The organism is Thermaerobacter composti (assembly GCF_033582035.1).
Lineage (GTDB): Bacteria > Bacillota > Sulfobacillia > Thermaerobacterales > Thermaerobacteraceae > Thermaerobacter > Thermaerobacter composti.
In genome coordinates this window covers 57,672-288,357 of record NZ_CP132508.1, presented here as the reverse complement: position 1 = coordinate 288,357, position 230,686 = coordinate 57,672, and the positions used below count along the sequence as shown (strand labels likewise).

General features: G+C 73.8%; 178 protein-coding genes, 5 tRNA genes, 3 rRNA genes, 3 pseudogenes and 1 riboswitch (2 of these 190 only partly in view). Of the genes and pseudogenes, 37 read left to right on the top strand and 152 right to left on the bottom strand.

Translation table 11 applies throughout. The features are described from left to right. The 28 genes from glp to Q5761_RS01090 all read right to left on the bottom strand — a co-directional run. Positions 1–438, bottom strand: partial view of a gephyrin-like molybdotransferase Glp gene (gene glp, locus Q5761_RS01225; protein WP_318750871.1) — the beginning only. 948 nt of this gene lie to the left of the window's left edge; the window shows 438 of its 1,386 coding nt (coding positions 1–438); its start codon is at positions 436–438; its stop codon lies beyond the left edge, outside the window. Between the two features lie 156 nt (positions 439–594). Then, positions 595–1,779: an acetyl-CoA C-acetyltransferase gene (locus Q5761_RS01220; protein ID WP_318750870.1), complete on the bottom strand. Its 1,185-nt coding sequence runs from the start codon at positions 1,777–1,779 to the stop codon at positions 595–597. 275 nt (positions 1,780–2,054) lie between these two features. Further along, positions 2,055–3,731 carry a folylpolyglutamate synthase/dihydrofolate synthase family protein gene (locus Q5761_RS01215; protein WP_318750869.1) on the bottom strand — a complete coding sequence of 559 codons (1,677 nt, stop codon included), beginning with the start codon at positions 3,729–3,731 and terminating at the stop codon, positions 2,055–2,057. A 222-nt stretch (positions 3,732–3,953) separates the two neighbouring features. Then, a complete protein-coding gene (guaB, locus tag Q5761_RS01210) occupies positions 3,954–5,402 on the bottom strand; it encodes an IMP dehydrogenase (protein WP_318751578.1) in 1,449 nt (482 codons plus the stop codon). A gap of 466 nt (positions 5,403–5,868) precedes the next feature. Then, a complete protein-coding gene (gene murC, locus Q5761_RS01205; protein WP_318750868.1) occupies positions 5,869–7,308 on the bottom strand; it encodes a UDP-N-acetylmuramate--L-alanine ligase in 1,440 nt (479 codons plus the stop codon). 422 nt (positions 7,309–7,730) lie between these two features. Beyond that, positions 7,731–8,237, bottom strand: a complete 507-nt coding sequence (locus Q5761_RS01200; RefSeq protein ID WP_318750867.1) for an acyltransferase — start codon at positions 8,235–8,237, stop codon at positions 7,731–7,733. A gap of 16 nt (positions 8,238–8,253) precedes the next feature. Continuing rightward, positions 8,254–9,315, bottom strand: coding sequence for a tRNA (adenosine(37)-N6)-threonylcarbamoyltransferase complex transferase subunit TsaD (gene tsaD / locus Q5761_RS01195; RefSeq protein WP_318750866.1), 1,062 nt, complete (start codon positions 9,313–9,315; stop codon positions 8,254–8,256). Continuing rightward, a complete protein-coding gene (rimI, locus tag Q5761_RS01190; RefSeq protein WP_318750865.1) occupies positions 9,312–9,959 on the bottom strand; it encodes a ribosomal protein S18-alanine N-acetyltransferase in 648 nt (215 codons plus the stop codon). The genes tsaD and rimI overlap by 4 nt, the downstream gene beginning before the upstream one ends. A 269-nt stretch (positions 9,960–10,228) precedes the next feature. Further along, positions 10,229–11,155 carry a tRNA (adenosine(37)-N6)-threonylcarbamoyltransferase complex dimerization subunit type 1 TsaB gene (gene tsaB / locus Q5761_RS01185; protein WP_318750864.1) on the bottom strand — a complete coding sequence of 309 codons (927 nt, stop codon included), beginning with the start codon at positions 11,153–11,155 and terminating at the stop codon, positions 10,229–10,231. 183 nt (positions 11,156–11,338) lie between these two features. Continuing rightward, positions 11,339–11,875 carry a tRNA (adenosine(37)-N6)-threonylcarbamoyltransferase complex ATPase subunit type 1 TsaE gene (tsaE, locus tag Q5761_RS01180; RefSeq protein ID WP_318750863.1) on the bottom strand — a complete coding sequence of 179 codons (537 nt, stop codon included), beginning with the start codon at positions 11,873–11,875 and terminating at the stop codon, positions 11,339–11,341. After that, complete coding sequence (locus tag Q5761_RS01175) at positions 11,872–12,906, bottom strand: uracil-DNA glycosylase (protein WP_318750862.1); 1,035 nt, start codon at positions 12,904–12,906, stop codon at positions 11,872–11,874. The genes tsaE and Q5761_RS01175 overlap by 4 nt, the downstream gene beginning before the upstream one ends. A gap of 80 nt (positions 12,907–12,986) precedes the next feature. Next, positions 12,987–14,012 carry an asparaginase gene (locus Q5761_RS01170; RefSeq protein ID WP_318750861.1) on the bottom strand — a complete coding sequence of 342 codons (1,026 nt, stop codon included), beginning with the start codon at positions 14,010–14,012 and terminating at the stop codon, positions 12,987–12,989. 79 nt (positions 14,013–14,091) lie between these two features. Next, complete coding sequence (locus Q5761_RS01165; protein ID WP_135224792.1) at positions 14,092–14,442, bottom strand: type II toxin-antitoxin system PemK/MazF family toxin; 351 nt, start codon at positions 14,440–14,442, stop codon at positions 14,092–14,094. Between the two features lies 1 nt (position 14,443). Further along, positions 14,444–14,653, bottom strand: a complete 210-nt coding sequence (locus Q5761_RS01160) for a DEAD/DEAH box helicase (RefSeq protein ID WP_135225958.1) — start codon at positions 14,651–14,653, stop codon at positions 14,444–14,446. 224 nt (positions 14,654–14,877) lie between these two features. Continuing rightward, positions 14,878–16,062, bottom strand: a complete 1,185-nt coding sequence (gene alr / locus Q5761_RS01155; RefSeq protein WP_318750860.1) for an alanine racemase — start codon at positions 16,060–16,062, stop codon at positions 14,878–14,880. Positions 16,063–16,848: 786 nt separating this feature from the next. Further along, the gene (locus Q5761_RS01150; protein ID WP_318750859.1) at positions 16,849–18,960 is read right to left on the bottom strand and encodes a bifunctional ADP-dependent NAD(P)H-hydrate dehydratase/NAD(P)H-hydrate epimerase; all 2,112 of its coding nucleotides are present in this window, start codon (positions 18,958–18,960) and stop codon (positions 16,849–16,851) included. A 209-nt stretch (positions 18,961–19,169) separates the two neighbouring features. Further along, on the bottom strand, positions 19,170–19,568 hold the full coding sequence (locus Q5761_RS01145; RefSeq protein ID WP_135224789.1) for a holo-ACP synthase: 399 nt from the start codon (positions 19,566–19,568) through the stop codon (positions 19,170–19,172). Between the two features lie 275 nt (positions 19,569–19,843). Beyond that, positions 19,844–21,496: a cbb3-type cytochrome c oxidase subunit I gene (locus tag Q5761_RS01140; protein WP_318750858.1), complete on the bottom strand. Its 1,653-nt coding sequence runs from the start codon at positions 21,494–21,496 to the stop codon at positions 19,844–19,846. Positions 21,497–21,527: 31 nt separating this feature from the next. After that, on the bottom strand, positions 21,528–22,031 hold the full coding sequence (locus tag Q5761_RS01135) for a cytochrome c oxidase subunit II (protein ID WP_243123746.1): 504 nt from the start codon (positions 22,029–22,031) through the stop codon (positions 21,528–21,530). A gap of 45 nt (positions 22,032–22,076) precedes the next feature. Continuing rightward, positions 22,077–22,256, bottom strand: a complete 180-nt coding sequence (locus Q5761_RS01130; RefSeq protein ID WP_318750857.1) for a hypothetical protein — start codon at positions 22,254–22,256, stop codon at positions 22,077–22,079. A gap of 370 nt (positions 22,257–22,626) precedes the next feature. Beyond that, the gene (locus tag Q5761_RS01125) at positions 22,627–23,010 is read right to left on the bottom strand and encodes a c-type cytochrome (protein WP_135224787.1); all 384 of its coding nucleotides are present in this window, start codon (positions 23,008–23,010) and stop codon (positions 22,627–22,629) included. Continuing rightward, positions 23,001–23,513 (bottom strand): YncE family protein, encoded by a 513-nt coding sequence (locus Q5761_RS01120; RefSeq protein ID WP_135224786.1) that lies wholly within the window; start codon positions 23,511–23,513, stop codon positions 23,001–23,003. Before Q5761_RS01120 ends, Q5761_RS01125 begins: the two co-directional genes overlap by 10 nt. After that, positions 23,467–23,922, bottom strand: a complete 456-nt coding sequence (locus Q5761_RS01115; protein ID WP_318750856.1) for a hypothetical protein — start codon at positions 23,920–23,922, stop codon at positions 23,467–23,469. Before Q5761_RS01115 ends, Q5761_RS01120 begins: the two co-directional genes overlap by 47 nt. A 154-nt stretch (positions 23,923–24,076) precedes the next feature. Continuing rightward, positions 24,077–24,850, bottom strand: a complete 774-nt coding sequence (locus Q5761_RS01110) for a sulfite exporter TauE/SafE family protein (protein ID WP_318750855.1) — start codon at positions 24,848–24,850, stop codon at positions 24,077–24,079. A gap of 122 nt (positions 24,851–24,972) precedes the next feature. After that, positions 24,973–25,371 (bottom strand): DsrE/DsrF/DrsH-like family protein, encoded by a 399-nt coding sequence (locus Q5761_RS01105; protein WP_135224783.1) that lies wholly within the window; start codon positions 25,369–25,371, stop codon positions 24,973–24,975. 90 nt (positions 25,372–25,461) lie between these two features. Continuing rightward, on the bottom strand, positions 25,462–26,070 hold the full coding sequence (locus tag Q5761_RS01100) for a sulfurtransferase TusA family protein (RefSeq protein WP_135224782.1): 609 nt from the start codon (positions 26,068–26,070) through the stop codon (positions 25,462–25,464). Positions 26,071–26,090: 20 nt separating this feature from the next. Next, a complete protein-coding gene (locus tag Q5761_RS01095) occupies positions 26,091–27,302 on the bottom strand; it encodes an MBL fold metallo-hydrolase (RefSeq protein WP_318750854.1) in 1,212 nt (403 codons plus the stop codon). A gap of 15 nt (positions 27,303–27,317) precedes the next feature. Beyond that, positions 27,318–27,653, bottom strand: coding sequence for a rhodanese-like domain-containing protein (locus Q5761_RS01090; protein WP_135224781.1), 336 nt, complete (start codon positions 27,651–27,653; stop codon positions 27,318–27,320). Positions 27,654–28,041: 388 nt separating this feature from the next. On the opposite strand from Q5761_RS01090, the gene Q5761_RS01085 reads away from it, so the two are divergent. The 4 genes from Q5761_RS01085 to pdo all read left to right on the top strand — a co-directional run bounded on the left by Q5761_RS01085 (position 28,042) and on the right by pdo (position 31,158). Next, positions 28,042–28,374, top strand: a complete 333-nt coding sequence (locus Q5761_RS01085) for a metalloregulator ArsR/SmtB family transcription factor (protein WP_318750853.1) — start codon at positions 28,042–28,044, stop codon at positions 28,372–28,374. Between the two features lie 45 nt (positions 28,375–28,419). Further along, positions 28,420–28,821 carry a DUF302 domain-containing protein gene (locus Q5761_RS01080; RefSeq protein ID WP_135224779.1) on the top strand — a complete coding sequence of 134 codons (402 nt, stop codon included), beginning with the start codon at positions 28,420–28,422 and terminating at the stop codon, positions 28,819–28,821. Positions 28,822–28,928: 107 nt separating this feature from the next. Next, positions 28,929–30,308 (top strand): FAD-dependent oxidoreductase, encoded by a 1,380-nt coding sequence (locus tag Q5761_RS01075; protein ID WP_135224778.1) that lies wholly within the window; start codon positions 28,929–28,931, stop codon positions 30,306–30,308. Between the two features lie 199 nt (positions 30,309–30,507). After that, the gene (gene pdo / locus Q5761_RS01070) at positions 30,508–31,158 is read left to right on the top strand and encodes a protein disulfide oxidoreductase (protein ID WP_135224777.1); all 651 of its coding nucleotides are present in this window, start codon (positions 30,508–30,510) and stop codon (positions 31,156–31,158) included. A gap of 158 nt (positions 31,159–31,316) precedes the next feature. On the opposite strand, the gene Q5761_RS01065 is transcribed toward pdo, so the two are convergent. Next, positions 31,317–32,009 carry a class I SAM-dependent methyltransferase gene (locus tag Q5761_RS01065; protein ID WP_318750852.1) on the bottom strand — a complete coding sequence of 231 codons (693 nt, stop codon included), beginning with the start codon at positions 32,007–32,009 and terminating at the stop codon, positions 31,317–31,319. A 130-nt stretch (positions 32,010–32,139) separates the two neighbouring features. On the opposite strand from Q5761_RS01065, the gene Q5761_RS01060 reads away from it, so the two are divergent. Continuing rightward, positions 32,140–33,246: an aminopeptidase gene (locus tag Q5761_RS01060; RefSeq protein WP_318750851.1), complete on the top strand. Its 1,107-nt coding sequence runs from the start codon at positions 32,140–32,142 to the stop codon at positions 33,244–33,246. 372 nt (positions 33,247–33,618) lie between these two features. On the opposite strand, the gene Q5761_RS01055 is transcribed toward Q5761_RS01060, so the two are convergent. Continuing rightward, entirely contained in the window at positions 33,619–34,539 is a 921-nt protein-coding gene (locus tag Q5761_RS01055; RefSeq protein ID WP_318750850.1) for an MBL fold metallo-hydrolase, read from the bottom strand. Positions 34,540–34,791: 252 nt separating this feature from the next. On the opposite strand from Q5761_RS01055, the gene Q5761_RS01050 reads away from it, so the two are divergent. The 3 genes from Q5761_RS01050 (at position 34,792) to Q5761_RS01040 (ending at position 40,455) form a co-directional block, all read left to right on the top strand. Next, on the top strand, positions 34,792–37,029 hold the full coding sequence (locus Q5761_RS01050) for an amylo-alpha-1,6-glucosidase (protein WP_318750849.1): 2,238 nt from the start codon (positions 34,792–34,794) through the stop codon (positions 37,027–37,029). 51 nt (positions 37,030–37,080) lie between these two features. Then, positions 37,081–38,775: an ABC transporter ATP-binding protein/permease gene (locus Q5761_RS01045; RefSeq protein ID WP_135224772.1), complete on the top strand. Its 1,695-nt coding sequence runs from the start codon at positions 37,081–37,083 to the stop codon at positions 38,773–38,775. Between the two features lie 270 nt (positions 38,776–39,045). Further along, a complete protein-coding gene (locus tag Q5761_RS01040) occupies positions 39,046–40,455 on the top strand; it encodes a chromate transporter (RefSeq protein ID WP_243123744.1) in 1,410 nt (469 codons plus the stop codon). Positions 40,456–40,699: 244 nt separating this feature from the next. On the opposite strand, the gene glmS is transcribed toward Q5761_RS01040, so the two are convergent. The 11 genes from glmS to Q5761_RS00985 all read right to left on the bottom strand — a co-directional run bounded on the left by glmS (position 40,700) and on the right by Q5761_RS00985 (position 54,629). Then, positions 40,700–42,529 carry a glutamine--fructose-6-phosphate transaminase (isomerizing) gene (gene glmS / locus Q5761_RS01035; protein ID WP_318750848.1) on the bottom strand — a complete coding sequence of 610 codons (1,830 nt, stop codon included), beginning with the start codon at positions 42,527–42,529 and terminating at the stop codon, positions 40,700–40,702. A 1,336-nt stretch (positions 42,530–43,865) separates the two neighbouring features. After that, on the bottom strand, positions 43,866–45,305 hold the full coding sequence (locus Q5761_RS01030) for a phosphoglucosamine mutase (RefSeq protein WP_318750847.1): 1,440 nt from the start codon (positions 45,303–45,305) through the stop codon (positions 43,866–43,868). Between the two features lie 95 nt (positions 45,306–45,400). After that, complete coding sequence (locus Q5761_RS01025; protein WP_135224769.1) at positions 45,401–46,429, bottom strand: YbbR-like domain-containing protein; 1,029 nt, start codon at positions 46,427–46,429, stop codon at positions 45,401–45,403. Next, complete coding sequence (cdaA, locus tag Q5761_RS01020) at positions 46,429–47,253, bottom strand: diadenylate cyclase CdaA (RefSeq protein WP_135224768.1); 825 nt, start codon at positions 47,251–47,253, stop codon at positions 46,429–46,431. Before cdaA ends, Q5761_RS01025 begins: the two co-directional genes overlap by 1 nt. A 167-nt stretch (positions 47,254–47,420) precedes the next feature. Next, positions 47,421–48,212, bottom strand: coding sequence for a redox-sensing transcriptional repressor Rex (locus tag Q5761_RS01015; RefSeq protein WP_318750846.1), 792 nt, complete (start codon positions 48,210–48,212; stop codon positions 47,421–47,423). Between the two features lie 107 nt (positions 48,213–48,319). Continuing rightward, positions 48,320–49,315, bottom strand: coding sequence for a polyprenyl synthetase family protein (locus Q5761_RS01010; protein WP_135224766.1), 996 nt, complete (start codon positions 49,313–49,315; stop codon positions 48,320–48,322). An 83-nt stretch (positions 49,316–49,398) separates the two neighbouring features. After that, a complete protein-coding gene (gene whiA, locus Q5761_RS01005; protein ID WP_318750845.1) occupies positions 49,399–50,496 on the bottom strand; it encodes a DNA-binding protein WhiA in 1,098 nt (365 codons plus the stop codon). Between the two features lie 7 nt (positions 50,497–50,503). After that, on the bottom strand, positions 50,504–51,904 hold the full coding sequence (locus Q5761_RS01000) for a YvcK family protein (RefSeq protein WP_318750844.1): 1,401 nt from the start codon (positions 51,902–51,904) through the stop codon (positions 50,504–50,506). Positions 51,905–51,907: 3 nt separating this feature from the next. Continuing rightward, positions 51,908–52,948 carry an RNase adapter RapZ gene (rapZ, locus tag Q5761_RS00995; protein WP_413084538.1) on the bottom strand — a complete coding sequence of 347 codons (1,041 nt, stop codon included), beginning with the start codon at positions 52,946–52,948 and terminating at the stop codon, positions 51,908–51,910. A 244-nt stretch (positions 52,949–53,192) separates the two neighbouring features. Continuing rightward, positions 53,193–53,471, bottom strand: a complete 279-nt coding sequence (locus Q5761_RS00990) for a hypothetical protein (protein WP_318750843.1) — start codon at positions 53,469–53,471, stop codon at positions 53,193–53,195. 180 nt (positions 53,472–53,651) lie between these two features. Next, complete coding sequence (locus Q5761_RS00985) at positions 53,652–54,629, bottom strand: 2-hydroxyacid dehydrogenase (protein ID WP_413084537.1); 978 nt, start codon at positions 54,627–54,629, stop codon at positions 53,652–53,654. A 221-nt stretch (positions 54,630–54,850) separates the two neighbouring features. Here Q5761_RS00985 and mgtE point away from each other — a divergent pair, with 221 nt between their 5' ends. The 11 genes from mgtE (at position 54,851) to aroQ (ending at position 68,284) form a co-directional block, all read left to right on the top strand. Next, positions 54,851–56,200 (top strand): magnesium transporter, encoded by a 1,350-nt coding sequence (gene mgtE / locus Q5761_RS00980; RefSeq protein WP_318750841.1) that lies wholly within the window; start codon positions 54,851–54,853, stop codon positions 56,198–56,200. Between the two features lie 117 nt (positions 56,201–56,317). After that, positions 56,318–57,700 (top strand): hypothetical protein, encoded by a 1,383-nt coding sequence (locus tag Q5761_RS00975; RefSeq protein ID WP_318750840.1) that lies wholly within the window; start codon positions 56,318–56,320, stop codon positions 57,698–57,700. Next, a complete protein-coding gene (locus Q5761_RS00970) occupies positions 57,697–58,164 on the top strand; it encodes a HutP family protein (RefSeq protein WP_135224759.1) in 468 nt (155 codons plus the stop codon). The genes Q5761_RS00975 and Q5761_RS00970 overlap by 4 nt, the downstream gene beginning before the upstream one ends. 451 nt (positions 58,165–58,615) lie before the next feature. Continuing rightward, on the top strand, positions 58,616–59,038 hold the full coding sequence (aroH, locus tag Q5761_RS00965) for a chorismate mutase (protein WP_135224758.1): 423 nt from the start codon (positions 58,616–58,618) through the stop codon (positions 59,036–59,038). Further along, complete coding sequence (aroF, locus tag Q5761_RS00960; RefSeq protein ID WP_243123741.1) at positions 59,035–60,195, top strand: 3-deoxy-7-phosphoheptulonate synthase; 1,161 nt, start codon at positions 59,035–59,037, stop codon at positions 60,193–60,195. Before aroH ends, aroF begins: the two co-directional genes overlap by 4 nt. Positions 60,196–60,199: 4 nt before the next feature. Further along, positions 60,200–61,210 carry a prephenate dehydrogenase gene (locus tag Q5761_RS00955; RefSeq protein ID WP_167758847.1) on the top strand — a complete coding sequence of 337 codons (1,011 nt, stop codon included), beginning with the start codon at positions 60,200–60,202 and terminating at the stop codon, positions 61,208–61,210. Positions 61,211–61,215: 5 nt separating this feature from the next. After that, positions 61,216–62,703: a 3-phosphoshikimate 1-carboxyvinyltransferase gene (aroA, locus tag Q5761_RS00950; RefSeq protein WP_318750839.1), complete on the top strand. Its 1,488-nt coding sequence runs from the start codon at positions 61,216–61,218 to the stop codon at positions 62,701–62,703. Then, entirely contained in the window at positions 62,700–63,797 is a 1,098-nt protein-coding gene (locus Q5761_RS00945; protein WP_135224755.1) for a shikimate dehydrogenase family protein, read from the top strand. Before aroA ends, Q5761_RS00945 begins: the two co-directional genes overlap by 4 nt. Positions 63,798–63,868: 71 nt before the next feature. After that, on the top strand, positions 63,869–65,455 hold the full coding sequence (locus Q5761_RS00940) for a chorismate synthase (protein WP_318750838.1): 1,587 nt from the start codon (positions 63,869–63,871) through the stop codon (positions 65,453–65,455). Beyond that, positions 65,452–67,575 carry a 3-dehydroquinate synthase gene (gene aroB, locus Q5761_RS00935; RefSeq protein WP_318750837.1) on the top strand — a complete coding sequence of 708 codons (2,124 nt, stop codon included), beginning with the start codon at positions 65,452–65,454 and terminating at the stop codon, positions 67,573–67,575. Before Q5761_RS00940 ends, aroB begins: the two co-directional genes overlap by 4 nt. 172 nt (positions 67,576–67,747) lie before the next feature. After that, positions 67,748–68,284, top strand: coding sequence for a type II 3-dehydroquinate dehydratase (aroQ, locus tag Q5761_RS00930; RefSeq protein WP_135224754.1), 537 nt, complete (start codon positions 67,748–67,750; stop codon positions 68,282–68,284). Between the two features lie 198 nt (positions 68,285–68,482). Here aroQ and Q5761_RS00925 read toward each other — a convergent pair whose 3' ends face one another. From Q5761_RS00925 to uvrC, 4 genes are all read right to left on the bottom strand, one after another. Continuing rightward, positions 68,483–68,833: a phage holin family protein gene (locus Q5761_RS00925; protein WP_135224753.1), complete on the bottom strand. Its 351-nt coding sequence runs from the start codon at positions 68,831–68,833 to the stop codon at positions 68,483–68,485. Between the two features lie 55 nt (positions 68,834–68,888). Then, positions 68,889–70,436, bottom strand: a complete 1,548-nt coding sequence (locus Q5761_RS00920; protein ID WP_318750836.1) for a fused MFS/spermidine synthase — start codon at positions 70,434–70,436, stop codon at positions 68,889–68,891. A gap of 123 nt (positions 70,437–70,559) precedes the next feature. Next, positions 70,560–72,113 carry a thiamine pyrophosphate-binding protein gene (locus tag Q5761_RS00915; protein WP_243123739.1) on the bottom strand — a complete coding sequence of 518 codons (1,554 nt, stop codon included), beginning with the start codon at positions 72,111–72,113 and terminating at the stop codon, positions 70,560–70,562. 294 nt (positions 72,114–72,407) lie between these two features. Further along, positions 72,408–74,603 carry an excinuclease ABC subunit UvrC gene (uvrC, locus tag Q5761_RS00910; RefSeq protein ID WP_243123735.1) on the bottom strand — a complete coding sequence of 732 codons (2,196 nt, stop codon included), beginning with the start codon at positions 74,601–74,603 and terminating at the stop codon, positions 72,408–72,410. A 561-nt stretch (positions 74,604–75,164) separates the two neighbouring features. Between uvrC and Q5761_RS00905 the strand changes: the two genes are divergently transcribed. The 4 genes and pseudogenes from Q5761_RS00905 to Q5761_RS00890 all read left to right on the top strand — a co-directional run bounded on the left by Q5761_RS00905 (position 75,165) and on the right by Q5761_RS00890 (position 80,435). Next, on the top strand, positions 75,165–76,307 hold the full coding sequence (locus Q5761_RS00905; protein WP_318750835.1) for a radical SAM protein: 1,143 nt from the start codon (positions 75,165–75,167) through the stop codon (positions 76,305–76,307). A 124-nt stretch (positions 76,308–76,431) separates the two neighbouring features. Further along, positions 76,432–77,003 (top strand): annotated as a pseudogene (locus Q5761_RS00900) (IS607 family transposase). After that, positions 77,000–78,268: an IS607 family element RNA-guided endonuclease TnpB gene (gene tnpB / locus Q5761_RS00895; RefSeq protein ID WP_318750834.1), complete on the top strand. Its 1,269-nt coding sequence runs from the start codon at positions 77,000–77,002 to the stop codon at positions 78,266–78,268. Before Q5761_RS00900 ends, tnpB begins: the two are co-directional and overlap by 4 nt. Positions 78,269–78,773: 505 nt before the next feature. After that, positions 78,774–80,435, top strand: coding sequence for an AI-2E family transporter (locus Q5761_RS00890; protein WP_318750833.1), 1,662 nt, complete (start codon positions 78,774–78,776; stop codon positions 80,433–80,435). On the opposite strand, the gene uvrA is transcribed toward Q5761_RS00890, so the two are convergent. The 11 genes and pseudogenes from uvrA to Q5761_RS00835 form a co-directional block, all read right to left on the bottom strand. Beyond that, positions 80,416–83,286, bottom strand: a complete 2,871-nt coding sequence (uvrA, locus tag Q5761_RS00885) for an excinuclease ABC subunit UvrA (RefSeq protein ID WP_135224748.1) — start codon at positions 83,284–83,286, stop codon at positions 80,416–80,418. The genes Q5761_RS00890 and uvrA overlap by 20 nt on opposite strands. Positions 83,287–83,290: 4 nt before the next feature. Continuing rightward, positions 83,291–85,369 (bottom strand): excinuclease ABC subunit UvrB, encoded by a 2,079-nt coding sequence (uvrB, locus tag Q5761_RS00880; protein ID WP_318750832.1) that lies wholly within the window; start codon positions 85,367–85,369, stop codon positions 83,291–83,293. Between the two features lie 45 nt (positions 85,370–85,414). Beyond that, positions 85,415–86,659, bottom strand: coding sequence for a PDZ domain-containing protein (locus Q5761_RS00875; protein WP_318750831.1), 1,245 nt, complete (start codon positions 86,657–86,659; stop codon positions 85,415–85,417). Continuing rightward, positions 86,656–88,029, bottom strand: coding sequence for a S41 family peptidase (locus tag Q5761_RS00870; protein WP_135224745.1), 1,374 nt, complete (start codon positions 88,027–88,029; stop codon positions 86,656–86,658). Before Q5761_RS00870 ends, Q5761_RS00875 begins: the two co-directional genes overlap by 4 nt. A gap of 1,481 nt (positions 88,030–89,510) precedes the next feature. Then, on the bottom strand, positions 89,511–90,731 hold the full coding sequence (locus tag Q5761_RS00865; RefSeq protein ID WP_318750830.1) for a murein hydrolase activator EnvC family protein: 1,221 nt from the start codon (positions 90,729–90,731) through the stop codon (positions 89,511–89,513). A 444-nt stretch (positions 90,732–91,175) separates the two neighbouring features. Further along, positions 91,176–92,063: a permease-like cell division protein FtsX gene (ftsX, locus tag Q5761_RS00860; RefSeq protein WP_135224743.1), complete on the bottom strand. Its 888-nt coding sequence runs from the start codon at positions 92,061–92,063 to the stop codon at positions 91,176–91,178. Next, the gene (gene ftsE, locus Q5761_RS00855) at positions 92,053–92,739 is read right to left on the bottom strand and encodes a cell division ATP-binding protein FtsE (RefSeq protein ID WP_135224742.1); all 687 of its coding nucleotides are present in this window, start codon (positions 92,737–92,739) and stop codon (positions 92,053–92,055) included. The genes ftsX and ftsE overlap by 11 nt, the downstream gene beginning before the upstream one ends. A 456-nt stretch (positions 92,740–93,195) precedes the next feature. Continuing rightward, a pseudogene (prfB, locus tag Q5761_RS00850) lies at positions 93,196–94,288 on the bottom strand (peptide chain release factor 2); the annotation flags it as partial. Between the two features lie 79 nt (positions 94,289–94,367). Continuing rightward, positions 94,368–97,196, bottom strand: coding sequence for a preprotein translocase subunit SecA (secA, locus tag Q5761_RS00845; protein ID WP_318750829.1), 2,829 nt, complete (start codon positions 97,194–97,196; stop codon positions 94,368–94,370). A 527-nt stretch (positions 97,197–97,723) separates the two neighbouring features. After that, positions 97,724–98,335: a DUF5317 domain-containing protein gene (locus Q5761_RS00840; RefSeq protein ID WP_318750828.1), complete on the bottom strand. Its 612-nt coding sequence runs from the start codon at positions 98,333–98,335 to the stop codon at positions 97,724–97,726. A 67-nt stretch (positions 98,336–98,402) separates the two neighbouring features. Further along, entirely contained in the window at positions 98,403–98,885 is a 483-nt protein-coding gene (locus tag Q5761_RS00835) for an HD-GYP domain-containing protein (protein ID WP_318750827.1), read from the bottom strand. Positions 98,886–99,042: 157 nt separating this feature from the next. On the opposite strand from Q5761_RS00835, the gene Q5761_RS00830 reads away from it, so the two are divergent. Continuing rightward, on the top strand, positions 99,043–100,446 hold the full coding sequence (locus tag Q5761_RS00830; protein ID WP_318750826.1) for a transposase: 1,404 nt from the start codon (positions 99,043–99,045) through the stop codon (positions 100,444–100,446). 97 nt (positions 100,447–100,543) lie between these two features. Here the strand turns inward: Q5761_RS00830 and Q5761_RS00825 are convergent, their stop codons facing one another. The 74 genes and pseudogenes from Q5761_RS00825 to Q5761_RS00460 all read right to left on the bottom strand — a co-directional run bounded on the left by Q5761_RS00825 (position 100,544) and on the right by Q5761_RS00460 (position 194,133). After that, entirely contained in the window at positions 100,544–101,488 is a 945-nt protein-coding gene (locus tag Q5761_RS00825; RefSeq protein WP_318750825.1) for an HD-GYP domain-containing protein, read from the bottom strand. Positions 101,489–101,880: 392 nt separating this feature from the next. Then, positions 101,881–102,579, bottom strand: a complete 699-nt coding sequence (locus Q5761_RS00820) for a hypothetical protein (protein WP_243123728.1) — start codon at positions 102,577–102,579, stop codon at positions 101,881–101,883. A 282-nt stretch (positions 102,580–102,861) separates the two neighbouring features. After that, positions 102,862–103,425, bottom strand: a complete 564-nt coding sequence (gene hpf / locus Q5761_RS00815; RefSeq protein WP_318750824.1) for a ribosome hibernation-promoting factor, HPF/YfiA family — start codon at positions 103,423–103,425, stop codon at positions 102,862–102,864. 715 nt (positions 103,426–104,140) lie between these two features. After that, the gene (locus Q5761_RS00810) at positions 104,141–105,595 is read right to left on the bottom strand and encodes a phosphoglucomutase/phosphomannomutase family protein (protein ID WP_243123727.1); all 1,455 of its coding nucleotides are present in this window, start codon (positions 105,593–105,595) and stop codon (positions 104,141–104,143) included. A gap of 177 nt (positions 105,596–105,772) precedes the next feature. Further along, on the bottom strand, positions 105,773–106,660 hold the full coding sequence (gene flgL / locus Q5761_RS00805; protein ID WP_135224735.1) for a flagellar hook-associated protein FlgL: 888 nt from the start codon (positions 106,658–106,660) through the stop codon (positions 105,773–105,775). Between the two features lie 50 nt (positions 106,661–106,710). Continuing rightward, complete coding sequence (gene flgK, locus Q5761_RS00800) at positions 106,711–108,201, bottom strand: flagellar hook-associated protein FlgK (RefSeq protein WP_318750823.1); 1,491 nt, start codon at positions 108,199–108,201, stop codon at positions 106,711–106,713. A gap of 144 nt (positions 108,202–108,345) precedes the next feature. Further along, the gene (locus Q5761_RS00795) at positions 108,346–108,948 is read right to left on the bottom strand and encodes a flagellar protein FlgN (protein WP_318750822.1); all 603 of its coding nucleotides are present in this window, start codon (positions 108,946–108,948) and stop codon (positions 108,346–108,348) included. Between the two features lie 113 nt (positions 108,949–109,061). After that, positions 109,062–109,571, bottom strand: a complete 510-nt coding sequence (gene flgM, locus Q5761_RS00790) for a flagellar biosynthesis anti-sigma factor FlgM (RefSeq protein ID WP_318750821.1) — start codon at positions 109,569–109,571, stop codon at positions 109,062–109,064. A gap of 219 nt (positions 109,572–109,790) precedes the next feature. Next, positions 109,791–110,606, bottom strand: coding sequence for a ComF family protein (locus Q5761_RS00785; RefSeq protein WP_318750820.1), 816 nt, complete (start codon positions 110,604–110,606; stop codon positions 109,791–109,793). Positions 110,607–111,209: 603 nt separating this feature from the next. After that, on the bottom strand, positions 111,210–112,880 hold the full coding sequence (locus Q5761_RS00780) for a sensor domain-containing diguanylate cyclase (protein ID WP_318750819.1): 1,671 nt from the start codon (positions 112,878–112,880) through the stop codon (positions 111,210–111,212). 44 nt (positions 112,881–112,924) lie between these two features. Further along, positions 112,925–113,425, bottom strand: coding sequence for a hypothetical protein (locus Q5761_RS00775; RefSeq protein WP_318750818.1), 501 nt, complete (start codon positions 113,423–113,425; stop codon positions 112,925–112,927). A 314-nt stretch (positions 113,426–113,739) separates the two neighbouring features. After that, on the bottom strand, positions 113,740–114,987 hold the full coding sequence (gene metK, locus Q5761_RS00770; protein WP_318750817.1) for a methionine adenosyltransferase: 1,248 nt from the start codon (positions 114,985–114,987) through the stop codon (positions 113,740–113,742). A 340-nt stretch (positions 114,988–115,327) separates the two neighbouring features. After that, positions 115,328–115,768, bottom strand: a complete 441-nt coding sequence (locus tag Q5761_RS00765; RefSeq protein WP_318750816.1) for a hypothetical protein — start codon at positions 115,766–115,768, stop codon at positions 115,328–115,330. Beyond that, positions 115,765–116,853 (bottom strand): flagellar export chaperone FliS, encoded by a 1,089-nt coding sequence (gene fliS / locus Q5761_RS00760; protein WP_318750815.1) that lies wholly within the window; start codon positions 116,851–116,853, stop codon positions 115,765–115,767. Before fliS ends, Q5761_RS00765 begins: the two co-directional genes overlap by 4 nt. A gap of 45 nt (positions 116,854–116,898) precedes the next feature. Further along, positions 116,899–118,314 (bottom strand): flagellar filament capping protein FliD, encoded by a 1,416-nt coding sequence (gene fliD, locus Q5761_RS00755; protein WP_318750814.1) that lies wholly within the window; start codon positions 118,312–118,314, stop codon positions 116,899–116,901. A gap of 101 nt (positions 118,315–118,415) precedes the next feature. Beyond that, positions 118,416–118,619: a flagellar protein FlaG gene (locus Q5761_RS00750; RefSeq protein WP_318750813.1), complete on the bottom strand. Its 204-nt coding sequence runs from the start codon at positions 118,617–118,619 to the stop codon at positions 118,416–118,418. A 773-nt stretch (positions 118,620–119,392) separates the two neighbouring features. Beyond that, the gene (locus Q5761_RS00745; RefSeq protein ID WP_318750812.1) at positions 119,393–120,208 is read right to left on the bottom strand and encodes a flagellin; all 816 of its coding nucleotides are present in this window, start codon (positions 120,206–120,208) and stop codon (positions 119,393–119,395) included. A gap of 288 nt (positions 120,209–120,496) precedes the next feature. After that, entirely contained in the window at positions 120,497–121,366 is an 870-nt protein-coding gene (locus Q5761_RS00740) for an HAD family hydrolase (protein WP_318750811.1), read from the bottom strand. Positions 121,367–121,700: 334 nt separating this feature from the next. Further along, positions 121,701–123,026, bottom strand: coding sequence for a S1 RNA-binding domain-containing protein (locus Q5761_RS00735; protein ID WP_318750810.1), 1,326 nt, complete (start codon positions 123,024–123,026; stop codon positions 121,701–121,703). A 382-nt stretch (positions 123,027–123,408) separates the two neighbouring features. Further along, complete coding sequence (fabZ, locus tag Q5761_RS00730; RefSeq protein WP_318751577.1) at positions 123,409–123,834, bottom strand: 3-hydroxyacyl-ACP dehydratase FabZ; 426 nt, start codon at positions 123,832–123,834, stop codon at positions 123,409–123,411. Positions 123,835–124,438: 604 nt separating this feature from the next. Further along, a complete protein-coding gene (locus Q5761_RS00725; protein ID WP_318750809.1) occupies positions 124,439–125,053 on the bottom strand; it encodes a superoxide dismutase in 615 nt (204 codons plus the stop codon). Between the two features lie 369 nt (positions 125,054–125,422). Further along, the gene (locus Q5761_RS00720) at positions 125,423–126,256 is read right to left on the bottom strand and encodes a flagellar hook-basal body protein (RefSeq protein WP_135224721.1); all 834 of its coding nucleotides are present in this window, start codon (positions 126,254–126,256) and stop codon (positions 125,423–125,425) included. Then, positions 126,253–127,002 (bottom strand): flagellar hook-basal body protein, encoded by a 750-nt coding sequence (locus Q5761_RS00715; RefSeq protein ID WP_135224720.1) that lies wholly within the window; start codon positions 127,000–127,002, stop codon positions 126,253–126,255. The genes Q5761_RS00720 and Q5761_RS00715 overlap by 4 nt, the downstream gene beginning before the upstream one ends. A 401-nt stretch (positions 127,003–127,403) precedes the next feature. Next, a riboswitch (cyclic di-GMP riboswitch) is annotated at positions 127,404–127,460 on the bottom strand. A 391-nt stretch (positions 127,461–127,851) separates the two neighbouring features. Further along, positions 127,852–128,862 (bottom strand): rod shape-determining protein, encoded by a 1,011-nt coding sequence (locus Q5761_RS00710; protein WP_318750808.1) that lies wholly within the window; start codon positions 128,860–128,862, stop codon positions 127,852–127,854. 429 nt (positions 128,863–129,291) lie between these two features. Then, complete coding sequence (gene spoIIID / locus Q5761_RS00705; protein ID WP_135224718.1) at positions 129,292–129,591, bottom strand: sporulation transcriptional regulator SpoIIID; 300 nt, start codon at positions 129,589–129,591, stop codon at positions 129,292–129,294. 791 nt (positions 129,592–130,382) lie between these two features. Beyond that, positions 130,383–131,132, bottom strand: a complete 750-nt coding sequence (locus tag Q5761_RS00700; protein ID WP_318750807.1) for a peptidoglycan DD-metalloendopeptidase family protein — start codon at positions 131,130–131,132, stop codon at positions 130,383–130,385. A gap of 94 nt (positions 131,133–131,226) precedes the next feature. Continuing rightward, on the bottom strand, positions 131,227–132,237 hold the full coding sequence (gene spoIID, locus Q5761_RS00695) for a stage II sporulation protein D (protein ID WP_135224716.1): 1,011 nt from the start codon (positions 132,235–132,237) through the stop codon (positions 131,227–131,229). Positions 132,238–132,655: 418 nt separating this feature from the next. Then, positions 132,656–133,951: a UDP-N-acetylglucosamine 1-carboxyvinyltransferase gene (gene murA, locus Q5761_RS00690; protein WP_135224715.1), complete on the bottom strand. Its 1,296-nt coding sequence runs from the start codon at positions 133,949–133,951 to the stop codon at positions 132,656–132,658. Between the two features lie 310 nt (positions 133,952–134,261). Next, positions 134,262–134,684, bottom strand: coding sequence for a F0F1 ATP synthase subunit epsilon (locus Q5761_RS00685; RefSeq protein ID WP_318750806.1), 423 nt, complete (start codon positions 134,682–134,684; stop codon positions 134,262–134,264). Positions 134,685–134,697: 13 nt separating this feature from the next. Continuing rightward, the gene (gene atpD, locus Q5761_RS00680; protein ID WP_318750805.1) at positions 134,698–136,107 is read right to left on the bottom strand and encodes a F0F1 ATP synthase subunit beta; all 1,410 of its coding nucleotides are present in this window, start codon (positions 136,105–136,107) and stop codon (positions 134,698–134,700) included. Positions 136,108–136,371: 264 nt separating this feature from the next. Further along, positions 136,372–137,364, bottom strand: coding sequence for an ATP synthase F1 subunit gamma (atpG, locus tag Q5761_RS00675; protein ID WP_167758845.1), 993 nt, complete (start codon positions 137,362–137,364; stop codon positions 136,372–136,374). 25 nt (positions 137,365–137,389) lie between these two features. Continuing rightward, positions 137,390–138,964: a F0F1 ATP synthase subunit alpha gene (atpA, locus tag Q5761_RS00670; RefSeq protein WP_318750804.1), complete on the bottom strand. Its 1,575-nt coding sequence runs from the start codon at positions 138,962–138,964 to the stop codon at positions 137,390–137,392. A gap of 13 nt (positions 138,965–138,977) precedes the next feature. Further along, positions 138,978–139,529 (bottom strand): ATP synthase F1 subunit delta, encoded by a 552-nt coding sequence (gene atpH, locus Q5761_RS00665; protein ID WP_318750803.1) that lies wholly within the window; start codon positions 139,527–139,529, stop codon positions 138,978–138,980. Then, complete coding sequence (gene atpF / locus Q5761_RS00660; protein WP_135224710.1) at positions 139,526–140,008, bottom strand: F0F1 ATP synthase subunit B; 483 nt, start codon at positions 140,006–140,008, stop codon at positions 139,526–139,528. The genes atpH and atpF overlap by 4 nt, the downstream gene beginning before the upstream one ends. Positions 140,009–140,207: 199 nt before the next feature. Beyond that, complete coding sequence (locus Q5761_RS00655) at positions 140,208–140,453, bottom strand: ATP synthase F0 subunit C (RefSeq protein ID WP_135224709.1); 246 nt, start codon at positions 140,451–140,453, stop codon at positions 140,208–140,210. Between the two features lie 342 nt (positions 140,454–140,795). Beyond that, positions 140,796–141,554 (bottom strand): F0F1 ATP synthase subunit A, encoded by a 759-nt coding sequence (gene atpB / locus Q5761_RS00650; RefSeq protein ID WP_318750802.1) that lies wholly within the window; start codon positions 141,552–141,554, stop codon positions 140,796–140,798. Then, entirely contained in the window at positions 141,551–141,877 is a 327-nt protein-coding gene (locus Q5761_RS00645; protein ID WP_318750801.1) for a hypothetical protein, read from the bottom strand. Before Q5761_RS00645 ends, atpB begins: the two co-directional genes overlap by 4 nt. Next, positions 141,874–142,212, bottom strand: coding sequence for an AtpZ/AtpI family protein (locus tag Q5761_RS00640; RefSeq protein ID WP_318750800.1), 339 nt, complete (start codon positions 142,210–142,212; stop codon positions 141,874–141,876). The genes Q5761_RS00645 and Q5761_RS00640 overlap by 4 nt, the downstream gene beginning before the upstream one ends. Positions 142,213–142,458: 246 nt before the next feature. Continuing rightward, a complete protein-coding gene (wecB, locus tag Q5761_RS00635) occupies positions 142,459–143,742 on the bottom strand; it encodes a non-hydrolyzing UDP-N-acetylglucosamine 2-epimerase (RefSeq protein ID WP_318750799.1) in 1,284 nt (427 codons plus the stop codon). Positions 143,743–143,761: 19 nt separating this feature from the next. Then, entirely contained in the window at positions 143,762–144,841 is a 1,080-nt protein-coding gene (locus Q5761_RS00630) for an MraY family glycosyltransferase (protein WP_318750798.1), read from the bottom strand. A 182-nt stretch (positions 144,842–145,023) separates the two neighbouring features. Further along, positions 145,024–146,157, bottom strand: a complete 1,134-nt coding sequence (gene rpiB, locus Q5761_RS00625; protein WP_318750797.1) for a ribose 5-phosphate isomerase B — start codon at positions 146,155–146,157, stop codon at positions 145,024–145,026. Next, complete coding sequence (locus Q5761_RS00620) at positions 146,126–147,421, bottom strand: L-threonylcarbamoyladenylate synthase (RefSeq protein ID WP_318750796.1); 1,296 nt, start codon at positions 147,419–147,421, stop codon at positions 146,126–146,128. Before Q5761_RS00620 ends, rpiB begins: the two co-directional genes overlap by 32 nt. Continuing rightward, positions 147,409–148,482: a peptide chain release factor N(5)-glutamine methyltransferase gene (gene prmC / locus Q5761_RS00615; protein ID WP_318750795.1), complete on the bottom strand. Its 1,074-nt coding sequence runs from the start codon at positions 148,480–148,482 to the stop codon at positions 147,409–147,411. Before prmC ends, Q5761_RS00620 begins: the two co-directional genes overlap by 13 nt. A gap of 1 nt (position 148,483) precedes the next feature. Continuing rightward, the gene (gene prfA, locus Q5761_RS00610) at positions 148,484–149,554 is read right to left on the bottom strand and encodes a peptide chain release factor 1 (protein ID WP_371413493.1); all 1,071 of its coding nucleotides are present in this window, start codon (positions 149,552–149,554) and stop codon (positions 148,484–148,486) included. A gap of 105 nt (positions 149,555–149,659) precedes the next feature. Next, positions 149,660–150,745, bottom strand: coding sequence for a DUF1385 domain-containing protein (locus tag Q5761_RS00605; protein ID WP_318750794.1), 1,086 nt, complete (start codon positions 150,743–150,745; stop codon positions 149,660–149,662). A 5-nt stretch (positions 150,746–150,750) separates the two neighbouring features. Then, positions 150,751–150,990: a 50S ribosomal protein L31 gene (gene rpmE, locus Q5761_RS00600; protein ID WP_135224699.1), complete on the bottom strand. Its 240-nt coding sequence runs from the start codon at positions 150,988–150,990 to the stop codon at positions 150,751–150,753. A gap of 541 nt (positions 150,991–151,531) precedes the next feature. Continuing rightward, positions 151,532–152,233: a M23 family metallopeptidase gene (locus tag Q5761_RS00595; RefSeq protein ID WP_318750793.1), complete on the bottom strand. Its 702-nt coding sequence runs from the start codon at positions 152,231–152,233 to the stop codon at positions 151,532–151,534. A gap of 69 nt (positions 152,234–152,302) precedes the next feature. Next, complete coding sequence (rho, locus tag Q5761_RS12350; RefSeq protein ID WP_413084535.1) at positions 152,303–155,041, bottom strand: transcription termination factor Rho; 2,739 nt, start codon at positions 155,039–155,041, stop codon at positions 152,303–152,305. A gap of 483 nt (positions 155,042–155,524) precedes the next feature. Then, the gene (gene fsa / locus Q5761_RS00585) at positions 155,525–156,199 is read right to left on the bottom strand and encodes a fructose-6-phosphate aldolase (protein WP_135224698.1); all 675 of its coding nucleotides are present in this window, start codon (positions 156,197–156,199) and stop codon (positions 155,525–155,527) included. Beyond that, complete coding sequence (locus Q5761_RS00580; protein ID WP_318750792.1) at positions 156,133–160,452, bottom strand: S8 family serine peptidase; 4,320 nt, start codon at positions 160,450–160,452, stop codon at positions 156,133–156,135. The genes fsa and Q5761_RS00580 overlap by 67 nt, the downstream gene beginning before the upstream one ends. Continuing rightward, entirely contained in the window at positions 160,409–162,022 is a 1,614-nt protein-coding gene (locus Q5761_RS00575) for a hypothetical protein (protein WP_318750791.1), read from the bottom strand. Before Q5761_RS00575 ends, Q5761_RS00580 begins: the two co-directional genes overlap by 44 nt. Before the next feature lie 728 nt (positions 162,023–162,750). Next, positions 162,751–163,362, bottom strand: a pseudogene (gene udk, locus Q5761_RS00570) (uridine kinase); the annotation flags it as partial. Positions 163,363–163,438: 76 nt separating this feature from the next. Continuing rightward, positions 163,439–163,555 (bottom strand): 5S ribosomal RNA (gene rrf / locus Q5761_RS00565). Between the two features lie 98 nt (positions 163,556–163,653). Continuing rightward, a 23S ribosomal RNA gene (locus Q5761_RS00560) occupies positions 163,654–166,637 on the bottom strand. 157 nt (positions 166,638–166,794) lie between these two features. Continuing rightward, positions 166,795–166,867 (bottom strand) — tRNA-Ala (locus tag Q5761_RS00555). Between the two features lie 26 nt (positions 166,868–166,893). Further along, positions 166,894–166,967 (bottom strand) — tRNA-Ile (locus Q5761_RS00550). A 156-nt stretch (positions 166,968–167,123) separates the two neighbouring features. Beyond that, positions 167,124–168,731, bottom strand: a 16S ribosomal RNA gene (locus Q5761_RS00545). Together the 16S, 23S and 5S rRNA genes with 2 tRNA genes alongside form the textbook arrangement of a ribosomal RNA operon. 521 nt (positions 168,732–169,252) lie before the next feature. After that, complete coding sequence (gene lysS / locus Q5761_RS00540) at positions 169,253–170,887, bottom strand: lysine--tRNA ligase (protein WP_318750789.1); 1,635 nt, start codon at positions 170,885–170,887, stop codon at positions 169,253–169,255. A 457-nt stretch (positions 170,888–171,344) separates the two neighbouring features. After that, on the bottom strand, positions 171,345–171,827 hold the full coding sequence (gene greA, locus Q5761_RS00535) for a transcription elongation factor GreA (RefSeq protein ID WP_135224695.1): 483 nt from the start codon (positions 171,825–171,827) through the stop codon (positions 171,345–171,347). 521 nt (positions 171,828–172,348) lie between these two features. Beyond that, entirely contained in the window at positions 172,349–173,302 is a 954-nt protein-coding gene (locus tag Q5761_RS00530) for a quinate 5-dehydrogenase (RefSeq protein WP_318750788.1), read from the bottom strand. Positions 173,303–173,468: 166 nt separating this feature from the next. Next, positions 173,469–173,888: a bifunctional nuclease family protein gene (locus Q5761_RS00525; protein ID WP_242822472.1), complete on the bottom strand. Its 420-nt coding sequence runs from the start codon at positions 173,886–173,888 to the stop codon at positions 173,469–173,471. A gap of 179 nt (positions 173,889–174,067) precedes the next feature. Next, on the bottom strand, positions 174,068–174,904 hold the full coding sequence (locus tag Q5761_RS00520) for a type III pantothenate kinase (protein ID WP_243123719.1): 837 nt from the start codon (positions 174,902–174,904) through the stop codon (positions 174,068–174,070). Positions 174,905–175,054: 150 nt separating this feature from the next. Beyond that, complete coding sequence (locus Q5761_RS00515) at positions 175,055–176,197, bottom strand: P1 family peptidase (protein ID WP_243123717.1); 1,143 nt, start codon at positions 176,195–176,197, stop codon at positions 175,055–175,057. Between the two features lie 106 nt (positions 176,198–176,303). Continuing rightward, complete coding sequence (folK, locus tag Q5761_RS00510; RefSeq protein ID WP_318750787.1) at positions 176,304–176,930, bottom strand: 2-amino-4-hydroxy-6-hydroxymethyldihydropteridine diphosphokinase; 627 nt, start codon at positions 176,928–176,930, stop codon at positions 176,304–176,306. Continuing rightward, on the bottom strand, positions 176,905–178,263 hold the full coding sequence (folP, locus tag Q5761_RS00505; protein ID WP_318750786.1) for a dihydropteroate synthase: 1,359 nt from the start codon (positions 178,261–178,263) through the stop codon (positions 176,905–176,907). Before folP ends, folK begins: the two co-directional genes overlap by 26 nt. Next, on the bottom strand, positions 178,260–180,305 hold the full coding sequence (locus tag Q5761_RS00500; protein ID WP_318750785.1) for a histidine ammonia-lyase: 2,046 nt from the start codon (positions 180,303–180,305) through the stop codon (positions 178,260–178,262). Before Q5761_RS00500 ends, folP begins: the two co-directional genes overlap by 4 nt. Further along, a complete protein-coding gene (locus Q5761_RS00495) occupies positions 180,302–181,588 on the bottom strand; it encodes a Xaa-Pro peptidase family protein (protein ID WP_318750784.1) in 1,287 nt (428 codons plus the stop codon). Before Q5761_RS00495 ends, Q5761_RS00500 begins: the two co-directional genes overlap by 4 nt. 345 nt (positions 181,589–181,933) lie before the next feature. Next, positions 181,934–183,622 (bottom strand): CCA tRNA nucleotidyltransferase, encoded by a 1,689-nt coding sequence (locus Q5761_RS00490; protein WP_318750783.1) that lies wholly within the window; start codon positions 183,620–183,622, stop codon positions 181,934–181,936. A 531-nt stretch (positions 183,623–184,153) separates the two neighbouring features. Next, complete coding sequence (gene ftsH / locus Q5761_RS00485) at positions 184,154–186,001, bottom strand: ATP-dependent zinc metalloprotease FtsH (protein WP_135224688.1); 1,848 nt, start codon at positions 185,999–186,001, stop codon at positions 184,154–184,156. 96 nt (positions 186,002–186,097) lie between these two features. Next, the gene (gene tilS / locus Q5761_RS00480; protein WP_318750782.1) at positions 186,098–188,332 is read right to left on the bottom strand and encodes a tRNA lysidine(34) synthetase TilS; all 2,235 of its coding nucleotides are present in this window, start codon (positions 188,330–188,332) and stop codon (positions 186,098–186,100) included. Positions 188,333–188,645: 313 nt separating this feature from the next. Continuing rightward, entirely contained in the window at positions 188,646–191,147 is a 2,502-nt protein-coding gene (locus tag Q5761_RS00475) for a SpoIIE family protein phosphatase (protein ID WP_318750781.1), read from the bottom strand. Between the two features lie 523 nt (positions 191,148–191,670). Then, the gene (locus Q5761_RS00470; RefSeq protein ID WP_318750780.1) at positions 191,671–192,714 is read right to left on the bottom strand and encodes a tRNA (adenine-N1)-methyltransferase; all 1,044 of its coding nucleotides are present in this window, start codon (positions 192,712–192,714) and stop codon (positions 191,671–191,673) included. A gap of 21 nt (positions 192,715–192,735) precedes the next feature. Further along, positions 192,736–193,488: a ribonuclease H-like domain-containing protein gene (locus Q5761_RS00465; protein ID WP_135224685.1), complete on the bottom strand. Its 753-nt coding sequence runs from the start codon at positions 193,486–193,488 to the stop codon at positions 192,736–192,738. Positions 193,489–193,650: 162 nt separating this feature from the next. Further along, positions 193,651–194,133, bottom strand: a complete 483-nt coding sequence (locus Q5761_RS00460; RefSeq protein ID WP_135224684.1) for a hypothetical protein — start codon at positions 194,131–194,133, stop codon at positions 193,651–193,653. Between the two features lie 341 nt (positions 194,134–194,474). Between Q5761_RS00460 and Q5761_RS00455 the strand changes: the two genes are divergently transcribed. Further along, the gene (locus tag Q5761_RS00455) at positions 194,475–195,128 is read left to right on the top strand and encodes a helix-turn-helix domain-containing protein (RefSeq protein ID WP_135224683.1); all 654 of its coding nucleotides are present in this window, start codon (positions 194,475–194,477) and stop codon (positions 195,126–195,128) included. Here Q5761_RS00455 and Q5761_RS00450 read toward each other — a convergent pair. From Q5761_RS00450 to Q5761_RS00435, 4 genes are all read right to left on the bottom strand, one after another. Then, positions 195,059–195,745: an SOS response-associated peptidase gene (locus Q5761_RS00450; RefSeq protein WP_135224682.1), complete on the bottom strand. Its 687-nt coding sequence runs from the start codon at positions 195,743–195,745 to the stop codon at positions 195,059–195,061. The two genes, Q5761_RS00455 and Q5761_RS00450, sit on opposite strands and share 70 nt — an antisense overlap. Before the next feature lie 227 nt (positions 195,746–195,972). Beyond that, positions 195,973–197,388: an NTP transferase domain-containing protein gene (locus Q5761_RS00445; protein WP_318750779.1), complete on the bottom strand. Its 1,416-nt coding sequence runs from the start codon at positions 197,386–197,388 to the stop codon at positions 195,973–195,975. 3 nt (positions 197,389–197,391) lie between these two features. After that, entirely contained in the window at positions 197,392–198,510 is a 1,119-nt protein-coding gene (locus Q5761_RS00440; RefSeq protein ID WP_318750778.1) for an inositol-3-phosphate synthase, read from the bottom strand. Positions 198,511–199,878: 1,368 nt separating this feature from the next. Beyond that, positions 199,879–200,364: a hypothetical protein gene (locus tag Q5761_RS00435; RefSeq protein WP_318750777.1), complete on the bottom strand. Its 486-nt coding sequence runs from the start codon at positions 200,362–200,364 to the stop codon at positions 199,879–199,881. Positions 200,365–201,170: 806 nt separating this feature from the next. Here Q5761_RS00435 and Q5761_RS00430 point away from each other — a divergent pair. The 5 genes from Q5761_RS00430 to Q5761_RS00410 all read left to right on the top strand — a co-directional run bounded on the left by Q5761_RS00430 (position 201,171) and on the right by Q5761_RS00410 (position 204,583). After that, on the top strand, positions 201,171–202,631 hold the full coding sequence (locus Q5761_RS00430; RefSeq protein WP_135224670.1) for an ISLre2 family transposase: 1,461 nt from the start codon (positions 201,171–201,173) through the stop codon (positions 202,629–202,631). A gap of 174 nt (positions 202,632–202,805) precedes the next feature. Continuing rightward, positions 202,806–202,882: transfer RNA gene (locus Q5761_RS00425), tRNA-Met, on the top strand. A 17-nt stretch (positions 202,883–202,899) separates the two neighbouring features. Next, positions 202,900–203,085, top strand: a complete 186-nt coding sequence (locus tag Q5761_RS00420) for a hypothetical protein (protein ID WP_318750776.1) — start codon at positions 202,900–202,902, stop codon at positions 203,083–203,085. Positions 203,086–203,198: 113 nt separating this feature from the next. Continuing rightward, positions 203,199–203,271: transfer RNA gene (locus Q5761_RS00415), tRNA-Lys, on the top strand. Between the two features lie 214 nt (positions 203,272–203,485). Further along, positions 203,486–204,583 carry a polysaccharide deacetylase family protein gene (locus Q5761_RS00410; RefSeq protein ID WP_318750775.1) on the top strand — a complete coding sequence of 366 codons (1,098 nt, stop codon included), beginning with the start codon at positions 203,486–203,488 and terminating at the stop codon, positions 204,581–204,583. Positions 204,584–204,846: 263 nt separating this feature from the next. Here the strand turns inward: Q5761_RS00410 and Q5761_RS00405 are convergent, their stop codons facing one another. Beyond that, complete coding sequence (locus tag Q5761_RS00405) at positions 204,847–205,440, bottom strand: cob(I)yrinic acid a,c-diamide adenosyltransferase (protein ID WP_318750774.1); 594 nt, start codon at positions 205,438–205,440, stop codon at positions 204,847–204,849. A gap of 191 nt (positions 205,441–205,631) precedes the next feature. Between Q5761_RS00405 and Q5761_RS00400 the strand changes: the two genes are divergently transcribed. Continuing rightward, complete coding sequence (locus Q5761_RS00400) at positions 205,632–206,453, top strand: hypothetical protein (protein ID WP_318750773.1); 822 nt, start codon at positions 205,632–205,634, stop codon at positions 206,451–206,453. Positions 206,454–206,682: 229 nt separating this feature from the next. On the opposite strand, the gene Q5761_RS00395 is transcribed toward Q5761_RS00400, so the two are convergent. The 5 genes from Q5761_RS00395 to Q5761_RS00375 all read right to left on the bottom strand — a co-directional run bounded on the left by Q5761_RS00395 (position 206,683) and on the right by Q5761_RS00375 (position 211,262). Beyond that, entirely contained in the window at positions 206,683–207,375 is a 693-nt protein-coding gene (locus tag Q5761_RS00395; RefSeq protein WP_243123711.1) for a succinate dehydrogenase iron-sulfur subunit, read from the bottom strand. Between the two features lie 94 nt (positions 207,376–207,469). After that, the gene (sdhA, locus tag Q5761_RS00390; protein ID WP_135225940.1) at positions 207,470–209,206 is read right to left on the bottom strand and encodes a succinate dehydrogenase flavoprotein subunit; all 1,737 of its coding nucleotides are present in this window, start codon (positions 209,204–209,206) and stop codon (positions 207,470–207,472) included. A gap of 21 nt (positions 209,207–209,227) precedes the next feature. After that, positions 209,228–209,605, bottom strand: a complete 378-nt coding sequence (locus Q5761_RS00385) for a succinate dehydrogenase (protein WP_135224673.1) — start codon at positions 209,603–209,605, stop codon at positions 209,228–209,230. A gap of 12 nt (positions 209,606–209,617) precedes the next feature. Beyond that, entirely contained in the window at positions 209,618–209,983 is a 366-nt protein-coding gene (gene sdhC / locus Q5761_RS00380; protein WP_135224672.1) for a succinate dehydrogenase, cytochrome b556 subunit, read from the bottom strand. 190 nt (positions 209,984–210,173) lie between these two features. Further along, positions 210,174–211,262: a M42 family metallopeptidase gene (locus Q5761_RS00375; protein WP_318750772.1), complete on the bottom strand. Its 1,089-nt coding sequence runs from the start codon at positions 211,260–211,262 to the stop codon at positions 210,174–210,176. A gap of 385 nt (positions 211,263–211,647) precedes the next feature. On the opposite strand from Q5761_RS00375, the gene sufC reads away from it, so the two are divergent. The 4 genes from sufC to sufU all read left to right on the top strand — a co-directional run bounded on the left by sufC (position 211,648) and on the right by sufU (position 215,725). Next, the gene (gene sufC / locus Q5761_RS00370) at positions 211,648–212,427 is read left to right on the top strand and encodes a Fe-S cluster assembly ATPase SufC (protein ID WP_318750771.1); all 780 of its coding nucleotides are present in this window, start codon (positions 211,648–211,650) and stop codon (positions 212,425–212,427) included. 35 nt (positions 212,428–212,462) lie between these two features. After that, the gene (gene sufD / locus Q5761_RS00365; protein WP_318750770.1) at positions 212,463–213,785 is read left to right on the top strand and encodes a Fe-S cluster assembly protein SufD; all 1,323 of its coding nucleotides are present in this window, start codon (positions 212,463–212,465) and stop codon (positions 213,783–213,785) included. Between the two features lie 106 nt (positions 213,786–213,891). Continuing rightward, positions 213,892–215,205 carry a cysteine desulfurase gene (locus Q5761_RS00360; protein ID WP_318750769.1) on the top strand — a complete coding sequence of 438 codons (1,314 nt, stop codon included), beginning with the start codon at positions 213,892–213,894 and terminating at the stop codon, positions 215,203–215,205. Between the two features lie 49 nt (positions 215,206–215,254). Next, positions 215,255–215,725 (top strand): Fe-S cluster assembly sulfur transfer protein SufU, encoded by a 471-nt coding sequence (sufU, locus tag Q5761_RS00355; RefSeq protein ID WP_207669919.1) that lies wholly within the window; start codon positions 215,255–215,257, stop codon positions 215,723–215,725. Between the two features lie 197 nt (positions 215,726–215,922). Here sufU and Q5761_RS00350 read toward each other — a convergent pair whose 3' ends face one another. Beyond that, complete coding sequence (locus Q5761_RS00350; RefSeq protein WP_318750768.1) at positions 215,923–216,792, bottom strand: hypothetical protein; 870 nt, start codon at positions 216,790–216,792, stop codon at positions 215,923–215,925. Between the two features lie 32 nt (positions 216,793–216,824). Further along, complete coding sequence (locus tag Q5761_RS00345; protein WP_318750767.1) at positions 216,825–217,319, bottom strand: flavin reductase family protein; 495 nt, start codon at positions 217,317–217,319, stop codon at positions 216,825–216,827. A gap of 303 nt (positions 217,320–217,622) precedes the next feature. Between Q5761_RS00345 and trxB the strand changes: the two genes are divergently transcribed. Both trxB and Q5761_RS00335 read left to right on the top strand, forming a co-directional pair. Then, the gene (gene trxB, locus Q5761_RS00340; protein WP_318750766.1) at positions 217,623–218,609 is read left to right on the top strand and encodes a thioredoxin-disulfide reductase; all 987 of its coding nucleotides are present in this window, start codon (positions 217,623–217,625) and stop codon (positions 218,607–218,609) included. Positions 218,610–219,467: 858 nt separating this feature from the next. Continuing rightward, positions 219,468–220,520 (top strand): Na/Pi symporter, encoded by a 1,053-nt coding sequence (locus Q5761_RS00335; protein ID WP_318750765.1) that lies wholly within the window; start codon positions 219,468–219,470, stop codon positions 220,518–220,520. A 479-nt stretch (positions 220,521–220,999) separates the two neighbouring features. On the opposite strand, the gene Q5761_RS00330 is transcribed toward Q5761_RS00335, so the two are convergent. From Q5761_RS00330 to yabQ, 10 genes are all read right to left on the bottom strand, one after another. After that, on the bottom strand, positions 221,000–221,602 hold the full coding sequence (locus tag Q5761_RS00330) for a UPF0236 family transposase-like protein (protein WP_318750764.1): 603 nt from the start codon (positions 221,600–221,602) through the stop codon (positions 221,000–221,002). A gap of 40 nt (positions 221,603–221,642) precedes the next feature. Next, positions 221,643–223,547 (bottom strand): DUF342 domain-containing protein, encoded by a 1,905-nt coding sequence (locus tag Q5761_RS00325; protein WP_413084586.1) that lies wholly within the window; start codon positions 223,545–223,547, stop codon positions 221,643–221,645. Positions 223,548–223,722: 175 nt separating this feature from the next. After that, positions 223,723–224,058 carry an STAS domain-containing protein gene (locus tag Q5761_RS00320; RefSeq protein WP_318750763.1) on the bottom strand — a complete coding sequence of 112 codons (336 nt, stop codon included), beginning with the start codon at positions 224,056–224,058 and terminating at the stop codon, positions 223,723–223,725. Positions 224,059–224,060: 2 nt separating this feature from the next. Next, a complete protein-coding gene (locus tag Q5761_RS12345) occupies positions 224,061–224,600 on the bottom strand; it encodes an ATP-binding protein (RefSeq protein WP_413084585.1) in 540 nt (179 codons plus the stop codon). Between the two features lie 243 nt (positions 224,601–224,843). Beyond that, positions 224,844–227,342 carry a SpoIIE family protein phosphatase gene (locus tag Q5761_RS00315; protein ID WP_318750762.1) on the bottom strand — a complete coding sequence of 833 codons (2,499 nt, stop codon included), beginning with the start codon at positions 227,340–227,342 and terminating at the stop codon, positions 224,844–224,846. A gap of 33 nt (positions 227,343–227,375) precedes the next feature. After that, on the bottom strand, positions 227,376–227,621 hold the full coding sequence (locus tag Q5761_RS00310; protein WP_318750761.1) for a hypothetical protein: 246 nt from the start codon (positions 227,619–227,621) through the stop codon (positions 227,376–227,378). A 1,197-nt stretch (positions 227,622–228,818) separates the two neighbouring features. Then, a tRNA-Leu gene (locus Q5761_RS00305) sits at positions 228,819–228,905 on the bottom strand. Positions 228,906–229,251: 346 nt separating this feature from the next. After that, the gene (locus Q5761_RS00300; protein ID WP_318750760.1) at positions 229,252–229,986 is read right to left on the bottom strand and encodes a septum formation initiator family protein; all 735 of its coding nucleotides are present in this window, start codon (positions 229,984–229,986) and stop codon (positions 229,252–229,254) included. Between the two features lie 40 nt (positions 229,987–230,026). After that, a complete protein-coding gene (locus Q5761_RS00295; RefSeq protein WP_135224661.1) occupies positions 230,027–230,317 on the bottom strand; it encodes a sigma factor-like helix-turn-helix DNA-binding protein in 291 nt (96 codons plus the stop codon). Between the two features lie 245 nt (positions 230,318–230,562). After that, positions 230,563–230,686 carry the 3' end of a spore cortex biosynthesis protein YabQ gene (yabQ, locus tag Q5761_RS00290; RefSeq protein WP_318750759.1) on the bottom strand. 536 nt of this gene lie beyond the right edge of the window, so the window shows 124 of its 660 coding nt (coding positions 537–660); the start codon falls outside the window, past its right edge; it ends in the stop codon at positions 230,563–230,565.

Sequence of the window (230,686 nt, the reverse complement as noted above, 5' to 3'; positions counted from 1 at the left end):
GACCCGCACGGCGGCGGCCCGGCCCACCAGGACCCGGCCCACCACCTGCAGGCGGACCGGCCGCCCGGGCGCGATCCCCCGCAGGTCCTGGCTGCGCACGGCGTAGCCGTCCACCGTGGCGCGGTGGAAGGCGGGGACGTCCTCGGGCGCGTACACCGGCTTGGCCAGGACGCGGCCGAGGGCCGCGGCCAGCGGCAGCTCCTCCACCGCCAGCGGCGGCTGGCCGGCGGCGGCCAGGATCCGCCGGCGCGCCTCGGCGACGGTGGGCAGGCCCTCCGCCGGGAAGGGCTCCCGGAAGCCGGGCGCCTCCGCCTTTGCCGGGTGCCGCGGTGGCGGCCCCGGTTCCCCGGGCTGCGGGTTCGGTGCACCCGATGCGGCCGAGCCCTCCGGCGGGCCCGATGCGGCGCAGCCCTCCGGCGGGGTGGATCCGTTGGACACGGGAGCCGATCCCCCTTCCCACGCATCCGCCGGCCGGGGCCGGTTCGACCCGCGGCGTCGTCCTCCTGACGCCGCCGCTCCCGGGCCGACCGATCCGGTGGCCCGGCGTGGCGCCATCCGCCGGGCGGCTCCCCGCCACCGGCCCCCCGGCCGGCGTCACGGATCGACGCGGATCAGCGTCGCCTCGCCCTGGCCGCCGCCGCTGCAGATGGTGGCGATGCCGTAGCCGCCCCCGCGGCGGCGCAGCTCGTAGGCCAGGGTGAGCAGGATGCGGGCGCCGCTGGCGCCGATGGGGTGGCCCAGGGCGACGGCGCCCCCGTTGACGTTGACCCTCTCGGGGTCCCAGCCGCCGAGCTTCATGGTGGTCAGGGCGACGGCGGCGAAGGCCTCGTTGACCTCGAAGAGGGCGATGTCGTCCCAGCGGAGGCCGGCCTTCGCGAGGGCGCGCTCGGCGGCGTAGTACGGCACGGTGTGCAGGTACGGCGGATCCAGGGACGCCTGCCCCTGGCTGACGATGGTGGCCAGGGGCTTGACGCCCAGGGCGCGGGCCCGCTCCCGCTCCATGAGGACCAGGGCGGCGGCCCCGTCGTTGATGCCGGGGGCGTTGCCCGCCGTCACCGTCCCGTCCTCCTCGAAGACCGGCGGCAGGGCGGCCAGCTTCTCGTAGCTGGTGTCGCGGCGCGGCGCCTCGTCCACCGCCACGCGGACCGCCTCGCCCTTGCGGGCCGGGACCTCGACGGGCACGATCTCCTCCGCCAGCCGGCCGGCGTCGATGGCCGCCACGGCCCGCTGGTGGCTGCGCAGCGCCCAGCGATCCTGTTCCTCGCGGGTGACGCCGTACTCGGCGGCGACGCGGCTGCCGTAGACGCCCATGTGGCAGCCGCCGAAGGCGCAGAGCAACCCGTCGGTCAAGAGGGCGTCCTCCATCTGCAGGTGGCCCATGCGCCCGCCCCAGCGCGCCTGGCGCACCAGGTAGGGCGCCTGGCTCATGCTCTCCATGCCGCCGGCCACCACCACCGTCGCGTCGCCCGCCCGGATCAGGGCGTCGCCCAGGTTCACCGCCCGCAGGGCGGAGGCGCAGACCTTGTTGATGGTGTCCGCGGGCACGGTGACCGGCAGCCCGGCCTTGACCGCCGCCTGCCGCGCGGGGATCTGGCCCGCCCCCGCCTGCAGGACCATGCCCATCAGCACGTAGTCCACCTGCTCGGCGGCCACGCCCGCCCGCTCAAGGGCCGCCCGGATGGCCACGGCCCCCAGCTCGACGGCGGGCACGTCCTTGAGGGCGCCCCCGAACTTGCCGAAGGGGGTCCGCGCCCCGTCGACGATCACCGTCTCGCGCACGCACCTCACCCCCGCACGGGCCGCCCCAACGAAGCCGGGTTGGACGAACCGGCCCCGCGCGCCGCCTGCGAGGCCGCGCCCTCCCCCCGCAGGCCGCGGCCCTGCACACCCCGCGCCTGCGCGGGACGGACGCCGGCGCCGGCCGCAGGACTCGGGCCCCGGCGCCGCCCGTCCCGGTCACGCCGGCGCGCCGCCTGGGCCGGGCCACCGGACGAAGCGGGCGGCCTCCACCCCACTTCGGCGCCGCCGCGCGCCTTCCCTGTGCAGGGGGTGGCTCAGGCGCCGGGGGTTCCTGCGGGCGCCAGCACGTGGGCCCGCACGGCGCCCACCAGGTACAGGCTGCCGGTCACCAGCACCGGCTGCCCGGGCTCCGCCTCGCGCAACGCGCGGGCCAGGGCGCCCACCGGCTCCCTCTCCACCACCACCGGTACGCCCTGGGCCGCCAAGGCCCTCGCCAGTCGCTCCGCCGGCGCGGCCCGCGGGCTCGGCGGCTCGCTCACCACGGCCCGTCCCGTCACCGGGGCGATGGCACCCGCCGCCTGCTCGACGTCCTTGTCGTCCAGCATGCCGATCACCAGCAGCACCCGGCGGCCGGGCCAGAGGGTGGCCACCGTCCGGGCCAGGGCGGCCATGCCGGCGGGATTGTGGGCGCCGTCCAGCCAGACGTCCCGGCCCTGCCAGCGCAGGCGCTCCATGCGCCCCGGCCAGCGGGCGGCGGCCAGGCCGCGCTCCACCGCCGCGCGGCCCACCTGCAGGCCGCGGCCGGTGGCGGCCGCGGCCTGCAGCGCGGCCACGGCCACCGCCGCATTGGCGACCTGGTGGGGGCCGACGAGGGCCAGCGGCAGGTGGTCCCAGCGCACCGCTGCGCCGCGCGGCGACCCGGCCGGCCCCCGGTAGTCCCAGCGCGACCCCTCCGGACCGGTGGTCCGCAAGCGGTAGGTGGCCACCGCCACCGGGCCGGGTGGCTCGCCGGCCGGTTCGTCCCGCCCCGGCCCCGCCGCGGGAGGGGGCGCGTCCGTCAGCGGACGCACCTCCCAGAGCGGCGCGCCCACCCGCGCCGTCTCCCGGCGCAGCACCCGCAGGGCCGCGGGGTCCAGGGCGCCCGTCACCAGGGGCACGCCGGGTCGCGCGATGCCCACCTTGTCGTAGGCGATCTCCTCCACCGTCCGGCCCAGCCGGTCGGTGTGATCCAGGGCGACGTTGGTGACCACCGAGACCGCCGGCCGGGGCACCACGTTGGTGGCGTCGTAGCGCCCGCCCAGGCCGACCTCCAGCACGACGGCGTCGGGCCGTCGCGCCTGCACCAGCAGGAAGAACACGGCGGTCGCCACCTCGAACTCGGTGGGTGCCTCGCCCGTCGCCGCCACGGCGTCGGCCGCGCTCCGCGCCCGCTCGACGGCGGCCGCCAGCTCCACGCCGGAGACGGGCCGGCCGTCGAAGGCGAACCGCTCCTCGTAGCGGACCAGGTGCGGGGAGGTGAAGAGGGCCGTCCGGCAGCCCGCCGCCCGGAGCACGGCCTCCAGGATGCACGCCGTCGAGCCCTTGCCGTTGGTCCCCGTCACGTGGTAGACGGGCGGCAGGTCCTCCTCCGGGTGGCCCAGCGCCGCCAGCAGGCGCCGGATCCGCTGGAGTCCCAGCCGCATGCCGAATCGACCGAGGCCCTGCAGGTAGGCGACGGCCGCCTGCGGGGCGGCGGGGCTGCCCGTCGCAGCCGCCTGCCCGCCGCGACCGTCCCCCGGTGGCGCGGCGGGGGGCGATGCGCCGCGGGCCGCCGCCCCCCAACGGGGGTCGACGGCCCCTCCCGCCGCGGACGGCGACGCCCCTGGACCCGCCCCGGTCCCGTCGGTCCCGTAGGGCCTGTGGGTCCCGTGGGTACGATCGCTGGCGGCCGGAGCGGGCCGGTCGCCCCCGTCCCCTCGCGCCCCCTGGATCCGTTCCTCGCGCTGACGCAATGCGTCCCTCGGCACCTCCCCAGGCCGGCATGGGGTCCCGGGCCGGGGCTGCGGCGAAGCCGTCCGGGCGCCCCGCCCGGCCGCCCGCAGCACGCCCCGCCCGGGCGCACGGACCGCGCCTCCTGCGGGCGGCCGCTCCGCGCCGGGTCGGGCGCACACGCACCGCGCCCCGTTGGGGCAGCCGCTCCGCGCCCGGTCGGGGCCCCGCCGCCGGGCCCGCCCTCACGCCCGGCCGAGCCAGTAGTTGGGCGGCTCCTTGGTCACCGTGACGTCGTGGGGATGGCTCTCCGCCAGGCTGGCGGCGGTGATGCGGACGAACCGCGCCGTCCGGCGCAGGGTCTCGATGTCCGGCGCGCCGGCGTAGCCCATGCCCGCCCGCAGGCCGCCCACCAGCTGGAAGACCGTCTCCGCCAGCGGGCCGCGGTAGGGCACCCGCCCCTCGACCCCCTCCGGGACGAACTTGGTCTCGCCGTCCTGGAAGTATCGGTCGGCACCGCCCTGCTTCATGGCGCCCAGGGAGCCCATGCCGCGGTAGACCTTGAAGCTCCGGCCCTGATAGATCTCCAGCTCGCCCGGCGCCTCCTCGGTCCCGGCGAAGAGGCTGCCGATCATCACCGCGCTGGCGCCGGCGGCCAGGGCCTTGACGATGTCCCCGGAGTACTTGATGCCGCCGTCGGCGATGACGGGGACGTCGTACCGGTCCGCTTCCCGGCTGCAGGCCAGGATGGCGCTCAGCTGCGGGAAGCCGGCCCCCGTCACCACCCGCGTGGTGCAGATGGAGCCGGGCCCCACGCCCACCTTGACGGCGTCGGCGCCCGCCTCGATCAGCGCCCGGGTACCCTCGGCGGTCACCACGTTGCCCGCGATCACCGGCACCTGCGGATGCCGCCGCTTCAGGGCCCGCACCGTCTCCAGGACGTTCCGCGAGTGGCCGTGGGCGCTGTCGACCACCAGCACGTCGACCCCGGCCTCGACCAGGGCGTCGGCCCGCTCCAGGCCCGCCGGCCCCACGCCCACCGCCGCCCCCACCAGCAACCGCCCCCGCTCGTCCTTGGCGGCGTTGGGGTAGCGGATCGCCTTCTCGATGTCCTTGATGGTGATCAGCCCGCGCAGGCGGCCGGCGGCGTCGACCAGCGGCAGCTTCTCGATCTTGTGCTGCCGCATGATCTCCTTGGCCCGGGCGAGGGTGGTGCCCTCGGGCGCCGTCACCAGGCCGTCGCGGGTCATCACCTCGGCGATGGGACGATCCAGGTTCTCCTCGAAGCGGACGTCACGGTTGGTGATGATCCCCACCAGGATGCCGCCCTGGTCCACGATGGGGACGCCGGAGATATGGTAGCGCGCCATCAGCTCTAGCGCATCGCGCACCCGGTGCTGCGGCGAGAGGTAGAACGGGTCGACGATCACCCCATGCTCAGAGCGCTTGACCTTGTCGACCTCCGCCGCCTGCTGTTCCGGGGGCATGTTCCTGTGGATGATGCCGATGCCGCCCTCCCGCGCCAGGGCGATGGCCAGGCGGGCCTCGGTGACCGTGTCCATGGCGGCGGAGACCAGGGGGATGCGGATGCGCAGCTGGCGCGTCAGGCGGGTGGAGACGTCGACGTCCCGGGGCAGGACGTCGGAAGCGGCGGGGACGATCAACACGTCATCGAAGGTCAGAGCCTCGCCCACGATCTTGCCGTCGCCGCGGGCCGCGGGATCGCCGGCCCAGGGGACGTGGGCGGCGCCGGGGTCGCCGGACACCCCGTCCGCGAGCCCGCCCCCATGGTCGGTACGGGACGCCCACGCCGGCTCCCGCGTCCAAGCCTCCGGGTGGACACGGCGCCCGCCGCTGCCCGGGCGCGCCGCCCACCCGTCGCCGCCTTCCTCCGCGGCGACCGGGACCGCCCGCCGGCCATTCCCGGCGCCGGGTGCCGTCGGCGCCCGGCCGGTTCGTCCGGCGGAACCGTCGCCGGCGCCGGCGGGTGCCTCGCGATCGGACCTCACGGTTCGCCCCTCCCACCGGACCCGGCCCGAGGCCCGGACCGACCACCCCGGGCCGGACCGGAGCGCCTCGGGCCACCCGGGTTATTGGTTCCATTGGTACCACGGCGGGATGGGACGTGCAACGGCTCCGGCGGCCGGCCCACGGCCCTGCTCAGGCGGGCGTCACCGCCTGGAGGCGCTGGGCCAGGTCGCGGGCCACGGTCCAGATGTCGCCGGCGCCCATGGTCAGCACCAGGTCGCCGGGCCGCACCGTGTGCAGCAGGTGCTCCACCAGCTCCTCCCGGCTGCGGATCAGCTCCACCGGCCGGCCCTCGCGCTCGGCGATGCGCTCGGCCAGCACGGCACTGGAGACGCCCGGGATCGGTCGGTCGCCAGGCGGGGCGTAGATCTCCGTCAGGATCACCCGGTCGGCGTCGCCGAAGGCGCGGGCGAACTCGTCCATCAGGAGGTGGGTCCGCGTGTAGCGCTGGGGTTGGAAGACGGCGATCACCCGCCCGCCGGGCCCGCATCGCTGCCGGGCGGCGCGCAGGGTGGCGCGGATCTCCGTCGGGTGGTGGGCGTAGTCGTCGACGATCAGGATGCCGTCGCGGTCGTAGAGCACCTGGAAGCGCCGCTTGGCGCCGTGGAAGCCGGCCAGCGCCGCGGCGGCGACGGGGAAGGGCACGCCGAGCTCCAGGCCCACCCCGAGCGCCGCCAGCGCGTTGAGCACGTTGTGCTGGCCCGGGATCGCCAGCCTGACCTCGCCCAGCGGGCGATCGCCCCGCCACACCGTGAACCGCGTGCCCTCGGGCCCCGCCTGCACGTCGCGGGCGCGCAGGTCGCCGTCGTCCGCCTCGATGCCGTAGCGCACCACCCGCACCGGGCCCCGGGGGTCGAGGCCGGCCAACAGCTCCTGCACCACGGGATGGTCGGCGCAGGCCACCACCCGCCCGGCCGGCCGGACGTTGCGGAGGAACCGGCCGAAGGCCGCCTGGAGCCGCCCGAAGTCGCCTCCGTAGTGGTCCAGGTGCTCGGGCTCGACGTTGGTGACCACGGCGATCTCCGGCCGGTAGCGGAGGAAGGTGCCGTCGCTCTCGCAGGCCTCGGCCACGACCCAGGGACCGTTCCCCAGCCGGGCGGTGGCGGTGCCGAACTCCGGCACCTCCCCGCCGACCAGCACCGTGGGGTCGAGCCCGCCGGCCACCAGCACGAGGCCCGTCATCGCCGTGGTGGTGGTCTTGCCATGGGTCCCGGTGACGGCCACGCCGCGCCGGTGGTTGAGGAGGTCGGCCAGCACCTGCGACCGGTGCCAGACGGGGATCTGCGCCTTGCGCGCCGCCACCAGCTCCACGTTGTCGGGGGGGACGTCGGTGTTGTAGACCACCAGGTCCGCGCCGGCCACGTGCGCGGGATCGTGCCCGATATGGACGCGGGCACCCTGCTCTGTCAGCCAGCGGGTGCGGTCGGAGGGACGGACGTCGGAGCCGCTGACCCGCGCCCCGCGGGCCAGGAGGACCCGCGCCAGGCCGCTCATGCCGTAGCCGCCGATGCCGATGAAGTGCACGCGCTTGCCCGCCCAGTCCACCGGGGGCGTGTTCGCCGGTTCCTCCATCGCCCGTTCCACCTTCCCTGCCATCCATGCCCCCAAGATTCGCAACGCGAGGTCCGTTCCCTTGTCCCCGCCGGTGGCGGCGGGGCGGAGGCGCCAACCCGTCCGCGGCCCGCGGGCGCACTTCAGGATGTATGCGGCATCGGGGCCCGGTGCTACGGCGCCCCGGCGGCCGCCCTTCCCGCCCCCGTCGGGACCGCGGAGGCGACGCGGGTCCCCGGCGCGTCCGCACCCCATCCGTCCCGATGCCGCCCGCCTGCACACCCGTAGGTTGGGGCCGGGCGCTGGAAAACATTCGCACCCATTGCCCCGACGCACCCTGCGCGTTCGGGCACCCCGGCGAGGGCCGCGGCACCCCGACGGCGCGGGCGACGCCGCCCGGCGCCGTCGCCACAGAGGATCCCGGAACGGCCCGCCGGCACCCATCAGCCGCCGGGGCGGCGCAGGGGTCGGGCGGGGACGCCGCCCACAACGGCGCCCGGCGGCACGTCCCGGTTGACCAGGGAGTGGGCGGCGACCACGGCGCCGTCGCCGATGACCACGCCGGGCAGGATCGTGCAGTTGGCCCCGATCATCACGTTGCGGCCGATGACGACGGGGCCCGTGCGGTACTCGTCGATCAGGAACTCGTGGGCCAGGAGCACCGTGTTGTAGCCGATGATGCTGTTGTCGCCCACCTCGATCAGCTCGGGCCAGAAGACGTCGACCATGGCCATGAGGCCGAAGGCCACGTCCCGCCCGACCTTCATGCCGAGCCGCCGGTAGAGGAAGTTCTTGAGCCCGAACCAGGGCAAGACCCGGCACAGCGAGATGACGAGGAAGTTCCACGCCACCCGGGGCAGGCTCTTGGCCTCCCGCCAGTAGTGGAGGGAGTTGCGCCCGGGCGGCACCCGGCGCCGGGTCAGCCGCTGGTGGCGCGGGACCACGGCCATGACCACCCCTCCCGCGCTACAGCCATGCGTCCAGCGGCGGATCGGGATCGACGTCCAGGTCGAGGCCGTCCCGACGACCGCGCCGCCACGCGGCGTAGCCGGCTGCGGCGATCATGGCGCCGTTGTCGGTGCAGAGCACCGGCGGCGGGTAGGCGAGTTCGAGGCCTTCCGCGGCGGCGGCCGCCGCCAGGTCCCGGCGCAGCCGCCGGTTGGCCGCCACCCCGCCGGCCAGGTAGACCTGCCTCGCCCCCACCTGCCGGGCCGCGCGCACGGTCTTGGCCACCAGGACGTCCACCACCGCCTGCTGGAAGCCTGCCGCCAGATCGGGCAGGTGCGCCTCCAGCTCCGCCCGCCGGTCCGGGTCCCGCCAGCCGCGTCGCTCCAGCTCGTAGATCACGGCGGTCTTCAAGCCGCTGAAGCTGAAGTCCAGCGAGTCGTCGTCCAGCATGGCGCGGGGGAACGGGAAGGCCTGGGGGTCGCCCCGGGCCGCCAGCCGGTCGATCACCGGCCCGCCGGGATAGCCCAACCCCAGCTCCCGGGCCACCTTGTCGAAGGCCTCGCCCGCGGCGTCGTCGCGGGTGCCGCCCAGCCACTCCAGCCCGCCGTCCGCTTGGAGGTGGAACAGGTCGGTGTGGCCGCCCGAGACCACCAGCGCCACGGCGGGCAGCCGGGGCGCGGGGGCCGGTTCCTCCCCCGGACCGGCCAGGAAGTTGGCGTGGATGTGTCCCGCCAGGTGGTGGACCCCGACCAGCGGCTTGTCCAGGGCCCACGCCAGCGCCTTGGCGAGGGCGACGCCCACCAGCAGGGCGCCCACCAGGCCGGGGCCGCGGGTGACGGCGATCAGGTCCAGGTCGTCGAGGCCGATGCCGGCCTCGGCCAGGGCTTCGTGGAGCAGCGGCACGGCATTGGTCAGGTGGCGCCGCGAGGCCAGTTCGGGCACCACCCCCCCGTAGCGCCGGTGCTCCCGCGTCTGACTGAGGATCACGTTGGCCAGGATGCGACGACCGTCGGCGACCACCGCGAAGCTGGTCTCGTCGCAGCTGGTCTCGATGCCCAGGGTGAGGTGGGACCGCGTCACGGCGCCTCGCTCCCGCCCGCCGCGCCGCTCGCGCCGGCCGCGGAGGCGGACGTGGAGTCGACGCCGCTCGACGCCACCCCGTCGGTCGCCTCGAGGCCGTCCGCAGCCGCCGCACCGCGGGCGCCTTCGGCGCCCGGTTCCTCCGTCACCACGGGGCCCGGCGGGTCCAGGCGGTCGCGCCACATGACGATGGCGTCCTCGCCGTTGTCGACGTAGTAGCCCCGCCGGATCCCGCAGGGGCGGAAGCCGTGGCGCCGGTAGAGGCGCTGGGCCACGTGGTTGCTGACCCGGACCTCCAGGGTCATGCGGCGGCATCCGTAGCGCAGCGCCCGCTGCTCCAGGGCGGTGAGCAGCCGGTCGCCCACGCCGCGGCCGCGGAACTCCGGGTCGACGGCGATGGTGGTCACGTGGGCCTCGTCGAGGATGCACCACATGCCGGCATAGCCCACCACGCGGTCGCCGTGGCGGGCGACGATGTAGTCGGCGTACAGGTTGTCCCGCAGTTCGCTGACGAAGGCCCGCTCCGACCACGGCGTCGGGAAGGAGCGGCGCTCGATGGCCAGGACCCCGGGCAGATCGCCCGGCGTCATCGGCTCGATGCGGATCTCGGCGGGCTGGCTCCGCACGTCGTGGGAAAGGGCCACCCCGCTCACCTCCCGCGGCGGCAGATCCATCATACCATCTCCGTCGGCGGGGGCGGCCGCGGCCGGGGCGGCGCGGCCGGGGCGCCCGGACCGCGCGCTGGCGGCACCACGGGGCGGCGCCGGCCGGTGCGGTCCAGGGGCCGCCGCGCCCGTCGCCCCGTCGGGCAGGCGGCCACGCGGGACCGGCCGGCGCAGGCGCCCCGCCCTCCGCGCCGGGAGGTGGCCGCCGGGGAGGAGGCCCGGGCGGGGCGTCCGGGGGCGGGCGATCCCTACCCCCGGTCCGGCGCGGGCGATCCCTGAGCGGCACCCGGGTAGGGGCGGAAGGTGGAACCGGCGGGCAGGTACAGGGGGACCAGGGTGGCGGGATCGTCGCCGCCGGCCTCCAGGCGGCGCCGGGCCAGCCGCGCCACGGCGACGGGGACGGCGCCGGGGTCGGGCACCACCATGACGTCGGCGTGGCCGGCGCCGGTGGCGTCGACGGTGCCCCCCGCCGGCGCCGTCGGAGCGACGGCGGCCGCCAGGCCGAGGGCCGCCCCATCGGCCGGGTCGACCACCACGACCCAACCCGCGCCGGCGGCGCCGCCATCCAGCGCCCCGGGCGACGGGGGGTCCCCCACCCCGGCCGGCGGGGCGCCGGCCGATCGCCCCCCCGGAAGGTCGGCGGGTCGTCCCTCCGGGACGCCGGCCCCGGTGGGGATCGGCGAGCGCGCGGGATGGCCGCCCCGCGGCCCCAGGAACGCCGCCAGGGCGTCCGCCGCCACCACGTCGGGGCCCCAGAGGCGCCGCCCGGACGGGTCGAAGGCCGCCGCGTAGAACTCGTCGCGCCGGGCGCGGCGGACCACCAGGCGGTTGCGCATCACCCCGGTCCCCCCGTCGCCCCCTGCGGCGGCGGAGGCGACGGCCTCCAACGTCCCCACCCCGGCCAGGGGTCGACCCAGGGCCACCGCCAGGCCCTTGGCCGTCGCCAGGCCGATGCGCAGCCCCGTGAAGGATCCCGGCCCCAGGGCGACGGCGATGCCGTCCAGCCGGCGGGGGCCGATGCCCGCCCGGCGGCAGAGGCGGTCGATGGCGGGCATCAGGGCGCGGTTGGTGCCCGGGGCGGCCAGCTCCTCCACCCCCGCCACGCGCTCGCCCTGCAGGAGGGCCACGCCGCACCGCGGGCCCGAGGTGTCGATGCCGAGGATCCATGGGGTCATCGTCCGGCCTCGTCCCCTTCCCGCACGCCCCGGCGTGCCCGCATCCCCCGGCGTGGCCGGCGGCCGCCCGCCCGGAGGTCGCCCCGGGCGACGTCCCCCACGCCGCGGGACGGGTCCCGAGCACCCGGGGGTGGCGGCCCGGGCGGTGCCCACCCCCGTCCCGACCGCGGGGACCGGCGGGACCTACCGGCCGTCCGGGCCATCGGCCGTCCCCCCTTCGGGGCCGCGCCGCGCCGCGTCGTCGCCATCCCAGCCGCGCGCCAGGTGGTCCAGCAGCCGCCGGCCGCGCGGGCCGGCGGCGCGGGCCGCCACGCGCCGGTGGGGGCCGGGCGGCTGCAGGGCCAGCTCCAGCCACAGGGCGTCCGCCGGGACCCAACCCGGCGCGCGGTCGGCCCACTCCACCACCACGGCGCCCGTCGCCTCCATCTCGGCCGGGTCCACCACGTCCTGCAGCGCCGGCTCCCCCTCGAGGCGGTACAGGTCCAGGTGGTGGAGGGGGATGCGGCCGCGATAGACGTGGACCAGGGTGAAGGTGGGACTCGCCACGCGACCGCGGAATCCGAGGCCGCGGGCCAGCCCCCGCACCAGGGTGGTCTTCCCCGCCCCCAGGGCGCCCGTCAGGGCGACCCAGTCCCCCACCTCCAGGGCACGGGCCAGGTGGGCGCCCAGCCGCTCCATGGCCTCGGCGGAGGGGATGACCGCCGACCAGCGGCCGGTCACGACGCGGCGCCCTCCCCGCCCGCCGGCCCGGGCCCCGGGCGGTCCCGGCCTCCGCGGCCCGCCGCGCGGGTCCCGGTGCCGCCTGCCGCCGCCGCGGCGTCCCCCGCCGCAGCCGTGCCCGCGCCGCCGGGGACCGGATCGAACAGGGTGAGCTGGGTGCCGGGTCCGGCGGCGCCCGCCCCCTCGGCCCCGTCGTCGCGGGCCGCCGACCCGGCGGCCTGCGACGACGCGGGCGGCTCCGCCGCGGCGGCCGCCTGCCGCAGCCCGCCGAACCCCTCCGGGCGGGCCGCCCCGCCCGGCGATCCCGGGCGGCCGGCCGGCGCGGCGTGCGCCCCCGGGCCCCCGGGCCGGGCGGGAGCCGGCGGGGCGCCGCCCGCCGGCTCCCGCCCGGCGGCCGGTTCGTCCGCCGCCTCCGGCGGGTGGTGCGGCGCCACGTGGGCCGGATCCACCAGCTCCCGGTACTTGTCGATGACCTTCTTGAAGTCGTGCCAGCAGTCCCGCTTCAGGGCGGGGTTGCGCAGCAGCGCTGCGGGGTGGTAGGTCGGCATGTACCAGATGCCGTCGCGGTGGATCCACTGCCCGCGGCAGCGGGTGATGCGCGCCGCCGGGTCGATCAGCGCCTGCAGGGCGGTGGAGCCCAGCAGCACGACGATCGCCGGGTTCACCAGGCGCATCTGGGCGCGCAGGTTGGGCAGGCAGGCCGCCCGCTCGTCGGGCGTGGGGGTGCGGTTGCCGGGCGGCCGGCACTTGACCACGTTGGCGATGTAGACGTGGCGCCGGCGGTCGAACCCGCAGGCGGCCAGGATCCGGTCCAGCAGCTGCCCCGCGCGGCCCACGAAGGGCCGGCCCAGCCGGTCCTCGTCGGCCCCCGGCCCCTCGCCGATCAGCATGACCCGTGCCGCCGGGTTGCCGTCGCCGAAGACGACGCCGCGGCAGCCCGCCCGCAGCCGGCAGGCGGTGCAACCCTTCACCACCCGCTCCAGCGTGGCCATGTCGGCGATCCGCATCAGCTCGGCTTCCGGTCGCGCCACGACTCCCTCGCCTCCTCCCCGCCGCGGGGCCGGCGCCGCCGCCCCGTCCCCGGCGGGCTCGGCCCCGATCCCGGCCGGGGTCACGGGACGACGCCCAGGCGCCCCGCCGGCCGGATCTCCCCCACCACCTCGCCGCGGGTGTTGGTCACCGGCACGCGGCGCCACCGCGCCCTCACGGCCTCCGCCCCCGGGGGCAACAGGCCAAGGCGTTCCAGCAGCGCCACGACCGCCACGGGCCGCGCCCGCTCCTGCCCGTCGGCGACCTTCAGCGCCAGGGCGTGACCCGAGGACAGGGCCGCGGCGTAGAAGCCCTCGGCCCCGACCTTGCCGATCCAGGCGCCGCCGGTGGCGCGGATCACCTCGGTGTCGGACCGGCCCTCGCCGCGGATCATCGCGGGGTGCGCCACCAGCGCGCGCCGGATGCGCTCGACCGCGGGCGCCAGGTGGGCCAGCGCGGGCGGCAACCGGTCGGGCCGGCCGAGGAAGCGGAACATGCGGGCGACCTCCACCAGCGGCAGGGCGAAGGTGACCACCCCGCAGCCGTCCACCGCCTCGCGCCAGGCCGGTCCCCCCGGCCGCAGCCCCGTCAGGTCCGCCACCAGCTGGCGCACGGCCTGCTGGACGGGGTGGTCCGCACGGTGGTACCCCTCCACGGGCCAGCCCCGGTGGCGCGCCAGGGCCAGCATGCCGGCGTGCTTGCCGGAGCAGTTGTTGTGCAGCCGGGAAGGCGCGGCGCCCGCCTGCGCCAGGGCCGCCCGGGCAGTCGGGCTGGCCGGCGGCTGGGGCCCGCAGGCTAGGTGGTCCGGTCCCAACCCCAGCTTGGCCAACATCGAGGCGGCGCGGGCCACGTGGTGCGGCTCGCCGGCGTGGGAGCCGCACATCAGGGCCACCTCGGCGTCGTCGAAGCCGAAGGCGTCCGCCGCCCCGGAGGCCACCACCGCCAGGGCCTGGATCGGCTTGAGGGTCGAGCGCAGGAAGGTGACGTGGTCCGGATCGCCGAGGGCCGCCACCACGCGCCCCTGCTCGTCCACCACCACGGCGTGACCGCAATGGCGGCTCTCCACCCAGCCGCCGCGGGTCACCTCGACCAAGAGCTCGGGTTCCATGCCACGGTCTCCCATCGTCGGCCGCGCACCGTCGCGCCCCGCCCTCGCCCCCCGTCCCTGCGCGGCGGCGGCCGAAGGATCAGACCTCCCGCAGCCCCAGGCTGATGGCCAGCGCCACGTCGACCCGACGCATCGCCCCGGCGTCCAGCCGCGCCACCCGCTCCAGGAGCCGCCGCTTGTCGATGGTCCGGATCTGCTCCAGCAGCACCACCGAGTCCTTCTCCAGGCCATAGTGCCGGGCGGGCAGCTCCACGTGGGTCGGCAGCTTGGCCTTGTTGATCTGCGAGGTGATGGCCGCCACGATGGTCGTCGGGCTGTAGCGGTTCCCCACGTCGTTCTGGATCACCAGGACGGGGCGGATGCCGCCCTGCTCGGACCCGATCACGGGGCTGAGGTCGGCGAAGAAGATGTCGCCGCGGCGGATCTCCACGTCAACCGCCCTCCCCACCCCATTCCCAGCGCCGGGGCTCCAGCTCCCCGGGGATCCACTCCTCGGCCAGGCGCTGGTTGAGGGGGCCCATCTCCTGATAGCCGCGGCGCAAGATCTCTTCCGTCGCCGGCCGGCCTGCGGCGCCCGCCTCCGGCCCCCCCGTCGGCGTGGCGGCGGCCGCGATCTGCGAAGGGAAGGATCCGTCCGGCACCGTCACCACCCCTCGTGCCCTCGTCCTCCCGCGGACGAACCGGCGTCGCCTCCGCGGGACGAACCGGCCCGCGGCCCACGCGTCGCGGGCCGGCCCGCCGCCGGAGTCGCCCCCCGTCCCGGGCTGGCTGGCGCCGGAGTCGCCCCCTCGCTGGCCGACCGCCGGCGTCGGCACCGCCGCCGCCCCGGTCGTCCACCCCCGCCACCGCCCGGGGGACGCAGGCGTCACAGCAGGTGGGACAGCGGCGCCTGCGCCACGGGACGGCCCCCCCGCAAGTAGATGCGGGGCACCCGCCGCCCGATGCCGGTGACCACCTCGTACCCGATGGTATCCATCCAGCCCGCCATCTCGTCGGCGGTGATCGCCTCGTCCCCCTGCCGCCCGATGAGCACGGCCTCGTCGCCCACCGCCACCGGCCCCGCGTCGGTCACGTCGACCATCACCTGATCCATGCACACCCGGCCGACGATGGGCACCCGTCGGCCGCCGACCAGCACCTGCCCGCGGTTGGAGAGGGCTCGCCGGAGCCCGTCGGCGTAGCCCACGGGCAGGACGGCGATGCGCGAGGGGCGACGGGTGACGAAGGTCGCCCCGTAGCTGATGGGGGTGCCGGCGGGCACCTCCTTGACCAGGGCCACCCGCGTCTTCCAAGCCAGCGCCGGCCGGAGGTCGAAGGCGGCGACGGCGCCGCGGAACGGCTCCAGGCCGTAGAGGGCGATGCCCGGCCGGACCAGGTCGTAGCGGGCCCCCGGCAGCCGCAGCAGCGCCGCGCTGTTGGCGGCGTGCCGCAGGAGCGGGCGCAGGCCGCGTTCGTCCAGGGTCGCGACGATCCGGCCGAAGCGGGCCAACTGCTCCTCGGTGAGGGGGGCATCGGGGTCGTCCGCCGTCGCCAGGTGGGTGAAGACGCCCACCAGCTCCAGCCCGCCCAGCCCCGCGATCCGGGCCGCCACCTCCGCCAGCCGGGGGTGGTCCCAGCGCAGCCCCAGGCGCCCCATGCCGGTGTCCACCTTGAGGTGGACCCGCACCCTGCGGCCCTCCCGGCGGGCGGCCTCGGCCAGGGCCCGGGCCTCCTCCTCGCTGCTCACCGTCAGCTCGAGGTCGTAGCGGAGGGCGAGGCCGTACTGCCATGGCGGCGTCCAGCCCATCACCAGGATGGGGCACGCGATGGCCGACTGGCGCAGGTGGACGCCCTCCTCCACGACGGCCACGGCCAGGCGCCGGGCCCCGTGGGCCAGGGCGGTGCGGGCGACCATCACCGCCCCGTGGCCGTAGCCGTCGGCCTTGACCACCGCCATCAGCTCGGCGGGGGCGGCAAGCCGCTGCAGGGTCTCCACGTTGTGGGCGATGGCGTCCAGGTCCACCTCCACCCAGGTGGGGCGCATCGGGCGCACCCGGCCCGGCCCTTCCACGACGGACTCCTCCTCCGGTGGGTCCTCCTATCGGGTCGTCGGGTCGGTCTGCCAGGGCCACGACGCCGCCCACGGCCGGCGGCCGCCGCGGCACGGCGCCGCTCCCACCCCGGCCGCCGCGGGGGATTCAGCCCGGCGGGGGCCGCTGGTGTCGGGATGCTCCCCCGGATGCGGGGCCCGTAACACGGCATGGCGGGACCTCGTCCCGCGCCGGGGCGCGGCGGCCACGGGCCCGGGACCGCAAGGCGCGAAGCGGCGCGGATCCCTAAGATGGCTTCGCTGGCAGGATCCCGGACCCTGTCGCCGGACAGCAGCGGGCTACGGCGGGTGGGATCCGGCCGGGCCTGGACCCTGTCCCCGGGCGGCGGCCGACGGCGCTGGGCGGGACCCGCCCCAGACGCCTTCACCGGCGGTCGCCCGCGGGGGCCGAGCAGGAGTCGGGGGGCCGTCCGGGCCGAGGCCCTGTCGCCTGGTGATCGCCCGCGGGAGTCGGGCAGGGGTCGGGGGAACCGCCGGTCGCAGGCGTCTCGCCCCGCAGCGGCCGGCGCCGCCGGCGGGATCCGGTCAGGCCGAGGCCTCCTGGGCCGGCGGTCGCTGGCGGGCGCCGACCGGCGCCGACGGGGTGCAGCGGGCAGGGCCGCCCGCGGTCCGCCCCTGCGGCACGCACGCCGTGACCCCGGCGGCTCCCGGCCAACGTGGTCGGCATCCCGCCGGCGTGGATCCCACCGGTGTAGGTGTGGGGGGTCGACCCGTCCTGCGTCCCCCGCTAGCGTCCTGCGCCCCCCGCTAGCTGACGGGCGCGCCATCGCCCTCGAGGGGTGGCCGCAACCATGCGACGCCCGGGATGCCGAGCGCCGCCGCGGATCCGGGCGACCCCCGGCGGATGCGGTCGAGGGCCTCCGGCAGCCGCGCGATGAGCTGGGTCGCCTGCACGGGGATGCCCTCCGCGGGCGCCGCCAGCTCGCCCGCCAGGGCGTGGACGAACACGGCCACCAGGGCGGCCGCCAGCGGCTCGAGCCCCTGGGCCAGGAAGGCGCCCACGATGCCGGCCAGGGCATCGCCCATACCGGCGCTGGCCATGCCGGGATGACCCCGCGTGCAGATGTAGAGCTCGCCGCCCGGGCCGGCGATCAGGGTCCCGGCCCCCTTGAGCACGGCGACGGCGCCCGCCCGGCGGGCCAGTTCCACGGCGGCCCGCGGCCGCTCGGCCTGGACCCGGGCCGTGGTCCAGCCCAGCAGCCGAGCGGCCTCCCCCGGGTGGGGCGTCAGCACGAGAGGGAAGGAACCCGGCCGCTCCCGCAGCCGATCGATGCCCAGGAGGGCCGCCAGGTTCAGCCCGTCGGCGTCGAGGACGGTAGGCCGGCAAACCGGCCCGTCCGCGGCCGAGCCGGCCGCCGCGGCGCCCTCGGGCGCGCGGGCGCCCGGCTCCCCGTCGGTCCCTGGGGCCCCATCGGCCGGGCGACCGTGGGGCGCATCGGCCGGGCGGTCGTCGTCCGACGCCCCCTCCGCCGGATCCCTCGCAGCCGGCCTGTCGAGGCCGAGCCACGCGGCCAGGCAGGCGGCAGCGCCGGGGCTCTGCCCGAGGCCCGGCCCGATCACCCGCACGACCCGGCCCCGCCGCTCCCGTTCCCGCTGCGCCAGCGCGGTGGCGGCCGCCGCGTCCCACTCGCCGCCGGCTGTGGCGGGCAGGGCCCAGGTCATGATCTCCGGGCGGTGGACCGCGGCCTCGGTCCGCACCGGCGCGGGCACGGCCAGGGTCACAGTACCCGCCCCGGCCTGCAGGGCGGCCGTCCCCGCCAGCACCGCCGCTCCCACCTGCCCCGGCCGGCCGCCGGCTACGACGACGTGACCCGCCCAGCCCTTGTGGGCATCCCAGGGGCGCCGGGGAAGGAGGGCCGCCACGCCGGCCGCATCGAGGACGCGGGCGGAGGGGAAACCTCCGGTGCCGCCGCCGGGCGCGCCGGCTTCCGCCTCACCGCCCGTCCCGCCGACGCCGGTGCCGGTCTCCTGCGGCCAGCCGATGTCGACCACGAAGACCTGCCCGGCCCGTTCCGGGCCCTGGCCGAGCACGAGACCCCACTTGGCCGCGGCGAAGGTAGCGGTCCAGGTGGCGCGCGGCACCACCGGCGCCGCCTCCCCGGTATCGGTATCGAGGCCGGAGGGCAAATCCAGGGCGAAGACCGGCACCCCCGCGGCTCCCACCACCTGAAGGGCCCGGGCGGCCAGGGGACGCGGGGCGCCCCGGACCCCCACGCCCAGCAGGGCATCGACCACCACCCGGGCGCGGGCGACGGCAGCTTCCAAGTGATCGAGAAACGGGTCCACCGCCAGCCCCACCCCGGATCCCGCACCGGCCGCGGCCGGCGGACCGCCCGCCGCCGGCCGGTCCGCCGCGGGTTGCGGCCCGGTCTCGGTGTGCGGACCCGCCGCGCCGGCCGAGCCCGCCGCGGGTGGGCGGGCCGCCCCGGGCTCCGGGAACTCGGCCGCCACCGGTGCCGCCCCGGCCCCCGTCCCGGGGTTCTGGTGCTGGTGCGGTCCCTGCTGGGCGCCCGGGGCCGGTTCACCCGCCAGCGCGAACGCCGGTACGCCCGCACGGGCCAGCAGCGACCATTGCACCGCCGCCTCGCCCCGCAACCGGCCGGGCTCCGCCAGCAGGAAGACCTTCACCGCCGCGGGCCCCGCCCAGCGGGCCACCCAGCGGGCCAGCACCATCCCGTCGCCGCCGTTGTTCCCGCCGCCGGCCAGGACCACCACGGGCTGCCGCGCCGAGAAGGGGCCCGCCACCTTCCAGAGCAGGGTGGCCGCCGTGCGCCCCGCCGTCTCCATGAGCACCGGACCGCCCAGCCCGGCGTCCGCGGCCAGGCGGTCGCCCCGCCGCACCGCTGCCGCGGAGAGCACCCACACCCCTCTAGGCCCCGGATCCCCTTCCAGGGCGGCGCCGCTGGCTGGCGCGGTGCCGGTGGCGGGGGTCCCTGCCGGCCTCGCCGGCTCTCCAGAGGTCGCGGGTCCCCCTCGCGGGGCCCCGGATGCCCCGCCCGGCGTCGCGGGCACCCCGGCTCGAGGACCTGCAACCCCTCTCCCTGCGATGCCGGCCGGTTCTTCCGCCGTCAAGGCCGTCCCTCCCCGGGGCCGGTCCCTTCCAGGATGACCTGGGCCACCGCCCACTGGCCGTCGTGGGACAGACTGAGGTGGATGCGCTGGACGCCCGCCGCCCGGGCCAGCGCGGACGCCCGGCCCGCGACCTCCAGCCACGGCCGGCCCCCCTCGTCCTGGCGGACCCGGATGTCCCGCCAGCGCAGCCCCCGCAGGCCCGTGCCCAAGGCCTTGGCGAAGGCCTCCTTGGCCGCCCAGCGGGCCGCCAGGCGCCGGGCCCGGTGGGGCCCGGCGCCGGCGGCGGCCAGTTCGTCCGGAGAGAAAACCCGCTCCGCCCAGCGCCACCCCCGGCGGCGCAAGATGGCTTCGATGCGCTCCACCTGCACGATGTCGATCCCGGTCCCGACGATCACGCCCGTCGCTCTCCTCTCTCCTCTTTCTACCGCAGCGGGGGGCCCGGCAAAAGGTACCGGGAAGGGAAGGTCGAGGGGTTCGCGGTGAAGCGGCTCCGCCAGGGGGCGCCCTACCCCATCCGGCGAGCCGGCATCGTTGCAGGGTGGCTCCCGGGCAATGGACCGAGCGGCTCCGACAGTCGGTGCTCCTGTCATACGCCGAGCGCCCTCCCCGGCCGCTGCGGGAATGGCGCTCGGCACCCGTGGTGATGAATGGCCCGGCTCACCCGTCGCGATCACCAGGCCCTCAGGCCGGGGGCGCTGAACGGCGACTGCAGCAGTCCCCACACCACGGGACTCCAGGCCAACAGGGTGAGGACCACGGTACCGACGACCCACGGGGTCAGCCGGTTGAGCCACACCGGCACCGGCATGCCGCCGTCCAGGGGCTCGGCAACGGGTACCGCCTGCCGCGCTGGAGCTTCCGCACCGCGCATCGTCACCACGACGACGCCCACGAACAGCAGCATGCTGACGAAAAGGAGCGCGCCGCCCACGGCCGTCATCACGCCGCCGGCCTGGGCCTCGGCGATCTGGTACGCGGCCTGGGACCACCAGGTGCGACGGGGCACCCCCTCCAGCCCCATCGCCGCCATCCCACGGCCCATGATGGCCATGCCGAGGAACCACAGCCACACCTGGGCCAGCGCGACCCGCCGGCCGCGCAGCGCACGGCCGGTCAACTCGGGAATCAGCCAGTAGCTGATGCCCATGAAGGTGAGGGTGACGGCGCTGCCTACGGTCAGGTGGAAGTGCCCCACCACGAACAGCGTGTTGTGGACCAGCAGGTTCAGGACATAGGAGGCGTTGATCAGGCCCGACGCCCCGCCCACGGTGAAGAGCACCATGGCCAGCAACTGGGCCGCCACCGAGGGTTCCCGCCACGGCAGGGCGCGGATCCACCCCAGCCATCCCCGGCCCCCGCGCTGGCGTCCCGCGATCTCCAGGGAGGCCACCACCGTGAAGGCCGTGATCAAGCTCGGCAGGAAGACCACAAAGGTCAGAAAGCCGTGCAGCATCTTGCTGTGGGTGGCGACCCCGGGGTCGGTGTACATGTGGTGGACGCCGACGGGCAGGGAGAAGGGGATGAACAGCAGCAGGGCCAGCCGCGCCATGGATTCGCTGAACAGCTTGCCGCCCGCCTGGCGCGGCAGCATGAAGTACCACGACAGGTAGGCCGGGAGCAGCCACCAGTACACGATGGGATGGCCCGTCAGCCAGAACAGGCTGCGCGTCAGCAGCGGGTCGATGCCCTCCCGCAAGCCCAGCGACCACGGGATGAGGTAGATCACGAACTCCGTCGCCACGCCGCTGGTGGCGAGGGTCCACATGGTCAGCGTCACCAGGGTACCGAAGGCCAGTAGGGGCGTCTTCCGGCCCGGGTTGTCGCGCTTCCACGCTCGGTACGTCAAGAAGACGTTGGCCGCCAGCAACCACGTGCCGACGACGGCGAACAGGGCCACTCCGGTGTAGAAGGTCCAGTGCCCCTTCAGGGGCGCGTAGGCGGTGAACAGGACGGTGGCCCGGTTGGTCAGAATGGCGAACAGCGCCAGGGCAAGGCCGGCCCACATGATCCACAGGGTGGCCCGGCTCAGACGCCGGCTCTGCAAGGGGCGGCCGAAGCCCCGCACCGCGGTGAACGTCAGGAAGCCCACGTTGAAAAAGCTGGTCCAGATCAGGGCCAGCGCGACGCCGTGGAGGGTGAGCCCCTGATAGTAACTCTTGATCAAGGGTAGGTTCTGGTACAAATCGATGCGTGCCTTGTCGAGGGCCTGCAGCGGGCCCATCAACACGCCCAGCACCAGGCCGAAGAAGATGGCGGTGAGCAGGTGCTTGCGGGCGTCGGCATAATCCCCACGGAACTCCAGCGGAATGCCGCGAGATTCCATGGTCGTCACGTCCCCCTCGATGCCGCCGGCCTCATTCGACGACGATCCGGCCCGACATCACGTGATGCCCGATCCCGCAGTACTCGTGACAGAAGAACGTGTACTCGCCCGGCTCGTCGAAGGTATATTGCACGTGGGTCACCTGGCCCGGGATGATCATCGTGTTCACCGTGGTTCCTGGAATCATGAAACCGTGAATCACGTCCTTGCTCGTCACCACGAAGTCGACCGTCGCACCCCGGGGAATGCGGATCTCGTTGGGCTCGTATCCGAAGGCCTGCGCCGTCATGACGACCTCATACCGGTTGGGCCCTACGGCACGAACTCCCGGTGAGGTGAAGGGCGGATCATTCGCCGTCACGCGTGCCGGCGCCGCCGTCCGGTGGTCGACGCCGGCCGCGTGGGCGTCACCCGAACCGGGCAGGCGAATGCCCATGCCGAAGGTGGTGTACGCCAGCACCAGAACAAGCGCGAGCTGGAAGGCTGCGCTGACCCAGATCCACATCTTTTCGTAGCGGTCGACGTGCACGACCATCGCCTCCCGAAGCTGCTCCCAGAGGGGTCGTGCGAGGCAGCGGGGTCACGCACTGCGGAGCAACCTGAAGTACATGTAGCTCCACATGGCGGCGATGCCGAGCAAGTAGAGGAACACGACCAGCAGGGTCCCCTTGGGTGCCTCTATATCCCGAACGCCCTTTTCCACGGGGGCGACCTGTTGCAACCCCTCCCGTTCCGCAACCCGCCGCCGGCTGGTGGCCATGGCCTGTCACCTCCCGGGTCTCTCGTTATGGAGGGCGACGCCGGCGGCGAAGTCCGATGCCGTCGGCCTTCGCCGCCGGTGGCCGGCCCGCGGTCGGCCGCGGGCTCGGCATCACCTTCACCGTCGGGCACCAACCTGAGGCCGACATGAGTGGAACCTGAGTAGAAGCTGAAGACTTGGGCTCCCGCATGGACCGGCCGGTCAGGCCGACGACAAAAAAGGGGAGGGAGGGCGCGCACGCGCGCCCTCCCTCCCCCTGAGGTGCGTTTCCGCGGAGACGCCGTCAGGCCGCACCCCGTCGGCCGTCCCCCGGCTCCCGGCTGAGCATCCTGCGGCAGCCCTCAATCATTGCTTGGCCGCAAGACCCTGTCTAAGGCATCGCGGGATCGTCGTCACACTCCTTGGCCGGGTCCAACGGCTCTTCGATCTGGAGTTCGGTCTTGATGTCGAGGCTGCGGTGCTGGTCGCTCTTGAGATACTCGGCTATGATCTTGGCCTCCCGGTCGTCGATGGGAGCCCCGTTGCCCCGCATCTTCTCCACAATGGCGTCCCACTGGTCACCCCGGGCGTTGTTGCGGATGATACGGCCCACGTCATGGCAGATCGTGCACTTCTGGAAGAACAACGCCTCGGCCTCCGAGCGGGGCTCCGGCATCACCAGCCTGGCGGCCTTGGCGATGACCTCCTTGGCCTGGTCCTTGTTCGCCTGCCACCGGGCGATGACGTCCGGGGGGACGTTGGACTTCAGCGCCATGCAGCCATGCCGTTGGGGTTGAGACCCACCGCCACGTCCTTGATGCGTTCCATCTTCTCCACATCGATGATGGAGATCGAGTTGGCGCCCCAGTTGGTGACGTAGGCGGTCTTCCCGTCCGGCGAGAAGTAGATCCAGTGCGGGTTCTGGACGACCGGGATCTCCTTGATGACCTCGAAGGTCGCGAAGTCCAGCACGCTGATGTGCTGGGCGCCGTTGTGGTTCACCCACACGTTGCCGTCGGGACCGTAGTAGGCGATGTTGGCCCCGCCGCCCGTCTTGACGGTCTTGATCAGCTGGCCCTTGTCCGCGTCGATGAAAGAGAAGGAGCCGTCGGCACGATTGCCGGTGGCGATGACGTGGGTCTTGCCAAGGAACTCCACGTTCACCGGCTTGGGCACGTTCCCGACCCGGTGGACAATCTGGTCCGTCGCCGTGTCGATGATGATCACTTCATCATCCAGGGTATTGGCGACGGCCACGTACTTGCCGTCGGCCGACATCCCCAGGCGCCACCCAGTCGCCGTAACGGATGGTCACCAGCACCCAGCGCTGGTCCTTGGTGATGTACGGGTGGTGCGGCACGCCGCCCTCGGTGCGGATGAACTGCACCGGCTCGCCCGTGGCCAGGTCGACCACGGTGACACCCTGGCTCACCTCGTCGGCGACGTAGGGCCAGCCGTTACCGTCCCACCGGGGATCGAGTTCGGGCCCGGCAGCGTTCTGGGACTCGTACCAGCGCACCTCGTAGTCGGGATCGAAGGTCGCCGCCGGGGTCATCACCCCGCCGCACGCAGCGAGGAAGAGCGATGCGGCCACCAGCCCGGCCACGCCGAGGCGGGTGGTCCCATGCAGCCCGGGACGTCCGCGAGCACGGAATGGCTCTGCGCCCGCGTGATGGTGCTCTCCCATGATGGACGGACCTCCTTCAAGGCACGACGCTGCCGCGGAGGACTCGCGCCTTGGACGAACAGGCCGTCGACGGTATCCTCGGCCCGCAGGCGACCGGCCACCGCGGCATCGGATGTCCACATCGATCAGATCCCCATGGGCCGACACGTCCTTCTTACCCGCCGAGGGCCTGGCGCCACATTTGCACGACGGATCCCCAGACCACCATGGCGACCATCCAGCGCAGCGCACCGGCCCGGACCCGTTTCGATAGGTACCCCCCCACCTGGGCGCCGGGGACCGAACCCAGCACCAGCGCCAGCGCCAGCGGCCAGTCGACCTGCCCCGTCGCCACCTTGCCCGCCATGCCGAAGGCGGCGGTGAAGAGGACGATGGCCAGGGTCGAGCCCAGGGTGACCCGCGTCGGGATCTTGAGCACGTACATCATGAGAGGCACGTAGATGAAGGCGCCCGGCGCCCCGACGAGCCCGCCCACCAACCCCACCGCCAGGGCGATGGCCACGGCCAGCGGCCGATGGAAGCGGACTTGGTCCGCCGTCGCGTCCGGATCTCCCTCCCGGCGGGGCAGGAACATCAGCACGCCCGCCAGCGTGGCGATGCTGGCGAAGAGAAGGAGCAACGCGCGGGCGTTCACCAGGTCGGACAGCAGGCCGCCCGCCAGGGCGGCAAGGGCGCTGGCTCCTCCCATGGTCAGGACCAGGTCCTTGTGGACGAACCGGTTGCGCCAGTGGACCACCATGCCGGACAGCGCCGCGAAGAACACCTGCACGATGGTGATGGCGGCCACCTGCTTCATGTCCAGGGCCGGGAAGCCGAACAGCGGCGGGACGAACAGGAGCAGCGGAACCATGAGGATCGCCCCGCCGAGTCCCAGCAATCCCGAGAAGAACCCGCCGGCCAGGCCGATCAGGAAGAGCAGGGCGCTCATCTGGGCCTTCCTCCCCCATGTCTTGTCTCACGTCCGCGGATGCCTCAAGCGCCCCGTTCCCGCACATGGCCGCGGGGTGCACCGGGCGCCCGGGTTCGGACCCGGGCGCCCGCTCCCAGCGCTCAAAAGGTGACGTTGACGTCGGCCTCGGCCGCGAAGGCCAGGAAGGTGGCCGCGCCACCAGGCTCGACCCCGTCCACCAGCTGGTCGAGGCCGATGCCCATGACATCCATGGTCATCTGGCAGCCGATCAGCTTGACGCCCGATTCCTTGGCAATCTCCAGCAGCTCAGGCACCGAAGGCACGTTGTGCTTCTTGAAGCCCTCCAGCGCCGGCTGCAGGTGCTCGGGCACCGGCAACTGCCGATTCGCTTCCTTATGGATGATCTTCAAGCCGTCGAAGGTGAAGAAAACCTGGACCTCCGCCCCCATGGCGGCGGCTGCCGTGGCGATGTTCAGCACCTTGTACGCGTCGTCGATGTTGCCGTGGCTGGCGATGATGGCGACGCGACGAGCGGACATGGAAGGCCCCTCCTTTGCGCTTTCGTCAAACCGTGCAGCCTTGCGGTGCTTGGGCTACCCGAGGTGCGGGGCGCTTTGCCAACCCAGACGTCAGGACGCTGTCGATGACGGGGCGTCCTCGGCGCGGCCGCGCTCGACCGGCCCCGACCAGGCGGACATGCCCGGCACCACGTTGACCACCTTCTCGAAGCCGGCCTGTTCCAGAATGCGGCAGGCGTAGGCGCTGCGGCGGCCGCTGCGGCAGACCACGGCGATCTCGGCAGTCCGGTCGAGCCGGTCGGTGAAGTCGACCAGCGACTCGATGGGTACGGAGAGGGCACCGGGGATGTGGCCGGCCTCGTACTCCTCGGGCTCCCGCACGTCCAGCACGATCGGCGCCTCGCCAGCCTCCAGGCGCCGGGCCAGTTCCTCGTTGCGGATCTCCCGGGGAAAGAGGGGACCCTTCTCCTTGGTCTCGGGCACCAGCTTCTTGACGTACAAGCGGAAGAAGCCCTCGTCCTCGACCACACCGAGGAACTTGTGCTCCGTCTGCTCGCACCAGCCGCGGAAATCGGCCGGCGCGCCCCGGTCGGTGGCCAGCACCTCGAGGACCTCCCCGACCTGCAGGGCGTCCATGGCCTTGCGCGCCCGGACGATGGGCAACGGACAGGACAGACCGCGCGCATCGATGGTGGCATTGGGCTTGAACGTGGTGCTCATCGGCGACCCCCCTGCTGTCTTCAGGCGGCTTGTTCGGCCAGGGCACACACGTTGCGCCCCAGCTCCAGCTCGGATGCCTCATCCTCGCTCGGACGCAGCAAACCGAGGTTGACCCGCTTGATGTCCACGTATTGCTGCGGGAATTCCGGCAAACGGGCCATGATGAAGTCGACGAAGGCGCGTTCGCCGGCCACCAGGGCCTGCAGTCCCTCGTTGGACCGCTTGAGGTCCCCGAGCCGAGCGGCGACGCGGCCGCGGGCGTCGGCCTCCTGCGGCCGGCTGAAGTGTCCGGGAAGAACCAGCGTGGAGTCGGGCAGTTCCATCAGCCGCAGGAGGGACCGGTAATACAGGGGCGTCCAGGTCTCGGCCCGGCCACCCAGGTCCGGGCGGGCGATGGACTCGACGAAGATGGTGTCACCGCTGAACAGGTAGCGACCGTCCAGCAGGTAGACCACCTGTCCCAGGGTGTGCCCGGGCACGTGGATTGCACGCAAGGTGGCACGGCCCACACGGAACTCCTTCCCGTCGTACACCGGCTGGTAGCGGAAGGTCGCGGGCAACACGTCCATGGGGTGAATGGCGTCGTAGGGGTGCAGGTGATAGGGCACGCCCAGTCGTTCTGCCAGTTCGGCGCCGCTGCTGATGTGGTCGGCGTGGGCGTGGGTGTCCAGGACCCGGGTGATGGTCATGCCGTGCCGGCGCACGAACTCCAGGTAGCGCTCGGCGTGGCGCAGCGGGTCGATGATCACCGCCTCCCCCTCCGAGGCCACCAGATAGCTCAGGCAGCCGCGGGCAGGGCGGTTGACCTGATAAACGGCAAGGCCCTCTTCCTCCACCACGGGGACGAATTCGCAATGGTCGCCCCAGGCGACCATGCCGCCGCGCAAGCTGACGGCATCATAGCCCAGCTCGCGGAGCCCCTGGGCCACATACCCGGAGGTGCCGCCGTGGGCGCACACGACCACGATCCGCCCTTCCCGGGGCAGGTCGTCCACCCAGTGCCGGCGCGCGTAGGCCTTGGCGGATGCGGTGAGATCGTCTTCCTCGGCCTCGGCCAGGATCTCGTAGTACGGCACGTGGATCACCTGCAGGGGCTGGCGGCCTTCGATCCGCCAGCGGCGAAACTCCTCGTCATTGCGGAGATCGATCACGAACGGGGTCTCGCCCCGGTCCAGCATCCGCTTGAGCTCACCGGCGTCGATCTCCCCAGGCGTCCGCGTCCTCGCGTCCACCGCTTGTCCCTCCCCTCACCGTCCCTGGCCGGAGCCGTATTCCACCGGACCCTTCCACCGTTGCATGCCGCCCGCCAGGTTGCGGACGTTGCGGAAGCCCTTCGCCTTCAGCCATTCCTGGGCGAGTCCGGAACGGTTGCCACTGCGGCAGACGAGGATGATCTCCTGGTCGGTCGGCAAGTCGCGGGACCGCGCGAGCACCTCGCCCAAGGGCAGGAGCCGTGCCCCTGGGATGTGCCCGCGGGCGTACTCGTCGGGCTCGCGGACGTCGATGATCAACGGGGCGTCACCGGCTTCAAGTCGCCGGCGTAGCTCGTCAGGGGTGACGACATCTGGAAACCCACTCCCCATCGGGATGGCGCCCCTCCTCGGCCGCGATCTGCCGCCGAGCCGGCGTCGCCCATCGATCCCGGACGGCACCGGCTCGGCAAGGACTGGCCGGAACAGTATTTAAGCAACTACTGAAAATCTGAGGGTAAGTATAGCGGGCGTCCTCTCATCGCGCAACCCCTAGGACGAAGCGCCAGGTGCCGGCGGAACCGCACGTGGTCCGGGCAGGCACCGGGGACCGACCCCGCAGGCGTGCACCGCCAAGCCGATTCACAGGATCCATGGGCTTGACACCGCTCCCCGGGGAGGACGATAGTTGAAGTGATTAAGAAAATAATTAGCGATGCTGGCTCGGGGAATGGGGAAGTGGTCGCCGATGACATCCGAATGGACGGACACGGAGAGGCAATTGCTGGAACTCCAGGCGCGCCTTTGCCACGTGCTGGCCAGCCCCAAACGGCTGGAGATCCTGTACACCCTGGCCCGTGGAGAGATGACCGCCGGTGAGCTGGCCCGCGCCGTGGACACCACCACGGCCAACCTGTCGCAGCACCTGGCCCTCATGCGCCAGTACGGCCTGGTCGCGTCCCGCAAGGAAGGGCTCAACGTGTATTACCGACTCGCGTCGCGCGAAATCCTGGAGGCGTGTCAGGCGGTGCGCCAAGTGCTGTTGGACCACCTCCGGCGCAACGCGAGGTTGGCCGCCGAGAGCGACGCCAATCCACCGCACGAGCGGCCGTGACGAGGCGAATCCTACGCAGACGGGGACGCGGGGGAGGGATCCTCGATGGCAGAGCTTGACTACACGGTGGCTACGGACAAGCCGGTGGACGAGGCCATCCAAGCGCTGCAATCCGCGCTGGCCGAGCGCAAGTTCAGCGCCCTCTGGCACCTGCACGTCAACGAGAAGCTGCGGGAGAAGGGCTTCCACCTGGAACCCGACTTCCACATCTTCGAGGTCTGCAACCCTGCCAAGGCCAAGCAGGCCCTGGAGACCGATCAGAAGGTCGGTTACCTGCTGCCTTGCAAGATCGTGGTGTACGCCGACCGCAACGACGGCAACCGCACGAAGATCGGCCTGCTGCGCCCGCAGACGTTGATCGGGCTGCTGGACGACGAGCGGCTTCGGGACCTGGCCAACGAGGTGGAACAGGAGCTGCGCGCGGCGGTGGATGCGGCGGCTCGCTGAGGCCGCCGCATCCTTTTCCGGGGCGGCCAGGCCGCGCCGGTGGGGACCGATGCGGGGCGAGCGGCCCAGCGTATCCGCCGCCCCGAGCCCACAGGAGATGGTGGACCATGTCCCGGAGAAAGCGCCTGGTGGTGGTCGGGGGCGTCGCGGCCGGCATGAGCGCCGCCTCCCGGGCGCGTCGCCTCGATCCTGACCTGGAGATCGAGGTGTTCGAGCGCAGCGGCTTCGTCTCGTACGGGTCTTGCGGCTTGCCCTACTTCGTCGGCGGCCTGATCCGCGAACCCGGCGAGCTGGTGGTCTACACGCCGGAGTTCTTCCGCCAGAAACGCAACATCGCCGTTCACGTCCAGCACGAGGTCACGGCCATTCATCCGGACGAACACTACCTGGAGGTACGCGACCTCGTGACCGGGCGCCAGCGGCAGGTGGAGTTCGACAGCTTGATCTTGGCCACGGGCGCCCGGCCCGTCGAGCCGCCCATCCCCGGCCTCGACCTGAAGGGTGTCCATTCCCTCCGGCTGGTCGAGGACGGCATCGCCGTCCGCGAGCACGCCCGGACCCTGGTGGCCCAGGGGCGACGCAAGGCGGTCGTCATCGGCGGCGGCTACATCGGGCTTGAAATGGCCGAGGCCCTGGTCACCGTCGGGATGGAGGTCGCCATCGTCGAGCGCCTCCCCCAGGTCATGCCCAACCTGGACCCGGAGATGGCCGAGCTGGTCCACGATGAATTGCGCCGCCACGGTGTGGCGCTGTATCTGGGCGAGGGGGCACGGGCCGTGCTGGGCGACGGTGACCGCGTGCGGGCGCTCGACACCGACGCCCGCACCCTGCCGGCCGATCTGGTCCTGGTGGCCGTGGGCGTGCGGCCCAATTCCGAGCTGGCCGAGGCGGCCGGCATCGAGCTGGGTGCCGGGCGGGCGATCAAGGTGGACGAGTTCATGCGCACGTCGCACCCGGCGGTCTATGCCGCCGGCGACTGCGCCGACACCATCCACCGCGTCAGCGGCCGGCGCGCCTACATTCCCCTCGGCACCACCGCCAACAAGCAGGGGCGCGTGGCCGGCGAGAACGCCGCCGGCGGCCACGCCCGCTTCCCCGGGGTACTGGGTACGGCCATCGTCAAGGTATTCGACCTGGGCGTCGCCCGGACGGGCCTGACCGCCCGCGAGGCCGCACTGGCGGGCCTGGACGCCGCGGCCACCACGATCCGCCACGGCTCCCGCGCCCACTACTACCCCGGTGCCGGCAAGCTGCACGTACGGCTGGTCCACGGGCCTGACGGCCGCCTGCTGGGCGCCCAGATGGCGGGACCGGTCGATGCCGTCTTGCGCATCGACACGCTGGTGGCGGCCCTACATGCAGGCATGACGGTGGACCAGCTCTACGAACTGGACCTGGCCTACGCGCCCCCCTTCGCGCCCGTGTGGGATCCGGTGCTGGTGGCCGCTCGCCAGGCCATGAACGCCATCCGGGGCGTGTCGGACTAGATGCGTCTCCGACGGCGCATGCAGCCGGTCGCCCCGGCAGGCGGGAACACTGTTCCCGAGAGAGCGCTGGTTTCACTGGTTTTGAAGGTTTCCGGTCGGGCGGTGGGTGTTCGGCGGCAACCGGCGGCCAGCGCGCCGCCCGGCCGGGGCTCCCGGGATCCGCAAAGAGAGGGATCCCTGAGAGGAGGTGACGAAAGGGATGAAGATCTCCGATCAGGACCGGCGGGAGATCCAGCGGCGCTTTGAGGCGATGGAATCACCGGTGGTCCTCAAGCTGTTCGTCCGCGCAGACAAAGACGAGTGCCCCTACTGCGAGGACACCCGCCAGCTGCTGGAAGCGGTGGCGGAGCTCGACGACCGCATCACCCTCGAGGTCCACGATGTCGACCTGGAACCCGAGCTGGCCGAGCGCCACGGCGTCGACATGGTCCCGGCCATCCTGTTCGCCCGGGCGGACGGCAGCGACACCGGGATGCGGTTTTACGGCATTCCGGCCGGTTACGAGTTCGGGACGCTGATCGACGACATCGTCGACGTCTCCCGCGGTGTCGCGGGGCTGTCCCCGGAAACCGAGGCATACCTGCGGTCGCTGGACACCGACGTCCACCTGCAGGTGTTCGTCACGCCGACGTGACCGTACTGTCCCCGGGCGGTCCGCCTGGCTCACAAGATGGCCCTCGCCAGCGACCGGGTGCGGGCTGACGCCATCGAGGCCATGGAGTTCCCCGATCTGGCCAACCGCTTCGCAGTCTTCGGCGTTCCCAAGACCGTGGTGAACGGGTCGGCCGCCATCGAAGGCGCGGCGCCAGAACCACACCTGCTGGCGTTGATCAAGGAGGCCCTTTCCTGACAGGGTTCCTCGGACGTGGCGACCCGCCGGTCTCCGGCGGAGGCCGGCGGGTCGTCGTATCCCCTGTTGGAGCCACCCCACCACCAGGCCGGCGGGCAAGGCACGGTCGGCACGAGCCGAGATCCCACGCCGCTCGAGCCGGCGCGGATCCCCGCCGGTCAAGCCGGCTCGACCAGGATGGCGTACTGCTCCTGCTCCGGATAGTGCCTTCGGCCCAGGATCTTGAAACCCTCACCGGTCAACCATCCGGCCAGGTCCGCCTCGGCAATGCGCTCCGCCCGGGGTGGACCCACCTCACCGGCCCCCTCCGGATCGAACTCCGCCACCACCATGCGGGCGCCCGGCAACAGCCAGCGGTGAAGGCGACCCAGGACCGCCCGGGGATCCGGAATGTGATGGAGCACATGGGCCAGGACCACCTTGCGGGCGTGCTGGGGCGGGATGACCCCGGCCAGGTCGTCCTGGGCGATGTCCGCCTGGATGGCGCGCACGTTGTCGAGGCTCTCCCCCTCCACCTGCCGGCGCAGAAAGCGCAGGGCCTCGGGCCAGTGGTCCACGGCGTACACGCGGCCGTGGGGCTGCACCCGGCGGGCGGCCAGCAGGCTGGTGAGCCCCGGCCCCGCACCCAGGTCCACCAGGTGATCTCCGGGCCGGAGGTCCAGCCACTCCAACCACTCCTCCACCAGGGCTTGACGCCGTTTCTGGTGCTCGAAGATCTCCGCCCAGGAGACCTGAGCCTCCCACGGCCCGTGGTGCGCAGCACCATGGCTCCTCCTCCCATGGTGCGCAGCCTGCGGCGCAGGCTGGTTCGCCGCGCCAGCGTGGTCTGCCGAGAACGGCGGGCATGCCATGCCCCCACCTCCTCCTCCATCCTGACCCGATTTTCTCATCGGCCAGCACAGGCCTGCACAACACCACGTCCCACCGGGAGGAACCAGCGCCTCCACGCCGCAATCCTTAGACCGGAAAGGAGCGACGACGGTGATCGATCCCCGCGTCCGCAAGATGGCCCAGGTGCTGGTCCGCTACTCCCTGGGGCTGGAGGCCGGCGACCACATCCTCATCCAGACGTCGGACCTGGCCACGCCGCTGGTCCAGGCGATCTACAGGGAAGCCCTGCGGGTGGGTGCCTTCCCCCAGGTGCTGGCCCAGCTGGAGGGGCTCAGCGAGATCTACCTCAAGGAGGCCTCCGAGGAGCAGCTGCGCGTCCTCACACCCTTGGACCGCCTGGCGTACGAGCAGTACCAGCATTCCCTCGTGATCCACGCGCCCCACAACGTGAAGGCGCTCAGCGGGGTGGACCCGCGGCGGCTGGCCATCGCCCAGGAGGCCCGGCGCCCGCTGACGGAGAGGCTGATGGCCCGCGTCGGCCAGGGCGGCAAGTACTGCGTCACCCTCTTCCCCACCCAGGCGCTGGCCCAGGAGGCCGGCATGTCCCTCGCCGACTACCAGGCGTTCGTCTTCGCGGCATGCCGCCTGGACGACGACGACCCCGTCGCCAGCTGGCAGGCGGTCAGCCGCCGGCAGCAGCGGCTGGTGGAGTTCCTGAACGGCGTCCGGGAGATCCGCGTGGTGGGCGACGGCACCGACCTGACCCTCTCGGTGACCGGCCGGACCTGGATCAACGCCGACGGGCACATCAACTTCCCCGACGGCGAGGTGTTCACCGGCCCGGTCGAAGACAGCGTCCGCGGCACCATTCGCTTCAGCTTCCCGGGGATCTTCCAGGGGCAGGAGATCGAGGACATCCGGTTGCGCTTCGAGGACGGCCGGGTGGTGCAGGCCGAAGCCGCCCGCGGCCAGGCGCTGCTGGACGCCCTGCTGGCGACCGACCCGGGCGCCCGCTACGTCGGCGAGTTCGCCATCGGCACCAACGAGCGGATCACGCGCTTCAGCCGCAACCTGCTCTTCGACGAGAAGATCGGCGGCACCGTGCACCTGGCCCTGGGGGCGAGCTACCCCATCACCGGCGGGCGGAACCGGTCCGCCATCCACTGGGACATGATCTGCGATCTGCGCCAAGGCGGCGAGATCTACGCCGACGGTCAGCCGATCTTCCGCGACGGCCGGTTCCTCCTCGAGGTGTAGGCCGGCCCGCGACGAGGTGGAGCCGGCCCTCCGTCCCGTGCGGCGGCCATCCGCTTCGCCGCGGCGGCATCGGCATCGCCGGTGGCTGAAGCCGGACCGGGTGCGCCTGGCCTTCGTCCCCGCCAAGCCCACGGGGCGACCCCGCTCTGGGACGAACCCGGCGTCGCGGTGGGGCCGCCTCCTGCGAGGCGCCCCCACGGCGCCTCCCTGCGGCGCCGCGGGCGCGTTCCTCCCGAGTCCGGGCGTGACGCGGCCGTTCCCCGCATCGAACGACACCACGACCCGCCGCACCTTGCCGCCGGCCTCCTCCCGGCGTGCCGCTTCTGCAGTCGGCCCAAGCCCTGGAACGAAGCGGTCCAGGGCCCCACGTCCTTACCGGCCTGCCACCTCCGATGCCGCCGCCCACCACCACCGCCCGTCCCGCACCTCCGCCCGCACGGCGCCCTCCCGCTCCAGGGTCGCCAGCACGCCCAAGAGGGCCGTGCGGTTCAGCACGTAGGCCACGGGCTCGCCCATGGCGGCCCCTCGCTGGGCTGCCAGCTCGGCCAGCAGGTCCTCGGTCCCCGCCGGTCCCCGCCGCAGCCGGTCCGCCGCCCAGTGCAGCAGACGCCGGACGGCGGCGGCGTTGGCATCCAGCACCGCAACCAGCTCGGGCCCCGCCTCCACCGCCGGCCCGTGGCCGGGGACGAACCAAGCCGCCTCCACGTGCCGCAACCGCTCCAGGGACTCCAGCGTCCGGCCGGCGTCCACCAGGTAGGGGATGGGATGCTTGGCCAGGGGCTCGAAGCCCATGAAGCTGTCGGCGGCAAACAGGACCCCGTCCACCAGATACCCCACCTGGCCCAGGCTGTGACCCGCCAGGTCGACCACCCGGATGCTCACCTCGCCCAGCTCCAGCACCTGGCCCGGTTGGACCTCGTGGTCCACCGGGGACGGTTCCGCCAGGAGGAACCGGTTCCGCAGGCCGGCGATGGGCGCGGCACCGCCGAAGAGGTACACCGGCTCGTAGACGGGTTGACGGATCACCGCCGCCTCTACCGCCAGCGCGTAGACGGGGACGGTGCTCTTGCGCAGGATCTGCGCGTTGCCGCCGAAGTGGTCGGCGTGGGCGTGGGTGTTGAGGACCGCCCGCACCGGCGCCCCCAAGGCCGCGGCGGCGCGCAGGATCCTGTTGGCGGCCGTCCGGTCGAGGCCGGTGTCGATGACGAGCACGCCCTCGTCGGTGCGTACGAGCCCGCTGTTCACCGCCCCGGGGAGCAGCGTCACCCGGTCCGTCAGTCGGATGGTCTCCACGGTCCCGCCCCCGATCGACCGACGCAGACTTCCATCCGTCGCCGGTGCGCTCCTGCCTCGGCGCGGGGCGGCCCCAGACCGCATCGGTCCTCGTCCCCGTGCGTCGGTCCCGCCCACGCGGGTGTGACCTCGGGGCTCGCCGCCCGGATCCAGGATCTCGGGCCCCCACGGTGAAAGGTCTCCACGCGCACGGTCCAGACGGCGGGGCGGCGATCGCCGCCCACGGCCGGCTGGGAGGGAGGACCGCTTCGTATGACGACCCAGGTCATCAAAGCCGATGACGTCTTCTTGCTGACCGACGAACGCGGCGACATCCCGGCCGGCGCTCCCGGCGGCCTCGGCCTCTTCACCCGTGACACGCGCTTCCTCAGCCGCTTCGAGCTGCGGCTCAACGGGTCGCCGCTCCTGGCCCTCACGGCGGAGGCGGAGCGCGGTGATACCGGCCGGGTGTTGTTGGTCAATGCGCCGGCCGCGACAGGAGGGCCCCAGGGTCTGGCCCGGGACTCGGTGGTCCTCGAGCGGTTGCGCATCGTCGCGGACGGGGTCCTCTACGAGCGACTGACCGTGACCAACCACCATCGCGCTCCCCAGGAGGTCGAGGTCGCGTACGAGGTCGACGCGGACTTCGCCGACGTCTTCCTCGTGCGCGGATACCCGGCCCGTCGCAGGGGCCTCATCACCGCCCGCCGGATCGACGCCAGGGGGCTGCGGGTACGCTACGACGGCGCCGACGGCATCCGGCGCGAGACGCGGATCCGGTTCAGCGAACCCGCCGCGACCTGGGACCAGCCGGGTCGCTTCCGGTTCCGCATGGCCCTCCAACCCGGAGAGCACCGGACGCTGACCCTGACCGTCGAGCCCGTGATCGGAGCCGACCGCGGCGACGTCGCAGGCGGGGGGAAGGCGAAGGGGCACCGCAACCGGTGCGGACCGGACGCCCCGTCCGCCGCAAGGCGGGAGCCGGTGCGCTCCCTCGAGCAGGCCTTGGCGGCTGCCGAGGACGCGTACCGGCGATGGCAGGAGGCGCTGCCCCGCGTCGAGTCGTCCCACCCCCTCTTCGACCGCCTCGTCCGGCGGAGCCTCGACGATCTCCGGATGCTCACCATCGACCTGGGCGACGGCCCGCTCCCGGTGGCCGGCATCCCATGGTTCGCGGCCCCCTTCGGTCGCGACAGCTTGATCGCCGCGCTCCAGGCGCTCCCCTTCCTGCCCGAGCTGGCCCGCGGCACGCTGCGCTCCCTGGCCCGCCTGCAGGGCCAGCGCGTCGATGCCGCTCGGTCGGAGGAACCCGGCAAGATCCCCCACGAGATCCGCTTCGGCGAGCTGGCCAACACCGGCCAGGTGCCCTTCGGCCGGTACTACGGCTCGGTGGACGCCACCCCGCTGTTCCTCATCGTGGCCGCCGAGTTCTACCGCTGGACGGGGGACCGCACCCTCGTGGAGGGCCTGTGGCCCCACGTCGATGCCGCGTTGCGGTGGATCGAGCATCATGGCGACGTCGACGGGGACGGCTTCGTGGAGTACCGGGGCGACGGCACCGGCCTGATCAACCAGGGATGGAAGGATTCCGGCGACGCCGTGGTCCACCGCGACGGCACCCTGGCGCGCGGTCCCATCGCCCTCTGCGAGGTCCAGGGCTACGTCTACGAAGCCCTACGCCAGTGGGGCCGGATCCTCCGGGAATGGGGCGAGGCGGAGCGGGCGGCGCAGCTCCAGACGGCGGCGCAGCGACTGAGGGAACGCTTCAACCAGGCCTTCTGGATGGACGACGAGGAGTTCGTCGCCCTGGCCCTGGACGGCGACAAACGGCAGGTGGCCGTGATCACGTCCAATGCAGGCCATCTGTTGATCACCGACCTCTTGGGGCACGAGCGGGCCGCTCGCGTGGCGCGCCGCCTCCTGGAACCGGACCTCTTCTCCGGCTACGGCATCCGCACCATGAGCAGCCGCGAGCGGGCCTACAACCCGGCCAGCTATCACAACGGCTCCGTCTGGCCCCACGACAACAGCCTGATCGCCTGGGGGATGGCGCGGCAGGGCTACGGGGAGGGCGTGCACAGGATCCTGGCCGGCCTCCTCGCCGTGGCCGAGCAAGCGACGTCGCACCGTCTGCCCGAGCTCTGGTGCGGGTTTTCGGCCGCTGCGGGCCCGTTCGTCCCCTACCCGGCGGCCTGTGCGCCCCAGGCCTGGGCAGCGGGAGCCCCCTTGCTGCTCGTGCGGGCGCTCCTGGGATTGGAACCGGACGCACCAGCCGGCGTCATCCGGCTGCAGCCGGTGCTCCCCCCGTGGCTGGCCGGCGTCCGGTTGCGCGGTCTGCGCGTCGGTGGCGGCCGGCTGTCGCTGGAGGTCCGGCGGAGGACGGCCGAGGATGGGAAAGCCGGGTCCGCGTCGGCCGAGCGAAGGGGCGTGGGTCCGGGACGGTCCGACGAGGAGCCCCTCGTTGCGATCCTGGAGAACGACACCGGACTCCGCGTCGTCGTCGGTCGATGAGGGGGATGGGCAGCGGCAGGCGAGGCCGCCCGGCTGGCGAAGCCTCCGCACATGCGACCGGAATCCCCCGCGCCGCTGCTGGAAGTGGACGACCTCTGGAAGCGCTACCCGGGCGGCCCGCAGGCCTTGGCGGGCGTGGGTCTTCGCGTCTTGCCCGGGGAGCGGGTGATCCTCCTCGGCCGCAACGGCGCCGGCAAGACCACGCTGATCCGCTGCGTGCTGGGTCTGGTCGTGCCCGATGCCGGCCGGGTGCGGGTGGCCGGCGTGGACGTGGGACGGCACCCGGAGGCGGCCCGCCGGCTGGTGGGCGTGGTGTTCGAGGAAGCGGACAACAGCTATGCCTACCTGACCGTCCTGGAGAATGTATGCTACTTCGGCCTGCTCAACGGCTGGGCGGCGGCGCGCGCTCGCGGCGAGGCCCTGCGGCGGCTCGCCCAGGTGGGCTTGACGGACCGCGCCGCCGACCTGGCCCAGGCGCTCTCCCGGGGCCTCCGCCAGAAGCTCGCCCTGGCCGTGGCGCTGACCAAGGACGCACCCCTGCTGCTCCTCGACGAACCCACGCTGGGCCTGGACATCGAAGCCCAGCACGCCCTGCGCCGGTTCCTCAGGGACGACATGCCGGCCGACCGCGGGCTGCTCATCGCCACCCACGACGCGGCCTTCGCCTACGCCGTGGGCACGCGGTTCGTGATCCTGCACGGCGGGCGGATCGTCTGGGAGGGGACGCGGGACACCGTCCAGGGTCCGGCGGCATTGGAGTCGCGATTCCTCGACGCGGTCCGGCGGGCCGTCCCGGCGCCGCGCGACGTCGGCCGAACCCCCGTGCCCACCCGCGTACCCCGGGGAGCCCCCCCGTCCAGCCCACCGCACGGCGGCGGGCGACCCGGCCTGGCGGAGCCGCCGTGCCCGGCCGCGCCGCCCCCGCCGGCCCGGCCCACGACGCTCGCGACGGCGTCGCCGACCCCCGGTCTCGGCCACGTCCTGCGAGCGGCGCTCCTCAAGAAGACCGCCGAGTACCGTCGCTACTGGTTGGACTTCGCGGTCGGCCTGGCGATCAAGTGCATCTTCTTCCTGGGGGCGCTGTTCGCGGTCCCGGATGCGCCGCCCCGCGAGACGGCGCTCCGGGTCGTGGGCTTCGGCCTCTGGTACCTGTGGGCCCACGTCCTGGCCAAGCTGGGCAACCTGGTCCTGGAAGAGGCCTACCAGGGAACCGCCGAGCAGGTGCTGGTGACGCGCTCCCGACCCGTGCTCCTCCTGGCGGGGACGATCGCGGCCGAGGGCCTCTTCTCGGCGATCTGGGTGGCGTCGTTCCTGGTGGTGGCCGCCGCGTTGATCGGTCCAACCGACCTTGCCCGGGGCATGCAGGGCCTCCTCGGGCCGGCCCTCCTCCTGGTGCCGGCGGGCATGGCCGGCATGGTCGGCATGGGGTTGGCGGCGCTGGGGCTGTCCCTGCGCTTCAAACAGGTGGGGTCCCTCACCGAGGTGCTGCTGTACTACCTGCTGGTCTTCTCGGGCTTCTTCCTGCCCCCGGGCGCGATGCCGGCGGTGCTGGAGGGGCTCAACGGGCTCTCGCCCTTGGCCCGGGTGGTCGACGGCATCCGGGCCAGCTGGCATGGTGCCTCCCCCTGGCTCGCGGGAGCGGGGGCGTGGGCCGTGGCGGTGGCCTGGATCGTCGTCGGTGCCTGGGTGCTGCGGACCCAGTGGGCGTGGGCGCGCCGGGCGGGACGGGTGGGCAGCCCGGTCTGAGGTCTTCATTCGCGCCGCCTCCTCCCTTCGTCCGGCGTGGCCCGGTCGATTCCGACGCGCACGCTTGCACGGCGGTTCGATGCGTTGCCGGGTGCGCCGCACGAGGTGCACGAGGACGGAGGGACGGCGCAACGCCCTGCAGCGCGGAGCGTCACGCCATCCGTCACGCCATCATGCCATACAGGAGTCGACGCAGGGGGCACGGTAACCTTCCAGGTAGCAGGCAGCTGGCATGGGGGATCCCCCGTGTCAGCGATGGAGGCGATGCCGTTGTCCCGTCCCTTGGAGCGTCCTCCCGTCGGCGAGGTCGTCGCGGTGTTCCTGCGGCTCGGCGTCCTCGCCTTCGGCGGGCCTGCCGCCCACATCGCCATGATGCAGGACGAGCTGGTGCGCCGCCGGCGGTGGCTCGACGAGCGGCGCTTCCTGGACCTCTTGAGCATCACCCACCTGATCCCAGGGCCCAACTCCACCGAGCTCGCCATGCACCTGGGCATGGAGCGGGCCGGGTGGCGGGGGTGGCTGGCGGCGGGGGCGTGCTTCATCCTGCCCGCTGCCGCGATGGTCGGGGTGCTGGCACACCTCTACGTGGTCTACGGCAGGACGCCGGTGGCGACGCGCTTCCTGGAAGGCGTGCTGCCGGTGATCCTGGCCATCGTGGTCCACGCCCTCTGGGGGCTGGGACGGACGGTGTTCCGGTGGCCGGCACCAGGCACCACCCGCCGCCCCGGCATCGGCAGCCTCGCCGCCCGCGGCGCACTGGCGGCGATGGCCCTCGCCGGGTACCTGGCGGGGGTGCACGAACTCGTGCTGCTCCTGGCCGCCGCGGTGGTCTGGGGCGGCGGGGCTGCCCTCAGCCGCCGACCGCGCGGGCGGGGCCGCCCGCTGGGGCGCGGTCCCCTGGGCATGATGGCCGGCGCCGCAGGACTGGGCCCCGCCACCGGAAGCGGGGACCTCGCGGTGCTCGATCCCCACGGCCCGGCCCTCGGAGCTGCAGGGGGTGCCGCGGCCGCCGCCAGCGCCCAGGGCGGAGGCGGGCTGCCGGGCGGGACGGCCATGATCGGCGGGGCCGGGCAGGCAGGCGGGGCCGGCCCCGGGGGGAGGGCCGGCGCAGCGGGCGTGGCGGCCGCCGCCGCGCTGGCGGCCGCCACGCCCGCCGTGCCCTTCAGCCTGACGACCCTCTTCCTGACCTTCCTCAAGATCGGCTCCGTGCTCTACGGCAGCGGCTACGTGCTCCTCGCCTTCCTGCGGCGGGACTTCGTCGAGCGCCTGGGCTGGCTCACCGACCGCCAGCTGCTGGACGCCGTCGCCGCCGGCCAGTTCACGCCGGGGCCGGTGTTCACCACCGCCACGTTCGTGGGCTACCTCACTGGTGGGCTGGCTGGGGCCGCCGTCGCCACGGCCGGCATCTTCCTGCCGTCCTTCCTCTTCGTCGCCGCCATCCGGCCGCTGGCCGAGCGGCTGCGCCGCTCGCCGGTGCTCTCCGCCGCCCTCGACGGGCTCAACGTGGTCTCCCTGGCCCTGATGGCGGGCGTCACCTGGCAGCTGGCGCGCCAGGCGATGTCGGAACTGTGGACGGCGGGGCTCTTCGGCGTGGCGCTGATCACCCTCGGACGAACCCGGCTGAACTCGGCCTGGCTCATCGTCGCCGGCGCGGCCGTCGGCCTGCTGTTGCCCCGGTAGCCGACGGTCGCCGCATGTCCCCTCCCCTCCCCAGCGGCCCTGGTGGCGACCATCGCCGGGGCGGCGCCGCAGGCCAAGGGGCGACGGCGGTCTTTTGGTGGTGGGGCCGGGCGGCAGCTGGCCGCCCGGCCCCACCATCTGGACCCCACCACCGCGCGTCGTCGGCGACGAACAGGGGCGGCGCCCCGCAGGCCGCCGCCCCGGGCCCGGGCCGCTGGCCCCGTCGCCGGCCTTCGCGAACCGGCTACTCCACCGTGACGCTCTTCGCCAGGTTGCGCGGCTTGTCGACGTCGGTCCCCTTGGCCACGGCGGCGTAGTAGGCCAGCAACTGCAGCGGCACCGCCGCCACCACCGGCATCAGCATCGGGTGCACCACCGGCAGCTTGATGGTCTGGCGCGCATACCGGTCCACGCCCAGCAGGTCCTGGCGTACCACCGCGTAGACCGCGGCGCCCCGCGCCCGGACCTCTTCGATGTTGCTGATCATCTTCTCGCGCAGGGCGGGTTGGGTGACCAGGGCGACCACCGGCGTGTCCTGTTCGATCAGCGCCAGGGTGCCGTGCTTCAGCTCGCCGGCGGCGTACGCCTCGGCGTGGATGTACGAGATCTCCTTGAGCTTGAGCTGGCCTTCGAGGGCGGTGAAGTAGTCCAGGCCCCGGCCGATGAAGAAGGCGTCGCGCCAGCCGCCGGCCTGCTCCCCGATGCGCCGGACCGCCGCCTCCGTCTCCAGGGCGGCCTCCACCGCGCTCGGCAGCTGCCGCAGGCTCTCCAGCAGGTTCTTCCGTCCCAGGGGCCCGGTGAACCCGGTCAGCTCGGCCAGGTGGACGGCCAGTAGGGTCAGGGCCACCAGCTGGGTGGTGTACGCCTTGGTCGACGCCACCGCGATCTCGGGTCCCGCCCAGGTGTAGACCACGTCGTCCGCCTCGCGGGCCACCGAGCTGCCCACCACGTTGGTGATGGCCAAGACGCGGGCTCCGCGACGGCGAGCCTCCCGCAGGGCGGCCAGCGTGTCGGCCGTCTCCCCGGACTGGCTGATGGCGACGAACAGGGTCCGCTCGTCGACCAGCGGCTCCCGATACCGGAACTCCGACGCGATCTCCGTCCAAGCCGGGATGCCGGCCAGCCGCTCGATCAGCCGCCCGCCGACCAGGCCGGCATGGTAGGCGGTGCCGCAGGCCACCAGGTAGACGGCCCGCAGCTGGCGCACCCACTCCGGGTCGAACCGGACGGCGTCGAGCACCACACCCTCCCCCGACCGGTGGATGCGGCCGGCCAGGGTGTCGCGAACGGCCCGCGGCTGCTCGTGGATCTCCTTCAGCATGAAGTGCGGGTAGCCGCCGCGCTCCGCCTGGCCGGGATCCCAGGTGACGGTCATCGGCTGGCGCGCCACCGGCGTGCCGTCGAGCCGCATCAGCTGCACCCCGTCGCGGGTCAGGACGGCCATCTCGCCCTCCTCGAGGGGGATCACGCGGCGGGTGTGGGGCAGGAGGGCGGGGATGTCCGACGCCAGGAAGTTCTCCCCCTCACCCAGGCCGACGATCAGCGGCGAGGCCTGCTTGACGGCGACGATCTTCCCCGGCTCGCGCCGGCTCATCACCGCCAGGGCATAGGCGCCCTCGAGCCGCGCCGCCGCCCGCTGGACCGTGCGCACCAGGTCGCCGTCGTACAGCTCCTCCAGCAGGTGCGCCACCACCTCGGTATCCGTCTCCGAGGCGAAGCGGTGGCCGCGGGCGGCCAGTTCGTCCCGGAGCTCGGCGTAGTTCTCGATGATCCCGTTGTGGACCACCACGAAGGCGCCCGTGCAGTCGGCATGGGGATGGGCGTTGGCATCGGACGGCCGCCCGTGGGTCGCCCAGCGGGTGTGCCCGATGCCGGCGGTCCCCCGCAGCGGCCGCTGGCTGACCAGCTCCTCCAGGCCGTCGATGCGGCCCACCCGCTTGCGCACGTCGACGGTTCCGTCGTATCCCACGGCGATGCCCGCCGAGTCGTAGCCGCGGTATTCCAGGGCGCGCAGGCCGCCGATCAAGATGGGCACGGCCTGTTTGGATCCGACGTAGCCGACGATCCCGCACACGGTTCCTTCCCCTCCCGAAAGTCCATGGGATCCCCAAGGTCCAAGGGAGCTCCCTCGGGCCCATGGAGGCTTGCCGCAGCCCACGGGCCCATCCGCGCCCCTGGCGAGCTGGCCCTGGCGGACCCGCGCCCGGCCGAGCCCCGCCGGCCGCGGGGGCCGGGCTACGCCCCCCGCAGCCGCGGGCCCGCCCCACGGGACGGCCAAGGGGGCCCGCACAATGGGGCGACCGAGCGGCCCGCCCCCCGGGGCAGCCCGGGGAGCAGCCAGGGGCGCGGGGCGCGACGCCCCACCTCGCCGTCCCCCGTGGCGCTCACCGACGCCCCGGTCGGGTCGCGGGCACGCCGATGCCCCCCGGCGCGCAGCGTCCTCTCGCGGGCGCCGGCCGCATCGAACCGTCGCCCGGCGCAGCGCATCGACCGCAAAGCGCCGTGCCGCCTGGCTCGCCGGCGCCCAGCCAGCCCTCCGGCGAGGGCCGCCAGCCACCGGCCGGGGCGACGGACGGGGTGCCCGGAGCGCCCATGGGTCGCGAACGCCCCCCGGGCGCCCATGGGTTGCGAACCCAATGGTTGGTGGAACGGATGCGTGTGGAACGGCTGCGAAACGGATGTCGGGGTCCACGGGTGGTGGGGCCGACGGGCCCCCTTGATGACGGGGGCGACGGACCCCTCGACGACCCCTGGAGGCACCGAGGTCGCGGCGGGACGCGTGGACGCGTGGCCCGCGGTCCCATCGGGGGATGCCGCGCGGGAGGTACCTTCCGGGGAGGCTCACTCCCCGGAGCCCCTGGAGCTCGTCGCGTCGTCCCCAGGAGACCCGTGGCCCACCGCGGGAAGGGGAGGGGTTCAGGCCACCTGGCCCGTGTTGTCCCCGGGATCGCTCCCGGGATTTGCCGGGCCGCTCTCGGTCGTGGCCGACCGCCGGGCGATCCGCCGAACCCTCGATGCGCCCGGTCCTCGTCAACTCGCCGGCAGGGGCCGACGAGCCCTGGCGCTAGCAAGCCACTCGGCCGCTTTCCGTACCCTCGCTGAACCCGCTCCGTCCCGGCCACGAAGCCGCTCCTCGCGCAAGGCGCGGCTCGGGACCGCCTCCCTTCCCCGCTCGGTCGGCGGCGATGGATCGGCACCGCGCGCCGACCACCGTTCCCGCCGTCCCGCGTGCCCCGCTGCTCACCCCCTCCCGCCGGCTGGGGACGCCCAGAGCAACCCGTCCGGCACCGATCCGGCCCCGCTCGCGAGGCCACCGGTCCAGCCCCGCCCGGCTTCGCCGACCGGGGGTCGTGGCACCGGCCCCGCGGGGTCGCAGGCACCCCATTCTATGCCCCGGGGCCGGTCTCATGTCAATCGGTTCCGGATCCCAAGGCCCGGCGGATGGCACCGGCGACGGATTCTGCCAGCTCGCGCACCAGCGCCTCGTCGTCCCCCTCCACCATGACGCGGATCAGCGGCTCGGTGCCCGACGCCCGCACCAGGACGCGGCCGGCCTCGCCCAGTCGCTGCCGGGCGGCCGCGATGGCCGCCTGGATGGCGGGTTCGTCCTCCCAGCCCTCGCGGCGCTTCACGGGAACGTTGAGCAACACCTGGGGCACCGGCTGGACCACCGACGCCAGTTGCGAGAGGGGTTGGCCGGTGCGCACCATGACCGACGCCAGGACGAGGCCCGTCAGGATGCCGTCGCCCGTCACGGCATGGCGCCGCAGGATGATGTGACCCGACTGCTCGCCGCCCAGGGCGTAGCCGCCCTGCTCCATGGCCTCGAACACGTGGCGATCGCCCACCCGGGTGCGCACCAGGCGCAGCCCCGCCGCCTTGAGCGCCCGCTCGAGGCCCAGGTTGCTCATCACGGTCGCCACCACCGTGCGATCGGGCAGCTCGCCGCGGCGCGCCATGTCCAGGGCGAGCACCGCCAGGATGGCGTCGCCATCGACGACGCGGCCGCGTTCGTCCACAGCGATCACCCGGTCCGCGTCGCCGTCGAAGGCCAGCCCCAGGTCGGCGCCCTCCCGGCGCACCGCCTCGGCCAGGGCCTGGGGCGCCGTGGATCCGCAGCCGACGTTGATGTTGGTGCCGTCGGGGGCGGCGTGGATCACCGTCACCCGCGCGCCCACCGCCCGCCAGACGGCCGGGGCCCAGGGCGTCGCCGCCCCGTGGGCGCAGTCCAGCACCACGTGCAGGCCCTCGAGGCCCGGCCCGGCGGCGCGGCGCAGGTGCTCGAGGTAGCGCCGACCGGCATCGGGGGCCTCTTCCCGGCGCCCCACGGCTCCGCCCACCGGAGGGACGAACGCGGCCGCCCCGGCCTCGGCACCCGTGGCGCCGGCGGCATCGGCACCGCCGGCGGCCGGGCTGCCGAGCGCCCCCGACGGGCCGCCCTGGCCGCCCCGGAGCACCGCGTCCTCCACGGCCTCTTCCAGCTCGTCGGGGAGCTTCCGCCCCTGGGGGTCGAAGAACTTGATGCCGTTGTACTCCGGCGGGTTGTGGCTGGCCGAGATCACCGCCCCCCCGGTGGCCCCCAGCGCCGTCGTCAGGTACGAGACGCCGGGCGTGGTCATCACCCCCAGGGGGACGACGGTGGCGCCGGCGGACATCAAGCCGGCCGCCAGGGCGGCCTCCAGCATCTCGCCCGACGCGCGGGTGTCCCGGCCGACGACCACCCGCGGCCGCACCCCCCACCGACCGGCCAGGACCTGCCCAGCCGCCCGCCCCAGGGCGAGGGCCAGTTCTGCCGTCAGGTCCGCGTTGGCGACGCCCCGAACGCCGTCCGTACCGAACAGCCGTGTCATGCCGCCCCTCCCATCCGCGTGGTCTCGACACCCGCTGGCCCCGGGGCCGGGCCCCGGGTCACCGCCCTCGCCGCACGGCCGGTTCGTCCGGTGGGCTAGCCGGCCCCGCCACCTTCGCCCGCGCCCTCCATCGCACCGTCCCCGCCGTCGGGCCCGCCGGCCGCGCCGCCGACGTCCCGCACGGGCCGGATCTCGATGGTCACCCGCACCGTTCTCGGCCCGTCGTCCAGCACCACCCCCTCGGGCGGTGCCAGGGCCACCTCCCGGGTCACGGTGCGGCTCAGGCCGCCGATGTCGATGGCCTCGGTCTGCAGGAACTCCAGCCCCTCCAGGACCCGCCGGTCGCGAGCCCGCACCGCCAGCTCCGCGGGTTCGATGGTGATGTTGCCGATCTCGTACCCCGGGGCGGGCTCCCCCTCCAGCCGCGCCTGGACCGGCACCGTCTTGCGCGGCATGTACACCACCGGCACCGTCACCTGCACCGTGAGCGGCTCCAGCACCAGGGCCTGGGGGTAGGCGGGCTCGATGGGCTGGCCGGCGGCATCGACCGGCACCAGGGTGACGGAGTGGGCGATGGTGCTCTGGATGCCGCTCACCGGCACCGTCGCCACCACCCGCGCCACCCGGCGGACCAGGCTCCGGGCGCCGGCGACCGTCACCTGGTCGACGGAAAGCGCCGGGTTGTCGATCACATAGTCCGGCGCGGGCTCGCCGTTCAGCTGGAGCTCGACGGGCACCGTCTTCTCCATGCGCGGCTCGATGCGCACCGTGACCTGCTGGGGGCTCACCCGCACCACCCGCAGGCGCCCCCGCGACGGGATCACGGTCACCGGGCGCGTCGCCTCGCCCGGGCCGAGGCCGCCGAGGTCCACCGTCACCCGCGCATCCCGGGGGCCGAGATCCTCGAGGAACTCCGGCGGGCCGCTGAAGGTGACGTCGACCACGTGGGGCTCCAGGGAGAGGACCGCCAGCCCCGGGTCCAACCCCTCGGGGATCACCTCCACGTCGTACACCGTACGGGCCTGCTCCGGGTTCTGGCTGCTCATCACCCCGAACCAGAGGATCACCGCCAGGACCACCGACAGGATCTTCAACCGCGTCTCGCTCTCGAACAGCCGCTCCATCAGGACGACCCCCGCATCCACGGCAGCAGCGCCGGGGCCTCGTCGGCCGCCAGCAGCGACGTCAAGAGCTCCTTGAGGGTGGCGTCGTCCAGGTTGCGGATGAGCTTGCCGCCGTGGGCCAGCGAGACCCGTCCCGTCTCCTCGGACACCACCACGGCGACGGCATCGGAGTGCTCGCTGATCCCCAGCGCCGCCCGATGCCGGCTCCCCAGTTCCGGACCGGGCCCGGCCTCCTCGGTGAGGGGGAGGAAGGCGCCGGCGGCCATGACGCGATTGCCGCGGATGATGACGGCCCCGTCGTGCAGGGGCGTGTTGGGGATGAACACGTTGACCAGGAAGGGGGCCGAGACGATGCCGTCGATGATGATCCCCGTCTCGATGATCTCGTTGAGCCCCGTCTCCCGCTCGATGACGATGATCGCCCCGACCTTGTTGCGCGACAGCTGCTCGACGGCCCGGACGACCTCCTCGATCATGCGGGCCACGTCCTGCTGGGGCAGGGCGAAGAGCGGGCGGGCGAAGAAGCGGCCGCGACCCAGCTGTTCCAGGGCCCGGCGGAGCTCCGGCTGGAACACGATGGGCAGCGCCACGATCAGCGCCAGCTGGGCCTGGCGCAACAGCCAGTGGATGGTGTCCAGCCGCAGCCAGCCGCTCACGCTGGTGAAGACCACCAGCACCAGGATGCCGCTGAGGATGGGGACGGCCCGCGTGCCGCGGATCAACAGGAAGAACCGGTAGAACAGGTACGCGACGAGGGCGATGTCCACCAGGGAGATCAGCCAGTCGACCCAGGTCATGGTGAAGAGGAACGCGGGCAGCGGCACCTCGGGCCTCCCTCCCGGGACTGCCGCCTGGGCGGCAGCAGGCTCGCACCCCGGCCGGATCCGCCGGCACCGGCTCGACGCCGTCCCGGCGTGGCTGGATCCGGCCGCCCCACGATCTGGCGCCCCCTGGCCCGGGCCGGGTCGCCGGCCGCCCGGCCGGCGACCCCTCAGCCGGTGGCCGGCTCCGGCCGGATGTAGTACGCCAGGCTCTGCAGCTCCAGCGTCAGGTCCACGTTCTGCACCACCACGCCGGGCGGCACCTGGAGGCTGACCGGGGCGAAGTTGAGGATCGCGGTCACCCCCGCCTCCACCAGCCGGCGCGCCACCTCCTGCGCCGCCGCGGCGGGCACCGCGATGACGGCCAGCTTGATCCCGGCCTCGCGGATCACCGCCTCCATGGCCTCGGCGGGCTGGATCACCAGCCCTTCGATCTCCTGGCCGATGCGGCCCGGATCGCTGTCGAAGACGGCGACGATGCGCACGTCCCGGTGCCGCGTGCGGTTGTAGCGGACCAGGGCCGTGCCCAGGTGGCCCGCCCCCACCAGGGCGATGGGCACCTCGCGGTCCAGGCCCAGGATGTGCCGCAACCGGTCCACCAGGACGTCGCAGCGGTAGCCGACGCCCCGGGTGCCGAAGGCGCCGAAGTAGGCCAGATCCTTGCGGATCTGCTCGGACGAGTATCCCGTGCGGGCGGCCAGGTCGGCGGAGGAGACGATCTCGTGATCCTCGGCGCGCAGCTCTTCCAGGGCCCGGAGATAGACGGGCAACCGGCGGATGGCGACGTCGGGCACCCGTGCCGGCGCCGGTGCCGCGGCCACCCGGCTGTCGTCGTTCGCTTCGGAGGGGACCGCGGAGCCCGGCGCCCCATCCGGCTCGCCGTAGGGCCCCGGCTCGCCGCCGGGCCCGGGCGACCGGCCGGTCCGCTGCGGGTCCCCTGGATCCGGCACCCTCGCCGCCATGCTCGCCTCCCGTCGACCCCCATGGCAACCGGCCCGGGCGCCGACCCGGTCCTCGGCCTCCGGGCGCGGCGCCGGCCGCGGCCGCGACGGCGCGCCGTCCGTTGCCGTCAGCTGCTGCGCTCCAACACGAAGCGGCCCAGGGCCCGCAGGTAGGGCTCCATGGGGGCGCCGGCCAGTTCGTCCAGGGCCTCCAGCGCGCCGTGGACGAACTCCGCGGCCCGCCGGCGGGCGTAGGCGATGCCCCCGGTCGCCTCCACCCACTCCCGCACCCGCTCCACCGTGGCGTCATCCACCCGGCGGGCGGCCAGCCGTTCCAGCAGCCAGGGCTGCGGGTCCCGATCCAGGGCGAAGAGCACGGGCAGCGTCAACACGCCGCTGCGCAGGTCGGTTCCCCGCGGCTTGCCCAGCTGCTCGGGGTTGCCCGTCAGGTCCAGGATGTCGTCGATCACCTGGAACCCCATGCCGATCCCGTAGCCGTAGCGCCGCAGGGCCTCCACCTGGCGGTCGGTGGCACCGCCCATCAGCGCGCCCATCAGGCAGCAGTGGCTGATGAAGTGGGCCGTCTTCTTGTAGATCCGGCGGTAGTAGCCCTCTTCCCCGCTGGTGGGGTCGAACAGCTGCGCCTGCTGCTCGATCTCCCCGGTGGACATCTCGTAGACCGCCTCGGCCATCACCCGGACCACGCGGTTGTCGCCGTCGGCGGCGAGCAGGGAGAAGGCGCGCGCGAACAGGAAGTCACCCGTCAGCACCGCGGTCCCCGTGCCCCAGCGCACGTTGACCGTCGGCAAGCCCCGGCGCTCGGTGGCACCGTCGACGATGTCGTCGTGGACCAGGGTCGCCATGTGGATGAGCTCCACGGCCGCCGCCACGGGGAGCAGCCGCTCCCGGTCGTAGTGGAAGTTGCGCGCCGCCAGGAGCAAGAGGGCGGGCCGCAGCCGCTTGCCGCCGCCACGTTGCAGGTAGGTGGCCAGCTCGACGATGTGGGGATCAGGACCGTCCAGGGCTCGCCGGATCGCCGCCTCGACCCCGGCCAGCTCGTCGCGGATGGGTTCGAAGACCGCCCCCGTCGAGACGGTCACCGACGTCTGTCCTTCGCCAGCCATGCACCTTCCCCCGGCGCACCCGCGGCGCCTGCGGCGCTCCCCGGGGCAACAGGATTCCGTGGACACGCGGGACATCCATCATTTTACCGCTCCGCGTACCGGGCCGCCAGCGCCTGCAGGCGCCGGATCCGGTGGCCCACGGCGGACTTGCTGAGGGGCGGCTCCAGCATCTGGCCGAGGTCGCGCAGGCTGGCCGCCGGGTGCTCGAGCCGGGCCCGCGCCACCGGCCGCAAGGAGGCCGGGAGGCCCTCCCACCCCACGGCGTCGACGAGCCGCCGGATCGCCTCCACCTGGCGGAGGCCGGCGTCCACCGCCTTGCGCAGATTGGCGGTCTCCGCGTTGACCAGGCGGTTCACCCGGTTGCGCACGCCCTTGACCACGCGGTGGTTCTCCAGGGCGAGCACCGCCTGATGGGCACCGAGCCGTCCCAACAGCTCCGCGATCTGCTCCGCCTCCTTGAGATAGAGCCCGACGCGCCCGCGCCGGCGGGCCCGGCCGGGGCGCAGGCCCCACCGCCGCAGCTCGGCGGCCACCCGGGACGCGACCGCCGCAGGGACGACCACCTCCGCGTGGTAGCCGTGTCCCGGACCCGTCAGGCTGCCCGCCCCGAGGAACAGGCCCCGCAGGAAGGCCTCGCGATCCTGACGCCGCCGGGGGCGCTGGCCGGCGCCGGGATCGGGCAGTCCGGGCAGCACCACGCCGCCCGCTGCTCCTGCCGCCCCCTGGCCGCGGCGGGCTGCCCGGCTGCCACGGCCCCCGGACGGCGCCGCCTCCGCCGCGCGGTCATCGGCTCCCTCCGCGGTCGGGAGGACGTCGAGCCACAGCTCGTACACGTTCCCCCGGCCCAGGCGCCCGCGCCGATCCACCACGAGCCGCGGCGCCACGCCGTACCGCGCCCGGACCAGCCGCACCAGGAGCCGCGCGGTGGCCGCGCTCTCCGTCCGCCACCGCCAGCCGCCGCCGGGCAGCGGGCTGCCGCACCCCAGGCAGAGGCCCGTCAGCTCCCACCCCAGCGCCCCCTGGTCGGCGGGCCACCGTCGCGCCAGCTCGTCCTTGACCCGACCGGAGAAGGTGTCCCGGATCAACGGCGACCCCCCAGCCCCCGCGGCCAGCCCCGGCCGCTCCCCCCAGCGCGCGGACGCCGCCACCGCGCCGCCCCGAGCGGGCGCGGCCCGGTCCATCGACCCCTCATCCCCCCGGCGCCGCGTCGCGCGCCGCCTGGGCCGGTTCGTCCGACGCCGTCTCCTCGCGCCAGAGGCGCTCGCTCAGCAGGAAGAAGTCCAGCCGCCGGCGGGGATTGACCCTGGGCCGGGCGGCCAGCAGCACCCGCAGGAGCGCGCGGGCCAGGCGCTGGGGATCGTGGCGGATCAGGTCGTCCGCCGCCAGGAGCTGGGCCGTGTGCACCTGCAGCCCCAGCTGGCGCAGCCGCTCCCGGTCCAGGCGGACGGGCTCCTGGTCCTGCTCGCGGTAGCGCTGCAGCAGGGCCGGGGCCGGCTGCTGGACGTTGACCAGCACGTGGTGGAACAGCCCCGGCCCGACGGCCTCGATCAGCGCCCGCGCATGGTCGGCGGCGGTGAAGCCCGTGGTCTCCCCCGGCTGGGTCATGGCGTTGACCACCAGCACCTTGACCGCCCGCGACCGGCGCACCGCGTCGCGGATGCCCGGGATCAGCAGGTTGGGCAGGATGCTGGTGTACAGGCTGCCCGGCCCGAGGACGATCAGGTCCGCCGCCTCGATGGCCTCGACGGCCGCCGGCGGCGGCTCCACGCCGGGCGGGTCCAGCCAGATCCGGTCGATGGCCGCCGGGTCGCTGGCGATGGCGGTCTCGCCGCGCACCACCCGCCCGTCGGCCATGCGGGCCACCAGGGTGACCGGCGTCAAGGTCGACGGCAGCACCCGCCCCCGCACCGCCAGCACCTTGCTGGACTCGTAGACCGCCTGCTCGAAGTCGCCCAGCAGCTCCGCCAGGGCCCCGATGAACAGGTTGCCCAGGCTGTGGCCGGCCAGGGTCCCCTGGGTGAAGCGGTGCTGGAAGAGCCGGGCCATCAGCGGCTCGGCGTCGGCCAGGGCGACCAGGCAGTTGCGGATGTCCCCGGGGGGCAGGATGCCCAGCTCGCCCCGCAGCCGGCCGGAGCTGCCGCCGTCATCGGTCACGGTGACGATGGCGGTCACGTTGCCGGTGTACTCCTTGAGCCCGCGCAGCAACACCGACAGGCCCGTGCCCCCGCCGATGGCCACCACCCGCGGGCCGCGCTCCAGACGCCGCCGCAGGACCAGCCGGTCCGTCGCGCCGCCGTTGGCACCGCCCGGCGGGGTCAGCAGCTCCGCCACCACCCGCAGCAGTCGATAGATGGCCGCCAGCGCCAGCCCGCCCCCCACCGTCATGACCGCCAACCCCGGCCACGGCTCGGGGACGAACCGGCCCGTCGCCGCCACCAGCTGGCGGCGCAACCACCCCTCGGCCGCCGCCCAGAGGTCGGCCCCCGCGGCCATGGCGCCCCCAAGGGCGACCAGGTACAGCCCGGCGGCGAAGACCAGCAGCCATCGCTTGATGCGCAGGCCCGGCAGGAGCCAGTACGCCAGCTTCATCCGTCATCCTCGTTTCCCGCGTCCCCGGTCCGCCAGGGAGCGCTCGACGTCGCGGTGCTCCACCAGCACCCGGTGGCCCTGGTTGCGCAGGTGCGCCGCCAGGGCCTCGGTGATCACCACCGACCGGTGCTGGCCGCCGGTGCAGCCCACCGCCACGGTCAGCTGGGTCTTCCCCTCGTTGATGTACTGGGGCAGCAGGAAGTCCAGAAGCTCCTGCAATTGCTGCAGCAGGCGCCGGGCGCTGGGCCAGCGCAGGACGTACTCCCGCACCCGGTCGTCGAGCCCGGTCAGCGGCTGCAGGTCCGGCACGTAGTGGGGATTGGGCAGGAACCGCACGTCGAAGACCAGGTCGGCATCGGCCGGCAGCCCGTACCGGAACCCGAAGCTCACCAGGTGGGCGATCAGGCGCGGCGTCTCGGGCCCGCTCCACAGCTGGGCGATGCGCTCCCGCAGCTGCTTGGGGGAGAGCTCGCTGGTGTCCAGGATCACGTGGGCGCGGCCGCGCAGGGCCCCGAGGCGCTGGCGCTCGGCGCGGATGCCCTCGAGGAGCCGGCCCTGCGGGGCCAGGGGGTGGCGCCGGCGCGTCTCCTTGAACCGCTTGACCAGCGTCTCGTCCGACGCCTCCAGGAAGACGATGCGGTAGAACACGCCCGCGCGGTCCAGCTCCTGCAGCGCCTCCACCGCCTGGTCGAACCAGTCGCCGCCGCGCACGTCCATGACCACGGCCACGCGGCGCACGGGGCTGTCCGCCTGGCGGCACAGCGCCGCGAAGGGGGCCAGCAGCGCGGGCGGCAGGTTGTCGACGCAGAAGAAGCCCAGGTCTTCGAGGGCATGGATCGCCTGGGTCTTGCCCGCTCCGGAGAGGCCCGTCACCACCACCAGCTCCAGGTCCCGATCCCCGGCGGGCCGCCCATCGCCGTCCGCTGAACCGCCCGGGTGGAGGGCGTCGGCCGGGCCACCCTGCTGGGGCGCGTCGGCCGGGCCGCCCGGCTGGCTCGCGCCGCAGGATGCCCCGGACGGGATCACGCCTTCCGTCCGCTCCATGCCCTCACCTCCCGCCCACGGAACCGGCCGTCGCCGGCGCTCCACGAGCTCCGGCCCCGGCGCGCCGCCCGTCGCCGACCCCAATGTATCGCCCAGCCGTACCGCCGGGAAAAGGTACGTTCCTCCTGCGCCGGCCGGCGCCCCGTCCCTCGACGCCGGGCGGGGCGCCCCCCCCCGACCCGACCGGACGGCGGCCGGTCGCGACCCGGCCGGCCGGAGGGCGACGGTTCGTCCGGGACCCGGGTCAACCGCCGGGGCTGGGGCCGCCGCCCTCCTGCCGCTGCCGGCCGGCTCGGTGCCAGCCGCGTTCCATCAGGACGCCGGCCATGTAGGAGAGCAGGATCGTCGGGATCAGCAACCCGGCCAGGTTCGTCCACACGATGCTGAGCGCCAGCAGCACGGCACACACCGCCAGCGCCGTGCGCATCTGGCCGCGCACGCCCCACGAGATGCCCAGGGCGATGACGGCGATGCTGATCAGGACCCGGCCGATGAGAATCAGGACGTCGAGCACGCCGCCCATCGAAGGCCTCCTCCCCGCCGGTCCCCCCGACCGTCGTCGCCTCCGTTGACCGTCGTGGCCTCTCTGCCCTCTCTCTTCAACTATACAGGTCGTTCCCCTGGGCGCCGGGTCGTTCCCCCGGGCGCCGCGCGCGGGTCGTTCCCCCGGGGCGCCGCGCTCCGCTTCGACCGCCGGGCGGTCTCATCGCATCTCCGGCACCGGGTGGGGCGGGCGGCGCCCCTGGAGCACCGCGGCGCAGTTCTCCGCCGCCAGGCGAGCCATGCGCCACCGCGTCCGTTCCGTGGCACTCCCGATGTGGGGCAGGGCGACGACGTTGGGCGCCTGGAGCAGGGGGTGGTCGGGAGGGATCGGCTCCCGGCTGTACACGTCCAGTCCGGCCGCCCCCAGGTGCCCGCTGTGCAGCGCCTCCACCAGGGCCTGTTCGTCCACCACGTCGCCGCGGGCCGTGTTGATCAGGATGGCGCCGCGCTTCATGCGCGCCAGGCGCTGGCGGTCCAGCAGGTGCCGGGTCTGGGCGGTCAGGGGGACGTGCAGGCTGACCACGTCCGCCTCGGCCAGCAGCTGGTCCAGCTCCCGGAAGGCCGCGCCCAGCTCCGCCTCGGCCGCGGGATCCCGCCGCCGGCTGAAGTAGACGATCCGCATGCCGAAGGCCCGGGCCCGGCGGGCCACGGCCCGGCCGATGCGGCCCAGGCCGACGATGCCCAGGGTGGCGCCGTCCAGCTCGAGGCCCAGCCACTGCAGCGGGTGCCACGTGGTCCAGCGGCCGGCCCGCAGGTCCGCCTCGGCCTGGGTCAGACGGCGGGCGCAGGCCAGGATCAGGGCCAAGGTCAGGTCGGCCGTCGCCGCGGTGAGGACGCCGGGCGTGTGGGTCACCACGATGCCGCGACGCCGGGCGGCGGCCACGTCCACGTTGTCGTAGCCGACGGCGCAGTTGCTCACCACCCGGAGCCGCGGCGCTGCCGCCAGCAGCCGATCGTCGATGCGGTCGGTGACCATGGTGATCACCCCGTCCACCGCGGCCAGGCGGCGGGCCAGTTCCTCCCGCGGCGGGGGGAGGAACTCCGGCCAGACCTCGACCTCCGCCCAGCCCTCCAGCGGCGCCAGCGCACCCTCCGGAACCTGGCGGGTGACGAACACGCGCGGACGATCACCGGTCACGGGCATCCCTCCCCCATTGAACGGGGTGCACACCCCCGGCATCGAACGGGGTGGGCACCCCCGGCCCACGCGGGTGCTCACCCCGCCTTCCACCCCCCGCGGGCCGTGGCTATAATGGGCAAGGCGTCGAGGCCGGATGCCGATCCGACCGCCGCCGCGCTGGGCCATCCGGACGAACGCGGCAACCCCGTCACCGCACCGCAGCGAGGGGGGATCCAGCCGTGCAGGCCGCCGAGCAGGCCCGCGACATCGCGACCATCCTCCAGGGCGAGGGCGAACGGGCGGCCCTCCAACGGCTGGTCCGGCTGCAGCCCTTCGACCGGGCGGAGGTGCTGGCGCGCCTCGAACCCGCGGAGCGCCTGCGCCTGGTCCGCGCCATGCCGACCCCGCTCGCCGCCGAGACCCTGGAGTACCTCGAGCCCGAGCTGCAATATCGCATTCTCGACCACCTGGACGAGCCCCTGGCGGCGGCGCTCCTCCAGGCGATGTCCAGCGACACGGTGGTCGACCTGCTGCTGGCCCTGCACCCCCTGCAGGCGGCGCGCCTCAAGGCGTGGCTGCCGCCGGCGTACCGGGAGCGGATCGACACGCTGATGACGTTCCCGGAGGACACCGCCGGCAGCCTGGCCACCATCGAGTACATCGCCGCCCGGGAGGGGTGGACGGTCCAGCAGGCCCTGGACCACGTGCGCAAGGTCGGCCACGACGCCGAGGTGGTCTCCTACGTGTACGTGGTCGACGCCCGGGGCCGGCTGGTGCGCGTGGCGTCCTTGCGCGAGCTGATCCTGGCCGACCCGCGGGCACCGCTGGCCGACGTGGGCCGGGCGGACGTCATCGCCGTGCGCGCCACCGCGGCGCGCGAGGAGGCGGCACGGCTGCTCACCCGGTACGACTTCGTCGCCCTGCCCGTGGTGGACGACCAGAACCGGCTCCTGGGCATCATTACCGTCGACGACATCATCGACGTGATCCACCGCGAGGCGACGGAGGACATCCAGCGCCTGGGCGGCAGCGTGCCCCTGGCGGAGTCGTACTTCAAGACGCCGGTGCCGGTGCTCTTCCGCAAGCGCGTGGGCTGGCTGCTGACGCTGTTCGTGGCCGGCGCCTACACCAGCACGGTGCTCCGTCACTTCGAGGACCTGCTGTCCCGCGTGGTGGGCCTGACCTTCTTCATCCCGCTGCTGATCGGCACGGGGGGCAACACGGGCAGCCAGACCGTGTCGACCCTGGTCCGCGCCCTGGCGGTGGGCGAGGTCGCCTTCCGCGATCTGGGGCGCGTGCTCGCTCGCGAGGTGGCGACGGGCGCCCTGCTGGGGGCCGCCATGGCCGTGGCCGCCTACATCCGCGCCCTCACCCTGGGGGTCGGCCCCCAGCTGGGCCCGGTGGTGGCGGTCACGGCCCTGTTCATCGTCGTCTGGGCGTCCATGGTCGCGGCCATCCTGCCCCTGCTCCTGCACCGCTTGCGGGTCGACCCGGCGGTGGTGTCCGGTCCCTTCATCAGCACCCTGGTGGACGGCACGGGCCTGTTCCTGTACTTCACCGTGGCGCGGGTGATGTTGCATCTGCCCTGAGCCGGGCTGCAACCGCCCCTTCTGAGCCGATCCGCCACCGCCGCCGCGGCGCCCGATGCGCAGGACCCCCCGGCAGGCGGGCCCCGGCGGCGGAGCGACCCCGACGGGGTGGGAACCTTGGCACCGGTCGCCGACGGCGGGACGAACCAGCCCGAAGGCCGCCGGGACCCTGCAGGGTGGGTCCTGGAAGCGAGGGTGCCCAGCGCCATCCTGCTGGGCGGGTACGTGACGGGCGCCCTGCCCCTCTGGATGGCCCGGCAGGCCACCCGGCCGACGGAGGCGACGGTCGGCCCGCGTCCCGGCCCAGGGGTCGCCGGGGCGGTCGCGTCGCGGGGGAGGGGGGGCGGGCCGTCGCCTTCGACGCCGGTGGGCGGTACCGCCGGGGCGCCCCTGGGGGTGGCCCTGGCCGTTGCCCTCCGCCCGCTGGGGCGAGGGCGATGGGCGACCCCGCCCCGCGATCCCTTGCGGCTCCACATCGCCCGCTCCCTGGAGGCCGCCGCGGCCACGGGGCGGCCCAGTCCCCCGCTGGCCGCCGCCCAAGCCGCCGCCCTGGCGTGGGGCGCCTGGCCGCGGGCGGTGGCCATGGCCCTCGGCGGCCTGCGCTGGGCTGGTCCTCCCCTGGCGGACGCCCCCGCCGCGGCGCCCCGCGGGTCGCCCGTGGATGGGGGGGAGGGCATGCCCGGTGACGCCGCGCTGCGCGAAGGCGGATGGCCGACGCCCCAGAGCGCCTGGCGGGCCGCGGCCCTGGCCGCCGTGCCGTGGGATCGGGTGCGGCCGCTGGGGCGGCGGCTGCTCTTGGTCTGGCCCATCGCCGACGGGGGCCCGGCGGGCCCGGGGACGGGGGACGGGGTACCGGTGGCGGAGTGGCGCTGGGCCGCGCTCTGGATGGAATCCCGCAGCGGGGTGGTGCCCACCGCCGCGACGAGGCCCGAAGCCGGTGAGGCCGAAGCCTCCGGGACCTTGGCCGCGGTCCTCGCCCGGGAGTCGCAGTGGCTCGCCGGGTGGCGGCGACGGTTGCCGGCGGCCCTCCCCGTCGATCCTCGCCGGCCGCAGACTGCAGCCGGCGCGCCGGGGGACGAGGGGTCGACGTCGACGGCGTGGGTACGCCTCCTCGGCGAATCGGCCGCCCTGGCCCGGTCCCTCCGCGACTCGCCGCTGGTGCCCCCCGCGGTGGCACAGCACGGCCACCAATTGGAGGCGATCTTGGGCCGCCTGGGTTGGGAGCCGGGCCGTCCAGGGGGACCCCTGGTCTGGCCGGCGTGGCACTTGGCCGCGGCGGTGTGGGCCCTGGGGCTGCCGGAGGCCCCGGCGGCGAGCAGTCCCCGTCTCGAGGCGCTCGTCGCCGGGCTGACCCGCGCGGGGTGGGGCGTGTGCCGCCTCGTCCCGGTCCGCACCGGGGCGCGGCTGCGGCTCTCGCCGGTGGTGCCGGGGGACGACGGCGGGGGCGAGGGAGGCGACCGGGCGACGGATCCACGGCACGGAAAGGCGGGGAGGACGTGACCCACGATACGGAGGCACCCAACCTGGCGGTGGCCCGGGCTGCCCTGCGCCTGGCGACCTCGGCCAGCCGGGGGGACGAGGCCCGGATCAAGGAGGACCTCTTGCGCAAGGGGATCCGCGGCGTGGCCGTGGACTTCGGCGGTCCCTACACCGAGTCCATCGGCAGCATGGTGCAGCGGGCCATCGTGGCCGCACGACGGGAAGGGGTGATCGCCCCCATCCACCCCCACGAAGGGGCGGTAGCGGGAGCGGCCCGGGAGGCCCTGGCCCAGCTGGCCGGGCGGGCGCTGGGCTTCAACGTGGGGGGCAAGGTGGCCATCGCCCGGTTCGGAGAGCATCTCGCCTGCGCCGTCTTCGTCGGCGTCGGCCTGGTCCACCTGGACGACGTGGCCGTCGGGCTCGCCCACCGGGCGGTGCCCGACGTGGACGGGGCGGGCGGCGACTCCGCGCCGGCCCGCGGCTGAGCGCCGCGCGGGCCCGATGGGCGCCGCGGGTCCCCGCGGGTCCGCGCCCATCGCCCCGCGGAAGGGCGCGCAGCGGCTGACCGACGCCCATATCTTGCGGAATGGTCTTGCGGAATGTTTCAGGAACGGCTTGCCGCTGCGCCGGTCGCATTGTATATTCGCGAATAACAACCCGCACGTGGCCAGGCCGGGTCGGCCCTCCGGCGGGCCGGGGGCCGGTGCCCAGCCGGGCGGCACGCCGCCGGACGGACGGCAGGACGGTAGGTGGCGGCGGCCGGACGGGACGAGGGGACCGGCGTGGCGGTCCGCGTCACGGGGCCTGCCTGGAAGCCACGCGAAAACCATCGGCATCCGCTGCGTAGAACGGTAGGACGGTAGGGGCGGATTCCTCCCGCCACCGGCCGGTGGCGTTTTCCTTTCTACGCAGGGGGCCGGCAAGGAGGGAACCGAGGTGCGCGGGATCCGGGGTGCCGTCGTCGCCGAGGACAACAGTCCGGAGGCGATCCGCCGGGCGACCCGGGAGCTGTTGCAGGCCATGGTTGAACTGAATGAAGCGTCAGTCGATGATATTGTTGCCGTGTTCTTCACGGTGACCAGCGACCTGGATCGGGCCTTCCCGGCGTCGGCCGTGCGCGAGCTGGGCTGGACCCACGTCCCGCTGCTGGATGCCATGGCGCCGCCGGTGGCGGATGACCTGCCTCGGTGCATCCGCGCCCTGGTGCTGGTCAACACCGACCGGTCGCCGGCGGAGATCCGGCACGTGTACCTGGGAGCGGCCCGCTGCCTGCGTCCCGACCTGGCGGGCCGGGAGCCCGCGGGCACCGCGGCGGGCATGGCCGTCGCCCAGGCGCTGGCGGGAGGGAGCCGAGGGTGATCGTGATCATGCATCCCCACGCCACACCGGACGACATCGACCGCGTGCAGGAGCGCCTCCGCCAGGCCGGGCTGCGCCCCTACGTGGCGCGGGGCGACGAGCGGGTGGTGATCCACGGCCACGGCGACCCCCGGTCCCTGGATGGCCAGCAGGTGCAGACGCTGCGCGGCGTGGAACGGGTGGTCACCGTCAGCCGGCCGTACAAGCTGGCCAGCCGCGAGTTCCGCCCCGAGCCTACGGTGGTCTCCGCCGGCGGCGTGCCCTTCGGCGGCACCGCGGTGCCGATCATCGCCGGCCCGTGCTCCGTGGAGTCCGCGCCGGGGCTGCGGGAGATCGCCGGGTTCCTCCGGCGGGCGGGGGGCGCGGCCCTGCGGGGCGGTGCCTTCAAGCCCCGGACGTCCCCCTACAGCTTCCAGGGGCTCGGCGAAGAGGGGCTGCGGCTGCTGGCCCAGGCGCGCCAGGAGACCGGGCTGCCGGTGGTCACCGAGGTGATGGCGCCGGACCAGGTGGACCTGGTCGCCGCCTACGCCGACGTGCTGCAGATCGGCGCCCGCAACATGCAGAACTTCCCGCTACTCAAGGCCGTGGGGCGGACGCGCAAGCCGGTCCTGCTGAAGCGGGGGTTCATGGCCACGGTGGAGGAGTGGCTCCTGGCAGCGGAGTACATCCTGGCCGAGGGCAACCCCAACGTGATCCTGTGCGAGCGGGGCATCCGGACGTTCGAGACGTCGACGCGCAACACCCTCGACCTCAACGCCGTGGCCGTCGCCAAGGCGCTGACCCACCTGCCGGTGATCGTCGACCCGAGCCACGGCACCGGCCATCGGCGATACGTGATCCCCCTGGCCCGCGCCGCCATCGCCGCCGGGGCCGACGGCTTGATCGTCGAGGTCCACCCGCGACCGGAGCAGGCCGTGTCCGACGGCGCTCAGAGCCTCGACTTCGCCGAGTTCGAGCAGCTGGTGCGCGAGGTGGAGGCCGTCGCCCGGGCCGTCGGCCGCCGCCTGTACCGTCCGGCGGAGGAACGCGGCCACCGCGGCCCGGACGGCGCCGGGGAGGAACCCGCACCCGGCCGGCCGGACCCTCGTGCGACGGCCGCCGCCGGGGTGCGCACCGGCGCCGATGGACGGCGGGTCGCGGCCGGCGGAGGTCGCTGAGGCGGTGGCGGCCGGCGACCCCGCGGCGGCGACGGACCCCGCCGGTGGCAGCCCGCCGGTCCACGCCGCGCCCGGGGGACCGGGTGCGCGGGGCGCAGGCGGCGACGGGGAGCCCGGCGGTCTCGCCGCCTGGCGCCGGCGGACCCTGGCGGTGGTCGGCCTGGGGCAGATCGGCGGCTCGCTGGTGGCGGCCGTGCGGTCGCGGGTGCGGCGGGTGATCGGCATCGACCGGGACCCGGCGGCCGTGGAGCACGCCCTGCGGGCCGGCCACATCGACGCCGGTTCGTCCGGCGACCTCGGGCCGGTGGCCGAGGCCGACGCCGTGGTGATCGCCGTCCCCGTCGGCGCCATCCCGGACGTCCTGGCCGCCGCCCGGCCGCACCTGCGGCCGGGCGTGCTGCTGACCGACACCGGCAGCGTCAAGGCGCCGGTGATGCGCGCGGCGCAGCGCCTGGTGCCGCCCGACGTCCCCTTCGTCGGCGGGCACCCCATGGCGGGGACGGAGCGGTGGGGCCCCGCCGCCACCGACGCCGACCTCTTCCGCGGCCACACCTGGGTGCTGACGCCGGCGCCCCCCTGGGGTCCGGCGGCCGCCGCGGCGTGGGTGCCGCTGCTGGAGGCGGCGGGGGCCCGGGTGCTCTGCATGGATCCCCGCGAGCACGACCGGCACGTGGCCCTGACCAGCCACCTGCCGCTGGTGGTGGCCGCCGCCCTGGCCGCCACGGCCCGCCGCGGCGCCGGCGACCTCCCCCACCTCCGCCGGCTGGTGGCCGGCGGCTTCCGGGACACCACCCGGGTCGCCGCCGGCAACCCGGAGGTGGGGCGCGACATGCTCCGCGCCAACTGGGATCAGGTGGCGCCGTGGCTGGCCGCCCTGCGGGACGAGCTGGACCGCCTGGCCGATGCCGCCGCCCGCGGGGACGACGCGGCCCTCTACCGCTACCTGGACGACGCCCGCCGCTTCCGGGCGGCGGTGCTCGCCGATCCATCCCGGACCGGTTCCAGCGGTCGGTGAGATCGATGTCGGAGCCCATCTCGTCGTCCCTGCCCACCAGGGCGAGCGGCCCCGGCGGCGTCGCCGGCCCCGGCGGCGTCGCCCGGGTGCGGCCGGCCCGCGACCTGGCGGGCACCGTGCGGGTGCCGGGCGACAAGTCCATCTCCCATCGGGCGGCCATGCTGGCGGCGGCCGCGGGGGGCCGGGTGACCCTGGAGGGCTACGCGCCGGGGCGGGATGCCGCGTCCACCCTGGCGTGCCTGGCCGCCCTGGGCGTCGCCGTCACGCGGCCCGCGGCGGACCGGGTGGTGGTCGAGGGACCCGGCATCGACGGCTGGCAGGCCCCGGCGGCACCCCTGGACGCCGGCAACTCCGGCACCACCATGCGCCTCCTCCTGGGGCTGCTCGCCACCCGCCCCTTCGCCGCCACCCTGACGGGCGACGCGTCCCTCTGCCGTCGCCCCATGGGCCGGGTGGTGGAGCCCTTGCGCCGCATGGGGGCGCAGATCGAAGGGCGCGACGGCGGCCGGCGGGCGCCGCTGCGCGTCCGGGGCGGCGCCCTGCGCGGGATCCACCACGACAGCCCGGTGGCCAGCGCCCAGGTCAAGAGCGCCCTGCTGCTGGCCGGGCTGTTCGCCGAGGGACGAACCAGCGTGCGGGAGCCCGCCCTGTCCCGCGACCACACCGAGCGCATGCTGCCCCTGTTCGGCGTGCCCGTCCGGCGCGACGACCTGACGGTCGCGGTGGAGGGCGGCCGCCCGCTCCGTGCCCCGGCCCGGGTGTCGATCCCCGGCGACCCCTCGGCGGCGGCCTTCTACCTGGCGGCGGCGGTCCTCTGCCCGGGCAGCCGGGTGGTGGTGCCGGGGGTCGGCGTCAATCCCACGCGGATCGGATTCCTGGAGGTCCTCGAGGCCATGGGCGCCCGGATCCGGATGCGCATCCGCGATGAAGCGGCGTCGCCCGCGGGCGACGGCCCCACCGGACCGGTGGGCGAGCCGGTGGCCGACCTGATCGCCGAGGCGTCGGACCTGCGGGCCGTGGCCGTGGGCGGCGAGCTGATCCCGCGCCTGCTCGACGAGATCCCCATCCTGGCCGTCCTGGCCACCCAGGCCCGCGGCACCACCCGCATCCGCGACGCCGCCGAGCTGCGGGTCAAGGAGACCGACCGCCTGCGGGCCCTGGCGGAGGAGCTGCGCCGCCTGGGGGCGCGGGTGGACGAGCACCCGGACGGCTTGGACGTCCACGGCCCCACCCCCCTGCGGGGCGCCGCCTGCGACGCCCGCGGCGACCATCGCATGGCCATGGCGCTGGCCGTGGCGGGGCTGGCGGCGGACGGGGAGACGGCGATCGTCGGCGCGGCGTGCGCCGCCGTCTCCGACCCGGACTTCTTCGTCAACCTGCGCCGCCTCGGCGCCGCGGTGGACGGGCCCGACGACGCCGCGGCGGACGCCGTCCGGGCCACGGGGACCGCGGCCGACGGCGCCATCCAGCCGGAGGGGAGCGCATCGCCATGACCGCCGACCGCAAGCCGACCGTCGCCCTCCCCGCTGCGGAGGCAGACGGCGGACCCGCCCCGGCCGCCCCGGCCGGCACCCTTCGCCGCCGGGTGGCCGTGATCGGCCATCCCGTGGGTCACAGCCTGTCGCCGGTGATGCACGCCGCGGCCTTCCGGGCGGTGGGCCTGCCCTGGTCCTACGAGCCGTGGGACGTGCCACCGGGCGGGCTGCCGGCCGCCCTGGACGCGCTGCGGGCCGACCCCCGCTGGGTCGGGGTCAACCTCACCATCCCCCACAAGGAGGCGGCCCTCCCGCTGCTGGACCGGGTCGACCCGGCGGCCCGGCGGGTGGGGGCCGTCAACACCGTGGTGCGGGAGGACGGCGGCGTGCTGGTCGGGTACAACACCGACGGCATCGGCTTCCTGCGCGATCTGGAGGAACACGGCCTGCCGGCCGACCGCCTGGCGGGCCGCCGCGCCCTGGTGCTGGGCGCCGGCGGCGCCGCCCGCGCGGTGGCCTCCGCCCTGCTCACGGCGGGCATGGCGGTGATCGTCGCCAACCGGACCCTGGGCCGGGCGCTGCAGCTGGTCGAAGACCTCGCCGCCGGCGACGGCGCGGGCGAACCCACCGCGGCCCCGGGCGACGACGCCGGGCACCGGCCGGACGGCTCCGGCGCGGCGGCGTCGGGCACCGGGGCGAGGGCCGGGGCCGGGGATGGGGACCGCGGCCCGAGCCCCGCCCTCCGGGCCGTGGCCCTGGACGACCCGAGCCTGCCGGACCTGGCGGCCGGGTGCCTGCTGGTGGTGAATGCCACCAGCGCGGGGATGCCTCCCCAGGCGGACGTCGATCCCCTGCCCCCCGCCTGCGCGCCCCGGCCCGGTCAGGTGTTCTACGACCTGGTGTACCGGCCCGCGGTGACGCCCTTCCTGGCCCGGGCAGCCGCCGCCGGCGCCCGGGCCATCGGCGGCATCGGCATGTTGCTCCACCAGGGAGCCGCCGCCTTCGAGCGGTGGACGAACCGGCCCGCGCCCCTGGAAGCCATGCGCGCCGCGCTGCGGGCGGCCCTGGCGGAGCCGGCCGGGCCGGCCCCGGCCGGCTCCGCCAGCGCCTGAACCCCGTCGGCGCCCCGTCGCCGCGGGGCCCGTGCCACGGAGGCACCGACCCGCGAGGAGCGTGAACGCCCTTGGCCCTGCGGTTGCTCACCGCCGGCGAGTCCCACGGCCCCGGTCTGGTGGCGGTGCTGGAGGGCATCCCCTACGGCCTGCCCCTGACCGCGGCCGACATCGACCGCGACCTGGCCCGACGCCAGCGCGGCTACGGCCGCGGCGGCCGGATGAAGATCGAGCGCGACCGGGTGCGGATCCTCGGCGGGGTGCGCCACGGTCGGACGCTGGGTAGCCCCATCGCCCTGTGGATCCCCAACCGGGACTGGGAGAACTGGCGCCTGGCGATGGCCGTCGACCCGCCGCAGGCGGCCCTCGTCGACCTCGCCGCGGCGGACCTCCCCCCGCTGCCGCCCGAGCCCGGCGCAGCCACCGGCGCCCCCCTGCCCGAGGCCGGCGACCCCCGCGACCGGCCGGAAGGCCCGCCCGGCGGCCCGTGGCCACCCACCGGCGCCGGCGCCCCGACCGGCGCCGCGCCGGCTCCCTCGGCGGCGGACGGCGGGTCCCTGGAGCCCGGCCGTGCGGGGGGCCAACCTGGCCGCCCTCGTCCGCCCGCGGACGGGCGACTCGAGCCCGTCACCCGGCCCCGTCCCGGCCACGCCGACCTGGCCGGAGCCCTCAAGTACGGGGCGCGGGACATCCGCGACATCCTCGAGCGGGCCAGCGCCCGGGAGACGGCGGCGCGGGTGGCGGCCGGCGCGGTGGCCCGCAAGTTCCTCGGCCTCTTCGGCGTGCGGATCCAGAGTTACGTCCTGCGCATCGGCGAGGTGGCGATCCCCTCGCCCGTCCTGACCTACGGCGAGGGGGGCCGGCCGCCCGTGGACCCCGACCGGCTGGCGGCGGCCACCGAGGCCTCGCCCGTGCGCTGCCCCGACCCCGACGCCTCCCGGCGCATGGTGGAGGCCATCCGCGCCGCCGGCCAGGCGGGCGACACCCTGGGTGGCGTCTTCGAGGTGCTGGTCACCGGCGTCCCGGTGGGGCTCGGCAGCCACGTCACCGGCGACCGGCGGCTCGAAGGCCGCCTGGCCGGCGCCCTGATGGCCCTGAACGCCATCAAGGGCGTCGAGGTCGGTCTGGGCTTCGCCGCCGCCGCCCTACCCGGATCCCAGGTGCACGACCCCATCGGCTATCGCCCGCCGGACGCGGCCCCGCCGCCTCCGGGCATCCCCCCCGAGGCCGCGCAGGCGGGGGCCGATGGATGGCGCGGCCCGACGGCCGGGTTCTTCCGCCATCGCAACGGGGCGGGCGGGATCGAGGGCGGCATCAGCAACGGCGAGCCCCTGGTGCTGCGGGCGGCGATGAAGCCCATCGCCACCCTGCGCCGCCGCCTGCCCTCGGCCGACCTCCTGACGGGCGCGCCCTTCGCGGCCCACCACGAGCGCTCCGACGTCTGCGCGGTCCCCGCGGCCGCGGTGGTGGCGGAGGCGCTGGTGGCCCTGGAGCTGGCCGCCGCTTGGCTGGAGAAGTTCGGCGGCGACAGCATCGAGGACGTCCAGCGCAACTACGCCGCCTACTGCCAGCGCCTGGCCAACTGGGTGCGCCCCCGGGACGGGGTCCCCACCCCGGATGCGCCGGGACACGGCGGCCCAGGGAGGGGGTCCGCGTGACCGCCCCCCCTGCCCTGCGCGTCGTCCTGGTCGGCATGATGGGCGCCGGGAAGACCACGGTCGGCCGCGCCCTGGCGGCCCGGATGGGTTGGGCCTTCCTGGACCTGGACGACCTGATCGAACAGGAGACCGGGGAGACGGTGGCGGCGCTCTTCGCCCGGGAGGGCGAGCCGGGCTTCCGCGCCCGGGAGGAACGGGCCCTGGCCACGGCCCTCTCCCTGGAGCGGGTGGTGATCGCCGCCGGCGGCGGCGTGGTCCTGTCGCCACGGAACCGGGATCGCCTGGCCCGCGAACCCTGGGTGTTCTGGCTCGAGGCGCCGCCGGAGGAGCTCGCCCGGCGGCTGCGGGGTGCAGGCGCGGCGCGGCGGCCGCTCCTGGCCGCCGCGCCGCGGGAGGGCGGTGCCGTGCGGGGCGAGCGCGGCGCCGTGGGCCCGGCGGACGGTGCCGCGCGGGGTGAGAGCGCCGACGCGGGGCCGGCGGGCGGCGACGCGGGGTCGGCGGGCGCCGCGCGGGCCGAGGGCGGCGACCCGATGCCGGCGGGCGCCGCCGCAAGCCCGGCCCCGGCGGCCTCGTCCCCCCGCGGGCCGCGGGGGTCGCCGACCGACGACCTGGCCGCCCGGCTGGCCGCCCTCCTCGGCCAGCGGGCACCGCTGTACGCCGCCGTGGCCCGCCATCGCGTGCCGACCGCCGGCTGGGCGCCGGAGGCGGTGGCCTGCGCGATCCACCGGCGGTTGCCCGCCGTCCCCCGGTCGCCCGCCGCCCCTCGGCACCGCCCGACGCCGTCGGCGACCCCCGCGGCACCGGACCTGGTGGTCGAGGCCGGTGCGGCCCGCTACCCCGTCTGGGTGCGGCCCGGGACCGTGGGACCGGGAGGTGCGGCCGACCTGGTGCCGCTGGTGGCCGCCGTCGCCGGGACGGGGTCCGACGGGAGCCGGGATGCGTCGCCGGGATTGGCCGGTTCGTCCGATCCGCCGGTCGCCGCCGTCCCCGGTGCGGCTGCCCGCCCGGGGCGGGCCGGAAGCCGCCCACCGCAGGACGCGGCGCCCCTAGTCGCCTCCCGCGCGGACCCGGAGCCGCGACCCGGGTCGGCGGAGCGCCCGCCCGTCGCCCTGCTGGTCAGCGACCCCGTGGTGGCATCCCTCTACGGCCACGGCGTCGCCGCCGCCCTCGAGGCGGTGGGCTTCCGCGTGGCCCGGGCGGTGGTGCCCGCCGGCGAGGAGGCCAAGTCGCTGGCCTGGGCTTCCGCCCTCTACGACCGGCTGGTGGAGGCCGGCGCTGGGCGCGACGCATGGGTCTTCGCCCTGGGCGGCGGCGTGGTGGGCGACCTGGCCGGGTTCGTCGCGGCCACCTACATGCGCGGGATCGCCTTCGCCCAACTGCCCACCACGCTGCTGGCCCAGGTGGACGCCAGCGCCGGCGGCAAGGTGGCGGTCAACCACCCGCGCACCAAGAACCTGATCGGCGCCTTCCACCAGCCGCGCCTGGTGGTGGCGGACCCGGCCACCCTGGCGACCCAGCCGTGGCCCGCCTACCGGGGCGGGCTGGCCGAGATGGTCAAGCACGCGCTGCTGGACGGCGACCCGCACCTGGCCGCGCTGGAGGCAGCGGTGCCGCAGCTGCTGGACCGGGATCCCCAGCAGCTGGCGCCGCTGATCGCGCGCTCCGTCGCCGTGAAGGCGCGGGTCGTCGCCCGCGACCCGGAGGAACGCGGCCCCCGCGCCGTCCTCAATCTGGGCCACACCGTGGCCCACGCCCTGGAGGCGGCGGCGGGCTATCGGGTCCCCCACGGCGACGCCGTGGCCGCCGGCCTCGCCGTGGAACTGGAGCTGGCCAGCCGGCTGGGCATGGCGCCGCCCGCCCTGGCCGACCGGGTGCGGAGCCTGCTGGGCCGGCTGGACCTGCCCCTCACCCTGGCCGAGGCCTGCCGGGCCTGGGAGGTGCCGCCGCCCGACCCCGAGGCCGTCCTGGCCCGCCTGCGGTACGACAAGAAGAACCGGCGCGGACGCGTACGGTTCGCCCTGCTGGCCGGCCCGGGCGAGGTGACGCTGCGCGACGACGTGCCCGCCGCCCTGGTTGAGGAGCTGGTGCGGCGTTCCCTGGCCGGCGCATCGCGGGTCTGATCGCGCCCGCGCCCCGGGCGCGGCCCGCCGCCCACGCCCGGGGCGCGGTGCCGGGTGGCGGGGCGGCGGCGGGCGACGCCGGCGCCGACGGCCAGCAGGGCGCGCAGGCCACCGGGCCACGACGTCAGGGTCCGGCTGACGCCCGGGACCCGGCAGCAAGGAGGAGGGTGCCATGGCATCGGCAGCATCTGGGGCATCGGGGGCCTCGGCCGGCGCGGGCCCCCGCCCGCCCCGCATCCTGGTCCTTCACGGTCCGAACCTGAACCTCCTGGGCCGGCGCGAACCCGAGGTGTACGGCACCACCTCGCTGGCGGCCATCGACGCCGCCCTGCGCCGGCGGGCCGCGACGTCCGGCGTAGAGGTCGACACCTTCCAGAGCAACCACGAGGGCGCGCTGATCGACCGGCTGCACGAGGCCCCGGGCCGCTACCGCGGCGTGATCCTCAACCCCGGCGGCTACGCCCACACCAGCGTCGCCCTGCGGGACGCCGTGGCGGCCGTGGTCGGGCTCGGCGTCCCCGTCATCGAGGTCCACCTGAGCAACGTCCACGCCCGCGAGCCCTTCCGTCACCGCCTGTTGACGGCGGGCGCCTGCCGCGGCGTGATCAGCGGCCTGGGGGTCTGGAGCTACCTGCTGGCGCTGGAGGCCCTGCTCGCAGCCGACGGGCCCGGCGGCCTCCCCGCGGAGGCCGCGGCGCCGGCGTCGTGACGGCGCAGGACCGAGGTGGCCGGCAGAACCGCGGCGCGCCTCCGGCGGTCCCGTCGCCGCGACCCCGTCCCGCGAGGCGCCTCCGGCGATCCCGCCGCCAACCCGTCCCCGGGGCCGCCCCGGCGTCCGTCGCCGTGGCGGCCGCTTCGCCATCCCCCGCCCCCGCGCCGCCTCGCGCCGCGGCGGGGCCGGACTCCCTCAGCGCTCCCCCCGGTCGACCCAAAGGCGCGAGGCCACCGTGCTGACCGCGCTGACCAGCAGCGAGCCCAGCAGGGCGGACACGAATCCGTCGACGTCGAATCCCGGCACCACCGCCGCCGCCAGCCAGAACATCAGGGCGTTGACCACGAAGGTGAAGAGCCCCAGGGTGAGGCACCCCAGGGGCATGGTCAGGAACAGCACCACGGGGCGGATCACGGCGTTGACGAGCCCCAGGGCCAGCGCGGCCACCAGGGCCGTCCCCGGCCCGCGGACGTCGATGCCCTCCAGGAGCCATGCCACCAGCAGGATCGCCCCGGCGTTGATCAACCAGCGGATCAGCAGGCTCATCCATCGCCCTCCCTCATGCGCCCCCTGGCTCCCGCCGCCGGGACCCGCGGCATCGTCACTCCCCCGTCCGCGGTGGGACCGCCCCGGGCAGGGGGTCGTCGCCCTCCAGGTGCAAGAGGGCGTCCACGGGCGCGTAGGCGTCCCGCAAGACCGGCACGTCGTCCACCCGCACGGGCCGGTCGTAGATCCAGGCGGCCGCCGCCCGCAGGGCCTCCAGCTCCGGGTGCCGTCCCGTCCATGTCGTGATGGCGCGGGCCAGCTCCGCCGCCGACAGGGGACCCGGGGCGTCCCGGTCGTCGCGGGCGACCAGGATCACGTTCTGCAGGGCCTCCGGTCCTTCGGGGAGGACCGGCAGCAGGTAGACCTCGCCGAACACCTCCCGGTAGGTGCGGTAGAACGCCCGCAGCAGCGCGCTGCGCGGCCCCTCCAGGGCGCCGATGACGTTGGCGACCACCACGCCGCCGGGTTCCAGGCGAGCCCGGACCTCCTCGAGGAATTCCCGGGTCGTCAGGTGGAAGGGGATCTCGTCGGCGTAGTAGGCATCGAGCAGCACCAGGTCGTAGCGGCCGGGTGCCCGCCGGACGAACCGGCGCCCGTCCTCGACGTATACCCGCAGCCGCGGGTCGGAGGGCAGGGCGAAGTAGCGGCGGGCCACGTCGACCACCACGGGGTCGAGCTCCACCACGTCCACCGTCACGTCCGGATAGGAGGCGAGGATGCGCTTCGGGATGGACCCGCCGCCCAGCCCCACCAGCAGCACCCGCCGCGCCCCGGGGTTCAGCGCCCAGCCCACGTGCATGACGTCGGTGTACGCGAAGCGGGCCCGGACGGGGTCGTCCAGGTACATCCCGCTCTGCCAGGAGTCGTCGAAGCGGAGGAACCGGCTGTCGCCGCGGTCTTCCACCCGCAGGTGGTGGTAGAGGGTGTTGCGCTGGAAGACGACCCGCGCCCCGTCGGGCGTCACCGCGGCGGGCGCGGGCGGCGGCACCACGGCCAGCCCCAGCAGCGCCGCCGCCGGCAGGGCGACCGCCAGGTGGCGCCGGCCGGCCAACAGCAGCCCCGTCGCGGCCAGGACGGCGGCCAGCGCCTTGAGGATGGTGCCCGTGGCCAGCCAGGGGATGAGCCAGAAGGCGGTGGCCAGGGTGCCGACGATGCTGCCGGCGGTGGAGACGGCGTAGAGGCGGCCGGCCACCCGCCCCACGCGCTGGGCGGAGGGCGCCGAAAGCCGCACCAGCCAGGGCGAGATGCCGCCCAACAGCAGCCCGGGCAGCAGGAACAAGGCCGCGGCCGCCGCCAGGGGGGCGAGCCGGGGTCCCGGGACCCGCTCCGCCAGGGCCGCCACCCACGCCTCGCCCCGGGCCGCCAGCACCAGGATCCACGCCGCCGCCCCGACCAGCACCAGCGCCGGCCCCGCCCGGGACGGCCAGCGGTCGGCCGCCGCGCCGCCCAGGGCGTAGCCGGCGCTCAGGGCGGCGAGGACCACGCCGATCAAGCTCCCCCACACGAAGATCGAGCTGCCCAGGGTGGGCGCCAGGATGCGACTGCCCAGCAGCTCCAGGCCCATCAGCACGGCACCGGCGAAGAAGGCGGTCAGGGCCACCATGGTCGGTCCGTCCTCCGTCCCGCCGTCCCGCCGGCGGGGTCCCGGGATACGGGAGTCTTCGCCACGGGGGTGGGCGACCCCCCCTTGGGGGAGGCTCCCCGACGCCGGGACGGCCGGGGGAGGTCAGCGCGGCACCGCGACGGGGCGCAGGCGGGCCGCCGGCACCCCGCCGCCCCAGCCCGGCTCGTCCCACTGGAGCCGCAGGGCCGGCGCCGCACGCCGGAAGAACTCGGCCACGTCGGCCGCGGGAGCGGCGCCGAGGGCACCGTTCCCGGGCCCCGCCGATGCCCCGTCGCGGTCGAGGCGGACCAGGATCTCCAGGTCGAGCCCCAGGGGCGCGATCCAGGGCAGGACGGCACCGGCACCCCACAGGCCCGCGGGCGTGGTCACCGCCCGGGCGGGCCGACCCGTCGCCCGCGCCGCCCCCCATGCCGCCGGGATCGCATAGCCGGCGATCCCCAGCCGCACCGGCAACAGCAGCGAGCGAGCGCCGGCGACGGGCAGGGCGGCGGCCTCGGCGACGCTCAGCGCCTCGGGCTCGGCGGCGGTCAGCCGCGGCTCCAGGGCGGACAGCCACCGGTGCCCCTCCGCCGCCGGTCCGTCCATCGCCTCGGCGCCGGCCCGCTCCTCGGCCAGCTCCTCCTGGAGGCGGGCCACCGCCTTGCGCCGCTGCTCGGGGCCGGTGGCCCCCAGGTAGACCTCGGGCCCCGCCGGCCGGGCCATCTCCGCCTCGACGCGGCGGACCAGGGCCGCCAGGGCCGGCGCCGCGTCCGCGGGCAGCGCCATCCAGACGGGGACGTTGCGGCCGAGGCGCTCCACATCCCGGTCCACCTGGATCACCCGGCCCTTGAGGTCCAGGTCGCCGTGCTCGGCGGGCGAGAGGGTGGTGCCGACCACCAGGACCACGTCGGCCTCCTCCAGCCAGCGGCGGGCCGGAGCGGCCGCCAGGCCGTTGATGGCCAGGGGGTGGTCGGCGGGCAAGAGCCCACGGCCGGCCAGGGTCAGGAACACCGGGGCGCCCAGGTCCTCGGCCAGCCGGCGCAGGCTCTCGCCGGCGCCCGCCGCGCCGCCGCCGGCGACGATGGCGGGCTGGCGGCAACGCACCAGGGCCGCGGCCACCTGGTCCAGCCAGCGGCGGTCGATGGCAGCCTCCTCGGACCGGCCGGCGTCGACCGTCGAGCCGGGGAAGGGGATCACCCGGCCGTTGGCCGTGGCACGTCCCGGCACGGCCGGCAGGGCCTCGTCGGCCAGCTCGATCAGCAGCGGCCGCGGCCGCCGCCGCGCCAGGTCGGTGAAGGCCGCCTCCAGCACGAGCTCGACGTCCTCGGGGCGATCGACGCGGGTGTTCCAGCCGGTGAAGGGCTCGGTCAGGCGCAGGGCGTCGGGCAGGGACCCGGCGCGCTCGCGCCCGGCCTCCAGGTCCGCGGCGGTCCCGCCCCGGACCAGCACGACGATGGGTACCGAATCGGCGTCCGCCATCACCAGCACGGGCAGCATCGCGTTGAGTTCGGCCCCGGAGCCCGCCACCAGCACCGCGGGGCGCCCCGTCGCCCGCGCCGCCCCGTCGGCCGCGGCCGCGGCCTGGGCCGCGGGCAGGGGCGCACCGGCGGCCAACACCACCGCGGGGCGGTAGCGGCTCACCAGCGACGCCGTCGCGCGCTGCCAGGAACGTTCCATGGCCATCGCCTTCCCGATGCTTCCCTCCTTGACCTCGACCTCGGCACCTCGGCACCGCGCGCCGTCATCCGCGCCGTCCTCCCGGCGGGCTCCCGCCCCGCCGGACCCCCGCCGTGGCCCGCCGGAACCGGCACCGGCGCCCGTGCCGGCCGCCGCTCCGGCCGCGGCCCGCCTCCCTGCCGTGGGCGGCGGGCCGTCCCGCCGGCCGCAGCAGGGGGCCGGGGTGGCGGCGAGCCCCGACGGCGCCCCGACGGCGCCTTGCCGTTCCCACCGGGCTGCCGTCGGCGCCGGAGGTCAGTCGTCGCGCCCCTCCGTCGCCGGCAGCCGGTGGAACGCCCGGTAGACGGCCTGCGCCGCGGCGCGGTTCATCCCCGGCACCGCGGCCAGCTCGTCCTCGCTGGCCCGGGCGATGGCCTCCAGCGAGCCGAAGGCCTCCAGCAGCGCCTTGCGCCGGCGCGGACCGATGCCCGGGATCTCCTCCAGCACCGAGTGCAGGCCGGCGCGCTGCCGCAGCTGGCGGTGGTAGGCCAGCGCGAAGCGATGCGCCTCGTCCCGGATGCGCTGGAGGAGGTGCAGGGCCGGGGAGTCCCGGGGGATGACGATGGGGTCCGGCCGGTCGGGGGCGAAGACCAGCTCGAACCGCTTGGCCAGGGCGAACACCGGGATGTCCACCAGCCCCAGTCGGTCCAGCACCTCCTGGGCCGCCGAGAGCTGACCCTTGCCGCCGTCGATCAGGATCAGATCCGGCAGGTCGCCGAAGCCGCGCAGGGCTTCGCGCCCCCCCTCCCCGTCGCCTTCCGGCACCACCCCGCCGCCGTCGTCGGCGGAGCCGGCCCCATCCGCCGCCTCAGCCGGGGACGCACCGCCTCCCAGGGCCACCTGGGGCGCGGGGGCGGCCGCCGGCCGCGTCCCGCCCAGCGGCTCGCCGAGTTGGGCCGCCCCGGTACCGGCGGCCCGGGCACGCGGACCCTCCTCCACCGGGATCCCCTGCGCCTCGAGGCCCCGGCGCAGCCGCCGGTAGAGGACCTCCTGCATGCTGGCGAAGTCGTTGGGCGCCTCCACCGTGCGGATGCGGAAGCGGCGGTACTCCGCCTTGGCGGGTTCGCCGTCGATCATCACCACCATCGAGCCGACGGGCTGGGCGCCCTGGAGGTTGGAGATGTCGTAGCACTCGATGCGCCGGGGCGGCTCGTCCAGCTCCAGGTAGCGGGCCAGTTCCTCCAAGGCCCGGCGGGCCCGGTCCTGGCGCACCCGCTGGTCGGTGGTGGCCTGGGCCAGCAGCAGCCGGGCGTTGTGCTGGGCCAGTTCGACCCAACGGCGCTTGGTGCCCCGCTGGGGCCGGTGGAGCCGCACCTGGACGCCCCGCCGCTGGCTGAGCCAGCGGGCGATCACCTCGGCCTCGCCGGGCGGAAGCTCCACGGGGAGCAGGATCTCCCGGGGCACGAAGGTCGCCCGCCCGTAGTACTGCGTGAGGAACGCGGCCAGCAGCTCGCCGTCCTCCAGGCCCTCGACGCCCGTCATGGCCAGCTGCTCGCGGCCGATGACGCGGCCCTCGCGGACGAAGAACACCTGGGCGTGGGCCCGGTCGCCCTCCCGGGCGATGCCGATGGCGTCCTCCTCGCCGCGCCGCGGGCTGGCCACCTGTTGCTGCTCGAGGACCTGGTGGAGCGCCCGCAGCTGGTCCCGCAACTCCGCGGCCCGTTCGAACTCCCACCGCTCCGCCGCCGCCTGCATCTCCGCCTCCACGCGCTCCAGCACCGCCCGCGACCGGCCCTCGAGGAACGCGATCAGGTCGCGGATCATGGCGTCGTACTGCTCGCGATCGCAGAGGCCGGCGCAGGGCGCCAGGCAGCGCCCGATGTAGTGATGCAGGCACGGCCGCCCGCCCCGACGCAGACGGTGGTCGGAGCAGCTGCGGTACGGGAAGACCCGCCGGATCAGGCGCAACGCCTCCTGCAGGGAGGCGGAGAAGGTGTACGGCCCGAAGTAGCGGGCGCCGTCGTCCTGGACCTGGCGCACGATGCTGACCCGCGGCCAGTCCTCGTGGACGTGCACCTTGAGGTACGGGTAGGTCTTGTCGTCCCGCAGCCGCACGTTGTACCGCGGCCGGTAGCGCTTGATCAGCGTGTTCTCGAGGACCAGGGCCTCCACCTCGTTGCGGGTGACGATGAACTCCAGGTCCGCCGCCCGCTGGACCATGCGCTGGATCCGGGCGGGCAGGTGGCGGGCCGCCTGGAAGTAGGACCGCACCCGCTGCCGCAAGGACCGCGCCTTGCCGACGTAGAGCACCTGGCCCTCGCGATCCTTGAACAGGTAGACGCCGGGTTGCTCGGGCAACTCCGCCGCCTTCTGCCGGAGGCCGGCGGCGGCCGGTTCGGCCGGTTCGTCCGTAGGCCCGGCCGCTGCCGTCGCCTCCTGCGCCGGGGAGCCGGCGTCAGGCGTCTCGGCCTCGGCGCCCGGGGCCCCGGGTGTGCCAGCGTGCACCCGCACGGCGGTCCGCTCCGCGTCACCGGCCCGGCCGGGACGGGGCGGGGCAGCGGCCACCGCCGCGGCGCCGGGGACGTCCGCGGAGGCCGGGCCGGGACGGCGGTCCGGAAGGGAGGGCGCCCTCCGGGACCGCCCGGCGACGGCCTCCACCGGGGAGCCGCTGTCGGGGTGGCGATCCGCCTGCCGGCCGCTGGCGCGCGGGCGCGTGCTGTCCCCCGGTCCAGGGGCGGCGCCCCGCCCCTGGCGGGCAGGGACGGCACGGTCCCCGCCGGACGTCGCCCGGTCCTGGCCCGGGCGGGACGTCTGGATGGCTTCGCCCGCGCCCTGGGATCGCTCGCCGGTGGTCACCGCCGTCGCCTCCCTCCGTCCCGTCCCTCCGGGACCGCCGCACGCGAGTGCTAGGGACCGGGGTCGGGGGCCGCGGCCCGCGGCCCGCGGCCCCCGACCCCGTGCGGTCCCGCAACCCGCATCGATCATAGCACGCCGGCCAACAGCTTGACCGAACGGCCATTCCCCCCTACAATCCCGGTAGGGAACACGTGTTCGATACCGGGGGGTGAGCCCGTGCGTCCCCGCGCCCGGCGCATCCAGTACCGCTGGTTGCCCTGCAAGTCCCTGATCAATCGGGTTCCGGAGGGCATGCCCTTCCGCTGGAGCATCAACCCCTACCGCGGTTGCACCCACGGCTGCGTCTACTGCTATGCCCGGGCCACCCACCCGTACCTGGGCCTGGATGGCGGCGTCGACTTCGAGTCGGTGATCTTCGTCAAGGCCGGCGCCGTCGAGGCGCTGCGCCGCGATCTAGCGCGGCGCAGCTGGGCGCGGGAGCTGGTCGCCATCGGCACCGCCACCGATCCGTATCAGCCCATCGAGGGCAAGTACCGGTTGATGCGGGGCATTCTGCGCGCCCTGATCGACGCCGACACCCCCTTCTCCATCACCACCAAGAGCACCCTGGTCCTGCGGGACCTGGACCTGCTGATCGAGGCGACGCGGCGCGCCGGGTGCACGGTCAACCTCTCCATCCCCACCGTCGACCCGATCCTGTGGCGACGGCTCGAGCCCGGCACCCCCCATCCCCGCCAGCGGCTGCGGGCCCTGCGGCGGCTGCGCGAGGCCGGGATCCGGGCCGGCGTGTTCCTGGCCCCGATCCTCCCAGGCATCACGGACGATCGCGACCACCTGGAGGCCGTGGTGCGCGAGGCGGCCCGGCACGGCGCGGCGTTCCTGTGGCCCGGCGTGCTGCACCTGGGTCCCGGCGTCCGCGAGTGGGTGTTCCCCGCCCTGGCCCGCATCCGCCCGGATCTCATGCCGATGTACCGCGCCCTCTACCGCGGCCGGGACGCCGCCCCGTTCTACCGCGAGAGCGTCCTCCGCCGCGTCGAGGCGTTGAAGGTCCAGTGGGGATTGCCGCGCCAGGCGCCGGATCGGCCCCAGCCCGCCCGCCCGGCCGTGGCGGCGCGTGGCGGCGCGGGCCCGACGACGGCTGTGGCGAGCATGGGCCCCACGGCGCCCGCCCCTTCCCAGGTCGACCGGTGGACGAACCGGCCCGCCGCCGGGCCGCCGGCCCCGGAGGGCGGACGGACCGCCGGCCTCCCGGTGGGCGATGCCCCGGGCCGCGATGGGGCGGCCTCCCAGCGGCGGGGCCGTCGCCGGGGAGCGGTGCCGGACAGCCAGCAGCTGGCGCTGCCCCTCCCCGGCGCATAGCGCCGGGGGACCGGGGCCCCGGTCCCCCGGCCGCCGCCCGGGGCCGCGCACCGCGGTTGGGGGCCGTTAACAGCTTGCCGAAATATAGTCAGACATAGGCAAACATCTGTACTACATTTCCAATATGAAGCTCTCCGAGTGGGCCAAGCGTGAAGGAATCAGTTCCATCACCGCCTGGCGTTGGTGGAAGGCGGGGCGGTTGCCCGTTCCCGCCCGGCAGGCCCCATCCGGGACCATTCTCGTGGACCTTCCGGCTCCGGCGAAAGGGGAGACGGTGGTCTGCGCTTGCGTTTCCTCGCACGACCAGAAGAACGATCTCGACCGCCAAGTTGCCCGGGTCACGGCATGGGCAACGGAACACGGGTTTCCTGTGGACCAAGTGGTGACGGAAATCGGGTCCGGGCTGAATGGGAAACGGGCGAAGTTTCGCCGGCTTCTGGCCGACGCATCGGTTGCCACCATTGTGGTGGAACACCGCGATCGGTTGGCCGCTTTGGGGTGGAGTACCTGGAAGCCGCTCTCGCGGCCCAGGGGCGGCGCATCGTCGTCGTGGATCCGAGCGAATCAACAGAGGACCTTGTGCGCGACATGATTGAAGTGCTGACCTCCTTCTGCGCTCGGCTGGATGGCCGACGGGGAGCGCGGAATCGGGCCATGCGGGCCCTGGCTGCAGCCCGCCGGGGCGATGCCGAATGAAGGTTCTTCAAGCGTACCGCTTCGCCCTGGACCCCACACCCCGCCAGGAACGGGCGCTGGCCTCCCACGTGGGCGCCCGCCGCTTTGCCTTCAACTGGGGCTTGGCGTTGGTGAAGGAGCGCCTGGAAGCCCGCGCCCGGGGTGAGGATGTGGAGGTGCCCTGGACCCTCCCCGCCTTGCGACGGGAGTGGAACCGGCAAAAGCACGTCGTCGCCCCCTGGTGGCGGGAGAACTCGAAGGAAGCCTACGCCTCCGGTCTGGACGGGCTGGCCCGGGCCCTACAGAACTGGTCCAAAAGCCGCAAAGGTGAACGTAAGGGACGCCGGGTGGGGTTCCCCCGGTTCCGGAAGAAGGGCCGCGGGCGGGAGTCGGTGCGGTTCACCACCGGCGCGATCCGGGTGGACGACAAGAGCCACGTCGTCCTGCCCCGGATCGGGCGGGTGAAGACCCACGAGCCGACCACGGCCCTGCTCCGGCGCATCGAAGCGGGGACAGCCCGCATCCTGTCCGCCACGGTCGCCCGGGAAGGGGGCCGGTGGTTCGTCAGCTTCACCTGCGAGGTGGAGCGGCAGCCGGGCCGCCCTCGGTTCCCCTGGCGGGTGGTGGGCGTGGACGCGGGGGTGAAGCACCTGGCGGTCCTTTCGACGGGTGAGAAGTGGCCGAACCCCCGGTCCCTTGAAGAAGCCCTCCGAAAGATCGCCCGATCCAGCCGCGCCCTGGCCCGCCGCCAGAAGGGCAGCCGGGGGTGGCACAAGGCCCGCCGCCGGCTGGCCCGGCTCCATGCGCGGGTCCGGAACCTCCGCCAGGATGCCCTTCACAAGCTCATACACCACCTCGCGAGCACCTACGGTGTGGTGGTGGTTGAGCAGCTGCACGTGGCGGGCATGATGAAGAACCGGCGGCTGGCCCGGGTGCTGGCCGATGCGGCCCTGGCGGAGATCCGCCGCCAGCTCAGCTATAAGTGTCCCTGGCACGGCGCGGTCCTGGTCGAAGCGCCGCCCTTCTATCCCAGCGGCAAGCGCTGCTCGCGGTGCGGTTCGGTCAAGCCGTCGCTGCCGCTTTCGCAGCGCGTTTTCCGCTGTGAGGAATGCGGGCTCGTGCTTGACCGGGACGAAAACGCGGCGCGGAATCTCGCGGCCCTTGTGGCCGCCGTCGCCGGGAGTGGCCCGGAGACGAAAAACGCCCGTGGACGGGATGGAAGACCTGCCGCAAGGCAGGCAATCCCGGAGGAAACGGGAAGCCGGCACCGGCGCATGGCCGGGTAAGACCGGCACCGCTGATCCGCAAGGATCAGCTGCCTGAAACAGATGACGATGTTTCAGGTAACGGTTCCGGCCCGTTCCCCGTCATGTCCCGTCGGCGGTCATATCGGCAGCGTGCGGCGACCATACCGTCTTAGGGGTCGAGGCCGGATCGGGCCGGGGCCGGGTCGAGCCGGCCTCCGTCGACCCGGGCCGCAAGGATCGGTCGCCGCCGACCGCGGGTCCCGCCGGCCCGCCGGACTGACTGGGCCCGGGGCCGTCGGGGCCCCACCGGGGAGCCCGCGGCGGTCCGCCGACCGCAGGCGGCGCCCCGGACCGGGCATGGCGGCGGTCGCCTGGCCCCTGGCCCCGCGGCACGGCCCGGGCGGCAGGGGCGGCTCGCCAGGAGGGAACGGACCGGCCCGCCGTCGAAGATGGCCCGATGGCCTGGAGGCCCGGCCTGCCGGCCGATGCGGCCCGATGCCGCCCGCCGTGCCTGGGGACCGGCGTCCCCCCTGGAGGGATCGATGTGACCACCGATCCGTCGCCGCCATCGACGCAGCCGCCGAGCGAGGCGCGGGGTGGCCCCGGTGGCCCGGCGCCCCCGCCCGCCCCGGCCCCGACCTGGTCGGCCCTGGTGTCGCTGGCGACCGTGCTGGCCGCCGCCGGGGTGGCATGGCTCGTCTGGTGGGTCCTCTCCCACTTCGCCCGCACCTTGACCCTCCTGGGCCTCGCGGGGATCCTGGCCTTCCTCCTGGAACCGGCGGTCAGCTTCCTGGAGCGGGGCATGCGGAGCCGCGCCCTGGCGGCCCTGGTCCTGTACCTGGCCTTCGTCGCCCTGGTGGCCCTGGGCGTGGTCTACCTGGCGGGTCCCATCAAGGAACAGGCCCAGGAGCTCTTCTGGGCGGTGCCTCGGTACCGCGAGCAGGTCGAACAGGCGGTGCCGCTGCTGCAGTCCTACCTGGCCGCGTTGCGGGAGTACCTGGCCCGCTACGGTGTCAGCCTGGAACCCCACGAGCTGGCCGGCCAGTTCCTGGAGCGGGTGGCGGGCAACACGAACCGGATCCTCGCCGGCGTCACCGCGCTGATCACCGGGGTCGGCACCACGCTGGCCAACGCGCTGCTGGTCCTGGTGATCTCGATCTACCTGGTGGTCGACGGGTCGGGCCTCAACCGCCAGATGCTGGGCTACCTGCCCCGGCGCTACCGCGCCCCGGTGCGCCGGGCGCAGGCCGTCGCCCTGCGGGTCTTCGGCGGGTACGTGCGGGGCCAGTTGCTGCTCGGCCTGATCATCGGCCTCGCCGTGGGCATCGGCATGAGCGTCCTGGGCATGCCGTACCCGGCCCTGCTGGGCGTCATCGCCGGCGTCATGGAGCTGCTGCCCATCATCGGCGCGGTGCTGGGCGCGATCCCGGCCATCCTGGTCGCCCTGTTCCAGCCCTGGCCCACGGTGCTCTACGTCACCCTGTTCTTCGTCGTGGTCCAGCAGCTGGAAGGCAACCTCCTGGTGCCGCGCATCACCGGCCAGGCGGTGGGCATGCACCCCCTGGCGACCCTGCTGGCGCTGATGGCGGGCTATGAGGTGGCGGGCATCGTGGGCGCGATCCTGGCCGTCCCCGTGGCGGCGGTAGCCCAGGCGCTGCTGCGCGAGTTCAGCCCGCCGGACCCCGACGCCCCCGGCGCCGGCGGCCCACCGGGCCGCCGGCGCCGGCCGGGGCCCGACCAGCCCTCCACGGGGGGCAACGGCTCCCGGCCCGGGCCTTCGGCCCGGCCCGCGCCTTCGGCCGGCCAGGCGCAGCCCACCGCGCAGCCGGAGCCGCCGCCGGCGGCTCCGGCTGCGCCCGCCGCTCCGCCGCAGGCTCGCCCTGGCGGCGATCCTCCCGCCGGACCGCCGGCCCGCACCGCCGGCCTCGACCCCGCGGGCGGCACCGGCCCCGCCGGGGGTACGGCCGCCGCCAGCGGCACCCTTCCCGCCGGGGGCACCGCCTCCGCCGACAGCCAGACCTCCGCCGGCGCCAACCCCGCGAAGGGCGGGGCCGCTGCCTGTGGCGTCGCCGCCGGCGATGCCGGCGACCCCGCTGGCTGCGGCCCCAGCCCCGCCGCCCACGGCGACGGCGCGGCCCGCGGTGCGGGCGACGGCGGTCGCCCGCACCGCGGGCCGCGGATCACCATCACACGGCGGCCGGCTTGAGATGGGAGCGGACCCGCGAGCGCTGGCGCTCCAGGTGCTGGCGCAGGAACCGGCCGGTGTAGGAGGCCGGTTCCTCCATGATGGCCTCCGGCGGGCCCTCGGCTACCACCCGCCCGCCCTCGTCGCCGCCCTCCGGACCCAGGTCGATGACCCAGTCCGCCACCTTGACCACGTCCAGGTTGTGCTCGATGACGATCACCGTGTCGCCGGCGTCCACCAGCCGCTGCAGCACGTCCACCAGGCGGTGGATGTCGGCGAAGTGCAGGCCGGTGGTGGGCTCGTCCAGGATGTACACCGTGCCGCCGTCAGACCGGCGCGAGAGCTCGGTGGCCAGCTTCACCCGCTGGGCCTCGCCGCCCGAGAGCTCGGTGGCGGGCTGCCCCAGGCGGATGTACCCCAGCCCGACGTCGTAGAGGGTCTGGAGCTTGCGCTGGATGCGCGGCACCGCAGCGAAGAACTCCAGGGCCTCTTCCACCGTCATGTCCAGCACGTCGGCGATGGACTTGCCCTTGTACTTGATCTCCAGCGTCTCCCGGTTGTACCGCTTGCCCTTGCACACCTCGCAGGGCACGTACACGTCGGGCAGGAAGTGCATCTCGATCTTGATGATCCCGTCGCCCTTGCAGGCCTCGCAGCGCCCGCCGCGCACGTTGAAGCTGAACCGGCCCTTGGTGTAGCCGCGCATCCGCGCCTCGGGCGTCGCGGCGAAGAGCTCGCGGATGAAGTCGAACACGCCGGTGTAGGTGGCCGGGTTGGAGCGCGGCGTACGGCCGATGGGCGACTGGTCGACGTTGACCACCTTGCGCACGTACTCCAGGCCCTCGATGCCGTCGTGCGCCCCCGGCCGCGTCTTCGTGCCGTAGACGTGCTGGGCCAGCCGCCGGTAGAGGATGTCGTTGACCAGGGTCGACTTGCCGCTGCCCGACACGCCGGTCACGCACACCAGGAGGTTGAGGGGGAAGCGCACGTCGATGTCCTTGAGGTTGTGCTCCCGCGCCCCTCGCACCACCAGCCAGCGGCCGTTGGGCTGCCGCCGCCGCTCGGGCACCGGGATCTCCCGCCGGCCGGAGAGGTACTGGCCGGTGACAGACTCCGGGCAGTTCACCACGTCGTCCAGCGTCCCGGCCACCACGACCCGGCCGCCGTGCTCGCCCGCCCCGGGCCCGATGTCGACGATGAAGTCGGCCGCCTCGATCATGTCCTGGTCGTGCTCGACCACCACCAGCGTGTTGCCCAGGTCGCGCAGCCGCTGCAGGGTGGCGATCAGTCGCGCGTTGTCCCGCTGGTGGAGGCCGATGCTGGGTTCGTCCAGGATGTAGAGCACGCCCACCAGGCCCGAGCCGATCTGGGTGGCGAGCCGGATCCGCTGCGCCTCGCCCCCCGAGAGCGTCCCCGCCGGCCGGTCCAGCGTCAGGTAGTCGAGGCCCACGTCCGCCAGGAAGCGCAGCCGCGCGCGGATCTCCTTGATCACCTCGCGGGCGATGGTGGCCTCGCGCTCCGTCAGCTCCAGATCGTCCAGGAAGCCCAGGAGCTGACGCACGGACATGGCGGTGATCTCGGCGATGTTCTTGCCACCCACGGTGACCGCCAGGGACTCCGGCCGCAGCCGGGCGCCCCGGCAGGCGGGGCAGGGGTGGGCGCTCATGTACTGCTCGATCTCTTCCCGCTGGGCGTCGGTGGTCGCCTCCCGGTAGCGGCGCTGCAGGTTGGCCACCACGCCCTCGAAGGTCACGTACCGCTCCCGGACCCGCCCGTACCGGTTCTCGTAGCGGAAGCGGATGGGCTCCGGCGTGCCGTAGAGCAACACCCGGATGAACTCCTCCCCCGCCTCCTCCAGGGGCGCCTCCCAGTCGACCCCGAAGTGGCGCGCCACCGCCATAAGGAGCTGCGGGTAGTAGTTCGAGGAGCCGCGGCTCCACGGCACCACCGCCCCGTCCGCCAGGGACTTGCGCCGGTCCGGGATCACCAGCTCGGGGTCGATCTCCAGTCGGCTGCCCAGACCCGAACAGACGGGGCAGGCCCCGTAGGGGCTGTTGAAGGAGAACATGCGCGGGCTCAGCTCTTCCAGGCTGGTCCCGCACTCGGGGCAGGCGAAGCGCTGGCTGAAGAGCATCGGCTCCCCGTCCAGCACGTCGATCAGCACCAGGCCGTCCGCCAGGCCCAGGGCCGTCTCGATGGAGTCGGCCAGCCGGCCCCGGGCGCTGGGGCGCACCACGATGCGGTCGACCACCACCTCGATGGTGTGCTTCTTGTTCTTCTCCAGCTTGAAGCCCGGTGGCAGCTCCGCCAGCTCGCGCACCTGGCCGTCGATCCGGATCCGGACGAACCCGGCCCGCCGGGCCTCCTCGATGACCTTCTCGTGCTCGCCCTTGCGGCCCCGCACCAGCGGCGCCAGCACCTGCACCCGCGTCCCCTCGGGCAGCTCCAGCACCCGGTCGACCATCTGCTCCACCGTCTGCTGGCTGATGGGCCGGCCGCAGTCGGGGCAGTGGGGATGGCCGACGCGGGCGAAGAGCAGGCGCAGGTAGTCGTAGATCTCCGTCACCGTGCCCACGGTCGACCGCGGGTTGCGGGTCGTGGTCTTCTGGTCGATGGAGATGGCCGGCGACAGCCCCTCGATCAGGTCGACGTCCGGCTTGTCCATCTGCCCCAGGAACTGGCGGGCGTACGCCGACAGCGACTCCACGTAGCGCCGCTGGCCCTCGGCGTACAGCGTGTCGAAGGCCAGCGAGCTCTTGCCGCTGCCGCTGAGGCCCGTGATCACGATCAGCTTGTCCCGGGGCAGCTCCAGGTCGATGTTCTTCAGGTTGTGCTGCCGCGCCCCGCGGATGACGATACGATCCTGTCCCATCGCGTCACCTGCCGGCCCGGCGGGACCGCTCCCGGCGCCGGGTGCCGGCTCCGTCGCGGGCTGCCGTCGCCGCGGCCCGCAGCTCCTCGCGGCCGACGGGCTGGCCCAGGCGCCGGGCCTCGAGCTCCAGGATCATGTCCCGGAGCAGCGCCGCCCGCTCGAACTCCAGATCCCGGGCCGCCTGCTCCATCTCCTTGCGGAGCCGCTTGACGACGTCCGGGATCTGGTGCCGCGGCAGATCCGAGAGCCGCTTCCCGGCCAGGTACTCGGGCGGCCGCTCGGCGGCATGGGTCGCCTCGATCACGTCCCGCACCGCCTTGCGCACCGTCTGCGGGGTGATGCCGTGGCGCCGGTTGTATTCTTCCTGGATCTTGCGCCGGCGGTACGTCTCCTCGATGGCCTGGCGCATGGAGTCGGTGATGGTGTCGGCGTACATGATCACCTTGCCTTCCGCGTTGCGGGCCGCCCGGCCGATGGTCTGGATCAGCGCCGTGGACGACCGCAGGTAGCCCTCCTTGTCCGCATCCAGGATGGCCACCAGCGAGACCTCGGGGATGTCCAGGCCCTCGCGCAACAGGTTGATCCCGACCAGCACGTCGAAGACGCCGAGCCGCAGGTCGCGGACGATCTCCATGCGCTCCAGCGTGTCGATCTCGGAGTGCAGGTAGCGGACCTTGATGCCCATCTCCCGCAGGTAGTCCGTCAGGTCCTCGGCCATGCGCTTGGTCAGCGTGGTGACCAGCACGCGGTGGCCGCGTGCGACCCGCTGGCGGATCTCCCCCAGCAGGTCCTCGATCTGCCCGCGGGTGGGCCGCACCTCGATCTCCGGATCCAGGAGCCCCGTGGGCCGGACGATCTGCTCGACGATGACGTCGGAGACCTCCCGCTCGAAGGGACCCGGCGTCGCGGAGACGAACAGCACCTGCCCGACCCTCTCCCAGAACTCCTCGAACTTCAGCGGCCGGTTGTCCCGGGCCGACGGCAGGCGGAAGCCGTACTCGATCAGCGAGTCCTTGCGCGACATCTCCCCCTCGTACATCGCCCGGAGCTGGGGGATCGTCACGTGGGACTCGTCGATGATGCAGAGGAACGGCCGCGGGAAGTAGTCCAGCAGCGTGTAGGGCGGCTCGCCCGGCGCCCGCCCCGTCAGATGCCGCGAGTAGTTCTCGATGCCGCTGCAGTACCCGACCTCCCGCAGCATCTCCAGGTCGTACCGCGTCCGCTGCTCCAGCCGCTGCGCCTCCAGGAGCTTGCCCTGGGCCCGCAGCTCGGCCAGCCGTTCCTCCAGCTCGCGCTCGATGGACTCGATGGCCCGCTTCAGCTTCCACTCGTGGGTGACGTAGTGGCTGGCCGGGTAGATGGCCACGTGATCGCGATACGCCAGCACCTCGCCGGTCAGCGCGTCGATCTCCGTCAGCCGGTCGATCTCGTCGCCGAACAGCTCCACCCGGATGGCCCGCTCGGCCATGGAGGCGGGGAAGATCTCGATCACGTCGCCCCGGACCCGGAAGCAGCCGCGCTGGAAGTCCACGTCGTTGCGGGTGTACTGGATGTCCACCAGCTTGCGCAGGATCTGCTCCCGCGGCATCTCGTTGCCCACCCGCAGCGACAGCACCAGGTCGCGGTAGTCCTCGGGCGCGCCCAGGCCGTAGATGCAGGACACGCTGGCGACGACGATGACGTCCTTGCGCTCGAAGAGGCTGCTGGTCGCCGAGTGGCGCAGCTTGTCGATCTCGTCGTTGATCAGCGCGTCCTTCTCGATGTAGGTGTCGGTCTGCGGCACGTAGGCCTCCGGCTGGTAGTAGTCGTAGTAGCTGACGAAGTACTCCACCGCGTTGTGGGGGAAGAACTCCTTGAACTCCGCGGCCAGCTGGCCTGCCAGGGTCTTGTTGTGGGCGATGACCAGGGTGGGCAGCTGCAGCTGCTCGATGACCCACGCCATGGTGGCCGTCTTCCCCGTGCCCGTGGCGCCCAACAAGGTCACCACCCGAGCGCCCTCGCGGAAGGCCCGGGTGATCTCCGCGATGGCCTTCGGTTGGTCGCCCTTGGGCTCGAACTCCGAGACCACCTTGAACGCAGGCACGCGCCCCACCTCCCGGTCCCGCGCGCCTCCAGTGTACTGCGGGCGTCAAGTCCCAAACAAGCGTTTGCCGCCCAGGTCGATCACCGGCTGGGCCGGTTCGTCCGGCGGGGGCACCAGCAGCAGGCCCAGCGGCGCCGCGGGGTCGAACCGGTTGGTCTCCAGGGTCAGGGACCGCGAACCTCTGCGCACCTCCAAGCGGAGGTAGTGGGCATACGGACCGCTGGCGTCGCGCAGGTCAGCCGGCCGCCGCACCGGCTGCCCGTTGACCGTGAGGATCACGTCGCCGGGCTCCAGGCCCAGCCGGGCGGCCTGGGAGCGGGGCCCGACCCAGAGCACCCGCAGGCCGTCGGCGGCCGGCCCGAAGGCGGGACGTCCCCACCGCTCCCGGGCCAGACCGGCAAAGATCATCGCCTCGTGGAGCAGGGGAGAGGCCAGGACGGCGGGCCAAGCCCAGAGGGCGTGCCGCTCCGCCAGCACCGCCATGGCCATCAGGGCCGCCCCGTAGCCCACCAGCCCCAGGGCCATGCGGCGGGAGCGGACGCCGGGTGGCGCCGTCAGGGCGACGTCGGTGTACCCGAGGGCGGCCAGCAGGGGCAGGGCCGCCACCGCCACCGCCGCGGGGTCCGCCGCCTGCAGCGGCGCCGGCCGCACCAGGGGCCACCAGTCGGGCATCGCGATGCCCTGACCGGGTGCCGGCATGTGGAGCAGCACCAGGATGGCGGCGGGGACCGGCCAGAAGCGCTGCATCAGGTAGCCCCCGACCACCTCGCCCCGCCCGTTCCGGGCCAGCACCGGCGTCGCGCCCTCGGCGCCGTCGATGTACACCAGGATCGCCTCGGCCAGGTGCAGCGCGCCGACCAGCGCCACCAGCCCGGGCACGTGGACGTCGGGCCATCCCACGAGGAGCGCGCTGACGCCGATCACCCCGGTGGCGTACGCGAAGCACATGAATCGGGGGCGGATGAAGGCCAGGGCCAGGGCCACCGGCCACAGCGGGAGCGCATCGCGGGGCTCCAGCACCACCCCGGTCGCCATCATCACCATCGCGCCGACGAACCCGCCCACCAGCCCCGCGGCCAGCGCCGTCAGCACCCGGTGCCAGGTGGGCACCAGCGGCTGCCCGTAGAGCCCGGCCTCCATCCGCGCGATGCGGGCGTACTGCAGCGCCACCAACCCGAGCACCAGGAGGAACAGGGGCGTGTAGGACGGGTAGATCACGGCCGCCGGCAGCGTGTCCTGCAGCCACTGGCGCGCCAGCTCAAGCAAGGGGAGCCCCCACGGTTCGCTCATGTCCGTCCCGCCACCATCTGCCGCACGCGCTCGTAGCCCGCCTGGAGCTGGGGATCGCGGCCCAGGTCCCCCATGGCGCTGAGATCCTCGAGCTCGAAGGGTACCTTGACGTCGGGTTCGATGCCCTTGCCCATGACGATGGGGCGCTCCTTCGGCGTCAAGTAGCGGGCGACGGTGAGCTTCACGCCGGCCCCCGCCGCTTCGCCGCCCAGGCTCCTCCAGCTCCGGCCCTCCAGGGGCCAGACCGTCTGCACCGTGCCCTTGCCGAAGGTGTGCTCGCCCACCAGCACGCCGACGCCGTAGTCCTGGATCGCGCCGGCCAGGATCTCCGAGGCGCTGGCACTGCCCTGGTTGATCAGCACCACCAGGGGCAACCCCAGCGCCTGGGCGTCGGACGAGTGGGTCTCCCGGCCCCGGTTGCGGTACTCGATGTGGACGATGGGGCCCCGCGGCAGCAAGCGGTCGGCCACCTGGACCACCGCCTGCAGCTCGCCGCCGGGGTTGTTGCGCAGGTCCAGGATCAGGCCGCGCATCCCCTGGGACCGCAGCTCCTCCAGCGCCGCCTCGAAGTCGCGGGGCGTGTCGGGGAGGAACTGGGTCAGGTGGATGTAGCCGATGCCGCCCTCCAGCATGTGGGCCTGCACCGAGGGCACGTCGATCTGGCGCCGGGTCAACACGAACCGCAGCGGCCGGTCGTGCCCGCGGCGCATGACCTCCACCGTCACCTGGGTGCCCTCGGGGCCGCGGATCATGCGCGCCACCGCCTCCACCGACTCGCCCGTCACGTCCTTGCCGTCGACGGCGACGATCACGTCCCCGGGCCGCAGGCCCACGGGATCGCCGGGCTTGGCCCCCTCGAAGGGCGTGGTGGCACCGGGCGAGCCCTCGAACAGCGACTGCACCACCACGCCCCCGTCCTCCGCCTGGGACACGGTGACGCCGATGCCCGTGTAGTGGCCGGAGACGTCCATGCGGAACTCGCGGAACTCCTCGGGGTCGAAGTAGGCCGAGAACGGGTCTCCGGTCGCCGCCACCACGCCCCGGGCCGCCCCTTCGAGCAGCTGATCCAGGGGCAGCGGATCGACGTACTGGGTGCGCACCAGCTGGATCACGCGGAGGAACCGGTCGAACTCGGGGGATCGCACCAGCTCGTCCAGCAATTGCTGCTTCTCGGCGTCGCTCAGCGCCACGCTGCGGGGAAACAGGCGCAGCCAGAGGCCTTCCACCCGGTCGGCGACGGCCAGGGTCGCGACGGCCGTCAGAAGGATCAGCACCAGTGCCCCGGCGACGGCCTGGCGCAATGTCAGGACCGGGCGGTCACCCTCCCGCCCGGCTGGCCCCGAGGGGAACGAGGGTCCGAAGGTCGTCATGGCGATCTCGATCCTCCCAGCCGGAACGAGGCCGATGCCGCCAACAGCCTATGCCCCCGCTGGCACGAGCCGAACCGCCGGACGGACGGGCGCGGCAGCGCGGATGGGGCGGCGGGGCCGATCGGCCGCGGCGCGCCGGCCCGCGGCACCCGTGGCCGGCCGCACCGCAGCGGCCGGTCGGGCCGCACCGCCAGGCCCGCGGCGGATGGTCCATCGCTCCGCGCCACCGCGACCGCGACGCGCAGCCGGTCGCCCCCCGGCGGCCGGTCGGGCCGCACCGCCAGGTCCGCGGCGGATGGTCCATCGCTCCGCGCCACCGCGCCCGCGACGCGTGGCCGTTCGCCCACCGGCGGCCGGTCCGGCCGCGGCCGGGGCCCGCGGCGCCGGAGAGTCCATGGGGTGAGGACGACCGGACGGTCTTGTCCACCCGCCCACCGGCCCCCTTCCGCCGCGGGCGGCCTGCGGGCACCCGCACTGCGCTCGGCACCGTCGCACGCAATCGATCTCGGGCGTCCCCGTGCCACCGCGGGCAGCCTGGGGGCGCCCCCGCGAGTTCGGCACGGTCGCACGCCGCTGGGCATCGGGTTCCCCCGTCCCGCGGCAGCCGGCCTGAGGTCCCCCAGCGCTGCCGGCAGTCCTGGGCTGTGCCCGCGCGGCCTCGCGGGACTCGCGGGGACTCACGGGACCGCCCGTGGGGATCTCCATTCAGGATAGCACAACGCCGTATGCGCCCCGCGGGCGCGCCCCACCGGCGCCGCGGCGCCCCCCCTTGGGGCGCATCGGTCGTCCCAGGGTGCGTCGTGTCGGCCGCCCAGGCGCTCCGTCGCGTGCCCCCGGGCGTCGGGCGTGGGGCTTGGACCGGAATGGGGAGCGCCCCAGGCGCCACGCGCGCGGGCCGGGTCCTGCAAGGCCCGGCCCGCGCGGCGGCAAGGCGACGGCGCGGCAGCCCGGTGAAGGTGCCGCGGCAGGCGCGACCCATGAGGATACCACCACGGCATCCCGGTACCCCCATGGCATCGCTTTCACCACCACGACTTTGGCACCGCCACGGCATCGCAGCGAGGCCACGGCATGGTAGCGAGGCCACGGCATGGTAGCGAGGCCACGACACGGCGGCGGGGGCCCGGCCTGCTGGCGGGGCTGCTGGCGTGGCCCATCCTTCGGGCGAGGCGTCGTGCCAGCGGCGAGGCCACCCGGCGTGACCGTCTACCAGGCGGTCCTCCGGTTGACGATGGATGCCAGTTGAAGCGCCGCGACCAGACCCCGTCCCGGCGAGGATGCCAAGGCGCCGCGACCACGCGCCGTCCCGGCGATGCGCGCGCGGTGCTTTGGCCCCGCCCCGGGGGCGGGGCCAAAGCACCGCGCAGTGAGCCCACAGCGGCCACGGTGCCGCGTGAGGCCGAGGCGCCGCGACGAGCCCCAGGCGCGGCGGCGCCCGGCCCGTCACCACGGGCCGGGCGCCGCCCAGGCCAGCCACAGGGCTAGCGTAGATACGGCATCGGATCCACGGGCTGGCCGTTCACCCGGACCTCGAAGTGCAGGTGGGTCCCCGTCGAGGCGCCCGTGGTGCCCACCATCCCGATCACCTGACCGCGCCGCACCGTGGTACCCGGTCCCACGTAGATCTCGCTCAGATGACCATATAGGGTGGACAGCCGCTCGTCGTGGGCGATGACGATGGCGTTGCCATACCCCGACATGTAGCCCGCCGTTACCACGATGCCGTCCTCGGCGGCCACTACCTTGTCCCAGGTGCTGGGATCCGGATCCGGCGGCCCCTCGGCGTCGATGTCCACCCCGGTGTGCATCCGCACGGAGCCGTAGATCGGGTGATTGCGATAGCCGAAGCCCGAGGAGATGTAGTACTCTCCGGGCACCGGCCAGGCGAAGCGGCCACCGCCTCCGCCGCCACCGCCGCCGCTTCCGGCCACGGGGCCGCCCCCGCCCTGCCGCGGCCCGCGGCTGCGGTTGCGCTGCAGCGCCTCGAGGCGCCGCTTCAGGTCCGCCTGCAGGTTCTTGAGCATGCGCTCGACCGCCCGCGAGTCCGCCTCCAGCGCCGCCAGGTGCCGCTGGATCTGGCGGCGCTGCTCGGCCAGCTTCGCCAGCTCAGCCCGGTGGCTGGCCACGGTGGCGTTCAGGCGCTGGTGCTGGCGCTCCACCTCGGCCTTGAGGGCCGCGAGACGGCGCCGCTCCGCCTCCAGCTGGCGCTTCTCGGCTACCAGCCGCTCCCGTTCGGCCTTGACCTCGGCCATGACCTCCACGTCGTGCCGCAGGATCCGGCTGAGGAGGTCCAGCCGCGTCAGGAAGTCGGCAAAGCTGTTCGCCTCGAACAGGACCTCCACGACGCCCACGGTCCCGTTCTCCTGGATGGCGCGCAGGCGTCGGGCCACGTAGTCTTCGCGTTGCTCCAGCCGGCGCGTCGCCTCGTCGATCTCCCTCTGCTTGGCCTCGACGCGGGCCTCGGCCTCCCGCACCTGTTCCGTCAGCTCGGCCAGGCGCACCCGGGTGGCGCGGATCTGTTCCTCCAGGATCCGGACCCGCTCGGCGATGGCCGTCTCATCCTGCTTGAGCGCCCGGAGCCGCCGCTCGGCGTCGGCCTGCTCCTGCTCCAGCCGGCGCAAGGTGGTGTTGGCCTCGTCGATCTGCTCACGCAACGCGCCGATGGAGCTGGCCGCCTGCACCGGCGCCGGCACCGGGCCCATGGCACCGGCCACCAGCCCGGCGACCAGGACGAACCCCGCCGCCGCGGCCGCCGCCCGCCGGTACCTGCGCCCCCCTGGCCGACGGCCAGGCCAAGACCTGGCTCCGAATCGGCCTGCATCCGCTGCGATTGGGCTTGGGAGGCTGGAATCCGGTCCCTCGCCATCGCGTTCGCCATCGCCGGCCGCAGCCGTCGGCACCGCCCGACCGGAGCCCTCCCCGGCGGGCCGGGGCTCGTCCAACCCCGGCCCTTCCGCATCACGCCATGCCATGCCCAAGACGCCCTCCCCGGCATCGTCCGGCCGTCCCGTGGCACGCCGCCGGCCCTGCGGCCGGCCCGAGACGGCCACGCGGCCGCCGCGGAACCCCGCGCGCCGGCCCGGGTGCCCACCCCGCCCCGGCGCGCGCGACGGCCGGTTCGTCCCTTGGCAACCGCCTTCAGCCCTTCACACCCGCAGGTGACGACGCACCGACATGGAGCTGCCCAAGGCGCCCAGCAGGGTCCCCCCCACCAGCAGCGCCTGGGCGACCTCGCCCAGCAGCGGCTCCTTGGGCACCAGCGGCACGAAGGGGATGGCCTCGGTGACCTCCAGCATCAGCCGGTCATACCCCCACCAGGCCAGGGCCGCCGCGGCGCCCGCCCCCACCAGGCCGAGCAGGATGCCCTCGATGATCAGCGGCCAGCGGATGAACCAGTCGGTGGCGCCCACCAGCTTCATGATCTGGATCTCGCGCCGCCGCGCGTACACCGTCAGTCGGATCGTGTTCGAGATGAGGAACAGGGTGGCCACCGCCAGCAGGCCGACCAACACCGCCGAACCGAGCCGGATCGCATCCCCGATGCGGCGGATCCGGTCCGCCAGATCCCGCCGGAACTTGACGTCTTCGACGCCCGGCCCCTGGCGCAGGGCGGTCACCACCTGCTCGCCGTAGCGCGGATCCGCCAGCCGGACCTCGATGGCGTCGCGCAGGGGGTTCTCCTTCTCGACCCCCTCGAGCAGATCGGCCCGATCGCCGAGCAACGCCTTGAGGTCGCGCAGGGCCTCTTCCTTGGTGACGAACCGGGTCTCGGCCACGCCGTCCATAGCGGCGATGCGCCGTTCCAACGCCCGGCCCTCCTCGCGGGAGGCGTCCGGCGACAGGAAGGCCACCACCGCCACCTGCGACTCCACGTAGCCCGCCAGGTGCCGGATGTTGGCCGCCACCACCAGCAGCAGGCTGAGCACCACCAGGGACACGAACACGGTGGACGCCGAGGCGAAGCTCATGAACCCGTTGCGCCGGATCCCCGTGATCGCCTCGCGCAGGAAGTAGCCGAGCGTATCAAATCGCACGCTCGTACACCCCCTGGGCGTGGTCGGCGGCGATCCGGCCCCCTTCGAGCCGGACCACGCGGCGCTTGAGGGCGTTCACGATGGTCTGGGCATGGGTCGCCACCAGCACGGTGGTCCCCCGGCGGTTGATCTCCACCAGCAGCTCCATGATGCCCCAGGCCGTCTCGGGATCCAGGTTGCCGGTGGGCTCGTCGGCCAGCAGGATCTTCGGGTGGTTGACCACGGCCCGGGCCACCGCCACCCGCTGCTGCTCCCCGCCGGAGAGCTCCGAGGGCAGCGCGCCGGCCTTGTCCCGCAGGCCCACCAGCTCCAGCACCTCGGGCACGCGCCGGCGGATCTGGCGCGGCGTGTGCCCGGTGACGAACATGGCGAAGGCAACGTTCTCGTACGCCGTGCGGTTGGGCAGCAGCTTGAAGTCCTGGAACACGACGCCCATCTGGCGGCGCAGGAAGGGTACGTCCCGCCGCCGCAGGCGCCCGACGTTGAGCCCGTCCACCATGACGACGCCCTGTGTGGGCGTCTCCTCGCGGTAGATCAGCCGCACCAGCGTGGACTTGCCCGCCCCGGACGGCCCCACCAGGAAGACGAACTCGCCGCGCTCCACATGCAGACTGACGTCTTCCAGCGCCGTAACCCCGTTGGGGTAGACCTTGCTCACGTTGATGAACTCGATCACGGGGGGTGCCACCTCTCGACAATTCCCGCGCCCGGCGTACTTCGACGGCCCGGGGACAAACCCTGCCCCCGCGCGGTGGAAATGGCTCCAGGCGGGGGCACGGCAAGGGGAGGCCGGACGGCACCTCCCGTACAGTGATCGATGGGACGGTTCGGGAGTTGACCGGCAAGCCCTTCCGGCGCCGGACCCGTCGGCCGGCGCCACAGCAGGCGGCCGCGGGGGAGCGGGCCTGGCCGGCCCTCAGCGCCCGCCCCGGCCCGCTCCCTCGGACGAACCGGCCCGCGCCTTGCCTGCGACGCCGGCCCGTCCGTCGCGCCCGCCGTCGGCGGCACCGTCCCCGGCAGCGCCCGCCCCTGGGGACGGCGGGGTCGCCCCGGCGGCCCGGTCGCCCGCGGCGACCCCCTTGTCGCGGCCGTCGCCGGCGCTGCCGCCGCGGCCCAGCTTGCCCGTGCGGGCGGCCTCCCAGCGGAGGTAGGCGTTGATGAAGGGGTCCAGGTGGCCGTCCATGACGGCCTGGACGTTGCCCACCTCGACCCCGGTCCGGTGGTCCTTGACCAGGGTGTAGGGTTGGAAGACGTAGGAGCGGATCTGGTTGCCCCAGGCGATCTCGCCCACCTCGCCGCGCAGGGCGGCGATCTCCTTCAGCCGCTGCTCCTCGTAGTAGCGGGCCAGGCGCGCCTTCAAGATCTTCATCGCCGTCTCCCGATTGGCGTGCTGGGACCGCTCGTTCTGGCAGGTGGCGACGATGCCCGTGGGCAGGTGCACGATCCGCACCGCCGACTCCGTCTTGTTGACGTGCTGGCCGCCGTGGCCACCGGCCCGGAAGACGTCGATGCGCAGGTCCTCCGGCCGGATCTCGATCTCCGGGCTGTCGCCCAGGTCCGGCAGCACGTCCACCGAGGCGAAGGACGTGTGGCGCCGGCCGGCGGCGTCGAAGGGCGAGATGCGGACCAGCCGGTGGACGCCGTGCTCGCTGCGCAGGTAGCCGTAGGCGTTGGGCCCACGGACGGCGAAGGTGACGCTCTTGATGCCCGCCTCCTCGCCCTCCAGCAGGTCCAGGACCTCGACCTGGTAGCCGTGGTCCTCCGCCCAGCGGGTGTACATGCGCCAGAGCATCTGGGCCCAGTCCTGGGACTCCGTCCCCCCGGCGCCGGGGTGGAGGGAGACGATGGCGTCGTAGCCGTCATAGGGCCCGGTGAGCAACAGGTCCAGCTCCAGCTGGCGGAGCCCCGCTTCGGCCTTGGCGATGCCCTCCTCGATCTCCGGGACGACCGACACGTCTGCCTCCTCGGCGGCGAGCTCGGCCAGCACCTGCAGGTCCTCCAGCTGGCGCTCCAGCTCCTCGTAGCGCTCCACCGGCCCCTTGAGCAGCTTCAGCTGGCGCACCTGCTGCTGGGCACGGGCCGGATCGTCCCAGAACGAGGGATCCGTCATCGCCGTCTCGATGCGCTGGATCTCCCGCCGCTTGCCAGCGAGGTCAAAGATCATCCCTCAATTCTTCCAGCCGCGGACGCAGGGCGCGAATGCGGCGCAGCAGTTCGTCCCACATGCCGATGCGTCCCTCCTCCCGCTTCCTGCCAGGGCCGGCGGCCCCGCGGGCCCTGGACGGGCCGCGGCCCTCCAGGCGCTCACGCCGTACGACCACAGCATTTCTTATACTTCTTCCCGCTGCCGCATGGGCAAGGGTCGTTGCGCCCCACCTTGTGGACGCGGACGGGCTCGCGCCGCGCGGCGGCCGGGGCCGCTCCCGCCCCGGCCCCGACGGCGCGCCCACGGCCCGCGACGGCGGCGGCAGGCCCGGCGGCCCCACCGGCCGCTTCGCCGGCATCCGCGCCCTCCGCGCCGCCGCCCGTCGCGGCCAGCGCGAAGACGGGCACCCGGCCGGCCTCCTCCCGGGCCCCCACGGCGACGCGCCGCCGCTGGGGCTCGGCCTGCCCCGGCCGCACCTCCAGGTGCATCAGAATCCGCACCACGTCCTCCTTGATGCTCTGGATCATCTGCTGGAACATCTCGTAGGCCTCGAACTTGTACTCCAAGAGGGGGTCCCGCTGGCCGTAGGCGCGTAGCCCGATGCCGTCGCGGAGGTCGTCCATCGCCGCCAGGTGGTCGACCCACTTCTGGTCCACCACCCGCAGCAGCACGACCCGCTCGAGCTCGCGCATCGTCGCGCTGCCGACGGCCTTCTCCTTCTCCTCGTAGAGGCGGAGGAACGCGGCCTTGATCTGCTCGGCCAGGGCGTCGCGGCCCATGTCGGCCAGTTCGTCCGCGCGGAGGGTGCCGGCGGGGAGGAAGTTGCCCTCGAGATACTCCACCAGCCCCTCCAGGTTCCACTCCTCCGGGTGGGCGTGTTCGTTGCAGTAGTTGTCCAGCGCCGCCCGGATGATGTCGTCGATCATGCCGAGGATGTGCTCGTGCACGTCCTCGCCGTTGAGCACCCGCCGCCGCTCGGCGTAGATCACCTCGCGCTGCTTGTTCATCACGTCGTCGTACTCGAGGACCTGCTTCCGCAGGGTGAAGTTGCGGTGCTCCACCTTGCGCTGGGCGTTCTCGATGGCGCGCGTGATCAGCGGGTGCTCGATGGGCTCATCCTCTTCCACGCCGAGCCGGTCCATGATGCCGCGGATGCTGTCGGAGCCGAACAGGCGCAGCAGATCGTCCTCCAGCGACAGGTAGAACCGGGACGAACCGGGATCCCCCTGGCGGCCGGCGCGGCCGCGCAGCTGGTTGTCGATGCGCCGCGACTCGTGGCGCTCGGTGCCGATGATGTGCAGACCGCCGAGTTCGACCACCCGACGGTGCTCGGCCTCGGTCTCCCGCTTGGCCTCTTCCAGGAGGCGCAGGTAGTCGCGGCGCGCCTGGGCCAGCTCGGGGTCATCGGGGTCGAGCTGACCCGAGACGGCGCTGATGACCTCGGGCGGGTATCCCAGCTTGCGCATGCGCTGCCGCGCCAGGAACTCCGGGTTGCCGCCCAGCAGGATGTCCGTGCCGCGGCCCGCCATGTTGGTGGCGATGGTCACCGCGCCGACGCGGCCGGCCTGGGCGATGATCTCGGCCTCCCGCTCGTGGTACTTCGCATTCAGCACCTGGTGCGGGATCCCCCGCCGCTTGAGCATCTCGCTCAGCCGCTCGGACTTCTCGATGGAGACCGTGCCCACCAGCACGGGCTGGCCGCGCCGGTGGCACTCCACGATCTCCTCCACCACGGCACGGAGCTTGGCGGCCTCGGTCTTGTAGATGACATCGGGGTAGTCGCGCCGGATCATCGGCTTGTTCGTCGGGATCACCACGACGTCGAGGCCGTAGATCTTGGAGAACTCCTCCTCCTCGGTGGCGGCCGTGCCGGTCATGCCCGCCAGCTTCTCGTACATGCGGAAGTAGTTCTGGAACGTGATGGTGGCGAGCGTCTGCGTCTCGCGCTCGATCTTCAGGCCTTCCTTGGCCTCGATCGCCTGGTGGAGGCCGTCGGAGTAGCGCCGGCCGAACATCAGGCGGCCGGTGAACTCGTCGACGATGATCACCTGGCCGTCCTTGACGACGTAGTCGACGTCGCGCTTCATCAGCTCCTTGGCCTTGAGCGCGTTGATCAGGTAATGGGCGTAGTCCACCGGGTTGTCGGGGGCGTAGAGGTTCTCGACCCCCAGCATCTGCTCCACCCGGTGGACGCCCTCCTCGGTCGGCGCCACCGTGCGCGCCTTCTCGTCCACCGTGTAGTCCCGGTCGCGTTCGAGCTTGCGCGCGATCTCGGCGAACCTGTAGTAGAGCTCGGTGGGCTTGTCGGCCATGCCGCTAATGATCAGCGGCGTCCGCGCCTCGTCGATCAGGATGCTGTCGACCTCGTCGACGATGGCGTAGTGCAGCTCGCGCTGGACCACCTGCTCGGGATACAGCGCCATGTTGTCGCGCAGGTAGTCGAACCCGAACTCGTTGTTCGTCCCGTAGGTGATGTCCGCGGCATAGGCGCGCCGCCGCTCTTCGAAGGTCAGGCCGTGGACGATCACGCCCACGCTCAGACCGAGGAACCGGTAGACCCGGCCCATCCACTCGGCGTCGCGCTTGGCCAGGTAGTCGTTGACGGTGACGATGTGGACGCCGCGCCCCGTGAGGGCGTTCAGGTAGGCGGGCAGCGTGGCGACCAGGGTCTTGCCCTCGCCGGTCTTCATCTCGGCGACCTTGCCCTCGTGGAGCACGATGCCGCCCATCAGCTGGACGTCGAAGGGCCGCATGCCGAGCACGCGCCTGGCGGCCTCCCGCACGACGGCGAAGGCCTCATGGAGGAGGTCGTCCAGGGTCTCTCCGTCGGCCAGGCGCCGGCGAAACTCGTCGGTCTTGGCGCGCAACTCGGCGTCGGTCAAGCGCACCATCTCGGGTTCGAGGGCGTTGATCCGCTCGACCTCCCGGGACAGCCGGCGGATCTCCCGCTCGTTGTAGTTGAAGAGGTTGCGGAGCAACCCGAGCATCGCTCTCATCTCCTGAAGAAAAAACCGGCGTCGCGCTCGCGCCGGGGAATGCTCGGCACCTGGGCCCGCCACCGGGGCGCCGGGAGACGCCCCGGGTCGACCGCGTCCGGGCATGGGAACACGGGCACGGCCGATCGGCCAGCGACCGACCGGCCGCGCGTCCTCCTTATTCTAGCATGGTCATGGGGGGCATTCCACGCGGGCAGGGGGGCATTCCACGCAGGCGGCGACATCGGCCCACCCGGGCGGCGACGTCGGCGCGTCGCGTCGGACACCCATCACCCCAGACGCCGCGGGCATCCATCACCCCGTCCGCCGCGGGCCGCCCGGGCCCCTTCCCGCCGCACGGCCCGGTCGGACCGCTGGACCGCTTCCCGCTTCCCGCCGCTCGCTCCTCGCTGTCCCCGTCCATCCGGCGCGCGCTCCGCCGCCGTGCGGCCCCTTCCGCCCGCGCAGCCGGACGGGGGCGGGCTCCCTGCGCAGCGGCTGCCCGCGCGACGGAACGGGGATGGACGGCATCCTTGACATCACCGCCTGCCCCTGCCGGTCCCGCCGACAGGCGCCACGGGTTGCCCCGCCGGGTGCCTCGTCCCCATCGCCGCGATCACGAGCCACATCAGTCCCACGGCGATGAGCACGTCCCCGACACTGGCCACCGAGGGGAAGGGAAACGGCCGGGGCAGGGGGATGATGTCCGCGAGCCACGGCAGCCGCGTCTCCGGCCCCAGCAGTTCATGGGTCAGGCTGTCGCCCCCGGCCAGCCTGGCGACGGCGGCGGCCCGCTCGAGGTCGTGGGCCGCCACGTGGATCGCCCATTCGCTGACCGGCATGCGCCCGCCGTTGGCGGTGATGACCAGCGCGTTGGCGAGGCTGCCGCCGATGAGATACCCGGACCCCGGTAGGTGGCGGTTCACCATCGCCAACACGACGAGCAAGGCATAGGCGACGAATTGGAGGATCTCGGCCCCTTGCACCACCCACGGGAGGTGAACGGACGATGGGTGTTGCAACATCGAACGCAGGATGAGCGGAACCGGCAGGAGGCCCACCCACCGCAGGGGCAGTCGCCCGATCCGCTTCACCGAACCGCCCCGGATCCACCCGATGGCCACGGCCAGCAAGAGACTCGCCAGGAACACCCTCCAACGCCTCCGCCCGACGCCCTCGCTCCGGGACGCCCCCCATCGAGGGGTCTCCACGAGTAGACTACCCCGGCGGATCCACCGGTTCCTCCGCGCCCGCAACCTCCTCGACCACCAGCGGCCGTTCCCGCCAGCCCGGGACGGGGGGCCTCAGTCCGTAGAGCGACGCGAGCCGCTCCACGAACCGGACTTCTGGAGGCCGCGTCAGCTCCGCCACCCGCTGGGGACTGGACATCAGGTCCAGGACCACCCGGACGATCCGCGGATCGAAATGGGTCCCCGAACACCGCTTGAGCTCTTCGATCACCTCGGGCAGCGGCCGCCCGGCCTTGTACGGCCGGTCGTAGAGCATCGCGTCGAAGGCGTCGGCCACGGCGAGGATCCTCGAACCCAGGGGGATGTCCTCTCTCCGCAGTCCGTCGGGATAGCCCGTGCCATCGAAGCGCTCGTGATGGTGCCGGATCCAGAGCGAGACCACGTCCAGCGACTCGATGCCGCTGACGATGCGCGCCCCGATGACGGGGTGCCGCTTCAGAGCCTGTTTCACGAACCCAGGTATTTCCGCAGGACTGCAGCCCCGGGAGGTTAAGTGAAAGCATCGGTTGGGAGCCTGTTTCACGAACCCAGGTATTTCCGCAGGACTGCAGCCCCGGGAGGTTAAGTGAAAGCATCGGTTGGAATTCGCCATTGCCTGAGGTGTTCCTATGGCCTACAACTTCCGCCCGGTGAACCGCGACCAACTGTACCTGCTCCCACCGAGCCTTCGCGACTGGCTGCCTGAGGATCACCTGGCCTGGTTTCTGATCGACGCCGTCGAGCAGATGGACCTGCGGGCCTTTTACGAGAAGTACCGCGCCGACGGTTGGGGCGGAGAGAGTTACGACCCGACCATGATGGTGACGCTGCTGCTGTACGCCTACTGCGTCGGCGAACGGTCGAGCCGGCGGATCGAGCGGTTGTGCCTCGAGGACGTGGCCTTCCGGGTGATCACCGCCAACCAGAAGCCGGATCACGTGACCATCGCCCGCTTCCGCCAGCGCCACGAGCGGGAGCTGGCCGCGCTGTTCACCCAGGTGCTGCGGCTGTGCCGCGAAGCGGGGCTGGGGAAGGTCGGCGTGGTGGCACTGGACGGGACGAAAGTCAAGGCCAACGCCTCGCTGGCGGCCAACCGAACGTATGATGTGATTCGCCAGGAAGTGGAGAAGATGCTCCGGGAGGCGGAGGCCACGGACCGGGAAGAAGAGGAGCGGTACGGCCCCGGGCGCCGTGGGGATGAGTTGCCGGAGGAACTGCGCTCCCGCCAGAGCCGGCTGGAGCGGCTGAAGGCATGCAAGCGGCGGCTGGAGGACGAGGCGGCCCGGGAAGCGGCTCGGCTGCAGGCCCGCATCGAGGAGCGGAAGGCGCAGGAGCAGGCGACTGGCAAGAAGCGGCGGGGACGGAAGCCGAAGGCGCCGGATGCCTCGGTGGATCCGGCGGCCAAGGCCAACGTGACGGATCCGGACAGCCGGATCCTCAAGACCCGGCAGGGCTTTGTGCAAGGGTACAACGCCCAGGCGGTGGTGACCGAAGACCAGCTCATCGTGGCCGCGGCGGTGACGCAGGACGCCAACGACGTGGGCCAACTGCACCCGATGCTCCAGCAGGCGCAAGCCAACCTCCAGGCAGCAGGCGTGGACAAACCCATCCGGGCCGTGGTGGCCGACGCAGGGTACTGGAGCGAGGCGAACGTGAAGCAGGCGCCGGTCGAGGGGCCGGAACTTTTCCTGGCGACGCGCAAGGAGTGGAAGCAGCGCCAAGCCTGGAAGGATGCACCCCCTCCGCGGGGCCGGATCCCCAAAGGGCTGAGCCTGCGGGAGCGGATGGAACGCAAGCTGCGGACCCGGCGAGGACAGGCGATCTACGCCAAGCGCAGCCAGACCGTGGAGCCCGTGTTCGGGCAGATCAAGACCGTGCGAGGCGCCGACCGGTTCCTCCGTCGGGGTCTGGCGGCGTGTGACAGCGAGTGGAAGCTGCTTTGCTTGACCCACAACTTGCTGAAGCTCTGGCGGAGGGTCAGGGAGCGATCCGCCACCTTGCCCTTTGAATGTACGGTGGCGGGCTTGGCGTAGAAGGGTCACGATCGGGCCGCCGGCCTACACAGTCCTGACCGTCAGCCCATGTGACATGAGCGAATCGACCCGGTACGTTCCCACTAGGCCCGATCTCTCAGGGTCGGTGCAACAGGCTCTTCATCTCCTCGTATTCATCCGGCGTATACCGCCCCGGTTTGTTGAGGATCTCGTCCCGGACGCCGATCTTCCCGATGTCGTGCAGGATCCCCGCGTACTCCAGCTGCTCCAGCTCGTCGTCACTGAGGTTCAGGGCCTTGCCGATCTCGACCGAAAGCCTTGCCACCCGATCGGCGTGACCATACGTGTAGCGATCCCGAGCCTCCAGGGCCAGGGCCAGGGCGCGGATCGTCCCCAGGAACATGTGACGCACGTCGAGATACCGCTTGAAGGAGAAGCGAGCCACGACAAGGGGGAGCAGGAAGAGGACCATCCCGATGGGGCCGACCCAGCGATGGATCGCCGAGATGAGGTAGGCCAAGGGCATGAGGGCTACATAGTTGACCATACCCATGGTCTTCAAATGATGGACGACGCCGGCGAGACGAACCCCTTTGAATCGACATACATATGCGCTAAACATTCCGACGTTTACAATGAAGTAGACCAGAGCCGCCAGAAGGAAACCAGCAATGGATTGCCGGCTTGTTATGTCGGCTCCATTTGCAAGCGCATGGTACACGTGACCAGCAATGAAAGCGGATAGGCCCAACTGGAATCGGTTATATAGGATGCCACGGAGTGGAATGCGGCCATCAAAATCGATTGGGCGGATGGTGCCCAATGCTGCGATCAGCGTTCCCCATAACGGCCCTTCGGACAAGATCGCAGCAAATATGGCGACGAAACCGAGCGATATGGATCCCTTGAGCGGCGGAACCGGAATGGGGAATGCTTCGGCGGCTACCGCAAAGAAGTAAAAGGACAATACATCAGACAGGTCCGCAGGCGCGATCGCCCGTTCCAGAGCCACCACAATGGCGGCCGTGATGACGATGTATGCGAAATAGCCCGGACGCCACCGCAGCTGCGGAACGACCATCGTCTGACCTCGCTTCACCGAGCAAAGAAAGGAGGTTACTGTGACCGGTGAGGCGGTCAGAAGCTGACCTGGTAGTTCGACCCAGCCGCCAGAACCAGGGTCGCCAACAGCAGCAGAACCTTGATCGCACGGGCCATGATCAGATCGCTCCACCGAATCTGCCCCGCGGCGATCGCTCGATCGCCCGGTGGCAGCCTCCGCTCATGGCCACGCTGCTTGGATCCCGGTCACAGTAACCGAAACCTTTGAGAACCCTTTTGTTGGCCGTCACCACCGTCCGCGGAGGGGTCGCGGCTGGGGTCGGAGCCCGAAGCCCGAACGGACCGTGCCTCGACGCCCACCCCTTTGTGAAGGGTTCACCGACCCGGCAATCCATGCCAATTGCGTGCTTTCTAGACATTCGTGCTCTGTCCGCCAGTTCCTTCTGGTGCCATCTGGCCTGCCAGGGCGAAGAACCGGTTGACCCCATCCAGCACCGCCCGGCAGGTGGCCTCCGTCTCATCGAGCTTGATCAGCACCGCGCCTACGTACTCCTGCGGCGACAGGATGCCCCCGCCGGCGGTGATGCCGACCAGCGCGACGCTCCGGTGCCCCAGACGCACCCGCTGCACCGAGAAGACCTCGACCTCCACCATGCGGTAGAGGGCGGCCACCACCGCCCGGGCGGTCGCCACCGCCGCCATCCGCAGCAAGGCCGTGGGCGACCGGTTCCCGCGGGCCTCCCCCCGGAAGACCTGGTCCCCGTTGCCGAGTTCGACCACCACGCCGACCTGCGTCCCCTCGGACTCCAGCCGGTGACGCAGCAGCCGCAGGCGCGATTGCCCGTATTCGTCGCCGCCGCCCACCCGCGTGACCTGGACGATCCCGCGCTCCACCTCCTGGCCAAAGCTGATGGCCATGAGCGACTGGACGTCGCGAAGCAGCTGGTGCTCGGCGCGACCCGGTCCCGCCAACAGGTGGATCGCTTGCACGCGGCCCTCGGCGTCGACCTCCACGTGGGACGAGAGGACGCCGGGTAGCCCCAGCAGCGCCGACTCCATGGCCTTGGCGGTGTTGTCGAACCACGACGAGGGCTGCGACACCTGCAACATCCTCCCGTTGGCCGCAAGGACGGCCCGCATGTCAGGAAAAGTCGGTTCTTCCTTTCCTCACCTTAACCTGCTCCTGCGCCAACGGCCCAGTCCCATTTTCCATGGCCGAGTGGCGTCGCCCTCGTCCGTTCGCGGCCTTGCGGCCCGACACCGTTCGACACGGGATGGCGGGGGTCGGCTGGGCAAGGGATCCCAGGGTCGCTGGAGGGGGCTTGTCCCGACGGCGGGCCGGTCCTCGGACCGGCCCGCCGACCGCAGGGCGATGACGCCGCCAGGGCCCCGCTAGGCTTCCGGCTCGATCAGGCCGTACTGCCCGTCGCGACGCCGGTAGACCACGTTGACATCGCCCGTGGCCGCATTCGCGAACACGAAGAAGTCGTGTCCCAGCAGATCCATCTGCAGGATCGCCTCGTCGACGGTCATGGGCTTGAGGGGGAACCGCTTGGTCCGGACGACCCGTCCCTCCTCCTCGGCGTCGGCCGGGGCCGGTTCGTCCAGCGAGGTCTCGGATTCGGGCAGGGCTTGGCCCGTGGTCGCCTCCAGCCGACGGGCCTTGCGATTGAGGCGGGTCTTCAACTTGCGGATCTGGCGTTCCAGTTTGTCCACCACCAGGTCGATGGAGGCGTACATGTCCTCGGAGTCTTCCTCCGCGCGGATGAGGAGGCCGTTGTTGGGGAGAGGGATGGTCACTTCGACGATGTGGCGGTCGCGCTCGATGCTCAGGGTGACCTGCGCCTGCAGGGGGGTATCGTTGAAGTACCGGGCCACCTTGCCGACCTTCCTGCGGGCGTACTCCTTGAGGGCGTCGGTGACGTCGAGGTTCTTGCCATAGATGGCAATGTTCAACGGCCCTCACTCCTTCCCCTGAACGTATAGAAGAGTTCCGCGTGGGATCGGTCTCTTCCTACCGTTGCCTGCCCGTGGGTCGCCGCCGCCTCCCGGCCCGCCGGCCGGGCGCCGGCTCGCCGCGCAGGGCCCGTTGCACCACGACGGCTGCGACGACGTCGTCCAGGGGATGGAAGCGATCGCAGGAAGGGACCTGCGCCGGTGTGGATAGTGTACCCGTCACGGCATGTGGACAATGTGGATGACCTGTTGATAACCGCGCCTTCTCCTGCGCCATGACGGCCCGTGGTGGACTCTCGCAGTGTTCATAGGGTTGGGGATAACCAATCATCCTGCCCCTTCCATCCCGTCGCCGCTCCCATCCAACCTTCGCGATCGCCAGGGCGCCGGGCGCCATGGGTGCCGAGAACATTCGAGCACCACGAGACGGCGAGGGGGTCCCGCGTGACCGGGCCCCCTCGAATCGAACCTGTCGAATCGAACCTGGTCGGACGAACCGGCTCCCCGCCCCGCGCCGGCTGTCGATGGAGGGGTGTGCCGCCGGCACCGTGCCTCCGTGCCCCCGCCGCCTGCCCGCCGCCGCGACCGGACGCCGTCCGGCCCGGGGCTCGAGGCCGCAGGCTCCCCGCGGTGCCGCGGGGCCGCGGAGGCCCGACGCGGGGGCTCCACCCCGCAGGTCCGACGCGGTGGGCGCGGCGCCGGTGGCCAGGTCGGCTCACGCCCCCGCGACGGCGTCGACGAAGCGAAGGCCGTCGGCCAGCAGGGCTTCCACGGCCTCCGGCGACTCCGCCTCGGCGTAGACCCGCACCACCGGCTCGGTGCCCGATGCGCGGAAGAGGATCCAGCGGCTGGGTCCGAAGATCAACTTGTAGCCGTCCAACGGGTCCACCCGCTCCACCGGCCACCCTGCCAGGCGAGACGGCGGGTCTTCCGCGAGGCGCCGGAGCAGCCGGTCCTTCCCCTCCGCCGACAGGCGCAGGTCCCTGCGCTGGAAGTGGTGCGGTCCGATCTCGGCCATCAGGGCGCGCACCTGTTCGGCCAGGGTCCGGCCGCGGGTGGCCATGATCTCCGCCAACAGCAGGTTGCAGAGCAACCCATCCCGCTCCGGCATGTGGTTCTTGATGCCGATGCCGCCGCTCTCCTCGCCGCCGATGAGCACGTCTTCCTTGAGGGCGTGCTCGCAGACGTGCTTGAAGCCGATGGGCGTCTCGCGGAAGGGGAGGCCGTAGCGAGCAGCCAGCTTGTCGACCATGCGGGTGCCGGCGAAGGTCTTGATCACCGCCCCGCGCCAGCCTCGCACCTCCACCAGGTGCTGGAGCAGCAGGGCGAAGATCCGCTGGGCGTCGACGACCTCGCCCGTGGCATCCACCGCCCCCACGCGGTCCCCGTCGCCGTCGGTGACCAGCACGGCCTGGGCTTGAAGGCGTTGCACCGCCTCGATGGCCGGTCCCAGGTTGCGGGCGATGGGCTCGGGCGCCAGCCCCCCGAAGCCCGGGTTCCACTCGCCGCGGATCTCGGTGACCTCGAGGCCGGCCTCCCGCAACAGCTGCGCCAGGATGCCGCGGGCGGCCCCGTGCATCGGGTCCACCACCACCCGCAGGCGGGCGGAGCGCAACCGCTCCCAGTCCACCAAGCGGCGCAGCTGTTCCACATAGGGTCCGATCAGGTCGGCCTCTTCGACGCGGCCGAGGCGGCGGGCCTCGTCGAGGTCCATCCCCCGCGGGGGCTCCTGACCCGGTCGGCGGGCCGCCTCCTGGCGGGCGAGAATGCTCTCCAGCTGCTGCGTCTCCTCCGGCAGGGCGGGGCCGCCGAACCATCCCTTGAGCTTGAAGCCGTTGTATTCCGGGGGATTGTGGCTGGCGGTGATCATCACGCCCGCCCCCAGGCGCCGCGAGACCACCGCCCAGCTCAGCGCCGGGGTCGGGCAGGCCGTGGGAGAGAGGATCACGGGGATGTCCGCCGCGGCTAGCACCGAGGCCACGGCGGCGGCGAACCGGTCGGAGAGGAACCGGCAGTCGTAGCCGACGGCGACGCCCTGTCGGGCCCGGCCGCTGGCCTGGAGGTGCTCGGCCAGCGCCCAGGCCACCCGACGCACGTTGGCAAAGGTGAAGTCCTCCGCGATGACGGCTCGCCAGCCGTCGGTCCCGAAGCGGATCGACACGTCGCTCACCCGGCGCTCACCTCGGTGGAACCTTCGCAACCGGCGCGGGGGTTCCTCCCCGGCCGAGGCGGCGAGCCGCCGGGCCCTGAGCCGGCCGCGCGTCGGACCGGGGCCGGGGCACGGAGCGGGCGGCCGCCCTCCGCAGCGAGCCGCCGCGCCGTAGGCCGGCCGTCCGTTGGCCGGCTGTCAGCGGAGGAAGTCCATCAGGGTGGGCTGGACGATGCGGGCGCCGGCCATCAGGGCGGCCCGGTAGGCGGCCTCCGACACCGCCAGGCGCATGGCGGTCTCGGCGATGTCCGCGTCCTCCACGTCGCTCAGGAGCCGCTCGGTGTCGATGCGCACCTCGTCGAGCCGGTTCAACCCCAGCTCGATGCGGTTCGCCTTGGCCCCCACCGCGGCCCGCCAGCGCAGCAGGCCGTCGAGGGCATCGTCGAGGGCAGCGACGGCCGCGCCCCCCACCGTGTCCAGGTCGCGGGCCGCCAGGGCCGTCGCCAGCTGGGCAAGGGCCGCGAAGGCCGGGTCGAAGGCCGCATCGCCGGGGACGTTGACCGCCAACGTCACCCCCGGGGCGATCTCCCGCTCGATGGCGCCGCCATCGCCGTTGTAGGCCACCCCGGTCGGGCTTGCGGGGTCCACGGCATAGGGGGGCTGGTTCGTCCGGTAGCCGCCGAAGAGATAGACGCCGCCCAGGGTGCTGTTCGCCACCTCCAGCAAGTGGTCGCGCAGCTGCTGGACCTCGGCGGCGATGGCGTCGAGGGAGCTGTCGGGCAGCGTGCCCGATGCCGCCCGGATCGCCAGCTCCCGCGCCCGCTGCACGATCTGGCCCGCCCGGTCCAGGGCGCCGTCCGTCATCTCCAGCCAGTCCCGGGCGTCCTGGGCGTTGGCCCGCAGCCGCTCCACCTCCGCCAGGCGAGCGCGAAGCCGCAGGCTGTCCACCGTGGCGACGGGGTCGTCGGAGGGACGCTGCACCCGCTTGCCCGAGGCCAGCCGGTTCTGGTACGTGCTCAGCCGCTGCTGGGCCCGGCGCAGGTCGGCCAGCAGCGTGGTGATCATCATGCCGCCGGTGATGCGCACCGGGTTCGCCTCCCCGTCCCTCGCTCGTTGTCGCTCGTTGGCGGGATCCCCTAGCGGCCGACCACGCCCGTGCGCTCGATCAGGATGCCGAGCATGGCGTCGACCGCCGTGACCAGACGGGCCGCGGCCGCGTAGGCGTGCTGGTACCGGATGAGCTGCGTCATCTCCTCGTCCAGGGAGACGCCGCGGACGCTCTCCCGCTGCACCGTCACCTGGTCGAGCAGCAGCTCGGTGGTGCGCTGGCCCTCCTGCGCCTGCCGACCGGCGATGCCCAGCTCGGCCACCACGCTCTCCAGGTAGTCCTGGGCCGTGGCGTTGCCCAGCTGCGCGAGGGGCTGGTTCCGCAGCTGGGCGAGCTGCAGCGCGATCCGCCCGTCGCCGGGGGCGCCCGGCTCGGCCGCCGCCGCGAAGTTGGCCGGATCGTCCAGCGCGGGGTTCACCACCACCGCGTGCAGGTCGTCGCCGGCCCCGAGGAGGAACACGTCCCGGCCCGCTCCGCCACCGGCTCCCGCCGAGTCGTTCAGCCCGTAGCCCTGCCGGTGGATGGCGTTGACGGCCTCGGCCAGGCCGAAGAACAGGGCCTTGAGATCCTCCCGCAGGCCGGCCACCAGCCCGTCCCGCGCCTCCAGCAGCCCGTCGATCTCGCCGCCCTCCAGCAGGGTCGCGTCGAGGGGCTGGCGCGTCGTGGGATCCGGCGCCCCACCGCCCGAGCCGCCGCTCCCGGGCGCCGGCTCCCAGTACAGGCGCACCGCCGTGCCGTTGCCGGCCGGTTCTTCCTCCGCGACCAGCCGGTGGGCCACCGGACCGTCCACCAGGACGAGCCCCGCGACGTCGACCCGCACGCTGCCGTCCGCCCGCTCGGTGACAGCCACCGGGAGCAGGCCGGCCAGTTCCTCCACCAGCCGGTCGCGCGCGTCCAGCAGGTCGTTGGGCTGCTGCCCCGCGCCCGTGGCCACCCGGATTCGCTGGTTCAGGTCGGCCAGCTGGGCGAGGATCTGGTTGACCCGGTCGGTTCGGGCCACGAGGCTCGCATCCAGGTTGGCCTGCAAGTCCGCCAGCTGCCGGTCCGCGGTCTGGAAGCGCTCCAGCAGCGTGTGCGCCTGCTGGACGGCCGCCGTGCGGGCCGGCAGGCTGTCGGGCCGGTTGGCCACGACGGCCAGCGCCTCCCAGAAGTCGCCCAGGGCCCGGGCCAGCCCCGCGTCCGAGGGCTCGCCGACGATGGTCTCCAGCTCGGCCAGCGTCCGCGACCGCACCGACCACCGCCCCAACTGCCCCTGGAGGTCGCGCACCTGCCGGTCCAGGAAGAGGTCGCGCACCCGCACGATCGCCTCCACCTGCACGCCGGTCCCCACCTGCCCGGCTTCCACCGGCAAGGTCCGCGACGGCGGCGGGTAGGGCGGGGTGGGCGTCAGGCGGGCCACCTGGCGCGAGTACCCCGGCGTGTTGGCGTTGGCGATGTTGTGCCCGGTGACATCCAGGGCCCGCTGCTGCGCCCACATGCCCAGCCGGGCGAGTTCGAGGCCGAAGAACGTGCTGCGCATGATCGCCATCCCTCGCTGGCATCGCGGCGGGCCGCGGCCCGGGCCCGGCCCCGGGAGCCCGCGGCGTGCCGGTTCATCGCCTGCATTCTTCGACTTGGCGGCTTGCGCGATGGCTCGCGCGGGGGCCGGAGCCGGCCGTCGGCGTCAGTAGGCGCGGTCGATCAGGGCCGGCGGGCGCCACGGGCGCTGGCCGTCCCGGCCGTAGGCTGGGGCGGTGTGGGCCGACGCCCCGGCCACGCCTTGCAGGACGAACCGGCTCCACGCCAAGCCCTGCTGGGCCAGGGCGCGGTTCCGGCGGTTCTCCGCCTCGACCCCTTCGATTCGCGCCCGCAGGGCATCCCGCACCCGCCGAAGCTCCGCCCCGAGTTCCGGACGGCGCCGGGCCAGCGCCTCCCACGTCAGGGCGGAGGGTGCCAGGCCCCAGGCCGAGGCCAGTTCCTCCTGGAGCCGGTAGCGCCGTCGCTCCAGCCGGTCGATCACCCCAAGCCAACGCTCCTGCTCGACCACGGCCGCCTCGATGGCCGCCGGGTCGCCGGCCACCAGCGCCTCGCCCAGGGACCGGGCCGCCTCCAGGAGGCGTGACCAGGGCTCCAGCTGTGCCGCCGTCCGGGCGACCAGCTCGCGGCACAGCGCGTCCGCCCGCGACCGCATCGGCTCGCGCCCGTCCATGGCCTCCGCCCCGGTGGTCCCCGACGCCTCCCCCGCCGAAGGCGATCGGGGTCCCCCCGCCATGACGGGCCGCGACACGGCGGCTGGATCCCGCGAAGACCCGGTCGTCGACCCACCGGGCTCCGCCGGGGACGACGCGGGGCTGGCCCCGCGGGCCGCGGGCAAGGCGCTGCGCCCCTCGGCGGCCACGACTACCGCCCCTCCTGGGCGCGGTCCACCAGCAGCCGGCGCAACATGCGCTCGGCCACCTGCTCCGGCGGCACCTGGTACGCACCCCGGGCGATCCGCTGGCGCAACGCCTCGACCCGCTCCTGGCGCACGTCGGGCAACGCCCGGGCCTCGGCCACCAGCCGCTGGACCGTGGCGGCGGCGGGCGAGAGATCGACGCGATCCCGTGGCGGCCGACCCGGCCCCTGGGGGCCGCCGGCGGCCGCCGCGCCGGACGACCCGGCGGGGCCGTGGACGGAAGGCGTCGGCGCCCCCGCGGACGCGTCCCTGCGGCGGAGCGACGAAACCGACGACTCGTCCTTCCCGCCGCCAACGCCCCGCACCGGCGCCTCGGCGTTCGGCCCGCCCGCCGCCGGGGGTCGGACGCTGCCGTTGGGCCCAACGGGAGCAGGACCACCCGCCCCGGGCGTGGCCGGTGGCTGCATCGCGTACGCCTTCAGCGCGCTCAGCACCTGTTGCCGCGAGATGATCATCGCCCCGCCCTCCTCCACCTCAGGCCCGCCGCAGGCCATCCACGGCGCAGCGTCGTCCGGTCGGTCCGCACTCCGAGCCGCACCGTCTGGCGGGCTACGCCCTCCTCGCACCCGGGAGCCGGGTACCCGCGCTCCCCAAGCCGGGCGGGCCTGCGTCGCGAGGGGTACACCCGTGTTTTCGGGCAAACCCCCGATGCCATTCATAGCGGATGACGCGCATCAGGAGTGGTGCCGGCCCGGCGCGAGGGGCGTCACCGCCGCCGTCAACCCGTATACGGGCCCGGCCCCCGCCGCCCGCAGGGCGGCGCAGACCGCGGCCAGGGTTCGGCCGGTGGTCAGCACGTCGTCGACCACGAGCACGGGGCGGCCCGCCAGCCCCCGGCGGCGGGCGCCGGGCGCTGGGGCGAAGGCGCCGGCCACGTTGGCCCGCCGGCCGGCGGCGCCCAGGGCCGCCTGGGCGCCGCCGGCCTCGGCCCGCACCAGCAGCCCCTCGGCCAGCGGCCGGCTGCTCGCCCGCGCCACCGCGCGGGCGAGCAGCGCGGCCTGGTTGTACCCCCTCTGCCGCAGCCGCTCCGGGTGCATGGGCACGGGCACGACCACCAGGTCCCGGGGCCAATCGTCCGCCCGCGCCGCCATCCTCCGGCCCAGCAGCTCGGCGACGTAGGGCTCGTCCCCGTACTTCATGCGCAGGATCAATCGCCGGATCAGACCCTCGTAGGTCGCCACCGACCGGACCGCCACCCACGGCGGACCCAGGTTGCGACACTGGCTGCACGGCCCCTCGGCATCGGCCAGCCAGGCAGGACGGTCGCAGGTCGGGCACCGGCCTCCGGGTCCGTGGGCGAGCCGGACCCCGCAGGCGTCGCAGAGGGCCGGTTCGTCCCGGAGCCCATGGGGCAGGGCGACACCACAGCCTAGGCAGTAGGGCGGCCAAGGGAAGAGCCAGGTCAGGAGCTCCTCGCGAAGGAACGCCCAGAGCCGGTGAGCTGCTCGCCACCCCGCGGCAGCGGCCGGTTGCCAGAGCCCGCCCCCCACCGGTCTCGCCTCCTCCACCCGTCGGCGGGTGCGGACATGTCCTGCCGCACCCGCGGCCGTCCACCTCCCCCAGCCGTCGACGCAAACCGGAACGCTCCAACCACCGGCAACGGCGCTGCCCGTCGCCGTCACCTGCTTCCAACATTATACACTCGCCGGCGCTCGAAATCCAGATATTGGATCATAAGTACGGCCAGCAGCCGCCGGGAGTTCCCCGCCCAGCAGCCGGTGTGGTCAACGACGAAGGGGACCGCAGGCCCGCCCCGAGCGGCCCGCCCCCGCCCAGCAGCGGTCACCGGAACGTCGAAGGGCAGCCCACCCCACCTGCGGACAGCCGCGGGGAGCCCACGCCCGGCAACGGGCGCAGCAAAACCGAAGGGCGCTAGACGCCCCCGCGGCCGGCCACCCCCCGCCCCCGCCCGCCAGCCGTCACCGGACGCCGAAGGGCAACCCACGCCCTCGCGGGCAGCCGCCCCCGCCCCACAGCGGGCCCGGCAGCGCCGAAGGGGACCGCACGCCCGGCCCGAGCGGCCGGCCCCCGTCCAGCAGCCGTCACCGGGCCCACGGGCCCCCGCGGGCAACCGCACGCCCGCCGCCCCCTCGTCAGGCGTGCTCCCGACGGTCCCGCTCCCGGTGGTGCCGCTTCTCGCGGTACATGTTGCGATCCGCGGCGGCGATCAGGTCGTGCTCCGAGGGGCCGTCGAAGGGGTAGACCGCCAAGCCCAGGCTGAAGCGCAGGGTGAAGACGATCTGGCCGGTGACGCCGGTGAAGGGGTGCCGCAGGACGGCCTCGCGGATGCGGGCCGCCACCGCCTCGGCCTCCTCCCGCCCGGCGCCGGGGAGGATGGCGACGAACTCGTCGCCGGCGTACCGCGCCACCAGATCCTGCTGCCGAACGGCGCTGCGCAGCACCGCGGCGAACTGGCGCAGGACCTCGTCGCCCGTCGGGTGGCCGAACTGGTTGTTGATCTCCGAGAAGTTGTCCAGGTCGATGAGCAACAGCGACAGCGGCTGGCCGGCGGCGCCGGCCCGGCGCAGCGCCTCCCGCAGGCGCATGCTGAAGTAGCGGTAGTTGTACAGGCCGGTCATCGGATCGGTGTGGGCCAGGGTCTGGGTGCGGCCGTAGACCAGGCCGTTCTGGATGGCCAGCGCCATGGGCGAGGCCAGGATCGAGAGCAGGCGCCGCTCGCGGTCGCCGAAGGCGCGATCCCGCCGGGCCAGGCAAAGGCACCCCATCAGCCGCTCGTCCGTGGCCAGGGGCACGGCCAGGACGCGGGTGGGTCGAAACCCGGCGGTGTGCAGGGTGGGCTCGCCCTCTTCTTCGACCACCTGGCGGGTGGCGGCCGCCCGACGCACCGCGCCGTCGCCGGCCACCCGGCCCAGGATGGCGGCCGCGTCGGGGTGGCTGGCGTGCTGGAGGCGCAGGACCTCGTCGTCCTCCGCCAGGTACACCGCGAAGGCATCGGAGGGCGCCAGCTGCCGGACCGCCCGGGCGATCCAGCAGTAGGCATCGTCCAGCTCCAGCACCCCCGCCAGCCCCTTGGTGATCTCGTAGAGGGACTGCAGGTCGTGGTGGGCCTCGACCAGGCGCATGTGCAGCCGCAGCAGGTAGTTGACCATCAGGAACAGGGTCAGCCCGACGGCCATGCCCATCACGCCGTAGACCTGATAGGCGATCATCACCACCGTGTGGGCGGCCACCGCGATGGCCGTGCTCAGCGCGTCGACGGGAAGCCAGCGCAAGAAGAGCCGCAGGAACTCCCGCGGCGGATGGGCCTGATGGTAGTAGAGGGCCATCCCCACCAGGGCGTTGTTGATCACCCAGTAGACCGCCACGTACACGAACACCAGGTGGAGCGGCGGGACGGTGATGCCGGTGGGTGCGGGCCAGGGATGGAGGCCCAGCGCCGTGGCCACGGCGCCGGCCGTCAGGATCGCCAGGGCGAACTGGCCGGCGTTGAACAGGGTGCGCTCCCACGGCCGCCGGTTGAGCAGGCCGTAGCCGATGAGGTTGCCGAGGACGTGGACGACGACGGCGGGTAGCGTCCCGTAGAGGAGCTGGGCGGTCAGGGTCACGCCGAAGGTCAGGGACATGGCGCCGCCGCCCGGCATGGGGAGGGGGAAGGCGTCCATGAGGATCGCGGCCCCGAGCATCATCAAGAGCGGAAGGGCGGGAACCGGCTCCCACCGTCGCAACGCCAGGACCAGCGCCACCATCCCGCTCACGCCGACCAGGAGGATGTACAGGCGCTGCGGGTTACACCACGACCTCACGGGCCATCGCGCCCCCCACCCCGTTTCGCGTCGCTGTATGATTCTCAGCCTGTCATGCTTTTCCTGCCGGATGCCGCCGCGTCCAGCAGCCGGAGGAGGGGGGATCGCAAATCCTGCCACCGGAAGAGGCCGGGATTCGTCAGGTCCAGGGTCACGGCCAGCGGCGCGCCCGTCACGAACAGCGCCGCCTCCAGCGGGCTGGGCCCCCCGCCGCGGTCGGCGGGCCAGCACAGCACCTGCAGCGTCGGCACGCGCTGGCGCATGCGCTGCACGATGCACGGCGTCTCGTCGGTGGAGCCGCAGTCGACCACCACGATGGGCGAACCCGGCGCCAGGGCCGCCAGCTCGTCGACGATCCCCTCGATGAAGGCAGCGGCGTCGCGCACGAGGACCACCAGCGGCCAGGGCTCGCCCTCCCCGTCGCTCGACGGGCGCTGCGGGCGCCGGCTCCAGGGTGCACGCCCGGGCCGGACCCCGCCGACGACCCCGGCGAGCCCCGCCGCCAGCCCCAGCGCCAGCAACCACCAGACCGCGCCGTCCCCCATGGGCCTCGACACCCCCGCGGAGGCGGGAGCCGAACCCCGCGCAACCCGCGCTTCCTACGCCCCACCCGCGCTTTCCATCGGTATGCGGCATCCGCGCCCGCGGTCACCGGTCGTCGCCCGCCGCCACCGGTCGTCACCCGCGGCCGCCGGTCGTCGCCCGCCGCCACCAGCGCGGCCACGAGCCGTCGCCCGCGGTCCCCGTCGGTGCGCCGCCCCCGGCCGCCCCGCAGGGCTTCGAACCCCCACGAAAGCGAGCGCCCGGGCGGGTTCGTCCCACCCGGGCCGTGGTCGATCTCCCAGACGGTCCCGCCGGGCTAGAGCGTCACCGCCACCTCCGCCAGCGGGTCGGCGGGCATCGGGCCAAGCCCCGCCGCCTCCCGCAACTCGGCGGCGCGGTCGATCCGCTCCCACGGCAGGTCCAGCTCGGGCCGCCCGAAGTGGCCGTAGGCCGCCACCTGCCGGTAGATGGGCCGGCGCAGGTCCAGCGTGTGGATGATGGCCCCCGGTCGGAGGTCGAAGTGCCGCCGCACCAGCTCCTCGATCTCCTCGTCGGGGATCACGCCGGTGCCGAAGGTGTCCACGCGGATCGACACCGGCTGGGCCACGCCGATGGCGTAGGCGACCTGGATCTCGCATCGCTCCGCCAGGCCCGCCGCCACGATGTTCTTCGCCACCCAGCGGGCGGCGTAGGCGCCCGAGCGGTCGACCTTGGTGGGGTCCTTCCCGGAGAAGGCGCCGCCGCCGTGCCGGGCGTAGCCTCCGTACGTGTCGACGATGACCTTCCGCCCGGTCAGCCCCGCGTCGCCCTGCGGCCCGCCGATCACGAACCGCCCCGTCGGGTTGATGAAGATCCGCGTCCGCTCGTCCAGCATGGGGGCGGGGACGACGGCTTCGATGACGTGGCGCCGGATGTCCTCTTCCAGCTGGGCGCGGCTGACGTCCTCCCGGTGCTGGGTCGAGACGACCAGGGCGTCGACCCGAACCGGCCGCGTCCCCTCGTATTCGATGGTCACCTGGGCCTTGCCGTCGGGGCGCAGGTAGGGCAGCAGACCCGACTTGCGCACCTCCGCCAGCCGCCGCGTCAACCGGTGGGCCAGGGTGATGGGCAGCGGCATCAGCTCCCGGGTCTCCCGGCAGGCGAAGCCGAACATCATGCCCTGGTCGCCCGCCCCGATGCGGCTGAACTCGTCGGCCGGCGCCTGGCCGTGGCGGACCTCCCAGGCGTCCAGCACGCCCTGGGCGATGTCGGGCGACTGCTCGTCGATGGCGGTCAGCACCGAGCAGGTGTCGGCGTCGAAGCCGTACTTGGCCCGGGTGTAGCCGATCTCCCGCAGCACGTCGCGGACCAGGGCGGGAATGTGAACGTAGCACGTCGTGGAGATCTCGCCCATCACGAGGACCATGCCCGTGGTCACCGCCGTCTCGCAGGCGACCCGGGCCTGGGGGTCCTGCTCCAGGATGGCGTCCAGCACCGCGTCGGAGATCTGGTCCGCGATCTTGTCGGGATGCCCCTCCGTCACCGACTCGGAGGTGAACAGGTGGCGGCCCTTGGCACGCGTCACGCGGGGTTCCCCCTTTCCGCGAGATAAAAGAACCCCTTCTCCCGCGGAGAAGGAGCCTTCATCCCTGCGGCTGCGGCCCCGGCGGAGCCGCGGCGGGCGGACCTGCCGGCCCGCCGGTTCTTCCACCCGGACGAACCGGCCCGCGCCGGGCGAACCACCCGAGGCGTTCACCAGGCCCGGGGAGTCCATCAACCCAACACGCGCCGCGACGGTTCGACCCTCCGTTGTCACCGGTCGGACGTCCGCCGCATCCGCCGACCGGCGAACCGACCCGGAAAACCGGCGGGAACGTGAACCCTGTGCAAACCTAGGTTAGTCTAGCAACCGCCGAACGGCGGTGTCAATCGGCGTCGCGGGGAACGCGGGATGGGCGTGGGTCCGGCGGCGGGGGCCCGTGGCGGGCGTAGGCGGCGACGGCGCGGCGCGCCTGTTCGAGGAAGCGGGCCCGCTCACCCAAGGCCTCGTGACGGACGGCCAGGGCCAGCCGAAGCTGCCGGTCGGCTTCGAGGGCCTGGCGAAGATGCTCCTCCAGCTGGGCGAGCCACTGCCGGGCGGCCGGGCTGCCGGGCAGCTGGCGTCCCTCCGGGCCGACCCCTGCCTGCAACCGCTGGAGCCTGGCGCTGACCTGCTCTTGGAGGAACCGGCGCGCCTCGAGCTCCGCCCGGGCGGCGTCCCAGTCGCCGCGGCCGGCGGCCGCCTGGGCCCGCCGACCGCGTTCGATCCACCGGTCCAGGTCCTTGCGGGTCTCGAGGATCAGCTCCCAGAGGTCGGACTCGCTCACGGCCGGCCCCCCCAGCGGGCATCGGCGATGCCGCCGTGGGCGGGCGACCGCCGGGGCGGTCGCGGGGGCTCGGGTTCGGGTGCCGGCGAGGGCGACGGCGCGGGCGCCGCGGGCGGCGCGGGCGCTGCGGGCGCTGCGGATGCTGCGGGCGCGGTGATGCCCGCCGGCGCGCCGAGGGCCTCCGCCTCCTTCGGGGGCGGTGTCGCGGGCGGCGTCGTGGGCGAGGTCATGGGCGGTGTCGTGGGCCGTGTCGGAGCCGGTACGCCGGCATGTCGGCCTGGCGACGGGGGCGGCGCCTGCAGGGGCTGCAGGGGCTCCGTGGGATCCGGGGTCGTCGACCGGCTGCGGCCGGTCGGCGCGACGCCGCGGTCGTTGCGGTCGTTCAGGGCGGACGCGGGAGCGGCCCGATCCGGGCCACCTGCGGGCTCACGGGAGCCGGTTCGTCCGGAGCAGAGGGCCGCCCAGGCCTCGCGGATGGGGACCAGCACCCGCACGGCGTCAGCCGCCAGGCGGGCATCGCCCTTGACGTTGGCCTCGATGAGCCGCTCCTGACAGAACAGGTAGAGGGCGCTCAACCGGGCGGCCAGCTCGCCGCCGCGCTCGTGGTCGAGGGCCAGCATGAGCTCCCGCAGGAAGTCCTGGGCGCGGGTCAGGGCCCGGTGGAGGCGTTCGCGACCGCCCCGCGCCTTGACGTCCACCTGGAGCGCCCGCGCCACCTCCCGCAGCACCCCGTCCATGAGCATCAAGACCAGCACCTGGGGCGGCGCGGTCAGGACCCGGGTCGCCACGTAGGAGCGGGCGGGGTGCGCCACCGCCCGCCGTGGCATGCCCAACGGCCGGGAGCGGGGAGCCAGGGCAGCCGACGGACCCGGGACGGCAGCCCCCGCGACGGCCGGCGACGGCGCCAGCCGCCCGGGGCGGACGGTCGCGCCGTCGACCGGCCCGGTGCCGGATGGCCGTGGAGGGGAGGAGATGTTGGGTGTCCGCACCGGCTCGGTCCCCGCGGTCGACGCCGCCCCCGCGGGTCCCGCCGTCCTCCCGTTCGGCCGCGTCTTCGGGTTCTGGTGGTCTTCATCGGGTCGCATGGGGCTCTCCCACCCTCCTCGGCCGCAGCGAGGTCGTCACTGCCGTCACTTCCTGGGTCGCAACGACGTGAGCTGGTTGATCTGCTGGATCAACCACTGCTCCTGGGACTGCAGCGTGGCGATGAGGCTCTCCAGCGCCTCGAACTGGCGCATCAGGTTCTGCTCGCGGAGCTGGAGGCGGTACTCCATCCGCTCCATCTGCTCGGCGTAGTCACGCACGCGGTCGTCCAGGGCGTCGATGCGCCGGTCCAGGAGCCCGGTGTTGGTCTCGAGCCACCGGTCGACGGCCTTGCGCAGGCGGACGAACACGCCGTCGTCGCTGGAGCCGGCGGCGTCGGGATCGCCGGCCAGCAGGCGCTGGACCGCGGCCCGGTCGGCCGCCAGCGCCTCCCTGAGCTTGGCCTCGTCCAGCTGGAGGGTACCGGACTTGTCCTGGGTGGTGATGCCCACCGCCGCCAGCCGGTCCAGGTGGGAGCCCGACAGCGCCTCCACAGGATCCGCCACCAGGCGGCGCAGCTCGCCGCGCAGCATCGTGAGCAGGACGTCGCCGCCCAGCTTCCCTCCCCCTGCGGCCTGGTAGTCCTGCTGCTGGTTCATGAAGGAGAGGGTGCTGTTGTACTGCTCGACGAACTTCTTGACGGCATCGACCACGGCGTCGTCATCCCAGCCGACGGTGATGGTGACGGTTTGGCCGGGGCCGGCCTGGTGGAGCTCCAGGGTGACGCCCTGGATCACGTCGCTCACCGTGTTGGACGAACGGGTGAACCCCACACCGTTGACCTTGAACGCCGCATCCTTCCCCTCGGTAACAATTCGCTCGGCGCCGTTTTGGTTGAGCAACTGCAGTGCCCCGGCTGCCGACCCTGAGACCTCAATGGTGCTCGCCCCCGTCTCGGTGCGGCTGATCACCAGGTACCCCCCGATGACCTCCGCGCGCACGGCGTAGGGCTTCAGATTCGGGTCGGCGGCGACGGCTGCGTCGACGGCGGCGTTGATCTTGTCACGGATGGCGTAGAGCGAGTCGGCGGGGTCGATCATGACATGGAAGGATGCCATGGTATGCCCGTCCACCGTCGTGACGGCCAGGGTGAGGTCGCCGTCCACGTTTCGAGCAACCGATGGATCAACCTCGACGTAGGTCGCGATGGCGTGAGCGGTGGCCAGCTGCTGAACCTCGACCGAGTAGGTGCCGGGGACCGCGGCGCTGCCCGCCTGGGCGGTGACCCGGGCGGCGTCGCTACTGGTGGCCTTGATCCGCCGGAAGAGGTCCCCTGCCAGCACCCCGGCGATGCGGTCCCGCAGGTTGGCGACGCGGGAGCGGATGTCGCTCCAGGCATTCTTCTCGGTCTCGATCTCCAGCTTGCGGCGCTCGAGCAGGAGCAGCGGCCGCCGCTCGATCTGCATGAGCTGGTCGACGAGCTGCTCCCAGTCCAGATTGCTGGCCAGGCCGGTGATGCGCATGGGGGTGTCCTCCTCCGCCGGGGTCGCTCCACTCCCGCTGGCGTCATACCTGCTCTCCAGGGGTCGCCGGATCGCGCTCCGTCGAGAGTCTGGGGCCAGGGTCACCACCGGTGATCCAGCAGCCGGCCGATCAGGCACTCCAGGTACATGGCGATCCGCAGAACGTGTTCCGGAGGAACCTGCCGCACCGTCTCGCCCGTCTCCCGGTCCACCACTTCCGCCACCAGGCGGCCCGTGGCGTCGTCCACATGGAACTCCAACCGGTAGCCGAAGGGCTCATGGGGCAGGTCCTGCAGAGGCGGCATCCAGGGGTCGATCCCGGCCGGCGCACCGACCGGCGCGTCGCCCGGTTCGGCGTGAACCGCACCGGCCCCACTGATCCCGCCCGGCCCGCCGGCGCTGCCCGCCTCCAGGGCCGGGCTCGGCCGGGTCGCTGCCGCGAGCGCCGGACCAGAGCCCGGGAGACCGCCTCCGATCACCGGGTCCTCAGGTCGGATGGTCAAGGTGCTCACGTCTCCCGCCGGTTGGTTCTGATCTCTTGTCGGTCGGAGAGCAGTCCGGGGCCCCCGGCCGGGGTCCCTGGCCGTGGTTCCGTTGGCCAAGGCCCGCACCGGACGGAGGTCGTCCCTCCCCGTCGCCGGTGGAGCGCTCCGTCCGTCATATCGGATGGGAACCGGCCGTTGTTAACGGGCCTCGGGTCCCAACTGCCTGATCCCAACTGCCGGCTGGCTTGCTTGGGGACCGGGGCGACCTGGAGAACGATGCATGCCTTGCTGGACAGGCGGTTCGGCGGCCGTCGGCGAGGACCGGGCGTATTCGAGCGGATTCGGGGTGGAATGCGGCCGGATTCGAGCGGATGCGACTCGCGTCGGGCAGGTGCGAAACCGCGGAAGCGAAACCTCGGTGGTCAGGCGCACAAAGTATCGGCGGGCCGGCTGTCGTCGTGACAGCCGGCCCGCCGCGGGGGCTCCCGGCCGGTCCGGTGAGGGGGAGAACACCCTGGACCTGTGGTTGGGAGTAGCGCACCCGTTGGGGAAGTGGGCTACTCAAGCGGAGATCCTGTGCTCGGTCCCGGTCATCAGCTGCCGAGGAGCTGCAGCACTGCCTGCGGCATCGCGTTGGCCTGCGCCAGCATCGCCGTGCCGGACTGGAGGAGGATCTGGTTGCGGGTGAAGTTGGCCATCTCCAGGGCCATGTCCACGTCGCGGATGCGGGATTCGGCCGCCTGTAGGTTTTCGATAGCGACACCCAGGTTGGCAATGGTGTGCTCAAGACGGTTTTGGATTGCACCCAGGTCGGCACGCTGGCCGGATACCGTCTCAATTGCGGCATCGAGGGTCGTAATGGCTGCGTCCGCGCTGGTCTGTGTTGTCAAATCCAACGCGTCGACACCCAATGATGTCGCATCCATTGCGGCAATGTCCACGGTAATGTTCTGACCACTGTTTGCGCCAATGTGAAACACCTTCCCAGTAAAGCTTCCGTCCAATAGTGGCTGCGTGTTGAATTCGGTAGTGCTAGCGATGCGGTCAATTTCCTCAACGAGCTGGTCAATTTCCTTTTGAATTTGCTGCCTATCGGCATCGGTGTTCGTGTCACTGGCCGCCTGCACTGCCAGCTCCCGCATCCGCTGAAGGATGCTATGGGTCTCGTTCAGCGCCCCTTCCGCCGTCTGGATCAGTGAGATGGCGTCCTGGGCGTTGCGCTGGGCTGCCTGCAGGCCGGCTATCTGCGACCGCATCTTCTCCGAGATGGCCAGGCCCGCCGCGTCGTCGGCCGCCCGGTTGATCCGCAGGCCCGACGACAGCCGCTCCAGGCTCTTGTTGAGCAGGCTGTTCGTCTGACTGAGATTCCGCCACGCGTTGAGCGCGGCCACGTTGTGGTTGATCCGCATGAACTGCAGCCCTCCCTTGCCGGTTCTTCCCCCGCCGGCGACATCGCGCGCCTGCCGCCGCCGGGGGCCAGGGATGCCCCCGTCTCCGCCGGAACGGCTGGACCGACTCACCGCAGGTCCTCGACTCCGCTCAAAGGTCCCGGGCTTGGCTCGGCCGGCCCAACCGGCCCGCGGGCTGGGGTGGTCTCCCTGCCGTTGCCTGCGGCTATCCGGAATATCGAAGGGAGGGTGCTTGCTCGTTAGGCCTGGGATGGGTCCCAAAAACGGGGCGTGCCCCGGCCCGGCGCCTCAGCGCCCGACCTCGGCGCCCCCGCCCACGCCGCCGCCGACTCCCCCCAGCAGCTCCTCCAGCACCACCGCCACCCCGTCCTCGTCGTTGCTGACGGTGACGCGGCGGGCAGCGGCCCGGGCGGCGGGGGAGCCGTTGGCCATGGCCACGCCCAGGCCGGCGAACTGCAGCATCTCGATGTCGTTGTCCCAGTCGCCCATGGCGACGACGCGCTCGACGGGGATCGCGAGGTGGGCGGCCAGGCGCTCCAGGGCCCAGCCCTTGCACACGGGCGCGTCGGAGACCTCGACGGCGTAGATGTCCGGTTCCAGGTCCGGTCCCGTCAGGACGCGGACGGCGTCGCCCCACTGCACCTTGATCCAGTGGTGGAAGGCCTCGGCCCCCTCGTACCGGTCCCGCACCAGGATCCGGACGGCGCCCACGTGGAGCCACGCCAGGAGGTCGGGCACCTCCTGGGTCAGCCGGCCCGCCTCGAAGAACCAGGACGCCCTGGGCAGCCGGGCGCCGGGTTCGTAGAGCATGCGGTCGCCGTGGGGGTGTTCGAGATCGTGGACGAACAGGGACACCCCGAGCTCCCGCGCCTTGAGGATGGCCTGGCGGACGAACTCGGTGGGCAGCGGCTGCTTCCAGACCGGCTGGTCCGTGAGGGGGTCGACGGCCACCGCGCCGTTGTGGACGATGCACGGGGCCCGCAGCCCGAGGTCCCGGGCGAAGGGTCGCGTCGCCACCCAGCGGCGGCCGGTGGCCAGCACCACGTGATGCCCCGCCGCCACGGCCGCCCGGACGGCGTCGCGCACCCGGGGCCGCAGCGTGCCGCGGCTGTCCAGCAGGGTCCCGTCGACATCGAGGGCGATCAGATAGGGGAGCAAGGGGCATCCTCCTCCGGATCGAACCGCCCCTATTATAGGCGCTGGGGACCGCCGATGGCCGAAGGGCGCTGGGGACCCGGTGGCCGAAGGGGGCCGCATGCCGACGGCGGCCCAGGAGCGCAGAGGGGCGCCGCCGGCCCGTGATGCAGCCTTGTCGCACGGGCCTGCGACGCCCCGAACCGCCTTCGTTCAGCTTGGTGCGACCTTCCGAGCGCGACCTCCGCGTGCAACCTTCCGATGCTGGACGGCGTCAAGCCCCGGGGCCACGCGGCCTCGACGCCCGCAGGATGCCCAGGTCCACCCGGAGCGCGGCCCGGGCTGCCGAACCGGCTTCCTAGGCCGAGGCACCGGTCCCCGCAGCCAGTCGTCTTCCGGCGGCCTCCACCACCTGGAGCGACCGATCGGCTCCCTCGAGGACCTGGGCGAGGACCGCGGCGACCCGAGCGGCACCATGCGCCTCGACCAGCCGGTCCAGCTCCTCCCGCGCGGCGGGGGAGACCTCCCCGACATGCCGGTGGAGCAGCTCCAGCAGGCCGGCGGCATCGATGCCGGTGGCCGCCGCGGCGGCGTGCGGCATGGCGTGCGGCACGGCCCCCGACGCGCCGGCCGCGGGGGCATCCGGGGCGGCCTCCCTGACCCCGTCGTGGCCGGTTCGTCCCGAGGATCCCGCTTGGCCCGTTCCCGCCGCGGTCCCCCGGCGCGGTGGCTCGGACCACGACTCCACGACCGGGCGGCCGTGGGCGGGCCGTGGGCCGGTGGGCCGGTTCGTCCGCGGGGGAGCCGTCGGCGCCCAGGGCGTTCCGCGCGCCTCCGGTCCTTCCCCCAGCCTACCGGCACCGGCCCCCCGAGGGGCCGGGCGCCGGCCGCGGCCCTGGCTCCACGGGGAGGTGGGGGATCGGCCCACGCCGTGCCGGTGAAGTTCGAGCAGGCGGTCGGCGTAGCGGTTTGCCAGGGGCTGCTTGCCGCCGAGCCGCCGGGTGGAGAAGGCGTACTTGCCGCTGGCGGGGTCGAAGTGCACCACCTCGACCTGGACCCGTTCGCCCTTGTAGAAGTAGTCCTCCGCCCGCTCCACGTACCAGTCGGCGATCTCGGAGATGTGGATCAGCCCGCGGCGGCCGTCGTCCGTCACCACGAAGGCGCCGTAGTCGACGATGCCGGTGATGGTGCCGTGGACGCGGGTCCCGGGCGCCAGGGGCACGAGCCCCGCGCGATCGCGGACCTGGCCGGTCGCGGCCGGCGAGCCGACGACGCCGCGGCCCGCCCCAGGGCGGGCGGCCGGCGCATCGCTGCGGCGGTTGGCCGCCACGCCAGCACTTTGCCGCGCCCGGGCGGGCCCGGCACCCCCGCCGTCGGCACGATCGATGCCCCCGCCGCTGGCACGACCGGCACCCCCAACGCCGGCACGACCGGTTCCCCCGACGCCCGTCGGCCCGGCACGCCGGCGGGCGTCGGCGCCGGGGGTGGCCGGCGCCCGCCCCCCGCCCCTGGCCGCCCCCCCATCCGCCGCGGGGCTCGCCGCCTCGCCGCTTGCAGCGGGCACGCCCGCCATCCCCTCGGGCCGGGCATCCGCCGCCTCAGCGGGACGAACCGGCTGCGGCTGCCGGATCGGGGGCGTCGCCTCCCCGTCCGGTCGCAGCGCCTCCATCGAAGCATCCGCCATGCCGAAAGACGCCTCCTCCGTGCAGGGTCGCCCGGCCCAGGGGTGTCCGGCGCCTGCAGCCGGACACGCCATGTACCCGTTGCATCCTGCATGTAGGTTATGGAATGGGCATCCGCGTTATCCAAAGTCCGCACAATCCGCAGCCCGGCCCCCCGGTCGCAAGGCCAGCTCGCAGGGTCGACCCCTCCGGTCGCCGGGGGTTCGGACCCGCCTGCCCGGGGACGGCGACGGCACGCCGGGTTGGTGGGCGCGTCGGCCCCCGGACGGGACGCCCGCGGGCCGGAGGCTGCGGCGACGGGCGATCCCAGCGGCGGAGGTCCCCCGGGACGTCACCCGTGGCAGCGGGCGACGGTCGATCGAAGCCGAGCGATCGCGAACGGCTTCACGCCGGTCGCAGGGCGAAGCTCAGCTCCGCCTCCGCCGCCAGTTGGCCGTCGACGGTCGCGCGGGCGCGCCCCTTGCCCACGGATCCGCGCACGGCGACGATCTCCACCTCGATCTCCAGGCAGTCCCCGGGGACCACGGGCCGGCGCCAGCGGACGCGGTCGGCGCCGGCGAACAGGGCCAGGCGGCCGCGGTTCTCCGGCAGGGAGAGGACGGCGCACGCCCCCACCTGGGCCATGGCCTCGAGGATCAGCACCCCCGGCATGATGGGGCGGCCCGGGAAGTGTCCCTGGAAGAAGGGCTCGTTGGCGCTGACGCACTTGCGCCCGACCGCCCGGCGACCGGGCTCCAGGGCCAGGATGCGATCGACCAGGAGGAAGGGATAGCGGTGGGGGAGCACCTGGAGGATCTCGTCGATGGCCATGGCCCCGGGGCGGTCCGTGGCCCCCTGAGGGCGGTCCTGCTCGGTCACGGGCGGTCCATCCTCCCCGTCGCCATGAAGGTCGCGCAGCTCGACGCGCCCGAGGCATGCAGTCGCCACGGGCGCCACGGGCGGGCCGGCTCGTACCGCGGCTCGTGCGCCCAGAAGCCGCCAGCCGTACCCGCCCCCGATCCGCCGACGGTCCCCCCTCGCCCCCGCACCCGGGATGGGAGCCGCGAGGAATCCCCCCGGAATCCGCGAGGGGACCGGCGGTGCGACCCCTACAGATTCGCCGTGGGACCGTGCCCGCCCTGCCTACCCACCTTTTGGCGCCTCCTGTGGCCGGCGCCGGCGGCGCCCCTCGTCCCGCGTCGCCCATCGGGCTGCCCAAGGCGCCAAGGGCTCGCCCCGCAAGCCCCAAGGCGGTAAAAAAGGGGGAGCCGGAGGAACCGGCTCCCCACTGCGCCCATTCCCATGCCGCAATTCCGCGGGCCGAGCGGCGCACGATCCGCACGCTTCCCGGCAGGCGCTCCGGCCCGGCCCGGCCGGCCAGGCACCGGGGCGCGCCGGCGGGCGACGCGTCCAGGCCTTCCCGCCGCCTGCCGGGTCAGCCGCGGGCCTTCTCGTAGCGCCGGGCGACCTCGTCCCAGTTGACCACGTTCCACCACGCGGCGACGTAGTCAGGCCGCCGGTTCTGGTACTTCAGGTAGTAGGCGTGCTCCCACACGTCCAGGCCCAGGATCGGCGTGTGGCCCTTCATGTAGGGGCTGTCCTGGTTCGGGAGGCTGTACACCTGCAGGTCGCCCTTCTCGTCCACCACGAGCCACGCCCAGCCGCTGCCGAAGTGGGTCGTGGCGGTCTTGGTGAACTGCTCCTTGAAGGATTCGAAGCTGCCGAAGGCCTTGTCGATCGCCTCGGCCAGGGCACCCGAGGGCTGGCCGCCGCCGCGCGGGCTCATGATCTCCCAGAACAGCGAGTGGTTGGCGTGGCCGCCGCCGTTGTTCCGCACGGCGGTGCGGATGTCCTCGGGAACCTGGTCGATCTGGCGCAGGAGCTCCTCGATGGGCTTGTTCTGGAGCGCGGGATACTTCTCCAGGGCCGCGTTGACGTTGTTCACGTAGGTGGCGTGGTGCCGGTCGTGGTGGATGCGCATGGTCTGCTCGTCGATGTGCGGCTCGAGGGCGTTGTAGTCGTACGGCAGGGGCGGCAGTTGGTAAGCCACCGACGATCCCTCCTCGGTTGGGCAGATCGCGCGGGGCCCTCGCCACCGGCAGAAGCACGAAGCGTCCCTGGCCAGGCCGACCGTCCCGGCCGCCGACGGGGCCGGTGGCCCAGGCTGTCCCGCGCCCGAATACGAGTATATACCAACGTCCGGAAGCTTTCATGCGACACCCCCGTGACGGCCCCGCGACAGCCCCGGCGACGGCCCCGGCGGCGACCCAGGGCCGGACGAACCGGCAACGCGCCCGGGGCGGGCGGCAGACCGCCGCCCGCCCCGGGCGCATCAGGGGGGAGGCCCATGCGGGCCTTGGGGGGAAAGAGGACAAACCAAAGGTCACGGGTTCCCGCGGTTGATGGCCGTCCTCGCGTCTCACGGCCGCAGGCGGTTGATGGCGCCCATCATCTCGTCGGCGGTCAGCACCGCCCGGGCATTGAGCTGGTAGGCCCGCTGCGCCGCCAAGAGGCGCGTCATCTCCGCGGCCAGGTCGACGTTGGACTGCTCCAGCATGCCCTGGCGCACCCGACCGGCCCCGCCCTGCCCCGGCGGCAGGGCGATCAGCGGCTCGGGTCCCGGTGCGAACAGGCCCTCGCCCCGGCTCTCCAGGGCGTCGGGTGCCGCCGGCACCACCACGGCCAGTCGTCCCGCCGGGACCTCGTCGCCGTCGGCCAACACGGCCCGGATCTCGCCCTCGGGCGAGACGATCCACGTGCGGCTTCCCGGCGGCAACACCACCGGCTGCCCGTCGTCCCGCAGCAGGGGCCGCCCGGCGCCGTCGGTGACCACCAGCCCCTCCCCTCCGTCGGGCCCGCCAGCCGCCGGCGGGCCCCCGGGCCAGGGGCTGAGGGTGAAGGCGCCGCCCCGCGTCAGCAAGACCTCCCCCGTGGCGGGTTCGACCACCTGGAGGAAGCCGGCCCCCTCCAGGGCCAGGTCCCACGGCGAGCCGGTCTCGCGGAGCGGCCCCTGGTGCCAGAGGCGGGGCGTGGCGGCGAGGCGTACACCGTGCCCCACCTGCACGCCGCCGGTCGCCGCGGCGAGGGGCGCCACCGGCGCCTGCACGGCGGCGTAGGCCAGGTCGGCGAAGTCCGCCCGCGACGCCTTGAAGCCGGCGGTGTTGACGTTGGCCAGGTTGTTGGCGGTGACGTCGACCTGACGGGCGGCGGCGGCCATGCCCGCGGCCGACGACCACAGGGCCCGCTGGATCACGTCACCCGCCCCACTTCCTGGATGGCCAGACCCAGGGTCTGGTCATGGGCCGCCAGCACCCGCTGGGCGGCCTCGAAGGCGCGGAAGTTGGCCAGCATGGCCACCACCGTCTTCACCGGGTCGACATTGGACTGTTCCAAAACGCCCTGGCGCACCGGCGTGTCCACGGGCACCGCCGCGCCCGCATCGCCCAGGTTGACCAGCAGGTTGTCGCCGGCCCTGCGCAAGGCGGCGGGGTTGGCGAAGTTCACCCGGGCGATGGTGCCCACGGCGAAGCCGCCCACCTCCACCTGACCGTCCGGCGTCACGGTGAAGTCGGCGGTGCCCACCCACAGGGGCTCCCCGTCGATGCCGAGCACGGGCCAGCCGTCGGGCGTCTGCAGGTAGCCCTCGGGTCCGACGGTGAAGTTGCCCGCCCGGGTGTAGGCGGGCCCATCCGGTCCCAGCACCACGAAGAAGCCCTCGCCCGCCAGGGCCAGATCCTGGGGGCGACCGGTCTCCACCCACGGACCGGGGCGGACGTCGAGACCGGCCTCGGCCACCACCACCCCGTTGCCCACCGGGCCGACCGGCGCCGCACCACGGCCCTCCAGCCGGGAGACGAGGAGCTCCGGGAAGGCCTCGGTGACGTTCCAGCTAGCCCGATAGCCGGGGGTCTCGACGTTGGCCAGGTCCGTGGCCAGGCGCTGCTGCACCACGACCCGGGCCATCATGCCGCTGGCGGCGGTGTAGAGTCCTCGCAACAAGGCCCGTCTCCCTCCACTGACCGGCGAGCCACGGCCGCCCGGGACCCCCTGGGGCCCATGGCCCCGCGATGCGAGGCCGGTGCGCGCCTGCCGCCGGCAGCGAACCGGGCGCGAACCGGAGCAGCGAACCGGGGTCCATCAAGGGCACCAAATGAAAACCCCCGGCGGCTGCCGGGGGACGAGAGCCCAACCTATCCCTCCGCCCGCTGCCACCGTGGCGAGGCACCGGGACCGGGCCCGCGGCCCGGAGAACCGTCCTACGGTGGGTCGGGCGGTACGGGATGCTCCACCCGTTCGGCAGCCCGGCCGTCGTGGCCGGCGGACGGCGCCCCCGGGCCCCAAGCCCGCTCCCCTCCCCCTTCGGAGGGGGGATCCTCGTCGGCCCTCGGTCGCCCCCGCCGCGCGGTAGACCCGTGGCTTTGCGCCCCCGCCTTTCGGCGGGTTTGCCCTTTCGCGGCGTGTCGAACCTCGACGGGAACCTCGTTTTGGAAGGCATGTTCGGCGCCGGTCGCGCCATTCCTGCTGGGAGCTCGGATCGTCTTCGCGGCGGGTCGCGCGCAGCGTCCGGCGGCCTGCCATCGAACCGCCCAATGGCCGCCCTCCCCGGCCCGCACCGGGCGGCGGTCGCCTGTCGCGTCGGCTTCGGGCCGGCCCTGGGCCGCAGCCGGGTGCAGCTCGTCGAGACCGCAGACATCCTCCGCCCCGCGGGCCGGTGCGCCCCGGCCCGCGGCCTCGCCCCCCATCCTTCGTGATCCGGCCCTCGGCCGGTCCGGGGCCACGGCCGCCCGAGCGCGGACGCGAGGGCACCGAGGTCGGTTCCGGCGTGGACGGTGGGGCCCAAGGCCGGCGTCACCCGGCGACGACGACCCCCGCCAGGCGATCGAGCATGCCCAGGGCCGCCCCGGTCCCCAGGGCCACCGTCAGCAGCGGCTCCTCCGGCTGCACCACGGGCAGACCGGTGGCCTCGGCGATGCGCCGGTCCAGGCCCCGCAGCAGCGACCCGCCGCCGGTGAGCACCAACCCGCCCACCACCAGGTCGGCCGCGAGCTCCGGAGGAACCCGCTCCAGGGCGGCACGCAGGCCGGCCAGCAGGGTGCCGATGGGCTCTTCCAGCGCCTCGTGGATCTCGGCGGCGGTCAGGTGCAGGGTCCGGGGCAGGCCGGTGACCAGGTCGCGGCCCCGCACCTCGAAGCGTTCGTCCGCCTCGGGGGGCACGGCCGTGCCGATGGCGATCTTGGCCTGCTCCGCCGTGCGCTCGCCGATCAGCACGTTGTACCGCCGCTTGACATGGCGGACGATGGCCTCGTCGAAGGCGTCGCCGCCGACCCGCACCGAGGCGCCCACCACCACGCCCCCCAGGGAGAGCACAGCGATGTCCGTGGTGCCCCCGCCCACGTCGACCACCAGGTGGCCGCCGGGCCGGTGGATGTCGAGCCCCGCCCCCAGGGCGGCGGCGACCGGTTCCTCCACCAGGTAGACCTTGCGGGCCCCCGCCTCGTAGCCCGCCTCGATGACGGCCCGCCGCTCCACGGTGGTGACGCCGGCGGGGACGCACACCACCATGCGGGGCCGCAAGCCCAGCCGGTGGGGCATGGCCCGTTGCAGCAACGCCTTGAGCAGGGTGGCGGTGGCCGTGAAGTCGGCGATGACGCCACCGCGCAGCGGGCGCGCGGCCACGATGTGGCCCGGCGTCCGCCCCAACATCCGATGGGCCTCGGCGCCCACGGCCACGACGCGCCCCGTCTGCCGGTCGACGGCGACCACCGAGGGCTCGTTGAGCACGATGCCGCGGCCCTCCACGTAGACCAGGGTGTTGGCGGTGCCCAGGTCGACCCCCAGGTCCCGCACGAACCCGACCATGTCCCCTCCTCCCTCCTGCCCGTGGGACGGCCGCCACCGCGGCCGACGGCCGTCGGTCGGCGGGCGTGGAGGCGGTGTCGACGCCAGGGCGGATTTCTTTGCCATCGGGTCGGGTTCCTCTTGACGCACAAGATGGCGGGCCGGGAGGGGATGGCCTCGGACCCCCGCTCGTCGCCGCTGGGAATGGGTTGTCCATCGAATGGGTTGTCCGCCGCGCGTCCAGGCGGGTGCCGCTCGTCGCCGCTGGGAATGGGTTGTCCGCCGCGCGCCCAGGCGGGTGCGGTGCGGACCGGCGCCGGGGAGGGGTCGTCCGGGGCAGGGGAAGGAAGGGGGCCGGGCTGCAGGCCGCTGACACCGGGTCGCGCCCGGGGGCCGCCGCCACGGCCGCGTTCGTCCGGGGGCCAGGGCCGGTGCCGGCAGGGACGGCGTTCAGGCCCCGACGGAGGGCTCCGAGGGGGGTTGCTTGCGCACCGGGCCCCGCTGCTCCTGCAGGTACTTGAGGCGGGTGGCCTCACCACCCCGCAGGTGGCGCTCCGCCTTGTTGGTCGCCAGGACCTGCTGGACCTTCGCCGCCAGCTGGCTGTCGATCTTGGGCAGGCGCTCGGTTACGTCCTTGTGGACGGTGCTTTTCGAGACACCGAACACCTTGGCTGCCTCGCGCACGGTGGAGCGGGTGCGAGCGATGTACGTGCTCACCTCCACCACGCGCTTCCAGATGTAGTCCTTCACCGACCTGCCCCCTTCGCCCTGGTCTGTTACCATCTATATGAGGGCGTTAGGCAAACATACCTTGACCGCAGGGCCGCGCACGGCCGCGCACGGGCGGACAGGCCATCGGCCTGGGTCGACGGGGTCCCACCCGGGGGACGAACCGGCTTCGCCGGAGGGCCGTGGGACGGGGATGGGCGCGGTGCCTGGGGCGAGGGGAGCGGTGCACGGGGTTCGGGGGCGAGGCGCGCCCGCCGCCGGTTGGGCGGGAGGGGCCGCGATGGGGGACGCGGCCCGCGTCGCGGCCCGATGCCATCGGGCCGCGACGCGGGCCGGTGCGCATGGCGGGGGCGGCTTGGGCGGTGCGGACGCCGTGGATCCGCGTCGGACGCAGGTGAGCCGATGCGTCGGACGCAGGTGAGCCGATGGGCCCGGGGCGATTGCTGCGGACGCGACCCCGGACGGCGATGGCCGCTGCGGGGGCGCGCGGGCCGGGGCGGCCCGCGCTTCCCTGGCCGACGGACCACCGGACCACGCCCGGGGGAGGGGCCCGCCGGCTGGTTCGGCATGGCGAACGGCCGGGTCGGCGAACCCTGCCGGGCGCACCGGGAGCGACCTTGGCCTGGGTCGGGCGGCTCGCAAGGGGGGCGGACGCGGGAGGGCCGCACCGCCCGTCGGCGGTGCGGCCCTCCCGTGCGCAAGGGGCGCTCGTCACCCCTGTCAGGTCCGGCCGGTCCGCGGCGGGCCGGCTGCCGAGGCCCGGCCCGGGACCGGGGTTTGCCGAGGACCGCGAACGGTGCGCCTGTCCGCGGCTATCCGATGACCGTGTTGGGATCGACGGCCTCGTCCCCCAGCCAGATCTCGAAGTGGACGTGGACGCCGGCGGCCGACTCCACCCGCGCCGACGAACCGGCCTTCCCGATGGCCTGGCCGCGACGCACCTGCTGCCCCGCCTCCACCGAGGCCTCCGCCAGGCTGGCGTAGACGGTCCGGTAGCCGCCGTCGTGCTCGATGGTGACGGTTAGCCCGCGCTCGGCGTCGCGCTCGACCCCGACCACGCGGCCGTCTGCGGCGGCCAGGACGTCCGTGCCCTCCGGGACCGCCAGGTCGACGCCCGGATGCCAGCGCCAGTCGCCCATGGTCTCCGAGTACTGCCAGCCGAAGCCCATGGCCGTGCGGCCGTTGGTCACGGGCCAGGCCAAGGCGGGCGTCGTCTCGCCCGCCACCTCGCGGGTGGGCACGTCGTCCCGCGGCTCGGACCGCGTGCCGGTCTCGGCACCGGCGGCGGCCCCGGCCTGGCTGGGAACGGGCTGCGGCGTCGCCGCGCTGGGGGCCGACCCCTGGTCCGCGCCCGCCGGGGTCGTCGGCTCCTCCACGGCGGACGGCTCGGGGCCGGAGAGGCCCGGCCAGCCCTGGAAGTAGAGATAAGACCCGACGAAGACGGCCACCAGTACGATGAAGCCCAGCAGCGGCCGCAGTGCCGGCCAGCCGCGGAGTTTGGCCATCCAGTTGGCCAGGCGGCCGGGTATGCGGCTCTGCCCGCTCTGCGGGTTCTCCTGCATGTGGCACCACCTCTGGCCGGTAGTGTTGCCAGGGCTGGTGCTTTTATGCAGGAGCGCGCGTGCAGGAGCGCGCCGCGGCCTCGTGCCGCCGCCGTCATTCCGCGAAGATGGGCCGCAGCGTGGTCCCCGGGTAGTAGTGGCGGAGGATCGCCTCGTAGGTGTGTCCCTGGCGAGCCATGCCCTCGGCGCCGTACTGGGACATGCCGACCCCGTGGCCCCATCCGCGGATCGCGAAGACCACGCGGTCACCCTGTCGCTGGCAGCTCCACCACGTGGACGGCAGCTCCAGCCGCTGGCGGAGCTCGGGGCCGGTGAACGTCCTGTCACCCACCGTGGCCCGGCCCACGCGGCCGCCGGGCGACGGCTCGATGCGGGCGAAGCACTGCCCCTGGGGCAGCTGGCGCACCACCTTGGCGTCGACCTGCAGGCGGCGGGCGAAGTCCGCCAGCGACATCGCCTTCGTGCTGCGCCAGTGGGGTGAGGCGGTCTCCCAGGGCGACTCCACGGGCCGCAGGTAGGGGACGTCGTTGCCCCACACGGCGGCGGCCGCCTCGGTGCGGCCGCCCGACGTGGAGTGGTAGACCGCGTCGATGGGCGCGCCTTGGTACACCAGGATCAGCCCGGCCGTCTCCCGGACCGCGTCCTGGATCTTGCGGGTGAAGCGCCAGCCGTCGAGCAGGCCCCACTCGCGTCGCCGCGCCGCCAGGGGCTGCCACGCCTGGCCCGTCTGGGGGTCGCCGCAGACGTCGGCGTCGGGGTGCTCCCGGCAGCCCGGCCCGCCGAAGACCCGCATCTGGCGCACCGCAAAGGTGCGGGCGGCCACCGCCTGCGCCTTGAGGGCCTCGGGGTGGAAGGTGGCGGGCATCTCGGCCGCCACCACCCCGGTGAGGTAGACCTCCAGGGGCAGGGTCTCCACGGCCTGGGTGCCGGGCACCCACACGCGCACGGGCAGCTCGCCCGGGTCGAGGGGCACCAGCGGGCTCTCGGGCCCCTCGATGCGCAGGCCCCGGCTGATCACCACGAGGAACGGCAGCAAGACCGTCAGCGCCAGGACCAGGAGGAACCAGCCGGCCACCGGACGGCGCCATGCCGGCCGCAGGGCCACGGGCCACCCCTCCCCGCCGCGCGGCCGTGGCCGCACTGTCAGCCACGGCCAAGTCTCGGCGCGGCCTCCGCCGGGTTGTCCGCCCGCGGCTCCCGCGGTCCCGATCCCCGGGAGGATGCGCGGGCGGACCCGACCCACGTGAGGATGTCTATGTGGGGACGACCGGGGACATGCCTCGAGCCCCAAGCCCCCGGGGCCGGGCGGGGCCACCCGGCCCCGCCCGGCCCCGCCCGGCCCCGTGAGCACCCCGGGGGCTCGCGCGATGGCGCCCGTGCGCCATCGCGCGAGCCCCCGGGCATGCACCTCGCAGTGTGCCATCTGCATGGGGCACCGGCGGTCCGCCGCCTGCGGAGGGCACCGGAGGTGTCCGGCCCGCCATGGGCCCGGCCCACGCTGGGAAGCCCGTCAGCGCCGCCCGTCAGCGGGCCAGCAGTTCGGCGACCACCGGGTCGTCCTCCGTGCTCAGGCGCTCCACGTCTGCTCCCAGCCCCCGCAGCTTCTGCTCGATGGCCACGTAGCCCCGGTCGATGTGGTGGACGCCGCTGACCTCGGTGATCCCCTCGGCACCCAGGCCCGCCAGCACCAGGGCGGCGCCCGAGCGCAGGTCCGTGGCCGTCACGGGAGCCCCCTGCAGCCGCTCGACGCCGGTGACGATGGCGGTCTGGCCCTGGATCTGGATGTGGGCGCCCATCCGGCGCAGCTCCGGCACGTGGGTGAAGCGGTTCTCGAACAGGGTCTCCGTCACCGTCGCCGTGCCCTCGGCGGTCGCCAGCGCGGCCATGGTGGGCGCCTGCAGGTCGGTGGGGAAGCCCGGGTACGGCAGGGTCTTGATGTCGACGGCCCGCGGCCGCCCGTCCATGGCCACCGTCAGCTGGTCCCCGTCCACCACCACCTCGGCGCCCATCTCCCGCAGCTTGGCCAGCAGGGACTTGAGGTGCTCCGGCACCACGCCGGTGGCGGTCACCTGGCCGCCGGCGATGACGGGCGCCAGCAGGAAGGTGCCGGCCTCGATGCGGTCGGGGATCACCGCGTAGGTGCCCCCGCCCAGCGCCGGGACGCCGCGGATCTGGATCACCTTCGTCCCCGCGCCGCGCACGTCGGCACCCAGCGTGTTGAGGAAGTTGGCCAGATCGACGACCTCCGGTTCCTCCGCCGCGTTCTCGATGGTGGTGGTGCCCTCGGCCAGCACCGCGGCCATCATGATGTTCTCCGTGGCCCCGACGCTGGGCACGTCGAGGTAGATCGACGTGCCGCGCAGGCCGTGGGGCGCACGCACCTCCACCTGGCCTCCGCTGACCTCGACCTCGGCACCCAGGGCGGCGAAGCCCTTGAGGTGCAGGTCGATGGGCCGCTGGCCGATGGCACAACCCCCGGGCATGGCCGCCCGGGCCCGGCCCAGGCGGGCCAGCAGCGGGCCCAGCACCAGGATGGAGGCCCGCATGCGCCGCACCAGCTGGTACGGCGCGGCGTAGGCCAGTTCGTCGGCCGGCTGGACCGCCAGGCCGCCGTCGGCGGCCGGCCCCACCACGACGCCTAGCGCCCGCAGGAGGCGGATCATGGTGTCGACGTCGTCCAGCGCCGGGATGTCGTGGAGGAAGCACGGTTCCTCCGCCAGCAGGGTGGCCGCCAGGATCGGCAAGGCCGCGTTCTTGGCACCGCTGATCCTCACCTGACCCTTGAGGGGGCGCCCGCCGCGAACCACGATCCGTTCCACCGTCTCAACCCCCTCCAGGGCCACGCCCGGCCGGCGGGTGGCCGCCAGGACCGCGGCGGCGTGCCGCCGCGACGCCGCCGCGGAATCGCAACCCGTCCGCCCGGGCGCGCCGCCGATATGGGATTCGCACACCGCGGCCCGCTTGTGCCCGGACCCGCGGGCACCGCCCCGCCGGCCGTCGCGTGCATCCCCATGTATGTTATCGCCTCCGGCCCCCGCGGGGTTCCAGGCGACTCCCGGCGGCCACCCCCGGCACGACCCCGGCCCGGCGCGTCGGCCATCGCCGGACCGGTTCCGCCGTCCGGCGCCGTCAGACCAGGTCGCCGGTGTCCGCCCCCGCGGCGCGCAGGCGGTTGAGGGCGCGGTGCAAGGCGGCGCGGGCGCGCTCGAAGTCCCAGTTGGCATCCCGCTCGGCCAGCCGGCGCCGGGCCCGCTCCGCGGCCGCCCGCGCCCGCGCCACGTCGATCTCTTCCGCGCGTTCGGCGGCGTCGGAGAGGACCACCGCGTGGTTATCTGCCACCTCGAAGAACCCGCCGGCCACGGCCACGCGCCGCCGCTCGCCGCCCTTGCGGTAGCTCAGGATGCCGATCTTCAGGGTCGCCACCATGGGCGCGTGGTCGGGCAGCACGCCCAGCAGGCCCTCAGACCCGGGCACGATCAGCGAGTCGACCTCCTCGCGGAAGACGACCCGCTCGGGCGTGATGACCTCCAGCATGATGGCGCGCTCCGCCATGGTGTCGCCCCTCTCAGACCAGGGTCTTGGCCTTCTCCACGGCCTCGTCGATGGTGCCCACCATGTAGAAGGCGGCCTCGGGCAGGTCGTCGTGCTTGCCCTCGAGGATCTCCTTGAAGCCGCGCACCGTCTCCTCGCGGCTGACGTACTTGCCGGGCGTGCCGGTGAAGACCTCGGCCACGAAGAAGGGCTGGGCCAGGAAGCGCTCCAGCTTGCGCGCCCGCTGGACGATCAGCTTGTCCTCCTCGGTGAGCTCGTCCATCCCCAGGATGGCGATGATGTCCTGCAGGTCCTTGTACCGCTGCAGGACCTGCTGGACGCCGCGCGCCACCTCGTAGTGCTCCTGCCCGACGATGTTCGGGTCGAGGATGCGCGACGTGGACGCCAGCGGGTCCACCGCGGGGTAGATGCCGCGCTCGGCGATGGCGCGCTCCAGGCGCACCGTGGAGTCCAGGTGCGCGAAGGTGGTCACCGGCGCCGGGTCGGTGTAGTCGTCGGCGGGGACGTACACCGCCTGCACCGAGGTGATGGATCCCTTTCGCGTCGTGGTGATGCGCTCCTGCAGGTTGCCCATCTCCGTGGCCAGGGTGGGCTGGTAGCCGACGGCGCTGGGCATGCGGCCGAGGAGGGCCGACACCTCGGACCCGGCCTGGGTGAAGCGGAAGATGTTGTCGATGAACAGCAGCAGGTCCTGGCCCTCTTCGTCCCGGAAGTACTCGGCCATCGCCAGGCCCGTCAGGCCCACCCGCAGCCGGGCGCCCGGCGGCTCGTTCATCTGGCCGAAGACCAGGGCCGTCTTGTCGAGGACCCCGGACTCCTTGAGCTCGTGGTACAGGTCGTTGCCCTCGCGGGTGCGCTCGCCCACGCCGGCGAAGACGGAGAAGCCGCCGTGCTTGTAGGCGATGTTGTGGATCAGCTCCATGATGATCACGGTCTTGCCCACGCCGGCGCCGCCGAACAGGCCGACCTTCCCGCCGCGGGCGAAGGGGCAGATCAGGTCGATGACCTTGATGCCCGTCTCCAGGATCTCCGTGGCGGGGTTCACGTCGGCCACGTCGGGCGCCGGCCGGTGGATGGGATAGCGCTTCTTCGTCTTGGGCGGCTCCTTGCCGTCGATGGGCTCGCCCAGCACGTTGAACATCCGTCCCAGCACCTCGCGGCCCACGGGGACGGTGATCGGGCCGCCGGTGTCGACGGCGGGCATGCCCCGCTGCAGCCCGTCGGTGGAGGCCATGGCGACGCACCGGACCACGTTGTTGCCCAGGTGCTGCGCCGCCTCCACCGTCAGGTCGATCTCCACCTGCTCGGTCTTGGCCTGGATCTTGATGGCGTTGTAGATGTCCGGCAGCTTGCCCTCGGGGAACTCGATGTCGACCACCGGGCCGATCACCTGGACGACCCGGCCCACGTTCTGCTCGGCCATGGCAGTCTCCCTCCGGTCCGCGGCGCCTCGGGACGGGCCTGGCCGCCGTCCCACCGCGCCTGCCCCCCGGCTTGCTCCGCCGCTCCTCCGCCCGCCGCCGGGCCGGCGGTCCCGGGGTGGGACCGCTTCCGCCCCAGGCCCCCCGGCGGCTCGGGATGGCACGTCGGACGAACCGGCGCCCGCGCCGGCCACGGGCCGGCGACGCTCCCGTCGGCCCCGGCCCGCCGAAGCCCGCAGCGGGCCGCGGGGGACGGCGGCGCGGGATCAGCCCTTGAGGGCCTCGGCGCCGCTGACGATCTCCGCCAGCTCCTTGGTGATGGCCGCCTGGCGGGCGCGGTTGTACGCCAGGGTCAGCGTCTCGATCAGCTCGGCCGCGTTGTCCGTCGCGTTCTTCATCGCCGTCATCCGCGCCCCGTGCTCGCTGGCCTTGGCCTCCTGCAAGGCCCGGAAGACCAGGATCTGCACGTACTTGGGCAGCAGGGCCTCCAGCACCGCCCGCTCCGACGGCTCGTAGATGTACTCGCGCACGCCCTGGGGACCGCTGCCCGCCGGGCGCTCGGCTGCGACCTGCGGACCGCCGGCCAGCGCGCCGCTCGCCGCCGCGCGCCCGGACGCCCCGCCCGGCGCCGCACCCCGGTCCGCCGCCGGGCCCGCGGCCGCGCCGCCGGCCGGTTCGTCCAGCCCGGCGACGGGCAGGAGGCGGGTCACCACCGGCCGCTGGCTGATGGCCGACCGGTACTCGGTGTAGACCAGGCGCACCTCGTCGACGTCGCCGGACAGATAGCGGTCCACCAGCCACCGCGCCAGGTCCCGGGCGGTGGCGAAGTCCACGTCCTCGCCCAGGCCGGTCAGCTCCCGGGCGAAGGCGTGGCCGCGGCGGCGGAAGTGGTCGCGTCCCTTCCGCCCCACCGCCACCAGGACCGGCTCCACGTCCGGCGGCAGCTGGCGCAGCTCCTGCTCCGCCCGCCGGATCACGTTGGCGTTGTAGCTGCCCGCCAGGCCGCGGTCGCCGGTGACGATCACCAGGCCCACGCGGCGGACGGGTCGCGGCGCCACCAGAGGATGCTGGCGCGCCTGCTCGGATCCGGCCAGGCGGGCCAGCATGGCCCGCAGGGCGTTGGCGTACGGCCGGCCGGAGCGGGCGGCCTCCTCGGCCCGCTTGAGCTTCGCGGCGGCGACCATGTACATCGCGCGGGTGATCTGTTGGGTGTTCCGCACCGCGCGGATGCGACGCCGGATGTCCCGCATCGAGGCCATGGCGAATCACCCTTCCCGGCGTCCGTCACGACGCCCGCTGCACCTGCCGGGCGGGCTCGGCCGCGCCGGAAGCCCCCTCTTGCCCCTCGCCCAGGAAGCCGGCCTTGAACTGTTGGATGGCGGCCTGCAGCCGCTGCTCGTTCTCCTGGGTGATCTCCTTCTCGGTCCGGATCGACTCCAGCACCTCCGGGTGGAACCGCTTGAGGTGCTGGAGGAACTCGCGCTCGAACGCCCGCACGCGCTCGACGGGCACGTCGTCGAGGTAGCCGTTGACGCCGCAGTAGATGGCGACCACCTGTTCCTCCACCGGCATCGGCTCGTGCTCGCCCTGCTTGAGGATCTCCGTCACCCGCTGACCCCGGGCCAGGCGGGCCTGGGTCGCCTTGTCGAGGTCCGAGCCGAACTGGGCGAAGGCGGCCAGCTCGCGGTACTGCGCCAGGTCCAGGCGCAACCGGCCGGCCACCTGCTTCATCGCCTTGATCTGGGCCGCGGAGCCGACGCGGGACACGGAGCGGCCGACGTCGATGGCGGGACGGATGCCGGAGTAGAACAGGTCCGACTCCAGGAAGATCTGGCCGTCGGTGATGGAGATCACGTTGGTCGGGATGTAGGCCGAGATGTCGCCGGCCTGGGTCTCGATGATCGGCAGCGCGGTCAGCGAGCCACCGCCGATCTCGTCGCTGAGGCGGGCCGCCCGCTCCAGGAGCCGCGAGTGCAGGTAGAACACGTCCCCGGGGTACGCCTCCCGTCCCGGCGGCCGCCGCAGCAGCAGGGACAGCTCGCGGTAGGCCCACGCCTGCTTGGTCAGGTCGTCGTAGATCACCAGGACGTCGCGGTGCTCCTCGTACATGAAGTACTCGCCCATGGCGCAGCCGGCGTACGGGGCGATGAAGAGCAGCGGCGCCGGCTGCGAGGCGGTCGCGGAGACCACGATGGTGTAGTCCATGGCGCCGTACTTCTTGAGGGTCTCCACCACGCCGGCCACCGTCGACGCCTTCTGGCCGATGGCCACGTAGACGCAGATCACGTCCTGGTCCTTCTGGTTGATGATGGTGTCCACCGCCAGCGCGGTCTTGCCGGTCTGGCGGTCGCCGATGATCAGCTCGCGCTGGCCGCGCCCGATGGGGATCATGGAGTCGATGGCCTTCCAGCCCGTCTGCAGCGGCTGGTTCACCGACTGCCGCATGATCACGCCGGGCGCCGGCGACTCGATGGGGCGCGTGCGCTTGGCGTCGATGGCGGGACCCCCGTCGATGGGCTGCCCCAGGGGGTTGACGACCCGGCCCAGCAGCTCGGGCCCGACGGGGACCTCGATGATGCGGCCGGTGCGCCGCACCTCGTCGCCTTCCTTGATGTCGGTGTACGGCCCGAGGACCACGACGCCGACGGAGTCCTCCGTCAAGTTCAGGGCCATGCCGTAGACCCCGCTCTTGGGGAACTCCACCAGCTCGCTGGCCATGACCTTCTCGAGCCCGTACACGGTGGCGACGCCGTCGGCGATCTGGATGACGGTGCCGACGTCCTCCAGCTCGGCGCGCCCCTCGAAGTTCTCGATCTGCTGCCGGATGATGGCGGTGATCTCCTCCGGACGAATGCTCACCGGCCCGTCCCTCCTACGCACCGCCGCCGGTGGCCAGCTGCCGATGCAGCTGCAGCAGCCGCCGGCGCAGGCTGGCATCCAGGCGACGATCGCCGACCTTCACCACCAGTCCGCCCAAGAGCTCCGGACGAACCCGCACCGCCAGGCGCACCCGGCGGGCTCCCAGGGTGCGGGCCAGCTCCTCCTCCAGGCGCTGGCGGGTGGCGGCATCCAGCTCTGCCGCCGCCTCCACCTCGGCCTCCACCACGCCCGCCTCCCGGTCGCGCAGGGCAGTGAACTCGGCCACGATGTCCGGCAACAGGGCCTCCCGCCGGCGGCGGACCAGCAGGCGCAGCAGGTTGCCCACCCAGCGGTGGACCCGGTCCCCGAAGACCGAGGCGATCAGCTCGAACTTCTCGCGCGCCGGGACGGCCAGGTTGACGAAGCGCTGGCGCAGCTCCGGGTGCTCGTCGAAGACGTCCAGCACCCGGTCCAGGTCGGCGGCCAGGCGGTCGAGTTCACTGCTCTCGCGGCCGAGGTCGTAGAGCACCCGGGCGTAGCGCTGGGCCAGGGGACGACGCCTCATCGCAGGTTCGCCACCTCTTCCACGGCCTCGGCCACCAGGCGCCGTTGATCTTCGGCGTCCAGGGCCCGGCCCAGCACCCGCTCCGTGGCGAGCAGCGTGAGGTCGGCCACCTCGCGCCGCAGGGCGGCGATGGCCTGCTCCTTCTCCCGTTCGATGGTCGCCCGCGCCCGCTCCAGCAGCTGCTCCGCCTCGCGGCGCGCGGCCTCGAGCCGCTGCTGGCGCTCCTCCTCGGCCAACTGGGTGGCCCGCTCCAGGATGCTCTGGGCCTCGCGCTGGGCCGCCGCCAGGCGCTGCCGGTACTCGGCCTCGCTGCGGGCCGCCTCTTCGCGGGCCCGTTCGGCCGCCGCCAGGTTGGCCTCGATCTCCTCGCGGCGCCGATCCAGCAGCTCCATCACCGGCCGCCAGAAGAACTTGCCCAACACGGCGACGAAAAAGAAGAAGTTGATGAACGACCAGATCAACTCCGGAGAAACGTGCACGGGTTCTCCCTCCAGCCCCGGGCGGCGCCGGCATCGCCCGGCGCGCCCGCCCTTCGCCGGGGGCTCGCCATCCGCCCCAGGACGCCATGGGGGGGCGGTCCGACGCGGCAGACCCTGACGGGCGGCCGGCCGCCCCCCGCCACCCCATCCGCCTCGCCGCCGGCAGGGGCCGTCCCTCCGTGCCCCTGCCGGCGTCCCATCAGCCGGCCACCCGGCCGGCGAACAGGAAGGCGAGGGCGAAGGTGAACAGGGTCAGCGACTCGAGGAAGGCCAGCGACAGGATGAGCACCGTCTGGATCCGGCCGGCCGCCTCGGGCTGGCGCCAGATGGCATCCAACGCCGCGGCCGCAGCCCGGGCCTGTCCGGTGGCCGAGCCGATCGCCGCGATGGCCAGACCGATGACGGCCAACGCGGAGAAGAAAGCAATGCCGGTGATCCCTTCCACCGCGTCTCCCCCTCCTTTCCCAAACCTCACCCGACGGGCCGCCGAAGCCGCCCGCGGGTCAAGTCAAAGGCGTAAAGGCTGCAAACCCAGGTCAAGACCGCAAAACCCTTGAGCACCCCGAAACCCTGAGCCGCGCGGCGGCGTATGGGCTCCCTCCCTGGTCGGCGGCCGGTGCGACCCTCGGCCCCTCGTCCCCGTCCGCGACCGCTTCTGCCGTCCGGGCGCCACACCGGACCGCGTCGCCGTCGGCGCACCGCAGCCGCCGCGCCGCGCCGGCCCGCAGGCGGCCCGTGGCGGATCCGCGCTGGAGGGGATCCCTTGCAGCGCCCCCGCGCGGACCGCTCAGTGCTCGTGGTGGAACTCGGCCGTGGCCGCCTCGATGTACAGGGCGGACAGCATGGTGAAGATCAGGGCCTGGACGAAGCCGGCGATGACCTCGATGAACATGACGCCGGCCGGCACGAGCCACGGCATGGCCGCCAGGAGACCGGACAACACCGCCTCGCCGCCGAAGATGTTGGCGAAGAGACGCAAGGACAGGGAGAAGGGCTTGATCAGCTCCTCGATCACCGCCAGCGGCACGGTCAGCGGCCACAGGAACACCGGCCCCTCGAGGAAGCGACGGAAGTAGCCCAGGCCGTGGTGCGCCAGACCATAGGCCTGCACCGCGACGAAGGTGAAGATGGCCAGGCCGCCCGTCACCCCCCAGCGGCTGGTCGGCGGCTGGAACCAGCTCTCATGGGGCAACACCGGCAGGAGGCCGGTATAGTTGCTGAGGAGGATGAGCAGGAAGAAGGAGCCCAGGAGCGGCGTGAAGCGCCGGGCTCGCTCCCGTCCCATGATGTCGGCGACGAACCCGTACAGCGCGTCGACCGCCCACTCCACCGCCGTCTGGAAGCGGTTGCGGGGCACCTGGTGGAGGCTGCGGGCGGCGAGAACGCCGAAGAGGATGAGGATGCCCATCACGATCCACATGGTGACGATGGACTCGTGCACGGGCAGGCCAAACAGGTGGAAGACCACGTGGGCGCCTTCCTCGGCCCCGTGGGCGCCCCCCGCCGCCTCGCCGCCGGCGGCGGCCAGCTGCAGCCATGGGCTCAAGCCCGCTCCCTCCTCGCTCGCGTCGAGAGGAAAAGGGGGACGTCACCGGCGACGAGCAGACCGGCCAGGGCCGAAAGGATGGCCACCGGCCGGCCGGTGACCCAAAACACCACCAAGAGTGAAGCAAAACTCAGGACCATGCGCAACAAGTAGCGCCCCAGCACGCGCTGTTGAAGTGTGGCAATCTCCTCTCGATCCACCGTGGATGCCATGCGCCGGACCGGCCCGGCCACCAGTCCATAGTTCACGGCTCCGCAGAGGAGCCCCCACAACCCGGCGGCCGCGCCCAGCGCCACATCCGGCCAATTTGTGAACTCGTTCACGAATGAGGGCCGCCCTTTCCGCCCGATCCCTGTCGTGGGGCTGGGTCGTCCTCGACCTGGCGCTGCAACGTCCGCCAAAGCACGCGAAAGGCGGCGACGACGCCCAGCAACAGGCCGAGCAGCTGCAGCCACGGATCGGTCCCGAGCCCCCGGTCGAGCCAGCGACCGCCGTAGTAACCCACGGCCATGCCCGCCAGGAGGGTCCCGGCAAAGGTGAAGGCCAGTTCGAAGAGCGTGCCGACCCCGCGGACGTCACGCCCGGACCGCCGCGGCCGGTCGGCCCCGCCGCGCCCACCCGTCCCGCCGGGTGCGGGGGGACGAGGATCCGGTCCCACCGCTGGCGCCACCTCCCCCCAGGCGCGGCTCCGCCGCGGTGCGATAGCCCGCCCTCCGGCGGCAGCCGGGGTCCCCTCGCCCGGGGTGCACAGCCGAGGTCGACCGCAATCGGGGCCGCCCTGGCCGTCGCGGGCGGCCCCGCATGGGAGCATACCAGCCGTAGCTTAACAAAGGGGCGCGGGACGGGCAACCGGATGCAGGCCCGACGCGCATCGGGTCCCCGCGCGATCCGCCTCCCCCGGGGTTCAACCCTCGGGATTCCACGGCTCGGGCGGGGTGGGTCGCAGGCCGAAGGCGTATTCGATGGCGTCCGCCGTCCGGCGGGCGGCACGCCCATCCCCGAAGGGATTGCGGGCCCGGGCGACGCGCCGGTAGGCCTCGGGGTCGCGAAGCAGCCGCTCGGCCTCGCGCAGGATGGGCTCCTCATGGGGTCCGACCTGGAGCACCGTGCCGGCCGCGATGGCCTCGGGGCGCTCCGTCTTGTCCCGCAACAGCAGCACGGGCAGCCCCAGCGCGGGCGCCTCCTCCTGCAGGCCGCCGGAGTCGGTCAGCAGGAGCGTGGCTCGCGCCATCAGGTTCGCCCAGTCCGCGTATTCGGGAGGATCCAGCAAGGCGACGCGCTCGACGCCCTCCAGATGCCGGCGGATGGTGTCGGCCACCACCGGGTTGGGGTGCACCGAGTAGACCAGCTCGACGTCGGGGTTGCGCTCCACCAGCCGGCGCAAGGCGCGGGCCACCTCCTCGAGGGGCGCCCCCCAGTTCTCCCGGCGGTGCGCCTCGCAGAGGACCAGGCGCCGACCCGGGCTGGGGAAGCGGGCCAGTTCGTCCCGTCGGAAGCGGTAGTCCCGCTGGACCACCGCCAGCAGGGCATCGATGGCGGTGTTGCCCGTGACGAAGATGCCCGCCGGATCGATGCCCTCGCGCAGGAGGTTCGCGCGCGCCGTCGGCGTCGGCGCGAAGTGGAGGTCGCACAGGGCGTCGGTGAGGCGGCGGTTGATCTCCTCGGGAAAGGGCTGATACTTGTCGTAGGTCCGCAGGCCGGCCTCCACGTGGCCGATGGGCACCTGGCGGTAGAACGCGGCCAGCGCCCCCGCCAGGGTCGTGGTGGTGTCGCCGTGGACCAGCACCAGGTCGGGCCGAGCCTGGGCCAGCACCGCCTCCAAGCCCCGCAGGGCGCGGGTGGTGATGTCGGTCAGGGTCTGCTGCGGCCGCATGATGTCCAGGTCGAAGTCGGGCCGGATGCCGAAGAGGTCCAGCACCTGGTCCAAGAGCTCCCGGTGCTGCGCCGTCACCGCGACCTGCACCCGGATGCTGGGGCGCCGGCCCAGCTCCTGGATCACCGGCGCCATCTTGGTGGCCTCGGGGCGGGTGCCGAAGACGGCGAGGACGGTCAGCGGGTCGCCCGGCCGCCGGGTGCCGGCCAGGCGGGAGCGCAGCCTCTCCCGTGCGGACCGGCGGTCGTCCTGCCGGGAGGCACCGGCCCCTTCCCCGCCGGCCGCCGGGCGAGGGGCACGATGGGTGGACTCCATGGGATCGGGAAGCACTCCTTCAGTTTCCGAGACGCCGCGGCCGCTGCCGGTTCCACTCCAGCAGCTTGCGCGCCACCAGGTGGACGGACGCCGCCAACGTGACGACGATGAGCAGGCCCTGCAGCAGGTTGCCCTCGGCGACCGCCACGGCCCCCAGGGCCAGCCAGGCGGTGATCAGGTACATCACCAGCACCGCATCGCGGTGGCTGAAGCCCATGCGGATCAGCCGGTGGTGCAGGTGGTCGCGGTCCGCCGCCATGACCGGCCGCCCGGCCTGCAGGCGCCGCAGGATCGCCAGGGCGGTGTCGGCGATGGGCAGGGCCAGCACCATGATGGGGACCGCCAGCGCCACGGCCGCCGCGCTCTTGAGGAGGCCCACCACCGAGACGGTGGCCAGCGTGTAGCCGATGAACAGGGCCCCCGTGTCGCCCATGAAGATCTTGGCGGGGTTGAAGTTGTAAGGCAAGAAGCCCAGCGTGCTGCCGGCCAGCGCGGCCATCAGCAGCACCACTTCCATGGGCTGGCCGGTCTGCAGCGCCGCCACCAGCACCGTCAGGGCCGCGATGGAGGCGATGCCGGCGGCCAGCCCGTCGAGCCCGTCGATCAGGTTGATGACGTTGCTGACGGCCACGATCCAGAGCACCGTCAGGGGGACGCCCCAGGCGCCCAGCACCAGGAGGTCGTCGGCTCCCGAGGCGGTGAACAGGCCCAGCGGATTGGTCAACACCTCGATGCGGACGCCCGCCGCCACCGCGGTCAGCGCCGCCGCCACCTGCCCGGCCAGCTTGACCAAGGGCGGGAGGTCCCACAGATCGTCGGCCAGGCCGACGGCCAGCATGACCACGCCGCCGAGCAGCACCGCCACGACGTCGCGGTCTTCCCAGCCCAGGCTCACGGCCACGGCCGCGACGAACCCCGCGAAGATGGCCAGCCCCCCCACGTGGGGCACCGGCACCCGGTGCATGCTCCGCGCCGTCGGCCGGGCGACGACGCCCAACCGCACCGCCAGCGCCCGCACCACCGGCGTGGCCGACAGCGCCACCAGGGTCGCCACGGCCAGGACGAACCAGTGCGACTGGGGATGGAGCCACGACGGCATGACGGCCCTTCCTCCCGTCCTCTCCCGCAAGGCGGGCAGGACGCCTCTCCCCCGACGCCGCCCGCACGGATCCGGCGGGCCGGACGGCCCGCCGTCCCCCAGGATTGTAGAGCCCGCCGCCGACCGCCGTCAAAGGAACGGACCAGGCGCGCTGCGATCCTTTGCCAGCCGGCGTCGGCCCGTCATCCCTCGCGCGCTGGGCTGCCAGGCGTCGCCTGCGGATGCGCGCCGGCGCCCGCGGCGCCCGTGAAGCCCTCCCCTTGCAGGAATTCACGCTCCATCGTCGCGATCTTGTCGAGGCGGCGCTGGTGGCGCCCGCCCGCGAAGGGCGTCTCCAGCCAGGTGGCCACGATCTCCCGGGCCATGCCGGGGCCCACCACCCGCGCGCCCAGCGTGAGGACGTTGCTGTCGTTGTCCTGCCGGGTGAGCCGCGCGGAGTACGGTTCGGTGCAGCACGCCGCCCGGATGCCCGGCACCTTGTTGGCGGCGATGGCCATCCCGATGCCGGTGCCGCAGATCAACACGGCGCGGTCCGCCTCGCCCGCGATCACCTTGGCGCAGGCCGCGCGGGCGTAATCCGGGTAGTCGCAGGAGGCGCGATCGTGGGTGCCGACGTCGATCACCTCGATGCCGCGTTCCTCCAGGAAGGCGATGAGCTCGCGCTTGAGGTCGAACCCGGCATGGTCGCTGCCGATGGCGACCCGCAGCGGCCGCCCGCCGGCCGCCGGGGCCGGGATCGGCTGCGGGATAGCCTGCGCCTCCTCGGAGGACGCCGATCGGCCCTCCGCGGCGTCCAGCGCGGCCCGGGGACCCTCCCCCTCGCTCCCGGTCCCCCGCCCGCCCGTGGCCGCCGCGGCGATCCGGCGGGCCAGCATCGCCGCTTCGCGCCGCAGCTGGCGGGCCAGGATCTGGTAGTCGGCCAGCCCCTGGCCGATGGGATCGGGGACGTCCGCGTCGGCCAGCGGCGAGCCGGCCGCCCATTCGCGCCAGAGGGCCACCCGCTCCGCCACCGCCGGGAAGCGGCGGCGCAGTTCGTCGGCCTGGGCGCGGGTCATCGCCAGGATCAGGTCGGCTGCGGCCACGGCCGCCTCGTCCAGGGGACGGCTGCGATGCTCCGCCAGGGACAGCCCGTCCCGCGCCACCGCCTCCTGGGCCTCGGCCGCGGCGGGCAGGCCGGGCACGGCATGCAGCCCCGCCGACTCCACGCGCACGCCCGGGGCGCCCGCCTCGTCCAGGGCCTGCCGCAGATAGGCCGCCGCCATGGGACTGCGACAGGTGTTGCCGCTACAGACCACCAGCACCGTGTCGATCCCCACCGCCAGGCACCTCCCCTTCTGCCGCCGCCTTGCGCAGGCGGTTCATGACGGCGCGGCCCAGCCCCACCTCGGGGACCGCCAGGGCGAGGACGCGCGTCGCCCCGACGGCGTCGGCCGCGCGCAGCGCCCGGAACAGGCGGCGGGCCTGCTCCTCGGGGCGGTGGCGCGGCCCCAGGTCCAGGGCGACGACCGCGCCCTGCGGCGGTCGGGTCGCGGCCGTCGTCTCGCCTGGACCGCCGGTCGCGCCGTCCGATCCCGTCGCCCCGCCGGCGTGACGCCCGGAGCCCCCCTCCGCCGCCTCGGCACCGCGACCCCGCCCAGCCGCGGCGGCCTCGCGGCCCGCCCCGCCGGCGGGCGCCGGTTCCTCCCACGGATCGAGCACCGCCGCCGCCACCCGCGCCTCCGCCAGCAGCGCCTCCAGGTCCTCGCGGCAGCCGATCACCGCCACCCGCTCCCCCTGCCCCAGCCAGCGGCGCAGGGTCGACACGGCCGCCCCGGGCCCCTCCGCCAGCACCAGCGGGGCCTCGGGTGCGTAGTGGCGGTACTTCATGCCCGGCGCCGGCGCCGCGGCGCCGGCGGCCAGCGCCGGGGGCGGGGCGAGCCCGACCCCGAGGACCTCCTCGATCGCCTCCACCGGCAGCCCGCCGGGGCGCAGGAGGCGTGGCGGCCAGACGGTGACGTCGACCACCGTGCTCTCCACGCCCACGGGCACCGGTCCCGCATCCAGCAGCATGTCCAGGTGCGGCCCCAGGTCGGCCCACACGTCGTCGGCCCGGGTGGGGCTGGGCCGCCCCGAGCGGTTGGCGCTGGGCGCCGCCACGGGGGTGCCCGCCGCGGCGATCAACGCCCGGGCGACGGGGTGGCTCGGGCACCGCACCGCCACGGTGGGCAGCCCCGCCCGCACCGCCGCGGGGACCGCCGGCCCCGCGGGCAGCACCAGGGTGAGCGGACCCGGCCAGAACCGCGCCACCAGGCGCCGGGCCGCCTCGGGCCACCGGGCGACCACGGGGGGGCCCGCCTGTTCCGGTCCCGTCACGTGCACGATCAACGGGTTGTCCGGCGGCCGGCCCTTGGCGGCGAAGATCCGCGCCACCGCCTGGGGGTTGAGGGCGTCCGCCCCGAGGCCGTAGACCGTCTCCGTGGGGAAGGCGACCAGGCCGCCCGCGCGCAGGAGCGCCCCGGCCCGCCGGATGATGGCCGCGTCGGCCTCCGCGTCGGCGCCGAGCCGCACCCAGGCCGCCGGCCTGCCGCTCATCCCGGCCATCGGGCCGCCACCACCCGCGGGATCCCGGCCAGGTCGGGCCACTGGCGGACGCATCGGCCGCCCGCCGCACCCAGCAGCTCCTGCACGGCGGGCGCCTGCCCGGCACCCACCTCGAGGAAGATCCAGCCCCCCGGCGCCAGCAGCCGGACGGCCCCCGGGATCAGCCGCTGGTAGGCCTCCAGGCCCGTGGTCCCGGGGGTCAGGGCCAGGTGCGGCTCGTACCGACGCACCTCCGCCTGCAGCCGCGGGAGCTCCGCGGCCGCCACGTAGGGCGGGTTGCTGACGACCGCCGCCAGCTTGCCCGCCCAGCCCGCCGCCAGCAGGGGTTGCGCCCAGTCGCCCAGGTAGAGGCGGACGCGGTCGGCCACGCCGTGGTGCGCGGCATTCTCCCGCGCCACCTTGAGGGCGGCGGGGGCGCAGTCCGTCGCCAGCACCGTCCAGGCGGGCCGCTCCGCCGCCAGGGTCACCGCGATGACGCCGGTCCCCGTCCCCAGATCCGCCACCACCGCCGGCTCGGCCGGCAGCGTGCGCAGCACCGCCTCGACCAACACCTCGGTCTCGGGACGCGGGATCAGGGTCGCCGGCGTCACCCGGAAGGTCCGGCCGTAGAACTCGCTGCGCTGCAGGATGTAGGCCACGGGTTCGCGCCGCGCCCGGCGCAGGACGTACTGGACGAACCGGCACCACGCGGCCGGCGGCAGGAACCGCTCGGGCTCCGCCAGCACCCGGGCGCCGGGGAGGGCCAGCGCCGCACCCAGGAGGACCCGGGCCGAGGCCCGGGCCTCGTCGGCGTCGAGCCCGGCGTGCACGAGGAAGCCCCGGGCCCACGCCAGGGCCTCGCCCACCCGCTGCGGGCGGGCCGGCGGCAGCCCCGGCGCCGGGGGACCCTCCCCCGAGGCACCGACGGGGCTGGCCCCTCCCGCCGGCCGCCCACCGGCAAGGCCGCCGTCGCCCTCGGACCGCGGCGCCGGCCTGGGCGGCGCCGCGGGTGCCGCTCCCGCGGGTACCGCGCCCCGCCGCCCGGGGCCAGGGGACGCCGGTTCGTCCGGGTTCGCCGGCATGTCAGCTCACCGCCTCGCCCAGGCGCACCTGCTCGTCGTGGGCGGCCAGGGCGTCCAGCAGCTCGTCCAGGTCGCCGTCCATGATCTCCTGCAGCCGGTAGAGGGTCAGGCCGATGCGGTGGTCGGTCACGCGGTTCTCGCGGAAGTTGTACGTGCGGATCTTCTCGCTGCGCTCGCCCGTCCCCACCTGGGACCGCCGCTGCTGGGAGAGCTCCTCCTGCTGGCGGCGCGTGTAGTGGTCCAGCAGCCGGGCGCGCAGGATCTTCATCGCCCGCGCCCGGTTCTTGTGCTGGGAGCGCTCGTCCTGGCAGGTGACCACGATGCCCGTGGGCTTGTGGGTGATGCGCACCGCCGACTCGGTCTTGTTGACGTGCTGCCCCCCGGGGCCGCTGGCCGCGAAGGTGTCGATCTCCAGGTCGTCGGGGTCGATCTGCACCTCGACCTCCTCGGCCTCGGGCAGCACCGCCACCGTCGCCGTGGAGGTATGGATGCGACCGCCCGCCTCCGTCACCGGCACGCGCTGGACCCGGTGGACGCCGCTCTCGTACTTGAGACGGCTGAAGGCGCCGCGCCCGCTGACGGCGAAGATGACCTCCTTGAACCCGCCCAGGTCGCTCTCGGTGGCGGCCATGACCTCGGTGCGCCACCCCTGCCGCTCGGCGTAGCGCTGGTACATGCGGAAGAGATCGCCGGCGAAGAGGGCGGCCTCCTCGCCGCCGGCGCCCGCCCGGATCTCCATGATCACGTCCCGCCCATCCCGCGGGTCCCGGGGCAGCAGCAGGCGGCGCAGGGTGCGCTCCAGCTCCTGGCGTTCCGCCTCGAGGCGCTCCACCTCGCCGCTCAGGTAGGCGTGCTCCTCGGGGTCGTCGGTCTCCCGGAGGAGGGCCCGCGCCGCCTCCAGATCGGCGTGCACCGCCTGCCAGCGCCGGTAGGCCTCGACCAGCGGCTCCAGCTCCCCCCGCTCCTGGGCCAGCGGCTGCCACCGGCGCGGGTCGGCCGCCACCTCCGGGTCGGCCAGGTCCCGCTCCAGCCGGTCGAACCGGTCCAGACGCGCGATCAGCGCCTGCCGCAGAGCGCCGGGGAGGTCCGGCAGCGGCCGTCCCTCCCGCTCGGCGGCGGCGCCATCGGCGCCATCGGGCCGGGACCGTTCGCGAGCCGCGTCGGCGTCCATGGCGACTCACCTCGGGGCAGCGCCCGTCGAGACCGCCGATGCTCCGCCCGGTGCGGCGGCGGCGCCGGCGGCAGCCGGCACCGCCGCCGGGACGTGGGTCGCGGCGGGCAGGCACGCCTTCAGGGCCGCCAGCGCCACCTCCAGCTGGTCCAGGCTGGGTTCCGCGGTGGTCAGCCGCTGGAGCCAGAGGCCGGGGGCGGCCATCCACCGCGCCCAGGCGCGGTCGCTCCGGGCCGCCCACAGGATCCCCTCGTAGGCGAGCCCCGCCACCAACGGCACCGACGCCAGGCGCAGCAGGGTCCGCTCCCAGAACCCCGGCCAGCCGAAGAGGGTGTGGACCAGCACGGCCACCACGGCCACGAAGAGCAGGAAGGCCGTGCCGCAGCGGGGGTGGAAACGCGAAAAGCCCTGGGCGACGGCGGGCTCCAGCGGGGCGCCCGCCTCCAGGGCGTGGATCGCCTTGTGCTCGGCCCCGTGGTACTGGTAGACGCGCCGGATGTCGGGGATGCGGCCGATGGCCACCAGGTAGCCCACCAGCAAGGCCAGCCGGACGATCCCCTCCACCACGTTGCGGGCCACCTCGCCCGTGGCCAGCCGCGCCGCGACCCCCGTGGGCAGCACGACGAACAGGCCCAGGCCCGCCGCCACGGCCAACCCGTTGACGGCCGTCACCCACCACGGGTCGCCGACCGCCCTGCCCCGGCTTACGCCCGCCGCGGTCGCGGCCGCAGCGGCTGGGCCGCCCGCGGAACGGCGCCCGCCCTGCCCCGGGGCGGAGGCGACGGAGGCGGGATCGCCCTCGCGCGCCGTCGCGGCGGAGGAACCGGCCCCTGCGGGGGCCGGTTCCTCCGCCAGCCGGGCCGACTCGTTGAGGGCCTGGATGCCGATCACCAGCGCCTCCGCCAGCGCGGCGGCGCCCCGGATCACCGGCCACCCCAGCCAGCGCCGGCGCGCCGCGTAGGCCGTATGGGAGCGCACCGTGACGTGGATGGATCCGTCGGATCGCCGCACGGCCAGGGCGATCCGCCCGGCCCCCCGCATCATGACGCCTTCGATCACGGCCTGGCCGCCGAAGCGCTCGCGCAGCTCCATGCGTCTCAGCGCCGACCGGCGCCGGCACCGGCCCGCTCCTGGGCCTGGTAGCGCTCGTACTTGCGGCGGAACCGCTCCACGCGACCCCCGGTCTCGACGATGCGCTGCGTGCCGGTGTAGAAGGGGTGGCACTGGGCGCAGACGTCGACCCGCAGGTTCTCGCGCGTGGAGCCCACCTCGTACACGGCTCCGCAGGCGCAGGTGATGGTGGTCCGCTTGTACTCCGGATGGATGCCCGGCTTCATCGACGTCACCCCATTGCCCCGGGTCGGGTCGCCCCGTTGCCCCGGGATCCGAGCCCGTGGGACGGCGGCGCCGCGGCGTTCCCCCTGGCGGCGCACCGGGGACACACCAGCAGATTATAGCACCAAGGCCGCCGGCCCACCACCGCACCTTGCACGGGCCGCGCAGGGTTTCACGCGCCGGGCAGGTCTCCTCTCCCCGAGGTGTCCGCCCTCCGGGTGCACCCGCCGGTTCCCCCGCCGCACCCGCCAGCCGGCATCGCGCTCGGGCGCGGGCACGGGCGAATCGCAGGCGTCCCCGGGTGGCGTCCCCGGGTCGGGTGCCCTCCGTCGACCCTCAGCAGGTGCACCGTCCGGTGCACGTCCAGCGGGCGTCCCAGCGGATCCCCTCACGGGGCGCGTCCCAGCAGGTCCCCTGACGGGATGCACCGGCCATGCCGCGAGGCCGAGGGGGCCGCTGAGCCCCTCGGGTCCACCCTCGGGTGCGCCATCCCGCGGACCCGATGGGACCAGCCGCCGATCGCCCGCCTACGGGATCAGGCGTCTACCGCCCGCCTGCCACGGCGCCGTCGCCCCGCGCCGCGCCGGGACGCCCGTTGCCGCCCGCCGCGGCCGGCGCCCCTCGGTACCAGGACGGGTCCAGCCACGCCAGCGGGTCGTGGAAGCCTCCCGGGACGCGGACCTCCAGGTGGAGGTGGGGTCCGGTGGCGTTGCCCGTCGCCCCGACGCGCCCGATCCGTTGGCCGCGGTCCACCCGCTGGCCGGGTTCCACCGTCACCGACGCCAGGTGCCCGTAGAGGGTGCTCCATCCCCCCGGGTGCACCACCTCCACGGCCAGCCCGTAGGCGCCGCGCCAGCCCGCCTGGACGACCACGCCCCGCCAGACGCTCCGCACGGGCGTCCCCTCGGGGACCGCCAGGTCGACGCCGTGGTGCCAGCGGCCGTCCCGGGGGCCGAACCGGGAGGTCAAGGTGGCCACCGCCTCCAGCGGCGGCGCCCAGCGGGAGGGCGGGGGGATGGCGGCGCGGGACGAACCGGCCCCGCGGCCCTCGCCGGCCGCGTCGACCGCCGGGGGTCGGCCGGCGGCGGCCGCGGGCGCCACCGGCGGCGACGGGGGCGACGTCCGCCGGGCGTGGAGAGCAACCTCCTCCCCGGCGGCAGCCGGCCACCGGGCGACCACCATGCCGAGCCACGCGGCCAGGAGCACCGCGTTGATGCGACGCAACCAGCACTGGGCCGCTGCCAAGGCCACCACCTCGTGGGCCAGGACACGAGGGGGAGTTTGGCTGACGGCGTCCGTGCCTATGCGCCCTGGTCAGGCCCGGTGGTGTTCCTTGATCTGGGCGATGAACTCCGCGTTGGAACGGGTCTTGCGCAAGCGCTCGATGAGCTTCTCGAGGATCTCCGCCGGGTCGCGGTCGCCCATGGAGCGCCGCAGCGCCCACATGATCTCCTGCTCGTCCTTGCTGAGCAGCAGCTCCTCGCGTCGCGTCCCCGACCGCTTGATGTCGATGGCGGGGAAGATCCGCCGCTCCGCCAGCCGGCGGTCCAGGTGCAGCTCCATGTTGCCCGTGCCCTTGAACTCCTCGTAGATGACGTCGTCCATCTTGCTGCCCGTGTCGATCAGGGCCGTGGCGATGATGGTCAGGCTGCCGCCCTCCTCGATGTTGCGCGCCGCGCCGAAGAAGCGCTTGGGCTTGTAGAACGCGGCGGGATCGAGGCCGCCGGAGAGGGTGCGACCGCTGGGCGGCGTCACCAGGTTGTGGGCCCGGGTCAGTCGCGTCAGGCTGTCCAGCAGGATCACCACGTCGCGCCCGTGCTCGACCAGTCGCTTCGCCCGCTCCAGCACCATGTCGGCCAGCTTGACGTGGTTCTCCGGCGTCTGGTCGAAGGTGGAGCTCAGCACCTCGCCCCGCACCGAGCGCTCCATGTCCGTGACCTCTTCCGGCCGCTCGTCGATGAGCACGACCATGAGGACCACGTCGGGGTAGTTGTGGGCGATGCCGTTGGCGATCTGCTTGAGCAGCACGGTCTTGCCCGCCTTGGGCGGGGCCACGATCAGGCCGCGCTGGCCCTTGCCGATGGGCGCCACCAGGTCGATCAGCCGCTGCGCGATGCTGCCGCCCGGCGTCTCCAGGGTCAGGCGCTCGTTGGGGAAGATGGGCGTCAGACCCTCGAAGTGCAGCCGGTCGCGGGCCAGCTCGGCGTCCATGCCGTTGACGGCCTCGACCCGGAGCAGGGCGAAGTACCGCTCGTTGTCCTTCGGCGGGCGCGCCTGGCCGGAGACCATGTCGCCGGGTCGCAGGTCGAACCGGCGGATCTGGGACGGGGAGACGTAGATGTCTTCCTTGCTGGGCAGGTAGTTGATGGGCCGCAGGAACCCGAACCCCTCGGGCATGATGTCCAGCAGGCCCTCGGCCCACAGGAGCCCGTCCTTCTCCGTGCGGGCCTTGGCGATCTCGAAGATCAGCTCCTGCTTGCGCATGGAGCTGTAGTAGGGGATGTCCAGCTCGCGCGCCAGGGCGTACAGCTCCTTGAAGGTCATCTGCTCCATCTCGCGGATGTCGAGGCGGCCGTTCCCCTGCCGACCGCGGGCGGATGCGACCTGTCCGCGCGCACCCCGGACCGCCGCCTCGCCGTCGGCATCGGCCGCGGTCGCCGGCCCCGGCCCCGTCGTCCCGAGCGATTCCGCGCCCGCGGCACCGTCCGCGCGCTCCCCCGCGCTGGCGGGCGTCGGGGGCGCCGCCTCGACGGCCGTCGCGCCAACACCCCTGGGCTCGCCGGCGCCGGCATCCCCCTCGCCGGAAGCGGCCGGCTCCAGGGCGCCTCTTGACGGTGGCGACACCTCCACCCCTCCTTCGCGCGCCTCGCGCACCACCCGCCGGTCCGCCGCGGCGTCACCGGTCCCCTCGGCGCGGCGACGCCCCCGGGCGACGGCGCCGGCGGTCCCGCCCACGCCGCCCGATCCCTCGGGCACCGCCTGGGCTGCACCCGCCTGGACGCTGCCGCTCTCCGTAGACGCCGCGGTTCCCCGCCGCCAGGACCGGGCCCGCGGCGAAACGGCCCCCGTCGCCCGGCTCCGCCGCCCCGCGTCCGGCCCCTCCGCGCCGCGCTGCAGCGTCCCCTGGGCGCGCTGCGGAGCCCCCGCGGCCGCGGTCGCACCCTCCCTATGGCCGAAGGGCCGCGTCGCCTGGGCTGCCGCGGCGTCGCGCACCGCCGAGGGGGAGGGGGAAGGGGCAGGCCCAGAACCCGGCCGCTGGTGGTCCCCCGGCACGGTCCGGGCGTCGGATGCGACCGCCGCCCCGGGCACCGGGCCCGCCTCCACCGCCGGGATCGGCTGCGCCGCCTCCGGCGCTCCCGGCGGCTCCAGCCCCTCCGACGGCGGCAGCGGTCCCGTCCCGGATCCGGCGACGGCCAGGTCGTCCTGGGATGCTGCGGTGGCCGCGCTGGGCCGGTCCGAGGCGGCGGCCGACGCCGCCGCCGGTTGCGCCGGGGTCCGAGGTTCCGTCCCCCCGGCGGCATCGGGCCGATCTCCGCCGGACATCGCCGCCGGGCCCGTCGGTCCCGGGGCCGCCTCGTCCGGCCCGCCTGCCGATGGCTCCTCCGGCGCCGAGGTCGGGCTGGCGGCCGCCGTCCCCGCGGCCGGCGCCGGCGACGCCTCGGCGGCCACCTCTCCGGCAGCCGACGGCGCGGGGGCGGTCGTCTCGGCGGCGGCCGACGCCCCCCGGCTGCGCCGGCCGCGGCGGGTAGCGGTGCTGGCCGCGCGGCGCCGCCCCCCGGTGCGCCGGGTCGCCGGCTCCGGTCCGGCGGCGGTGTCGGCCGCGTCCCCCGTCGCGGCGGTCTCGGGGGCGGCGGACGCAGCCCCTTCGGTCCGGTCCGCGGCGACCCGCCCCGCCTCCGCCGGCGCCCCCGGCGTCGCGGCCGCGGCGTCGGGCGCCCCTGAGGGCGGCTCGCCCTCGCCGGACGAACCGGCTCCACCGGCCGGTTCGTCCCGCCGGTCGACGGCTCCGTCGCCGGTCGCCGCGTCGGGCTGCGCCGCGGCCGGGGTGCCCACCGCCTCGCCCGCGGCGGTGCGCGTGCGGGATCTACGCGTACGGGTTGAGCGAGAACGCGTCGTCGAACGGGATTCGGCTGTGTCCGACAAAGAGGTCACCTTCCCTTAGGCGGGCATGGACCCTGGCTGGTGAATCTTGGGCTGCGTCTGGGGGAGGAGGAGGCCAACCATAAGGATTGCGTCGGCGGTGACGGCCTATGCGCCGCTCCTGGCGCCCACGCTGCACCCCGCATGGCGCCTTCACCGCTAGCATGCGCCAAGAGTATAGCAGCGACGCCGCTCGTCGTCAAGGCGACCAAGCCGCCGCCGGGCCCTTCGCCGCCCCGCAGGGCGGCGAAGGGCTCGGATCTGCCACCCTCTTCGGCCCGGGGCCGGCACCGGCGGCACCCCGCGGGGCCGCTCGGCCGTGGCCGCCTGCACCCCTTCCGCGGCGCGCCGCCGCCAGCCGACGCCATCGCCATCCGGGCGCCGCCCGCCCCCCGCTCACCGGCGCGCGGCCGCCGCCTCGGTCTCGCCCTTGCGCGCCGCCTCCCAGTCCGCCAGGAAGCGGGCCAGGCCCGCGTCGGTCAGCGGGTGGCGCATCAGTTGCTCCAGCACCGCCATGGGCATGGTGGCGATGTCGGCGCCGACCCGGGCCGCAGCGATGACGTGACGCGGATGGCGGATGCTGGCCGCCAGCACCCGCGTGCTCAGCCGCTGGGCCCGGAAGATGGCGACGATCTCCTCCACCAGGCCGATCCCGTCCTCGCCGACGTCATCCAGCCGTCCCACGAAGGGACTGACGAAGGTCGCCCCGGCCCGCGCGGCGAGCAGCGCTTGCCCGGGCTGGAAGACCAGGGTGACGTTGACGCGGATGCCCTCGCGGGCGAGACGGTGCGTCGCCTCCAGCCCCGCCGGCGTCATCGGCACCTTGACGACGATGTTGTCGGCCAGCGACGCCAGATGGCGTCCCTCCCGCACCATCCCCTCGGCGTCGGTGGCGATCACCTCGGCGCTGACCGGACCGGGGACCAGCTGGGCGATGGTCTTGAGCACCGTCTCCGGGTCGCCCCCGGCGCGGGCCATCAGCGTCGGGTTGGTCGTGACGCCCGTCACCACGCCCCACGCCGTGGCCCGCCGGATCTCGTCGACCTGCGCGGTGTCGAGGAAGATCTCCATCGGTGATCCGCTCCTTCGCGCTGATGCTTCGGGCTCGCTCCCCGGCTTCCTGCCGACGCGGCGCCTCTCCCCGACCGTCGGCCCGGCGGAGACGCCGCCCCCGGCGGCGGGAGGCGGCCCGGCAGGTCCAGGTGCTGCACGCTCTCCTCCTGCCCTCCCAGCACGCGCACCGTCAGGGTGCCGGCGCGGCCGTCCCACGGCACCGTCACCTGGCCTCCCGCCGTGGTGTACAGGCGACCGTCGACGACGAGGCTGGCGTCACGCCACCTCCCATCGGTGCGGTCGCGCACCACCAGCGTGATGCCACCACCCTCCCCGCCGCCCGGGGGCGGTGACACCGCCGTCACCACCAGGCGGGGCGGGCCGCGGCGCACGTGGACGGGCAGCGAGCCGGCGACGCCGCCCCCTTCGTCCAGCAACACCAGGTAGCCGGTGGGCTCGCGGCTGCCTGGCGGCACGTCGACGCTGGCGACGAGGCGCGTCGCCTCGCCCGCCGCCAGGTCCATGGAACCCGCCGGGACCCGCAAGGACCCGTCGGCGGTGAATCGCCGCACCACCAGGGGGATCGCCATGGGCTCCGCGCTGGCGCCCACACCCTCCGCCTCCTCGCCAGGCGGCGCGACGCCCGCCGCCTCCAGCTCCACCACGGCATAGTACCGTCCCGGAGCCGGTTCGACCACCGTCACGGCGGTCCCGCCGCCGTCGCCCACCGGCTCCGCCGCCCCGCCGTCCAGCCGATAGAGGTAGAGGCGGGGGCGCCACCCCGACCGCGGCGGCGGCCCGACCTCCACCGCCAGCAGCGCCGTGCCCTCCGCCACCTGGAGCCGATGGGGCTCGGGCTCGCCAGCCTGCACGGTCACCCGCGCCCGCTCCTCGACAGGCGGCACCGCGGCGGCTGCGGCGGGGTCCGCAGGATCCGCAGGCCCCGGCGAGGCGGTCGCCCATCCCAGGCCGGCCACCCGTCCCCGCACCGCGCGGCCCAGGGCCTCGACGACCACCGGCTGCCACAGCCGTCCCCCACCGGCCGATGCCGCCAGCTCGAGGGCGGCCGGGTGCCAGCGGACCCCCTCGGCCGTCACCGTGACCCGAAAGCCCATGGGATCCCCTGCCGCCGCGGCGGGCGAGAGGGTGGAGAAGGACAGGTCCACCTCCCAGACCCCCGGTGCAGGCGACGGGACGGACACGGTCCACGCCGGCAGCTGGCGCCCCCCGATGAGGCGGCCCACATCGCCGGCGCTGTCCCGCACCCGGGCGCCCCCCGGCGCGAAGACCCACGCGCTCAGGCTGCCGGCCTCCTGGGCCACCCCTTCGGGTCCGGGGCCGTCGACCGCGGTGGAGGCGGCGCCTTCGCCGACCCCCTCGACGCGGAACGCGAGCCGGGTGATCCCGGGCGGCACCTCGACGAAGACGCGCTCCACCTGGCCCGGGGCGACGGCGCCCTCGACCTCGAGGTGGCCGCCCTCCAGGCGGTGGGGGCGGACGAAGGCCTGGAGCACGCCCAGGGGCGGTCCCTCCCCGCCGTGAAGCCGGACCAGCGCGTCGTACAGGCCGGGGCGGTCGGGCAACCGGTAGGCGACGGGCAGATATAGCCCTTGGCCGCCGGGATAGGGCATGGGGCCGGGGAACGAGGCCCACGGGGGGACGCCGGCCCAGCGCCCCTCGATGGGGCGGGCCCCCTGGTGGCGGACGACCAGGTGCAGGACCCCCGGCGGGACGCCGTCCCAGAAGATGCCGCGGTACGGCCTGCCGCGATGGACCCACTGCACCGACCAGCCGGACGAACCGGCCCCCGCCGTGGCCAGCATTGCCGCGGCGCGAAGGCCGTCGGGCCTCCCGAAGCCCTGGACCGTGGCCGGTACGCCGGCCAGCGGGCGGGCCGTGGCCTGGAGGATGGGCCCGAGGCGGGCAGCCGTCAGACCGGGCGCCTCGCGACGGCCCGCCTCCAAGAGCAGCGCAGCCAGGCCGGCCACGTAGGGCACGGCGACGCTGGTCCCCTCGTCGGGCGCCAGGCCTGCGGGCCAGCGGTGCGCCTCTCCGGAGGGAACCAGGGCGTACGTGACCCCCGGACCGACCAGCGAAGGCGCCGGCGTCCCGTCGGCCGCCGGGCCCGCGGCGCTGTAGGGCAGCGGCCGCTGCCCCGCCGCGTCGCCCAGCAACGCCGCGGCGGCCTCGGGCAGGTAGGCCCCGACCACCAAGCCGGCGTCCGCCGGCAGCGGCAGGGCGGTGTGCAGCCCCGGCCCGCCGTTGCCGGCCGCCAGCACGGGCAGCACCCCGCGTGCCATCGCCTGCCGCAGCAGGCGTTCGGTCACCGGCAGTTGCTCGACGGGGGCGGTGCTCTCCGCGCTCAGGCTGATGACGTCGGCCCCGTGGGCGATCGCATGGTCCACGGCGGCCAGGATCTGGCTCCAGTCACCCTGGCCGCGGCCGTCCAGGGCCTTGAGCACCAGCAGGCGGACGTCGGGCGCCACGCCCTGGTAGGCGGCGCCGCGGGCCGCCAGGATGGACGCCATGCGCGTCCCGTGGCCGTGGGCGTCGAAGCCGAAGTTCACCAGCCGCCCCTGCGGATCGACGGCCGTGACCACCAAGGCCGCCCCGCGGGCACCGCCGGCCGCGGCGGACGAACCGGCCGAGGCCGGGCGCTTCCCATCGGCCGCGGGCGGGGCAAGCCGCGCCACGCCGCCGCCCTGGGTCAATGGCCGCAACACCGGTTCCTCCGCCAGGTCCAGGTCGCCGTCGGCGTCCACCACCACGGCCAGGGTGGCGGCCTCCGCCGACGTCGGCGCGGCATCGCCCGCGCGGCGGTCGGTGATCCCGGGTCCATCCATCGTCCCGGCCCCGGTCGCAGGGTCGCGCGCCGGCCCGACGCCGTCGGCCGTGCCGGCCGCGGCCGACGTGGTGCTGGGCAGCGACGTGATCGAGTCGCGCGTCGGCGCGACGGCGACGGCCGTGCCGGCCGCCCCGGCCCGAGGCGGAGCCGCGGCGGTGTCGGGGCGCCCGGCCGCCGGGTCGGTGCCCGGGCGGGCAAGGCTGGACTCCCGGTGGATGCCGTCCTCGGCCCGGCGGCTGCCCCCCTGCCCGACCGCCCCGGCCGCGACGGCGGCCGGGGCGGCGACGGAGCGGCCCTGCCCGGCCGCCTTTCCCGCGCCGCCGGACGGCGGCGCGGGAAAGGCGGCGACCAGCCAGCGCTCCGTGGCCGTGCCGCTGCCGTCGAGATCCGCGCCCGTGGGGCCGGCCTGCGCCTCGTCGAGCCAGCCCAGGTGAACCGGGCGGCCGGCGGCAGCCGCGGGCAGCCACAGCTCCAGGCCGTCCCAGCGCAGCCGTACCGCCGTGGCCCCGTCGCTTCGCATCTCGGCGCCACCGGCTCGCCCCGCGGCGCGCAGGAAGACGTCACCCTCCGCGGCCCATGCCGGCCGCCGGCCGCCCTCCACCGCCGGCCCCGCGGCCTCCGCCGCCCCCGCCGCCCGCTGGCCGAAGGGGACCGGCGAGGTGAGGTCGACGTAGTCGACGATCTTCCCCCGTGGCCCGCCCACGGGCTGCAGCGGGGCCAGACCGGGGTCGACGCCGGTGTCGATCACCGCCACGGTCACGCCACGCCCCGTGAGGCCTCGGGCGGTGCGGAGGGCGGTGGCGCCCACGGCGTCCTGGTTCGCCCGGTGCAGGGCGAGCTCGAAGGGGAGCGGGCGGTCGCCCGGATCGACCGGGGCAGGCGCCGTGCTCGGGACGGCGACCGCCGCGGGCCCGTCGGCCTGGAGCGCAGCGACCCAGGGCAGGAGGATGGGGACCGCCGTCGCCGGCACCGAGGCCACCAGCGCCTCGCTGGCCCCACCCGCCCACACGACCCGGCCGCCGTGCCGCCGCACGCCCTCGACCAGCTCCTGCGCCCTCCCGGGGCGCGGCCAGAGGATCAGCCGCAGCTCCCTCCCCTGCTCCAGCGCCGCGAGCCACCGCGCCCGCAGGCCGTCGCTCCAGCCCGCGGGCTGGGCGGCGGCCGTCTCACCGGCCGCGGCACCGCCCCATGGATCCCCCGGCGCCCGCGCCCTGAGGCCGGCCCCTGGGGCGGTCCCGCCGACGCCCTCGCGGGGCGGCAGCCCGGCGCCGACGGCCGTGGCCGTGACGGCAACCGCCAGCACCACCGCCAGCACCGCATGGCCGACGCGCCGCCCCCACCCGCTCAGGCCGGGGAGGTACGCGCGCCGCCGGGTTCGAAGCCTACGGCTGCTCCGCACCTGGTGCACCCGCCCCCGCCTGCCCACGTCCGTGGATCTCCCGCCGCGCCGGGTCGACGGCAACCGGGACGCCCGCGTCGCCCGGCGCGGCGGCTGCGGGGATCCCCTGACCCCACGCCTCCACGTATCCAGCCACACCCGGCCGCCGCTGGCCGAGCGCTACGGCGTCACCGGGCCGGAGGTCGGCGAGCCGGCTCGGCCGACCATCCCGCAGGACCGCCGCGGCCGCGTCCACCGCCCACACCGTCGCGCCATGGGCCGTGCGCACCGCGATCACGCCGTGGAGGACGTCGACCCCTTCCACGATTCCCATCGCGGCGGCCCGCGTCGCCTGGAGGCGCCGCACCGCCCCCGTGGCGCGCCGGAGGTGGAGCACGACCCGGTCGCCTGGGCGCAGGGCGGCCAACCCCGCCGGCCGCGCGTTGAGGACCACCGGCGCATCGCGCTCCACCCGCAGCGTGACGGCCCCCGGCAGCCCACCGCCTGCGCCTCTTCTCCCCGGGCCAGACGGCGGTGGCGTCGCCCAGGGGCTGGGCGGCCGGGTCAGCCCACCGGAGTCGGCGCGCGCCGACTCCGCATCCCCAGGCTGCGGCGGCCCTTGGCGTCCCCCGGGGCCGCCGGCCCCGGGGGCGGTGGCGCCAGAGCCCGGTCCCGCCCCTTCCGCCAGGGCGACGGCCACCGTGCGCGTCTCCCAGTCGACCCCTGTCAACGTCCCCGCCAGTACCCACCGAAAGGCCTCGAGGTAGGACACCGAGACCATGGGCGCCGCCCCGGCGCCAGCCCCGGGCTCGCCATCGACACCCGGGCGGCGGGGTGGCTCCGTCGGCGCCGCGCACCAGCGGACCTCGTCGCCCGGCGTCAGCGCCATCAAAGGGGTCGCCTCGCCGTTGCGGTAGACCGGTGTGCCCCGCGGCACCTCCAGCACCCACCGCAACGCGCCCGCATCCACCCACACGCGGCCGGCCTGCCGGTCGACCGCGGTCACGACCCCCTCGCCGTCGAACAGGCGTCCCGCACGCTCCAGCAGTTGGAGGTACCAGGTCATGGCCTCGCCGAGGGTCACGGCCTCCATGGCCTCGGCGGCACCGTCGCCGCCGGCACCTGCCGCGAGCCCCTCGGCGCCCGGCGCCCGTCGGCCGGCCGGCTCCGGCGATGAGCCATGCCCCGCGCCCTGGGCGGCGAGCCCCGCCGGCCGGGGGAACGGCGCCAGCACCGCCGCGGCGACGGCGTGCAGGTCGGCCCACGTCACGGCCTGGTCGGCGTTCACGGCGGTCCCCGCCGCGCCCCGGCCGGCGGGGACCGCCCAGGCCGGCGGGAGCCAGCCCATCCCCGCCGCCATCGCCAGGGCGATGGAGTCCGTCAGCGGCTCGGGGGCGGGGCGCAGCAGCCCGCGGACCAGCCATCGCGCCAGCTCGCCGCGACGCACCGCCCGGTCGCGGGCACCAGCGGGCACCTCCCAGCCGCAGGCCCGCCACAAGGCGCGCACCGCCAGCCACCGCGGGTCGTTGGCCGGCGACGGCGGAACCGGCGAGGGGACGGCAGCGGGGGCATGCCCCACCGCCCGCTCCCCGCCACCGCCGCCGCCCGCCGGGTGCACGGCGGCCGCGACCGCGACCGGCGGTCCTGGGGGGCGCGGCAGCGCCGGCGCCTCTTGGTGCCGCGGGATGGCCGGCGAGGAGGGGCCCTGACCGGTGACGAGGGCGGCTGCCAGCACCACGAGGGCGGCGCCGATCGCGACGACCCGGCCCCGGCTCGCTCTCGCGCGTGAACACCGGTGGGTGACGCTCCGCCATCCCTGGGCCATCGCCCCCTGCCGTTCCGGCCGACGGGTACCGCGCACCGTCACCGTCCCTCTGGCGTCCTCCTTCGGGTCGTTGCTTCCTCCTGCGGACGGGTCGCCGGCAACCGCGTCACCTCCAAGGCGTTGTGCAAGGCGTTGCGCACGGCGTTGCGCCGGCGTGCCGGCGACCCCCACTGCGCCGACGACTGGGGGGTGCGCCCGCCCCGCGACCTCGGGTGGCGTGACCGGCCGCCGCGGCCTGGTGGTCCCGCCGTCCTCTGCGCAGGCCGTCCCGCGCCGCGCTCGCGCGGGGTGCGGGCTGCGTCGCCCTGGGTCCCGTTTGGTCCGCCCCCGGGACGGGTGGCGCCGCCGCATCAAGACCGAGCCGTCGCGCCGCGGCGCCCGCCCCTGCGGCGCCGCTTGCGCCGTGGCCCGGCCCCGCCCGCGGGTGCGACCAAATGGTCGGACACCACGCGGCCGTCCCGGTCGGCAGCGGCCGGCGCAGGCCCGCCGCCGGCTGAGGGGGTCACACGGGCGCCGGGCGGCTGGTCGAGGGCGGCGCGGATGCGGGCCAGCAGCACGTCCAGGGCGACGCGGTTGAAGCCGCCCTCGGGGATGATCAGGTCGGCGTACCGCTTGCTGGGTTCGACGAACTGCTCGTGCATGGGCTTGACGGTCTCGAGGTACTGTCGGATCACCGAGTCCAGGGTGCGGCCGCGCCGTTCGATGTCCCGCACCAGCCGGCGCAGGATGCGCACGTCCGCGTCGGTGTCCACGAAGATCTTGATGTCCAGCAACCGGCGCAACGCCTCCTCCGCCAGCACCAGGATGCCCTCGACGACGATGACGTCGCGCGGTTCGACCCGCACGGTGTGCCGGGCGCGGAGGTGCTGGGTGAAGTCGTACACCGGGCGGTGGACCGCCTTGCCCTGTTTCAGGCTCCGCAGATGACGGACCAGCAAGGGGGTGTCGAAGGCCATGGGATGGTCGTAGTTGAGGCGCGCGCGCTCTTCGAAGGGCAGATCGCGGCGGTCCAGGTAGTAGGCGTCCTGCGGGAGGACGGCGACCCGCCCGGGGAGGTGCTGTACGATCTGTCGGACCAGCGTGCTCTTTCCCGACCCGGTCCCCCCGGCGATGCCGATGACCACGGGCGGCATGCCTCGGTCCCTCCGATCCCCTCGATGATAAAACAAAAAGCGGCCCCGCGCGCTCCGGCGCGGGGCCAAAAAGGCGTTCCGGCGGCGACCTACTCTCCCGGGCGGTGGCCCGCCCAGTACCATCGGCGCTGGAGGGCTTAACGGCCGTGTTCGGGATGGGAACGGGTGGGTCCCCTCCGCCATGGCCACCGGAACGGGGTGGGGGTTTTGCCCCTTGAGAACGGCACAGGGATGGGGGTGGGGGATGGGGGGTGCGGGGCTGCGCTTGGCGATGGGCGGGGGGTGGGTTGGCGGGTGAAGGCCTCGACCGATTAGGACCGGGTCGCTGAAGACCTTGCGGTCCTTACACGCCCGGCCTATCGACCTGGTGGTCTACCAGGGGTCTTACTCCCTTGGCGGGATGGGAGACCTCATCTTGGGGTCGGCTTCGCGCTTAGATGCTTTCAGCGCTTATCCGGTCCCGACATGGCGTTCCAGCCGTGCCCCGGGCGGGACAACTGGGATACCAGCGGTCGGTCCTTCCCGGTCCTCTCGTACTAGGGAAGGCTCCCCTCAAGTCTCCTGCGCCCGCAGTGGATAGGGACCGAACTGTCTCACGACGTTCTGAACCCAGCTCACGTACCGCTTTAATGGGCGAACAGCCCAACCCTTGGGACCGGCTGCGGCCCCAGGATGCGATGAGCCGACATCGAGGTGCCAAACCTCCCCGTCGATGTGGACTCTTGGGGGAGATCAGCCTGTTATCCCCGGGGTAGCTTTTATCCGTTGAGTCACGGCCCTTCCACCCAGGACCGTAAGATCACTAAGCCCGGCTTTCGCCCCTGCTCGACCCGTCGGTCTCGCAGTCAAGCACCCTTGTGCCTTTGCACTCCGCGCACGATTTCCAACCGTGCTGAGGGTACCTTTGGGCGCCTCCGTTACCTTTTAGGAGGCGACCGCCCCAGTCAAACTGCCCACCTGCCACGGTCCCGGACCCGGCTGACGGGCCGCGGTTAGAACGCCCGCCGTCCAAGGGTGGTATTCCACCGTCGGCTCCCCCGAACCTGGCGGCCCGGGTTCGCAGCCTCCCACCTATCCTATACATGGCCGGCCGACGTTCAATGACAGGTTGCAGTCAAGCTCCACGGGGTCTTTCCGTCCAGCTGCGGGTCGCCCGCGTCTTCACGGGCCGCTCAATTTCACCGGGCCCCTCGCCGAGACAGTGCCCAGGTCGTTACGCCTTTCGTGCGGGTCGGAACTTACCCGACAAGGAATTTCGCTACCTTAGGACCGTTATAGTTACGGCCGCCGTTTACTGGGGCTTCGGTTCGGAGCTCGGGCTTGCGCCCTCACCCCTCCCCTTAACCTTCCAGCACCGGGCAGGCGTCAGCCCCTATACTGCGCCTTTCGGCTTCGCAGGGACCTGTGTTTTTGATAAACAGTCGCCTGGGCCTGCTCTCTGCGACCCCCCAAGGCTCCGGCCGCGCGGGCCTTCACCTCAGGGGGCACCCCTTCTCCCGAAGTTACGGGGTCAATTTGCCGAGTTCCTTAGCGAGGGTTTTCCCGCGCGCCTGAGGCTTCTCGCCTCGCCCACCTGTGTCGGTTTCGGGTACGGGCACCGGAAGCCTGGCTAGAGGCTTTTCTCGGCAGTGGGGGATCGGCCCCTTCGCCCCCGAGGGGGCTCGGCATCGCGTCTCGGGACTCCCCGGGGGATTTGCCTCCCGGGGCTCCCTACCCGCTTGCACCGGCCCTCTCCAGCGGCCGGCGGTACCTACCCTCCTGCGTCCCCCCATCGCTCGTAACGGCTTCGCGGTGGTACCGGAATATGAACCGGTTGCCCATCGCCTACGCCTTGCGGCCTCGGCTTAGGTCCCGACTAACCCTGAGCGGACGAGCCTTGCTCAGGAACCCTTGGGCTTTCGGCGGGCCGGATTCTCACCGGCCTTTTCGCTACTCATGCCGGCATTCTCACTTGCCTGCGCTCCAGCCGACCTCACGGCCGACCTTCGCCGCCCAGGCAACGCTCCCCTACCACGGGCCTGCGCCCGTCCACAGCTTCGGCGCCGTGCTTCAGCCCCGGGTCATTTTCGGCGCAGGGTCGCTCGACCAGTGAGCTATTACGCACTCTTTCAATGATGGCTGCTTCTAAGCCAACATCCTGGTTGTCTTCGCGACCCCACATCCTTTCCCACTGAGCACGGACTTGGGGGCCTTAGCTGGTGGTCTGGGCTGTTCCCCTCTCGAGCACGAAGCTTATCCCTCGTGCTCTAACTCCCCCGGTGCACCGCGCGGTATTCGGAGTTTGCCTGAGTTCGGTAACCCGGGAAGGCCCCTAGCCCAAGCAGTGCTCTACCCCCGCGCGTCAGCCCGGAAGGCCCACCCTCAAGTGGTTTCGGGGAGAACCAGCTATCTCCGGGTTCGCTTGGCATTTCACCCCTACCCACAGCTCATCCGATGGTTTTTCAACACCAACCTGGTTCGGGCCTCCACGCGGTCTTACCCGCGCTTCACCCTGGCCATGGGTAGATCACCCGGTTTCGGGTCGACCGCCTGCAACTCGCGCCCTCTTCGGACTCGGTTTCCCTCCGGCTCCGGACCTGCGGCCCTTAACCTCGCTGCAGACGGTCACTCGCCGGCTCATTCTTCAATAGGCACGCCGTCAGGGCCTCCGCCCCTCCGACTGCCTGTAGGCACACGGTTTCAGGTTCTCTTTCACTCCCCTCCCGGGGTGCTTTTCACCTTTCCCTCACGGTACTCGTGCGCTATCGGTCGCTCGGGTATTTAGCCTTGGAGGGTGGTCCCCCCAGCTTCCCACGGGGTTCCACGTGCCCCGTGGTACTCGGGCACGCACCAACGGAGACCGCGAACTTTCGCCTACGGGGCTCTTACCCTCTCCGGCCGGCCCTTCCAGGCCCGTTCGGCTAGCCCGCGGTTTGCTCACTCCGCCGGGGCCCTGCCAAGCCCCGCTCGTGCGCCCCACAACCCCCGGACGGCAACGGTGGCAGCCTTTCCCACCGCCCGGGTTTGGGCTCCTCCCCTTTCGCTCGCCGCTACTCGGGGAATCTCGGTTGATTTCTTTTCCTCGCGGTACTAAGATGTTTCAGTTCCCGCGGTTCCCCTCCCGGACCTATGGATTCAGGCCGGGATGACGGGGCATTCCCCCCGCCGGGTTCCCCCATTCGGGCATCCCCGGATCGACGCCTGCTTGCGGCTCCCCGAGGCTTTTCGCAGCTTACCACGCCCTTCATCGGCCCTTCGCGCCGAGGCATCCACCGTGTGCCCTTCCTACCTTCATCCCGCGCGCCACCCGCCCGCCGCAGCGCCAACCGCCGCCCCGCGAGCAGGCACGCCTCCCCATCCACACGCCCCTTCCCTATGCCGTTGTCAAGGTGCAAAACCCCCTGGCCTTTGCCCAAAGAACCGCCCCACCATGGGGGCGGTCTTGGTCCCATGTGGAGACGAGCGGATTCGAACCGCCGACCTCCGGCTTGCAAAGCCGGCGCTCTCCCAACTAAGCTACGTCCCCACAGGAAGGCCGACGAAAAGGGACGGTGGGGATAGGTAGATTCGAACTACCGACCTCACCCTTATCAGGGGTGCGCTCTGACCAACTGAGCTATATCCCCACGCCCTTGACCGGGTTTCTATTATAGCACCGGTCGCCCCGCCGGCCAACCCGGCGCCGTGGGGCGCCCTGGTCCTTGAGAAGGGAGCGGCGCGTTTCCTCGAGGCAGGATCGACCTGGAGGGGACCGGGGCGGGCCCCGGTCCGGCACTCCTTAGAAAGGAGGTGATCCAGCCCCACGTTCCCGTAGGGCTACCTTGTTACGACTTCACCCCAGTCACCGGCCCCACCTTCGACGGCTCCCTCCCCACCGGAAGGGCTGGGACTTCGCGCTCCCGCCAAGCCCCACCCCTTCCGGCGGGGTTGGGCCACCGGCTTCGGGTGTTGCCGGCTCCCGTGGTGTGACGGGCGGTGTGTACAAGGCCCGGGAACGTATTCACCGCGGCATGCTGATCCGCGATTACTAGCGATTCCGGCTTCACGCAGGCGAGTTGCAGCCTGCGATCCGAACTGGGACCGGCTTTTAGGGATTGGCTCCCCCTCGCGGGTTCGCAACCCGTTGTACCGGCCATTGTAGCACGTGTGTAGCCCTGGGCATAAGGGCCATGATGATTTGACGTCATCCCCACCTTCCTCCGGTTTGTCACCGGCAGTCCCCTGTGAGTGCCCGGCCAAACCGCTGGCAACACAGGGCGGGGGTTGCGCTCGTTGCGGGACTTAACCCAACATCTCACGACACGAGCTGACGACAACCATGCAGCACCTGTCACCGCGCTCCCCAAAGGGGCACCCCAGCCTTTCGGCCAGGTTCGCGGTGATGTCAAGCCCAGGTAAGGTTCTTCGCGTAGCTTCGAATTAAACCACATGCTCCACCGCTTGTGCGGGCCCCCGTCAATTCCTTTGAGTTTCAGCCTTGCGGCCGTACTCCCCAGGCGGGGTGCTTAGTGCGTTAGCTCCGGCACGGAAGGGGTCGATACCTCCCACACCTAGCACCCATCGTTTACGGCGTGGACTACCGGGGTATCTAATCCCGTTCGCTCCCCACGCTGTCGCGCCTCAGCGTCAGGGCCAGGCCAGGCAGCCGCCTTCGCCACTGGTGTTCCTCCCGATCTCTACGCATTTCACCGCTCCACCGGGAATTCCGCTGCCCTCTCCTGCCCTCAAGCCCGGCAGTTTCGAATGCACCTCCCCGGTTGAGCCGGGGCCTTTCACATCCGACTTGCCAGGCCGCCTACGCGCCCTTTACGCCCAGTGATTCCGGACAACGCTCGCCCCCTACGTCTTACCGCGGCTGCTGGCACGTAGTTAGCCGGGGCTTCCTCTTCCGGTACCGTCAGCCGAGGGCTCCTCACCCCCGACCTTCGTCCCGGACGACAGGGGTTTACACCCCGAAGGGCTTCCTCCCCCACGCGGCGTCGCTGCGTCAGGCTTTCGCCCATTGCGCAAGATTCCCGACTGCTGCCTCCCGTAGGAGTCGGGGCCGTGTCTCAGTCCCCGTGTGGCCGACCACCCTCTCAGGCCGGCTACCCGTCGTCGCCTTGGTGGGCCGTTACCCCACCAACCAGCTGATGGGCCGCGGGCCCCTCCGGCAGCGACCGCCTCTCCAGCGGCCTTTCCTCCACACCCCATGCGGAGCGCGGACCGTATGCGGTATTAGCCCCAGTTTCCCAGGGTTATCCCCCACTGCCGGGCAGGTTACCCACGTGTTACTCACCCGTCCGCCGCTAGGAGACCGGAGAGCAAGCTCCCCAGCCTCCCCGCTCGACTTGCATGTCTTAGGCACGCCGCCAGCGTTCGTCCTGAGCCAGGATCAAACTCTCCTCCGGAATGCTCACCCATCCCGCAGAAGAGCCTCCGGCTCCCCGCGTCGTCCGCGCCTCACCCCACCAGGACCCAGGCGCTCCCCGCACCCAGGCCCCGCAGAGTGAGACCTCCGGCTCGCAAGGCCTGCCTCTCCACACGCCACTCCCTTTTCAAGGACCAGGTGCGCCCGCTTGGGCGTCGCCGGTGTCGTACCGGCAGGTTTGATATTTAGCAGCTCCTCCGGGCCTCGTCAAGGCCCCGCCGCCCGCTTGGGCGGCACCGGTTCGGCGGCGCCTCGCCACCGCCGCGCCCCGGCCGGCCCGAACCGGCGGGGTCGCGCGCCTCGGCCACGCCCTCGGCGCCCGCGATGGCGCTCCGCCGACCGGCATCGGTGAGTATAGCGCCCGCCCCGCGGAGCGTCAAGCGGACTGGGGCCGAGGCGGACACCCGACGTACCCTGCAGGCGCCGCGGGACGTCCCGGGGCCATCGCCGCGGCAGCAGCTGCCCGGCGAAGCCGAACGCCGCCGGCCGATTCGACCGCCTTCAGTCCCGGGGGCGCATCAATGGGAAGAGGATCACATCCCGGATGGACGGGCTGTCGGTCAGCAGCATCACCAGCCGATCGATCCCGATGCCCAGGCCGCCCGTGGCGGGAAGGCCGATCTCCAGCGCGTGGATGTAGTCCTCGTCCATCTGGTGGGCCTCGTCGTCGCCGCGGGCGCGCGCCGCCAGCTGCTCCTCGAAGCGCCGGCGCTGGTCGTCCGGGTCGTTGAGCTCGCTGAAGGCGTTGGCGATCTCCATCCCTGCCACCAGCGCCTCGAACCGGTAGGCCAGGTGGGGGCGGTCCGGGATCCGGCGAGCCAGGGGCGAGAGCACCACCGGGTAGTCGTAGAGGAAGGTGGGCTGGATCAACCGCGGCTGCACGTAGACGTCCACCAGCTCGTCCAGCACCGCCGCCGGCGTCGGCGCCTTGGTCAGCTCCAGGGCGCGCTCCCGCGCCACGCGCTGCGCGCCCTCGTCCGTCAGCACGTCGTCCAGGCGCACGCCGGCCATGGTCTCCAAGGCCTCGGCGAAAGACAGCCGCCGCCACGGCGGCGCGAAGTCGATCTCCTGTCCCTGGTAGCGGACCACCGTGGTGCCGTGGACGGCGCGCGCCACGTGGCTGACCAGCTGCTCGGTCAGCTCCATCATGCCCTCGTAGTCGCTGAAGGCCTGATAGAGCTCGAGCATGGTGAACTCCGGATTGTGCCGCGTGGAGATGCCCTCGTTCCGGAAGACCCGGCCGATCTCGTACACCCGCTCCATGCCGCCCACGATCAGACGCTTGAGGTGCAGCTCCAGCGCGATGCGCAGGTAGAGGTCCAGGTCCAGCGCGTTGTGGTGGGTGACGAACGGCCGGGCCGCCGCGCCGCCGTAGATCAGGTGCAGGACGGGCGTCTCCACCTCGTAGAACCCGCGCCGGTCCAGGAAGTTGCGGATCTCGCGGATCACCTGGGCGCGGATCTTGAAGGTCTCCAGCACCCGCGGGTTGACGATCAGGTCCACGTAGCGCTGGCGGTAGCGCAGGTCGACGTTCTGCAGGCCGTGCCACTTCTCCGGGAGCGGGTAGAGGGACTTGCCCAGCAGTACGAAGTCCGTCACCTCGACGCTGATCTCCCCGCGCCGGGTGCGGATCACCGTGCCCTCGGCGCCGACCCAGTCGCCCCGGTCCAGCTCGAGGAAGGCCCGGTAGTCCTCCTCCGGCAACGGGCCGACGCGCGCCAGCAGCTGGATGCGCCCGGTCACGTCCTGCAGGTCGGCGAAGGCCGCGCGCCCATGGCGCCGCAGCGCCATGAGCCGGCCGGCCACCCGGACCGCCTGCCCCTCCAGCTGCGGGAAGCCCTCCAGCACGTCGCGCGCATGGTGGGTGACGTCGTACCGCCGGCCGAAGGGATCGACCCCCCGCCGCCGCCAGAACTCCAGCTTGGCGCGGCGGGCCTTCAAGACCTCCTGGAGCCGGGCCCCCTCGGCCTCTGGAGCGACGGCCTCCCGGTCCGTCCCGGCCGCGTGCGCGTCGACGGACGCCGGCGCGACGGGCGCGCCGTCCCCCTCCGTGGCACGCTGCCCCGGATCGCGGCCCGGACGCGGGTGCGCCAGCTCCTCCATGCCACCCCGGCCCGTCCCGCCGTTCTCGCCCACGGGCACGTCCCTCCTGACGGCAAAGGAATGGCGCCGGCCCCTCCGGACCGGCGCGAGGCCAGCGGCGGGAAGCGCGTCGGGCGGGCTGCGTTCCTCCGGGACGAACCGGCGCCCCTCCTGACGAACCGGCCGCCGCGCCCCCCCGGGCGGCGCGCGGCGCACTCCAGTGGACCCCGCCCCCCGCCGCCAGACCCCCGCGACGGATCGCCGTGCGAGGGCCCGTCCGGACGGGCCGCCGGTCCCCTCAGGCCGGGGGGATCCGGGCCACCTGCGGCCGCAGGCAGGCGGCCCGCCTCCGACCGCAAGCGACCGTCCCGCCCGACCCGCAGAGCGTCCCACGGGGCCTCCCCCGCCCGGAGAACGCCACGGTCACGGCCCCCGGCCGCCCCGGCGACGGCTCGCGCCTCAGCCTCTCCGCCTCCGGGCCCTGGCCCGGGGACCAGGCGCGATCCCGCCCTCAGCCCGCCCGCTCGATGCGTACGATCTCGTAGCGCAGGGTTCCCGCCGGCACCTTGACCTCGACGACCTCGCCCACGGATCGGCCGAAGAGCGCCTTGCCCACCGGCGACTGGTAGGAGATGCGCAGGGCGGCGGGATCGGCCTCGTTGGACCCGACGATGGTGTACTGGACCTCCTCGCCGGTGTCCACGTCCTTGAGGTAGACCGTGGACCCGATGTTCACCTTGGTCGGGTCGATCTCGTCATCGTTGACGATGCGCGCGTTCCGCAGCATCTTCTCCAGCTCGATGATGCGTCCTTCCACGAAGGCCTGCTCGTTCTTGGCCTCCTCGTACTCCGAATTCTCGGAAATATCCCCGAACTCGCGGGCCTGCTTGATGCGCTGCGCCACCTCGCGGCGCTTGACCGACTTGAGGTACTGGAGCTCCTCCTCCAGCTTGCGCAGGCCTTCCGCCGAAAGCAGCAGCTCCTTGTCCGTCATCCCCATTCGCTCCTTCCAAGCCGGCCCTCGAAAGGCAATCGCCCCCCGGCGGGTGGGACCGCTGGGAAGCGGTCCCACCCGCCGGGCGAGCGGTGTTGTATTATATGAGGCCGCCTCGCCCCTGTCAAACCGTGCCTGCCGTCCCGGCGCCCCCAGGATGCCCCTCCGGCCGCCGAGGCCGTCGCCAGCCGCCGCGGCTGCGGGCTCGTGCTCCCTGGGGAGGAACCCCGCGCCCCTCCCCAGGGCCCGCCGCCAAGGGCCGGTCGCCAGACCCCACGGACGCCTGGTGGAGACCCGAGCGCTCGAGGCCCGGGCCCCGGGGGACGGCGGCGCCGCGCCCCGCGCGGTCGAAGTCCGCGCGCCGCCGGCCGGTGGGACACCCCCCGGGTCCGCCGGTTCGCCACCGCCGACGCGCGCCGGGCGGGGACCAGACCCGGGTCCCCGCCCGGCGCGCACACCGGGAACCAGGGTTCCCCGCGGCGCCATCCCCCTTGCACGGCCCCGGCTCGTGGCCCCCTCGTCTAGCGACCCGGGCTGGGTCCTGACGACCGCGCCGCGGCAGCGCCGGCCGCCGCGTCCAGCCGCTCGATGCGCGGGCGGAAGCCCACGGCATCGAGCAGGCGCTCGTAGTCCGCCGGGCCGAGTTCGTCCGGTCGGCGGCCCGACAGGGCCACCAGCACCGCCTCCATCACGTTGGTGGCGAAGGATCGCCCCCCCAGCTCGGGCGTGGTGGTGATGAGCATCCGCGCGCCGCGCCGGCGCAGCAGCTCGACGTCCTCGGCGGTGACCGTGTTGGTGAGGATGACCTTGCCCCCCAGGGAGGGGGGCATGTGCCGCCGGATGTAGTGCCAGTCCCCGGCGATGACGTCCGCCCAGGCGAAGAACCGGCCGTACTTCGGCACGATCTGCTCCTGTCGCTCCCCGGTGGGGTACAGCACGCTGAGGGGCAGGCGCACCGCGATGGGCGCGATGATCCGCGCCAGCCGCTCCAGGGTGGCCAGGCTGCGGAGCGGGATGGGGATGCCCAGGGCGAAGATCAGATCGCCCAGGATCAGCTCGCACCCCGTCTCCGCCAGGGCCTCGGCCATGCCGAACCGATCGACCGCCACGGTCACCAGCACCCGGCTGCGGGCGAAGTCCACGACCCCTTCCCGCGCCAGCTGGCGCACCACCCGCCGCTCCAGGGTGTTCTTCAGCCCGCTCCCATCGACGATGGGCGTCTTCCGCGCCGCCCGGGCCATGGGGAGGGCGGCCCGCAGGACGTAGCGGCGCCGGCCCGCCACCAGGTACAGGTCGGTCCCGCCCATCCCGAAGGCGTCCACCTGGCCGTCCAGCTCGCGGATCAGCTGGACCGCCCTGCGGACGTCGCCATCCGTGCCGATGCGCTGGATCTCCACCGTCTCGCCCAGGAGCTCCAGCCGCACCGTGTGATCGCGCCGGGACGAACCCAGGCTCACGCTGACGACGCGCTTCAACCTGCGTTGCCTCCCGTGCCCGGCCCCCGACCGGCGACGGCCGCCGGCACCCGGCCGCTCGGGGCGCGGCCGTCGCCGGGCCGCGCACCCCCGGCACCCCCGCTGCCCCGCCCGGGGCGCCGCCCCCGGATCCCGGCGGTGCGCACCGGGCCGGGACGGCTCCTCGTCACTCCTCGGAGGAGTCGCCGGAGAGGATGTCGCTGCGGACGGCCGCCATCTCCAGGACCGGTTCGGCGACGTAGATCGGCGCGTCGGCCCGCAGGGCGATGGCGATGGCGTCGCTGGGGCGGGCGTCGATCTCCATGATCCCGTGCTCCGTCTGGATGTCGATCTGCCCGATGAAGGTCTCGTCCCGCAGGTCGTGGACCACGACCCGGACGATCTCGCCCTGCATGCGCCGGACCAGATTGACCAGCAGATCGTGGGTCAGGGGCCGGGGGGGCTGCAGACCCTGCAGCTGCAACGCGATGGCGCTGGCCTCGGCCAGACCCACGGCGATCACCAGCAGGCGATCCCCATCGGCCTCCTTCAGCACCACCACGTTACCGTCGGAACCCTGGACCATCCCCACACTGAGGACCTTCATCTCGACCAAGGCCCGTTCCCCCTCTCGGCCGGCCAACGCGGCCGGCACCCGGTTGCGCGCCCTCGCGGCGCGAAACCGGACCGCGACGCCGCCTGGCGGCATCGCGCGCATCGGCAGCCATTCCCTTTCGCGTGTACCGACACCCATTCGCCTCGTGGCAAGCGAATCCTTTAGCCAAATTATGCGCGACCTGGTCGCCCCCTGTCGCGGGCCGTCTCGCCCGGTGCGGGCCCGGATGCCGACGCGGCCGAGCCCGCCAGGCGCTGGTGGATCCACCGCAACCCCTTCAGGGTCAGGTGGGGGTCGACGTGCTCGATGCGCCGCGACTCCGGGGCGATCAGCGGGGCGAGACCGCCGGTCGCCACCACCGGCGCCGGTTGACCGAGCTCGTCCTGGATGCGGTCGACGACGGCGTCGATCTGCCCGGCGAAGCCGTACAGCACGCCGGCCCGCAGGGCCTCCACCGTGCTCCGCCCGATGGCCCTGTGCGGCCGGGCCAGCTCGATCCGCGAGAGGCGCGCCGCCCGGCGGACCAGGGCATCCAGGGAGATGGCGACGCCGGGGGCGATGGCCCCACCCAGGTAGACCCCGTCGGGGGAGACCACCTCCCACTTGGTCGCCGTGCCCAGGTCGACGACGATCACCGGGGCGCCGTACTCGGCCCGCGCCGCCACGGCATTGGCGATGCGGTCGGCCCCCAGTTCGCGCGGGTTCTCGTAGGCCACCGGCATGCCGGTGTCGGTCTCGGGCCCGACGACCAGGGGCTCCAGGCCGAGATCCCGCCGCACCATGGTCACCACCGGCACCAGCGCCGGTGGCACCACCGAGCAGATGGCGACGGCGGTGACCTGTCCGAGGTCCAGGCCCCGGCCCCGCATCAGCGCCGCCAGGGTGACGGCGAACTCGTCCGCGGTCCGCTCCCCGTTGGTGGACAGCCGCCAGCCCGCCACGTGACGGCTGCCGTCGTAGAGGCTCAGCTTGGTATGGGTGTTGCCGATGTCGATGGCCAGCAGCACCTCGGCCCCCGCTCCTCTCCCCGGCGCGCCTCCGGCGCGAACCCCGGGCACCGGCGCCGTGGCGTGCCCGCGGCCGCGCCCCCGGACCCCGGTCCGGCGCGACGGCGTCCCCTCCGCCACCGATGACGGCGCCGGGTTCTCGGCCGGCCCTCACGCCGGCCCCATCCCCGGACCGCGGCCCGCGGCGACGGCGGCGATGCCGCCGAGGGGCTCGGCGCGGAGGACGGCGCGCAGGGCGGCGGCGGCCGTCACCTGGGCTGCCGCCGCGGCCAACGCCATGCGGTCGTCCAGGGTCGGGACGCCGCCCCGCCGGCCCGTGGCCAGCGCGAAGACCGTGTCGCCGTCCACCCACGTGTGGACCGGGTCGACGACGCGGGCGAGGCCGCTCTGGGCCACCTGGGCGATGCGGTGGAGGTCGTCCCGCGGCAGCGCGGCGTCGGTGGCCACCACCGCCAGGGTGGTGTGCCGCCCCACCCCCGGGGAGCCCCCGCCCACGCCGTGGCCGCCCGGCCCACGCCCGGGGCCCCGACCCTCGCCCGCGTCGGCGCCGGCTGGATCCGCCGATGGGCGCCCGTCGGCCTTGGTCCCCGTCCGCCGCGGGCGACGCCCAGGCTCGGCGCCGGGCCAGCCAGGGGCCGTCGGTTCCGGCGGCGGGCCCACCAACCAGCGCCCCGTCTCCGGGTCCCGCACGCCTCCGTAACAATTTAGCACCACCAGGGCTGCCACCGTCCAACCATTGGGGAGGAACCGGCCCGCCGACCCGACGCCGCCCTTGCGCAGGCCGGCGGGCCCCATCACGGCCCCGACCACCGCGCCCGTCCCCGCTCCCACGCTGCCCTCGACCACCGGTTCCCGCGAGGCCGCCTCGCAGGCGGCGTACCCCATGGCCGCGTCGGGGCGCGCCCGCGGGTCGCCGACCGCCAGGTCGAAGAGGATCGCCGCGGGCACGATGGGCACCCGGGCGACCCCGGTGTCGAAGCCGTAGCCGCGTTCCTCCAGCCAGGTCATGACGCCCTGGGCCGCCGCGAGGCCGAAGGCGCTGCCGCCGGCCAGGCACACGGCGTGCACCTGCTGGACCAGCCGGCCGGGGCCCAGGAGGTCCGTCTCCCGGGTGCCCGGCGCCCCACCCCGCACGTCGACGGCACAGGTCGCCCCCTCGGGACAGAGCACGACGGTGCACCCCGTCAGGCCCTGCCGATCGGTGGCGTGGCCCACCAGGATGCCCTCCACCTGGGTGAGGGAGCCGGCCGTCCCTCCGCCGTCCCCGCGGCCCGCTGCCGTCTCCGTCGACACCGCACCCACCTCCCGGACCGGCACCGGCGTCCCCCCGGAATGCCGTGGACCGGCGTGGCCGGCGGGCCCCGCAGGGCAGGATGCCGGCGGCCCGCATCGGTCCCGCCTAGCCGCCCGCTCCCGGCGCCCCCGGGGAGGGCCGCTTCGGTTCCTGCCACCAACCGGGCGACGCCTCCTCCAGCCAGACGCCCGACCGGTCGATGGCCTCGGCCAACCGCCCCACGGGGCCGTGGCCGGGGATGACGGTGTCCGGCGCCAGCTCCGCCCACGGCACCAGCACGAAGGCCCGCTCCGCGGCGCGCGGATGGGGCACCACCAGCTGCGGCGGCCGGCGGATGACGCGGCCCGCGTACCAGAGCAGGTCCAGGTCCAGCGTACGCGGCCCCCACCGGCGCAGCCGCACCCGGCCCGCCTGCCGCTCCAGCTCCAGCAGCCGCTCCAGCAGCCGCTCGGCCGGGAGCACCGTGTCCAGGGCCACCACCGAGTTCAGGAAGTCCGGCTGGTCGACGACGCCCACGGGGCGGGAGCCGTAGAGGGAGGCGACGCCCACCACCCTCACCCCGGCCTGGCGGTCCAGGGCGCCCACCGCCCACCGCAGCTGGGCGCGCCGATCGCCCAGGTTGGCCCCGAGCCCCACATAGGCCCGCACCGGGGTCGGGGACGCGGGCTCCCGCTCCGGACCGGACACCCCGCCCTGCGCGGCGCCGTCAACCGGTCCCGACGCGTCCTGCACGGGATCGCCACACCTCCACCGCCGCGCCCTCCGCCGGGCCGGGCAGGGGCGCCGCGGGCTTGGCGACCCGCACCCGCACCCAGTCCACGGGGAAGGCGTGCAGCAGGTCGTCGGCCAGCTGGTGGGCCAGGGTCTCGATCAGTCGCCGATGCGGCCCCTCGACGACGCGGGCCACCCGTCGATGGACCTCCGCGTAGTCCACGGTCAGAGCGAGGTCGTCCGCCGCGGCGGCCGCCGCCGTATCCAGGCCCAGGTCGACGTCCACGAGGAAGGGCTGCGGGTTCCGGTGCTCCTCGGGCAGCACGCCGTGGCGCGCCTCGAAGCGCAGGGCCCGGAGCTGGATCACGCTGCGGGCGGGCGGCGCCGGCGTCGGGTCCAGACGGCCCGTGGGTCGGGGGACGTCCGGGTCCGCCCCGGCTCCCGCCGCGGCCGGATCCGGTCGAGCCGCGTCCCGCACGGGGGCCGGTTCGTCCCCCTCGCGCCAGCGGGGGTGGCGGACCACGGCGTCCGCCATGCGCACTAGCCGCACCATGGGCGCCACGTCGTGGACCCGCACCACGTCCACTCCGCGGGCGACGGCCAGGACGACGGTGGCCGCCGTGCCCTCCAGGCGCTGGTCCACCGGCAGGTCCAGCACCCGGCCGATGGTGCTCTTGCGCGAGGTGCCCAGCAGCACCGGCGCCCCCAGCGTCCGCAGGCGCGGCAGCTGCCGGATGAGGTCCAGGTTCTGCTCCGGGGTCTTGCCGAAGCCGAAGCCCGGGTCGACGATGACCATCTCCCGCGGCAGGCCCGCGGCCTCGGCGCGCTCGATGGCGGCCCGCAGGAACCCCAGGGTCTCGCCCCAGAAGTCGGCGTACGCCGTGTCCCCGTGGGGACGCGCGTGCATCGCCACCACCGGCACCCGGTGGGCGGCGGCGACCGCGGCCATGGCCGGGTCGCGCCGCAGCCCGCCCACGTCGTTGATCAGGGCCGCCCCCTCCTCCAGGGCGACGCGGGCCACCTGGGCCTTGTAGGTGTCGACGGAGATGGGCACGTCGAGCTTGGGCGCCAGTCGCCGCAGGACCGGCAGGAGCCGCCGCAGCTCCTCCTCGGCCGGCACCGGGGTCGCCCCGGGGCGGGTGGACTCGGCGCCCACGTCGATGATGTCCGCACCCGCCTCGGCCATGGCCAAGGCGTGCTCCTCCGCCGCGGCGGGGTCGAGGTAGCGGCCGCCGTCGGAGAAGGAGTCCGGCGTGACGTTGAGGATGCCCATCACGTAGGTCCGGCTTCCCCAGACGAACCGGCGGTCGCCCCACGCGAGGCCGCCGGGGATCACCCTCCAGGTGCGGCTCACGAGGCATCGCCCCCCGCGCCGTCGGGCGCCGAGCGGAGGTGCTCCGCGTCGGACTCCCAGCCGGCGCGTCCCTCGTCACCCGGTCCGCGTTCCCTGGCGGGCTCGGGCTCCGAGCCGACGCGCCCCGCGTCGAGTCCCGAACCGATGCGCTCCCCCGCGCCGCCGGGCCACCCCGCGTCCGGCACCGCGGTGAGCGCATCGGGGAGCCCCACGGCTTGGGGCAGGGGCAGGGGAATGCGGCGGCGCTCCAGCAGCCCGGCCAACCGGGCGATGTCGGGCGCCAGCTCGCGGTCGTCCCCCAGGGGCGGCACCGCGGCCCGCACGGCGCGGTAGACGGTCGCCGTGGCCGGCGAGAGCCCCTCGGGCCCTACCAGGTCCAGCGCCTGGGCCGCGCAGAGCAGCTCGATGGCCAGCACGTGGCGGACGTGCTCGACCACCCGAGCCAGCTTCAGGGCCGCGATCATCCCCATGGAGACGTGGTCCTCCTGGTTCGCCGAGGAGGGGATGGAGTCGACGCTGGCGGGCACCGCCAGGGTCTTGTTCTCGGCCACCAGGGCGGCCGCCGTGTACTGGGCCAGCATCAGCCCGGAGTGGAGCCCGCCGCGGCGGGTGAGGAAGGCCGGCAGGCCGCTGAGCTGGGGGTTGACCAGCCGCTCGATGCGGCGCTCGGCGATGTTGGCCAGCTCGGCCAGGGCGATGGCGGCGTAGTCCAACACCAGGGCCACGGGCTCGCCGTGGAAGTTGCCGCCCGAGAGCACGTCGCCGCCGACCCCTCCCCACCCGTCCCCGGCCTGCGGGACGGACGCCTCCGCGAGGCCCGCCAGGGCGGGGCCGGGGTCGAGTTCCCCCGCGCCGCCATCCGCCCGCGATCCGCCACATCCGACCATCCCCCGGCCGCCGGCGGACCCGTCGGGCCCTCGGGCGGCGTCGTCCCCTCCCCGGGCGGCCCCGGCGCCTGCGCTGGCGGCCGCGGGATCGCCCTCCCGCCGAGCGCCCTCGGCCGCAGCCTCGGGGTCGGGGTCGGGGTCGGGGAAGATCAGGGGGTTGTCGGTGACGCTGTTGGCCTCGACGGCCAGCACCCGTGCGGCGTGGGCCAGCGCGTCCCGCACGGCACCGTGGACCTGGGGCATGCAGCGCAGGCTGTAGGCGTCCTGGACGCGCACCTGTCCCGGTTCGGTGACCAGCCTGCTGCCGGCCAGCAGCGCCCGCAGGTGGGCGGCGGCCGCCTGCTGGCCGGGGTGGGGCCGCAGGGCGTGGATGCGCGGGTCGAAGGCGGCGGGGATGCCGCGCAGCGCCTGCAGCGTCAAGGCCCCGGCCACGTCGGCCACCGCCGCCAGGTAGAGCCCCTCCTCCACGGCGAGCGCGCCCAGGGCGGTCATGGCCTGGGTGCCGTTGATCAGCGCCAGGCCCTCCTTGGGCTCGAGGGTGAGGGGCTCCAGATCCCGCTGGGCCAGGGCCCGGTCACCCGGCAGCACGCGCCCGTCCACCTCGGCCCACCCCCGGCCGATGAGCACCAGGGCCAGGTGGGCGAGAGGGGCCAAGTCGCCGCTGGCCCCCAGCGATCCGCGGGACGGCACCACGGGGTGGATGCCGCGGTTGAGCAGCTCCAGCAGTCGTTCGACCACCTCCGGCCGCACGCCGGAGTAGCCCCTGGCCAGGGCGTTGGCCCGGAGCAGCATCATCGCCCGCACCACGGGCACGGGCAACGGCTCCCCCACCCCGGCCGCGTGGCTGCGCAGCAGGTTCTCCTGGAGCCTGCGGGCCTGCGCCGTGGGGATCGCCACGTCGGCGAGCTTCCCGAAGCCGGTGGTGATCCCGTAGAGGATCTCCCCGCGGGCCAGGGCGGCCGCCACGCGCCCGCGGCTGGCTGCCATGCGCCGGCGCGCCCGCGGCGCGAGGACCACGGGACGCGCGGACCGCGCCACCTGGGCAATCGCCTGCAGGGTCAGGCCCTGGCCGTCGATCACCAGCGGGGGCATCCCGGACGCCGCCGGGGCGGCGGCGTCGGCGGCAGCCCCGCGGGGCGGCTGGCGGTCGGTCACCGGCCCTCCGCCCCCCGACCGCCGGCGACGGAGCGGCCCGGGTCCGGGACGTCGGCCGCGGATCGCGACGCCGATGGCCCCGCCGGCTCCGGGGGCTCCGGCCCCGGCGCCAGCCAGCGGCGGTAGCGGGTCAAGCTGACGGCGCCGTCGTCGGTGATCAACAGGTCGTCTTCGATGCGGACGCCGCCGATGCCCGGCAGGTAGATGCCGGGTTCGACGGTGAACACCATGCCCGGCTCGAGGACGGTGTCGTCGCCGGGGGCGATGTCGGGCGCCTCGTGGACGTCCAGGCCCAGCCCGTGACCGGTGCGGTGGGTGAAGTAGGGCCCGAAGCCCGCCTGGGCGATCCGCTGGCGGGCCGCCGCGTCCACGTCGCGGGCGCGCACCCCCGGCCGGGCGGCGGCGCGCGCCGCCGCCTGGGCCTGGTAGCACACCCGGTAGATCTCCGCCTTGCGGGCCGCCGCGGTGGGATCGCCGCCGGGTAGGAGGAAGGTACGGGTGATGTCGGCGGCGTAGCCGTCGACCTCGGCCCCCACGTCGATCCACACCAGGTCGCCCGGCTGCAGCATCCGGTCGCTGGTCTCGGCGTGGGGGACGGCGGAGCGGGGACCCGACGCCACGTGGATGCCGAAGGGGCTGCGGGTGCCCAGCTCCCGCAGGGCCTTCTCGATCTCCCGGGCGATCTGGCTCTCCCGGTACCCGGGCTGGACGAAGGCGCTGCCGTGGCCCAGGGCGGTCTCCACCAGCTCCGCCGCCCGCCGGATGGCGGCCACCTCCGCCGGGTCCTTGCGGGCCCGCAGGGCGGCCAGCAGCGGCTCGGCGGCCTGCCAGGCGACGCCTGGCAGGCCGCCTCGGGCCGCGTGCCACTCGAAGAGGCGCGCCACCCGCTCCTCCATGGCGGCCACCCGCGGCGGCCCGCCCAGCCCCGCCGTTGCCAGGGCCGCGGCCCTGGCAACGGCGGGGGCGGGATCGTCGCCGTCGGCGTACGTGCACACCCGCTCGGGCGCCAGGGCCAGCGCCGTGGCCAGCGGCGACCGGGCCACCCGCTCGGCCTCCAGCCGCGGCACCACCCATGCCGGCTCGCCTTGCCGCGGGACGAAGAAGAGCGCCAGCCGGCTGGCCAGCAGCCCGACCCCGGTCAGATACCACCAGCTGGTGCCCGGTGTCAGGACCACCAGGTCGACGCCGGCCGCCGCCATCCGCTGCTGCAGCGCCGCCAACCGGGCGCCGTGGCGCCCGGTGCCCTCGGGCTCCGCCGCCTGCCGGTTCGTCCGCCCGTCCACGGCCTCGACCTCCCACCCGTTTCGACGCTGCGTGCGGCACGGGCGCCGGGCGCCTCCGGCGCCGCCCGGCGCGGGAACCCGGCCCGCGCACCCCCGCCGCCGCGCCGGCGCCCACCCGCGCCGGCCGGGGCCCACCGCCCCCGGCGTGGGCGCCCGCTGTCGACGGACCCGCGCTGCCGACGGCACCGCCCCCGGCGTGCTGGCCCGCCCCCGACCCGGCCCCGCGGGACACCGCCCACCGCCCCCCAGCGTTGCTCGCCCGCCGCCGACCTGGCCCCCGGGCCGCGGGCCACCGCCCGCCGCCGACCGGCGCGCTCGCCCACCGCAACCCACCCGCGCCGGCCGCTAGCCACCGTCCGCCGTCGTGCTCGCCCGCCGCTGGCCTGCCGCCTGGGCCTCCGCCTCCTCGCGCAAGGCGGCCGCCCGCTCCATCAGCCAGTCGCGGCGGTTGCGGCTGGGGTCGTCCAGCACCTCCTCCAACAGCTGGCGGAGGATCCAGCCGATGGCCGGACCTGGGCCGAGGCCCGTGGCGGCCATGACGTCGTGGCCGTCGACGGCCAGGTCGTGGAGGCTGAAGGCGGCGTCCTGCTCGAGGATCCTCTCCATGCGGGTCAGCAGCCGCAGGGCGCCGCGGGAGATGGGGGCCCGCTTGGTGCCCGAGGCCGCGCGGTCCGCCACCCGCAGGATGATCAGGTCCTCCAGGTAGTCGAAGCCGATGCGCTGGATCAGCCGGCGGATGGCCGCGTCGGTCATGCCGGGGTAGTGGTGCAGCGCCAGGTGATGGCGCACCAGGTGGGCCACGTGCCGCACGGTGTCGTTGTCGTACCGCAGGCGCCGCAGCATGCCGCGGGCCATGTCGGCGCCCACCACCTCATGGTGGTAGAAGTGGCGCTGGCCCCGCTCGTCGACGGACACGGTGCGCGGCTTGGCCACGTCGTGCAGCAGGCCCGCCAGGCGCAGGCGCAGCACGGGCGGGGTGTACTGGCACGCCAGGAGGTTGTGTTCCCAGACGGTGTAGGCGTGGTGGACGTTCTGGGGCACGCCGACGCCTTCCAAAAGCTCGGGCCAGATGGGCTCCAGCAGCCCGCTGGTCCGCAGCAGCTCCAGGCCCCACGCCGGCCGCGGGCTGACCAGCAGGCCGGACATCTCCTCGCGGATGCGCTCCCACGAGACGTGGCGGATCAAGGGGGCGCAGCGGGCCAGGGCCGCCTCGGTGCGCCGCTCCACCCGGTACCCGAAGCGGGCGGCGAAGCGCACCACGCGCAGCAGCCGCAGGGCGTCCTCCCGGAAGCGCGCCTCGGGGTCGCCGACGGCGCGCACCACGCCCTCCTCGAGGTCGGCGAGACCGCCCAAGGGGTCGTGGAGCCGGCCCTGGGCGTCGACGGCCATGGCGTTGATGGTGAGATCGCGGCGCTCCAGGTCGGCCCGCAGGTCATCGGTGAACTCGACGCGGTCGGGGTGCCGATGGTCGCTGTAGCCGGCCTCCCGGCGGAAGGTGGTCACCTCGACGCTGAGGCCGCGGTTGCGCACGGTCACGGTGCCGTGCTCGATGCCCGTCGGGATGGTGCGGGGGAAGATCCGGCGCACCTCCTCGGGCCGCGCCGAGGTGGCGACGTCCCAGTCCTTGGGCGGCCGCGCCATCAGCAGGTCGCGCACGCAGCCGCCCACCAGGAAGGCGGCGTGGCCGCGCTCGTGGAGCCGCACCAGCACCTCGCGCACGGCGGCCGGCACCAGGCGGTCGAACCGGCGCGCCAGCTCGGCGGGCCGCTCCGCCACCGGCACGGCCGCCAGGGTGCGGAAGGCCGCGGCCGCGGCGCCGTCCGGCGCTCGGCCCGCGGCCCCGTCCGGGGCGAAGCGGGATTCCTGGGACCAGAGGTCCGTCAGCGCCCGGGCGAACTCCTCACCGGTGCGGCAGCGGCGGGCGATGGCCAGGAGCCGCCCCAGCGTCCGGCGCGTCGCCTCCAGCCGCTGGCGCTCTCGCTGCCGGCGGCGCAGCTTCTCCTCGCGTTGGGGCGTGGCGCGCCCCTGCTCCATGGCCGACCCTCCCGCCGCCCATGCCGAGCCGCGTCCCCGCTCGACCGTGCGGCCGCGGCTCGACGCGCCCACGGCCCCGGTGCCCGCGGCCCCGGGCTCGCGGCAATCCCCATTGTGCCGCACCGCCCGCAGCCTGTGAAGGCTGCGGGCGGTGCCGGGACCACGGGCGGCGCGTGGCCCGCTGGGTGGGCCGCGTCGCGGGCGATGCCACCCCGGTCGCGGCGCCGACGGCGCCCACCCGGGACCGCATCGGGAGCGGTGGCGGCCGCCTGAGCCAGGTCGCGGGCGGTGGAACCGCGTGCGGCCGACCCCCTCCGACGCCCTGGCAGACGGCCGCCGGTGGGACCGGGCCGCGTCGGGGCGATGGCGGCCGTCGCCGGGCCCCCGCGCTGCGCGGCTCGGTGCCATCGCCGGCGGGGGCCTACTGGGCCGTGGTGGCCAAGGGGCCGCCGCGACGCGGGGCGCGGCGGCCGGTAACCCGCCGGCCGGTGCCCGCCTCCTGAGCGGTGCCGGCTCCCGCGCGGGCACCGCTCAGGAGGCCTTCTCGCCCGCGGCCGCGGCCGGTTCGTCCGCCTCGTCGCGCAGCAAGTCGTCCAGCTCCTCGGCCTGGATGGTCTCCTTCTCCAGCAGGGTCTGGGCGATCCGCTCCAGCTTGTCGCGGTGCTCGCGCAGCAGCCGCAGCGCCCGCTCGTAGCAGTCGTTGATGATCTCGCTGATGCCGCGGTCGATGGCCGCCGCCACTTCCTCGCTGTAGTTGCGCTCGCGGATCAGGTCGCGGCCGAGGAAGGGGGCGTCCATCTTGTGGCCGAAGGTCATCGGCCCCAGCTCGTCGCTCATGCCGAACTCGGTGATCATCCGGCGCACCATCTTCGTGGACTTCTCCAGGTCGTCCTGGGCGCCGGTGCTCACCTCGCCGAAGACCAGCTCCTCGGCCGCCCGCCCCGCCAGCGCCATGGTCACCCGGTCCAGGATCTCCTGGCGGGTGATCAGGTAGCGGTCCTCCGTGGGCAGCTGCATCACGTAGCCGAGGGCCGCCCCGCGCGGGATGATGGAGATCTTGTGCACCGGGTCGGTGTTGGGCAACAGCTTGGCCACCAGGGCGTGACCGGCCTCGTGGTAGGCGACCCGCTGCTTCTCCTTCTCGCTCATGACCCGCGTCCTGCGCTCCGGCCCGCCGCCGACGATGCGGTCGATGGCGTCCTCGAAGTCCTGCATGTCGATCTGCTTCTTCCGCCGCCGCGCGGCCAGCAGCGCCGCCTCGTTGACCAGGTTCTCCAGGTCGGCCCCCGTGAAGCCCGGCGTGCGCCGCGCCAGCAGGGCCAGGTCCACGTCCGGCGCCAGGGGCTTGGACCGCGTGTGGACCTTGAGGATCGCCTCCCGCGCCACCAGGTCGGGCCGGTCGATCACGATCTGGCGGTCGAACCGGCCGGGCCGCAGCAGGGCCGGGTCCAGGACGTCGGGCCGGTTCGTGGCGGCCATGACGATGATGCCCTCGTTGGTGCCGAAGCCGTCCATCTCGACCAGGAGCTGGTTCAGCGTCTGCTCGCGCTCGTCGTGGCCGCCGCCGTAGCCCGCGCCCCGCTGCCGGCCCACGGCGTCGATCTCGTCGATGAAGACGATGGCCGGCGCGTTGCGCTTCGCCTGCTCGAACAGGTCCCGCACCCGCGAGGCGCCGACGCCGACGAACATCTCGACGAAGTCCGAGCCGCTGATGTAGTAGAAGGGCACGCCCGCCTCGCCCGCCACCGCCCGCGCCATGTGGGTCTTGCCCGTGCCCGGCGGGCCGTACAGCAACACGCCCTTGGGGATCCGCGCGCCCAGCTCGATGTAGCGGCGCGGGTTCTTCAGGTAGTCGACGATCTCCTTGAGCTCTTCCTTGACCTCTTCGTAGCCCGCCACGTCGTCGAAGGTGATGCGGCGCTTCTCGTCGGGCTGGTGCAGGCGGGCGCGGCTCTTGCCGAACTGCATCACGCGGCTGCCCGTGCCCTGGGTCTGCTGCAGGATGAACAGGAGGACGGCCACCACCAGGACCATCGGCAGGAGGTTGGTCAGGAGGGTGGTCCACCAGGGGGTCTCCTCGACGGGGCGGGTGTCGACCTCCACGCCCTTGGCGCGCCACTCGCGGATGGTCTCCAGGTTCAGCTCGGGCACGTTGGCGCGGAACCGGGTCCCGTCCTGCAGCTGACCGGTCACCACCCGGCGGTTCTCGTCGTAGACGAGGCGCTCGACCTGTCCCTGATCGATCTTCTCCAACAGATCGCCGGTGGGGATGTGCTGGACTTCGGGGGTCACCGGGCTCAGGCGCTGGACGATGGCGATGACGAAGAAGAACAAGATGACGTAGAACAGCACGTTCTTCAGGATGCGGTTCGGCTTCATCGTGGCCCTCCTTGCGGCCGCTCGGGGCGCGGCCCGCAGGCCTGCCCCCGGCCGGCGCCGGGTCAGGCCGGACCTCTCCGGCGTCTCCTCACGCTTTCACGCCTCCTGCTTGCCCGCAAAGGCGCCCTCATTATAACACGGTGGGTTTGGCGCCGCCATTCCGCGCCAGGCCTCGTCCCGCGCCGTCGGGCGCGCTCGCCCGTCCCCGGCCGACCCGGTCGGGTCGGGGTGACGCGGCCCGCCCCCTTCCCGGGGCAGCCGGGCCGTCACCTCGAGGCTCAACAGGCGCTCGGCATCGGGACGAACGCGGCCCGCCTCCGCGACCCGCACCCCCACCAGCCACAGGATCGTCCCCTGCGGGCACCCGTCCCCCGCCCCGGCTCGCCCCCGCCCCTGGGGCTCGGGCCCGCCGTCCTCCCCGTCGTCCGGTCCCGTCGCCCCCGGGTCGCCGACCACCACCAGCCACGGCGGCAGGATCGCCCCCGTGCCCCGCTGGGGATCGATCACGTACAGATCCCCCCGGCGGACGGCGGTCCGGTAGAGCCGCTCCACCGGTCGCCGCCCCCGGGCGCCCAGGGGCTGCAGGGTCTCGCCGGGGCGCGGTGGGCGCACCAGCAGCACCGGGCGCACCGCCTCGCCGGCCCTCCGGGCGCCGCCGTCCTCGGGGGCCGCGGCAGCCCCTGCCGCACCCGAAGCCGCGCGCGGTCCGCCGTCGGGCGCCTCGGCGACGGGCCACCCCATCAGGGCGCGAAAGGCGAAGCGGGCCCCCGCCCGGTCGCCCCGCCGGGCATCCGCCGCCTCCGCCGCGGCGAGGACCGCGTCGCGCGCCGCCCTCGCCGCCTCGCCCTCCAGCCACCGCGCCCGCAGCCACAGGCCGCAGCCCAGGGGCACGGCCCCCGGTACGGGCAGGCGCATCGCCGCCATCGCGGCCGGCTCCGTCGCCGGCGCGTCCGCGGGTGCCGTCGCCCCGGCAGGACCCGGCCCCCGGTCGACGCCCGCCCGCCCCGCCGACCGGCGGTGCACCGCCTCCGGCCCCGTCCCGTCTCCGCCGGCCGTCGGCCCGGGCGTCCCCGCCGCCGGCGCTTGGTGACTTGGGCGACCCCCCGGGTCCCCCGATCCGGTGGCGGCCGCAGCCGGCCCGCCAGCGGGCCCGGCACCGGCAGCACGACGCGGCACCGGCTCGAGCCACAACCACGTGCCGTCGCAGCGGGCCTGCCACCCCCCGGGCAGGTGGACGGGACCCCCGTCCCCGCCCCCCGCCGCGGCCCGTTGCGCAAGCTCCCGCACGGCCTCGCAGTGGACCCAGGGCAGGGGACGGCCCGTCCGCCGATGGTAGGCGGCTTGCAGCAGCCGCCGCTGGTCCGCCGGCGCCAGGCGCCCCAGGTCGGCCACGCGACACGCCCAGCCGCGCCCGGTCTCGACGCCCAGGCGAGCCTCCAGGGCCCGGGTCCGGCGGGCGAGGCGATCCGCCTCGGCCGCCAGCGCCGACGCCACCCGAGCCAGGGTGGGGATCACCCGGGGATTGAACTCCGCCTCCAGCAGGGGCAGCAGCCGGTGGCGGACGCGGTTGCGGCGGATGGCCAGGTCGCGGTTCGTCGGGTCGTCGCGCCAGGACAGCCCGCGGGCGGCGGCATAGGCGGCCAGCCGGTCCGGGGTCACCGCCAGCAGCGGCCGGACGAACCGCCCGCGCCGGGGACGCATGCCGGCCAGGCCGTGCAGGCCCGCTCCCGCCAGCAGCCGGAGGAGCACGGTCTCCGCCTGGTCGCCCGCGTGATGGGCCAGCGCCACCCGGTGGGCGCCGAATTCCGCGGCCATGTCGACCAGGGCCCGATAGCGCGCCGCCCGCGCCGCCTCTTCCAGCGACCGGCGCCCGCGGGCGATGCGCACCCGGCGCAGCAAGAAGGGGAGGCCGCGGCCCGCGGCCTGCTCCGCCACCCAGCGGGCGTCGGCCGCGGACTCGGGGCGCAGGCCGTGGTCGACGTGGGCGACGCCCAGGGCGTCCAGGGCCAGGGACGCCCGCAGGCGCCACAGGCAATCCAGCAGCACCATGGAGTCGCGCCCGCCGGAGACGGCCACCAGGACGCGCTGGCCCGGCTCCAGCAGGCGGTGGCGGCGGATGGCGGCGAGGACGTCGGCGAGGAGGTCGTCGGCACCCCCTTGGTCGGCGGCCCCGGACGACGGCGCCCCGGGGTCCGTCCCGGGCGGGGTGGAGCGGGCCGGCGACGCCGTCCCGCCATCGCCCGCTGCCCCGGGGGCCGCCTTGGCGGCCTCCCCGGGCATCGACGCGGGCCCTGCCATGGGATGGCGTGGGAACCGGGGGGAGGTGTCCATCGCCACGGCTGCCTCCTTTCCCCCGGGTCCGCAAGGCCGGGTTCGTCCGGCGTCACGGGCCGCACGGGCCGGCCTGCTGGGGGATGCAGGGGGCCGGGCACGAGATGCCGTCGCCCCTACCCGTAGCGTAGCGCATGGCCCAGGGCGCCGTCCGCCGCGAGGCGCCGCGCCTCCCCGGACCGCGGTCCACAGGCTGCACCGGGCCCAGGCCGCCAAGGCGAGCGCGGCCTGCCGCCGCCATGGGCGCGAGGCCGCGCTGGGGGAGGGGCGGTGCCGACGCGGCACCGCCACGGGGAGAGAGGGTGGGTTGTGGCTACCGCAGGCCGCCGGCGCCCAGGCGGATGCCCGCCGCGGCCGCCTGCGCCCGCGGCAAGAGTTTGCCGGTGACCACGGTGATGTCATCGGGGGCGCGGTCGCCCGAGCGCCGCAGGGCCTCCTTGACGATGCGGGCGGCCACCCGGCGCGGGTCGTCGTCCTCCACCCCGGCCAGGAAGCCGCGGATCCAGGCCGTGCCCGCCTCCACGTCGCCGAAGGCGGCCAGGACCCCGTCGGAGATCAGCACCACCAGGTCACCGGGTTCGAGGACGCCGACGACCGATGGCACCTCGCCGACCTCCACGGACCCGGCGGGCGGCGCGGCCTGGGCGACCACCTGGACGTCCCGCGCCCGGCGGACGAAGCTGGGCGCGGCGCCGACCTTCACGAACTCGATCCGCCCGCGGTCGAGATCCAGGGTCGCCAGGTCCACCGTCGTGTAGCTCTCGCGGTCGCGCAGGGCCAGGGCGGTGTCCAGCAGGCGGACCGCCGGGGCGGCGTCGAGGCCCGCGTCCAGCATGCGCTCCAAGAGCTGCAGGACGCGCCGCGACTCCTGCGCCGCCGTCCGTCCCGACCCCATGCCGTCGCTGATGGCCAGCACCATCCGCCCCCCGTCGGCGAAGGCGCGGCAGAGGTAGCCGTCGCCGGAGACCCAGCGGCCGTCCTTGGGCGTGCGCGCCACGCCGACCCGCATCCCGTAGCGCCACCCGGGACGACGCGGGGCGGCGGGGCGACCCGCCCCGCGGGCCACCAGCTCGGCCACCTCCCGCAGCTGCCGCGCCATCAGCCGCTGGTGCCGATCCAGGCGCCGCCGCCACCGCATCTCGACCCGCAGGACTGCGAGGCCCTCGGCCAGCGCCTGGGCGATGGCGGGCAACCGCGGACAACGGTTCCGCAGCGGCACCGGCACCACGTCCGGACGGAACCCCTCCCCGCGCTCGTGGGCGGCCAGGAGGTCGAAGAAGGCCTGGTAGGTGATGGGGAACTCGTCCCGCCAACAGGTGCGGGCCATGGGACACCGCTGGCACCGCTGGCGGGCCACGTCGTTGATCAGCTCCGCCACCTGCTCCCGCGGATCCCACGCGCTGGGGTCGGGCTCGACGAGACGCGCCAGCTCGCTCAACACGGCGGCCCAGGGAGGTGCGCCGGCCGTCCCGGCGGTCGGGGCGACCGACCCGGCCCATCCGCCATCGCCCCCGGGGGACGCCCATCCCGCGGGCACCGCCCCGCCCGGGGCATCCGGGATGGCCGCCGGCCCGAAGCCGCCCTGGGCGACGGCATGGCCGTGGGGATCGGCTGGGGCCGCCGGCCCCCCGCCCGTCCCCCCACCGGGGGCGGCGTGCCGCCGGGGGCCGGTGCCGGCGGCCGGGGGCGCCGCCCCGGGCGCGGCGCCGACGCCGATGGGTGGCGCCGGGCCGGTGGCAGCAGCGCCAGCGGGCCCGGGCCACGTCGCCGCAAGCCGCCGGGCCAGCCGGGCCGGCCAGCCCGCGGCGCTGGCCGCCGCATACAGGGCGAGGGCGGCCAGGCTCCCGGCCACCAGCTGCGCCGCGGCGGCGGGGGTCGGCAGGGCGCCGCACACCACCGCCGTGGCCAGGACGAACCCGCCGATGGCCGCGCCCTGCCCATACCGCTGCAGCAGGCCCGCGGCCGTGCCGGCCATGGCCAGCCAGGCCAGCCCCGCCAGGGATCCCTGCCCACCCAGCAGCCCCAGCACGCCAGCCGCGGTCCCCACCAGGGCGCCGGCGGGGGCTCCGCCCACGTGGGCGGCCACCAGCACCGCCATGCCGCGCAGGGCCGCGGCCGCGTCGACCCCCAGCAGCCGGACCCCATCCAGCCCGCCGGTGGCCAGCACGGCCAGCAACGCCAGGGCCCGCCGGCCCTGCCGGGCGCTGACCACGGGCGGCCCCGCCGCGAGGGGGTCCAAGGCCACCGGCAGCCGCGGCAGCAACGGGATCCCCACGGCCACGGCCTGGCGCATCCAGGGCAAGGCGACGAGCACCAGCACGGCCGTCACCGCCAGGCCGGCCAGCCGGTCCAGCTCCCACCCGAGGGCTGTGCGGGGCCAGGCCCAGAGGGCGCCCGACAGCAGGACCGCGCCGGCTGCGGCACCGTCCAGGAGGCGCCAGGACGCGGAGGGCAGCGGCGAAGGCGGGGTCCCCATCGCCTCGGCCCCCTCCACCGGGGCGCGCCCGGCCGATCCGGCCGCCCGGGAAAGCCCACGCTGCACGCCCCGCACCAACAGGGCCGTGGTGCCCAGCACCGCCGCCCCGTAGACGGCCCCGGCCCCCACCGCGCCGGCCATCCCCACCGCCACCGCCCACCACCCCAGGCGCGGCGCCATGGTCAGGACGGCCAGCGCCAGGGGGAGGACCAACGGCGACGGCAGCCCGCCGGGCTGCACGCGGCCGGCCAGCCAGACCAGGAGGGCGGCCCCCGCCCAAGGGGGAAGCCCGGCCATCCAGGACCGGAGCCGGGCGAATCCCACCGCCAGGCGGGTCATCGCCGCCGCCCCCACGCTCCCCTCGCCCGCGCGCCGGGGAACTCCGGGCTCCGGGCCGGGTTGCGGACCTCCGTCCGGGCCCCGGAGCGTGCGGCGGCCCGGCGCGGCGCGTACCCCCGCCCTTCGGTATTGACGTTCCGCTTGACGTTCCGCGAGCATCACCCGGTCACCCCGCTCCCACCGGCGGCGCGCCTCCCGGGGCCCGGTGGACGTCGGGCGCCTGGTGGACGCCGGCCGGTGCTTCCAGTCCCAGGGCCCGTCCCGCGGGGGACAAGCCGTGGCCCGATTGTACAGGGGGTGCGGGTGGGAGCTTTGTCACAATGAGGGGGCGGCGGGAGGAAAAATTGCGACAAGGCTTGCCACAGCGCCCGGGTCGAGGCGACACGGCCCCCGCCCCGCGGCCTGCCGCGGCGCGGCTGCGGGGCGAGGGCCGGCGGACGCCGCGATGCCCCCATCCGTCCGCCCGAGGCCAGGACGGCCGGGCCGGCCGGGGGCGGGTCGACGGGCGGTGCCGGGCTCCCCCTCAAGGGGAGCCGCCCTCGGGATCGCCGGGTTCGTCCCCAGGGGGCACGGGGGAGGCCTCCCCCGCGTCCGCCGCGGGGTCGCCGGACGCGGGCGTCCCGCGGCCCGGTGCGCTCGCGGGAGACCCGCTCCCCGGCTGGGCGTTGCGCCCACCGTCGGCGGCCCCTTCCCCCCGGTCCCCGGGCACCACCCGCCGCGCCGTGATCAGGAAGCCGGTGTGGGCCACCATGCGGTGCTCCGGGCGCACGCTGGCGGCGGTGACGTGCCAGGGACGCAACAGCAGCTCGATGGTCTCGATCAGGTCCCAGGCGGGGTGGCGGCGGAGCGAGGTCACCAGCTGCTGGACCTGGTTGGTGGTCGGCAGCCAACACAGCAACACGCCGCCCGGCCGCAACGCCCGGGCGGCGGCCTCCACGCAGTGGACGGGTTCCGGCACGTCGAGGACCACTGCGTCCAGGTCCCGTTCCTCGATCCCGGCATACACGTCGCGGATCTCCAGGCGCCACCAGGCCGGGCGGCCGCCGAAGAACCGCTCCACGTTCTCCCGGGCCAGGCGGGCGAACTCCGGCCGGCGCTCGTAGGAGACGACTTGGCCGGACGGGCCGACGGCCCGCAGCAGCGCCAGCGTCGTCGCCCCCGAACCCACGCCGGCCTCGAGCACCCGGTCGCCCGGCCCCAGGTTCGACCGCACCACGATTTGCCCCAGGTCCTTGGGATAGATCACCTGGGTCCGCCGCGGCATCAGCAGGATGTAGTCCTCGAGGGTCGGCCGCAGCACCCGCAGGACGCCACCGGTGCTGGTGGTGACGGCGCCGCCCTCCGGCAGCCCCACCACCGCTTCGTGGCGCACGACACCGCCCCCCGGCGCCTGGAAGACCCGACCGGGTCCCAGCCGCTGGAGGCGCCGCCGCTGCTTGTGGTCCACGAAGACCACCAGATCGCCCATGGCCAGCGGGCCCCGCTCCGTCCCCAGGGACGGCGGGACGTCCCCGCTGCCATCGGACGGACGAACCAGCCCTGGTTGGGTCCCTTCGTTGCGTTCCACCGTCTCCGTCTCACCCCGCACTCATGGGGACGCCGACGGTCCCGGATGGCCGGGTTCGCCGCCCGCGGCCGCGCGGCCGTCCATCACGGCGATCATCGGCTCCAGCCGCCGGTAGAGCTCCGCCGTCGCCCGCGCATCGGCCAGGCAGTAGCGGGCGATGTCGTCGATCCGGCCCTCTCGGTAGGCTGCGCCCACCGCCGAGCCGTCCATCGCCTGCTTGGGCGAGGCGATGCCGAACTGGTGGCACCAAAATAGGAAGGAGTTGCGCTGCCGCACACCGTAGAACGAGAGGACCTCGGCCAGGTCGCAGTGGTCCTGGAAGCTGTACCTGTAGGGAACCAGGTTGCGGGTGGGGGTCACGCCCAGGATCGCCGACCGGATCATCAGGAACGGGCCGTCGAAGGAGCGCCCGTTGAAGGTGACGAGGGTCCCGGCGTGCTGGCTCACGTACCGCCAGAACTCGGCCAGGATCTCCCGCTCGCTACCCCGGAAGATCTGCGCGTCGCCGTCGACGCCGGCGAAGGGCGTCCACCGGGGCTCCCGGACCGAGGGATCCGCCACCAGCACGCCGCCCCGGTCCTCGTAGGGGCGCCACAGGGCGATGGCGACCACCCGTCCCGTCCCCGGGTGGAGGGCCAGCTGGTCCTTGACCCGCTGCCGCTCGTCGTCATCCCGGGCGCGTCGCAGCAGGTAGTCCTGCACCTCGGGGTGCAGCTCGTCCCACTCGATGCCCACGGTCTCGATGTCGACGGCCAGCGGCGAAGGTTGCGCCATGATGCCTCCTCCCGGTGCCCTGGCCGCCGTGGCCTCCGCGGGGCCGCGGTCCCGGGCCGCCGTCGCCGGCAGGGCCAAGCTGCGGCGCCGGCCAGCGACCGCGGAGGCAAATCTCCCGGCAGGGCACCAGGAGACCATTCGCGGGACGAACAGGCCTTCCTCCTAGCGCCGCCGCCCGCCCATCCGCCCGGCCAACGACTCCAGTCCCTGGGGATCGGCGATGCCCTCCTCCTCCACCGTCCGCGCGAAGGCGCGGGCGCCGTCCAGGCACTCCGGCGGGAAGGAGAACAGGTGGACCACCCGGCCCGTGTCGACGATCACCAGGTGCTCCTCCACCTCGTCGCCGTCCCCGTCCCGAGCGCGGCCTCGCCGCCCGTCGCCGGAGACGACCGCATCCCGCCGCCGAGCCCTCAGGGTGCCCGGCCGCCGGACCACCGCCCGCACGGCGACCCAGGCGCGCTCGGCGCCTGCCTTGCCATAGGTCTCCACGCGATACCAACCGTTGGACAGCGGGAGGATGCGGGCATCGACCCCCAGCCTGCGCGCCTCGGCTGCGATGGTCTCTGCGAGGCGCCGGCCCGGCACGTCGACCCAGCCAAATTCCGCCAGGTCCCGCATCGCTGCCGAGATCCCGTCACCCACCACCGGATCGCCCGCCCTTTGGCCTCTCGGGCCCCCGCGGGCCCGCTCGCGGCGAACTTGCGTCGCCTTTAGTGAATCCTACCACGCCTTCTAAGCGAAGGAAATACGCCGACGGCGTATCCGAGACCCCGCCGTTCCGTCGTCCCCTCCGCCCGGGGCGGACCGGCGTCCGTCCCGGTCGGCCCCGAAGGGGCCAAGGCCCCTCGCCTTCCCCCGCGGCCGCGGCGTGCGGCGCGGCGGCCGAACCGCTGGCCGCCTCGGCGTCGCATCCTGTGGGGACGTCGCCCAGGGCGAACCCGCCCGGCTTTATCGCCGCTTCCGGCGGTGCTAATGTTCTTCACGCCATGCAGTCCGATCCCGCAGCCGTCGGCAACCGCATCCGGCTCGCCCGCCAATCGGCCGGCCTCTCGATCAAGGAGCTGGCGCGGCGGGCCCACATCTCGCCGTCCCATCTCAGCGACGTGGAACGGGGTGTCAAGTACCCGTCGCTGCCCGTCGCCGCGACCCTGGCGCGGTTGCTGGGACGCAGCCTGGATTGGCTGGTGACCGGCTACGACGGGGCGCCGGGCCCCCTGGATCTACGGGTGCTGCTCCGCGACCCGGGCCGCACCGTGCACTACCAGGGCGTCCCCTTGACCGACACCGCCCGCGAATACCTGGTGGACCTGCTCGATGCCGCCTGGAACCTGGCCTGGCTGACCGGTGCCGTGGCGGTGCGGGTGGCCGGTTCGTCCCCCTTCGCGGCGGCGCAGCCGCCGCCTCCTGGCCGCGGGAGCACGCCGTCGCTGCCCCCACCCCTGAGATCGGGTCTGCAGGCGCCGCTTCCAGCCCCCTACCCCGACGATCCCGTGGCCCGCGAGTGGGTGCGACAGGTGGTGGCCGATGCCCTGGGCCGCTACCTGGGCGGCGGGCCCGTCGCCACGGGGCCTCAGTCGGCCTCGCCGCCCGGCGACGGCAACGGCGGCCCGACGGGCATCACGCAGCCGGGGTCGTCGTGACGCGGCGAGTTCACCCGCGGGGAGACGGGGTAGGCGACCATCGCCGACGCCGGGTACGGCTCCCACGCGGCCGCCAGTTCCTCCGGCGGGATGTCGGCGTCCAGCCATGCCGCCTCCCACTCCGGCCGCAGGATGACCGGCATGCGGTCGTGGACCTGACCGACCAGCGGGTTGGGCCGCGTGGTCAGCACGCAGCAGGTCCACACCGGACCGTCGGAGCCCTCCCAGCGCTCGTAGATCCCCGCCAGCGCGAAGGGGCTGCCGTCCCGCAGCCGAAAGAGCACGGGCAGGCGCGCCTTGCCGCGGCGCATCCACTCGTAGAAGCCGTCGGCGGGGATCAGGCATCGCCGACGGCGCATGGCCTGGCGGAACATGGGGCGCCGGGCGGCCGTCTCCGCCCGCGCGTTGATGGGACCCGGGCGCGGATCGTCGCTCCACGGCGGGATCAGGCCCCACCGCAGCCGCGCCGGTCGCCGCGCTCCCCCGGCCGCCACCACGGCGAGCACCTCTTGGCCGGGCGCCACGTTGTAGCGCGGCACGTGCCGGCCCTGGAGGTCGACCAGAAAGCGGCGCTCCAGTTCCACGGCGGGCGTGGTCAGGGTGAACCGACCGCACATCGGGCTGCGCTCCCGCCTCCGTCATCGTCGTCGGCCGCTCCGTCGCGGACGCCAGCACCGAGTATACCAGATGCACCCAGATGGCGAACGATCCCCCGCCGGTGCCAGGACACCGGCCGTGCGGCCACGTGCCTGCCGTGGCCCCCGCAGGAGCCATGTCGCAGCAGGGGCCGACGTGACCGCACCGGGGACCCCTGATGGAGCCGTCGGGCGGGCTCACGGCGCCCTCAGCGGTCCTCGCCCCCGAGGTGGCGCCAGGCGTGGATCAACCGGCCCAGCGCCAGGGCATGGGAGACGGTGGCCAGCAGGACCAGGGCAGCCAGCGGGGCACCGGCGAGCCCCGCCAGGAAGACCAGGAAGTAACGCCCGTCGCGGTTTCCCGGCACCCAGCGCAGCCAGGGCGGATCGTCGCGCAGGGGGTCGAACCGCCGCCCGGCGGCCTCGCGTAGGAGTTGCAACCGGTCCTTCATCAGCGCCGAGAGCGGCAACCCGGCCATGGCGGCCAGCGCCGCGGCCGCCGTCGTCGGCCAGGCGGCGCCTGCCCCCAGCGCGCCGGCCGCCAGACCGGCCACGACGACGGCGTCGGCATAGCGGTCCAGGACCGTGTCGAGGAACGCGCCGCGCGGCTGGGCCTCCAGACGAAGCCGGGCCAGCTCGCCGTCGCAGCCGTCCAGCACGGAACCCAGTTGGCAGAGGATCCCGCCGAGGACCGGTGCGCCGGCGGCGAAGGCCGCAGCTCCCGCCAGGACGGACGCGAAGGCCATCAGCGTGGCACCGTTGGGTCCCACCCCCGCCTGGGCGAGGAGCGCGGACAGGGGCCGCGAGAGACGACGGTTCAACCAGCGGGCGATGGGGCCGTCGCCCCCCGAGGCGGCGGCGTGGGCCAGCAGCCGCTGCCGAGCATGGTCCAGGGCGGCGGCATCGTCCACGTCGACCCACCAGCCGTCGGTCACCCGCACGGCGCCCAACCGCCCCTTCTCCGCCAGGCGACGAGCTCCCGCCGTCAGGGTCACCGGTTCGACGCCGGTCCCCTCGCCCGCGGCCGCCTGGGCGGCCGCGGCGTCCGCCAGGGCGGCCAGTTCGTCCAGGAGACCGGGCGAGCCGATGAAGACGCCCGTGTCCACGGCGTCGAAGGCGTCCAGGTCCTTGCCGATGGCCTCGATCCGCGTCCCGCCCGCGCTCGTGCGCACCTTGGTGGCCTCCGGCAGGTCGAAGACCTGCTCGAGCCGGGGATCCACCAAGAGCATGGCGCCGCCTGCGGCCAGTTCGTCCCGCCGGGCCTCGGCGGCGGCCACGGCCTGGCGGGCCAGCTGCGGGTCCATCACGTGGTCGGCCATCAGCAGGAGGAAGGGGCCGTCCACCCGGCCCCGTACGGCGAGCAGCGAGGCGCCGTTGCCCCACGCCCAGTGATCGGCGCGAACCACCTCGACCCACGGGCGACCGCTCGCCCGGATCGCCCGTTCGACCTCCTCCGCCTGCCAGCCGGTCACCACCCACACCCGTCGGCAGCCGGCCTGGCGCGCGATGCGCAGGGCCCGTTCCACCAGGCTGATGCCGAAGAGCCGGTGCAGCGGCTTGGGACAGGAAGCGGCCGTGCGCCGGAACCGCGTTCCGGCGCCGGCCGCCAGGACCACCGCGTCCACCGGTCAGTCGCCCGCCTGGGTCCGCGCCGCCACGGCCTCGCCCCGGATGAAGGCCTCCACCAGGCGGCGCGCCTCGTCATCGGTGTACTGCACCGGCGGCGACTTCATGAAGTAGGCGGAGACGGGCTCGATGGGACCGGCCAGGCCGCGATCCAGCGCCAGCTTGGTGCAACGGATGGCGTCGATCATCACGCCGGCGCTGTTGGGCGAGTCCTGCACCGAGAGGCGCAGCTCCAGCTCGATGGGCTGGTCGCCGAAGCCGACGCCCTCCATGCGGATCATGCAGATCTTGTTGTCGTTGAGCCAGGGCACGTAGTCGCTGGGACCGATGTGGATGTCCTCGCCCGGCAGCGGCTCGCCCAGCTGGGACTGGACCGCCTGGGTCTTGGACTGCTTCTTGCTCTTGAGCCGGCTGTGGTTGAGCATGTTGAGGAAATCGGTGTTGCCGCCGAAGTTCAGCTGGTAGGTGCGGCGCAGCCGGACGCCCCGGTCCTCGAACAGCCGGGTCAGCACCCGGTGCACGATGGTGGCGCCCACCTGGCTCTTGATGTCGTCACCGACCACCGGCAGGCCCTTGCGGCGGAACCGCTCCGCCCACCGCGGCGACGAGGCGATGAACACCGGGATCGCGTTGACGAAGGCCACGCCGGCCTCCAGCGCCGCCTCGGCGTAGTAACGGGTCGCCTGTTCCGAGCCCACCGGCAGGTAGTTGACCAGGATGTCTGCCCGCGTCTCCCGCAGCACACGGGCCACGTCCACCGGCGGCTCGTCGGCGAGGACGAAGGTCCGGTCCTCCGGGTAGTCGGCCATGTGCTCGCTGACGCCGTCCAGCACCGGACCCATCTGCACGGTGACGGGGATGTCCGGCAGGTCCGGGCAGAACACCGGCGTGCAGTTGGGCTTGGCGAAGAGCGCCTCCCGGAGCGGCTTGCCCACCTTCCTCCGGTCGACGTCGAAGGCAGCGACGATCTCGATATCCGCCGGCCTGTAGCCGCCGATCTCCGGGTGCATGAGGCCCGTGCCCTGGCGAAGCCGCTCGGGATCGGCGTAGTAGTAGATCCCCTGCACCAGCGAGCTGGCGCAGTTGCCGACGCCCGCAATGGCCACACGGATCTTCCCCATCGCAGCTGCCCTCCTCTCCCAATGCCAACCCGACGCCCCTCGGGAAATCGGGCGGAAGCGAGGATGCCCCTCCACCGCGTCTCCCCGCCGGTCTCCGCGCCAGCGGCTCCCGCGCAGCGACCACCGTCCGCGGACGAACCGGCTCCGCTCCCACCACCGCAGTCACCGCGTTCCTCCACCACGCCACCGCGTGGATGCGCCCCCGGGATGCCCCTGCCCGCGGGGTCGCCCATCCGCCGCGCCGCGGCCGGCAGCCTCGTGGGCGACGCGCGGCACCCCCTGGGACACCGCCTCCGCCGCCGGCGGAGGCAGCCGCACCGCGTCGGGGAGGAGGCCGGCCCACGCTCCCGCGGCCTCGCCCTGACCGGGGCCGACCCCGCGCGGGCTCGAGGGATCGTCGTGGGCGACGGATCGGCGCGCCGACGGGTCGGCGCGGCGGGCCGCCCGGGATCGGCCCTGCTCCTGGTCGACGAGCCCGCTCGACGCCGAACCCCAGCCGACGACGGGGTCCCTCGGACGGTGGGGTCTCCCCCGATGCACTGGTGTCGCCGGGAGGTCATGCGGTCCCACGACCAGGACGCCGGCGAGACCGGGGATGCACGGGCGGCTCGGGACCCCGGTTCGTCGATCGGGTACAGCGACCCAGGCCCCCGGACCGTCGACCGGGCACGGGGCGCACCGCGGGCGCCGGGAACCGCAAACCCGCGCCGCCCGGCGATCCCTGGGTCCACCCTGGGACCATGGTGGACGCGCGATCCGCCCGTCCCCAGGACGCCTCGACGCCTGGCACCCCGCGGCCTTGCCGCACCCCGTCACGCGGGGGTTTCAGATCCGGGCACGGGGCGAGCCACACCGGGGCGTGACGGCGGGCGGGCGAGAGCCCTTCGCCCCCGCGCCCGGCGGCGCAGGAACGCCTGGGCCGTGGCCGCGACCATGGTCGAGCGGGGATCGCACCACCCGGACGGGCCGATACCCCGACCCCTGGCACCCCTGGCGTCGGCACGGGGATGCCGCATCACAAGCCGCGCCTGCGCGGCCCATCGTCTTCATGAGTTGGCGGCATGGAACCGTCCGGCATCCCGCCGCTGAGGCGGTACCGGAGTAGCCTACCGGTGTACCATGGATGGACATCGGGCGGGGCCATTCCGCCGGCGCGACCGGCCATGGCCCACACCGCGAACGGGACGTGAGTGAGATTCGAGACGAATGGATCCCTTTCGGCCGGCCGAAACCGTGGGGAACGCTGCGCTCCCCGCGATCACCACACGACGAACTGGGAGGACGCGGTGGATGGTGGATTCATCCTGATCAGTCTATTAGCACTCATCATGGGCGGCTGTCAACAGGGCTTCCTTGGCCGACTCGCCCCTACGGGCCCACCACCGTCGTCGCCGGGCCCCGCAGGCCGGGTTCCTGCCCGGCCGCGGCGTCCCCTGCAGTCGTGCCCGCAGCCCGCGGACCGTGCGGGTCCGGGAGGTCGTGCCGATGGGCAAAGGCCTCCGCCAGATGGCAGAGGAGGCGGCGGTCATCCCAGGTGCGGGGCGCGAGCCCCGCCTCACCTGCCCGGGCGGCCAGGTGGAACGGTCCCACGCCGCACACCGGGCAGTACAGGAGCCACTCCGTCTCGTAGCCGCCCCGGGCCAGAACGTACTGCAGGCCGAGCACCGGGCGCACCTCACGGAACTGCTGGTGCGCCCACGCGCGCACGGCAGCGCGGAAGCCGGCCTCGTCCCAACCGGCCCGGGATCGGGCCGCCGGCTCCAGGACCGCGGCGACCACATCGGCCCGATCCATCACGAAGGCCGCGCATTGGCGCGCGGCGTCACCAAAGCGGCCCAGTAGCACCCATCGCACGGAAGGCCCCCCTTGCGGCTCGTGACGACGGCATCGCAACGGCCCGACGGCATGCCCCCCGTTGCATCGAGGGGGTTCCCAGCGATCACGCCGCCCTGCCGCCCGGGCCGGGTGCGGTCTCGTGGAACGCAGACCCCCAACGGCTGGGATCGGGCTGCGCGGGGACCCGGCTGGGGCATGGACCGGGGCTGGACCGGGCGGGCCGCCGCGATGAATCGAGTAAGCCACGGTGCGCTGCGAGCTGACCGCCCATCTGCGAACCCGGACGACAGGCCTCGCCAGCGCGACGGCGCAGTGACCAGCCGGGGTCGCGAAAGAGGCCATCCTCGGATGGACCCAGGATCGCATGGACCGCCCAAATCCCGGGAAGGGGTCTTTTTCCGAGTATTTTTCGGTTGCGCAGTCGGTTCCCTGCGCCAAGGGGAAGGGAATGGGCACCTTCGCCTGGGCCCGCAGCCGCAGGTCTCTGCGGATCGGCCGGCTGGTGTGCGGCGCGCCACCGGCGGGTGGAGGCAACGAGAAGAGCGGTTGCGGGCGCGACGGGACGACCGGTCGAACCCCGGGCACCCTAGGCCCTCGCGCTGGGACGACCGGTGATCCTCCGGCACTCCCGCGCGGCGCGGTCGGCCGCGCGTCGACGTGGCCCCCACCGGCGGTCGGAGGCCATGGGGCAGGCAGCCACGACGCCCTGACTGTCTAAAGTTTCGGTAGGTGCTGGTGGGGGAAAAGCGAAGGAGAGACCTCACCAGGTTGTCCCAAACGGGACAGCCGATCCTTCTGGCCAAGGATGGAGGTGAGGCCTCTCCATGAAGGACGTGATTCGCCGCATCGGGGAGATCACCCTGCAGCTTGCTCGGGTTGTGGAAAAGGCCCTGTGGGAGGCTCCGGACTTTCGAGCGCTGGAGGTGGCCGTGGTCCGAGGGGCGCAGGAGGCCGCGCGGCAACTGTTGGTCACGGCTTTGGAGGCGCTGGACCGGCAGCTGATGGAGCAGCGGGACCGGCGGCAACTGAAGTGCGTCAATCAGCAACCGCGGAGCCTGATCACGTGGGTGGGTGAGATCCAGTGGGAACGACGGTATTACCAGGAGCGGCCGAGCGGCGCACGGCGGTTCTTGCTGGATGAAGTGCTCGGGCTGGCGCCGCGGCAGCGATACTCGCCGCTGGTGCAGGAGTTCGGGATTCAGCTGTGCACCCAAGTGCCGTTTGCGGCGGCAGCGGACTGGCTGGAGCGGGTGAGCTGCGGGGCCGTGCGGCTGAGCGCCATGGCCTTGTGGGCGGATGTGCAGGCGGCCGGGGCCCGAGCGGACGAAGCGGCGAAGGCGCAGCGGGAGGCGGTGTTTGAGCGGGGCGAGATCCCGCCCGGGAGCCGGCCGGCGGCCGCCGTCGACTTGGAGTTTGACGAGCTGTTGGTGCGGGGCCGGCGGCGCGGGCCGGATGGGCAGAAAGAGCGGATTGCGCTGATGCATGCGCTGGCGTATGAGGGCAAGGCGACGGACGCGCGGGGGCGGACGGTGCTGAAGAACCGGCGGGTGCACGTGGCCGTGGGCGAAGGGACGGCGTCCATCGAGGAGGCGCTGGCGGCCTTTGCGGCGGAGTGGGACTGGGCCCGGGTGGAACAGTGCACGGTGGGTGGGGACGGGGCGCCGTGGATCCGCAAGGCCCTTGAGTACCTCCCACAGGCTTCGTATCGCCTCGATCCGTTCCACCTGAAACGGGCCATGCGGCGGGGACTGCAGCACGACGCGGAAGCCCACCGGCAGCTGGCGGCGGCCCTGGCCGAGGGGAAGCCGTGGCGCGAGGTGGAGACGATCCTGGATGCGGCTCGCCGGCGGGCGCGGGGTGAAGCGCGCGACCGCGTCCAAGAACTGAAGCAGTACTTGAAGAACCACTGGGACGGCATCGTGGCCGACGCGAACGCGCGGCGGCTCGGTGCGATCGAGGCGGAGAACTACCACGTGCTGGCCCGGCGAATGAAGCGGCGCGGGGCCGCGTGGAGCGAGCGAGGGGCTCGGCACCTGGCCCGGCTGTTGGCGGCTCGAGCGAACGGGGAGCTCGATCGCTACGCGCGTCCGGTCTGGCAGCGCCGCCAGGCGCCACCGGTGGCCCCGACCCCGCAAGGCCGGCTGTTCGGGCAGCGCCTGAGCCGGAGCGACGTGGAGGATGTCGCCCAGTGGCTGCGGGTGCGGATCCCGGCGCTCTACGGACCCCATGCGGACCGCGAGTGGGTGAAGGCGCTGCGGCATCTGGCCGGCCTTTCTGTGGCGTGACCGGAACATGGGTCGGGGGGATCCACCTACCGAAGCTTGATGCAGTCGACGCCCTGGGGCCGCTTGCGCACCAGCGGCGGGAGTCCATATAATAGCGCTTGCGGACGCGGGGTCCCACGGTCGCGCAGAGGATCGACGTGGATCCGCGCCGATGCGCCGGGCTTGCAGGGTTAAGGCGGCGTAGCTCAGTTGGTCAGAGCATGCGGTTCATACCCGCACGGTCGGTGGTTCGAGTCCACCCGCCGCCACCAGGGGAGCCGGTCGCGCCGTGAGGCGGTACGATCGGCGCCGTACGCCGGCGCGCGAGGCAGCCGGGGCGGGCCGGGCGGCAGCGCAGGCGGTGCGGCGGCTGGTCGCACAAGCTGGGTCGCGACGGGCCAAGGCCTCCCCGGGGGCCCAGGCGAGCCGGTTCTTCCACGGCGACACGGCCGTGACGGCCGGCGATCCGCGCTAGCGGCCTGCAGCTCGGTATGTTACAATAGGGTTGTGTGGCCGGTCCCCGCCCGATCACGCGGGGGGCCGCAGTTTGCGATGTCGCCGGGTAGCCGGCCGGGTTGGAACTGATGTAGGCCCTTAGCTCAATTGGTAGAGCACCTGACTCTTAATCAGGGTGTTGTGGGTTCGAGTCCCACAGGGCCTACAACAAAGAGCCCGCGCAAGTGCGCGGGCTTCTTTTTTTGCGTACCCCCTGTCCCCCACCGATTCGGACGCGGCTGCTGGAGGCCCCGGCCTTTGGCTGCAGTCCCGCGCGCCGGGCGGGGTGGTGGGGTAGGAATGGTGCCAAAGGAAGCGAATCCCAGGGTTGTCGAACGTCGTCGAAGGAGAGGCGAGGGACTGCGAGGAGGCGCATCGGCGTGGGGCGACGGTGGCGAGCGGTGACGGCGGGGGTCAAGGTCTTCGCGACCAGCCTGTGCGTCATCTTGGCGATCAGCCTGTATGGCTGGACGGCCACGGCCGGGGCGGCGGCCAGGCCGGTCTACTACGCCAACCAGGTGGCGGTCCTGCTCTACCACGGCTTCGAGCGCCCGCCGGATGGGCCCATCACCGTGACCCGCCGGCAGTTCGACGAACACATCCGCACGTTGAAGGCGGCCGGATTCCAGTTCGTCTCCGCCGAGCAGTTCCGCCGCTGGAAACGGGGCCAGGGGTCGATCCCGCCCAACGCGGTCCTGCTGACCATCGACGACGGCATGAAGGAGATCCACTCCGTGGCGCTGCCCATCTTGAAGCACCACAAGGTGCCCGCCGTCGCCTTCGTGGTGTACTCCCGCATCGACCGGACTCCGAACACCGTCAGCGGCCGGGCCGTGCGCGAGCTGGTGGCCGGCGGCGTCGAGGTGCAGTCCCACACGTACGACATGCACCGCCGCGTCATCCGCCAGCGCGACGGCGCCGACGTGGCGATGGTGTGGGTGATGGACGAGGCAGAGATCCGCGCCGACATGGCCCGGGCGCGCCAACGTCACCGGGAGCTCTTGGGGGACGAACCGGACATGCTCGCCTACCCCTACGGCGCCTACACCCCGGCCTTCGTCCGCGCGGCCCGGGCCGAGGGCATCCGCTTCGCCTTCACGACGAAGCCCGGTCTCGTCTCCCGCGCCACCCCCGACATGGAGCTGCCCCGGTTCAACACGGGTGTCCGCGGCATGACGGGCAAGCAGGTGGTCGACCTGCTGCGCCGCTACGCGCCGGCCGCCCCGGCACCGAAGCCGACCAAGCCCAGCGGATACTACGTCGGGGGAGGTCTCTACCGGTCGAAGGCGGAGGCCCAGAAGGCCGCGCAGCGATTCACCCGCCTCACCGGCTACCGGATGTACGTCGCTCCCCACCCCAAGTACAAGCCGCACTACTGGGTGCAGACGGGACGCGTCGCCTCCAAGGCGCGCGCGGCGGAGCTGGCCCGGCGGTGGGCGCGGCTGGGGATCCGCTACGTCGTCGCCGCCTCCGGTTGAGGCGGTGTCGCCTGTCCTCGTCGCCTCCGTGCCGTCGGGGGGCTGTCTGCTATTGAGCCGACCCGGCCCGGCGGCCCGGTGGTGGACCGTGCCGCCGATGGAGGGGCCGGGGCCTCGTTGCCCCGGTCCCTCCTCGCCCGACCCAGCGGTCCCGGTCGCGGCCCCGGCCTCGCTTTCGCGGCGGCAGGTCCCCGGCCCCGTCGCGCCCCCCTTCGCCCCGCCCCACCGGAGTGCGCCCCGGCCCGCGGCGGTCGGGATGGGGTTCAGCCCCCCTCGTCGGGACCCGCAGCGGGGCCGCGCCAGCCCTCCCGCCCCCACGGAGCGTCGGCCACCCCTGCGCGGTGGTTCACCCAGCGCGCCAGCACGAACAGCAGGTCCGAGAGGCGGTTGAGGTACTGGAGGACGACGGGATTGACCGGCTCCTGGGCGGCCAGGGCCGCAACCCGCCGCTCCGCCCGGCGCGCCACGGTGCGCGCCACGTGCAGCAGCGCCGCAGGGACCGTCCCGCCGGGCAGGATGAACTGCCGGAGCGGCGGGAGCTGGGCGTCGTAGCGGTCGATGTGCGCCTCCAGCTCCGCCACCCGTTGCGCAGGCACCTGGGGCAGGCCCGCGCCGCGTCGCCGGGCATCTCCCGGCGGCGTCGCCAGGTCCGCCCCCAGGAGGAAGCAGTCCCGCTGCAGCTCCTGCAAGAGCGGCGCCGGCTCCGCACCGCCCAGGTGGGCCGCGACGAGCCCGAGCAGGGCGTTGAGCTCGTCCACCGCCCCGTACGCCTCCACCCGGGGATGCGCCTTCGGCACGCGCACCCCGCCGAGGAGGCCGGTCTCGCCCCCATCACCCGTGCGCGTATAGATCCTCACGCCCACCCCTCCCCTTCCGTCGCCGGATCCCGTTCCGAGGCGCCCGTCCACTCCCACCCCGCTCCATCCCCCGGCCTGGGGCAGTCGCCGGGGCGCGCCTCGCAAGCCTTCAAAGGGAGCCCCATCGCGGCGGTCCATCGCCCGGTCTAGGCCGGTCACCGGTGCGCATAGGGGTACAGGGGGTGTCCGCCATGAGCCACCGCCAGGCCGACCCGCGCTCCCCGCAGACGAACCGGCCGCTCGCCCGCGGCCCGCGCTCGGAGCGCCCCGGCGACGCTTGCTCGGCTCGCCCGCCATCGCCCATCGACGCCCAAGGCCCGTCCGCAGGCCCTGCCCCGGCCCACTCCCCTCGGGCTCCCGTGCCGGGCCCCGCGAGGAGCGAGCCGACGCCGCGCCCCGGCGAGCCAGGGGAGGGCGCCGGTGGTGCGGCCCGCCGGCCCGCGGCCGTTCCCGGCCGCGGGCCGGCGGCGTCCCTGGCGGCCACGCCGGGCGCCGGCCGCCACCGGGCGGCCGGCGCCCGGGCGGACCGCTCCGCCCTGGCGTGGGCTGCCCTCGCCCTCCTGGCGTTGCTGGCCGGCCTCCCCTGGATGCTGGCCACGGCGCGCCTGGGGCTGCCGCCCGGCGCTCCCGTCGCCGTGCCCGCCCAAACGGGGCTGGGCATCGCCCTGGAGGGGGACACCGCCCCGGCCGTGTACGAAGAGGGCGGCCCGCCCGTCGCCGTGGGGTCGGCCGCCGACGCGCGGGTCTTCCTGCGCCAGTTCGCGCCGGAGCTGGCCCGCGCGGGCACGACGATCCTCGCCCAGCGGGCCCGCCGCGAGGGCTGGCCGGCCCGGCGCGTCACCCTGACCCAGCTGGTCCTCTTGCGGCAGGGACAGGTGGTCGCCCGCTACGACGTCTGGGACGGCACGGCCACCCGACCGGCCTGGATCCGCTACGCCCGCCTGGCGGGGCGGTGGCATCCGGTGGAGGTGGTGATCGGCGCCCCCGGTGAAACCCTGCCCCGCTCCCGTTGAGGCCGCGCGCCCCGGTCGGCGGCCCCGCGGGCCCCATGCGGGCGTGGCGTGGGAGGGCCGCCTTCATCGCTCATCCCGGCGGCGGCCGGGGCGAAGGGCGCCAGGGGCTGCCTCGCGCCCGACCCCGTCGGGTCCCCACCGGGTCGCGCCCCGGCGCGCGGCCCCGGACGCCCCGGGACCCCCGGCCGGATCCGCCTGCCCGATCCCCCGCGTCGCCGCCGGTTCGTCCCTAGCGCTGGCCCAACAGGATGGCGCGCTTGACCTCCTGGATCGCCCGCGTGACCTCGATGCCGCGCGGGCACGCCTCGGTGCAGTTGAAGATGGTCCGGCAGCGCCACACCCCGTCCCGCGAGTTCAGGATGCGCAGCCGTTCGTCCGCGGCCTGGTCGCGGCTGTCGAAGATGAAGCGGTGGGCGTTGACGATGGCCGCGGGACCGACGTAGTCGGGGTTCGCCCAGAAGGAGGGGCAGGAGGTGGTGCAGCAGCCGCACAGGATGCACTTGGTCGTGTCGTCGAATCGCTCGCGGTCCTCGGGGGACTGGAGCCGCTCCCGCTCGGGCTCCGGGTCGTCGTTGATCAGGTACGGCTTGATGGCGCGGTAGGCCGCGAAGAAACCGGTGAAGTCGACGATCAGGTCCTTCTTCACGCGGAAGCCGCGCATCGGCTCGACGGTGATGGGCTGGGACAGCTCCTTGACCAGCGTCTTGCACGCCAGCCGCGCCTTGCCGTTGATGATCATCGCGTCGGAGCCGCACACGCCATGGGCACAGGAGCGTCGGTAGGCCAGGGTCCCGTCGATCTCCCACTTGACCCGGTTGAGCAGATCGAGCACCCGGTCCGTGGGATCGGCCTGCAGCCGGTACTCCTCCCAGTGGGGCTCGCGATCCCGCTCCGGGTTGTAGCGCCGGATCCGCAGCGTCACCTGCAAGGTCCTCACTCCCCGTGCGCCGCTGACATGAACCCGCTCGACCGGCCGGGCGCCGGCCCCTTCGCCGCCGCCCGCGCCATCGGCCCAGTCAGTACTTCCGCTCCTGGGGCTGGAAGCGGGTGATCACCACGGGCTTGTAGTCGATGCGGATCCGCCCGTCCTTCTCCCTGTAGAGCAGCGTGTGCTTCAGCCAGTTGGCGTCGTCCCGCTTGGGGTAGTCCTCCCGCGCGTGGCCGCCCCGGCTCTCCTTGCGGTTGCGAGCGGCCACCACCGTGGCCCGGGCGCACTCCAGGAGGTTGCCCAGCTCCAGGGCCTCCAGGAGGTCGGTGTTGTACATGGTGCCCCGGTCGTCGATGGCCGCCTCCTGGTACTGGGCGTCGAGCTCGTCCAGGATGGACTCCATCGCCGCCAGCCCCTCTTCCGTCCGGAAGACCCCGGCCTTGTCCATCATCTCCTCCTGCAGCCGGGCGCGGATGGCCGCGATGCGCTCGCCCTTCTCCCGCGTGCGGAAGCGCTCGATCTGCTGGCGCGCCCAGTCGGTGGCGTCGGCGGGTAGCGCCGGCCAGTCCGCCTCGCGGGCGTACCGGGCCATGTGGCGCCCCGCCCGCCGGCCGAAGACCACCAGGTCCAGCAGGGAGTTGGTGCCCAGGCGGTTGGCGCCGTGGACCGAGACGCAGGCGCACTCACCGGCGGCGTAGAAGCCCTCCACCGGCGTGTTCTTCGCGTCCCAGATCACCCGGCCGTCGACGTCGGTGGGGATGCCGCCCATCTCGTAGTGGGCGGTGGGCTGGATGGGGATGGGCTCCTCCACCGGGTCGATGCCCAGGTAGGTGCGGACGAAGTCGGTGATGTCGGGCAGCCGGGTCTCGATGACCTCCCGGCCCAGGTGGGTCAGATCGAGGTGCACGTAGTCCTTGCCGTCGATGCCCCGCCCTTCGCGGATCTCCAGGTAGATGGCCCGTGACACCATGTCCCTGGGCGCCAGGTCCTTGATGGTGGGGGCGTACCGCTCCATGAACCGCTCGCCGTGGCGGTTGCGCAGGACGCCGCCCTCGCCCCGGGCGCCCTCGGTGATCAGGATGCCCAGGCGGTAGATGCCCGTCGGATGGAACTGGAAGAACTCCATGTCCTCCAGGGGGATGCCGTGACGGAAGGCGATGGCCAGCCCGTCGCCCGTCAGGGCCAGGGCGTTGCTGGTCACCTTGTACATGCGGCCGGCGCCGCCGGTGGCGAACAGCGTCGCCTTGGCGTGGAACACGTGCAGGTCGCCGGTGGCCAGTTCGACCGCCACCACGCCGGCCACCCGCCGCCCGTCCATCACCAGGTCGACCACGTGGAACTCGTCGAAGAAGCGGACGCCGTGCTTGATGGACTGCTGGTAGAGGGTCTGGAGGATCATGTGACCGGTGCGGTCGGCGGCGAAGCAGGAGCGATGGACGGGCGCCTTGCCGAACTCCTTGGTGTGGCCGCCGAAGCGCCGCTGGTTGATGCGCCCGTCCGCGGTGCGGCTGAAGGGCAACCCCATGTGCTCCAGCTCGTACACGGCCTCGGGCGCTTCCTTGCACATGATCTCGATGGCGTCCTGGTCGCCCAGGTAGTCGCTGCCCTTGACCGTGTCGAACATGTGCCACTCCCAGTGGTCTTCCTCGATGTTGCCGAGGGCCGCGCCGATGCCGCCCTGGGCGGCCCCGGTGTGGGAGCGGGAGGGATAGAGCTTGCTGACGACGGCCACCTTGAGGTCGGGGTACTTGGCCAGCTCCACCGCCGCCCGCAAGCCGGCACCGCCCGCCCCGACGATCACGGCGTCGAATCGGTGCGTGTGGATCCGAATCGCAGACACCCCCGATCAGGCCGGGAACGGGAAGGTCACCAGGACCACGGTGCCCAGCACCAGGAGGACGAAGGTCACAACGTAAAGCAGGGACAGCCAGAAGGTGCGCCACCCCGGCCGGTGGGCGTAGTCGTCGACGATGACCCGGATCCCGTTGGCCCCGTGGAACAGCGCCAGGACCAGCATCACCCAGTCGTAGGCGCGCCACCCGATGTTGGCCCAGCGCCGGGCCACGAAGTCGTAGTCGATGATCTCCACGCTGTTGAGGATGTGCATGATGTAGAGGTGTCCCAGGACGAGGAACACGAGGAGCAGGCCGGAGATGCGCATGAAGAACCAGGACCACAGCTCGAACCCGCCGGCCGGGCGCGGGCTCCCCTCACCGTAAGCCACCCCGCCACCCCCCTAGCCGAAGAGGCGGCCCAACATGATCACCGCCGCCGGGATGAAGAGCACGAGGAAGACGATGACTTCCGCCACCAGCAAGGGTTTGTGCCACCGCAGCGCGTTGGGCCAGAAGTCGATCAGGATCACCCGCAGGCCGTTGACGGCGTGGTAGACCACGCCGGCCACCAGCACCACCTCGAGCACCATGAATACCGGCGCCCGGTACAGGGCCATGACGTGGTCGTAGACCTGCGGCCCGAAGCCGGCCAGGAAGGTGTCGACGATGTGCATCATGAGGAACAGCATGATGCCCACGCCGCTCAGCCGGTGGAGCATCCACGCCCACTGGCCCTGGCTGCCGCGGTAGCCGCGGTAGAGGCCCATCCCCACCCTCCTCTCAGCCCCGCGGGCGGCACCCGATGCCGCGGCCGCCGGACGCCGCCCGCGGTTCGCCCCCGCCCGATGCACGGACCGATGCGCAGGCCGTCACCGACCGGCCAGCAGACCGTCACCGACAAGGAAAAAGTACGAACAGCGGCACGACGAAGTCAACGTGCGCCACCGGTCCCGCGCCTCAGCCGCGGCGGAGGCCCTCCACCGTCGCCGCATCCAGCCGGCGCACCAACGCCACCAGCAGCCGCACCGTGTTCTCCACGTCGCCGAGGTGGACGATGGCACCGTGGCTGTGGACGTAACGCGCCGGCGGACCGATGACCACCGCCGGCACTCCCCGCCCGTGGACGTGGAAGAACCCGGCATCCGTCGCCCCGCCCGGCATCATGTCGAACTGGTAGGGGATGCCCTCGGCCTCGGCGGTATCCGCCACCAGGTCCCGCAGGCGGCGATGGGGCACCATGCTGCTGTCGTACAGCAGCACCGTCGGACCGCGGCCCAGACGGCTCTGGGCCTCGTCGGGCGTCACGCCGGGCATGTCGCCAGCGATCCCCACGTCCACCGCCACGGCCACATCGGGGTCCACGGCGAAGGCGGCGGTGCGAGCGCCGCCCCCCGTGCGGGCCACCTCCTCGTGCACCGTGGCCACCCCGTAGACGGTGTTGGGGTGCCGGGTCCCGGCCAGTTCCTCCAGCACCCGGACGACCACGGCACAGCCGACCCGGTCGTCCAGGGCCTTGGCCAGCACCAGGTCCGGGTCGTGCAGCCGGGTGAAGGGGCCGTGGGGCACCACCGGATCGCCGGGCCGCACCCCCCAGGCCTCGGCCTGCTGGCGACTGGAGGCCCCGATGTCGATGAACATGTCCTTGAGCTCGACGGGCTTCTTGCGCTCCTCAGGGGGCAGCAGGTGGGGCGGCTTGGAGCCGATGACGCCCAGGATGGGGCCGCGGCGGGTGTGGACCACCACCCGCTGGGCCAGCAGCACCTGGCCCCACCATCCCCCCAGGGGCTGGAACTTGAGGAAGCCTTCCTCGGTGATGCGTCGCACCATGAAGCCGACCTCGTCCATGTGGGCGGCCAGCAGGACCCGCGGCCGGTCGGCGTCCCCGCGGCGGCGGGCGATCAGGCTGCCCAGGTGATCCTGCTCGAGATCGGCCACGGGGGCCAGGTGCCGGCGCATCACCTGGCGGACGGCGTCCTCGGCCCCGGGGACGCCCGGAGCCTCCGCCAGCTCCGCCAGCAACTCCGCGGTGTCACGACGCGACGTCAAGGGCGGACATCCTCTCCCGGTTCGACCGCCGGGGCCCCGCGCCCGTCGGGCGCCGCCACGCCCCTCCGGCCCGCGGCGGGTGCGATCGCCGCAGGCATCGCCGCCCCCGGCACCGACGGGTCGGGGCCACGTCACGGCCCCCGACCCGCACGGACAGGGGCGGCTGCCGCGCGGCCTCGCGGGGCGGATGGCCCCGCCCCCTCGCGCCGCGCCGTCCCGCGGCCGATCGCTGCCCCGCGACGGTGCCGGCCCGGTGCCGCCCGGTGCGGGTTTGCCAGCCCCGGCATTTAAAAGTATTATAAATTGAGAACCGGCCATCAAAAGCCCCGGCCGCCGCCGCCCCAGGCGGCGGCGATTCGTGCCGGCTGACAAGGAGGGCACGCCGATGGCGTCGACGCTGGAGATCCGGGATCTCCGCTGCAACGTGGAGGACAAGGAGATCCTCAAGGGCGTGAACCTGACCGTGCGCCAGGGTGAGGTCCACGCCATCATGGGCCCCAACGGCTCGGGCAAGAGCACCCTGGCCTACACCCTGATGGGCCACCCGCGCTACGAGGTGACGGGCGGCGAGGTGCTGCTGGACGGCGAGAACCTGCTGGAGCTGCCGCCGGACGAGCGGGCGAAGCGGGGCCTGTTCCTCGCCTTCCAGTATCCCCAGGAGGTGCCCGGCGTCAGCGTCGCCAACTTCCTGCGCACCGCGGTCAACGCCCTGCGGGGCGAGGAGCCGGCCGGCCCCGCGGGCTCGGGCAAGAACCTGGCGGCGCTGACGGCGCTGCAGAAGGAGATCGAAGCGGCCCTGGAGCAACTGCGGTGGGATTCGTCCTTCACCCGCCGGTACCTCAACGAGGGCTTCTCCGGCGGCGAGAAGAAGAAGGGCGAGATGCTCCAGATGGCGGTGCTCAAGCCCAAGTTCGCCATCATGGACGAGACCGACTCGGGCCTGGACATCGACGCCCTCAAGGACGTGGCCCGGGTGTTCAACAACCTGCGAGGCCCCGAGCTGGGCGCCATCGTGATCACCCACTACCAGCGCATCCTCAAGTACATCGAACCCGACTTCGTCCACATCATGGTCGACGGGCGCATCGTCCGCTCCGGCGGCCGCGAGCTGGCCGAGGAAGTCGAGGCCAAGGGGTACGACTGGATCAAGGCCCAGGTCGGCTGAGTCGGCTGCGGCCGGAGAGGCGGGAGGGAAGGCCGATGGCGAAGTCCGTGGACAACCTGGACACGCTGGCGCAGGCGCAGGGGTTCACCGCCGAGCTGGTGGACCGCATCGCCCGCGCCCACGACGAGCCCGACTGGCTGGTGGAGCGGCGGCGGGAGGCCCTGCGCATCTTCAAGGAACTGCCCCTGCCGTCCTGGCGCCACACCAAGGTCGACGACCTGAACCTCGACGCCCTGCGCCCCGTGGCTCCGGCGTCGGCGCTGCCCTCGTGGGCCGAGGCGTCGCTGCCGCCCGCGGCGGAGGCGGCGGCCGTCGCCGTGCAGGTCGACGGCCGGGTGGAGGTGCGGCACCTGGATCCCGCCCTGGCCGAGCGCGGCCTGGTGGTGACCGACCTGCACACCGCCGCCCGCACCCACGCCGACCTGGTGGAGAGGTACTACATGCGGAGCGGACTCGACCCGCGGTCCGACCGCTTCGCGGCCCTGCACGCCGCCTTCTGGACCGGGGGTTTCTTCGTCTACGTGCCGCGCGGCCTGGTGGTGGAGAAGCCCATCTACCTGATCACGCTGATCACCAGCAAGGCGGCGGGCGCCTCGGTGTCCGGCCACGGGCTGGTGGTGGTGGACGAACAGGCCCAGGCGACGCTGTTCGACGAGAGCGACGCCCACGACCTGGCCGAGGCCGCCCTCTACACCGGCCAGGTGGAGATCCACGTGCAGCCGGCGGCGCGGGTGGACTACATCAGCGTGCAGAACTGGCGGGCCCCGGTGCGGGAGTTCTCGCAGAAGGCGGGCGTGGTGCGGCGCGACGCCACCCTGGTGGCCACCACCGGCTTCTTCGGCGGCAGCCAGACGCGGAACGTCTTCACCCTGGAGATGGTCGAACCGGGGGCGACCATGGAGAACATCCTCGCCTACGCCGCCTCCGCGCGCCAGCACTTCGACCTCTTCACCCGCAGCCGGCACGCCTCCCAGAGCACCTTCGGCAACATGACGGCGCGCGGGGTGCTGACGGGAGCCTCGCGCCTGGTCTACCAGGGTCTGATCCGCATCGAGCGGGGCGCCCACAAGAGCGAGGACTATCTGAGCAGCAACACGCTGATCCTCTCCCCGGAGGCCAAGGTGCTGGACGACATCCCGAGCCTGGAGATCGAGGCCGACGACGTCAAGGCGAGCCATGGCGCCACCGTGGGCCAGATCGACCAGGAGCAGCTCTTCTACCTGCGCAGCCGTGGGCTCAACGAGCAGCAGGCGCGGCGGCTGCTGGTCAGCGGCTTCTTCGAGCCGCTCTTGGGCAGGATCCCCAACGACGCCGCCCGGGAGCGGATCAGCGAGCTGGTGCTGGAGAAGGTGGGCTGAAGCGGGCCGAGGGCGAGGGCGCGGGCCCGGCGGGCCCGCGCCCTCGCCCGTGCCGCGGGCCGTCATCCTGCCCCCACGTGGCATCGCACCAAGGAGGCGTCGGGACATGTCGCCCTCTCCTCGACCGCCGCTGGATCCCGGGATCCCATCCCCGCCGGGGCCGGATCCCTCGCCCGCGCCATCGCCGACCCGCGCCCTGGACCCCGCCGTCCTCCGCCGCGACTTCCCCATCCTCCAGCGCCCGGTCCACGGCCGGCGGCTGGTCTACCTGGACAGCGCCGCCACCTCCCAGAAGCCGGCGGCGGTGATCGAGGCGCTGGCGGCGTTCTACCAGCGGTCCAATGCCAACGTCCACCGGGGCATCCACACCCTGGCGGAAGAGGCCACGGCCGCCTACGAGGGTGCCCGCGCCCGCGTCGCCGCCTTCCTCGGCGCTCGGGACGACGAGATCGTCTTCACCCGCGGCACCACGGAGGCGCTGAACCTGGTGGCCTGGGGCTGGGCGGGCCACCGGCTGCGGCCCGGCGACACGATCCTGGTCACGCTAATGGAGCACCACAGCAACCTGGTGCCCTGGCAGCAGGTGGCCGCTCGCGGCGGCTTCCACCTGCGGGCGGTGCCGCTGACGGCCGACGGTCGGCTGGACCGGGACGCCTTCTCCCGCCTGCTCGCGGACCATCGGCCGCGGGTGGTCGCCCTGGCCCACATGTCCAACGTGCTGGGCACCATCAACCCCGTCGCGGAACTGGCCCGACAGGCACGGGAGGCCGGGGCGGTGGTGGTGGTCGACGGCGCCCAGAGCGTCCCCCACCTGCCCGTCGACGTCCGTCGCCTGGGGGTGGACTTCCTCGCCTTCTCGGCCCACAAGATGCTGGGGCCCACCGGCCTCGGGGTGCTGTACGGACGCCGCGAGCGGCTGGAGGAGATGGAGCCGCTGCTCACCGGGGGCGGCATGATCCGTCACGTGGAGCTCCAGCGCTCCACGTGGGCCGACCCGCCCCACCGCTTCGAGGCGGGGACGCCGCCGATCGCCGAGGCGGCGGCCTTCGCCTGCGCGCTGGACTACCTGGCCCGGCTGGGGATGGACGCCGTGGCGGCCCACGAGCGCGACCTGGTCCGCTACGCCTGGGAGCGGCTGCGGCAGGTGAAGGGCCTCACGCTCTACGGGCCTGAGCCGGAGCACCGCGGCGGCGTGATCAGCTTCACCGTCGCGGGCGTGCACCCCCACGACCTGGCCCAGGTGCTGGACGGCGAGGGCGTGGCCATCCGCGCGGGTCACCACTGCACCCAGCCGCTGCACCGCCACCTGGGCGTGGTGGCGACCGCCCGCGCCAGCTTCTATGTCTACAACGACCGGGACGACGTGGACCGGCTGGTGGAGGGCATCGAGCGCGCCCGGCGCCTGCTGGCCGACGCCTGATCCTCGGCGCCGGATCGGTGATGCTCGGGCCCCAGGGAGGCGTGGATCCGTGGACAGCGACCTCTACCGGGAGAACATCCTCGACCACTACCGCAACCCGCGCAACCGCGGCACGCTGGCGGGCGCCCAGATCCGGCACCAGGACGTGAACCCGCTGTGCGGCGACGAGGTGCGGTTCGAGGTGCGGCTGGACGAGCGCGGCCGCGTCGAGGCGGCTGCCTTCGACGGTCGCGGTTGCGCCATCAGCCAGGCGTCGGCATCCATGCTCACCGAGGCGGTCCGCGGCAAGTCGCTGGACGCGATCAAGGCCATGGGCAGGGACGACGTGCTCGCCCTCCTGGGCATCCCCCTCAGCCCGGTGCGGCTCAAGTGCGCCCTGTTGGCGCTGAAGGTCCTGCAGGCGGGCATCCATCGCTACGAGGCCGAGCGGGCCGAGCGGGCGGGTGCCGCAGGGAGCGGGTCCGCCGCCGCGGGGGACGCCGCCGGCGCCGGCGGCGATGCCCCGGCCGGCGGGGCATGAGCCCACGGCAGCCGAGTTCGAGCGCTCGCCAGCTGGCGCTGAGCCGGCGATGCACCGAGCGCGCGGTGCCGACGGTCGGCCCGACCGGGCTGCCGTGCCCGCCGCCGGCTGCCGCACCCGCCGGCTGCCGTCGCGCCGCGGGCGTCCGCGCGCCGGCGGCGTCCGCATGCGCAGGGGCCCCTCGCCACGGTGCCCCCTCAGGGATCGCCTGGCGATGGGCGCCCGGAGCGGTCGTCCACGCGGGCGGACCGGCGGAGGCCGCTCCCGGGGCCGCGCCCGTTGCCCGCGTCAGCTCGGCCCGGGCGCCGGGGGCCGCTCCCCGAGCGGCCCCCGGCGCCGCCCGCTCCAGTCCCACCGGCAGCAGCACCGCCCCCACTGCCACCGCGGCCCGCATGGGCGCCGCCCCCGCGGTCTCCACCGTTGCCGCCGCGACCCCCCTCTGCGCCGGTGCCGCTACCCCGCTTCGCACCGGCGCGGCCATCCCGGCCCGCACCGGCGCCGCCGTCCCCGCCGCCACCCTGGTCCGTCCCGATCCCGCCGTCCCCGCCGCCACCGCGGTCCGCCTCGAACTCGCCCGCGCCAGCCCCACCGTCTCCGCCCCCAGCGGGCGCACCGACCACGCGCTGCACCGTCTCGACGAAGATGGCTTCCCCCAGCGTCAGGGCGTACACGTGGGCCAGCTGGGCGAAGAGCTGGTCCGGGGTGAAGTCGCAGAGTTCGATCAGCCGCCGGACGTCGTCCCAGGTGTAGGGAGCGTCGGCGGGCGGGAGCGTCCCGCGCGCCATGGCCTCCTGGATGCGCCGGTAGAGGGCGTCGGACCGCTGGGGATCGCGCCGCACCGCCTCCGGCACCCACCAGCCGGCCTCCAGGTACTGGCGCGGCTGCTGCAGGCCCAGCGCCTGCAACAGCCCCACCAGGCGGTCGAACGTCCACCCCCGGCGGGCGTCCTCGGGCAGCCTCCCCAGAAGCTCCTGGGCGCGCTGGGCCTTGGTCCACGCCAGGAAGGAATCGCGGCCGCCCCACGACGCGGTCCCGACGCCCATGGGTGGGGTGCCGCCTTCGTCCATCGGCCGGTGCCTCCTCGGCGCCATGGGAGCGATCAACGCAGGGACGGGGTCGTGGTCGGCGAGGCCAGGCGGGCGTACCGGCCGCCAAAGAACAGCAGCGGATCGCCGCCGTAGACCTCGGCGTGCTCGACCTCGGCGAGGAAGATGGTGTGATCGCCGCCGGGCAACCGTTCCACCACCCGGCAGTCCAGGTAGGCCAGGGCGCCTTCCAGGCGCGGGGCCTTCGGTGGCTGCTGCACGAAGCGATAGGCGGGCTCCTGATCGGTCTGCCGGGCGAAGAAGCGCGCCACGGGTTCCTGCTCTGCCGCCAGCACGTTGATCCCGTAGCGGCCCGCCCGCTCCAGCACGCCGTGCATGGCCCGCTGGCGCCCCACGCACACCAGCACCAGGGGCGGCTCCAGGGACACGGAGGTGACGGCGTTGGCGGTCATGGCGTGCACGGCGCCGTCCACCGCGGCGGTGATCACGGTGACGCCGGTGGCGAACTGCCCCATCGCCTGGCGCAACAGCTGGGGAGCGATCGGCATCTGGCGCCCTCCTTCCGCGGGGCCGAGCCCGGGGCGGTCGCGGCCGGCGGCAGGACGGCCAGGCCGCCCCGGCCGCGTCGGGCCATCCGGCCCCTGCCGCGCCGGCATCCCGATGGGCTGCGACCCGCTTTCCATCATATCCGAGGGGCGATGCCAGGGGCAAAAAGCGGCCCCGGGCGGCGCCCGCCGCCCGACGCCGCCCGCCTCCCGTCGGCGGATCCGCGGGCGCCGCGCCCCTGCGGGCGCAGCCGCGGTCGTCGCCGCTCCTGGTAGAATGGCGAAGGGAAAGGCAGGTGAGACGCGATGCCCTCGCAACGGGTGGTCATCGTCGGATCCGGCCCCGCCGGCCTGACGGCGGCGATCTACGCCGCCCGCGCCAACCTGGATACCACCGTGGTGGCGGGATGGGAGGCCGGCGGCCAGCTGATGCTGACCACGGAGGTCGAGAACTTCCCCGGCTTCCCGGACGGCATCCTCGGTCCCGACCTGATGGCGCGCATGCGCCAGCAGGCCGAGCGGGCGGGAGCCCGGTTCGTCGATGGGGACGTGACCGCCGTCGACTTCCGGCGCCGGCCCTTCAAGCTCAAGGTCGGTACCAAGGAACTGGAGGCGGACGCGGTGATCATCGCCACGGGCGCCTCGGCCAAGTGGCTGGGCGTTCCTGGCGAGAAGAAGCTGATGGGCCGCGGCGTCTCCAGCTGCGCCACCTGTGACGGTGCGTTCTTCCGCGACCAGGACGTGGTGGTGGTCGGCGGTGGTGACACCGCCATGGAGGAGGCGCTCTACCTGGCGCGCATCTGCCGCTCGGTGACCGTGATCCACCGGCGTGACCGGCTGCGCGCCAGCAAGATCATGCAACAGCGTGCCATGGCCAACGAGAAGATCCGGTTCGTCTGGGACACGGTGGTCGAGGACATCCTCGGCGACGAGAAGGTCGAGGCCGTGCGCGTCCGCAACGTGAAGACCGGCGAAACGCGCGAGATCCCGTGCGCCGCCGTCTTCGTCGCCATCGGCCACAAGCCCAACACCGACTTCCTGCGCGGCCACCTGGATCTGGACGAACGCGGCTACGTGATCGCCGACGGGCCGCGCACCCGCATCCCCGGCGTCTTCGTCGCGGGCGACGTGCGCGACCACCGGTACCGGCAGGCCGTGACGGCGGCGGCCGAGGGGTGCAAGGCGGCGATGGAGGCCGCCTGGTTCCTGGAGGGCACCGCCGACGGGGCGCCGCAGGCGCAGCCGGCTGCCGGCGCGGTCGCGGCGCAGGGCGCACCCGCCGAGGGCTCCTGACTGCCAGCGCGGTCGCGCCCGGCCCCTTGGCGAGGGCCGGGGCCCCAGGCCGAGCACCTCCGCCGCGCCCGGCTGCACCAGCAGCCGGGCGCGGCGCCGCTTCCGGTCGGCGCGCCACCGGCGACACGGATTCCCAGCGAGGCTCAGGCTCCGGGCGTACACGCTACCCCAGGGGTGGTCCCATGCGCTTGGCGATGCGCACCCGGGCCAAGACCCGCATCCCCAACTGGGTGATCTCGGCCGTCGGCGCCGCCGCGGCGATGCTGATCGCCAGGCTGATCCGGCGCTAGCTCGCCGGTCGCGTGGTGAACGGGCCGCCAGGCCGATGGCCGGGATCATCGGCAAGCCAAGGGCCGGTTGCACGCGCAACCGGCCCTCGGCTTGCCCACTCGTGCTGGCGTGGCGGGCCCGATGTGCGTTGCACTGGACGGGCACCCTGGAGCCGGCGGTGCGGCGTGGGCCGGTGCCATGCGCACCAGGCGACGGCGCGACGTTGCGATGGGAACGTCTGCGGTCCCATAAACTGCAATGGGCGGCGTGCCGCCCCCCATAGACTGCGGGGGGTGGCGTCCAGGCCTGCGGGGGTGCGTCGGCGCGCCTGTGCGGACCGGCCCGCCGCGCGGGCCCGCCGCGTGCGCGCCGCCCGTGGCCGGGACCGCGGGGCGAGCCAGTCGCCCCGCGGTCCCGGCGACACGGCGGCCACTCTCCCCGGTCGGCGGACCGACGGCCACCACCGAAGGACTGCCGGCGGTCCCGGGCGGACCGTCCCGGGTGGACCCCCTCGCCGCGCGGCGGCGGCCCGAGCCGGTGATCCGCGGGCCGCGCCAACGGGGTCCGCGCAAGGAGGTCGTCCCCAGGGTGACGGCCGTGGCTGGCGTCCCCGTGTTCCCCGTCGCCGCGAACCTGGCAGGGCTCGCCGCGGGCCTGGCCCTGACCACGTGGGGGCTTCGCCGGGCCGCGGGCGATCGGCTGCACCAGGCGGTGGAGCGGCTCCAGGACGCCGGCCCCTATCACGGCCTGGTGGCGGGGCTGGTGCTGACCGCGATCGTCCAGTCGTCCAGCACCTTCGGGCTGCTGCTCCTGGCGGCGGCCAGCGCCGGGTGGGTACGCCGGCCCGCGGCCCGCGCCGCCCTGGTCGGCGCCAACCTGGGGACGACGCTGACGGCGCACCTGACGGCCGCCCCCAACCTGGGCCTGGCAGCCATCCTGGCCACCGGCGGCCTGGCCCTGGCGGCCATCGCCTGGCATCGCCCGCGCCTGCGCGCCGCGGGCCTCGCAGCCCTCGGCTTCGCGGCGGCCTTGACGGCCCTGGACGGCCTGGCCGGCGCCCTGGAACCGCTGGCCGCCGGCTCGGCTGCCACCCACCCGTGGGCCGAGTGGATGCGCCGGCCTTGGGCGGGCTTCACCGCTGGGCTCGTCCTCTCCGCGGCAGCCCTCTCCAGCAGCGCGGTACTGGCCGTGGTGCAGCGGGCCGTGGCGGCCGGGTTCCTCCGACCCGGCGAGGCCCTGCCCGTGGTCTACGGCGCCAACGTCGGCACCACCAGCGACGTGCTCCTGGCCGGCCTCCTCTTGCGCGGCGCCGCCTGGGAGCTGGCGCTCTTCCACCTGGTGATGAACGCGGCCACCGCCGTGGTGGCCGCGCCCCTGGGTCCGGTGTTGGCGGCCGTCGCCGGTGCGCTGGCGACGGATCCGGCGCGGCAGGTGGCGTGGGCCCACACCCTCTTCAACGCCCTGGGGGCGGTGCTGGTGTGGCCGTGGGTGGTGGGACGACCACGCGACCCGTTCCCGCCGTCCGTCGTCGGCAGCGTCGCGAAGGGCGGAGGAGACGCACGGATGGCGGCACGGCCGGAGCCACCGGTCGGAGAGGGAACGCGGCGAGGGCGTCGCGGTCCATCCGACCCGCGCCCATGATCCCGTGTACCAGGCCGCGACCGAAGCGGACGGCGTGCCCCCGGCGCGGGCGAAGCAGCATGCGACTGGACCGGCGCGGCACCCCCGTGGACGCCGCTCTCCGCAGGCCGCAAGGGGCGGCAAGAAGCGGCAAGAGGCAGCAAGAGGCGGGCTTCGGCCCGCCTCACGATCGTCAACCGGCTACCCAGGGCTCCCCGTGCCCACCACACCCCGTAGGGTCGGCAGTTTGAGGTTGCTGGTGATGACCATCGGGCTCCAGGAGCCCACCACGCCCCGCGGGCGGCTACCGGCGTCCCGCTGCCACGGCTCCGCGCGGCCCAGACCGGGCGGATCCGTCGCGGGTCATCCTCGGCCCCTTGCCCGCGACGCCCAACGCCGCCGGTCGACGGTTCGGACGACGCTGCGGGTCGCGGGTCATCCTCGGCGCTTCCCCGCGACGCCGCCGGCGATCCCGCGCCCCGCACCCGTCGATTCGCGCGTCACTCGGCCATGGCGGCCAGGATCTTCGTGACCAGGTCCGGCTCGCCGAAGATCGTCACCAGGGCCAGCCCGACGATGAAGACCACCGTGGCCACCACGCGGTTGGGCACCCGCAGGCTGCTCAGGGATCCCTGGATGAGGCCGGCCAATCCGATGAGCGTCAGCCCTCCGCCCACCAGGCCGAGCACCAGCTTGGTCAGCAACGTCCCCAGCTCACCGTCCACCTTCTCCACCTCCCACCGTCCCGATGGTAGCAGCCCGGTGGGCAGGCGGCCAGCCAGCCCATGGAACGCCGTATGGTCTTGCCCCTGATGAAACGGTAAGACCAACGGATGAGGGGGCGCGGGAAGCGCGACAAAGCGGCAGAGCGCTTGGATGCGGTCGCGGTCATCGCACTGCGTCCGCCGGCGGGCGGCCTTCCGGATGGTCGCCACTTCAGGCCATGGCTCGCCGGCCTTCAGGGCCGCCGCCAGCTGCTGATGGGCTTCTAGATCGCGCCGGAGCCCGCGCCGCATGGCGCGCTTGAGGTGGAACGGATCGAGGCGATAGGTCGCCTGCGGGTGGTGCTCTGGCACCTTGCGAATCCACGTCGCTCCGTCCATAAGATGGTGCTCAGATGGTGCTCCTGTGGGGTAGCCCTTCTCAGCGGCGGAAAGAGGAAGCCGTCACCCGTAGGTTCTTACTGGCGTTCCGAACCCGACGCTGAACGCCGCCGATAGAGAGCCAGACATTCTCATACGCATACCCGGCCTGGATGGTGCCGCCGGGACCAACGGCCAGTACAGTGGACGGGAGAGCCGGCGACCCCGCTTCAAGGACTGTCACAGACCGTACAGCCTCTACGCTCCCACCCACCACTGCGCCCTGAACTACCACCCGGTCCCGAGCCACGATCCGAGCGTGGTAGGTCCCTTCGGCCCCCACAATCACAAGTCCCCCCGAATACACGGTCGCATTGTGCGCGTACCCAATCACTGCTTTGCCCGCCGCGGCTTGATCGAACCAACCTAGGAATTCCTCCGCCTCTTCAAGGGCTTTATATAGCCCTTTGATGTCGAAGCGGTCCCCAATCAAACCCGTGGCTAACGCCTCTATCGGGCGGCGTAGTTTCTCAATCTCAGGGTCTAACTCGCCTTCGTATTCAACGAGTCGTCCATGTACAGCCCTCGCTTTATCAGGAACGTCGCCAAATTTCATCTCGATGAGAAGACGAACCAACCGACCGGGTCCGAAACGGGCGATATCTTCACGCTGGAACGAAGCCGCCCTCTCAACTACCCGCATGGCCTCAAGGATTTTCGCAACCCCCTTTCGAAGCGGCGAAAGGACGGCCCTAAGGTCGTTGTACAGCCAGACCCGCGCTCCAGCCACTACCCGGGATTGGACGACACCACCGTCAACACGAATATCACCATCAGCCTGAAGGTACGCACGGTCGGCATAGCCGTGAACGTGGACCCGGCCAGTTGCGACCACCTTCATGCCTTCTCGTACGTTTCCGGTGACAACAACGTCACCCTTAAAACGGATGTGACCCGTTTCGACATTCACATCGCCCTCCTGAACAAGGAGGGGTACCACATCGACACGCCACGTATTCCGTCCGACACGCTGAAAGACTGGACGGCCCGAGCGTATAGCCCGGAGTTCTTCCTGACCGTCTGGAGTTGGGTTGCGAATTACTCCGTCCCCACAGATCACCCGTACAGGTCGCCCAGCGCGCGGCGCTAGCTCCCGGCCTCGGACGTCGCGGCCTGGTCGCCCGTTTGTGGGCGGCTCGATATACCCGACGGTCGTACCTTCCCGCACAGATACCACTTGGTAACGATCCCGTGGATCCTGGCGTTCTACTCCCGTGTCCCTGGTTCGGCGCGACTCCACTGGCACGACCGGGCGAAAGCGCCCATCCCTTCCGTGTTCCGGCGGCGTTCCCCGGGCCACGATCCGCGGTACCCGGGTACCTTCCCGAACGATTTGCTCCAGAGCATTCCGGTCGACACCGTAAACCACCCCTTCCGACCGGAGGGCCGCGAACAACTCATCAACGGTTAATCCGGGAGGCGGGCGCAGTACGGTCTCAGGTTCAAGATCGATAACGGGCCCAGGAGGTGTTTCCCGGAGAGTTGTGAATCGCTGGAGGGATACCACCAGCTCCGCGCACATGCCGTCATCGCTGACACGAATCTCAATTCGCTTGACCTCGTCTTCAGGGCGATCACGCGTTGTAAATGTGACCTCAACACGATCGGATTCAGTCACGGCGGTTGGACCTGTCGCCAACTTCCCATTTACCCGCAACACCACACCCGTACGTGGTCGCAGAATTGCTGGTTGTGAGGGTGAGCCTGGAAATATATCAATAACACCGTTCCTCACCCGGGCCAGTGTCGGGCGTTCAGTGGTAAGATCGGAAGATCTGCTATCTGTAGTGCTGGGGTACTGGTGGCTAGCATTGCCTTGCCTGCCCTGGTGGTCCGCAGATGATGGTGTGCCGAGAACCGATTTCTCTGGCAAAGACTCCCCAGGAAACCGAACACGAACGACCATTGGCCGCAGCAAGAACCGTCCTAGGATGCAACGGCCAGGATGAATTACCTCCGCCTTGGCCCTTGCGGAGGGTCGGCCAATCAGGCGAGCTGCCCTGTCGATGGCGTCGTCGACGCTCTTAGCGGTGAGCACGACGACCGTCTCCGAAGGCGTTCCCACCTCGAAGCACCCCCGCTTAGGGCATGTCGGACGGCTCTTCGATGATGACAAACAAATCCCGTCCGAACACATCGACGACGCCAACGATCTCAAGGACTTCAAAGACCTGGGGAAGAACGTGGACAGCTCGAATTTCGATTCCCTGGTCTTGGTAGTGACGTAACGTGTGAACTAGAACGCCAAGACCCGTCGAATCAATAAACTGGCACCGAGTTAGATCGAGAATGATCGGTCCCTCGCCGTATCTTGTTAACGCCCCCGCCACCCTTTCGGCGCGTTCAAAGTCCAGGTCACAGGTCACCATGAGCCGCAGTCCGTCCTGCGACGTCATGTGAACGACTTCCTCGGACATCCCTATCCACCTCCTGAGCACCCATCGAAAACGAGTTCCACGCGGGTACCCCAAGACCCCGAGAAGACGCGACACTGCGACGAAAGAGAGACCATGAGCCAGTAGCCATGCCCGCGGCCTATCGTTTTTTGATCCCGTGGCTCAAGGAGGGTACGGGCAAGTTTCTCAAAAGCAATCCCCGGCCCATTGTCAGTGACTACTACGCGTAAGCGTCTCGAAGTCGTGAAGAGACACAGTCGACCGCGCCCCGCGTAGCGTACGGCATTGTTCATGGCCTCCGACGCGGCCAGAATCACCCGTTGGATCAGAGCCGGGTCGCAACCATCCTGTTCCAATATATTCCGCATCCGTCGTCGGGCAGTGCTGACCCCGGACGGTTTGCGAAAAGTTGCAGTGAAGCGAGGATTCGCGGGATCTACCCCCCCCCTATTCCAACTTTTCCCGTATCCCCATGAACTGTTTCCACCTTTAGGCGGCCCGCTGCCAGCGCTCTTAAAAGAGCTCGTTGTGCCTCGGTTAAAGGATGGCCGCGCACCCCATATAACACGCCTAAACGGTTACGGCTACCTAACACAATAACCTGCATCTCTTCTGGAGTCGGTAGCCGGCCCCGCCCTTCCTCCAACGCGATCTGCCTTCCGACGGCCGCTGGCGACGAAACGCCGCTGGGCGCTTCGTTTCCTCTGTGCTGTGGCTCAGCAAACGAGATCCAAACCACCCGATTCCCGTCCTGCCAGCAGTACGCCGCTACCACGTCACGCTGCATGACTTCAGCTGCTGTTTTCCTAATGGACACCAAACACCACCACCGTCACATCGTCGGGTTGATCCCCGTTTCCCGGGAGGCCTTCGATTTGTTTCAGAAGGGCCTCTTCATCCCCCTCGGCAGGTGCCAGGCCGCGACGTCCTAAGGCGTCCGCGACATCCCGGCTCGCGCTGATACCCCGCTGGCCCAGAAGAAGCTCCCCAAAACCATCCGAGTAGAACAAAACAACGTCCCCCGGCTGTACGGACATCGTCACCTCGGCCACCACTCCGCGTCCAGGGAGCAAGCCGAGGGCCGTCCCTCCGCCGCGGGCGATGGGGCGCCACGTCCCGCCTCGCCATAGCACAGGACCGTCGTGTCCTGCGGCGAGCACGTGGAGATGGCGGTCCCGGGGGCAGTAAAGGGCGAGGAGAAGGGTAGCGAGAGCGCGACCCCGGCGCAAATCGGGCGCGAGTCGTTCATCTAGGTGTCGCACCAAATCCGGTCCAAAAGGCTCCCGCGTCCAGGCTTCACGAAGTCGGGCGAGCAAGATGGAGCCGAGCATGGCCGCCCCGACCCCTTTCCCCATCACATCTCCAATGGCGATGCGCCACGATCCGTCGGGATCACGGGCAAAGTCGTAAATATCACCCCCCACGTACTTGGCCGGCACGCTCATGCCGGTGAGGACCACGCCGTCTTCCCGGATCACACCCCCGGGCATGAAGGCCTGCTGGAGCCGGCGGGCGATGTGCAGGTCGCGGGTCAGGGTTTCCAGCCGGCGGCTGAGATCGTCCCGCAGGGCGGCGTTCTCGAGAGCCAGGCCGAACTGCTTGCTGATGAAGCTCACCAGCTCCAGGTCCTCTTCGCTAAAGGGCGCACCCGCCAGGCGGACCGCCGCCAGGACCGCCCCGCACTCGGTGCCGCCGAAGTATACGGGGAGCGCGATCAGGGAGGCCACCCCGAGCTGTAGCAGGTCGTCCCGGGCCCGGGGATCGTCCGGGGTCAGGCGTTGCGGCCGCCCCCTCGCCACCGTCGTCTGAAATACGCGCGAGCGGCGCAGCACCTCACCGTCCAGGCCCTCGGCCCACGTTCCCCGCGCGGGATCGGTGTAGAGCAGCGCCACGCCGTCGCTATGGCTCAATTGCTGGGTCAAGGCCAGCAGTCGGGTCACGACCTCCCCCGTCTCCAGGGGGCCGCCCAGGGCCAGGGCGGCGTCATGGAAAGCCGAGAGCTTGGCCAGGGCCTGCTGGTTGTCGGCCTGCAGGCGAGCGGCGTTTTCGTCGGCGTGGATGCGGCTGGTCAAGGTGGCGATGGCTTGCGCCAGCGTCGGCAGGGGAGGCCATACGAGCACGTAGCCTTCGATGTCGCGTTCGATGGCGCGGTCGGGGTTGGGGGCATGGGAACGGTTGCGGAAGCTCGCCACGGCCGCCCGGGCAAACTTGGCGTCCCATTCCGTGTCGGCCGCCACCACAGCGCCGGCCACGTACCCCTGCTCCGCCAGGCGGTCCAGCACTTGGTTTCCGCCGGCGCGGAGTAAGATTCGGCCCTCCCGGCTGGCCAGGACCACGGCCAGCTGCGGCTCCGCGCCCAGGTCGAGATCCGCGCAGGCCCGGGCGAAAGCGCCGATGAGTTCCTGGTGGCTCCGCAGGGCGTCCAGCAGGTGGCGCTCCCCGTCGGGATCGGGACCCTGGCCCCCCAACCGCCGGAGGGCGCGGCAGGCATCTTGGACGTCCTCGGGGCTCATGTCCCGGACCGCCGCGTCCAGGGCCCGAGCTGCCCAGGCAAAGGCCTTTCGGCGGTCCCCCGTCTGGAACCACCACTCGGCCCGCAGGCGCAGGAACTGGCTCACCCAGTCCGGCTCCAACGATTCCCTTTCCAGCCGGCGGAGAATCCGTTCCGCCAAGCGCAGGCGGCCCGTCGCGAGGCACACGGCCACGGTTTGCACGGCCACGTACTGCCGTCTCCACGCGGTGGCCCGCCGGGCATGCCAGGCGGCCCGGGCCGCCCACCGGACCGCCTTCTCGGGAGCGCCTAAGTGCAGGTATGAATCCACCACATTGCCGGCGGCCTCGGCACACAGGTTGGGATCGGAGGCGGCTCGCACCGCCAGCCGATAGGCCCGGATACAGCAGGCAGCGGCTCTGCGCAAGTCGGAACGCTCGCCGTAAAAGACGCCTAATTCGTTCCACAAAGCGGCGCGCTGCGCCGCCGTGAGATCGGGGAGCACCAACGCCCGCTGGAGCGACTCCAAGGCCGCGTCATAGTCCCCGGCCAGGCGGCGGGCGATGGACAAGTTCAGCAGAACGCCGGAGACGACGTCGTCTCCGAAACTCCACTCTACGGCCAGATCATAGGCAGCCGTGAAATACTCGATGGCAGCCGCAGCATCACGCGCCTCCAGGAGGGCGATACCCCGGTCAATGAACCGCCGGAACGCGGCAAACTGGGCACTGCGTTCCGCCTGTTGCAGGGCAGCTGAGGTTCCGGTGCTGTTCCGTGGGTCTCCCATGGCGCCTTGGGCGCTAAGACATGACAAAGGTGGGGCCTCCTGCGGCCCCACCTTGCGACATCACTTCTTGGGTCCGGCGTGGTCCGCCGCATCCGGCCAGCGCGCCTCCTGGCGCTCGTGGATGGGCTGGACCACATCGGCCGCCGGGGTGCCCTCGTCGACCTGGATCTGGTAGAAGTTCACCGGGCTGCCGAAGGTCGGCCGCCAGGGCGACGACGCCATCTTCGCCTCACTCGCGCCGCTGAAGCCCACTACCAGGTACACGGCCACGCCGGCCACGGCCAGCCACTTGGCAAGGCGCTTCATCGTCTTCCCCCTTTCGGGCAAGACCTGCCTGCCCACCCGGTCAACGACCAGGGACGGCAAAACTCTGCTCTCCTGCCGTACAGGCGCCTACAGGCCCGCCGAAGACCCGCGACAAGGTGTCGTGGCCTCCGCGGCAGTTTTGGCTTGTGGCGCCGTTCGTAGAGGTCCTCTTCTGCTAGCGAGTGTAGCTGCCTCGGTCTTCAACTACAGCCAAGCAGACCTGGGACCTTCGTCCTATTTTTCTGGCGACTTGCGCGTCGGTGTGCACCAACACCAACTTCGAAGTGACCCAGCTGGCACCAGTTGGGAACTTTCGGAATGTTCGAAGTACAAGCCCCCGGCGGGCGGAAGGACAACTGTGGCTGCCTCGGCAAGTCGGTAAGGGTGTGTGCGGACCCGGAGGCGGCCCGTTGGCGGGCGCGGCCAGCAGGGCAGCCGCGAGCGGTCGTGGGCTTTGAGCTCCGAATTCTGTCTGGTCGGCCCCCTCTTACGAACCTTCCACATGGGCCTGGACCCTACCAAGGGAACCCGAAGGAGAGCTGCTTCGCTTTTCCCTGGGCTGCCGCGCGCCCCGCGATCCGAATCCCGTCATGGAACGTGCGTCCCGTGCTGCGATGCATCCCTCTGGACCTTGGACCTGCACTACTGCTCCTCGACCGGGCGCTCATAGGTGATGCCGATAAACCGTTGTCGGGCGGGGGATGCGCCCCTGCCCAAAGGCCATTGACCTCGAAGGCGACGACCGCTTCGCGGTCCAGTTCGGCCACCAAGGCCGTCCACGCCTCGGGCGTGTTGGGCGACCGAGCGTGTGAAGGGGCCTCGGGCCATGGAGCAGGCGGCCGCCATGCCGACAGTGCTCTCGTCAGCGAGGCCCTCCCCCGGGTCGCGTAGCAGGCGGGGCTACCCCGCACCAGGTTCCACCACCTTCGCCACTCGCACGCCACCCATCTCCTTCAAGCCGGCGTCCACCCCAAGGTCGTCGCCGAAAGGCTGGGCCATGCCACCGTCCAGGTCACCCTGGACATCTACTCCCACGTGCTGCCCACCCTCCAGCAGGACGCGGCCCAGCGGCTCGACGCCACGCTGGCCGCAGCCGCCAAGGCGTTGCAGCCCGGCGGATTAGAAAGAGATTAGAAAACGGCCCGGGTTGGCGCCCATCCCAACCCGGGCCGATGCCGAGAAACCCTTGATCTTCCTTGGTGCCGGGGGTGGGCCTCGAACCCACACGGGCTTGCGCCCAGCGGATTTTAAGTCCGCCTCGTCTGCCGATTCCGACACCCCGGCATTCGGCCGCCCCGACGACCCCGCGGCCCCGATGCGGTCCCGGGGTCAAGCCGGCGTCGCACCTGCACCGGCGGGACGGCGCCGGCGGGCGTCCGACGCCGCCCTCGGCTGCGGGCCGTCGCCAGGCTTCGGACGTGCCCCCTGCCGCGGACGCGCACACCACGGCCTGGCCCGCCCCGCCATGGCCGACGCGCTCAAACCGACACCGTCGACGCCATTGTAGCACGGCGGGGCGGGGCCGCAGAGCATCGGGTGGGCGGCGGGGCTCACGCCGTCGCGTCGGCGAGCCGGCGACGCCGCCCCGTCCTTAGGCGCTGGGTTCGCGAGGGTTCCCCCCTCGGAGCCCTCAACGCACCGCAGACGTCGGCGCCTCCCTTGTTTCCTCCTCGGCCGAACCCTCCGGCGCCACCAGCTGGACCACCGTCTCCCCCGGCTTGACCAGGCCGAGCCGCCGTCGCGCCGTCTCGTCCACGTAGGCCGGGTCGTCCACGCGGCGCACCGCCTCCTGGAGCTGCCGGTGGCGGGCGCGCAGGGCGGCCAGCTGCTGATCCAGCGCCCGCAGATCCTGCCGCGCCTGCCACAAGGCCCACTGCTGCAGGACGAATCCCGCCAACAGGTAGAGCGCGACCCCCGCGGCGACCAGCCGTCCCCAGCGCACCCGCAGGCGCCGCCGCACCGTCGCGGGCGACGGCGCCCCACCGGCATCAGGCCGCCCTGGGTCCCCTCCGGCCAAGGCGCGGAGGGGAGCCATGCGCAGCCCCGCGCGCAGCCCCGCGGTCGCCCCCCCGTCCCACAGGCGATCGCGCTTTCGCGCCGCGCCCTCCCTGCCGCCGCCGGATCGGCCGAGGTCCACCGCCTCGAGGACCGGTGCCGCTCGGCGACCGCCACGCCGTCCCGGTGCCACGCGGCGGGCCCGCATGCCGGCGACCGCGGCGGCCACGCCGCCGTTCCTCGAGGACGGGCCGCCCTCCTCGGAGAGCGGACCGCCCTCGGAGGGCGCGAAGGGCGGGCGCCAAGAACCGACCGCGGACAGCGGGCGCCGGGGGGTGGACGCCACCCCCTTGGTGAGCCGGTTCGTCACGCTGCGACCTCCCCCACCGACCACCGCAGAACGGGGATGCCTAGACCCCTGCCGCGGCGTCGGGATCCCCGCCGACGGGTCCGCCGGTGCTCCCCTCGCCCTCCTCGTCACCGTCGCCGCCGTCGCCAAACAGGCGCAGCGGATCCCCGTCGATGACGATGACCACCTCGTAGCCCTTGCTGCGCGCCCGGTTGTAGAGCGTGGCCACCGTCCCGGGAGCCAGGCCCAGGCGGCGGGCGATGGCCTCGGTGCTGTATCCCGTCTCCTTGAGCACGACCACCTGGCGCTCCCGGAAGCTCAGGCGCTCTGCGCCGCGGATCTCGATGCGCATGGACGACGGGAACCTCCGGCGGGGACCCGGCGGTTATCCACAGACTGCCCACAACCTGTGGACAAATCTTGTACAAAGCTTGTACACCCGACCGGTACCGGATGCGGTTCGCGGGAGGGGCGGGGGATTCCTGCCCGAGGCGAGCGATTCGCGGCCGCCCGCGGACGGCGGTCCTTCGACGCGAAGGGGGAAAGGGGCCCTCGCGCCGGCGCCGTCGGGGCGGCGGCGCGAGGACTCGCGCCCGGTCAGGACCGGGGCGGGGGCGGCTCCCCCTTGCCAGGCCCCAGCCAGGCCGCCATCGCGGCCCGCCACCGACGCCAGGCCGCGGCGATCCGCCGCCGGGACGGGACCCCGCGCCGCCATGGGTCC

What these genes read in the sequence shown, in the direction of transcription:
- murC (WP_318750868.1), bottom strand. Translation starts at nt 7,308, where the DNA reads ATGGAGGAACCGGCGAACACGCCCCCGGTGGACTGGGCGGGCAAGCGC.
- Q5761_RS01200 (WP_318750867.1), bottom strand. Translation starts at nt 8,237, where the DNA reads ATGGCCGTGGTCCCGCGCCACCAGCGGCTGACCCGGCGCCGGGTGCCG.
- tsaB (WP_318750864.1), bottom strand. Translation starts at nt 11,155, where the DNA reads ATGACCCCATGGATCCTCGGCATCGACACCTCGGGCCCGCGGTGCGGC.
- Q5761_RS01170 (WP_318750861.1), bottom strand. Translation starts at nt 14,012, where the DNA reads ATGGAACCCGAGCTCTTGGTCGAGGTGACCCGCGGCGGCTGGGTGGAG.
- Q5761_RS01140 (WP_318750858.1), bottom strand. Translation starts at nt 21,496, where the DNA reads ATGGAATCTCGCGGCATTCCGCTGGAGTTCCGTGGGGATTATGCCGAC.
- Q5761_RS01135 (WP_243123746.1), bottom strand. Translation starts at nt 22,031, where the DNA reads ATGGTCGTGCACGTCGACCGCTACGAAAAGATGTGGATCTGGGTCAGC.
- Q5761_RS01130 (WP_318750857.1), bottom strand. Translation starts at nt 22,256, where the DNA reads ATGGCCACCAGCCGGCGGCGGGTTGCGGAACGGGAGGGGTTGCAACAG.
- Q5761_RS01125 (WP_135224787.1), bottom strand. Translation starts at nt 23,010, where the DNA reads ATGGCGCTGAAGTCCAACGTCCCCCCGGACGTCATCGCCCGGTGGCAG.
- Q5761_RS01120 (WP_135224786.1), bottom strand. Translation starts at nt 23,513, where the DNA reads ATGTCGGCCGACGGCAAGTACGTGGCCGTCGCCAATACCCTGGATGAT.
- Q5761_RS01115 (WP_318750856.1), bottom strand. Translation starts at nt 23,922, where the DNA reads ATGGGAGAGCACCATCACGCGGGCGCAGAGCCATTCCGTGCTCGCGGA.
- Q5761_RS01110 (WP_318750855.1), bottom strand. Translation starts at nt 24,850, where the DNA reads ATGAGCGCCCTGCTCTTCCTGATCGGCCTGGCCGGCGGGTTCTTCTCG.
- Q5761_RS01105 (WP_135224783.1), bottom strand. Translation starts at nt 25,371, where the DNA reads ATGTCCGCTCGTCGCGTCGCCATCATCGCCAGCCACGGCAACATCGAC.
- Q5761_RS01100 (WP_135224782.1), bottom strand. Translation starts at nt 26,070, where the DNA reads ATGAGCACCACGTTCAAGCCCAATGCCACCATCGATGCGCGCGGTCTG.
- Q5761_RS01090 (WP_135224781.1), bottom strand. Translation starts at nt 27,653, where the DNA reads ATGGGGAGTGGGTTTCCAGATGTCGTCACCCCTGACGAGCTACGCCGG.
- Q5761_RS01080 (WP_135224779.1), top strand. Translation starts at nt 28,420, where the DNA reads ATGGCAGAGCTTGACTACACGGTGGCTACGGACAAGCCGGTGGACGAG.
- Q5761_RS01075 (WP_135224778.1), top strand. Translation starts at nt 28,929, where the DNA reads ATGTCCCGGAGAAAGCGCCTGGTGGTGGTCGGGGGCGTCGCGGCCGGC.
- Q5761_RS01065 (WP_318750852.1), bottom strand. Translation starts at nt 32,009, where the DNA reads ATGGCATGCCCGCCGTTCTCGGCAGACCACGCTGGCGCGGCGAACCAG.
- Q5761_RS01050 (WP_318750849.1), top strand. Translation starts at nt 34,792, where the DNA reads ATGACGACCCAGGTCATCAAAGCCGATGACGTCTTCTTGCTGACCGAC.
- Q5761_RS01045 (WP_135224772.1), top strand. Translation starts at nt 37,081, where the DNA reads ATGCGACCGGAATCCCCCGCGCCGCTGCTGGAAGTGGACGACCTCTGG.
- Q5761_RS01030 (WP_318750847.1), bottom strand. Translation starts at nt 45,305, where the DNA reads ATGACACGGCTGTTCGGTACGGACGGCGTTCGGGGCGTCGCCAACGCG.
- Q5761_RS01025 (WP_135224769.1), bottom strand. Translation starts at nt 46,429, where the DNA reads ATGGAGCGGCTGTTCGAGAGCGAGACGCGGTTGAAGATCCTGTCGGTG.
- Q5761_RS01015 (WP_318750846.1), bottom strand. Translation starts at nt 48,212, where the DNA reads ATGGCGGCGAGGGTGCCGGATCCAGGGGACCCGCAGCGGACCGGCCGG.
- Q5761_RS01010 (WP_135224766.1), bottom strand. Translation starts at nt 49,315, where the DNA reads ATGGCTGGCGAAGGACAGACGTCGGTGACCGTCTCGACGGGGGCGGTC.
- whiA (WP_318750845.1), bottom strand. Translation starts at nt 50,496, where the DNA reads ATGGACCGGGCCGCGCCCGCTCGGGGCGGCGCGGTGGCGGCGTCCGCG.
- Q5761_RS01000 (WP_318750844.1), bottom strand. Translation starts at nt 51,904, where the DNA reads ATGAAGCTGGCGTACTGGCTCCTGCCGGGCCTGCGCATCAAGCGATGG.
- rapZ (WP_413084538.1), bottom strand. Translation starts at nt 52,948, where the DNA reads ATGGAGCGGACGGAAGGCGTGATCCCGTCCGGGGCATCCTGCGGCGCG.
- Q5761_RS00990 (WP_318750843.1), bottom strand. Translation starts at nt 53,471, where the DNA reads ATGGGCGGCGTGCTCGACGTCCTGATTCTCATCGGCCGGGTCCTGATC.
- aroA (WP_318750839.1), top strand. Translation starts at nt 61,216, where the DNA reads ATGTCGGAGCCCATCTCGTCGTCCCTGCCCACCAGGGCGAGCGGCCCC.
- Q5761_RS00945 (WP_135224755.1), top strand. Translation starts at nt 62,700, where the DNA reads ATGACCGCCGACCGCAAGCCGACCGTCGCCCTCCCCGCTGCGGAGGCA.
- aroQ (WP_135224754.1), top strand. Translation starts at nt 67,748, where the DNA reads ATGGCATCGGCAGCATCTGGGGCATCGGGGGCCTCGGCCGGCGCGGGC.
- Q5761_RS00925 (WP_135224753.1), bottom strand. Translation starts at nt 68,833, where the DNA reads ATGAGCCTGCTGATCCGCTGGTTGATCAACGCCGGGGCGATCCTGCTG.
- Q5761_RS00920 (WP_318750836.1), bottom strand. Translation starts at nt 70,436, where the DNA reads ATGGTGGCCCTGACCGCCTTCTTCGCCGGTGCCGTGCTGATGGGCCTG.
- Q5761_RS00915 (WP_243123739.1), bottom strand. Translation starts at nt 72,113, where the DNA reads ATGGAACGTTCCTGGCAGCGCGCGACGGCGTCGCTGGTGAGCCGCTAC.
- tnpB (WP_318750834.1), top strand. Translation starts at nt 77,000, where the DNA reads ATGAAGGTTCTTCAAGCGTACCGCTTCGCCCTGGACCCCACACCCCGC.
- uvrA (WP_135224748.1), bottom strand. Translation starts at nt 83,286, where the DNA reads ATGGGACAGGATCGTATCGTCATCCGCGGGGCGCGGCAGCACAACCTG.
- Q5761_RS00875 (WP_318750831.1), bottom strand. Translation starts at nt 86,659, where the DNA reads ATGAGCGAACCGTGGGGGCTCCCCTTGCTTGAGCTGGCGCGCCAGTGG.
- Q5761_RS00870 (WP_135224745.1), bottom strand. Translation starts at nt 88,029, where the DNA reads ATGACGACCTTCGGACCCTCGTTCCCCTCGGGGCCAGCCGGGCGGGAG.
- Q5761_RS00865 (WP_318750830.1), bottom strand. Translation starts at nt 90,731, where the DNA reads ATGGGCCCGGTGCCGGCGCCGGTGCAGGCGGCCAGCTCCATCGGCGCG.
- secA (WP_318750829.1), bottom strand. Translation starts at nt 97,196, where the DNA reads ATGCTCGGGTTGCTCCGCAACCTCTTCAACTACAACGAGCGGGAGATC.
- Q5761_RS00830 (WP_318750826.1), top strand. Translation starts at nt 99,043, where the DNA reads ATGGCCTACAACTTCCGCCCGGTGAACCGCGACCAACTGTACCTGCTC.
- Q5761_RS00825 (WP_318750825.1), bottom strand. Translation starts at nt 101,488, where the DNA reads ATGGTCGTTCCGCAGCTGCGGTGGCGTCCGGGCTATTTCGCATACATC.
- Q5761_RS00820 (WP_243123728.1), bottom strand. Translation starts at nt 102,579, where the DNA reads ATGTTGCAGGTGTCGCAGCCCTCGTCGTGGTTCGACAACACCGCCAAG.
- flgK (WP_318750823.1), bottom strand. Translation starts at nt 108,201, where the DNA reads ATGCGCAGCACGTTCTTCGGCCTCGAACTCGCCCGGCTGGGCATGTGG.
- flgM (WP_318750821.1), bottom strand. Translation starts at nt 109,571, where the DNA reads ATGATCATCTCGCGGCAACAGGTGCTGAGCGCGCTGAAGGCGTACGCG.
- Q5761_RS00775 (WP_318750818.1), bottom strand. Translation starts at nt 113,425, where the DNA reads ATGGGGGACGGCGCGGTCTGGTGGTTGCTGGCGCTGGGGCTGGCGGCG.
- fliS (WP_318750815.1), bottom strand. Translation starts at nt 116,853, where the DNA reads ATGCGACCCGATGAAGACCACCAGAACCCGAAGACGCGGCCGAACGGG.
- fliD (WP_318750814.1), bottom strand. Translation starts at nt 118,314, where the DNA reads ATGCGCATCACCGGCCTGGCCAGCAATCTGGACTGGGAGCAGCTCGTC.
- Q5761_RS00750 (WP_318750813.1), bottom strand. Translation starts at nt 118,619, where the DNA reads ATGCCGCCTCTGCAGGACCTGCCCCATGAGCCCTTCGGCTACCGGTTG.
- Q5761_RS00745 (WP_318750812.1), bottom strand. Translation starts at nt 120,208, where the DNA reads ATGCGGATCAACCACAACGTGGCCGCGCTCAACGCGTGGCGGAATCTC.
- Q5761_RS00735 (WP_318750810.1), bottom strand. Translation starts at nt 123,026, where the DNA reads ATGGCGGATGCTTCGATGGAGGCGCTGCGACCGGACGGGGAGGCGACG.
- fabZ (WP_318751577.1), bottom strand. Translation starts at nt 123,834, where the DNA reads ATGGCCATCGACGAGATCCTCCAGGTGCTCCCCCACCGCTATCCCTTC.
- Q5761_RS00710 (WP_318750808.1), bottom strand. Translation starts at nt 128,862, where the DNA reads ATGGTCGGGTTCGTGCGGGACCTGGGGGTCGACCTGGGCACCGCCAAC.
- Q5761_RS00700 (WP_318750807.1), bottom strand. Translation starts at nt 131,132, where the DNA reads ATGCAGGAGAACCCGCAGAGCGGGCAGAGCCGCATACCCGGCCGCCTG.
- Q5761_RS00685 (WP_318750806.1), bottom strand. Translation starts at nt 134,684, where the DNA reads ATGGCGGAGCGCGCCATCATGCTGGAGGTCATCACGCCCGAGCGGGTC.
- atpD (WP_318750805.1), bottom strand. Translation starts at nt 136,107, where the DNA reads ATGGCCGAGCAGAACGTGGGCCGGGTCGTCCAGGTGATCGGCCCGGTG.
- atpG (WP_167758845.1), bottom strand. Translation starts at nt 137,364, where the DNA reads ATGGCCTCGATGCGGGACATCCGGCGTCGCATCCGCGCGGTGCGGAAC.
- atpH (WP_318750803.1), bottom strand. Translation starts at nt 139,529, where the DNA reads ATGAGGCGTCGTCCCCTGGCCCAGCGCTACGCCCGGGTGCTCTACGAC.
- wecB (WP_318750799.1), bottom strand. Translation starts at nt 143,742, where the DNA reads ATGGAGTCCACCCATCGTGCCCCTCGCCCGGCGGCCGGCGGGGAAGGG.
- Q5761_RS00630 (WP_318750798.1), bottom strand. Translation starts at nt 144,841, where the DNA reads ATGCCGTCGTGGCTCCATCCCCAGTCGCACTGGTTCGTCCTGGCCGTG.
- Q5761_RS00620 (WP_318750796.1), bottom strand. Translation starts at nt 147,421, where the DNA reads ATGGCCGGGATGAGCGGCAGGCCGGCGGCCTGGGTGCGGCTCGGCGCC.
- prmC (WP_318750795.1), bottom strand. Translation starts at nt 148,482, where the DNA reads ATGCCGGCGAACCCGGACGAACCGGCGTCCCCTGGCCCCGGGCGGCGG.
- Q5761_RS00605 (WP_318750794.1), bottom strand. Translation starts at nt 150,745, where the DNA reads ATGGAGCTGCGCGAGCGCTTCGGCGGCCAGGCCGTGATCGAAGGCGTC.
- rpmE (WP_135224699.1), bottom strand. Translation starts at nt 150,990, where the DNA reads ATGAAGCCGGGCATCCATCCGGAGTACAAGCGGACCACCATCACCTGC.
- fsa (WP_135224698.1), bottom strand. Translation starts at nt 156,199, where the DNA reads ATGGAGATCTTCCTCGACACCGCGCAGGTCGACGAGATCCGGCGGGCC.
- greA (WP_135224695.1), bottom strand. Translation starts at nt 171,827, where the DNA reads ATGACGGACAAGGAGCTGCTGCTTTCGGCGGAAGGCCTGCGCAAGCTG.
- Q5761_RS00525 (WP_242822472.1), bottom strand. Translation starts at nt 173,888, where the DNA reads ATGAAGGTCCTCAGTGTGGGGATGGTCCAGGGTTCCGACGGTAACGTG.
- Q5761_RS00490 (WP_318750783.1), bottom strand. Translation starts at nt 183,622, where the DNA reads ATGGAGCAGGGGCGCGCCACGCCCCAACGCGAGGAGAAGCTGCGCCGC.
- ftsH (WP_135224688.1), bottom strand. Translation starts at nt 186,001, where the DNA reads ATGAAGCCGAACCGCATCCTGAAGAACGTGCTGTTCTACGTCATCTTG.
- tilS (WP_318750782.1), bottom strand. Translation starts at nt 188,332, where the DNA reads ATGGACACCTCCCCCCGGTTCCCACGCCATCCCATGGCAGGGCCCGCG.
- Q5761_RS00475 (WP_318750781.1), bottom strand. Translation starts at nt 191,147, where the DNA reads ATGACCCGCCTGGCGGTGGGATTCGCCCGGCTCCGGTCCTGGATGGCC.
- Q5761_RS00465 (WP_135224685.1), bottom strand. Translation starts at nt 193,488, where the DNA reads ATGGCGCAACCTTCGCCGCTGGCCGTCGACATCGAGACCGTGGGCATC.
- Q5761_RS00455 (WP_135224683.1), top strand. Translation starts at nt 194,475, where the DNA reads ATGCAGTCCGATCCCGCAGCCGTCGGCAACCGCATCCGGCTCGCCCGC.
- Q5761_RS00450 (WP_135224682.1), bottom strand. Translation starts at nt 195,745, where the DNA reads ATGTGCGGTCGGTTCACCCTGACCACGCCCGCCGTGGAACTGGAGCGC.
- Q5761_RS00440 (WP_318750778.1), bottom strand. Translation starts at nt 198,510, where the DNA reads ATGGGGAAGATCCGTGTGGCCATTGCGGGCGTCGGCAACTGCGCCAGC.
- Q5761_RS00430 (WP_135224670.1), top strand. Translation starts at nt 201,171, where the DNA reads ATGAAGGACGTGATTCGCCGCATCGGGGAGATCACCCTGCAGCTTGCT.
- Q5761_RS00400 (WP_318750773.1), top strand. Translation starts at nt 205,632, where the DNA reads ATGAGCCACCGCCAGGCCGACCCGCGCTCCCCGCAGACGAACCGGCCG.
- sdhC (WP_135224672.1), bottom strand. Translation starts at nt 209,983, where the DNA reads ATGGGCCTCTACCGCGGCTACCGCGGCAGCCAGGGCCAGTGGGCGTGG.
- sufC (WP_318750771.1), top strand. Translation starts at nt 211,648, where the DNA reads ATGGCGTCGACGCTGGAGATCCGGGATCTCCGCTGCAACGTGGAGGAC.
- sufD (WP_318750770.1), top strand. Translation starts at nt 212,463, where the DNA reads ATGGCGAAGTCCGTGGACAACCTGGACACGCTGGCGCAGGCGCAGGGG.
- Q5761_RS00360 (WP_318750769.1), top strand. Translation starts at nt 213,892, where the DNA reads ATGTCGCCCTCTCCTCGACCGCCGCTGGATCCCGGGATCCCATCCCCG.
- Q5761_RS00350 (WP_318750768.1), bottom strand. Translation starts at nt 216,792, where the DNA reads ATGGACGAAGGCGGCACCCCACCCATGGGCGTCGGGACCGCGTCGTGG.
- Q5761_RS00345 (WP_318750767.1), bottom strand. Translation starts at nt 217,319, where the DNA reads ATGCCGATCGCTCCCCAGCTGTTGCGCCAGGCGATGGGGCAGTTCGCC.
- trxB (WP_318750766.1), top strand. Translation starts at nt 217,623, where the DNA reads ATGCCCTCGCAACGGGTGGTCATCGTCGGATCCGGCCCCGCCGGCCTG.
- Q5761_RS00330 (WP_318750764.1), bottom strand. Translation starts at nt 221,602, where the DNA reads ATGGACGGAGCGACGTGGATTCGCAAGGTGCCAGAGCACCACCCGCAG.
- Q5761_RS00325 (WP_413084586.1), bottom strand. Translation starts at nt 223,547, where the DNA reads ATGGTCGTTCGTGTTCGGTTTCCTGGGGAGTCTTTGCCAGAGAAATCG.
- Q5761_RS00320 (WP_318750763.1), bottom strand. Translation starts at nt 224,058, where the DNA reads ATGTCCGAGGAAGTCGTTCACATGACGTCGCAGGACGGACTGCGGCTC.
- Q5761_RS00310 (WP_318750761.1), bottom strand. Translation starts at nt 227,621, where the DNA reads ATGAAGCGCCTTGCCAAGTGGCTGGCCGTGGCCGGCGTGGCCGTGTAC.
- Q5761_RS00295 (WP_135224661.1), bottom strand. Translation starts at nt 230,317, where the DNA reads ATGCGCATCGAGATCCGCGGCGCAGAGCGCCTGAGCTTCCGGGAGCGC.